This window comes from Pseudomonas sp. GW821-FHT05D12, assembly GCF_059419825.1.
On record NZ_JBWKSN010000004.1, the window covers coordinates 227581 to 458266 of the forward strand.

At 63.7% G+C, this 230686-nt stretch carries 198 protein-coding genes, 4 pseudogenes and 1 riboswitch (2 of these 203 running past the window's edge); of the genes and pseudogenes, 110 read left to right on the top strand and 92 right to left on the bottom strand.

Going from position 1 to position 230686, the window contains the following annotated elements:
- The 3 genes in view from AC07SI_RS09085 to AC07SI_RS09095 are tightly spaced (at most 16 nt apart) and all read right to left on the bottom strand, a layout consistent with a single transcriptional unit that may run on beyond the window.
- Nucleotides 1-190, bottom strand: the start of a protein-coding gene (locus AC07SI_RS09085) for a c-type cytochrome (RefSeq protein ID WP_495005581.1). The gene continues 1151 nt to the left of window position 1, outside the view; only the first 190 of its 1341 coding nucleotides appear in the window; it begins with the start codon at nt 188-190; its stop codon lies beyond the left edge, outside the window.
- 16 nt (nt 191-206) lie between these two features.
- Nucleotides 207-2438, bottom strand: a complete 2232-nt coding sequence (locus AC07SI_RS09090; RefSeq protein ID WP_495005582.1) for a xanthine dehydrogenase family protein molybdopterin-binding subunit — start codon at nt 2436-2438, stop codon at nt 207-209.
- Nucleotides 2438-2893, bottom strand: a complete 456-nt coding sequence (locus AC07SI_RS09095; protein ID WP_065905649.1) for a (2Fe-2S)-binding protein — start codon at nt 2891-2893, stop codon at nt 2438-2440. Before AC07SI_RS09095 ends, AC07SI_RS09090 begins: the two co-directional genes overlap by 1 nt.
- A gap of 160 nt (nt 2894-3053) precedes the next feature.
- Between AC07SI_RS09095 and AC07SI_RS09100 the strand changes: the two genes are divergently transcribed.
- Nucleotides 3054-4538: an MBL fold metallo-hydrolase gene (locus tag AC07SI_RS09100; RefSeq protein WP_495005583.1), complete on the top strand. Its 1485-nt coding sequence runs from the start codon at nt 3054-3056 to the stop codon at nt 4536-4538.
- Between the two features lie 105 nt (nt 4539-4643).
- On the opposite strand, the gene AC07SI_RS09105 is transcribed toward AC07SI_RS09100, so the two are convergent.
- Entirely contained in the window at nt 4644-6344 is a 1701-nt protein-coding gene (locus AC07SI_RS09105) for an AMP-binding protein (protein WP_495005584.1), read from the bottom strand.
- Nucleotides 6345-6620: 276 nt separating this feature from the next.
- Between AC07SI_RS09105 and AC07SI_RS09110 the strand changes: the two genes are divergently transcribed.
- Nucleotides 6621-7397, top strand: a complete 777-nt coding sequence (locus tag AC07SI_RS09110; protein ID WP_065905654.1) for an ABC transporter substrate-binding protein — start codon at nt 6621-6623, stop codon at nt 7395-7397.
- 84 nt (nt 7398-7481) lie between these two features.
- Here the strand turns inward: AC07SI_RS09110 and AC07SI_RS09115 are convergent, their stop codons facing one another.
- The 4 genes from AC07SI_RS09115 to AC07SI_RS09130 form a co-directional block, all read right to left on the bottom strand.
- A complete protein-coding gene (locus AC07SI_RS09115) occupies nt 7482-8108 on the bottom strand; it encodes a helix-turn-helix transcriptional regulator (RefSeq protein WP_065905656.1) in 627 nt (208 codons plus the stop codon).
- Nucleotides 8108-9241: an NAD(P)/FAD-dependent oxidoreductase gene (locus tag AC07SI_RS09120; RefSeq protein ID WP_065905658.1), complete on the bottom strand. Its 1134-nt coding sequence runs from the start codon at nt 9239-9241 to the stop codon at nt 8108-8110. Before AC07SI_RS09120 ends, AC07SI_RS09115 begins: the two co-directional genes overlap by 1 nt.
- Complete coding sequence (locus AC07SI_RS09125; protein WP_495005585.1) at nt 9238-10170, bottom strand: ornithine cyclodeaminase family protein; 933 nt, start codon at nt 10168-10170, stop codon at nt 9238-9240. Before AC07SI_RS09125 ends, AC07SI_RS09120 begins: the two co-directional genes overlap by 4 nt.
- Before the next feature lie 68 nt (nt 10171-10238).
- Nucleotides 10239-11177 carry a LysR family transcriptional regulator gene (locus AC07SI_RS09130; RefSeq protein WP_065905660.1) on the bottom strand — a complete coding sequence of 313 codons (939 nt, stop codon included), beginning with the start codon at nt 11175-11177 and terminating at the stop codon, nt 10239-10241.
- A gap of 109 nt (nt 11178-11286) precedes the next feature.
- Here AC07SI_RS09130 and AC07SI_RS09135 point away from each other — a divergent pair, with 109 nt between their 5' ends.
- The gene (locus tag AC07SI_RS09135; protein WP_495005586.1) at nt 11287-12786 is read left to right on the top strand and encodes a CoA-acylating methylmalonate-semialdehyde dehydrogenase; all 1500 of its coding nucleotides are present in this window, start codon (nt 11287-11289) and stop codon (nt 12784-12786) included.
- A 130-nt stretch (nt 12787-12916) separates the two neighbouring features.
- Here AC07SI_RS09135 and AC07SI_RS09140 read toward each other — a convergent pair whose 3' ends face one another.
- The 4 genes from AC07SI_RS09140 to xylA form a co-directional block, all read right to left on the bottom strand.
- Entirely contained in the window at nt 12917-14053 is a 1137-nt protein-coding gene (locus AC07SI_RS09140) for a sugar ABC transporter permease (RefSeq protein ID WP_065905663.1), read from the bottom strand.
- Nucleotides 14054-15601 (bottom strand): D-xylose ABC transporter ATP-binding protein, encoded by a 1548-nt coding sequence (gene xylG / locus AC07SI_RS09145; RefSeq protein ID WP_495005587.1) that lies wholly within the window; start codon nt 15599-15601, stop codon nt 14054-14056.
- Nucleotides 15602-15606: 5 nt separating this feature from the next.
- Nucleotides 15607-16608: a D-xylose ABC transporter substrate-binding protein gene (xylF, locus tag AC07SI_RS09150; RefSeq protein ID WP_065905667.1), complete on the bottom strand. Its 1002-nt coding sequence runs from the start codon at nt 16606-16608 to the stop codon at nt 15607-15609.
- 359 nt (nt 16609-16967) lie between these two features.
- Complete coding sequence (gene xylA / locus AC07SI_RS09155) at nt 16968-18284, bottom strand: xylose isomerase (protein ID WP_065905671.1); 1317 nt, start codon at nt 18282-18284, stop codon at nt 16968-16970.
- Between the two features lie 139 nt (nt 18285-18423).
- Here xylA and AC07SI_RS09160 point away from each other — a divergent pair, with 139 nt between their 5' ends.
- Nucleotides 18424-19599: a XylR family transcriptional regulator gene (locus tag AC07SI_RS09160; protein WP_106804448.1), complete on the top strand. Its 1176-nt coding sequence runs from the start codon at nt 18424-18426 to the stop codon at nt 19597-19599.
- Between the two features lie 52 nt (nt 19600-19651).
- Here the strand turns inward: AC07SI_RS09160 and AC07SI_RS09165 are convergent, their stop codons facing one another.
- The 3 genes from AC07SI_RS09165 to AC07SI_RS09175 all read right to left on the bottom strand — a co-directional run bounded on the left by AC07SI_RS09165 (nt 19652) and on the right by AC07SI_RS09175 (nt 24748).
- A complete protein-coding gene (locus tag AC07SI_RS09165; protein WP_213552329.1) occupies nt 19652-20929 on the bottom strand; it encodes a carbohydrate porin in 1278 nt (425 codons plus the stop codon).
- Between the two features lie 57 nt (nt 20930-20986).
- Entirely contained in the window at nt 20987-23395 is a 2409-nt protein-coding gene (locus AC07SI_RS09170; RefSeq protein ID WP_495005588.1) for a glucose/quinate/shikimate family membrane-bound PQQ-dependent dehydrogenase, read from the bottom strand.
- Between the two features lie 309 nt (nt 23396-23704).
- A complete protein-coding gene (locus AC07SI_RS09175; protein WP_495005589.1) occupies nt 23705-24748 on the bottom strand; it encodes an LLM class flavin-dependent oxidoreductase in 1044 nt (347 codons plus the stop codon).
- Nucleotides 24749-24936: 188 nt separating this feature from the next.
- Between AC07SI_RS09175 and AC07SI_RS09180 the strand changes: the two are divergent.
- Both AC07SI_RS09180 and AC07SI_RS09185 read left to right on the top strand, forming a co-directional pair.
- Nucleotides 24937-26025, top strand: a pseudogene (locus tag AC07SI_RS09180) (cache domain-containing protein); the annotation flags it as partial.
- A 129-nt stretch (nt 26026-26154) separates the two neighbouring features.
- Nucleotides 26155-26883, top strand: a complete 729-nt coding sequence (locus AC07SI_RS09185) for a methyl-accepting chemotaxis protein (protein WP_495005679.1) — start codon at nt 26155-26157, stop codon at nt 26881-26883.
- Nucleotides 26884-26983: 100 nt separating this feature from the next.
- Here AC07SI_RS09185 and AC07SI_RS09190 read toward each other — a convergent pair whose 3' ends face one another.
- Nucleotides 26984-27469, bottom strand: a complete 486-nt coding sequence (locus tag AC07SI_RS09190; RefSeq protein ID WP_065905687.1) for a flavin reductase family protein — start codon at nt 27467-27469, stop codon at nt 26984-26986.
- Nucleotides 27470-27792: 323 nt separating this feature from the next.
- Here AC07SI_RS09190 and AC07SI_RS09195 point away from each other — a divergent pair, with 323 nt between their 5' ends.
- A complete protein-coding gene (locus AC07SI_RS09195; protein WP_213552331.1) occupies nt 27793-29199 on the top strand; it encodes a purine-cytosine permease family protein in 1407 nt (468 codons plus the stop codon).
- Nucleotides 29200-29327: 128 nt separating this feature from the next.
- Here the strand turns inward: AC07SI_RS09195 and AC07SI_RS09200 are convergent, their stop codons facing one another.
- The 7 genes from AC07SI_RS09200 to AC07SI_RS09230 all read right to left on the bottom strand — a co-directional run bounded on the left by AC07SI_RS09200 (nt 29328) and on the right by AC07SI_RS09230 (nt 37023).
- Nucleotides 29328-29897 carry an aminomethyltransferase family protein gene (locus AC07SI_RS09200; protein WP_120448160.1) on the bottom strand — a complete coding sequence of 190 codons (570 nt, stop codon included), beginning with the start codon at nt 29895-29897 and terminating at the stop codon, nt 29328-29330.
- Between the two features lie 3 nt (nt 29898-29900).
- Entirely contained in the window at nt 29901-32798 is a 2898-nt protein-coding gene (locus AC07SI_RS09205; protein WP_495005590.1) for a 2Fe-2S iron-sulfur cluster-binding protein, read from the bottom strand.
- The gene (locus AC07SI_RS09210; RefSeq protein WP_065905694.1) at nt 32795-33094 is read right to left on the bottom strand and encodes a sarcosine oxidase subunit delta; all 300 of its coding nucleotides are present in this window, start codon (nt 33092-33094) and stop codon (nt 32795-32797) included. The genes AC07SI_RS09205 and AC07SI_RS09210 overlap by 4 nt, the downstream gene beginning before the upstream one ends.
- Nucleotides 33095-33107: 13 nt before the next feature.
- The gene (locus AC07SI_RS09215) at nt 33108-34349 is read right to left on the bottom strand and encodes an FAD-dependent oxidoreductase (protein ID WP_065905698.1); all 1242 of its coding nucleotides are present in this window, start codon (nt 34347-34349) and stop codon (nt 33108-33110) included.
- Complete coding sequence (gene folD / locus AC07SI_RS09220) at nt 34331-35236, bottom strand: bifunctional methylenetetrahydrofolate dehydrogenase/methenyltetrahydrofolate cyclohydrolase FolD (protein ID WP_120448162.1); 906 nt, start codon at nt 35234-35236, stop codon at nt 34331-34333. Before folD (AC07SI_RS09220) ends, AC07SI_RS09215 begins: the two co-directional genes overlap by 19 nt.
- Nucleotides 35233-36099: a formyltetrahydrofolate deformylase gene (purU, locus tag AC07SI_RS09225; protein WP_106804441.1), complete on the bottom strand. Its 867-nt coding sequence runs from the start codon at nt 36097-36099 to the stop codon at nt 35233-35235. Before purU (AC07SI_RS09225) ends, folD (AC07SI_RS09220) begins: the two co-directional genes overlap by 4 nt.
- Nucleotides 36100-36423: 324 nt before the next feature.
- Nucleotides 36424-37023 carry a helix-turn-helix domain-containing protein gene (locus AC07SI_RS09230; RefSeq protein ID WP_053139883.1) on the bottom strand — a complete coding sequence of 200 codons (600 nt, stop codon included), beginning with the start codon at nt 37021-37023 and terminating at the stop codon, nt 36424-36426.
- Nucleotides 37024-37304: 281 nt separating this feature from the next.
- Here AC07SI_RS09230 and glnT point away from each other — a divergent pair, with 281 nt between their 5' ends.
- From glnT to AC07SI_RS09255, 5 genes are all read left to right on the top strand, one after another.
- Complete coding sequence (gene glnT / locus AC07SI_RS09235) at nt 37305-38639, top strand: type III glutamate--ammonia ligase (protein ID WP_065905705.1); 1335 nt, start codon at nt 37305-37307, stop codon at nt 38637-38639.
- A gap of 135 nt (nt 38640-38774) precedes the next feature.
- Nucleotides 38775-39680, top strand: a complete 906-nt coding sequence (locus AC07SI_RS09240) for a class II glutamine amidotransferase (RefSeq protein WP_106804440.1) — start codon at nt 38775-38777, stop codon at nt 39678-39680.
- Nucleotides 39681-39691: 11 nt separating this feature from the next.
- Complete coding sequence (locus AC07SI_RS09245) at nt 39692-40366, top strand: GltB/FmdC/FwdC-like GXGXG domain-containing protein (protein ID WP_065905709.1); 675 nt, start codon at nt 39692-39694, stop codon at nt 40364-40366.
- A 15-nt stretch (nt 40367-40381) separates the two neighbouring features.
- Nucleotides 40382-41704, top strand: a complete 1323-nt coding sequence (locus AC07SI_RS09250) for an FMN-binding glutamate synthase family protein (RefSeq protein WP_065905711.1) — start codon at nt 40382-40384, stop codon at nt 41702-41704.
- 185 nt (nt 41705-41889) lie between these two features.
- Nucleotides 41890-43215, top strand: a complete 1326-nt coding sequence (locus AC07SI_RS09255) for an ammonium transporter (RefSeq protein WP_106804438.1) — start codon at nt 41890-41892, stop codon at nt 43213-43215.
- A 553-nt stretch (nt 43216-43768) separates the two neighbouring features.
- Here AC07SI_RS09255 and folD (AC07SI_RS09260) read toward each other — a convergent pair.
- The 9 genes from folD (AC07SI_RS09260) to AC07SI_RS09300 form a co-directional block, all read right to left on the bottom strand.
- Nucleotides 43769-44683 (bottom strand): bifunctional methylenetetrahydrofolate dehydrogenase/methenyltetrahydrofolate cyclohydrolase FolD, encoded by a 915-nt coding sequence (folD, locus tag AC07SI_RS09260; protein ID WP_495005591.1) that lies wholly within the window; start codon nt 44681-44683, stop codon nt 43769-43771.
- Between the two features lie 66 nt (nt 44684-44749).
- Complete coding sequence (locus tag AC07SI_RS09265) at nt 44750-46429, bottom strand: APC family permease (protein WP_495005592.1); 1680 nt, start codon at nt 46427-46429, stop codon at nt 44750-44752.
- 73 nt (nt 46430-46502) lie between these two features.
- Nucleotides 46503-48812, bottom strand: a complete 2310-nt coding sequence (locus AC07SI_RS09270) for a trimethylamine N-oxide demethylase (RefSeq protein WP_495005680.1) — start codon at nt 48810-48812, stop codon at nt 46503-46505.
- A 14-nt stretch (nt 48813-48826) separates the two neighbouring features.
- Nucleotides 48827-50194, bottom strand: coding sequence for a trimethylamine monooxygenase (locus tag AC07SI_RS09275; protein ID WP_495005593.1), 1368 nt, complete (start codon nt 50192-50194; stop codon nt 48827-48829).
- 20 nt (nt 50195-50214) lie between these two features.
- Complete coding sequence (purU, locus tag AC07SI_RS09280) at nt 50215-51081, bottom strand: formyltetrahydrofolate deformylase (RefSeq protein ID WP_065905722.1); 867 nt, start codon at nt 51079-51081, stop codon at nt 50215-50217.
- Nucleotides 51082-51111: 30 nt separating this feature from the next.
- A complete protein-coding gene (locus tag AC07SI_RS09285) occupies nt 51112-52242 on the bottom strand; it encodes an aminomethyl transferase family protein (protein ID WP_106804435.1) in 1131 nt (376 codons plus the stop codon).
- 28 nt (nt 52243-52270) lie between these two features.
- Nucleotides 52271-53287 (bottom strand): heme-dependent oxidative N-demethylase family protein, encoded by a 1017-nt coding sequence (locus AC07SI_RS09290; RefSeq protein ID WP_120448168.1) that lies wholly within the window; start codon nt 53285-53287, stop codon nt 52271-52273.
- 11 nt (nt 53288-53298) lie between these two features.
- Entirely contained in the window at nt 53299-54228 is a 930-nt protein-coding gene (locus AC07SI_RS09295; protein WP_315421123.1) for a PDR/VanB family oxidoreductase, read from the bottom strand.
- Nucleotides 54225-54671, bottom strand: a complete 447-nt coding sequence (locus AC07SI_RS09300; protein WP_065905729.1) for a dimethylamine monooxygenase subunit DmmA family protein — start codon at nt 54669-54671, stop codon at nt 54225-54227. Before AC07SI_RS09300 ends, AC07SI_RS09295 begins: the two co-directional genes overlap by 4 nt.
- Nucleotides 54672-54896: 225 nt before the next feature.
- Here AC07SI_RS09300 and AC07SI_RS09305 point away from each other — a divergent pair, with 225 nt between their 5' ends.
- From AC07SI_RS09305 to AC07SI_RS09315, 3 genes are read left to right on the top strand one after another with little or no spacing between them, the layout of a single operon-like run.
- Nucleotides 54897-55967: an ATP-binding protein gene (locus AC07SI_RS09305; protein WP_495005594.1), complete on the top strand. Its 1071-nt coding sequence runs from the start codon at nt 54897-54899 to the stop codon at nt 55965-55967.
- Nucleotides 55936-56595, top strand: a complete 660-nt coding sequence (locus tag AC07SI_RS09310) for a response regulator (protein WP_065905732.1) — start codon at nt 55936-55938, stop codon at nt 56593-56595. Before AC07SI_RS09305 ends, AC07SI_RS09310 begins: the two co-directional genes overlap by 32 nt.
- A complete protein-coding gene (locus AC07SI_RS09315; RefSeq protein ID WP_315421113.1) occupies nt 56596-57336 on the top strand; it encodes a PAS domain-containing protein in 741 nt (246 codons plus the stop codon). It begins immediately after the preceding gene.
- A 125-nt stretch (nt 57337-57461) separates the two neighbouring features.
- On the opposite strand, the gene AC07SI_RS09320 is transcribed toward AC07SI_RS09315, so the two are convergent.
- The 5 genes from AC07SI_RS09320 to ribBA all read right to left on the bottom strand — a co-directional run bounded on the left by AC07SI_RS09320 (nt 57462) and on the right by ribBA (nt 62732).
- Nucleotides 57462-58622, bottom strand: coding sequence for an ABC transporter ATP-binding protein (locus AC07SI_RS09320; protein ID WP_495005595.1), 1161 nt, complete (start codon nt 58620-58622; stop codon nt 57462-57464).
- 17 nt (nt 58623-58639) lie between these two features.
- Nucleotides 58640-59449, bottom strand: a complete 810-nt coding sequence (locus tag AC07SI_RS09325) for an ABC transporter permease (RefSeq protein ID WP_213554581.1) — start codon at nt 59447-59449, stop codon at nt 58640-58642.
- Between the two features lie 6 nt (nt 59450-59455).
- Nucleotides 59456-60373 (bottom strand): ABC transporter permease, encoded by a 918-nt coding sequence (locus AC07SI_RS09330; protein WP_495005681.1) that lies wholly within the window; start codon nt 60371-60373, stop codon nt 59456-59458.
- Nucleotides 60370-61395 (bottom strand): ABC transporter substrate-binding protein, encoded by a 1026-nt coding sequence (locus tag AC07SI_RS09335; protein WP_065905739.1) that lies wholly within the window; start codon nt 61393-61395, stop codon nt 60370-60372. The genes AC07SI_RS09330 and AC07SI_RS09335 overlap by 4 nt, the downstream gene beginning before the upstream one ends.
- A 227-nt stretch (nt 61396-61622) precedes the next feature.
- On the bottom strand, nt 61623-62732 hold the full coding sequence (gene ribBA, locus AC07SI_RS09340; RefSeq protein WP_065905740.1) for a bifunctional 3,4-dihydroxy-2-butanone-4-phosphate synthase/GTP cyclohydrolase II: 1110 nt from the start codon (nt 62730-62732) through the stop codon (nt 61623-61625).
- 69 nt (nt 62733-62801) lie between these two features.
- Between ribBA and AC07SI_RS09345 the strand changes: the two genes are divergently transcribed.
- Entirely contained in the window at nt 62802-63095 is a 294-nt protein-coding gene (locus AC07SI_RS09345) for a DUF1330 domain-containing protein (RefSeq protein ID WP_495005596.1), read from the top strand.
- 339 nt (nt 63096-63434) lie between these two features.
- Here AC07SI_RS09345 and AC07SI_RS09350 read toward each other — a convergent pair whose 3' ends face one another.
- The 7 genes from AC07SI_RS09350 to AC07SI_RS09380 are packed head-to-tail and all read right to left on the bottom strand — an operon-like array spanning nt 63435 to nt 68623.
- Nucleotides 63435-63998: an NUDIX hydrolase gene (locus AC07SI_RS09350; RefSeq protein ID WP_065905743.1), complete on the bottom strand. Its 564-nt coding sequence runs from the start codon at nt 63996-63998 to the stop codon at nt 63435-63437.
- 2 nt (nt 63999-64000) lie between these two features.
- Nucleotides 64001-64753 carry a GntR family transcriptional regulator gene (locus AC07SI_RS09355; protein ID WP_065905745.1) on the bottom strand — a complete coding sequence of 251 codons (753 nt, stop codon included), beginning with the start codon at nt 64751-64753 and terminating at the stop codon, nt 64001-64003.
- A gap of 23 nt (nt 64754-64776) precedes the next feature.
- The gene (locus tag AC07SI_RS09360) at nt 64777-65166 is read right to left on the bottom strand and encodes a carboxymuconolactone decarboxylase family protein (protein WP_065905747.1); all 390 of its coding nucleotides are present in this window, start codon (nt 65164-65166) and stop codon (nt 64777-64779) included.
- An 11-nt stretch (nt 65167-65177) separates the two neighbouring features.
- The gene (locus AC07SI_RS09365; RefSeq protein ID WP_065905749.1) at nt 65178-65663 is read right to left on the bottom strand and encodes a flavin reductase family protein; all 486 of its coding nucleotides are present in this window, start codon (nt 65661-65663) and stop codon (nt 65178-65180) included.
- Nucleotides 65664-65675: 12 nt separating this feature from the next.
- Nucleotides 65676-67157 (bottom strand): aldehyde dehydrogenase, encoded by a 1482-nt coding sequence (locus tag AC07SI_RS09370; RefSeq protein ID WP_106804429.1) that lies wholly within the window; start codon nt 67155-67157, stop codon nt 65676-65678.
- On the bottom strand, nt 67154-67987 hold the full coding sequence (locus AC07SI_RS09375; RefSeq protein ID WP_065905753.1) for an alpha/beta fold hydrolase: 834 nt from the start codon (nt 67985-67987) through the stop codon (nt 67154-67156). Before AC07SI_RS09375 ends, AC07SI_RS09370 begins: the two co-directional genes overlap by 4 nt.
- A 45-nt stretch (nt 67988-68032) precedes the next feature.
- Nucleotides 68033-68623 carry an amino acid synthesis family protein gene (locus AC07SI_RS09380; RefSeq protein ID WP_065905755.1) on the bottom strand — a complete coding sequence of 197 codons (591 nt, stop codon included), beginning with the start codon at nt 68621-68623 and terminating at the stop codon, nt 68033-68035.
- A 301-nt stretch (nt 68624-68924) separates the two neighbouring features.
- Between AC07SI_RS09380 and AC07SI_RS09385 the strand changes: the two genes are divergently transcribed.
- From AC07SI_RS09385 to otnI, 12 genes are all read left to right on the top strand, one after another.
- The gene (locus tag AC07SI_RS09385; RefSeq protein ID WP_065905758.1) at nt 68925-71816 is read left to right on the top strand and encodes an ATP-binding protein; all 2892 of its coding nucleotides are present in this window, start codon (nt 68925-68927) and stop codon (nt 71814-71816) included.
- A gap of 16 nt (nt 71817-71832) precedes the next feature.
- Complete coding sequence (locus AC07SI_RS09390) at nt 71833-72471, top strand: response regulator (protein WP_065905760.1); 639 nt, start codon at nt 71833-71835, stop codon at nt 72469-72471.
- 430 nt (nt 72472-72901) lie between these two features.
- On the top strand, nt 72902-73399 hold the full coding sequence (locus AC07SI_RS09395; RefSeq protein WP_262135019.1) for a fimbrial protein: 498 nt from the start codon (nt 72902-72904) through the stop codon (nt 73397-73399).
- A 91-nt stretch (nt 73400-73490) separates the two neighbouring features.
- On the top strand, nt 73491-74186 hold the full coding sequence (locus AC07SI_RS09400; protein WP_177410344.1) for a fimbrial biogenesis chaperone: 696 nt from the start codon (nt 73491-73493) through the stop codon (nt 74184-74186).
- Nucleotides 74187-74306: 120 nt separating this feature from the next.
- A complete protein-coding gene (locus tag AC07SI_RS09405; RefSeq protein ID WP_177410343.1) occupies nt 74307-76814 on the top strand; it encodes a fimbria/pilus outer membrane usher protein in 2508 nt (835 codons plus the stop codon).
- Nucleotides 76811-77845 carry a fimbrial protein gene (locus AC07SI_RS09410; RefSeq protein ID WP_083221431.1) on the top strand — a complete coding sequence of 345 codons (1035 nt, stop codon included), beginning with the start codon at nt 76811-76813 and terminating at the stop codon, nt 77843-77845. Before AC07SI_RS09405 ends, AC07SI_RS09410 begins: the two co-directional genes overlap by 4 nt.
- Nucleotides 77846-77951: 106 nt before the next feature.
- Complete coding sequence (locus AC07SI_RS09415; protein WP_495005597.1) at nt 77952-81056, top strand: autotransporter outer membrane beta-barrel domain-containing protein; 3105 nt, start codon at nt 77952-77954, stop codon at nt 81054-81056.
- 68 nt (nt 81057-81124) lie between these two features.
- Nucleotides 81125-82099 (top strand): L-threonate dehydrogenase, encoded by a 975-nt coding sequence (gene ltnD, locus AC07SI_RS09420; RefSeq protein ID WP_342389437.1) that lies wholly within the window; start codon nt 81125-81127, stop codon nt 82097-82099.
- Nucleotides 82100-82109: 10 nt separating this feature from the next.
- Nucleotides 82110-83402, top strand: coding sequence for a 3-oxo-tetronate kinase (gene otnK, locus AC07SI_RS09425; RefSeq protein ID WP_495005598.1), 1293 nt, complete (start codon nt 82110-82112; stop codon nt 83400-83402).
- Nucleotides 83399-84043: a 3-oxo-tetronate 4-phosphate decarboxylase gene (otnC, locus tag AC07SI_RS09430; protein ID WP_065905772.1), complete on the top strand. Its 645-nt coding sequence runs from the start codon at nt 83399-83401 to the stop codon at nt 84041-84043. Before otnK ends, otnC begins: the two co-directional genes overlap by 4 nt.
- A 96-nt stretch (nt 84044-84139) precedes the next feature.
- A complete protein-coding gene (locus AC07SI_RS09435; protein WP_201144003.1) occupies nt 84140-85600 on the top strand; it encodes a GntT/GntP/DsdX family permease in 1461 nt (486 codons plus the stop codon).
- Between the two features lie 15 nt (nt 85601-85615).
- The gene (otnI, locus tag AC07SI_RS09440; protein WP_495005599.1) at nt 85616-86398 is read left to right on the top strand and encodes a 2-oxo-tetronate isomerase; all 783 of its coding nucleotides are present in this window, start codon (nt 85616-85618) and stop codon (nt 86396-86398) included.
- Between the two features lie 326 nt (nt 86399-86724).
- On the opposite strand, the gene AC07SI_RS09445 is transcribed toward otnI, so the two are convergent.
- The 4 genes and pseudogenes from AC07SI_RS09445 to AC07SI_RS09460 form a co-directional block, all read right to left on the bottom strand.
- On the bottom strand, nt 86725-87546 hold the full coding sequence (locus AC07SI_RS09445; RefSeq protein WP_065905775.1) for a DeoR/GlpR family DNA-binding transcription regulator: 822 nt from the start codon (nt 87544-87546) through the stop codon (nt 86725-86727).
- Between the two features lie 105 nt (nt 87547-87651).
- Nucleotides 87652-88194 (bottom strand): annotated as a pseudogene (locus AC07SI_RS09450) (methyl-accepting chemotaxis protein); the annotation flags it as partial.
- A gap of 318 nt (nt 88195-88512) precedes the next feature.
- Nucleotides 88513-89595 (bottom strand): annotated as a pseudogene (locus tag AC07SI_RS09455) (HAMP domain-containing protein); the annotation flags it as partial.
- 145 nt (nt 89596-89740) lie between these two features.
- Complete coding sequence (locus AC07SI_RS09460; RefSeq protein ID WP_065905778.1) at nt 89741-90631, bottom strand: bestrophin family protein; 891 nt, start codon at nt 90629-90631, stop codon at nt 89741-89743.
- Nucleotides 90632-90989: 358 nt separating this feature from the next.
- On the opposite strand from AC07SI_RS09460, the gene AC07SI_RS09465 reads away from it, so the two are divergent.
- From AC07SI_RS09465 to AC07SI_RS09475, 3 genes are read left to right on the top strand one after another with little or no spacing between them, the layout of a single operon-like run.
- Nucleotides 90990-91853: a hypothetical protein gene (locus AC07SI_RS09465; RefSeq protein ID WP_495005600.1), complete on the top strand. Its 864-nt coding sequence runs from the start codon at nt 90990-90992 to the stop codon at nt 91851-91853.
- 26 nt (nt 91854-91879) lie between these two features.
- Nucleotides 91880-92932: a GGDEF domain-containing protein gene (locus AC07SI_RS09470; RefSeq protein ID WP_106804416.1), complete on the top strand. Its 1053-nt coding sequence runs from the start codon at nt 91880-91882 to the stop codon at nt 92930-92932.
- The gene (locus AC07SI_RS09475) at nt 92929-93387 is read left to right on the top strand and encodes a metallophosphoesterase family protein (RefSeq protein WP_106804415.1); all 459 of its coding nucleotides are present in this window, start codon (nt 92929-92931) and stop codon (nt 93385-93387) included. Before AC07SI_RS09470 ends, AC07SI_RS09475 begins: the two co-directional genes overlap by 4 nt.
- A 7-nt stretch (nt 93388-93394) precedes the next feature.
- Here AC07SI_RS09475 and AC07SI_RS09480 read toward each other — a convergent pair whose 3' ends face one another.
- On the bottom strand, nt 93395-93694 hold the full coding sequence (locus AC07SI_RS09480) for an ArsR/SmtB family transcription factor (RefSeq protein WP_106805692.1): 300 nt from the start codon (nt 93692-93694) through the stop codon (nt 93395-93397).
- Between the two features lie 90 nt (nt 93695-93784).
- Between AC07SI_RS09480 and AC07SI_RS09485 the strand changes: the two genes are divergently transcribed.
- Nucleotides 93785-94876: an NADH:flavin oxidoreductase/NADH oxidase gene (locus AC07SI_RS09485; protein ID WP_495005601.1), complete on the top strand. Its 1092-nt coding sequence runs from the start codon at nt 93785-93787 to the stop codon at nt 94874-94876.
- Between the two features lie 10 nt (nt 94877-94886).
- Here AC07SI_RS09485 and AC07SI_RS09490 read toward each other — a convergent pair whose 3' ends face one another.
- From AC07SI_RS09490 to AC07SI_RS09515, 6 genes are all read right to left on the bottom strand, one after another.
- On the bottom strand, nt 94887-95564 hold the full coding sequence (locus AC07SI_RS09490; protein ID WP_106804413.1) for an SOS response-associated peptidase: 678 nt from the start codon (nt 95562-95564) through the stop codon (nt 94887-94889).
- 61 nt (nt 95565-95625) lie between these two features.
- Complete coding sequence (locus tag AC07SI_RS09495; protein WP_495005602.1) at nt 95626-97038, bottom strand: aspartate ammonia-lyase; 1413 nt, start codon at nt 97036-97038, stop codon at nt 95626-95628.
- On the bottom strand, nt 97025-98014 hold the full coding sequence (locus tag AC07SI_RS09500; protein ID WP_106804412.1) for a LysR family transcriptional regulator: 990 nt from the start codon (nt 98012-98014) through the stop codon (nt 97025-97027). Before AC07SI_RS09500 ends, AC07SI_RS09495 begins: the two co-directional genes overlap by 14 nt.
- A gap of 32 nt (nt 98015-98046) precedes the next feature.
- Nucleotides 98047-99417: an MFS transporter gene (locus AC07SI_RS09505; protein ID WP_495005603.1), complete on the bottom strand. Its 1371-nt coding sequence runs from the start codon at nt 99415-99417 to the stop codon at nt 98047-98049.
- Nucleotides 99418-99678: 261 nt separating this feature from the next.
- A complete protein-coding gene (locus AC07SI_RS09510) occupies nt 99679-100401 on the bottom strand; it encodes a FadR/GntR family transcriptional regulator (protein WP_065905797.1) in 723 nt (240 codons plus the stop codon).
- 47 nt (nt 100402-100448) lie between these two features.
- Nucleotides 100449-102185, bottom strand: coding sequence for an IlvD/Edd family dehydratase (locus tag AC07SI_RS09515; RefSeq protein WP_106804410.1), 1737 nt, complete (start codon nt 102183-102185; stop codon nt 100449-100451).
- A gap of 192 nt (nt 102186-102377) precedes the next feature.
- Here AC07SI_RS09515 and AC07SI_RS09520 point away from each other — a divergent pair, with 192 nt between their 5' ends.
- The 5 genes from AC07SI_RS09520 to AC07SI_RS09540 are packed head-to-tail and all read left to right on the top strand — an operon-like array spanning nt 102378 to nt 108222.
- Entirely contained in the window at nt 102378-103700 is a 1323-nt protein-coding gene (locus tag AC07SI_RS09520; protein WP_495005604.1) for an MFS transporter, read from the top strand.
- 15 nt (nt 103701-103715) lie between these two features.
- Entirely contained in the window at nt 103716-104705 is a 990-nt protein-coding gene (gene araD1 / locus AC07SI_RS09525; protein WP_495005605.1) for an AraD1 family protein, read from the top strand.
- 10 nt (nt 104706-104715) lie between these two features.
- A complete protein-coding gene (locus AC07SI_RS09530) occupies nt 104716-106296 on the top strand; it encodes an aldehyde dehydrogenase (NADP(+)) (protein WP_106804407.1) in 1581 nt (526 codons plus the stop codon).
- A 20-nt stretch (nt 106297-106316) separates the two neighbouring features.
- Complete coding sequence (locus AC07SI_RS09535) at nt 106317-107180, top strand: SMP-30/gluconolactonase/LRE family protein (protein WP_495005606.1); 864 nt, start codon at nt 106317-106319, stop codon at nt 107178-107180.
- A 37-nt stretch (nt 107181-107217) separates the two neighbouring features.
- Complete coding sequence (locus AC07SI_RS09540; RefSeq protein WP_065905809.1) at nt 107218-108222, top strand: substrate-binding domain-containing protein; 1005 nt, start codon at nt 107218-107220, stop codon at nt 108220-108222.
- A gap of 102 nt (nt 108223-108324) precedes the next feature.
- Here AC07SI_RS09540 and AC07SI_RS09545 read toward each other — a convergent pair whose 3' ends face one another.
- Entirely contained in the window at nt 108325-109473 is a 1149-nt protein-coding gene (locus AC07SI_RS09545) for an aldose epimerase family protein (protein ID WP_106804405.1), read from the bottom strand.
- 137 nt (nt 109474-109610) lie between these two features.
- Between AC07SI_RS09545 and AC07SI_RS09550 the strand changes: the two genes are divergently transcribed.
- Nucleotides 109611-110378 carry an SDR family NAD(P)-dependent oxidoreductase gene (locus AC07SI_RS09550; protein WP_495005607.1) on the top strand — a complete coding sequence of 256 codons (768 nt, stop codon included), beginning with the start codon at nt 109611-109613 and terminating at the stop codon, nt 110376-110378.
- Nucleotides 110379-110396: 18 nt separating this feature from the next.
- Here AC07SI_RS09550 and AC07SI_RS09555 read toward each other — a convergent pair whose 3' ends face one another.
- Genes AC07SI_RS09555 through AC07SI_RS09565 form a run of 3 tightly spaced genes read right to left on the bottom strand, consistent with a single transcriptional unit; the run spans nt 110397 to nt 112545 of the window.
- Entirely contained in the window at nt 110397-110999 is a 603-nt protein-coding gene (locus tag AC07SI_RS09555; protein WP_065905816.1) for a glutathione S-transferase family protein, read from the bottom strand.
- A 38-nt stretch (nt 111000-111037) separates the two neighbouring features.
- Nucleotides 111038-111550: a G/U mismatch-specific DNA glycosylase gene (mug, locus tag AC07SI_RS09560; protein ID WP_495005608.1), complete on the bottom strand. Its 513-nt coding sequence runs from the start codon at nt 111548-111550 to the stop codon at nt 111038-111040.
- Complete coding sequence (locus AC07SI_RS09565; protein ID WP_201146368.1) at nt 111547-112545, bottom strand: AraC family transcriptional regulator; 999 nt, start codon at nt 112543-112545, stop codon at nt 111547-111549. The genes mug and AC07SI_RS09565 overlap by 4 nt, the downstream gene beginning before the upstream one ends.
- 64 nt (nt 112546-112609) lie before the next feature.
- On the opposite strand from AC07SI_RS09565, the gene AC07SI_RS09570 reads away from it, so the two are divergent.
- On the top strand, nt 112610-113836 hold the full coding sequence (locus AC07SI_RS09570) for an MFS transporter (protein ID WP_201144022.1): 1227 nt from the start codon (nt 112610-112612) through the stop codon (nt 113834-113836).
- 12 nt (nt 113837-113848) lie between these two features.
- Here AC07SI_RS09570 and AC07SI_RS09575 read toward each other — a convergent pair whose 3' ends face one another.
- On the bottom strand, nt 113849-114322 hold the full coding sequence (locus AC07SI_RS09575; RefSeq protein ID WP_207200648.1) for a MarR family winged helix-turn-helix transcriptional regulator: 474 nt from the start codon (nt 114320-114322) through the stop codon (nt 113849-113851).
- A gap of 275 nt (nt 114323-114597) precedes the next feature.
- Between AC07SI_RS09575 and AC07SI_RS09580 the strand changes: the two genes are divergently transcribed.
- From AC07SI_RS09580 to yghU, 4 genes are read left to right on the top strand one after another with little or no spacing between them, the layout of a single operon-like run.
- Nucleotides 114598-117777, top strand: coding sequence for an efflux RND transporter permease subunit (locus tag AC07SI_RS09580; protein WP_495005609.1), 3180 nt, complete (start codon nt 114598-114600; stop codon nt 117775-117777).
- 1 nt (nt 117778) lies between these two features.
- Entirely contained in the window at nt 117779-118948 is a 1170-nt protein-coding gene (locus AC07SI_RS09585) for an efflux RND transporter periplasmic adaptor subunit (RefSeq protein ID WP_495005610.1), read from the top strand.
- Nucleotides 118941-120386, top strand: coding sequence for an efflux transporter outer membrane subunit (locus tag AC07SI_RS09590; RefSeq protein ID WP_083221434.1), 1446 nt, complete (start codon nt 118941-118943; stop codon nt 120384-120386). Before AC07SI_RS09585 ends, AC07SI_RS09590 begins: the two co-directional genes overlap by 8 nt.
- Nucleotides 120387-120388: 2 nt before the next feature.
- Nucleotides 120389-121225: a glutathione-dependent disulfide-bond oxidoreductase gene (yghU, locus tag AC07SI_RS09595; RefSeq protein ID WP_106804398.1), complete on the top strand. Its 837-nt coding sequence runs from the start codon at nt 120389-120391 to the stop codon at nt 121223-121225.
- 553 nt (nt 121226-121778) lie between these two features.
- Here the strand turns inward: yghU and AC07SI_RS09600 are convergent.
- The 3 genes from AC07SI_RS09600 to AC07SI_RS09610 are packed head-to-tail and all read right to left on the bottom strand — an operon-like array spanning nt 121779 to nt 124520.
- Nucleotides 121779-122705, bottom strand: coding sequence for a sugar ABC transporter substrate-binding protein (locus AC07SI_RS09600; protein ID WP_495005611.1), 927 nt, complete (start codon nt 122703-122705; stop codon nt 121779-121781).
- A gap of 19 nt (nt 122706-122724) precedes the next feature.
- Entirely contained in the window at nt 122725-123504 is a 780-nt protein-coding gene (locus tag AC07SI_RS09605; protein WP_106804396.1) for a TIM barrel protein, read from the bottom strand.
- A complete protein-coding gene (locus AC07SI_RS09610) occupies nt 123501-124520 on the bottom strand; it encodes a Gfo/Idh/MocA family oxidoreductase (RefSeq protein WP_495005612.1) in 1020 nt (339 codons plus the stop codon). The genes AC07SI_RS09605 and AC07SI_RS09610 overlap by 4 nt, the downstream gene beginning before the upstream one ends.
- A 184-nt stretch (nt 124521-124704) precedes the next feature.
- Between AC07SI_RS09610 and AC07SI_RS09615 the strand changes: the two genes are divergently transcribed.
- Nucleotides 124705-126669: a sigma-54 interaction domain-containing protein gene (locus AC07SI_RS09615; RefSeq protein WP_495005682.1), complete on the top strand. Its 1965-nt coding sequence runs from the start codon at nt 124705-124707 to the stop codon at nt 126667-126669.
- Nucleotides 126670-126904: 235 nt separating this feature from the next.
- Here AC07SI_RS09615 and AC07SI_RS09620 read toward each other — a convergent pair whose 3' ends face one another.
- Nucleotides 126905-127954 carry a LacI family DNA-binding transcriptional regulator gene (locus AC07SI_RS09620; protein ID WP_065905835.1) on the bottom strand — a complete coding sequence of 350 codons (1050 nt, stop codon included), beginning with the start codon at nt 127952-127954 and terminating at the stop codon, nt 126905-126907.
- A 162-nt stretch (nt 127955-128116) separates the two neighbouring features.
- On the opposite strand from AC07SI_RS09620, the gene AC07SI_RS09625 reads away from it, so the two are divergent.
- From AC07SI_RS09625 to AC07SI_RS09645, 5 genes are read left to right on the top strand one after another with little or no spacing between them, the layout of a single operon-like run.
- Nucleotides 128117-129211: a fatty acid desaturase family protein gene (locus AC07SI_RS09625; protein WP_495005613.1), complete on the top strand. Its 1095-nt coding sequence runs from the start codon at nt 128117-128119 to the stop codon at nt 129209-129211.
- A gap of 28 nt (nt 129212-129239) precedes the next feature.
- The gene (locus AC07SI_RS09630) at nt 129240-129566 is read left to right on the top strand and encodes a MocE family 2Fe-2S type ferredoxin (RefSeq protein ID WP_065905839.1); all 327 of its coding nucleotides are present in this window, start codon (nt 129240-129242) and stop codon (nt 129564-129566) included.
- Nucleotides 129563-130762, top strand: a complete 1200-nt coding sequence (locus AC07SI_RS09635) for an NAD(P)/FAD-dependent oxidoreductase (protein ID WP_495005614.1) — start codon at nt 129563-129565, stop codon at nt 130760-130762. The genes AC07SI_RS09630 and AC07SI_RS09635 overlap by 4 nt, the downstream gene beginning before the upstream one ends.
- A gap of 1 nt (nt 130763) precedes the next feature.
- Nucleotides 130764-131582 (top strand): sugar phosphate isomerase/epimerase family protein, encoded by an 819-nt coding sequence (locus AC07SI_RS09640; protein WP_495005615.1) that lies wholly within the window; start codon nt 130764-130766, stop codon nt 131580-131582.
- Nucleotides 131583-131631: 49 nt separating this feature from the next.
- The gene (locus AC07SI_RS09645) at nt 131632-132594 is read left to right on the top strand and encodes a Dyp-type peroxidase (protein ID WP_495005616.1); all 963 of its coding nucleotides are present in this window, start codon (nt 131632-131634) and stop codon (nt 132592-132594) included.
- A gap of 64 nt (nt 132595-132658) precedes the next feature.
- Here the strand turns inward: AC07SI_RS09645 and AC07SI_RS09650 are convergent, their stop codons facing one another.
- Nucleotides 132659-133531 (bottom strand): undecaprenyl-diphosphate phosphatase, encoded by an 873-nt coding sequence (locus AC07SI_RS09650; RefSeq protein WP_120448203.1) that lies wholly within the window; start codon nt 133529-133531, stop codon nt 132659-132661.
- Between the two features lie 180 nt (nt 133532-133711).
- Between AC07SI_RS09650 and AC07SI_RS09655 the strand changes: the two genes are divergently transcribed.
- The 7 genes from AC07SI_RS09655 (at nt 133712) to AC07SI_RS09685 (ending at nt 141220) form a co-directional block, all read left to right on the top strand.
- Nucleotides 133712-134218: a GNAT family N-acetyltransferase gene (locus AC07SI_RS09655; protein ID WP_065906117.1), complete on the top strand. Its 507-nt coding sequence runs from the start codon at nt 133712-133714 to the stop codon at nt 134216-134218.
- Between the two features lie 80 nt (nt 134219-134298).
- A complete protein-coding gene (locus AC07SI_RS09660) occupies nt 134299-134565 on the top strand; it encodes a hypothetical protein (protein ID WP_495005617.1) in 267 nt (88 codons plus the stop codon).
- 266 nt (nt 134566-134831) lie between these two features.
- Nucleotides 134832-136388 carry an ABC transporter substrate-binding protein gene (locus AC07SI_RS09665; protein WP_495005618.1) on the top strand — a complete coding sequence of 519 codons (1557 nt, stop codon included), beginning with the start codon at nt 134832-134834 and terminating at the stop codon, nt 136386-136388.
- A 12-nt stretch (nt 136389-136400) separates the two neighbouring features.
- Entirely contained in the window at nt 136401-137342 is a 942-nt protein-coding gene (locus AC07SI_RS09670) for an ABC transporter permease (RefSeq protein WP_065905853.1), read from the top strand.
- A complete protein-coding gene (locus AC07SI_RS09675) occupies nt 137339-138193 on the top strand; it encodes an ABC transporter permease (protein ID WP_495005619.1) in 855 nt (284 codons plus the stop codon). The genes AC07SI_RS09670 and AC07SI_RS09675 overlap by 4 nt, the downstream gene beginning before the upstream one ends.
- Nucleotides 138194-138195: 2 nt before the next feature.
- Nucleotides 138196-139824, top strand: coding sequence for an ABC transporter ATP-binding protein (locus AC07SI_RS09680; RefSeq protein ID WP_495005620.1), 1629 nt, complete (start codon nt 138196-138198; stop codon nt 139822-139824).
- A gap of 157 nt (nt 139825-139981) precedes the next feature.
- Nucleotides 139982-141220: an OprD family porin gene (locus tag AC07SI_RS09685; RefSeq protein WP_371920704.1), complete on the top strand. Its 1239-nt coding sequence runs from the start codon at nt 139982-139984 to the stop codon at nt 141218-141220.
- Between the two features lie 146 nt (nt 141221-141366).
- Here AC07SI_RS09685 and AC07SI_RS09690 read toward each other — a convergent pair whose 3' ends face one another.
- Entirely contained in the window at nt 141367-142245 is an 879-nt protein-coding gene (locus AC07SI_RS09690) for a GntR family transcriptional regulator (protein ID WP_065905861.1), read from the bottom strand.
- 140 nt (nt 142246-142385) lie between these two features.
- On the opposite strand from AC07SI_RS09690, the gene AC07SI_RS09695 reads away from it, so the two are divergent.
- The 3 genes from AC07SI_RS09695 to AC07SI_RS09705 are packed head-to-tail and all read left to right on the top strand — an operon-like array spanning nt 142386 to nt 146616.
- Nucleotides 142386-143891, top strand: a complete 1506-nt coding sequence (locus AC07SI_RS09695; protein ID WP_495005621.1) for a serine hydrolase domain-containing protein — start codon at nt 142386-142388, stop codon at nt 143889-143891.
- Nucleotides 143892-143902: 11 nt separating this feature from the next.
- The gene (gene aptA / locus AC07SI_RS09700) at nt 143903-145198 is read left to right on the top strand and encodes an omega-aminotransferase AptA (RefSeq protein ID WP_495005622.1); all 1296 of its coding nucleotides are present in this window, start codon (nt 143903-143905) and stop codon (nt 145196-145198) included.
- Nucleotides 145195-146616, top strand: a complete 1422-nt coding sequence (locus tag AC07SI_RS09705) for an aldehyde dehydrogenase family protein (protein WP_495005623.1) — start codon at nt 145195-145197, stop codon at nt 146614-146616. Before aptA ends, AC07SI_RS09705 begins: the two co-directional genes overlap by 4 nt.
- On the opposite strand, the gene AC07SI_RS09710 is transcribed toward AC07SI_RS09705, so the two are convergent.
- A complete protein-coding gene (locus tag AC07SI_RS09710; RefSeq protein WP_495005624.1) occupies nt 146603-147541 on the bottom strand; it encodes a GlxA family transcriptional regulator in 939 nt (312 codons plus the stop codon). The genes AC07SI_RS09705 and AC07SI_RS09710 overlap by 14 nt on opposite strands.
- A gap of 172 nt (nt 147542-147713) precedes the next feature.
- Between AC07SI_RS09710 and AC07SI_RS09715 the strand changes: the two genes are divergently transcribed.
- From AC07SI_RS09715 to AC07SI_RS09725, 3 genes are all read left to right on the top strand, one after another.
- Entirely contained in the window at nt 147714-148343 is a 630-nt protein-coding gene (locus AC07SI_RS09715) for a TetR/AcrR family transcriptional regulator (protein WP_495005625.1), read from the top strand.
- Nucleotides 148340-149017, top strand: a complete 678-nt coding sequence (locus AC07SI_RS09720) for a type 1 glutamine amidotransferase domain-containing protein (RefSeq protein ID WP_065905875.1) — start codon at nt 148340-148342, stop codon at nt 149015-149017. Before AC07SI_RS09715 ends, AC07SI_RS09720 begins: the two co-directional genes overlap by 4 nt.
- 80 nt (nt 149018-149097) lie before the next feature.
- The gene (locus AC07SI_RS09725; protein ID WP_495005626.1) at nt 149098-150222 is read left to right on the top strand and encodes an alkene reductase; all 1125 of its coding nucleotides are present in this window, start codon (nt 149098-149100) and stop codon (nt 150220-150222) included.
- 34 nt (nt 150223-150256) lie between these two features.
- On the opposite strand, the gene AC07SI_RS09730 is transcribed toward AC07SI_RS09725, so the two are convergent.
- A complete protein-coding gene (locus tag AC07SI_RS09730) occupies nt 150257-151255 on the bottom strand; it encodes an NAD(P)H-quinone oxidoreductase (protein ID WP_495005627.1) in 999 nt (332 codons plus the stop codon).
- Nucleotides 151256-151401: 146 nt separating this feature from the next.
- On the bottom strand, nt 151402-152220 hold the full coding sequence (locus AC07SI_RS09735; RefSeq protein ID WP_201144038.1) for an alpha/beta fold hydrolase: 819 nt from the start codon (nt 152218-152220) through the stop codon (nt 151402-151404).
- 149 nt (nt 152221-152369) lie between these two features.
- On the opposite strand from AC07SI_RS09735, the gene AC07SI_RS09740 reads away from it, so the two are divergent.
- Nucleotides 152370-153437, top strand: coding sequence for an NAD(P)-dependent alcohol dehydrogenase (locus tag AC07SI_RS09740; protein WP_065905886.1), 1068 nt, complete (start codon nt 152370-152372; stop codon nt 153435-153437).
- 47 nt (nt 153438-153484) lie between these two features.
- Here the strand turns inward: AC07SI_RS09740 and mntP are convergent, their stop codons facing one another.
- The gene (mntP, locus tag AC07SI_RS09745; RefSeq protein WP_120448210.1) at nt 153485-154048 is read right to left on the bottom strand and encodes a manganese efflux pump MntP; all 564 of its coding nucleotides are present in this window, start codon (nt 154046-154048) and stop codon (nt 153485-153487) included.
- A 223-nt stretch (nt 154049-154271) separates the two neighbouring features.
- Nucleotides 154272-155648 (bottom strand): aminotransferase-like domain-containing protein, encoded by a 1377-nt coding sequence (locus AC07SI_RS09750; RefSeq protein ID WP_065905889.1) that lies wholly within the window; start codon nt 155646-155648, stop codon nt 154272-154274.
- Nucleotides 155649-155782: 134 nt separating this feature from the next.
- Here AC07SI_RS09750 and AC07SI_RS09755 point away from each other — a divergent pair, with 134 nt between their 5' ends.
- The 8 genes from AC07SI_RS09755 to AC07SI_RS09790 all read left to right on the top strand — a co-directional run bounded on the left by AC07SI_RS09755 (nt 155783) and on the right by AC07SI_RS09790 (nt 163314).
- A complete protein-coding gene (locus tag AC07SI_RS09755) occupies nt 155783-157069 on the top strand; it encodes a hydroxymethylglutaryl-CoA reductase, degradative (RefSeq protein WP_065905891.1) in 1287 nt (428 codons plus the stop codon).
- Nucleotides 157070-157071: 2 nt separating this feature from the next.
- Nucleotides 157072-157968, top strand: coding sequence for a hydroxymethylglutaryl-CoA lyase (locus AC07SI_RS09760; protein WP_495005628.1), 897 nt, complete (start codon nt 157072-157074; stop codon nt 157966-157968).
- Nucleotides 157969-157985: 17 nt separating this feature from the next.
- Nucleotides 157986-159212, top strand: a complete 1227-nt coding sequence (locus AC07SI_RS09765; RefSeq protein ID WP_201144041.1) for a CaiB/BaiF CoA transferase family protein — start codon at nt 157986-157988, stop codon at nt 159210-159212.
- Nucleotides 159209-159664, top strand: a complete 456-nt coding sequence (locus AC07SI_RS09770; RefSeq protein WP_106804375.1) for an FAS1-like dehydratase domain-containing protein — start codon at nt 159209-159211, stop codon at nt 159662-159664. Before AC07SI_RS09765 ends, AC07SI_RS09770 begins: the two co-directional genes overlap by 4 nt.
- Nucleotides 159665-159666: 2 nt before the next feature.
- The gene (locus AC07SI_RS09775; protein WP_218277279.1) at nt 159667-160062 is read left to right on the top strand and encodes a hotdog family protein; all 396 of its coding nucleotides are present in this window, start codon (nt 159667-159669) and stop codon (nt 160060-160062) included.
- A 51-nt stretch (nt 160063-160113) separates the two neighbouring features.
- Complete coding sequence (locus AC07SI_RS09780; RefSeq protein ID WP_065905900.1) at nt 160114-160596, top strand: hypothetical protein; 483 nt, start codon at nt 160114-160116, stop codon at nt 160594-160596.
- The gene (locus AC07SI_RS09785; RefSeq protein WP_120448214.1) at nt 160596-161981 is read left to right on the top strand and encodes a tripartite tricarboxylate transporter permease; all 1386 of its coding nucleotides are present in this window, start codon (nt 160596-160598) and stop codon (nt 161979-161981) included. The genes AC07SI_RS09780 and AC07SI_RS09785 overlap by 1 nt, the downstream gene beginning before the upstream one ends.
- An 88-nt stretch (nt 161982-162069) precedes the next feature.
- A complete protein-coding gene (locus AC07SI_RS09790) occupies nt 162070-163314 on the top strand; it encodes an OprD family porin (RefSeq protein WP_065905902.1) in 1245 nt (414 codons plus the stop codon).
- 69 nt (nt 163315-163383) lie between these two features.
- Here AC07SI_RS09790 and AC07SI_RS09795 read toward each other — a convergent pair whose 3' ends face one another.
- Nucleotides 163384-164988: an SMEK domain-containing protein gene (locus tag AC07SI_RS09795; protein WP_495005629.1), complete on the bottom strand. Its 1605-nt coding sequence runs from the start codon at nt 164986-164988 to the stop codon at nt 163384-163386.
- Nucleotides 164989-165166: 178 nt separating this feature from the next.
- On the opposite strand from AC07SI_RS09795, the gene AC07SI_RS09800 reads away from it, so the two are divergent.
- Nucleotides 165167-165667, top strand: a complete 501-nt coding sequence (locus AC07SI_RS09800) for a hypothetical protein (protein ID WP_213552536.1) — start codon at nt 165167-165169, stop codon at nt 165665-165667.
- A 4-nt stretch (nt 165668-165671) separates the two neighbouring features.
- On the opposite strand, the gene AC07SI_RS09805 is transcribed toward AC07SI_RS09800, so the two are convergent.
- On the bottom strand, nt 165672-165983 hold the full coding sequence (locus AC07SI_RS09805) for a hypothetical protein (protein WP_495005630.1): 312 nt from the start codon (nt 165981-165983) through the stop codon (nt 165672-165674).
- A 216-nt stretch (nt 165984-166199) separates the two neighbouring features.
- Here AC07SI_RS09805 and AC07SI_RS09810 point away from each other — a divergent pair, with 216 nt between their 5' ends.
- From AC07SI_RS09810 to AC07SI_RS09820, 3 genes are read left to right on the top strand one after another with little or no spacing between them, the layout of a single operon-like run.
- Complete coding sequence (locus AC07SI_RS09810) at nt 166200-166844, top strand: secretin and TonB N-terminal domain-containing protein (RefSeq protein WP_120448217.1); 645 nt, start codon at nt 166200-166202, stop codon at nt 166842-166844.
- A complete protein-coding gene (locus tag AC07SI_RS09815) occupies nt 166841-167386 on the top strand; it encodes an RNA polymerase sigma factor (protein ID WP_016980117.1) in 546 nt (181 codons plus the stop codon). Before AC07SI_RS09810 ends, AC07SI_RS09815 begins: the two co-directional genes overlap by 4 nt.
- Before the next feature lie 37 nt (nt 167387-167423).
- A complete protein-coding gene (locus AC07SI_RS09820) occupies nt 167424-168350 on the top strand; it encodes a FecR family protein (protein ID WP_065905911.1) in 927 nt (308 codons plus the stop codon).
- Here AC07SI_RS09820 and AC07SI_RS09825 read toward each other — a convergent pair whose 3' ends face one another.
- Nucleotides 168351-168962 (bottom strand): type II secretion system protein GspJ, encoded by a 612-nt coding sequence (locus AC07SI_RS09825; RefSeq protein ID WP_495005631.1) that lies wholly within the window; start codon nt 168960-168962, stop codon nt 168351-168353.
- Nucleotides 168959-169411, bottom strand: coding sequence for a GspH/FimT family pseudopilin (locus AC07SI_RS09830; protein WP_065905915.1), 453 nt, complete (start codon nt 169409-169411; stop codon nt 168959-168961). Before AC07SI_RS09830 ends, AC07SI_RS09825 begins: the two co-directional genes overlap by 4 nt.
- A 93-nt stretch (nt 169412-169504) precedes the next feature.
- On the opposite strand from AC07SI_RS09830, the gene AC07SI_RS09835 reads away from it, so the two are divergent.
- Complete coding sequence (locus tag AC07SI_RS09835; protein WP_495005632.1) at nt 169505-169936, top strand: type II secretion system protein N; 432 nt, start codon at nt 169505-169507, stop codon at nt 169934-169936.
- Here the strand turns inward: AC07SI_RS09835 and gspI are convergent.
- Entirely contained in the window at nt 169923-170288 is a 366-nt protein-coding gene (gene gspI / locus AC07SI_RS09840) for a type II secretion system minor pseudopilin GspI (protein WP_495005633.1), read from the bottom strand. The two genes, AC07SI_RS09835 and gspI, sit on opposite strands and share 14 nt — an antisense overlap.
- A 149-nt stretch (nt 170289-170437) precedes the next feature.
- On the opposite strand from gspI, the gene gspG reads away from it, so the two are divergent.
- The 9 genes from gspG to AC07SI_RS09885 all read left to right on the top strand — a co-directional run bounded on the left by gspG (nt 170438) and on the right by AC07SI_RS09885 (nt 192594).
- Nucleotides 170438-170887 carry a type II secretion system major pseudopilin GspG gene (gene gspG / locus AC07SI_RS09845; RefSeq protein WP_120448220.1) on the top strand — a complete coding sequence of 150 codons (450 nt, stop codon included), beginning with the start codon at nt 170438-170440 and terminating at the stop codon, nt 170885-170887.
- Between the two features lie 8 nt (nt 170888-170895).
- Nucleotides 170896-171774, top strand: coding sequence for a type II secretion system minor pseudopilin GspK (gspK, locus tag AC07SI_RS09850; protein WP_495005634.1), 879 nt, complete (start codon nt 170896-170898; stop codon nt 171772-171774).
- Nucleotides 171771-172841, top strand: coding sequence for a type II secretion system protein GspL (gene gspL / locus AC07SI_RS09855; protein ID WP_495005635.1), 1071 nt, complete (start codon nt 171771-171773; stop codon nt 172839-172841). The genes gspK and gspL overlap by 4 nt, the downstream gene beginning before the upstream one ends.
- Nucleotides 172834-173346, top strand: a complete 513-nt coding sequence (locus AC07SI_RS09860; protein ID WP_495005636.1) for a type II secretion system protein M — start codon at nt 172834-172836, stop codon at nt 173344-173346. The genes gspL and AC07SI_RS09860 overlap by 8 nt, the downstream gene beginning before the upstream one ends.
- Nucleotides 173343-175673, top strand: coding sequence for a type II secretion system secretin GspD (gene gspD, locus AC07SI_RS09865; protein WP_495005637.1), 2331 nt, complete (start codon nt 173343-173345; stop codon nt 175671-175673). The genes AC07SI_RS09860 and gspD overlap by 4 nt, the downstream gene beginning before the upstream one ends.
- Before the next feature lie 475 nt (nt 175674-176148).
- Nucleotides 176149-177567 (top strand): type II secretion system ATPase GspE, encoded by a 1419-nt coding sequence (gene gspE / locus AC07SI_RS09870; protein WP_106804361.1) that lies wholly within the window; start codon nt 176149-176151, stop codon nt 177565-177567.
- The gene (gene gspF / locus AC07SI_RS09875) at nt 177567-178778 is read left to right on the top strand and encodes a type II secretion system inner membrane protein GspF (protein WP_495005638.1); all 1212 of its coding nucleotides are present in this window, start codon (nt 177567-177569) and stop codon (nt 178776-178778) included. Before gspE ends, gspF begins: the two co-directional genes overlap by 1 nt.
- A 383-nt stretch (nt 178779-179161) precedes the next feature.
- Nucleotides 179162-180358, top strand: a complete 1197-nt coding sequence (locus tag AC07SI_RS09880; protein WP_065905927.1) for a substrate-binding domain-containing protein — start codon at nt 179162-179164, stop codon at nt 180356-180358.
- A 185-nt stretch (nt 180359-180543) separates the two neighbouring features.
- On the top strand, nt 180544-192594 hold the full coding sequence (locus AC07SI_RS09885) for a filamentous hemagglutinin family protein (RefSeq protein WP_495005639.1): 12051 nt from the start codon (nt 180544-180546) through the stop codon (nt 192592-192594).
- A 181-nt stretch (nt 192595-192775) separates the two neighbouring features.
- Here the strand turns inward: AC07SI_RS09885 and AC07SI_RS09890 are convergent, their stop codons facing one another.
- From AC07SI_RS09890 to AC07SI_RS09900, 3 genes are all read right to left on the bottom strand, one after another.
- A complete protein-coding gene (locus tag AC07SI_RS09890; RefSeq protein ID WP_083221435.1) occupies nt 192776-194359 on the bottom strand; it encodes a hypothetical protein in 1584 nt (527 codons plus the stop codon).
- Nucleotides 194360-194425: 66 nt separating this feature from the next.
- Nucleotides 194426-196159, bottom strand: a complete 1734-nt coding sequence (locus AC07SI_RS09895) for a DUF8225 domain-containing protein (protein ID WP_495005640.1) — start codon at nt 196157-196159, stop codon at nt 194426-194428.
- Nucleotides 196156-197943, bottom strand: coding sequence for a tyrosinase family protein (locus AC07SI_RS09900; protein ID WP_495005641.1), 1788 nt, complete (start codon nt 197941-197943; stop codon nt 196156-196158). The genes AC07SI_RS09895 and AC07SI_RS09900 overlap by 4 nt, the downstream gene beginning before the upstream one ends.
- A 157-nt stretch (nt 197944-198100) precedes the next feature.
- Between AC07SI_RS09900 and AC07SI_RS09905 the strand changes: the two genes are divergently transcribed.
- The 11 genes from AC07SI_RS09905 (at nt 198101) to AC07SI_RS09955 (ending at nt 208878) form a co-directional block, all read left to right on the top strand.
- Complete coding sequence (locus tag AC07SI_RS09905) at nt 198101-198574, top strand: Lrp/AsnC family transcriptional regulator (RefSeq protein ID WP_065905934.1); 474 nt, start codon at nt 198101-198103, stop codon at nt 198572-198574.
- Between the two features lie 259 nt (nt 198575-198833).
- Nucleotides 198834-199427 carry a transposase gene (locus AC07SI_RS09910; protein ID WP_065905936.1) on the top strand — a complete coding sequence of 198 codons (594 nt, stop codon included), beginning with the start codon at nt 198834-198836 and terminating at the stop codon, nt 199425-199427.
- Nucleotides 199428-199486: 59 nt separating this feature from the next.
- Entirely contained in the window at nt 199487-201076 is a 1590-nt protein-coding gene (locus tag AC07SI_RS09915; protein ID WP_495005642.1) for a ShlB/FhaC/HecB family hemolysin secretion/activation protein, read from the top strand.
- 24 nt (nt 201077-201100) lie between these two features.
- Nucleotides 201101-202900, top strand: a complete 1800-nt coding sequence (locus tag AC07SI_RS09920; RefSeq protein WP_495005643.1) for a DUF2341 domain-containing protein — start codon at nt 201101-201103, stop codon at nt 202898-202900.
- An 11-nt stretch (nt 202901-202911) separates the two neighbouring features.
- Complete coding sequence (locus tag AC07SI_RS09925) at nt 202912-203337, top strand: ExbD/TolR family protein (RefSeq protein ID WP_065905942.1); 426 nt, start codon at nt 202912-202914, stop codon at nt 203335-203337.
- A 3-nt stretch (nt 203338-203340) separates the two neighbouring features.
- On the top strand, nt 203341-204036 hold the full coding sequence (locus AC07SI_RS09930) for an energy transducer TonB family protein (protein ID WP_495005644.1): 696 nt from the start codon (nt 203341-203343) through the stop codon (nt 204034-204036).
- A 43-nt stretch (nt 204037-204079) separates the two neighbouring features.
- Entirely contained in the window at nt 204080-205780 is a 1701-nt protein-coding gene (locus AC07SI_RS09935; RefSeq protein WP_495005645.1) for a putative porin, read from the top strand.
- 18 nt (nt 205781-205798) lie between these two features.
- Nucleotides 205799-206425 carry a DNA repair protein gene (locus AC07SI_RS09940; protein ID WP_065905950.1) on the top strand — a complete coding sequence of 209 codons (627 nt, stop codon included), beginning with the start codon at nt 205799-205801 and terminating at the stop codon, nt 206423-206425.
- 19 nt (nt 206426-206444) lie between these two features.
- Nucleotides 206445-206912 carry a YbjN domain-containing protein gene (locus tag AC07SI_RS09945; RefSeq protein ID WP_495005646.1) on the top strand — a complete coding sequence of 156 codons (468 nt, stop codon included), beginning with the start codon at nt 206445-206447 and terminating at the stop codon, nt 206910-206912.
- Entirely contained in the window at nt 206909-207850 is a 942-nt protein-coding gene (locus AC07SI_RS09950; protein WP_495005647.1) for a peptidylprolyl isomerase, read from the top strand. The genes AC07SI_RS09945 and AC07SI_RS09950 overlap by 4 nt, the downstream gene beginning before the upstream one ends.
- Before the next feature lie 50 nt (nt 207851-207900).
- Nucleotides 207901-208878, top strand: a complete 978-nt coding sequence (locus tag AC07SI_RS09955; RefSeq protein WP_201144064.1) for a LysR family transcriptional regulator — start codon at nt 207901-207903, stop codon at nt 208876-208878.
- 114 nt (nt 208879-208992) lie between these two features.
- Here AC07SI_RS09955 and AC07SI_RS09960 read toward each other — a convergent pair whose 3' ends face one another.
- Nucleotides 208993-209859 carry a LysR family transcriptional regulator gene (locus AC07SI_RS09960; RefSeq protein WP_495005648.1) on the bottom strand — a complete coding sequence of 289 codons (867 nt, stop codon included), beginning with the start codon at nt 209857-209859 and terminating at the stop codon, nt 208993-208995.
- Nucleotides 209860-209952: 93 nt separating this feature from the next.
- Between AC07SI_RS09960 and AC07SI_RS09965 the strand changes: the two genes are divergently transcribed.
- Nucleotides 209953-210492 (top strand): DUF4865 family protein, encoded by a 540-nt coding sequence (locus tag AC07SI_RS09965; RefSeq protein ID WP_065905957.1) that lies wholly within the window; start codon nt 209953-209955, stop codon nt 210490-210492.
- Nucleotide 210493: 1 nt separating this feature from the next.
- Here AC07SI_RS09965 and AC07SI_RS09970 read toward each other — a convergent pair whose 3' ends face one another.
- Nucleotides 210494-211222, bottom strand: a complete 729-nt coding sequence (locus AC07SI_RS09970; RefSeq protein WP_495005649.1) for a CbtA family protein — start codon at nt 211220-211222, stop codon at nt 210494-210496.
- Between the two features lie 19 nt (nt 211223-211241).
- Nucleotides 211242-211454, bottom strand: a complete 213-nt coding sequence (locus AC07SI_RS09975; protein WP_065905961.1) for a CbtB domain-containing protein — start codon at nt 211452-211454, stop codon at nt 211242-211244.
- A 32-nt stretch (nt 211455-211486) separates the two neighbouring features.
- Nucleotides 211487-211616, bottom strand: a riboswitch (cobalamin riboswitch).
- A gap of 36 nt (nt 211617-211652) precedes the next feature.
- Between AC07SI_RS09975 and AC07SI_RS09980 the strand changes: the two genes are divergently transcribed.
- From AC07SI_RS09980 to AC07SI_RS09990, 3 genes are read left to right on the top strand one after another with little or no spacing between them, the layout of a single operon-like run.
- Nucleotides 211653-212243, top strand: a complete 591-nt coding sequence (locus AC07SI_RS09980; protein WP_120448235.1) for a histidine phosphatase family protein — start codon at nt 211653-211655, stop codon at nt 212241-212243.
- A 9-nt stretch (nt 212244-212252) separates the two neighbouring features.
- Entirely contained in the window at nt 212253-213008 is a 756-nt protein-coding gene (cobF, locus tag AC07SI_RS09985) for a precorrin-6A synthase (deacetylating) (RefSeq protein ID WP_120448236.1), read from the top strand.
- Between the two features lie 11 nt (nt 213009-213019).
- On the top strand, nt 213020-213739 hold the full coding sequence (locus AC07SI_RS09990) for an alpha/beta hydrolase (protein ID WP_065905965.1): 720 nt from the start codon (nt 213020-213022) through the stop codon (nt 213737-213739).
- Between the two features lie 66 nt (nt 213740-213805).
- On the opposite strand, the gene AC07SI_RS09995 is transcribed toward AC07SI_RS09990, so the two are convergent.
- Together AC07SI_RS09995 and AC07SI_RS10000 are read right to left on the bottom strand one after the other, a co-directional pair.
- Entirely contained in the window at nt 213806-214360 is a 555-nt protein-coding gene (locus tag AC07SI_RS09995; protein ID WP_065905967.1) for a DcrB/PsbP domain-containing protein, read from the bottom strand.
- A 72-nt stretch (nt 214361-214432) separates the two neighbouring features.
- Complete coding sequence (locus AC07SI_RS10000) at nt 214433-216241, bottom strand: monovalent cation:proton antiporter-2 (CPA2) family protein (RefSeq protein ID WP_065905969.1); 1809 nt, start codon at nt 216239-216241, stop codon at nt 214433-214435.
- Between the two features lie 246 nt (nt 216242-216487).
- Here AC07SI_RS10000 and AC07SI_RS10005 point away from each other — a divergent pair, with 246 nt between their 5' ends.
- The 3 genes from AC07SI_RS10005 to AC07SI_RS10015 all read left to right on the top strand — a co-directional run bounded on the left by AC07SI_RS10005 (nt 216488) and on the right by AC07SI_RS10015 (nt 218112).
- Nucleotides 216488-216853 (top strand): type II toxin-antitoxin system RelE/ParE family toxin, encoded by a 366-nt coding sequence (locus tag AC07SI_RS10005; RefSeq protein WP_495005650.1) that lies wholly within the window; start codon nt 216488-216490, stop codon nt 216851-216853.
- Nucleotides 216846-217151, top strand: a complete 306-nt coding sequence (locus tag AC07SI_RS10010; RefSeq protein ID WP_065905971.1) for an XRE family transcriptional regulator — start codon at nt 216846-216848, stop codon at nt 217149-217151. The genes AC07SI_RS10005 and AC07SI_RS10010 overlap by 8 nt, the downstream gene beginning before the upstream one ends.
- A gap of 64 nt (nt 217152-217215) precedes the next feature.
- Nucleotides 217216-218112, top strand: coding sequence for a LysR family transcriptional regulator (locus AC07SI_RS10015; RefSeq protein WP_495005651.1), 897 nt, complete (start codon nt 217216-217218; stop codon nt 218110-218112).
- On the opposite strand, the gene AC07SI_RS10020 is transcribed toward AC07SI_RS10015, so the two are convergent.
- The 5 genes from AC07SI_RS10020 to AC07SI_RS10040 form a co-directional block, all read right to left on the bottom strand.
- Entirely contained in the window at nt 218102-218503 is a 402-nt protein-coding gene (locus AC07SI_RS10020; RefSeq protein WP_495005652.1) for a RidA family protein, read from the bottom strand. The two genes, AC07SI_RS10015 and AC07SI_RS10020, sit on opposite strands and share 11 nt — an antisense overlap.
- An 82-nt stretch (nt 218504-218585) precedes the next feature.
- A complete protein-coding gene (locus tag AC07SI_RS10025; protein WP_065905977.1) occupies nt 218586-219488 on the bottom strand; it encodes an EamA family transporter in 903 nt (300 codons plus the stop codon).
- A 53-nt stretch (nt 219489-219541) separates the two neighbouring features.
- Nucleotides 219542-221446 carry an asparagine synthase (glutamine-hydrolyzing) gene (gene asnB, locus AC07SI_RS10030; protein WP_106804336.1) on the bottom strand — a complete coding sequence of 635 codons (1905 nt, stop codon included), beginning with the start codon at nt 221444-221446 and terminating at the stop codon, nt 219542-219544.
- Nucleotides 221447-221492: 46 nt separating this feature from the next.
- Nucleotides 221493-222452 carry a diiron oxygenase gene (locus AC07SI_RS10035; protein ID WP_065905981.1) on the bottom strand — a complete coding sequence of 320 codons (960 nt, stop codon included), beginning with the start codon at nt 222450-222452 and terminating at the stop codon, nt 221493-221495.
- 79 nt (nt 222453-222531) lie between these two features.
- Nucleotides 222532-223317, bottom strand: coding sequence for a crotonase/enoyl-CoA hydratase family protein (locus AC07SI_RS10040; protein ID WP_065905983.1), 786 nt, complete (start codon nt 223315-223317; stop codon nt 222532-222534).
- A 107-nt stretch (nt 223318-223424) separates the two neighbouring features.
- On the opposite strand from AC07SI_RS10040, the gene AC07SI_RS10045 reads away from it, so the two are divergent.
- From AC07SI_RS10045 to AC07SI_RS10055, 3 genes are all read left to right on the top strand, one after another.
- Complete coding sequence (locus AC07SI_RS10045; RefSeq protein WP_065905985.1) at nt 223425-224222, top strand: AraC family transcriptional regulator; 798 nt, start codon at nt 223425-223427, stop codon at nt 224220-224222.
- 103 nt (nt 224223-224325) lie between these two features.
- Nucleotides 224326-225879 (top strand): DUF726 domain-containing protein, encoded by a 1554-nt coding sequence (locus tag AC07SI_RS10050; protein WP_106804334.1) that lies wholly within the window; start codon nt 224326-224328, stop codon nt 225877-225879.
- A 41-nt stretch (nt 225880-225920) separates the two neighbouring features.
- Nucleotides 225921-227240, top strand: a complete 1320-nt coding sequence (locus tag AC07SI_RS10055; RefSeq protein WP_065905989.1) for an Nramp family divalent metal transporter — start codon at nt 225921-225923, stop codon at nt 227238-227240.
- A 199-nt stretch (nt 227241-227439) separates the two neighbouring features.
- Here the strand turns inward: AC07SI_RS10055 and AC07SI_RS10060 are convergent, their stop codons facing one another.
- Nucleotides 227440-228372, bottom strand: a complete 933-nt coding sequence (locus AC07SI_RS10060) for a LysR family transcriptional regulator (RefSeq protein ID WP_065905991.1) — start codon at nt 228370-228372, stop codon at nt 227440-227442.
- A 118-nt stretch (nt 228373-228490) separates the two neighbouring features.
- Here AC07SI_RS10060 and AC07SI_RS10065 point away from each other — a divergent pair, with 118 nt between their 5' ends.
- From AC07SI_RS10065 to AC07SI_RS10075, 3 genes are all read left to right on the top strand, one after another.
- Nucleotides 228491-228979, top strand: a complete 489-nt coding sequence (locus tag AC07SI_RS10065; protein ID WP_065905993.1) for a DMT family transporter — start codon at nt 228491-228493, stop codon at nt 228977-228979.
- Nucleotides 228980-228983: 4 nt separating this feature from the next.
- On the top strand, nt 228984-229436 hold the full coding sequence (locus AC07SI_RS10070) for a DMT family transporter (RefSeq protein WP_065905995.1): 453 nt from the start codon (nt 228984-228986) through the stop codon (nt 229434-229436).
- 89 nt (nt 229437-229525) lie between these two features.
- On the top strand, nt 229526-229696 hold the full coding sequence (locus tag AC07SI_RS10075; RefSeq protein WP_016977247.1) for a metallothionein: 171 nt from the start codon (nt 229526-229528) through the stop codon (nt 229694-229696).
- A 99-nt stretch (nt 229697-229795) separates the two neighbouring features.
- Here the strand turns inward: AC07SI_RS10075 and AC07SI_RS10080 are convergent, their stop codons facing one another.
- Both AC07SI_RS10080 and AC07SI_RS10085 read right to left on the bottom strand, forming a co-directional pair.
- On the bottom strand, nt 229796-230059 hold the full coding sequence (locus AC07SI_RS10080; RefSeq protein WP_065905997.1) for a hypothetical protein: 264 nt from the start codon (nt 230057-230059) through the stop codon (nt 229796-229798).
- 14 nt (nt 230060-230073) lie between these two features.
- On the bottom strand, nt 230074-230316 hold the full coding sequence (locus tag AC07SI_RS10085) for a DUF6555 family protein (RefSeq protein WP_065905999.1): 243 nt from the start codon (nt 230314-230316) through the stop codon (nt 230074-230076).
- 117 nt (nt 230317-230433) lie between these two features.
- On the opposite strand from AC07SI_RS10085, the pseudogene AC07SI_RS10090 reads away from it, so the two are divergent.
- Nucleotides 230434-230686 (top strand): annotated as a pseudogene (locus AC07SI_RS10090) (AraC family transcriptional regulator) (it continues 532 nt past the right edge of the window).

Genomic DNA, 230686 nt, shown 5'->3' on the forward strand with positions numbered 1-230686 from the left:
AGGCCACGCAGTCGCTGAGGCGCGCGACGTACTCGCCACGGCTGACCAGCGCAGGGTCGGCGCTGGTGGCCGATTCCTGGGCGAAGGGCGTCGCGGGCTGGCGGGTGACGTACCAGGCCAGTACGCCGGCTGCGACCAGGCAGGCCAGCAATAGCCAGCCTGCGGTTCTTGCGAAGCGAGGGTTGTTCATGCGCGGTCCTTGTCGATCAACTGAAGGTATAGCGGCTCAAGGGCAGGCTGCGGATGCGCTGGTCAGTCAAATGTGCGACCGCATTGGCCACGGCGGGCGCCACTGCCGGCAACGGGGGTTCGCCGATACCGCCCATCTTTTCGCCGCTCTCGACAATCCGTACATGCACCTGCGCCATCCGCGACGGCGGCAGGATCGGGTACAGGTCGTAGTTGCGCGCCCGTGGCTTGCCGTCCACGTACACCGCTTCCTCCAGCAGGGTCTGCGACAAGCCCAGGGCCACCGCGCCATTGACTTGCGCCTCGATGATCGCCGGGTTGACGATGCTGCCGGGGTCGATGGCTTCCCAGATGTGGTGCACCTTGACCTGGCCTTGGTCGATCGACACTTCGGCGACCACCGCCGCATGCGAGCCGAACGGCGAGGCCATGGCCACGCCACGTGCGCGCCGGGTGCCATCTTCGGCGGTGTAGGGGCCGCGCTTCCAGCCACCGGACAGCTCGCCCACCGCCTGCAGCAACGTGGTCAGCCGCGGGTTGTCACGCAGCAGGTGCAGGCGTAATTCGTACGGGTCGTGACCGCCCTTGTCCGCCAGTTCATCGAGGAATGCTTCATAGAAAAAGTCATTCAGCGAATTGCCCACCGAACGCCAATAGCCCAGCATCACCGGGCCTTTCACGTAGATCTGCGCGATGCGCTTGTTGGGAATCGCATAGGCCTTGCCCGACAGCCCTTCCAACGCGGTAGGGTCGATCTTGTCGCCCTGTTTGCCGGCCAGGCCTTCGGTCGGGCCCTCGGTGGCGCTTACCGCCTCGAGCGCCAGCGGCAGGCCTTGGTCATCCAGCGCCGCGCGGAACTTGACCACCGCGACCGGGCGCAACACATCGCGCAGGAATTCCTCCTCGCGGCTCCAGATCAGCTTGACCGGCCGACCGACTGCCTTGGCCAAAGTGATGGCCTGCGGGTAAGGGTTGGCCGATTCATACAGGAAGTGCCGGCCAAAAAACCCGCCCAGCAGCGGCGAGTGCAGGGTGATCTGCGCAAGGTCGAGGCCGGTGCGCTTGGCGATGTCGGCGCGAAACATGTCCGGCGCCTGGTTGGGCAGCCAGACCTCCAGTGAACCATCGGCGTTGAAGCGCGCCAGGGCGGACGGCGGCTCCAACTGGGCATGGTTGACGTACTGGTTGTGGTAGGTGGCCTCGATACGGGTCTTGCCTTTGGCGAGTGCGGCGGCCACGTCGCCTTCGTTCTCGTCATCGCGCGACGGGCCTTGCTGCGTGGCGAGAAAGTCACGGTGCTTGTCGCTGGAAAAATCCGCCGGCATCACGCGCAGGCTCGAATCGGCGGCAGCTTCCTGCCAATCGACCTGGATCGCCTCGACTGCGCGCTTGGCGTGCCACCAACGTTCGGCCACCACTGCCACCGCGCCGGGCAGCGTGTGGACGGAGTGCACGCCTTTCATGCCTTCGACCTGCGCCTGGTTGCGCAGGCTGCCGACGGTCATGCCCAGGCGCGGCGCGTGCTGCACGGCGGCGTGAAGCATGCCGTCGACCTTCAAGTCGATGCTGTACTGCGCCTTGCCGGTGGATTTGTCGTAGGCATCCAGGCGTTTCACCGGCTTGCCGATCCAGCGGAACTGGCTCGGATCGCGCAGGGTGATGCTGGCGGGGTCGGGCACCGGCATGTCCAGCGCGCGGCCGGCCAGCTCGCCGTAGCCCAGCGAACGCCCGGAGGCGGCATGTACCACGCGGCCCGGTTGGGTAGTCAGTTCGGCCACCGGCACGCCCAACTGCTGGGCGCCGGCCTGCAGCAGCATGGCGCGGGCGAGGGCGCCCAGGCGGCGCATGGTCGGGTAGCTCATGCGCACCGACATACTGCCGCCGGTGATGCGCATGCCGTTTTCCATCACCACATAGGCTTCGCCAGGCGGGGCGGCTTCGACGATAAAGGTGGCGGGGTCGGCGTCGAGTTCTTCGCCAACAATCTGCGCCATCGCGGTGTGAGTGCCTTGGCCGCCTTCCATGAAGGGGCTGAGCAGGCGCACGCTGCCATCCGGACGAATTTCCAGAAACGCCGGCACCTGGGTACCGCGCTCGGCTGGCGTGGCCGCTTGCACCCTGGCCGAGCCCAGCGGCAGGCCAAAGCCGATCACCAGCGTACCCACCGCCGTGCCCACCAGAAAGTGCCGACGCGACAGGTTGACCGGCTCGCCCAGCGGCAGCTCGAGCATTTTATTGCGCGTATTCATCAGGCGCTCTCCGGCTTGGCCAGCGCCTGCATGGCGCTGTGGATCGCGTTGTAGGTGCCGCAGCGGCACAGGTTGATCATCGCCGCTTCGATCTGCGCATCGCTGGGGGCGGGGGTGTGCTTGAGCAGCGCGGTGGCTGCCACCACCTGCCCGGACTGGCAATAACCGCATTGCGCGACCTGATACTCGACCCAAGTGGCGACCACGCGCTTGCCCACTTCATCGTCCTCGATTGCCTCGATGGTGGTGACCTCACGGCCTACCACCCCAGCCACCGGCGTGACGCAACTGCGCACGACATTGCCGTCCACCAGCACCGAACAGGCGCCGCATTGCGCCAGGCCGCAGCCGTACTTGGTGCCGGTCAGCCCCAGGTCATCGCGAATCACCCACAGCAAGGGGGTGTCCGCGTCGGCATCGACCTGATAGGTCTTCTGGTTGATTCGCAATTCCATGATTCACCTGCTGATCGACGGTAGTGGCGGCCTTTTTGGGATGGCCGCTCATTGTCGAACTCTAGACCACCGCGCAAGGGGCCAGGTATCCGATGGTCGATAAATCGGAGGATCAGGCAAGTAATCAACAGGAATGGACAAAAGGCCGGGCGGCCGCTGCATGACCGCCACAGCGTTGACGATGTTAAATTGCCACCTTACCATCCCTGCCCTTTATTTCAGGGGTATCAACGACATGTACGTCAGGCATTCACGGATTCAGCACGGCGTAGGTCAAGGCTCGTTTCATTCGGCAACGGTCGAATTTTCAGCGACCGGGCGGCACCGGTTTGACTACGTCTTCGACTGCGGCGCATTGAAATACGCGAAGCTATCCCCGGAGTTCCAGTACGCGTTGAAACGGGTTTCTTTGACGAAGCGGGCGCCGGGTGGGAATAAGGCGGTTCTTGACCTGATGGTCCTGTCTCACTTTGACGCCGATCATATGAATGGTGCGCAGAGCCTGGTGAAACGCTATGCGGTGGACCGCATTGTCCTGCCTTATCTGGGTGTCGAGGAGTTGGCACTGATTATTGCCAGCCAGGCCGACGCCATTGATAAGGATACTCTCAAGGAGTTGCACGGCCTGGCCAATGGGGTTGGCAAGCTCTGGAAGCGTCCCGTCACCATGGTGAAAACCGGCCCTCGAAAGACCGAGGAGCGCGTATTTTCCGATGATCCTCAACGGGAGCCACCAGACGCCGAGCGGTCTGAGCCGCCGCGGACGCAAGAGTTTCCACACCCTGTGTCGGTGGTCTTGGAAAGCACCGGTGCTGCGCCCGGCACGGTTATGCTCGATGAAGATAATCTGGTCGTCGGTTCATCCTCGGCAGGACGCCATGACACCTGGAAGCTCCGTTTCTGGAACCGTGGACTGCATGCGACGTTGGGCGAACTGATCCTGCGATCACTCAAGCACATTGGCTTTCCCGTCGAGGCCTTGTCCGATAAGGCCGAGGGTGCCCAGGCGATTATCACCTGGCTCGACACCAAACCTGTGACGGTACGTGCCAAGCGAGGACAAGGGCGGACGCAAACCAGCAAGCCCAAGGGTAATCGTGATCTGGCGATCGAAGCCTATCGTGAAGCCATCACGGAGTTCGCGCCCGCCTGGATGAATGAGGCCTCTGGCGATTGCCTGGCGAATTTCCTGTCACTGGGTCTGTATTCGGGGCCGGGGTTCAGGCTAAGTAGGATCATTCGCAAAGAGCACCATGACAGCTACCAGCAATATTGTCGTCATTGCTACTCGAGGAGTGAGCGGGAGGTTGTACTCCCCGGCTGGATCGGCACAGGCGATGCTCCGTTGGGCGAGCCGGGCATCTGGCAGGACTTTGAACGGCACTACAAACGAGAGCTTCCCCAGACTCAAACCGTAGTGGTCCCGCACCATGGCGCAGCGCCTAATGCAGGTGCGCGTTTTTATAACCCCGGGTTGAATCACCGGCCTCGCGTGAACGCGGTCATTTCTTACGCAGTGCGCAACAGCCATGGGCATCCGCACCCGTCGGTTCTGGCAGACATCGCCTATGCCGGTGGCCGCCTGTTGCACGTCACCGATGACACCCGGCTGGGGTATCAGGAAATCTACCTCTTCAGGCCCTGACAGCGACAAACCCAGCCTCTCGACCTGACTGAACGATGATCCTCACGCCTGCTCACTCACCCGGTAACACCTTGACGGGCTACCGGGCGTGTTCAGGCGCGTGGACTACGACTCCACCGTCGGCCGCACAAAGTCCTCCTCGAAGTGCTCCTGCTCACCCCGCGTTTCACTCTGGCGCCGCAGCACTTCCATCTGGCGCAATTCCACCCGGCGAATCTTGCCGGAGATGGTCTTGGGCAATTCGCTGACAAACTCGATGCGCCGCACGCGCTTGTACGGCGCCAGGTGTTCGCGGGCGAAGGCGAGGATGTGCTGCGCCAACTCGGCGCTGCCGGGGGCGTCGTGGGCGAGGATCAGGAAGGCCTTTGGCACCGCCAGGCGCAGCGGGTCCGGGCTGGGTACCACGGCGACTTCCATCACCGCCGGGTGCTCGATCAGCGCGCTTTCCAGTTCGAAGGGGCTGATGCGGTAGTCGGACGCCTTGAACACGTCGTCGGCGCGCCCGACAAACGTGATGTAGCCGTCGGCGTCGATCTGCGCGGTATCGCCGGTGCGGTAGTAGCCGTCGCGCATCACCTCAGCGGTTTTTTCCGGGCTGTCCTCGTAGCACAGCATCAGGCCCAGCGGACGTATCGCCAGGGGCAGGGCGACTTCGCCCTCGGTGCCCGGCACGCCGTCGGCATCGAGCAGCGCCACCTGGTAGCCCGGCAGCGGCCGGCCCATGGAGCCCGGCTTGAGCAATTGCCCTGGCGTGTTGCCGACCAGCGCGGTGGTTTCCGACTGGCCGAAGCCGTCGCGCAACGGCAGGCCCCAGGCATGCTGGATCTGCTCGATGATCTCCGGGTTCAGCGGTTCACCGGCGCCAACCAGTTCACGCAGGTTCAGACGGTTTTTGTAGCTGGCCAGGTCCTCCTGGATCAGCATGCGCCACACGGTGGGCGGCGCGCACAGGCTGGTCACGCGGTAACGTTCCAGCGTGTTGAGCAGGGCCGGCGCGCTGAAACGCGCGACGTTATGGATAAAGATGCAGGCGCCGGCGTTCCATGGCGCGAACAGGCAGCTCCAGGCATGCTTGGCCCAGCCCGGAGACGAGATATTGAGGTGCAGGTCACCCGGCTGCAGGCCGATCCAGTACATGGTCGACAAGTGGCCGACCGGATAGCTCTGGTGGCTGTGCAGCACCATTTTCGGCTTGGACGTGGTGCCGGAGGTGAAATACAGCAGCATCGGGTCGGTGGCCAGGGTGCGGCCTTCGGCCTCGAACTGCTCGGGGTATTCGAAGGCGGCGCTGTGCGCGACCCAGCCAGTGGGGGCGGCGCCCACGCAGATGCGGCTGCAGCCAGCGCCGAGGCCGTCAAACTTGCTGACATGCGCTTCACCGACCACCAGGTGGCGCACCTGGCCGCGCTCGATACGGTCACTCAGGTCATCGGGGTTGAGCAGGGCAGTGGCGGGGATGACCACGGCGCCCAGCTTGAACGCAGCCAGCATGGTTTCCCACAGCGCGACATCGTTGCCGAGCATCAGCAGCACGCGTTCGCCCCGGCGCACACCCAGGGCGCGCAGGTGGTTGGCCACCTGGTTGGAGCGCGCCGCGAGTTGCTGGAAGCTGTAGCGTTGCTCGCTGCCGTCCTCTTCGACGATCCACAGCGCATCCGCCGCGTTGCCTTCTGCCATCGCATCGAAGTAGTCCAGGGCCCAGTTGAACGCGTCCAGGTGTGGCCAACGGAAGTCGCGCACGGCGGTGGCGTAGTCGGTACGGTGAGCGAGCAGAAAATCCCGAGCGGCCAGGAAGGGCTGGGTCATGGTCGGTGTCCTTGATTATTGTTGTAGGGACATGGCTGTAATGCTGCGGCCCCTCGATTCCACCGGGAGGCTGAACCGAGTATAGGCACGCATAAATCTAGAGATGAACGCTCAAAAACACCGGTGCGTTGTGCAAAAAAGTCATAGGGTGGCGAGGCGATTTGACGCTATATACATAAAAGTCCAATATGGAATTATAAGTACAAATAAAGCTCTTTTTTGTCTGATTTTTTCTTCGCGCTTGCCTAAACCAACAACAACTTGCGAGACACAACCATGAAGAAACGCTTCGTCATTCCCGTCCTGGCCCTTGGCCTGATCGCCTCCAGCCACTTGCTGGCTGCCGAGAAAACCCTGCGCATCGGCATCGAGGCCGCTTACCCGCCGTTTGCGTCCAAGACCGAGGAAGGCAAGATCGTTGGCTTCGACTACGACATCGGCAACGCTTTGTGCGCGCAGATGAAGGTCAAGTGTGTGTGGATCGAAGGTGAGTTCGACGGCCTGATTCCTTCCCTCAAGGTGAAGAAAATCGACATGGCCCTGTCGTCCATGACCATCAATGAAGACCGCAAGAAGTCGGTGGATTTCACCCACAAGTATTACTTCACTTCGTCGCGCCTGGTGATGAAGGACGGCGCGGTGGTGGATGACCAGTACGCCAGCCTCAAGGGCAAGACGGTCGGCGTGCAACGCGCCACGACCACCGACCGCTACGCCACCGAGGTGTTCGAGCCCAAGGGCATCACCGTCAAGCGCTACAGCAATAACGAAGAGATTTACATGGACCTGGCGGCCGGGCGACTGGACGCGATCTTCGCCGACACCATTCCCCTGAGCGATTTCCTGTCGATGCCACGCGGCAAGGGGTATGCGTTTGTCGGCCCGGAACTCAAGGACCCGAAATACGTGGGCGAGGGCGCGGGGATCGCGGTGCGCAAGGGCAATACCGAGTTGGTCAGCCAACTCAACAGCGCCATCGATGGCATCCGCGCGAGTGGCGAGTACCAGAAGATTTCGCAGCAGTACTTCAAGTCTGATATCTACGGCGATTGACCCTTGCAGCAGCCCGGCTTGCCGGCGATGGCGACCGCAAGGACCCTATCTCCGGCGAGCCGGGCGCCTGCACAAAAGCTGCTTTCAGCCCTTCAATTCCTTCAAGTGCTTGTAGACCGTCGCCCGCCCCATGCCCAGCACATTGGCCACATAGTTGGAGGCGCTCTTGCCCTTGAACGCGCCTTCGGCATGCAGCGCCAGCACCAGCTCACGCTTGTGGTCACGGGTCAGCAGGTTCAGGCTCAATTGGCGTTCACGCATCCAGGCGTGCAAGAAGGTGTTGATGCGTTCCTGCCAGTCATCACGAAAGAGTGAATCCGGTTGCGGGATCAACTTGCTCGGCGACAGGAACAGATCCAGCGCCGCCTTGGCATTCTCGAACAGCGAGATATTCAGGTTGATGCACAGCACGGCCAGGCGACGGCCGTTATGGTCATGCAGCACGGTGCTCAGGCTGCGAATCTTCTGGCCATCCCAATTGAGTTTTTCATAGGGGCCGATATTCACCTCGCTGACGTCATCGCTGAGCATGTCCTCCAGCGCCGACTCATCACCGATGCCACGTTTGGACAGGTTATTGGCGATGTAATCGACTTTTTGCGTGCGCAAGTCATGCAGCACCACTTCCGCGTGGGGAAAGAACAGCGTGGCGATTGCGTCGGCAATCGCGCGGAAGTTCTGCATGACCTTGTCGTGTTCGGCGGTGTTCATCAATGCGGCTCCAGGCGGGCGGGGGAGAGCATACCAGCGTCCAGGCCGAACCGCGTCAGTTGCTCCGGCAGCGGCGCACCGCGCACCAGTGCGGCACTGGCCTGGCCCATGGCGGGGGAGGTCTGGATGCCATAGCCGCCTTGCGCCGCGACCCAGAACAGCCCCGGCACCTGCGAGTCGAAGCCCGCCAGCAGATCCCCATCGTGGACAAAGCTGCGCAGCCCGGCCCAGGTGCGGGTCGGGCGGCGGATGGTCAAGGTGGTGGCTTCTTCGATCTGGTAGATGCCCATGGCGATGTCCAACTCTTCGGGCTGGATATCCTGCGCCTCGACCGGGTCGGCGTTGGCGGGGGAGCCGAGGAACATGCCCGCGTCGGGCTTCATGTAGAAGGCTTCGTCGAGGGCCACCAGCATCGGCCAGGCGTGGGTGTCCTGGCCTTCGGGGCCGGCGAAGATAAACGCCGAGCGCCGCTTGGGTTGCAGGCCAATGGCGGCGGCGCCGGCCAGCCCGCCGATATGATCGGCCCAGGCGCCGGCGGCATTGATGATGATCGGCGCGGTGAAGGTGGCGTCCTGGGTATTCACATGCCAGAGACCGGCGCTGTCGCGGCTCAAACCGAGGACGTGGCTGTCAGTGCGCACTTCGCCCTGATTGCGGCGAATCCCGCGCAAATAGCCCTGGTGCAGGGCGTCGGTGTCAATGTCGCTGGCAGTGGGGTCATAAATCGCACCGTGGACTTTTTCGCGGCGCAGGATCGGCAGCATCGCACAGGCCAGGTCGGCGCTCAGTTGCTCGACCTGCGGCACGGTGGCCTTGGCGCTCAAGTACTGCGCGTTCAATTCATCCGGGTCGCCGATGAAGTCCACGGTCATTTCACCGCGTGGCGTCAGCAGTGGGTGCTCGCAGAAACCGCTGGGTGGGTGGTCGAAAAACTCACGGCTGGCGAGGGTCAGCGCGCGCACCTGCGGGGTGCCATAGGCGGCGGTATACAGCGCCGCCGAGCGCCCGGTGGAGTGGTAGGCCGGGTGGGATTCACGCTCCAGCACAATCACCTTGCCGTGCGGCGACAGCCAGAAACCGGTGGAGGCGCCGGCAATGCCGCCGCCGATGATGATGAAGTCTGCGTGGCTCATAGCTGTCTCCAAAGGGCATTAGCCAGTGCGATGTCTTCCAGGCCCAGGCCGATAGAGCGGAAGAATACGTGACGGTCGTAGGAGGGGCGCGGCACCTGCTCGCTGAGCAACTCTGGCAGGTCGCCGACCACCGAACCGATGTCCCAGCCGTGTTGTTCGGCGGCAATCAGCATTTCGCCGGCCGAGCCTGGGGTGGTACGGCGATAGTCGCAGAACACCTGCATGTCGTTGAGGCTTTGCGGCGGCACTTCATGGGCGCGCGGGGCGTTGGTGCTGATGGAGGTGATCAACGCCGGCTTGCCCAGGCGCGCCGGGTCGATCACCGGCCCGGCCGAGGAGGTGCACAGCAGGATCACGTCGGCATCCTCCAATGCGGCATCGCAGGTTGAGGCGATCTTCAACCGCGGGTCCAGGCTTTCGAGCTGGGGATTTTCCCCGGCCAGGCTCGGCGAAAACAGGTTGATGCTCTGCCAGTCCCGCAGGTCTTTCACATAGTGCAGATGCGCCTGCGCGACCTTGCCACTGCCGATGATCGCCAGGCGCTTTGCCTGCGGCGGCGCCAGTGCATCCACCGCCAACGCCGTGGTCGCGGCCGTGCGCGCGGTGGTCAGCTCGGCGGCATCGCACAGCAGCAACGGCTGGCCGGTTTGCATCGACATCAGCAGCGTCCAGGCCGTCACCAGCGGCGCTTGTTCGCGCACGATGTAGGGTGAGGTCTTGACCCCATACACGCCGTCCTGCGCCAGCACCCCCAGGTAGTTGATAAAGTCACCGCCGCCGTGGGGAAATTCCACCAACTGTTGCGCCGGTTGCACTGCGTGCCCGGCGGCGAGGTCGCGAAACAGCGCACGCAGGATCTGCAGTACATCCACCTGAGCAAGTAACTCGCGGGCCTGGGCGTGGTTGATGACGTGAGGTGTGCTGGACATGGGCGCTCCGATTATTGAACTTATTTGTCCATTATGGACTTTTTGTTCTGTTGGGCAAGAGGAAAACCTCAGCCCTTGAATCGGAACCCGCCCGACAACCGTTCTTTCAAAAAGCCGACCAAGGCACTCACCGACTTCGGCACGTGGGGCGAATAGGGCCGTATCAGGTAAATCTCATCGGCAAATGCGCCCTTGAGCGTCCAGTCCTTGAGCACTTGCACCAGCTTGCCGCTGGCCAGCGCGGCATGGGCGCTGAAATCCGGGAGCAGGGCGATGCCCAGGTGGTTGAGGGCCGCATCCCTTAACGCTTCGCTGTTGTTGGTGGCGAAGCTGCCAGCGATCGGTACGGTGACGCGCTCGAGGTGTTTGCTGCCGCGTTCGAAGGTCCAGGCGGGCTGGTCGCTGCCGCGTGGGTAGAACAGGCAGTTGTGCGCGCTGAGGTCGCCGGGTTCGCGCGGCTCGCCATGGCGTTGCAGGTAATCGCGACTGGCGACCAGCACCGAGCCGGTGTCGCAGAGCTTCCAAGCCACGTGGGTTTCGGGCACCTGGAAACCGTGGCGCACCGCCAGGTCGTAGCCTTCGGCGGCCAGCGAACTCAAGGCGTCCGACACATCCAGCTGGAGGCGCACCTGCGGATACCGCTGGAGGAATTCGGACAAGTGCGGCACCAGTTGCTGGCGCGCGAACGCCACCGGGGCGGTGAGGCGCACCAGCCCGCGAATCTCCCCGGCCGAGTCGCGCACCGAGGAAAAACTGCGCGCGATCTGTTCGTAGGCACCGCGCACCTCGCGGGTCAGCGACAACCCGGCATCGGTGAGGCGCACACTGCGCGTGGTGCGCGTCACCAAACGGGTACCGGTGGCTTTTTCCAGGTCGCTGATGCGCTGGCTGACCGCCGATTTGCTCACCCCCAACCGTGCCGCTGCAGCGGTGTAGGTGCCGTGTTCTTCCAGCACTGACAGCCAGTGGATGTGGGTCCACAGGCCTTCGATTTCGGATTTTTCCATGCGCTTATTGTTCGCTTATAAGGACAATCAGTTCTGGATTCTGCTCTGGTTTGGAACAAACCGAAAGCCTATCGTGTGTCCCAACGCCACCCACCTGGGATCTATTGCCATGACTACAACAATCGAGCACTACATCAACGATCAGCGCGTGAGCCGCGATGACCGGTATCAGGACGTCTACAACCCGGCCACCGGCGAAGTCACCGCCCGCGTCGCCCTGGCCAGCCGCCAGACCGTGTCCGAAGCCGTCGCCGCTGCCCAGGCCGCCTTCGCCGGTTGGGCCGACACCCCGCCAATCCGCCGCGCCCGCGTACTGTTCGAATACCTGCACCTGCTGCGTGAGCGCAAGGACGACCTGGCGCGCATCATCGTCGCCGAACACGGCAAGGTCTTCACCGACGCCCAGGGCGAAGTCGACCGGGGCATCGATATTCTTGAATTCGCCTGCGGCATCCCGAACCTGCTCAAGGGCGAGCATTCCGACCAGGTCTCGCGGGGCATGGACAACTGGACCCTGCGCCAGCCGCTGGGCGTGGTGGCCGGCGTCACGCCGTTCAACTTCCCGGTGATGGTACCGATGTGGATGTACCCGATCGCCATTGCGGCGGGCAACACGTTCATCCTCAAGCCGAGCCCGACTGACCCTAGCGCTTCGCTGTTCATGGCCGAGCTGCTGCATGAAGCCGGCTTGCCGAAAGGCGTATTCAACGTGGTGCAGGGCGACAAGGAATCGGTGGACGCGCTGATCGAACACCCGGACGTCAAGGCTGTGAGCTTTGTCGGTTCGACACCGATTGCGCAGTACATCTATGAAACCGGCGCGCGCAACGGCAAGCGCGTGCAAGGCCTGGGCGGCGCGAAAAACCACATGGTGGTGATGCCCGACGCGGACATCGAGAAAACCGTCGACGCGCTGATGGGCGCCGCCTACGGCAGTGCCGGCGAGCGCTGCATGGCGATTTCGGTGGCGGTGCTGGTCGGCGATGTCGGTGACAAAGTCATCGCCGCCCTGACCGAACGCGCCAAGCAACTGCGCATCACCGATGGCCGCGACCTCAAGGCCGAAATGGGCCCGATCGTGTCGCGTGCCGCCCTTGAGCGCATCAGCGGCTACATCGAACAAGGTGTGAAGGCTGGCGCGCAACTGCTGCTCGACGGCCGTGACTATGTGCCGACCGAAGCGGGGCTGAAAAACGGCTTTTGGCTCGGCGCGACCCTGTTCGATCACGTGACCAAAGAGATGAGCATCTACCGCGAAGAAATATTCGGCCCGGTGCTGGCCTGCGTGCGCGTGAGTGACTTCGGCGAGGCAATCAAGCTGGTCAACGACCACGAGTTCGGCAACGGCGTGAGCTGCTTCACCCGCGACGGCAACATTGCCCGCGAGTTCGCGCGGCGCATCGAAGTGGGCATGGTTGGCATCAACGTACCGATCCCGGTACCGATGGCCTGGCACGGCTTTGGTGGCTGGAAGAAGAGCTTGTTTGGCGACATGCATGCCTATGGCACTGAAGGTGTGCGCTTCTACACCAAGCAGAAGTCGATCATGCAGCGCTGGTCGGAAAGCATCGAGCAGGGCGCGGAGTTTGCGATGCCGGTCTCCAAGTAACAACGGTTAGAACCCCGCAGGACCTTTGTGGGAGCGGGCTTGCCCGCGATAGCGCAGGGTCAGTCAGGACATTTGTCACTGATAGACCGCTATCGCAGGCAAGCCCGCTCGCACATTTTTTTGCTTGCGTTCAGCGCCGCCCCGCCCGTGTACTCACATCCACCCACACCGCCAGCACCAGAATGCTGCCTTTCACAATCATCTGCCAGTAACTGTCCACGTCCAGCATCGACATGCCGTTATCCAGGCTGGTAATCACCAACGCCCCGAGCAACGCGCCATACACCGTGCCCGAGCCGCCGCGCATGGACGTGCCGCCGATAAAGCACGCAGCAATGGCATCCAGTTCGCCCATGCTGCCCGCCGAGGGTGAGCCGGCGGCGAGGCGGGCCGTGTTGACCAGGCCGGCGAAGGCGCACATCACGCCCATGATGCCGAAGATCCACAGTTTGACCGCCTGCACGTTGATGCCCGACAGGCGCGTGGCTTCCATATTGCTGCCCACCGCATACACGCGGCGGCCGAACACGGTCTGGCTGGTGACATAGCTGAACACGCCGAGCAGCACCAGGAGCAACAGCACCGGCACCGGGATGCCGTCGTAGCTGTTGAGGGTGGTGACGAACCCGGCCAGCACCGCGCCGATCAGCACTACCCGCAGCACGTCGCGCACCCGCGAGTGCGCCGCCAGGCCATGCAGTGCGCGGTTGCGCCGTTGTTTCCAGGTGAGGAACAGCGTCAGCGCAAACAGCAACACGCCGAGCCCCACGCCCACCGCGTGCGGCAGGTAACCCTGGCCGACGTACACCAGCGACGGCGACACCGGCGCGATGGTGGTGCCGCCGGTGATCCCCAGCAGAATCCCGCGAAACGCCAGCATGCCCCCCAGGCCGACGATAAACGAGGGGATGCGCAGGTAAGCGGTCATGTAGCCGTTGGCCAATCCGATCATCAACCCGCACAGCGCCACCAGGCTGAGGTTGGCCAGCAGCGGCACGTGATAGACCACGTCCAGGATCGCCGCGAGCCCGCCCAGTAATCCCAGCAGCGAACCCACCGACAAATCGATCTCGCCGCTGATGATCACCAGCACCATGCCGCAGGCCAGGATCCCGGTGATCGCCATCTGGCGCAGCAGGTTGGAGAGGTTGCGCGGGGTGAGGAAACCGCCCTCGGTCTGCCAGGTGAAAAACAGCCAGATGAACGCCACGGCGATCACCAGTGCGAGCATTTTGTAGCGGGTAAACAGCTGTTTGACCTGATTCATCTACGCGGTTTTCCGATCGTTATTATTGTGTTGGCTGAGCGCCGCGGCGAGCACCTGTTCCTGGGTGAGCCCCTGGTTGATGAAATCGCCGCGCAACTGGCCGTCGCCGATCACCAGCACGCGGTTGGACACGCCGAGCACTTCGGCCAGCTCCGAGGAGACCATGATGATCGACACCCCTTCGGCCGCCAGCGCGCCCATCAGCTTGTAGATCTCGTACTTGGCGCCCACATCCACGCCGCGCGTGGGCTCGTCGAGGATCAGTACCTTGGGCTGGGTCATCAGCATTTTCGCCAGCACGGCTTTTTGCTGATTGCCGCCGGACAGGCTGGTGATCGGCAAAAACGGGCTGGACGTCTTCAGGTGCATGCGTGTGATTTGCTGATCGATGCTGCCCAGTTCGGCCTCGGCGTCGATGCGGGTCATGTGCGCGTAGGTGTCGAGTACGGCCAGGGTGATGTTCTGGCCGACGCCCAGGTCCGGGATGATGCCTTGGCGCTTGCGGTCCTCGGGCACCATGCACAGCCCGGCGCGGATGGATTTGAGCGGCGTGCGGGTGTCGATCACCTGGCCGTCCAGCCACACCTCGCCGCTGTAGCGGCCGGGGTAGGCACCGAACAGTGCCGATACCAGTTCCGTGCGCCCGGCACCGACCAGCCCGGCAATGCCGAGGATTTCCCCGCGCCTGAGGCTGAATGAAATATCGTCGACGCGTTTGCGCCTGGGGTTGTCGACGTCGTAACAGGTGACATTGCGCGCCTCGAAAACCACCTCGCCGATGTCATGGGGTTGGGTGGGGTAGAGGTTGCTCATTTCCCGCCCGACCATCTGCGTGATGATCCGCGGGATATCCATGTCGGCCATGGCCGTGGTCGCGATGTGCTTGCCGTCGCGGATCACCGAGACGGTGTCGCACACCGCCGCCACTTCATCGAGCTTGTGCGAGATGTACACACAGGCCACGCCCTTGGCCTTCAGGTCACGGATGATGTCGAGCAGCACCTCGATTTCCGAGCGGGTCAGGGCCGAGGAGGGCTCGTCGAGAATCAGCAGGCGCGCCCGTTTGTTCAGGGCCTTGGCGATTTCCACCAACTGCTGGTAACCGCCGCCGTACTGCGACACCGGCAGCGCCACGTTCATGTCCGGGACCTTGAGCTCGCGCATCAACTGTTCGGCGCGATGGATCATCGCCGGGTAGTTCATGCGCCCGCCAGGCAGCGTCAGTTCGTGGCCCATGAAGATGTTCTCGGCCACCGACAGATCGGGCACCAGCGTCAGCTCCTGGTGAATGATGACGATGCCGGCGGCCTCGGTTTCACTGATGGACTGGGCCTTGAGCGGCTGTCCGTCCCAGAGAATTTCACCCTCCCAGGTGCCATACGGATAGACCGCCGACAGCACCTTCATCAAGGTGGATTTGCCGGCGCCGTTCTCACCGCACAGGCCGACACATTCCCCCGGCCGCACCTTGATATCGATGCCGTTGAGCGCGTTGACACCGCCAAAGCTTTTGACGATGCCGTTCATTTGCAGCAGGTAGTCAGCCATGGCGGTCACAGCCCGCCAATCTGCTCTTTGGTATAGAAACCGTCCTTCTCCAGCAGGTCGATATTGGCCTTGGTCAGCGGTGTCGGGGTCAGCAGGATGGTGTCGACCTGCTTGCTGCCGTTGTCGTACTGCGAGCTATAGGACGGCTTCTCATTGCGCGCCAGTTGCACCGACAGCTTGGCGGCTTCGGTGGCGATCAACTTGAGTGGTTTGTACACGGTCATGGTCTGGGTGCCGTCGATCACACGCTTGACGGCGGCGAGGTCGGCGTCCTGGCCGGAGATCGGCACCTTGCCCGCGAGCTTCTGCGCGGCCAGCGCCTGGATCGCACCGCCGGCGGTGGCGTCGTTGGAGGCGACGATGGCGTCGATCTTGTTGTTGTTCCGGGTCAGGGCGTTTTCGACGATGCCCAGCGCTTCGGTAGGGTTCCATTCCTTGACCCACTGCTGGCCGACAATCTTGATATCGCCCTTGTCGATGGCCGGCTGCAGCACTTTCATCTGGCCTTCGCGCAGCACTTTGGCGTTGTTGTCGGTGGGCGCGCCGCCGAGCAGGAAGTAGTTGCCCTTGGGCGCCGCTTGCAGCACACCGTTGGCCTGCATCTCGCCGACCTTTTCGTTATCGAAGGAGATGTAGGCGTCGATATCGGCATTGAGGATCAGGCGGTCATAGGACACCACCTTGATCCCGGCCTTCTTGGCTTCGGCGACGGCGTTGGTGAGCACGGTGGCGTTGAACGGCACGATCACGATCACGTCGACGCCGCGTGAGATCAGGTTTTCGATCTGGGAAATCTGCTTCTGCTCGTTGGCATCGGCGGACTGCACGAAGACCTTGGCATCGAGTTTTTCTGCCGCCGCGACGAAGTAATCGCGGTCTCGCGACCAGCGCTCCAGGCGCAGGTCGTCGATGGAGAAACCGATCTTCGGGTGCGCAGGGTCAGCCATCACCGGCAGGGCGAGCAAGGCCAGGGCAGTGGCGAGCAGCGTGCGTTTGAATGCTTTCATGGTGGTGCGTCCTTTTATTGTTGTTGGAAAGACACTGTGCGAAGACTCTAGGCGAACACTGTATTTGTGGCGAGCAGCCTTGTGGCAAGTGGATTTATTGGGGGTGAGCAGCCTCATTGTGGCTAGCAGGCTTATTGAGGCTAGCAAGCTTATTGTGGCGAGCGGGCTTGCCCCGCGTTGGGCTGCGAAGCAGCCCCTATTGCAAGCGACCGGGTTCAACCTGGCACACCGAGGTGCCTGGTTTTGGGGCCGCTTCGCAGCCCAACGCGGGGCAAGCCCGCTCACCACAAAGAGCCCACTTGCCACAAAGAGGCTGCTCACCACAAAGAGTCCGCCAGCCAAAGGAAGTCCGCTCGCCATCAGGGATAGATAAACCGGTTGACCACCCCCTCCAGCATCTCCTGCCGGCCGCTCACCGCCTGCGGGTTCAGCTCGTGCTCAAAGGCATGCTCGGCCAGCGACGCGAGGCTGAACTCGCCCGCCAGTACGGCTTTGCCCAGCGGCTGCTGCCAACCGGCATAGCGCTGGTCCTTGAACTGCTGCAGGCGGTCGTTCTGCACCATTGCCGCCGCACGCTCCAGTGCCAGGGCGAGCACATCCATCGCCGCGACGTGGCCGTGGAACAGGTCGACGTCGTCCAGGCTCTGCCGGCGCACCTTGGAGTCGAAGTTGTAGCCGCCATTCTTGAAGCCCCCGGCCTTGAGGATTTCATAAGTGGCGAGTGTCATCTCCTCGACGCTGTTGGGGAACTGGTCGGTGTCCCAGCCGTTCTGCGGATCGCCGCGATTGGCGTCGATGCTGCCGAAGATGCCCAGCGACACTGCGGTGGCAATCTCATGATGAAAACTGTGCCCGGCCAGGGTCGCGTGGTTGGCCTCGATGTTGACCTTGATCTCGTGTTCCAGGCCGTATTCATGCAGGAAGCCGAACACCGTGGCGCTGTCGTAATCGTACTGGTGCTTGGTCGGCTCCTGAGGCTTGGGCTCGATCAGCAGGTCGCCCTTGAAGCCGATCTTGTGCTTGTGCTCCACCACCATGCGCATAAAGCGCCCGAGTTGCTCGCGCTCGCGTTTGAGGTCGGTGTTGAGCAGGGTTTCATAGCCCTCGCGGCCACCCCACAGCACATAGTTGGACCCCTTCAGCCGCAGCGTGGCATTCATCGCGCTGAACACCTGCGCGGCGGCGTAGGCAAACACTTGCGGGTCCGGGTTGCTGGCGGCGCCGGCGGCAAACCGTGGGTTGCTGAAGCAGTTGGCGGTGCCCCACAGCAGGCGGATGCCAGTCTCTTCCTGATGGCGCTCAAGCTGATCGACCATCTGCGCGAAGTGGTTGCGGTACTCCTTCAGCGAGCTGCCTTCCGGCGCCACGTCGGTGTCGTGAAAGCTGTAGTAGTCGATGCCCAGCTTGGAGAAAAACTCGAACGCCGCCTGCGCCTTGCCGATGGCCAGTTCCATCGGGTCACCGCTGCGCTGCCACGGGCGCTTGAAGGTGCCCACGCCAAACATGTCGGCCCCCGGCCACACGAAGGTGTGCCAATAACAGGCCGCCATGCGCAGGTGCTCACGCATGGGCTTGCCGAGGATCAGCTTGTTGGCATCGTAATGGCGAAAGGCGAGGGGAGCATCGCTGTCGGGGCCTTCGAAGCGAACCTTCTCGACACCGGGGAAGTACGTCATGGCGTTTTCCTTATTGTTCTTGGCGGTGTCTGGATACTAGCAACGGCACCTGGCCTGCCGAGTATGAAAATCATCAAGGTGTGGTGCGATTTTGAGTGGCGGGGGCTAGTCTGTAGCGACTGGCCTTCGGACAAAAACAATGAAAACCCTACCGCCCGTGCACCGCATTGCCTTGCTGTTCAACGGCAGCAAGATCTACGACCGGGGCATCATCACCGGCATCGGCAATTACTTGAGCAGCACCCGCGCGTCCTGGGATCTGTTCCTTGAGGAAGACTTCCTGTGCCGCCTCAAGGGCATCGAGCGCTGGCAGGGGGACGGCATCATCGCTGACTTCGACGACCCGTTGATTGGCGAAGCACTGGCCGATATCAAGCTGCCGGTGGTGGCGGTGGGCGGCTCCTACCAGGATGCGCGTGCTTATCCCACCGGCATTCCTTACGTGGCCACTGACAACCATGCGCTGATGAAACTGGCCTACGAACACCTGATCGAGGCCGGCCTGACCCGGTTTGCCTGTTTCAGCCTGCCCGAGGCGCAGGCCAATCGCTGGGCGCAGGAGCGCGAGAAAGCCTTTCGCTTGCTGCTGCAGCGGGACGGCTTGCACGTCGAGGTCTATCGCGGTTTGGGAACCAGCGCGCCGCTGTGGGACAGCGCAGTGGAGCAGCAGATCGCCTGGCTGCAGAGCCTGCCCAAGCCGATCGGCATCATTGCCGTCACCGACGCCCGCGCGCGGCAATTGCTGCAAGCCTGTTTGACTGCCGGCATCGCGGTGCCGGAGGAAGTGGCGTTGATCGGCATCGACAACGACCCGCTGACCCGCACCCTCACGCGGGTGCCGCTCAGCTCAGTGATCCAGGGTACCGAAACCATGGGGCGCACGGCGGCGGCATTGCTGCACCAGATGCTGCACGGCAAGCCCTGCACCGGAACGCAGATCCTGGTGCCACCGGAGGCGATCAATGTGCAGGCCTCCAGCTTGCACCAGCCGTTGGGGAATCCGTATGTGATGCAGGCCCTGCTGTTTATCCGCCAGTACGCGTGCCAGGGCATCAAGACCGCGCAGGTGGCGGCTTATGTGGGGGTGTCGCGCTCGTCACTGGAGTCGCACTTTCGCAAGGAGCGCGGCTGCAGCGTGCATGACGAGATCCTGCGCTTCAAACTCGCCGCCGCCGCCAAGGGCCTGGAAAACCAGGCACTGGCGATTGCCGATATTGCCCAGCAATGTGGCTTCAAATCCGCGCAGTACCTGCATACGGTGTTTCGGCGCGAGTTTGGCTGCACGCCGCGTGAGTACCAGCAGGGCACGTCCTAGGTCATTGTGGGAGCGGGCTTGCCCGCTCCTGCATTTTTGACTGTTGAAACGCTTAGAACACGGCCTTGACCTGCAAGCCCAACACCAACGCGTTGTCGATGTCCGAGCCGGAAAACGCTCCCGGTTCGATGATGTATTGCACATCCGGGCGCAGGTTCAGCCAAGGCGTAGCCTGGTAGCCGTAGCTGAGTTCGATCAGCTGTTCGGCATTGTCCAGGTTGGGGTAGCTGTTGCCTGCGTTGAACGCCGCCAGCTCCTGCACGTCACGGCTGCGCGGGTTCGGCACGGCACGGCCATAACCCAGGGCGAGGGTATCGCGCGGGCGCCCTTCGAACGGTTTGTACAGCACTACGCCCGCGCCATACCACTTGCTGAACGGCGAGGCCGCTTCGCTGGCGGCGGAGTATTGGCCGAAGGCGTGCAGCACACGGCCGGCGGAGCTGCTGGAGGCCCATACGGCCTGGTCGATCAATAGGTAGTGACCGCCACGCCCGCTGACGTCTTTGTCGCTGCCGATGCGTTTTACATCCGAGCTGTCGTAGTAATAGCCCAGCTTGTATTCACCCGGCAGGGTGCCGGCGTGCTTGTACACCAGCTCGATCGGCACCACGGTGCCGGTGGTGTGCTTGGGGCCCAGGTGCCAGGCGCGGCTGGAGTTGCCGTTGCTGTCCGGGTCCACGTTGAAAGCGGCCACGCGCAGTTGCCAGGACGGCGAGAAGTCATACTTCACCCGTGCGCCCAGGCGCGCATTCGGGTAGTTGGTCCAGCCGCTGCCGCCGGACATGTTCAGCGGGTGCCCGCAGAAACCGGCGTTCATGAAGTTGCACAGAATGCCGCTGTCCAGGCCGCCAAGATCATTGCCCATGGCCATGTAGCCGAGCTTGAGATTCAGCGCCGGAGTGAACAGCGTGCGCTCGTAGCTCAGCTCGGTGAGACGGGTGTAGAGGCCGCCGTAGTTTTCCTGGATCGGCAGGCGGTTACCCACCAGGTCCTCGGAGGCGCTGTTGCCGCGCCGGTCATTGATGGTCAGCTGGATGCGGTCGCCATTGTTGAAGCCGTACAGCTTGCCCAGGTCGAACTGCACGCCGAGCTTGAGGTTCTGCGAATAACGCGCCGAACGGTGCTGGCCGCCGTGGGCGTTATAGGCGGTTTCGCCGCTGTAGTCGCCGGTAAAACGGATGCCTTGCTCGTCCAGCTCGCGGCGCAGTCCGCCCCAGTCGCCGGTCAGGGTGGTGTCGTCGGCTTGGGCGGGCAGGGCGGCACTGAAAGCCAGGCCCAGCAACAGGCGCCCAAGCAGGCGGTCGGGAAAAAAGTGAGAAGTGGGGGTCATGCGCGGTCTTCCAAAAGCCGAAAGCGCGGTGCGGGGGGCACCGCGCGAACACAGGGGTTATGGCAGGGCGTAGGCGATCACGTAGTCGCCACGGTCGGTGGACTGGCGTGCGCCGCCGGCGGTGATGACGATGTACTGCTTGCCGGTTTTTGGCGACACGTAGGTCATCGGGCCACCCTGGCTGCCGACGGGCAGGCGGGCTTTCCAGATTTCATCACCGTTGTTGCTGTTGAACGCGCGCAGGTAGAAGTCCTGGGTGCCGGCAATGAAGATCAGGCCGCCCTGGGTCGACAGGGTACCGCCGAGAGTCGGCAGGCCGATCTTGATCGGCAGGTGCATGCGGATGCCCAGCGGACCGGTGTCTTCAACGGTGCCCACCGGCACTTGCCACGCGACCTTCTGGGTCTTCATGTCGATGGCGGTAAGGGTGCCGAACGGCGGCGCCTGGCACGGAATGCCGGCCACCGACAGGAAGCGGTTTTTGTTCACCGCATACGGCGTGCCCTTGAGCGGTACTGCGCCCATGCCGGTGTTCAACGCTTCACCACCGGACGAGGCTTGCGCCTTGTTCTGCGACGGCACCATCTGGATCCACAGGCCCAGGCGCATGTCGTTGACGAAGATAAAACCGTGCACCGGGTCGGTGGAGATGCTGCCCCAGTTCATGCCACCCAGGGAGCCTGGGAAACTCAGCGACTTGTCGGTGCCTGGCGCGGTGTACAGGCCTTCATAGCGCATGCCCTTGAAGTCGATGCGGCACAGCAGTTGGTCGTACGGCGTGGCGCCCCACATGTCCGACTCGGTCAGGGTCTGCGCGCCGATCTGCGGCATGCCCACCGATTTCGGCTGGGTCGGCGAGTAGGGTTCGTTAGGAATGTTGGCGGCCTTGACCGGGACTTCCTTGACCTCGGTCAGCGGCTTGCCGGTGGCGCGGTCGAGCACATAGATCTGCCCGGCCTTGGTGCCGATCACCACCGCTGGAACTGCCTTGTCGCTGCCCGGTGGGGTGAAGTCGATCAGGCTCGGTTGCATCGGCAGGTCGAAGTCCCACAGGTCATTGTGGACCGTCTGGTACACCCACTTTTCAGCACCGGTGGAGGCATCCAGTGCCAGCACCGAGGCGCCGTACTTGTGGTTCAGTTGAGTACGTTCGACGCCGTAGATGTCGGTGGACGAGCTGCCCATCGGCAGGAAGACCGTGTTCATCAGCGGGTCATAAGACATCGGCGCCCAGCTGTTCGGGGTGCTGCGTACATAGGTGCTGCCGTCGGCCGGTGCTTGCTTGTCTTGCGGGTTGCCCGGGTCGAAGGCCCAGCGCATTTGGCCGCTGATCACGTCGAAGCCACGGATCACGCCGCCAGGCATGTCGGTCTGCACGTTGTCGGCGACGCGGCCGCCGACCACCACGGTGGTGCCGGCAATCAACGGCGCGGACGACAGTTGGTAGTAGCTGTCCGGTACATCGCCGAGGCCGGCCTTGAGGTCCACCTGGCCATGGGTGCCGAAGTCTTCGCAGAATTTGCCGGTGTCGGCATCCACGGCGATCAGGCGCGCATCAATGGTGTTGGTCAGCAACCGGCGCTGGCACTGCGCACCGGCAGGCACGCTGGCGGCAATGATCGGCGAGCTGTTGGGCTGGGTCGGCTGGGCGATCGGCGCGGTGGCGTCGAAGTAGGCCATGCCCCGGCAACGCTGCCAGACCGCCGATTTGGCGTTGACCTCGTTCTTCCACAGCTCTTTGCCGGTGTCGGCGTCGAGGGCGATCAGGTTGTTGTGCGGCGTGCAGATAAACACCTTGTTGCCGATCTGCAAGGGCGTGAGCTGGTCTTCGGCACCGTTGCCGTCGCTGATCGCCACGTCACCGGTGTGGTAGGTCCACGCCACCTTGAGTTTGTCGATATTGTCGCGATTGATCTGGTCCAGCGCGGCGAAGCGGCTGCCACCTTCGGTGTTGCCGTAGTGCGCCCAGTCTTTCTGCGCGTCGGCTGCAGCCACCGGCGTGATGCCCGGGCCAGTACCGTTGGGCGCGACACTCGGATGGGCGACAAACATATTGCCCACCGCCACCGCCACACCCACCGCCAGCACGGCGGCGACGCCATAGGCACCGCGTGCAGGCCGGCCAGCCAGCAGCGGATACACCAGCGCCACCACCAGGCCGATGGCCGCAAACATGAACAGCCGCGAGAACAGCGGCCAGAACACCAGCCCGACATCGGCCACTGCCCAGATCGCCGTCCCCACCAGGAACGCTGCGAACAACCACGCGCCAGCGGTTTTGCCTCGGGCGATCAACAGCCCGGAAACCGCCATGGCCACGCCGCCGATCAGGAAATACCAGGAACCGCCGAGGCTCACCAGTTTGGCGCCGCCAACAGCCAGCGCGAGGCCGAGCAGGGCGATGATGACGCCCAAACCCAACAGGAGGAATCTAGAGGCGCCATGGGCGCGCGATGCTCGTTTCATATCGACAGGACTCGAAGGTGAGAGGGCAAAGACGCGATTTTAGCAAGATAAGTAACTAGTTAGTACATTGGAGTCCTGCAATAGACTATTACAGGTGCTGCGATGATGGGCTGAGGCTAAATGTCGCGTGGCTGTGATGAGTGTAGGTGATCGGCAGGCGGCAACTGCAGGCACGGGCTTTCTGTGGCAAGGGAGCTTGCTTGCTTGCGCTGCGTGGCAGTGCCCGGCTTTTGGGGGCGTTTTGCCCCCCCCAGCGCAAGCGAGCCTGCCCCCACGGCAAGCCCGCTCGCACGTTTAGCTGCGGGTCACTCAGCGAAACGCCGGCACCACCTGCTCGATAAACAGCGCCAGGGACTTCTTCTTCTCGGCATGCGGCAGGCTGTTGTCGCACCAGAAGCTGAACTCATCCACCCCCAGTTCCTGGTAGTAGCGGATGCGCGGGATGATTTCTTCGGCGGTGCCGATCATCGCGGTCTTGTGCAGGCTTTCCAGCTCGAACTCGGGGCGCGCGGCGAATTTCTCTTCCGGGCTCGGGGCCAGGAAGCCATTCACCGGCACCTCTTTGTTGCCGAACCAGGCATCGAAGGTGCGATAGAACTTGGAGATCGCCTTGGCCCCGACTTTCCAGCCGTCCGGATCATCGGCGGCATGCACGTGGGTGTGACGCAGCACCATCAGTTGCGGGCGCGGTACGTCGGGATTGTTGTCGAGGGCGGCCTGGAATTTGTTTTTCAGGTCGAGGACTTCTTCGTCGCCCTTCATCAGCGGCGTGACCATCACGTTGCAGCCGTTGGCCACCGCGAAGTTGTGCGAGTCCGGGTCGCGGGCGGCGATCCACATCGGCGGGTTGGGCTGCTGGATCGGCTTGGGCACGCTGGTGGAGGTGGGGAATTTCCAGATATCGCCATCGTGGGCGTAGTCACCTTTCCACAAGGCGCGCACCACCGGCACCATCTCGCGCAAGGCCTGGCCGCCGGAAGAGGCGGGCATGCCGCCGGCCATGCGGTCGAATTCCACCTGGTAGGCGCCACGGGCCAGGCCGACTTCCATGCGGCCGTTGCTGATCACGTCGAGCAATGCGCATTCGCCCGCCACCCGCAACGGGTGCCAGAACGGCGCGATGATGGTGCCGGCGCCCAGGTGAATGGTGGTGGTCTTGGCCGCGAGGTAAGCCAACAGCGGCATCGGGCTCGGCGAGATGGTGTATTCCATGGCGTGGTGTTCGCCAATCCACACGGTGCTGAAACCACCGGCCTCGGCCATCAGGGTCAGTTCGGTCAAGTCTTCGAACAACTGACGGTGGCTGACGCTTTCATCCCAACGTTCCATGTGTACGAACAGGGAAAACTTCATGACGCTTACCTCGGATCTATTGTGATCGGCCTGTCGACTGCGGGCCCTTAAGTACTCTCGCCACCTTGAAGCTTGCCAGTGATAACGGCTGTTCGGCGGATTGATTGTTGGTATACCATAATACGGAATATCCGCAAAACTTTTCTCTCCAACGGTTGCACCCTCACCTCACAAGGAAGGCGAGCTCGATGAACATAAAACAAAAATTAATCCTGGCGTTTGCGGTGATCGCCAGCCTACCGGTGATTCTGGTGGCTGTGCTGATCATCCTCAACGTACGCCATGAGGCCCGCGACAGCTTTGTCGACAGCAGTGGCCGCGAGATCCGCCAGGTCGACAACGCGATGCAGCTGTTCTTCGAAGGCATCAGCCAGAACGTCGCCTACCTGGCTGCGCACCCGCAGTTGCGCAGCCTGCAGGGCGATGTGAAACGCTACCTGGCCAGCGACGCCGCGCACATCGCTGTCGGCGAGCGCGACCAGCAGTTGTTCGCGCTGTTCGAGGGCCTGGCCAAGAGTCATTCGGCCTACACGTACCTGTCGCTCGGCACCGAGGATGGCGGCTATGTGTTCTGGCCCGGCGACCCCAACCTTGCCAACTACGACCCGCGCACGCGGCCCTGGTACAAGACGGCCATGGCGCAACCGGGCAAGACCCTGCGCACCGAAGCCTATTACTGGGCGGCCGACGACGTGGTGCTGGTGAGCACCGTGCAAAGCTTCAACGACCGCCAGGGCAAGGCGAGCGGGGTGGTCAACATCGACGTGTCGCTCAAGCAACTGACCGACCTGGTCAAGCAGATCAAGCTGGGCGAAAGCGGCTACCTGATGCTGATGGAAGCCAACAACACGGTGCTGGTAGACCCGAATGACCCGTCCCACAACTTCAAGAAACTCGGCGAATTGGGTGACGGCTACCGGCAGTTGAGCGAAGCCGGCCAAGGCCTGGTGCAGGTGGAACTGGCGGGCGAGCGCTACATGGCGCTGGTGTGGCCGTCGAAGGCATTGGGCTGGCGGTTTGTCGGGCTGGTGCGCGAAAGCGAAGTGATGGCCGGCGCGGCACGCCTGACCTGGTTGATCGCGGCTATCGCATTGGTGTGTGGCCTGCTGTTTGCTGGGGCGGGCGCCTGGTTTGCCGGGCTGATCGTCAAGCCGATCCGTGGCGTGGCCAGTGGTTTGGAAGGCATTGCGCAGGGCGAGGGTGACCTGACCGCGCGCCTGGCGGTCAATGGCCGCGACGAGACGGCGCAGCTCGCCGGCTGGTTCAACCAGTTCCTGGAAGCCATCCGCACCCTGATCCAGCGCATCGGCCAGGCCGCCGCGCAAATCCACAGCAGCTCCGGCAGTGCCACCGAAGTCTCGATAGAGATGGCCGACGTCGCCTCACGCCAGCGCGAAGCGGTGGACATGGTCTCCACGGCGTTTCATGAAATGGTCGCCACCTCCAACGAAGTCGCGCGCTCCTGCAGCCAGGCTGCCGACTCTGCCGACAATGGCCAGCGCCAGGCCCACACCGGGCAACAGCAGATCGACGCGGCGGTGAGCAGTGTCGGGCGCTTGAGCGAAGAGATCGGCCACTCGGCCCAGGCCATGGAGCAGTTGGAAAAAGACAGCAACGACATCCAGTCGATCCTCGGCACCATCCGTTCCATCGCCGAGCAGACCAACCTGCTGGCGTTGAACGCCGCCATCGAAGCCGCCCGGGCCGGCGAGCAGGGGCGTGGGTTCGCGGTGGTGGCGGATGAGGTGCGCGCCCTGGCCAAACGCACGGCAGACTCCACCGGCGAAATCGACGGACTGCTTGGCAATCTGGCGCGGCGCACCCATCAGATGGGCAAGCAGATGCATGCCAGCCTTGAGGTGTCCCAGGAAACCGTGGTGTCGATCAACGATGCGCGCGCCAGCTTTGGCTTGATTCGTGAGTCGGTGGATATCATCCGCGACATGAACACGCAAATCGCTACCGCCGCCGAAGAACAGCACCAGGTGGCCGAAGACATCAATCGGCATATCAGCCAGATTCACGCGGATGCACAGTTGGTGGCGAGCCTGGCCGACTCCACGCGCGGCGATGCGCAGCAATTGACCGCGTTGTCGCAGACCTTGAACCAGTTGGTCAGCCGCTTCCGAACCTGACCACCGCTATCGCAGGCAAGCCAGCGTCCTCCGTTGAAATGCATTCATCTATGGGCGCTGGCTTGGCTGCGATGCAGGCACTGCGGTGTATTGGAATTAATCAGGCAACCAGGGGCAGGGCGCCCATCTTGCCGTGGCAATACACCAGCGGCCCGGCGTTCTGCTGGGGCACGATCAGGTTTTTCACCGAGCCGACCATGATTGCATGGTCGCCACCTTCATACTCGCGCCACAACTCGCACTCGATCACCGCCGTGGCGTTCGCCAGGATCGGGTTGCCCAGTTCGCTGAGCGTCCATTCGATGCCCTGTGCCTTGTCCTTGCCTTTGCGCGCAAAGGCATAGGCTTCGGTTTGTTGCCCACCGGACAGGACGTGGATCGCAAAGCGCTTGTTCTTGATCAGCACCGGGTACGAATCGGAGCTGTAGTTGGGACAGAACAGCACCAGCGCCGGGTCCATCGACAACGAACTGAAGGCACTGGCGGTCAGCCCGACGATTTGCCCGTCGTCATCGAGCGTGGTGATCACGGTGACCCCGGACGGAAACGAACCCATCACTTGTTTGTAGATAGCGGCATCGATCATGGGACGGTCCTCTGGCGGTAGAGCGGGTTTTTATGAATTTGTAGGTCTGATGGTATACCGTAATACAATCGATGCAACAGCTTTTTCAGGCGGCCGATGAACGTCAACCTTTGGTCTTATAACCAATAAATACGGGGGTAAAGGCGCGAAAACGCCGAGGGCCATGTGGCACACTTGCGGATCAGATGCGCGCTGAGACTACGGATCAGTCTTGTGAAAATGTTGGAATACCATAATATGGTGTTCATCTGAGGGGCCGCCACGATGCGCCCCCGGTATGGCGTCAAACAACTATAAGATCAGACAAACGCGAGTCCATTTCCATGCCCCAGATGTCCCGGCAAGATCCCCTGATCGAGAATCACACGGTCGATTACGTTCCTCTCGCAGAGCGCCATGGAAAGGCCCGCGACCTGTTCACCCTATGGTTCAGCACCAACATTGCGCCGCTGCCCATCGTCACCGGTGCCATGGTGGCCCAGGTGTTCCACCTCAACCTGGTGTGGGGGCTGCTGGCGATTGCCCTCGGGCATCTGCTCGGCGGCATCGTGATTGCCCTCGCGTCGGCCCAGGGCCCGCGCATGGGCATCCCGCAGATGGTCCAGAGCCGGGGCCAGTTCGGCCGTTACGGCGCACTGCTGATCGTGTTCTTCGCGGCGCTGATCTACATCGGCTTTTTCATTTCCAACATCGTGCTGGCCGGCAAATCCATCGTCGGCATCGTGCCCGCGGTGCCTGTCCCTGCGAGCATTCTGATCGGCGCGCTCAGCGCTACCGCCATCGGCGTGATCGGCTACCGCTTCATCCACAGCCTCAACCGCATCGGCACCTGGGTAATGGGCAGCGCGCTGCTCGCCGGTTTCATCTACATCTTCGCCCATGACCTGCCAGCGGACTTCCTCACCCGTGGCGGTTTCAACGCCGCCGGCTGGCTGGCCACGGTGTCGCTGGGGGTGATCTGGCAGATCAGCTTTTCGCCCTACACCAGTGACTACTCGCGCTACCTGCCGGCGGATATCGGCATCACCCGGCCGTTTATCGCGACCTACCTGGGCGCCACCCTCGGCACCATCCTCTCGTTCGCATTTGGTTTGGTCGCGGCACTGGCCACGCCCGAAGGCACCGAAGCGATGGTCGCGGTCAAGCAAGCCACTGGCTGGCTCGGACCGATCCTGATGGTGCTGTTCCTGCTCAATATCATCAGCCACAACGCCCTGAATCTGTACGGCGCGGTGCTGTCGATCATCACCTCGATCCAGACCTTCGCCAGCCATTGGACCCCGAGCATCAAGGTGCGCGTGGTGCTGTCCGGCGTGGTCCTGGCCGGTTGCTGCCTCGTGGCGCTGGGCGCATCGGCGGACTTCATCTCGCAGTTTATCGGGCTGATCCTGGCGCTGTTGCTGGTGCTGGTGCCGTGGGCGTCGATCAACCTGATCGACTTTTATGTGATCAAGCGCGGGGTGTATGACATTGCCTCGATCTTCCGCGCGGACGGCGGGGTCTACGGGCGCTTCAACCTGCATGCGATCGTGGCCTATTTCATCGGCATCATTGTCCAGCTGCCGTTTGCCAATACATCGCTGTACGTGGGGCCGTGGGCCAATCTGGTGGACGGCGCGGACCTGTCGTGGCTGGTGGGGTTGGTGGTGACGTGCCCGCTGTATTACTGCCTGGCGACACGTCAACATACCCAGAAGGCCAGGGCGGCGCGGTTGGGCTACACCGACTGACCTTTGCTCACACCACAGGCTCCAGAATGTGGCAGCGGGCTTGCTCGCGAATGCGGTGTCTCAGCCCAATAGGTACTGACTGACACACCGCTCCCACAGGTTGGACCGAGATCGACTTCACGCCTGCTTCATGCGCTGAGCAGAGTGGCCCCGCCAAACTCGCCCAATGCATCCAGCAATGCACCGACGAAGTATTCCTTCGACGCGCGATCCCAGAGGATATGCAGCGCCGGTGCCTCCACACTCCCGGTGTGGATCACAAGCGCATTCACCCGCGCCACTGACGTCTGCGCCACCGCTCCCGGCTGGAAGGCCGGGAAACCGAGATCGACCCCGCAGAGCTTGGCCATCACGTGGGCAATCACCGCGCCGCTGAGCAACACACAGGCGTGGCTGTCCTGGCGCGGCAGCAGGTAGTTGGCGCGGTGGTCCAGCTCCCAGCGGGCCTCTTCATCAGCGATGCGCTGGCCCTGATCCTGCGGGCTACCCAACAACAGGTATTCGGTCTGCGACAGGCGCGCCACCCAACTGCCGTCCGCTTGCGGGGTGGCCTGGTTGGGGGCGGCGGGCAGGGTGAAACCGCGTGCGCTGAGGTACTCGGCGCTTTGCGCGCCGCGAAAGCCGACCCGGGGCAGATCGGTCTGGTCAACCAGTTGGCAGGGCGGCGTGAAGAGTTCGTGGGCTTTCAGACTGGTCATGGCTTAACCCTCCTGGCGTTGGTTGGTGGGGTCGAAAAACGGCAGTGGCACCACCTCGGCCTGGACGACGATGCCGCCTTCGACGCGAATCGGGATGCGCTGCCCCGGTGTACTCTGTTCGATCCCGGCGTAGGCCAGGCCGATGATGCGGCCCAGCGTTGCAGAGTATTCGCACGAGGTGACGTTGCCGCTGATGTCCGGGCCATTGAGCACCAGGTGGCCTTCCAGCGGTTGCACGCTGCCCTTGGGCAAGGTGAAACCCACCAGTTTGCGTTTCAGCGGCTGGGCTTCGAGGATGTCCACCGAACGGCGGCCGACGAAAAACGGCTTGTTGCGGCTTACCGCCCAGCCCATGTCGATTTCTGCCGGGTGGGTCATGCCGTCGGTGTCCTGGCTGATGATCACGTGGCCTTTTTCCAGGCGCAGCAGGCGTTGGGTTTCGACGCCGAACGGGCGAATATCGAACGCCTTGCCGGCCTCCATCAACGCATCCCACAGCGCCAGGCCGTGGCGTGCAGGCACGTGGATTTCATAACCCAGCTCGCCGACAAACCCGACCCGCAGCAACCGCGCCTTGATCCCGGCCACCGTGCCTTGGCGCACGCCGAGGTAGGGGAAGGCCTCGGCACTGAGGTCGAGGTCAGTGCAGACCTGTTCCAGCACCTTGCGCGAATCCGGCCCGGCCACGTTCACCGCACAGATCGCGGCAGTGACGTTGGCCACGTCGACGTCGAGGCGCCATTGCGCGTTCCACTTGAGCATCTGCTGGTAGATGCGGTCGACGCCGCTGGTGGTGGCGGTGACGTAGAAGTGCTGGTCGGCCAGGCGCGCGCACACGCCGTCGTCGATGACCACCCCGTGTTCATTGGTCATCAGCGCATACCGCGAACGGCCCACCGGTTGCTTGAGGAACGCGAAGGTGTACAGGCGGTTGAGCAGTTCAGCGGCATCCGGGCCGCGCACGTCCAGGCCGCCGAGGGTCGACACATCGATCAGCCCGACGTGGTTACGCACGTGCAGGGCTTCGGCCTGCATGCAGGCGTCGCGATCCTGGGCGCGGCCGTAGTAGGCCGGGCGTTGCCAGATACCGGCGGGCATCATCTTCGCCCCGGCCTGCACATGCCGCGCGTGCATCGGTGTCTGCCGGTAAGGGTCGAAGGCGCGCCCGGCGACATGCGCGAGTTTCTCCGCGACGAAAGGGGGCCGTGCGGTGGTCACCCCGGTCTCGCTGATATTGCGCTGGGTCGCCCAGGCCACCAGGCGTGCGGTCGGCAGCGCCGAATGCCGCCCTTGGGACGGGCCCATGCCGACCGTGGAATAGCGCTTCACCAGTTGCACATCGCGATAGCCGATACGCGTGGCATTGACGATGTCCGCCACTTGCAGGTCTTCGTCGAAGTCGACGAAATCCTTGCCCTTGGGATGCGGGAAGATCGGCCAGCCGAAGTTGACTTGGGCTTCGCTGTGCAATGGCAGCGGGGCATTCGTGGTGCCCAGGCCCAGCGCGACAGCGATGTCGGCCGCCGCGTTGGCGGCGTCGGCCAGCACATTCTCGAGCTGATGCCGACCGTGCACCGAGCCCGCCAGCTTGAGGTTGCGGGGCAGGCCGCTGAGGCTGAATTCGGCACGCTGGTCGTCGTAGGCCAGCTTGCCGCCGGCCTGGCACAGCAGTTGATACACCGGCATATAGCCGGCCGACATGCACAGCAAATCGCAGTCGAACACTTGCCCGCTGGCGCTGACCTGGCCCTGGCCGGTGATCTGGCGCACGTCGACGCCTTTCACGTGGCGCAGGCCTTTCTCATGCAGGGCCTCGAACACAGTGCTGTTGTTCAGCAACGGGATCTTGCGCTGGGCCAGGGCGCCGGACAGGGCTTTGTCGGCCGGGGCGTGGCGCAGGTCGACCACGGCGGCGACTTCCACGCCCTGGTCATGCAGGTCGAGGGCGGCGAGGTAGCCGTCGTCGTTGCCGGTCAGCACCACCGCGCGCTTGCCCGGCTTGACCGCGTAGAGTTTCATCAGGCGTTGCGCGGCGCTGGTCAGCATCACGCCGGGCAGGTCGTTGTTGCGGAAAATCACCGGCTGGTCGAAGGCGCCGCTGCACACCAGGCACTGCTGCGCGCGCACCTTGTACATGCGCTTGCCCTGGATCACCGGCAGGTAGTTGTCGGTAAACCAGGCATTGCACGTGGCCTCGGTGAGCACCTGGATATTCGCGTGCTGCTGCACCGCGCTCACCAGTTCGCGGCGGAGGCTGTCGGCGCGGGTACCGGCGATATCGAAGCGTGCATAGGTCAGCGACCCGCCGAGGATCGGCTGCTGCTCGATCAGCAGCACCTTGGCCCCGGCGTTCGCGGCCGTCAGCGCCGCCTGTAGGCCGGCGGGGCCGGCGCCGATGACGGCCAGGTCGGTAAACAGATAGGCCTTGTCGTAGTACTCGGGCTGGAACGTCAGGTCGAGGACACCCAGGCCGGCCTTCTTGCGAATGATCGGCTCCCAGACTTTCCACATGCCCTTGGGCTTGTAGAACGAGCGGTAGTAGAACCCCACCGGCATGAACTTGGAGAACTTGCCGAGGTAGGCGTCCTTGTCGTTGTCCAGCGAGCCGTTGACGTTCTGCGCGCTCACCGCCAAGCCGGCAGACAACGCGTGAGCATCGGCCAGCACGTTGGGCTCGCGGGGCAGTTGCACCAGGCTGTTGGCATCCTGGCCCGCCATGGTCAGCGGGCCGCGCGGGCGGTGGTATTTGAATGAACGCGAGAGCAGGAAACGCCCGTTGGCGAGCAGGGCGCTGGCGATGCTGTCGCCCTGCAAGCCTTGGTACGCCTGGCCATCGAAACTGAAATCAAGGGCTTGATCACGCTGGATCAGCAAGCCCATGGGGGCGGGAAGGCGGTTCATCCGGCGATCTCCTTGGCAGCGGCAAAATCGACGCGGGTGGTGAACAGTTCCTTGGGGTCGAAGGTGCGCAGGACCTCATCGGTGACCGTGTGGCGCTCGGCGAGGAACCAGTAGCTGGACGGCGTGTGCATCCACCATTCGCGCACCACGCCGGCGAGGTTGTCGGTGTTGAACACGTAGTCGGCCCATTCGGCATCGCTGCAATGGACGGGGTCGGGCATCGGCTTGAACTCGCCGCCGTAGGTGAACTCGCTGATATTGCGCGGCCCGTTGAGCGGGCACGTCATGATTTTCATAGTCCGCTCTCCATCAGTGACTGGCCGCCGTAGCGCCCATCTCGTTGACTTGCTGGAAGGTCGAGAAACGCTCGAGGCCGAACGGCTTGATCAGCGCCGGCACCTGGCCGCCGCTGGCGACCAGCTCGGCCATGGTCTTGCCGCAGATGGGCGTGGCCTTGAAACCCCAGGTGCCCCAGCCGGCGTCGAGGTAGTAGTTCTTCACCGGTGACAGGCCCATGATCGGGCTGTAGTCCGGGGTCATGTCGGTGATCCCGGCCCACTGGCGCATCAGTTTGGCGTTGGCCAGGAACGGGAACATTTCGATCGCGTGGGCCAGCAGGCTTTCCTTGAGGTCGAGGGTCGAGCGCGTGTTGAACAGCGGATAAGGATCGGAGCCGCCGCCGAACACCACTTCACCGCGGCTGGTCTGCTGTACATAGCAGTGCAGCGCGGAGGAACTCACCAACGGGTCGAGGAACGGCTTGAACGGTTGGGTGACCATGGCTTGCAGCGGGAAGGTCTGGATCGGCGAGCGGATGCCGGCCTTGGCCATCAGCAACGAGCTGTGCCCGGCAATCGCCTGCACCACGCAGCCGCACTGGATGGTGCCGCGATTGGTCTTCACGGCGGTAATCGTGCCGTGGTCGATGACCAGGTCCTGTACCTCGGTGAGTTGATGAATTTCCACTCCGCGCTTGGCCGCCTGCTTGGCGTAGCCCCAGGCCACGGCATCGTGGCGCGCGGTGGCGCCGTCGATATGCCAGAGCCCGGCGATCACCGGCAAGTGCCCGGGGTCGAGGTTGAGGCTGGGCACCAGTTCGCGGATCTGCTGGCGGTCGATCATCTCGGTGCGCCCGCCGAAGTGCTTGTTGACCTCGGCACGCTGGCGGAACGAACGCACGGTGGCATCGGTATGCGCCAGGGTCAGCTGTCCGCGTTCGGAGTACATGATGTTGAAGTCGAATTCGTTGGACAGCGACTGGAACATCTTCACCGACTCGGCGTAGAAGCGCACACCCTCGCTGGTCAGGTAGTTGGAGCGGATCACCGCGGTATTGCGCGCGGTATTGCCGCCGCCCAGGTAGGCCTTTTCCAGCACCGCGATGTTGCTGATGCCGTGGTACTTGGCCAGGTAGTAGGCGGTCGCCAGGCCATGGCCGCCGGCGCCGATGATCACCACGTCATAGCTGGCCTTGAGTTCCTTGGGCGGGGGCAGATCCACCTCCACCGGGTACTCCGAACTCAGCCCATACTTCAATAGATTGAATGGCATACGGCCTCCGATTGGCTGCGTAGGGCGTGGTGTTGCGCGAGGGCGGCGGCCACGGTGTTTTTCATCAGGAAGGCAATGGTCATCGGGCCGACACCGCCGGGTACCGGGGTGATGGCCGCGACATGGGGCAGGGCGCCGTCGAAGTCGACATCGCCCACCAGGCGGCTGCGGCCGGCGTCGTCGATACGGTTGATACCGACGTCGATCACCACCGCGCCGGGCTTCAGCCAGCTGGCGTCGATCAAGCGTGCGCGGCCCACGGCGGCGATCACGATATCCGCCTGTCGGCACAGCGCCTGGGCGTTGTGGCTGCGCGAATGCAGCACGGTCACCGAGCAGTCCGCCTTGAGCAGCAGCGCGGCCATGGGCTTGCCGACGATGTTCGAACGGCCGATCACCACCGCATGTTTGCCGCGCAGGTCGCCGCAGGTTTGTTCCAGCAAATACAGGCAGCCGCTCGGCGTGCACGGCGTGAGCACCGCGCGGCCCTGGCTGAGGCCGCCGACGTTCTGGCTGTGAAAACCGTCGACGTCCTTGTCCGGCGCGATGGCCTCCAAGGCGCGCAGCTCGTCCATCTGCGCCGGCAACGGCAATTGCAGGAGGATGCCGTGGATGGCCGGGTCGGCGTTCAATTGGCCGATCAGGATCAACAGTTGTTCGGTGCTGGTATCGCCGGGCAGGCGGTGCTCCACGGAGCGGATGCCTACCTCTTCGGCGCGCAGGATTTTGTTGCGCACATACACCTGGCTGGCGGCGTCGTTGCCGACCAGGATCACCGCCAGGGCTGGCAGGATGTCTTGCTCATGCAGGCGTGCGACGTCCTCGCGGACCTGCAGCAGCACCTGCGCGGCGGCGGCTTTGCCATCGATCAGTTTGTGCGCGTTCACCGGAACACCACCGTTCTGTCCTGGTTGAGAAACACCCGGTGCTCAAGGTGGTACTTGACCGCCTTGGACAGGGCCACGGTCTCGGTGTCGCGACCGATGGCGACCAGGTCGTCGGGCTTGTACACGTGGTCCACGCGTTGCACTTCCTGCTCGATGATCGGGCCCTCATCCAGGTCGCTGGTGACGTAGTGCGCGGTCGCACCGATCAGCTTCACGCCGCGTTGGTAGGCCTGGTGATAGGGCTTGGCGCCTTTGAAACCGGGCAGGAACGAGTGGTGAATATTGATCGCGCGCCCCGACAGTTGCCGGCACAGGTCGTCGGAGAGGATCTGCATGTAGCGCGCCAACACCACCAGTTCGGTGCGGGTGTCGTCGACCACCTTCATCAGCTCGGCTTCCTGCGCGGCCTTGTTGTCCTTCGACACGGGCAGGTAGATAAAGCGAATGCCCTCGCGCTCGGCCATCGGCCGCAGGTCGAGGTGGTTGGAGACGATGGCGGTGATGGTCATGTCCATCTCGCCCTTGTGGTAGCGGTAGAGCAGGTCGGTGAGGCAGTGGTCGAACTTGCTCACCATCAGCATCACGCGCATCGGCTCGCGGGTGTCGTACAACTCCCACTGCATGTCGAAGGCTTGGGCGACATCGGCAAAGCCTGCGCGAATCTGTTCGAGATCACCGGCGTGGCCGTCGTTGAAGCGAAACACGGCGCGCATGAAGAAGCGGCCGCTGAAGTCATCATCGAACTGCGCCATCTCCCCGATGTAGCACGCGTTGTCCGCCAGGTAAGTGGTGACGGCAGCGACAATGCCGGACACCGCGGGACAAGTGACCTTGATGATGAAATGGTTTTTTTCGTGTTGCATGACACGTCCTCGGGATGATGGCGGCAGCTCATCGCATAGCGAAAAAATGTCTGAGGACAGCGGGCTCGTTCCGTGAGCGCATTTTCTTGTGAGGAATAAAATATTCCTGAAGTGGCTTTATAGGGGAATGGGGGCGGGGCGTCTAGGGGTTTTGGGAAAGTTTTTTAACTGATAGGAATTTTTACGACGCGTGCCTATGCTGGAATGCGATCAAATGTAGGCGCTGGCTTGCCTGCGAAGGCATCCACCCACTGCCACTGGCAGACCGAGTTGCCCGCATCGCAGGCAAGCCAGCTCCCACAGAAAACAACCTCGGTGCCTGCGTTATTCCTTGTCGTTGCCGTAGTTCATGATCGACAACAACCGGATCGGCACCTGCACCAACTGCTCCGGCCCGTGCGGAATCTCCCCTTCGAAGGTCAGGCTGTCACCCGCTTCCATCCGGTACAGCTGGTTCCCATGCCGGTAAATCAGCTCACCTTCGAGCAAGTGCAAAAACTCCGTTCCCGGATGGGCAAAGGTCGGGAACTCTTCACTGGCGTCATCCATGCTGACCATGTACGCCTCGAAGCTCTTCTTCGGCCCGCGCGTATGGTTGAGCAGGTGATAGGTATGCCCCTTCTCGGTCCCTCGGCGCACCACTTCCATGCCCTGGTCGGCCTTGACCAGTAAAGCGCTGCCATCCTGCTGGTCGTATTCGCTGAACAACTTCGACAGCGGCAGCCCGAGCACATCACACAGGCGGCTCAGGGTGTCGAGGCTGGTGGAGACCTGGGCGTTTTCGATCTTGCTCAACATGCCCTGGCTGATATCGGCGATTTTCGCCACGTCGGACAGCTTCAGGTCCTGGGCCTGGCGCTGGCGTTTGATCTGCAGCCCCAGGTATTGCTCGAGCTTGAGGCGCGGGGCGGTTTCGGTGGACATGATCATCGGCTCCTGCACGGTTTCCGTTCAGTAATATTTTTTCGCACTGGGAAAGTGCAAGATCTGGCTCTTCAAGGCCACCCCGCTGTGCGTATTCCTGCGGGGAAAACAATTTTCCCATATATACAGCACAAAAGCGCTTTCACCGGCAGTTCAATCCGTCGCTCGCGAATCTGGCAAGGGTATTGCATTCCTGTAAGGAAACTAACTTTCTTTTTAGGAATAAAAAGACAGCCTAGGCCCACCCACACGGTTTTGCCTTTCGCGAGGAGTGACACGCAATGTTGCCAGCAGAAACCCAGCGCATCATCGACAAGCACGGGATCAAGTACGTGCTTGCGCAGTTTGTGGATATACACGGTGCGGCCAAGACCAAGTCGGTGCCGATTTGCGGGCTCAAGACCGTGGCCGAAGAGGGCGCGGGCTTTGCCGGGTTTGCCATCAGCGGCATGGGCATGGAGCCCCACGGTCCGGACTTCATGGCGCGCGGTGACCTGTCCACGCTGACGCCGGTGCCGTGGCAACCGGGTTATGGGCGCGTGGTGTGCGTCGGGCATGTCGATGGCAAGCCCCATCCCTACGACAGCCGCTACGTGCTGCAGCAGCAGGTGCAGCGCCTGCAGGACAAGGGCTGGACCCTCAACACCGGCCTGGAACCCGAATTCAACCTGATGCGCCGCGACGAGCAGGGCAAGCTGCAACTGGTCGACCCCAGCGATAACCTCGACAAACCCTGCTACGACTACAAGGGCCTGTCGCGTTCGCGCGAGTTCCTCGAGCGCCTGACCGAAGCCTTGCAGGCGGTGGATTTCGAGGTCTATCAAATCGACCACGAAGACGCCAACGGCCAGTTCGAGATCAACTACACCTACAGCGACGCGCTGACCTCGGCCGACCGCTTTACCTTCTTTCGCATGGCCGCCGGCGAGATCGCCAATGACCTGGGCATGATTTGCTCCTTCATGCCCAAGCCCGACCCGAAACGCGCTGGCAACGGCATGCACTTTCACCTGTCGATCAGCAGCGCCGAGAACAAAAACCTGTTCCATGACGCCAGCGATCCGAGCGGCATGGGCCTGTCGAAACTGGCCTATCACTTCGCCGCCGGTTTGCTCGCCCATGGCCCGGCGTTGTGTGCGTTCGCCGCACCTACGGTCAACTCCTACAAGCGCCTGGTCGTGGGCAACTCGTTGTCCGGCGCCACCTGGGCTCCGGCCTTTATTGCCTTTGGCGCCAACAACCGTTCGGCGATGGTGCGCGTGCCGTATGGCCGCCTGGAATTTCGCCTGCCGGATGCCGGCTGCAACCCGTACCTGGTCAGCGCCGCGATCATCGCGGCGGGCCTGGATGGCATCGACCGCCAGCTGGAAATCGACCACGTCTGCAACGAGAACCTCTACAGCCTGAGCCTGGAGCAGATCGCCGAGCGCGGCATCAAGACCCTGCCGCAATCCCTCAAGGAAGCCTGCGACGCGCTGGAAGCCGACCCGCTGTTTGCCGAGGTGCTCGGCCCGCAGATCGTGGGCGAGTTCATCAAGCTCAAGCGCATGGAGTGGGTGGAGTACAGCCGTCATGTGAGCGACTGGGAAGTCGCGCGCTACACCGAATTTTTCTGAGGCAAGGGGCGGCAGCTGTGAGTTGCAAGCTGCAAGTCAAGGCGGTGGTAGGGGCCGCTCCAAGTCATCTGTCTACCCGGCTTGCTTGCAGCTTGAATGCGGCTTGCCACACCGAACAAAGTGAGGACTGCTCTTATGTGTGGAATCGTAGGTCTGTACCTGAAAAATCCCCGACTGGAACCCCAGCTCGGCAAGCTGTTTGAACCGATGCTGCAGGCCATGACCGACCGCGGTCCGGACAGCGCGGGCTTCGCCATCTACGGCGATGAGGTCGCCGACGGCTGGGTCAAGTTGACCTTGCAGGCGACCACTGAAGCCTTCGACTGGAAGGCCCTGATGGGCGAACTCGAAGGGCGCCTGGGTTGCTCGCTGGATTGGTTCCAGAACGCCAGCGCGGCGGTATTGAAAATCCACGCCGACGAGGCGCCGGTGCGCCTGGCGCTGGCCGAACTGGCGCCGAGCGTGCGCATCATGAGCGCCGGGCAAAGCATCGAGATCCTCAAGGGCATGGGCTTGCCCCAGGAGATTTCCCAGCGCTTCGGCCTGGCGGGTATGCAAGGCAGCCACATCATCGGGCACACGCGCATGGCCACCGAAAGCGCGGTGACCATGGAAGGCAGCCACCCGTTTTCCACCGGCGCCGACCTGTGCCTGGTGCACAACGGCTCGCTGTCGAACCACTTCCGCCTGCGCCAGGAACTCAAGCGCGAAGGCATTCATTTCGAGACCGACAACGACACCGAAGTCGCCGCCGGCTACCTGACCTGGCGCCTGCAACAGGGCGATTCGCTCAAAGAGGCGCTGGACCATTCCCTGCAGGACCTCGACGGCTTCTTCACCTTTGCCATCGGCACGCGCAACGGCTTTGCGGTGATCCGCGATCCGATTGCGTGCAAGCCGGCGATCCTCGCCGAGACCGACGACTACGTGGCCATGGCCTCCGAATACCAGGCGCTGTCGAGCCTGCCGGGCATCGAGAACGCGCGGATCTGGGAGCCGGCACCGGCCACTTTGTACATCTGGGAACGCCAGTCAGCTTAAGGAGCGCACACATGAAAACCATCGATCTTTCCACCGCCACTGTGCGTGACCTCAACCAGGCGCTGCACGCGCAAGTGCTCGACCACGAATGGCGCGTGACCCATTCCAACGGCAAGCACAACCTGGCCGTGGGCGTGAACCAGCCGGTGTCCATCGATATCGAGGGCCACGCCGGCTACTACTGCGCGGGCATGAACCAACAGGCCTCGATCACCGTGCACGGCAATGTCGGCGTGGGCTGCGCCGAGAACATGATGTCGGGTTCGGTGCGCGTCAAAGGCAGCGCGTCCCAGGCGGCCGGGGCCACGGCCCATGGCGGCCTGCTGGTGATTGAAGGCGATGCCGGCGCGCGTTGCGGGATCTCCATGAAGGGCATCGACATTGTCGTCGGCGGCAGCATCGGCCATATGAGCTGCTTCATGGGCCAGGCCGGGCGCCTGGTGGTGTGCGGCGATGCCGGCGATGCGCTGGGCGACTCGTTGTACGAGACCCACATCTACGTGAAAGGCACGGTGGAGTCCCTGGGCTCGGACTGCGTCGAAAAAGAGATGCGCAGCGAGCACCTGCAAGAGCTGCAGGAACTGCTCGACCGTGCCGGCTTCGCCCACCAGGCGGCGGATTTCAAGCGCTACGGCTCGGCCCGCCAGCTGTACAACTTCAAAGTCGATAACGCCTCCGCGTACTGATCAGGAGCTACAACCATGAGTGAACAAACCCCTCCGGTACTGCGCGAGTCGGCCACCTTCGACCGCCTGACCATCCAGGAAATCCAGCGTGCGGCCGAAACCGGTATCTACGATATTCGCGGCGGCGGCACCAAGCGCAAGTTGCCGCACTTCGATGACTTGCTGCTGCTCGGCGCCAGCGTGTCGCGTTACCCGCTCGAAGGCTATCGCGAGAAGTGCGGCACCGACGTGATCCTCGGCAACCGCTTCGCCAAGAAGCCGATCCACCTGAAGATCCCGGTGACCATCGCCGGCATGAGCTTCGGGGCGTTGTCGGCGAATGCCAAGGAAGCCCTGGGCCGTGGCGCGACCATCGCCGGCACCAGCACCACCACCGGTGACGGCGGCATGACCCCGGAAGAGCGCGGCCAGTCCCAGCACCTGGTGTACCAGTACCTGCCGTCGCGCTACGGCATGAACCCCGACGATTTGCGCAAGGCCGACGCCATCGAGATCGTCCTCGGCCAGGGCGCCAAGCCCGGCGGTGGCGGGATGCTGCTCGGCATGAAGGTCACCGAGCGCGTGGCCGGCATGCGCACCTTGCCGATCGGTGTGGACCAGCGCAGTGCCTGCCGTCACCCGGACTGGACCGGCCCGGACGACCTGGCGATCAAGATTGCCGAGCTGCGCGAAATCACCGACTGGGAGAAACCAATCTACGTGAAGATCGGCGCGAGCCGGCCTTATTACGACGTGAAGCTGGCCGTCAAGGCTGGCGCGGATGTGATCGTGCTCGACGGCATGCAAGGCGGCACGGCGGCGACCCAGGAAGTGTTTATCGAGCACGTCGGCATTCCAATTCTGTCGGCGATCCCGCAAGCGGTACAGGCTTTGCAAGAGATGGGCATGCACCGCAAGGTCCAGTTGATCGTATCGGGCGGGATCCGCAACGGGGCCGACGTGGCCAAGGCCATGGCGATGGGCGCGGATGCGGTCGCCATCGGTACGGCGGCGCTGATTGCCCTGGGTGATAACCACCCACGGCTGGACGCGGAACTGAAAAAGATCGGCTCGGCCGCCGGCTACTACGACGACTGGCAGAACGGCCGCGACCCGGCCGGCATTACCACCCAGGACCCGGAGCTGTCCAAGCGCCTCGACCCGGTGGAAGGCGGACGGCGGTTGGCCAACTACCTGCGGGTGATGGTGCTGGAAGCGCAGACCATGGCGCGGGCGTGCGGCAAGTCGCACCTGCACAACCTCGACCCCGAGGACCTGGTGGCGCTGACCGTGGAATCGGCGGCGATGGCCCGGGTGCCGTTGGCAGGAACCAGCTGGGTGCCCGGTTCCGGCTACTGAGCCTGGCGTCATACCTGTGGCGAGGGCGCTTGCTGCCGTTCAGCGCAGCTGCAGCCGGCGTTTTAGGGCTGCGTAAGCGCCCTCGCCACGACAGATAGGCTAATCAAGGAGCCCGCCAAGAGGCTCTCCTAACAACAACTGCTCGCTGCCAGGCATATCCCATTTCTTTCGCAGGAGCTTTGAATATGGTCAATCGTCTTCTCGGCAAGTCCCTCTTCGGGTTATTGGCCGCCAGTGCCTTCGCACCTTTGGCACAGGCCGCCGATGCACCCACCTTGAACACCGGCAGCACCGCCTGGATGGTCACCGCCGCCGTGCTGGTGCTGTTCATGTGCCTGCCGGGGCTTGCGTTGTTCTATGGCGGCCTGGTCCGTGCGAAAAACATGCTTTCGCTGTTCACCCAGTGTTTCGGCATCGCCGGCCTGGTGGGCGTGCTGTGGGTGATCTACGGCTACAGCATGGTGGTCGACACCACCGGCATGGTCGAAGGGCAGGTGACGTTCAACAGTTTTGTCGGCGGTTTGAGCCGTGCGTTCCTGGCCGGCATGACCCCCGAAAGCCTGGTGGGGGATATCCCGGAAGGTGTGTTCGTGACCTTCCAGATGACCTTCGCCATCATCACCCCCGCGCTGATCGCCGGGGCGTTTGCCGAACGCATGAAGTTCTCGGCGGCGCTGTGGTTCATGGCCATCTGGTTCACCCTGGTGTATGCCCCGGTGGCGCATATGGTCTGGGGCGGTTCGGGGGCCTTGATGCATAACTGGGGCGTGCTTGATTTTGCCGGCGGCACCGCCGTGCACATCAACGCTGGTGTGGCTGCGCTCGCCGCGTGCCTGATCCTCGGCAAGCGCAAGGGCTACCAGAACACGCCGATGCCTGCGCACAACCTGAGCCTGACCATGGTCGGCGCGGCGATGCTCTGGGTCGGCTGGTTCGGCTTCAACATCGGCTCCGGCGGCGGGCTCAACGGTCTTTCCGGGATTGTCATGCTCAATACCCAACTGGGCGCGTGTGCCGGGATCCTCGGCTGGATGTTCACCGAGTGGTTCAAGGTCGGCAAACCGAGTGCCCTCGGCCTGGCCAGCGGCGCGTTGGCCGGATTGGTCGGGATCACCCCGGCGTGCGCCTATGTGGGCGTCGGCGGCGCGTTGGCCATCGGCTTGCTGTGCGGGGTGTTCTGCTACCTCAGCGTGACCGTATTGAAACGCCGCTTCGGCTACGACGACAGCCTCGACGTGTTCGGCCTGCACGGCATCGGCGGCATGATCGGCGCGGTGTTGACCGGCGTGTTCTGCGTACCGTCCATGGGTGGACTGGTCGAAGGCGTGACCATGGGCGGCCAGGTCGTGGCGCAGATCAAAGGGGTCGTGCTGACCACCGTGTACTGCTTCGCGATCAGCTGGATCATCCTCAAAGTCATCAACGCCCTGATCGGCCTGCGTGCCCATGAATCGGTGGAAGACATGGGGTTGGACCTGGCCGAGCATAACGAGCGGGCGTACAACCACTGATCACATCCCAAACCTGTAAGAGCTGGCTTGCTGGCGATAGCGGTGGATCAGTCAAACCATAAGGTGACTGACACACCGCCATCGCAGGCAAGCCAGCTCCCACAGGGGTTTTGTGTTGTGATTCAGATCACTGCCAGCCTGGCCTGCCTAACAAGCGGGCGCCCTCCACAAGCGACCGGACACCTCGAAAAAATGTGGGAGCTGGCTTGCCTGCGAAAGCGGTGTGCCAGGCGCAGAAAATGCCAGCAATGCCGCCGCCTTCGCAGCCTCGCCGGGGCTCGACAACTCCCACACTTGGGCTGCGTCGCGCCGGATATTGCGATCACCCTGGGGATTGAAATAAGGGCGACTCCGCCAGCTCCCACAGGGGTTTTGTGTTGTGGTTCAGATCACTGCCAGCCTGGCCTGCCTAACAAGCGGGCGCCCTCCACAATCGACCGGACACCTCGAAAAAATGTGGGAGCTGGCTTGCCTGCGAAAGCGCTGGGTCAGTCAAAGCATAAGGTGACTGACACACCGCCATCGCTGGCAAGCCAGCTCCTACAGGCGGCATTCATGGCACGGCCAGGGCCAGGGGCCGGGCACTGCGCTGTAGTTGGCTGGCCACCAGGGTGTTTTTCAGCAGGTAGGCAATGGTCATCGGCCCGACACCGCCGGGCACCGGGGTGATTGCGCTGGCCACCGTGCGAGCGCTGGCGTAATCGACGTCGCCCACCAACCGCGTGCCGGTCTCGGTGTTGATGCGGTTGATACCCACGTCAATCACCACCGCGCCTGGCTTCAGCCAGCTGGCGTCGATCAACTGCGGGCGGCCGACGGCGGCGACGACGATGTCGGCCAGGCGGCACAACGCCGGTGCATCGACACTGCGCGAATGCACCACGCTGACCGAGCAGTTGGCCTGCAGCAGCAGGGTCGCCATCGGTTTGCCGACGATGTTCGAACGGCCGATGACCACCGCGTGCATTCCGCTCAAATCACCGCAGGTTTCATACAGCAGGCGCATGCAGCCGCTGGGCGTGCAGGGCGTCAGCACCTCGATGCCTTGCACCAGGCCGCCGACGTTTTCGCGGTGGAAGCCGTCCACGTCCTTGATCGGGTCAATCGCGTGAATCACCGCCGCCTCGTCGATATGCCCAGGCAGCGGCAGCTGCACGAGGATGCCATTGACCGACGTATCGGCATTCAACTGTGCCAGCAGGGCCAGCACCTGCGCCTGGGTGGCGTCATCCGGCAGCCGGTATTCAAGCGAGCGAATCCCGACTTCCTTGGCGCGCAGCAGTTTATTGCGCACGTAGACATGGCTGGCCGGGTCATCGCCCACCAGCAGTACCGCCAGGGCAGGGTAGATCTGTTGCGTGGCGAGCACCTGGACCTCTTCGCGAACCTCGTCGAGCACCCGGGCAGAGATGGCCTTGCCGTCGATATCGCGGGCAAGCGTGGGGAGAGAGCTGGTCAAAAGCGTCACCGTTGTCTGGAGAAATAGGGAGGCGCTGAGGGAACAGATCCCTCAGCGATAAGCAGCCCAGTGTGCTCAGGCTACCAGTTGATGGCAGGCATACACCACCAGTGCACCGGCAATCAGCGTGGCATAGGGCAGCCAGCCGGCGCGGCGTTGGCCGTCGCCGACCTGCAGATACAGGTCGCTGAGCATGGCGGCGGGGAAGCGACCTTTGTCCTGTACGTAGTGACGGAAGCAGAACACCGGCAAGATCAGCAGCGCCAGGAGCAAGCCGGTGACCAGCGTGCCCGCGCCCCAGATGTCCGCACCCAGGCCCATGCAGGCCAGGTTGACGAAACTCAACACGCCACCGGCCGCGAGCAGCACGGTGGGCGCTTTGTACGGGCGCACCCAGTCAGGGCGGTCCAGGCGGTGAATCCAGCCGGCATTCAGGTTGAGAAAGTTGAAGATGATGTAGCTGACGTTGGACGCCGCGAGCACAAACACATAGTCCGACATCAACAACAGCACCAGGTTGAACGACAGGTCGGTCCACATCGCCGCCGTCGGCGCGCCGTGTTCATTGGTGCGCCCCAGGTACTTGGGCAGCCAGCCATCCACCGACGCCTGATACAGCGTGCGTGACGAGCCGGACATTGAGGTCATGATTGCCAGCAGCGTCGCCAGCACCAACATGATCAGCACGATATTGGCGACCACCTTGCCGCCGCCGATGCTGTCGGCCAGCACCTGGCCAACGCCCATGCCGCTGTAGATCGCTGGCGACAACAGGCCGCTGTACACCGCCGGTGTAACAATGGCGCCGCTGGCGTCAAGCACCGCCGGGGTCACCAGTTGCCCCAGCCCGAGGCTGCCTTGAAACGCCAGCGGCACCAGGGTGAACACCAGGATGCACAGCAGGCCGGCGTAGAAGATGGCCTTGAAGGTGTCGCGCTTGGGGTCCTTGAACTCGCGGGTGTAGCACACCGCTGTTTCGAAGCCGTAGGTGGACCACGCGGCCATGAACAACCCGCCGGCCATCAGCGACCAGCCAGAGATATCCCAGGGCCCATCGATGACTTGCCCGGCCGCATCATGGGCCAGCGGGTACAGCGGCAGGAAGTTGGCCTGGGCCGCATCCCCGGTGAACAACGGCACCACGCCCACCAGCAGCAGCGGAATCAGCGAGGTGACACCGAGTACCAGGGTCAGGCGTGCCGAACGCAGGATGCCGCCGTGTTGCACGGCAAATACCGTGAGCAGGATCAACAGGCCGATGCCGAAGGTCGCGTTGATGCGCAGCGACAGGCCGCTTTTCACCCAGCCCAGGTCCAGCAAGGTCAGTTGCCAGGTGTTGATCAGCGCATCGGCGGGAAACAGGGCGGTGAGGATATACCCCGCCGCCAACCCCGAACCGATGGACAGCACCGGCGACCAGGCCAGCCAGTTGCACCACACCGACACCGGCGCGATCAGCTTGCTGTAGCGCACCCAGGCCACCGCGCCGTACACCGAGGCGCCGCCGGATTTGTGCGGGAACAGCCCGGCGATCTCGGCATAGGTAAAGGCCTGGATAAACCCGAACAGGATCGACACGATCCATACGATCCACGCCGGCTTGCCGACCGTCGCAGCAATGGCGCCAATAGAGAACAGCACCAGGGCGGGTACGCCACTGGCGACCCAGAACGCCCCGCGCCAATCGATCTTGCGGTGCAGGCTGCCCACCGAACTGGCGGCCTGCGGTACTGCCTCGAACGTCGTCGCTTCCATCTCTGTATTCCCATGTCTGAATAGCGTTTAAGTGGGGCAGTCAAAATGGGGTGGCACACGCGTATCGGAACGATCAGCTACGCACCCGGCTTTTGTCCGGGTCGTAGAAAATCGCTGCGCTGACCGTGGCGCTGATGCGCTTCTGCAGGCCATCGACTTTGCCAATCTCAAGTGCCGTGCCGGGCTCGGCGCAGCTCACATCCACCCGGCACAGCGCGATATTGCTGGCCAGCAACGGTGAGCGGCAGGCACTGGTAATCACCCCGACCTGGGCCCGGCCGTGGTACACCGGGTCGCCATGGTGGGCCGCCTCGTTGCCGCCCAGGTGCAGGCCGACCAGCTTGTGGGTGGGGTGGGCACTGCGCCGTAACAGGGCTTCACGGCCGATAAAATCATCGGTCTTGCTCTTCAATGGCACGCTGAAACCGATGCCGGCCTCGAACGGATCGGTCTGGTCGCTGAACTCGTAGCCGGCGAAAATCAGCCCGGCTTCGATGCGCAGCAGGTCCAGGGCTTCCAGGCCCAGCGGCACCAGGCCCAGGGGGTGCCCGAGGTGCCAGATGCGGTCCCAGACCCGCTCGGCGTCTTCGGGTTGGCACCACACTTCATAGCCCAGCTCACCGGTGTAGCCGGTGCGGGAAATCATCAACGGGCAGCCATCGAAGCCGTCCAGCCGACCGACCAGGAAGCGGAACCAGCCGAGGGTTTCCAGGCTGGGCTGGGTGGGCGGGGTCCACACCATCTGCTTGAGCAGCTCGCGGCTCAGCGGGCCTTGCACGGCGAGGTTGTGGATCTGCTCGCTGGCGGACTTGACCCAGACTTTCATGCCGAGTTTCTGTGCCTGCTCGCGCAGCCAGGGGCCGGCGTAGTCCTCGCCGCAGATCCAGCGGAAATTGTCCGGGCCCAGGCGCAGCAGGGTGCCGTCGTCGAGCATGCCGCCGTGCGCGTGGCACATCGCCGAGTACACCACCTGGCCCACCGCCAGGCGCCGCACGTCGCGGGTCAGGCAGTACTGCAGCAAGGCTTCGGCGTCGGGGCCGATGATCTCGAATTTGCGCAGGGCGGTCAGGTCCATCACCGCCACGCGCTCGCGACACCCCAGGTATTCCTCGGTGGCGCCATAGCCGTCGTAGCGCAGCGGCAGCCACCAGTTGCGGTAGTCGGTGAAGCTGCCGGTGAGGGCGCTGGTGCGTGAGTGGAACGCAGACTCACGGGTGAGAATCGGGTCGGCATCCGCCGTGGTTCGAGTGCTCATGGCGATGGAAAAACGCTCCTTCTCGCGGTAGATGCGGACATGGATATCGGTCGGGTTCCAGCCATTGGCCGGGTCAATGTCATCCGGGCACGAGGTGCTGCCACACACCAGGTCAGTCATGGCCTTCAGCAGCACGTAGTCGCCGGGGCGCGACCAGGGCTCATCGAGGGTCATCTGCTGGTGCGCATCAATACCGGTGTTGAAAAAGAAATTGATCGCCGGCCAACCCTTGCGCGCCTGCACGCCATGGGGGGCGAGGACCTGACTGAGGTTGTCGCTGCAGTTGTCGTGCCCGAAATACCCGTGGCTCTCGTAATAACGCGCCGCGCAGGCCAGGGCGAACGAGTCGTGGCGCCCGACGGTGTCGCGCACCACCTCGAGCATCGGCTGCATCTGGCGGTCGAAAAACTTCGAGAACAGCCCCGGTGCCGGGTAGGCGCTGCCGTTCAGCGTGCGGGTCACGGTCTGGTCGAGGTCCAGCTCAATACCGCGATCCAGGGCGCGGCGGTCGAGCGCGACGAAGTCCGAACACTGGCGTCCCGCGACGTCCAGTACCTGGACGTACTGCCCCTTGGCGACGGTGTAGGCATGGGCCGTGCCGGCGCGCAGGGTGAACTCGTCCAGCACTTCGCCCAACGGCTCAGGCAGGGCAGGCACCCATAGAGGCGACGGGTTGGCGCGGGTGACCAGCAGGCGCAGTTCACTGGGCCGGTATTGCCGGTCGACAGCGGTCGGGCCGGCAGGGGCGGCGACGATCACCAGCAGCGCGTCCTGCGCGACAAAATGGCGACTGTGGCCGGGCGGGCTGTCGTCGTCCCACAACGACGCGGCGCGCGGCAACTGCTGCGCCTCTATGCCGCGCCGATCGAGCACCTGGCCGATACGCGCGGGCACGCTGCAGGCGATAGACGCGTGCAATCCCCAGCTGGCCAGGGTGCTGCGGCCGCCGGCGTCGAGGGCCAGCAGTGTGCAGGCCTGGCGGCCTTCGACGTCGATGACTTGCAAGCCGTCGCCGGGCTGCAAGTCGACCAACGTCACACCGCCGGCGGCCACGCGGTAGCGTTCCAGGTTCGGCGCGCGGGCAAACAAGCCGGGTTCTCGCGGGCGCGAAATACGCGGTGCATTCATCATCGGCTGCACCTTCAACCGACCGACTTGATGGCGGTCGCGGGCTCGCCGAGGTACGCCGCCATCAAGTCGTCCAATGCCTGCAGCCAGGGAGTGTGGTGCGGCGGTGACTGGGTGCCGGTCATCAATGAGCGATAGGACTTGTCGCGATAGCCCATGATGTTTTCCGCCTTGTCGTGCTTCCAGTGCAGGAAGGTTTCGTTGACGGCGGCAATGTCGAAATTCGGGTAGTCGGTGGCGTCCACCAGGTGCTGGATGTAGGCGCCCTGGTACTCGAACATCTGCTGGTTGGTTTCCAGCACCTGTTCGCGCGCCTGCCATTGCCGGCTGTCGGCGAGCATCTCGGCGTGGCTGGGCAGCGGAATGCGCCCCAGGATCACATCGCGCGCGTACCAGGCCTGGGCATCGAACATGTTGAAGGAGTACCACTGGTCCTGCATGCCGAGGTAGATCAGCCGCGGATTGGCTTCCCAGAACACGCCTTTGTAGAGGTTCATCGGCCACAGGCGGTTGTCGGTTTTCAGGCTCAGCTCATCGGGCAGGAACGGGAAGTGATGCTTGTAGCCGGTGCACAGGATGACGGCGTCGATGTGCTTGCTGCTGCCGTCGACGAAATACGCACGGTTGTTTTCCAGGCGCTTGAGCAGCGGTTTTTCTTCCCAGTTGTCGGGCCAGGCGTAGCCCATGGGCGCGGTGCGGTAGCAACTGGTGATGCTGCGCGCGCCGTATTTGTAGCATTGCGAGCCGATGTCCTCGGCCGAATAACTGCTGCCGACAATCAGCAGGTCCTTGTCCTTGAACTCCAGCGCCTCGCGAAAATCATGCGCATGCAGGATGCGCCCGGCGAACTGCTCGAAGCCGTCGAAGTACGGCACCTTGGGCGTGGAGAAGTGGCCGCAGGCGTTGATCACGTAGTCGAATGCTTCGCTGGTCAAGGTGTCGCTGGTGTAGTCGTGGGCCTGCAGGGTGAAGCGCTGGGTCTGTTCGTCGAAGGTGACCTGGCGCACCACGTTGTTGAAACGGATGTAGTCGCGCACGCCGGCCTTTTCCACGCGGCCCTTGATATAGTCCCACAGCACTTCGCGCGGTGGGTAGGAACCGATCGGCCGGCCGAAATGCTCCTCGAAGGTGTAGTCGGCAAACTCCAGGCATTCCTTGGGGCCGTTGGACCACAGGTAGCGGTACATGCTGCCGTGCACCGGCTCGCCGTTTTCATCCAGGCCGGTGCGCCAGGTGTAGTTCCACATGCCGCCCCAGTCCTGCTGTTTTTCGAAGCACACCAGTTCGGGGATGTCTGCCCCTTTGTCGCGGGCCGACTGGAAGGCGCGAAGTTGCGCCAGGCCACACGGGCCGGCGCCGATGATTGCAACACGTAGAGTCATGAGCGTGCCTCCTGAGGGGTTCAGCGAAAGATCACTGTCTTGTCCTGGTTGATGAACACCCGGTGTTCCAGGTGGTATTTCAGGGCTTTGGAAAGGGCCACGGTCTCGGTGTCGCGGCCGATGGCGACCAGCGAGTCGGGCAGGTGGGTGTGGTCGACGCGCTGGATTTCCTGCTCGATGATCGGGCCCTCATCCAGGTCGCTGGTGACGTAGTGGGCGGTGGCGCCGATCAGCTTCACCCCGCGGTCATAGGCCTGGTGATACGGCTTGGCGCCCTTGAAACCGGGCAGGAACGAGTGATGAATGTTGATCGCGCGGCCAGACAACTGCTGGCACAGGCCGTCGGAGAGGATCTGCATGTAGCGCGCGAGCACCACCAGGTCGGTCTGGGTGTCGTCGACGATGCGCATCAACTCGGCCTCCTGGCTGGCCTTGGTGTCCTTGGTGATGGGCAGGTAGATGAAGCGGATGCCCTCGCGCTCGGCCATCGCGCGCAGGTCGAGGTGGTTGGAGACCACGGCGGTGATGTGCATGTCCATCTCGCCCTTGCGGTGGCGGTACAGCAGGTCGGTGAGGCAGTGGTCGAACTTGCTGACCATCAGCAGCACGCGGGTGGGCCGTTGCGAGCTGAACAATTGCCACTGCATGTCGAAGCCGCCGGCGAGGTCGCCGAGGCCCTCGCGCAGGGCGCCGATGTCACCATCGACCCCGGTGTTGAAACGGAACACCGCACGCATGAAAAACTGTCCGGTGAACTCGTCGTCAAACTGTGCCAGCTCGCTGATGTAGCACTGCTGGCGAGACAGGCAGGCGCTGATCGCGGCGACAATCCCGGACGCCGCCGGGCAGGTGATCTTGAGGATGTAATGTTCGCGGGAGGCGTCCATCGAAAGCTCCTGAATACAGTGAGGGAAGGTTCAGCCCTTGGCCGTGCGCTTGGTTTTTTCCGGGTCGTCGAAGGGCAGGGCGTGCGTGGTGGCGCTGGCCTCCAGGCTGCCGCGTACCTGCAAGGCAATGCCGGGGACGGAGCACGCGACGCTCATGCGCGCGATAGCCATCGAGCGTTTGCTCAGGCGCGAATACATGCCGCAGGTGATCACGCCGACCTGCTGGTTGCCCTGCCACACGGTGTCGCCGGCTTCGGCTGCGCGCACGCCTTCGAGCAGCACTCCCGTGATCTTGAAGCGCTCCTGGCCGCGCAGGCGCAGGTGTTCCTCGGCGCCACGGAACGCGTGCTTGCCGGGCGAAACCGTGAAGTCCAGGCCCATTTCCCACAGGGTGTCGCCGGCCTTCTGGTCGGCGAAGGGGTACATCTGCGAGTTGTCGTAGGGGAAAAACATCAGCGAGCTTTCCACCCGCAGCCAGTCCAGCGCGGTGAACGCGCACGGGATAATTCCCAGGCTCGCGCCCTGTTCGAGGATGCTGTCCCACAGGAACGGGGCGTCGGCGGCCTTGCAGAAAATCTCGTAGCCGCGCTCGCCGGTATAGCCGGTGCGGGAGATCATCACCGGGCGGTCGAACAGGCGCGTCTGCAGGTGGTGGAAGTACGCCAGTTGGCGGATCCCCGGCACGTGCTCGGCGAGGAAATCCACCGCCAGCGGGCCTTGCAGCGACAGGTCGTGCAGGTCGTCATCGAACAGCACCGCGACCTGCCGGCCCTGGGCCGAACGCACGAGCATTTCATGCCCGGTGCCGGCGCCGTGCACGACCATGAACGCGTTGGGACCGGTGCGGTAGACGATGCAGTCATCGACGAATTTGCCGTCCTCGTCGAGCATCGAGGCATACACCGATTTGCCGGGGTAGAGCTTGGCGATGTCACGGGTGGTCGCCCACTGCAACAGGCTCTCGGCGTGCGGCCCCACGTAGTGGACTTTTTTCAGGCCCGACACGTCCATCAGGCCGGCACGGGTGCGGATCGCCTGGTGGTGGTCGGCCAGCTCGGTGCTGTAGGTCCAGGCGGTGCCCATGCCGTTCCAGTCTTCGAGTTGAGAGCCGAGGGCGCGGTGCCGCTCGGCCAATGCAGAAATGCGCCAGGAGTGGGTCATGTGAAGGTCCTTGTCGGGAAAATGAGGGTCAGGCGTGTGGGTCGAACTGGCTCAGCCACTCGACCAGCGTGCTTCGGTAGCGGGTCATGCCCTTGTAGTCGGCGATGGGGTCGGGCAGGTCGCGCAGGACGCGGTGCAGGCGGCAGCCCCAGCCCGGTTGCGTGACCAATTCGTCGAGGCTGATCAGGTAGGTGCGAATGCTGAACATCACCGCGTGGCTGCGTGGCAGGCGCGCCATGACTTGCAGCTCGACCCGCAGGTGCACCTGCTGCCCGACGTTTTGCGCGGTGATGCGCCCGCGATCGGCGCCCCATTCGTGGAATGTCTCCGGGGAGGAATCCAGGCGCGGGTTGATCGTCAGGGTCCAGTTCAAGCGCCGCACCGGCTGGCCGACCTGCAGGTTGAGCAGGTATTTCAACGCGCGTTCGAACACGCCCATCTGGTGGGCCATCGGCACCGGCGCATGCCATTGCTTGAAACTCATGCCGGCGTCGAAGGCCAGCGACCAGTCGGCCGGGCTGGTGATCAGGCCGGCGTCCATGTACAGGTCGCCGTCACGCTGGTCGAGCAGGGCGAAGTCGCCCTGCACCTGGCGGCCGATGTACTCCAGCGGTGCGCAGGGCAGGCTGGTGGCGTCGCCGAAGATAAAGTGCTGGTCGATGTCCAGCAGGTGATTGCGCCACTGCCAGCGCTCGCCGTTTTGCGTCAGGCTGAACGACTGCGGGTAGTCGGCGGCCAGGTGTTGCATGATCATTTGCAGGGCATCCCAGGCGGCCACTTGCATGTGCGGCATCACCAGGTAGCGGCGCGGGTCCTTGTCCAGTACCAGCGCGCGTTCGGCCATTTCCGAGCGGTAGTGTTCGTCGATGTCGAAGGCGTGCTCGTAGATGGAGCCTGGGTCACGTGAAGTCGCCGGTTCGATGTTCACCGAGTACAGGTAGCTGTCCTCGACAAACGGAAAGGGAAAACGCCGGATCGCCGCCGGGCTGTTGCGAAAGCTGAAGTCATCGCGGTAGCTCAGCACAGGGCTCGATTGCAGGGGCATGGCACTCACTCCTATAGGTCCAGCGAAACGCAGGGGCCGTTGCCGCGCGAGACGCACGGCATCAGAAATTCGGCCTGCTCGGCCGGGCTGAGGAAACTGTCGCGGTGTTCGATGGCGCCGCCTTGGTGGCGCGTGATGCACTGGCCGCAGACCCCGCCACGGCACAGGTTGGGCACCTGCAGGCCGGCGTGTTCAAGGGCTTCGAGCAGGCTTTGCTCGGCCTCGACACGCAGGCGTTGGCCGCTGCGCAGCAGGTGCAGGTCGAACGGTTGGCCCGGTTGTGCACCTTTGAAGGCCTCCGAGTGCACGCGCCTGGGCGGCCATCCGAGTCGCGTGGCGTGGTGCTCAACCGCATCGAGCAGCGCCTGCGGCCCGCAGGTGTAGACATGGCTGCCCAGCGGCCGGTCGGCAAGGATCCGGCCCAGGTCGGGGCGGCTGGCATAGGCATGCAGGCGCGGACCGAGGCGCTGTTGCAGTTCATCCAGATACGCGTCGCTGAGGCCCGGCCGGAACAGGTAATGCAGTTCGAAAGCAGCCTGCTGCTGTTCCAGCGCGGCGATGTAGGCCATGAACGGCGTGATGCCGATACCGGCGGCAATCAGGATATGCAGGCGCGCAGTGCCATGCGGCGCGAACAGATTGGCCGGTGGTGAAATCTGCAAGGTGTCGCCGACCTGCACCTGCCGATGCAGGTAGCGCGAACCGCCGCGCGAGGCATCTTGCAGGCGTACGGCGATGCGGTAGTGCTGGGTGTGCGCCGGGTCGCTGGTAAGTGAATAGGCGTTGCGCACCTTGCCCTCGGCGAGCGGCAGGTGCACCTGCACGTGGCTGCCGGGCGAGAAACCGGGCAGGGCGCCGTCGCAGGCGCTGAGGGTCAGCTCGCGCACCACCGGCGTGAGCATCCTGGCCGCGCTGACCTGAACCGTGAGGGCTGCGCTCATGGCTGGAACCCCGCATAGGGCTGGTCGGGATTGATGCACACGCCAAGGTATGCGCCCAGGCGCCGGGAAAAATGCGTGCGCACCTCCAGCCCGACGTGGCAGCCGATGCAGTTCAATACGGCTTGCGGCCCAGCCGCCTGGGTCAGGCCGCAATGCGCGCAATACACCTGGCGCAGGCCGGGCGTCGTGCAGGTCATGCTGATCTCGTCGTCTTCCAGCCCGGCGGCGCGTGCCTCGGCGTGAATGCGCCAGGCAAACGCTTCATCGCCCAGCAGGTAGAGGCGGCAACCCACCGTCGCGCTGGCGAGTGCCTGTTGCAGGCGCCGGGCGAAATCCGGCTGGTCGCCATTGAGCAGCAGCGGCTGGTCCAGTTCTGCGATGACCGGCGGGCAGGCGGTTGCCGATTGCATCACCACGATGGGGCGGCTGAGGGTGTGCGTCATGCGGGCTCCTCCAGGGTGCGTTTTGTTTCCTGTTGGGAGAGATACTTTCCTAAGGGGAAAATCTTCTCAATCTGGAAAAAGGGCTATGCCTTTGGAGATAAGCCTTGCGGCACCGCCGTTGGGGGCATGGAAGTTGCTGGGCTTTGCCTCACGCAGGGCAACCGGATGGGGAGTGATCGACGCGTGCAAATACGACCGAAGGCATGGCCGCTCTGGTTGGGGCCTGTGCACCCCGAACAGGCGCGCAGCGTGCGCAGGCTGCTGGCCGGCTTGCCCCTGCACGCTGACGGTGCCTTGTCGGGTTTGCTGGACCGTTTCGACGCACTGCTGCCCCCGGCGAAGCTCAACCTGATACTGGGGGGCGAAGAATTGAGCCCGACGCGACGCGGCTTGATCGACGGCTGCCAGGACGTAGCTACCTGCCCCTGGCGCAACGCCTGCGTGACGGAGGCGGCCCAGGCCTGCGGGCCGTGTCGGCAACGCGGCGTGCACCGCCTGGTGTGTGGCTTGCCCGAGGGCCAGAAGGGCACGTTGCTGCTCGACACCCCGAGGCGCGCCGGGGCCAGTTGGCGCCAATTGCTTGAAGAGGCGGCGCAGGCGGTCGGCGTGACCGTGCGCCTGCGCAGCCAACAACGCGAGCAACAGCGCAAACAGGCGACCTCGCGCCACGGCGCACTGGCCCGTGAGCTGCACGATTCGGTGGCGCAGCAACTCGGCTACCTGTCGTTCCAGGCCCATGGGCTGCAAGCGCAATTTGGCGAGCCGGCGCTGCAGGACCTGTGCGCCGGCCTCAGCCAACTGCAACGCCAGGTGCGCGAACTGATCACCAGCGCGCGCCTGACCATGGACGGGCGCTCGCTGCGCCAGGCGCTGGCCGACTCGGTGGCGGAGTTTTCGCGGCGCTGCATCATCGTCTTCGAACTGGACAATCGCCTGGCCGACGATGCCCTCGGCGCGGAAACCGAATTGCAGATCTTGCAGATCATCCGCGAGGCGTTGGCCAACGCGGTGCGCCATTCCCACGCGCGCCACGTGCGCATCGAGCTGCGCCAGACCCAGGACGGCGAAGCCTCGGTGTCGGTGGAAGACGATGGCATCGGCCTGAGCCAGGCATGCGCCGAGCACAACCATTTCGGCCTGGCGATTATCCGCGAGCGCGCCGCCAGCATCGGCGCGCGCCTGAGCATTGAAGCGATCCGCCCGCACGGCGTGCGCGTGCATCTTGGCCTGCGCCGCCACCACGACCAGCCACAGGGGAGTCTCGATGGACTGCACGACCTTACTACTGATCGATGATCACCCATTGTTTCGCAAGGGCCTGGCGCAGTTGTTCGACGCCAGTGGCGACTTCGAAGTGGTGGGGCAGGCGGCCAGCGGCCGAGAAGGCATCAACCTCGCCGTGAGCCTGACCCCGCAACAGGTCTTGCTCGACCTGCACATGCCCGGCCTCAGTGGTCTGCAGGTGCTTGATGAGCTGCGCCAGTTGCGCCTGGATTGCCAGGTGGTGGTGCTGACAGCCTCGATGGACCGTGCCGAACTGTTGAGCGCCTTGCGCCTCGGCGCCAGCGGGTATGTGCTCAAGGAAACCGAGCCCGACGCGTTGCTGGCGTATATGCGCAACTGCCACAAGGGCGCGATTGTGCTCGACTCGACCCTGATCGCCTTGCTTGCCGACCAGGCCGAGCCGGCGCCGCACAGCGAGGCCCCGGGCAACGACCACCTCACCGAGCGCGAAGGCCAGACCCTGGCGCTGATTGCCGCCGGCATGAGCAACAAGCAAATCGGCCGGGAGCTGGGAATCAGCGACGGCACGGTCAAGATCTATGTGCGCAGCCTGTTGCAGAAGCTCGGCCTGCATTCACGGCTGGAGCTGGCGGCCTGGGTGCACAGCGGCAGTTTGCTCAAGCACGAGGAGCGCCATTAGATGAGGGACAGCCCCGACACCTTTGCGCTCCCGCCGATGGACCTGATGGACTGTTTTCCTGCGGCCTTGCTGCACCTGCGCGACAACGGCCACATCGCCCACTTCAACCTGGCCTGGGCCGAGCTGATGGGCGCGCCGGGCGCGGAGCGCAACCTGATCGACTACGTGCACCAGGAAGACCGCCCGCTATGGCGCCAGGCCTTGAACGAACTGCGCCGGCGCCCCGACACCTGCTTCAACCAGCGCCTGCGCTTTGTGCACCCCAGTGGCGAACTGCGCTGGTTCGAGATCAGCCTCAAGCGCGGCCCGCAAGGCTTCTACCTGGTGGCCGGCGATATCACCGCGCACAAGCGCCGTGAAATCGCCCTGCAGGCGAGTCAGCGCAGCAGCGTGAGCCTGCTCGACAGCATGCCGGGGCTGATCTATCGCGGCCGCAACAACCGCGACTGGACCATGGAATTCGTGAGTGCCGGTTGCCTGCAACTCACCGGCTATCCCGCCGAGCGTCTGGTGGACAACCATGAGTTCACCTACAACAGCCTGATCCTCGCGCAGGATGCCGACTACGTGTGGCGCGAGGTGCAATACGCGTTGTCGCGGCATGAACCGTTCGAGCTCAGTTACCAGATTCGCTGCGCCGATCAGTCGATCAAGCACGTGTGGGAAAAGGGCGTGGGGATTTATGCCGATACGCGTGAGGTACTGGGGATCGAGGGGGCGATTTTCGAGCGCAAGCGTTGAGTCTGTACGCCATTCAAAATGTGGGAGCGGGCTTGCTCGCGAATGCGCCGGATCAGTCGCTGCAGATGTTGACTGTTCCATCCCATTCGCGAGCAAGCCCGCTCCCACATTGTTTCGGCGTGTCCCTAGTGACTCAATGAGCCGGCCGCCTTGTTCAGGTCACTCTCAGCCCACTCGGTGTACACGCACGCATCCGCCGTGGCCCAGCGCACACGCACCGGGTCGCCGGCTTTCAGCGGCATGCCGGCGGCGGACAACGCCTTGACCGTCATCGAGGTACCGCCGAGGGTTTTTACCGTGCAGGTCTGGCTTTCGCCGAGGAACAACACTTCGCCGACCATTGCCGAGACTTCATTCCAACCCGCTGCCAGGGGCTGCTCGGCGGCTTGCTCGACACTGAGGGCGAGGGCTTTTTCCGGGCGCACCATCAACAGCACCTCCTGCTCGGCGTGCAGGCCGCTGGTCAGGCGGATCGACAGCGATTGGCCTTCGAACATCGCCGCGGCATTGCCCTGGGCCTTGAGCTTGAGGAAGTTGGAGTTGCCGAGGAACGAGGCGACAAACGCGTTGGGTGGGCTCTGGTACAGGTCAAAACCGCTGCCGAGGCCGACGATCTTGCCGTGGCTGAAAATCGCGATGCGCTGTGACAGGCGCATGGCTTCTTCCTGGTCGTGGGTCACGTAGACGATGGTGATGCCCAGGCGCCGGTGCAACTGGCGCAGTTCATCCTGCAGGTCTTCGCGCAGCTTCTTGTCGAGGGCGCCGAGGGGTTCGTCCATCAGCAGGATGCGTGGCTCGTACACCAGCGCGCGGGCGATGGCGACGCGTTGCTGCTGGCCGCCGGACAGTTGCGAAGGGCGGCGATGCGCGAACTGTTCGAGCTGCACCAGCTTGAGCATGGCGTCAACGCGTTTCTCGCGTTCGGCGCTGGCCAGTTTGCGAATCGCCAGGGGGAAGGCGATGTTGTCGCGCACCGACAAATGCGGGAACAGCGAGTAGCGCTGGAACACCATGCCGATGTCGCGCTTGTGCGGCGGCACGTTGACCAGCGACTGGCCGCTGACCAGGATCTCGCCGCTGCTCGGCGTTTCGAAGCCGGCGAGCATCGACAGGGTGGTACTTTTGCCCGAGCCGCTGGAGCCGAGGAAGGTGAGGAATTCGCCGTCCTGGATGTCCAGCGAGATGTTGTCCACGGCGGCGAATTCGCCGTAGTACTTGTTCAGGTTGCGCAGGCTGACCAGGGGTTGGCCAGGGTTCTGGGCGGGGTCTTTGATCACTGCACTCATGTCTTAATCCTCGGCGCTCAAGCGCGGGTTTCAGTGCGTCGACGAGCGACGGCGGCAATCACCATGACCAGTACCGACAGGCCGATCAGCAACGTCGAGGCGACGGCGATCACAGGCGTCAGGTCCTGGCGCAGGGTGGTCCACATTTTCACGGGAAGGGTTTGCAGGGTCGGGCTGGCCATCATCACGCTGAGCACCACTTCGTCCCACGAGACGAGAAACGCGAACAGCGCGCCGGCCACCATGCCCGGGCGGATCGCCGGGAAGGTCACCTTGAACACCGCCTGCAGGCGCGAGGCACCGCAGATTACTGCCGCGTCTTCGATCGACTGGTCGAACAGTTTCAGCGAATTGATGATCGAGATGATGGTGAACGGCAGCGCGACAATCACATGGCTGACCACAAAGGCGAACATCGTGCCGGTGTAGCCGAGCTTGAGAAACAGCGCATACACCGCCACGGCAATGATCACCAGCGGCACGATCATCGGCAGGGTGAACAGGCCGTAGAGCAACTCACGGCCGGGAAAGCGCCCACGCACCAGCGCGAATGCGGTGGGCAAGCCCAGCGCCACGGCAAACACCGTGGTCAGCACCGCCACCTTGAGGCTGGCCATCGCCGCGTTCATCCAGTCGGCGTTGGAGAAGAACTGCCCGTACCATTTCAGCGTCCAGCCCGGCGGCGGGAATACCAGCCACTGGGACGAACCGAACGACAGCAGCACGATGAATACAATCGGCAGCAGCAAAAACACGCCGATCACGCCGGTGGTGGTGTAGAGGCCCAGGCGCATCCTGCGGCTCATGGCATTGGGAGTCAGCAGCATGACGGCTTACCTCGCATTGCTGGCGCCAACCGGGGATTCCGGCTGAAGCTTCAGGTAGAAGTAGAACAGCACCAGCGTGATGAAGATCAGCAACGCTGCGCCGGCACTGGCCAGGCCCCAATTGAGGAACGATTGCACCTGCTGGATGATGAATTCGGGCAGCATCATGTTCTGCGCACCGCCGAGCAGCGCCGGGGTGACGTAGTAACCGAGGGACATCACGAACACCATCAGGCCACCGGAGAACAACCCCGGCCGGCACAGCGGCAGGAACACCCGGAAGAAGTTGGTCCACGGGCTGGCACCGCAGATCGAGCCGGCCTGCAGGATCATCGGGTCGATGGCCTGCATGGTCGCCTGCAACGGCAGCACGATGAACGGAATCATGATGTAGCTCATGCCGATCACCACGCCGGTGAGGTTGTGCACCATCTCCAGCGGCGCATCGATGATACCCATGGCCATCAGCGCCTTGTTGATCACTCCCGAAGCCTGCAGCAGGACCAGCCAGGAATAGGTGCGGGCGAGGAGGCTGGTCCACATCGACAGCAGCACGATATTCAGGATCCAGCGCCCCCAGCCACGGGGCACCAGGGTGATCACCCAGGCCAGCGGGAAGCCCAGCAGCAGGCTGAACAGCGTCACCAGGCCGGCCACCGAGAAGGTATTGAGCAACACCCGCGCATACGCCGAGTTGGCGAACAGCTGTTCATAGTTGCCCAGGCCCGGCACCGGCTCCAGCACGCCGCGCAGCAGCAGGCCGATCAATGGTGCGAGAAAGAACAGGCCGAGAAACAGCAGGGCCGGGAGCAGGTTGCTCGCCCCCCGCCAGCGCTGCGCCAGGGACGGCGCCGAAGCCTTGCCGGACACCGGGCCGGCAGCGCCGAGGGCGCTCCCGGTCGGCGTGGTTGCCGCCATTTTCATTTGACTAGCCATTCATTCCACCGTGTCGCAATGGCCGGGCCGTTCTTGGCCCAGTAGGCGAAATCGAGGGTGATCTGGTCCTTGGCGTACGCCGTCGGCAGGTTGGGCGCCAGGACTGAATCCAGGCGCTGCACGCTGTCGATGTTCACCGGAGCATAGGCGGTCAGGTTGGAAAAATCCGCCTGGCCCTTGGCGCTGCTGGCACTGGCCAGGAACTTCATCGCAGCGGCTTTGTTTTTCGTGCCTTTAGGCACGACGAGGATATCGGCCATCACCAGGTTCTGCTTCCAGCTTACGCCCACCGGCGCGCCGTCTTCCTGCAGTGCGTGAATGCGCCCGTTCCAGAACTGGCCCATGCTGACTTCGCCGGAGGCCAGCAGTTGTTGCGACTGCGCGCCGCCGCCCCACCAGACGATGTCTTTCTTGATGGTGTCGAGTTTCTTGAAGGCGCGGTCCAGGTCCAGCGGGTAGAGCTTGTCGGCGGGTACGCCGTCGGCCAGCAGCGCCAGTTCGAGCACGCCGGGGCTTGGCCATTTGTAGAGGGCGCGTTTGCCAGGGTAGGTCTTGGTGTCGAACAGCGCGGTCCAGTCCTGCGGCTTGCCAGCGCCGAGCTTGCCTTCGTTGTAGCCGAGCACGAAGGAGAAGAAGAACGAGCCGACGCCATGGTCGGAGACAAAGCGCGGGTCAATCTTGTCGCGCTGGATGACCGAGAAGTCGAGGGGTTCGAGCAGCCCTTCGGCGGCGGCGCGCAAGGCGAAGTCGGCCTCGACATCCACCACGTCCCACTGCACGTTGCCGCTTTCGACCATGGCCTTGAGTTTGCCGTAGTCGGTAGGGCCGTCCTGGACCACGGTGATACCGCTGGCCTTGCTGAAAGGGTCGGCCCACGCCTGCTTCTGCGCATCCTGGGTACTACCGCCCCAGCTCACGAAATTGACGCTTTCGGCCGCCAGGGCCGCGTGAGTGGCTGTGGCCAGCAAGCCCGCGAACAGCACTGCGGTTGCACGTTTGTTCAACACCATTTTCACGCCCTCATTTGTTTTGTTATTGAGCGGGCTTGGTAATGCCCGCCTATCGGGAGCAGTAGGTTTATCGAGGCCCCTATTCGAGGCCCCAAAAGGCGACCGTGCCAAGGGCTGTTATTGGTGCTATCCCTGGCGGGCGCACTTGGCGAAAGCGTTCGGTCTATGGAATATCATATTATGGTATTCCAAACTTTGTGCAAGCATTTTGCCTTACCGGTTATCCATCATTCGGTGAAGGGAATGCTCTCGACCACCTCCAGGTCGTAGCCGGTCAGCCCGGCGTATTTGAGGGGCGGTCCGAGGTGACGCAGCTTGCCGACGCCCAGGTCCTGCAATATCTGCGCCCCGGTGCCGACTTCCGAATAAATCCGCGACTGCGAGCGGCTGAACTGGCGCGGCGTCTGGGTCAATTGCGGCACGCGTTCCAGCAGTGCCTGGGACGACTCATGGTTGGCCAGCACCACCACCACGCCGCTGCCTTCTGCCGCGACGCGTTGCAGGGCGGCCCACAGTGTCCAGTTGGACGGGCCGCTGTACTCGGCGCCGACCAGGTCGCGCAGCGGGTCGATCACATGCACGCGCACCAGCGCGGGTTCATCGCGGCGCAGCTGGCCCATCACCATGGCCATGTGCACGCCGCCGTCGATGCGGTCTTCAAAGGTGATCAGGCGGAACGTGCCGTGCACCGTGGGCAGGTCGCGTTCGCCAATGCGCACCACCGTGCGTTCGGTGCTCAGGCGGTAGTGGATCAGGTCGGCGATGGTGCCGATCTTGATCCCGTGCTTGCGCGCGAAAATCTCCAGGTCCGGACGGCGGGCCATGCTGCCGTCGTCGTTCATCACTTCGACGATCACCGAGGCCGGGGTGTGCCCGGCCAGGCGCGCCAGGTCGCAACCGGCCTCGGTGTGGCCGGCGCGGGTCAGCACACCGCCGTCCTTGGCGCGCAATGGGAAGATGTGCCCCGGTTGCACGATATCGGCGGGCCCGGCGTTGCTGTCCACGGCTGCCGCCACGGTGCGCGCGCGGTCGGCGGCGGAGATCCCGGTGGTCACGCCGGTGGCGGCTTCGATGGACACGGTAAACGCGGTGCTGAACACGCTGCCGTTGCTCGGCACCATCTGTTCCAGGCCGAGGCGCTGGCAGTGTTCGTCGGTCAGCGTCAGGCAGATCAGGCCACGGGCTTCGCGGGCCATGAAACTGATAGTCTCGGCGGTGCAGCAGGCCGCAGGCAGCAACAGGTCGCCTTCGTTTTCCCGGTCTTCGTCGTCCACCAGCAGCACCATTTTGCCCTGGCGGTAGTCTTCGATGATGTCTGCGATGCTGTTGAAGGCCATGTAAAGTGCTCGATTTGTTGGTTGTATGTATTATGGTATACCACAAAAATCAAACAAGAGGATGTCGCGATGAAGGCCTACTGGATTGCCCATGTGGATGTGTCCGATGCAGAGCAGTACACGCAATACACCCAACGCGCGCCGGCGGCGTTTGTGAAGTTTGGCGGGCGGTTCCTGGCCAGGGGCGGGCGCAGCACCGCGCTTGAAGGCGGGCCGGCGCGCCAGCGTAACGTGGTGATCGAGTTTGACAGTTATGAGCAGGCGGTGGCGTGTTATGAGTCTGTGGAGTACCAGGAGGCGAAAGGGCACCGGGAGGGGGCTGGGGTTGCGCAGATTATTATTGTGGAAGGCCTGGCGCCCTAGCTGTATCAGCCAAACCGGGTCCGAATTTGGGAGCTGGCTTGCCTGCGATACAGGTGCATCGGTACATCCGGGGAACCCGGTGGATGCCATCGCAGGCAAGCCAGCTCCCACACTGGGACTCGGTTCGGTCTGGAGGTCAGCGGATGAAATCGGCCTTGCCGTTGTAGAGGCCCTACATCCCGCCTGGCGACCTCGATCTATCGGGCATAGACCGATTCAACTGTGGGAGCGGGCTTGCTCGCGAAGGCGGAGTGTCAGCTGATGCATTCGGTGCCTGACACACTGTTTTCGCGAGCAAGCCCGCTCCCACATTTTTTGATCTGTGTTTGGGCTTGCAGGTCAACGGATGAAATGGATCTTGCCGCTGTCGTCATTGCCGATGTAGATGCCATACACCCCGGCCTGGCGCTCTTCGATGTAACGCTCGAGGATCTGCCGGATGGCCGGGTAGTAGATGCTGTCCCAGGGGATGTCCTCGGGCGCGAAGAACTTGTAGTCGAGGGTCTCCGGCCCGAACTGGCCGGTGATCTCCAGCGCGATGGCGCGGAAGATGATGTACACCTCGCTGATCTTCGGCACGCTGAAGATCGAATAGGGCGAGAGGATCTCCGCGCGTACGCCGCTTTCTTCCCAGACTTCACGCAGCGCGGCCTGTTCGGTGGTCTCGCCACCTTCCATGAAACCGGCGGGCAGCGTCCAGGTGCCGGGGCGCGGCGGGATTGCGCGTTGGCACAGCAGGTATTTGCCGTCCTGCTCGATGATGCAGCCGGCGATGATCTTCGGATTGATGTAGTGGATATAGCCGCAGCCACGGCACATCAGGCGCTCATGCGTATCGCCCGGTGGCCGCTGATGACCGAGGTCACTGCCGCCACATTTCGGGCAAAAGCTTGGGCTGAACACGCTCAGTGACCTATGCGGGGTTCTTTGAGGGCGATGGGCAGGGTGATCTCCGGGACTTTGCCGGTCTCTTCCTGTTTGCGCTTGAGGTAATCCAGGGCCACCGCAGCCGCGGCGCGTACGTGGTCGACGCAGGCCTGGTGGGCAGCGAGCGGGTCGCCGCTCTTGATCGCCTGGACCATGCGTTCCATTTCCTGGTTGCTGGTGCCGCGACGGTTTTCCTGGGACACCGAGGTCGCGCGCAAGTAGCTGATGCGCGCCTGCAACTGGCGCAACTGCGTGGCGGCCACGTGGTTGCCAGAGCCTTCGAGCAACACGTCGTAGAAGCCCTGCACCGAATCGATCACCTGTTGCAGCTCGCCGTCCTTGAGGGCCTTGCGGTTTTCCTCGAGGGCTTTTTCCAGGGCCTTGATGTCCTTGGCCTTGGCGCGCAGGGTGAACAGCTGCACGATCAAGCCTTCGAGCACGCAGCGCAGTTCATAGATATCGACGGCATCCGCCAGGGTGATGATTGCGACCTGCGGGCCCTTGGCATCGGCGAACTCCACCAGGCCTTCGGACTCCAGGTGACGCAAGGCTTCGCGCACCGAGGTGCGGCTGACGCCGAGGCGGTCGCACAGGTCGCGCTCCACCAGGCGGTCACCCGGCAACAGCTGGAAGTTCATGATGGCGCTGCGCAGTTTCTCCAACACGATTTCGCGCAGGGTGACCGGGTTGTGATTGACCTTGAAGCTGTCGTCGAGTGGCAGGCGTTTCATGGGGTCTGCTCTGAATGTAGCGGTTAACTGGAGGCCTCGGCATCGGCGTCGGCGAACGCTTCCCGGGCCAGTCGGAAACTGTCCACGGCGGCGGGAACCCCGCAATAAATGCCGACCTGAAGCAGAATTTCGCGTATTTGTTCACGACTCAGCCCGTTACGCAAGGCGCCGCGCACATGCAGCTTGAGTTCGTGGGGCCGATTGAGGGCCGAAATCATTGCCAAGTTTATCATGCTGCGTTCTTTAAGCGACAAACCCTCACGGCCCCACACGTGGCCCCAGCAGTACTCGGTGACCATCTCCTGCAGCGGCCGGGTGAAATCGTCGGCGTTGTCGATCGAACGCTGCACGTAGGCCTCGCCCAGCACTTGGGTGCGGATCTTCAGGCCCTGCTGGTATTTTTCAGTGCTCATCCATCAGCTCCTCAGGCCAGGGTGGGCAGCGGGCCCAGCTTGCCTTTGTGATAGATCATCGGCGTGACCGGCTGCGCGGGCAGGATCAGGTTCTTCACCGCGCCGACAATGATTGCGTGGTCACCGCCGTCGTATTCGCGCCACAACTCGCATTCGATGATCGCCGTGGCCTTGGCCAACAGCGGGTTGCCCAGCTCGCTGAGGTGCCACTCGATGCCCTTGGCCTTCTCCTTGCCTTTGCCGGCGAAGGCATAGGCCTCGGCGGTCTGGTCGGCGGACAGCAGATGAATCGCGAAACGCTTGCTGTCGCGCAGGATCGGGTAGGTGTCCGACGCATAGTTGGGGCAGAACAGCACCAGGGCCGGGTCGATCGACAGCGCGCTGAACGCGCTGGCGGTGATGCCGACGATGCCGCCGTCCGGGTCGAGGGTGGTGACCACCGTGACGCCGGATGGGAAGGAGCTCATGACGTCTTTGTAAATGCCGGGTTCGATCATGGTCGGGGTCTCTTAACGCATCACAAAAGGATCAGGCATCGGCGCCTGGGAGAGGTTGATCCACACCGTTTTCAGCTCGGTGTAGGCCAGCACCGAATCGATGCCGCTTTCGCGTCCGTAGCCGCTGTTCTTGAAACCGCCGATGGGCGCCATGGCCGAGACCGCGCGGTAGGTATTGACCCAGATGATTCCCGAGCGCACATCCCGCGCCAGGCGATGGGCGCGGCCGAGGTCGCGGGTCCAGATGCCGGCGGCGAGGCCGAACTGCGAGTCGTTGGCGATCGCCAATGCCTCGGCTTCGTCCTTGAACCGAATGACCGAGGCCACCGGGCCGAAGACTTCTTCCTGCATGATCTTCATCGAGTTGCGGTCGCATTCGAACAGCGTCGGCTCATAGAACCAGCCTTCACCGAGATTCTGCGGGCGCTTGCCACCGGTGCGCAGGCGCGCGCCTTCGGCGATGGCATCGGCCACCAGGCCTTCGACCACGGCCAGTTGCTGCGCGGTGGCCATGGGCCCCATTTCGCTGGCGTCGTCCTGCGGGTTACCGATGCGGATGCGTTGGGCGCGCGCCACCAGGCGCTCGACGAACTCATCGTAGATTTCATCCTGCACCAGCAGGCGCGAACCCGACACGCAACTCTGCCCGGACGCCGCGTAGATGCCGGCAATCGCGCCATTGATGGCGCTGTCGAGGTCGGCGTCGGCAAAGATGATATTCGGTGACTTGCCGCCCAGTTCCAAAGACAGCTTGGCGAAGTTCTCCGCGCTGCTGCGCACCACATGCCGGGCCGTGGCCGCGCCGCCGGTAAAGGCAATCTTGCGCACCAGCGGGTGGCGGGTGAGGGCGGCGCCGGTGCTGGGGCCGTAGCCGGTGACCACGTTGACCACGCCCGGCGGAATCCCGGCTTCGAGGGCCAGGCGCGCGAGTTCGAGGATGGTCGCCGAGGCGTGCTCCGACGGCTTGATCACGATGGTATTGCCCGCCGCCAGGGCCGGTGCGAGCTTGATCGCGGTCAGGTACAGCGGGCTGTTCCAGGGGATGATTGCTGCGACCACGCCCATGGCTTCGTGCACGGTGTAGGCGAACAGGTCGGGCTTGTCCAGGGGCAGCGTGCCGCCCTCGAGTTTGTCGGCCAGGCCGGCGGTGTAGTGGAAGAACTCCGGCAGGTAGCTGACCTGGCCGCGCGTCTCGCGGATCAGCTTGCCGTTGTCGCGGCTTTCCAGCTGGGCCAGTTGCTCTTTGTTCTCGGCAATCAAATCGCCCAGGCGACGCAGCAACTTGCCGCGCGCGGTGGCGGTGAGGCCACGCCAGGCCGGGCTGTCGAAGGCAGTCTGCGCCGCTTGCACGGCGCGCTCTACATCCGCTTCGTCGGCGTCGGGCAGTTGCGCCCAAGGCTCGGCCAGGGCCGGGTTGAGGCTGTCGAAAGTCTTGCCGGACAGGGCATCGACCCATTCACCGCCGATGCACATCTGGAAGCGTGCGAGTGTCATGCAACGATCCCCTTGATTGGATTGTTTTGGGCGTACACCGTGTCGAGGAAGCCCAGCAGCAGCTGGTTGACCAGGCGTGGCGATTCTACCGGCATCATATGCCGTTGTTCGGCCAGCACCGCAACGGTGGCGCCGGGAATACGATCGGCCAGTTGCCGGGCCATTTCCGGGGTCGAGCCCGGGTCGAGTTCGCCGGTGGCGACCAGGGTCGGCACGCGCAACCCCTTGAGGTCGTCGGCGCGGTACATGTCCTGCGTCGCGAACAGTTCGTAGGTGGTCAGGTAGCCCTGGGGGTCGTTGCCCGCCAGGGTTTCACGCAGCGCGGCGATCTGCGCCGGGTTGGCCGCCTGGTATTCGCGGCTGAACCAGCGCGACAGCGCGGCCTCGGCATTGGCGTCCGGGCCATGCTCGGCGGCCTGGGCAGTGCGTGCGATCACGCCGGCGCGTTGTTCCGGGCTGCGGTTGAACACACTGTTGAGCACCACCAGGCCTTGCAGGCGCTGCGGGTAATGCAGGGCAAACGCCCGGGCGACCAGGCCGCCCATGGAAAAACCGATCACCGTGGCCTGAGGCAATTGCAGGTGGTCGAGCAGTTCCAGCAACTGGTCGGCATAACCCAGCAGCGGCGTGCCGGCGGCCGGGCGCGGGCTGGCGCCATGGCCGAGCATGTCATAGGTGATCACGCGGTAATTCGTGGCCAGGCCAACGACTTGCCCGCCCCACATTTCTTTGTTCAGGCCCACGCCGTGGATCAAAACCACAGGCTGGCCTTGGCCGGTCGCCAGATAACTGGTGCCAGCCGGGGTGCGTTCAGCGGTGAGCCGAATCATGGAGCGCTCCTGCATACCTTTTTATTAGGGTGTTAGCCGCCGGGGTTACTGGGCCTTTTCGGCGGCCAGTTCTTCCAGGTCGATATAACGGTTGCCGATCCGTGGGTGCAGGCGGCCGCCATCGGCGCAGCCCAGCACCACGACGATTTCGTCGGCACGCGGGGCGTCTTCGATCTGCATTTCCAGGGTGATGTAGTGCGAGCGCAGGCCTTCGTCGTCCTTGTGCATCATCGGGATCTGGATCGAGGTGCCAGGGCCGCCGCGCTTGTTGGTGAAGCTCAGGTAGCTCTTGGCCTTGACCGCTTCACGGTAGTGATTGCCGAAGCGCAGGGTATGGATGATTGCGCTCGCGTGTTCGATCTCGCCATCGGCGCCCACGACGGCGGCCTTGCCATACGCTTCGATCTTCTCGGCGCCGCCGATGATGCCCACCAGGCGCTCGACCATCAATGCACCGAGGTCGGAGCAATTGGCGCGGATCTCCGGCTTGAGGTCTTCGACGAAACCGCGACCCAGCCACGGGTTTTTCAACACGACGGCCAGGCCGACCATGGTCACCGGCGTGTCCGAGGCCTTGCCGCCTTCAATGAAGGTTTCTTCTACGTAACTGACGATCTTGCGGATTTCGAAACTCATGGGCTGCTCCGTCTGAGGTAAGTGGATCTGTGTATGATGGTATACCATAATATGACAAGTGCAAGCGCCACAAGATCGGGTCGGCAAACGGTACAGCTGGGTGATGCGTTTTTTTGATCTCGATCAATCGTTGCGAGATGCTCATCTGGTAAAAACGCCCCCTTTTTTAAACTTGGCGCCGCTTCTAGCCTGGCAAGGCGAACTTGCCGTGTTACGCCATACTCACCTCCAGCTGTGGCATACAGCGCCTGGCTCTATGCCGCTACCACCGTGCCGTCTTACGAGACCGGACTTTGAACCTATGCCCGAACGCAACTACAGCTTGATTCGCAAGCTCGCCAGCACGTCCCTGCGCCTGAATACCGTGCTGATCTGCGCGCTTTTTCTTAACCTGTTAATGCTGGCCGCCTGCTATTGGGCGTTGAGCAAGGTGGTTGCCGAAGAGCGCAACAAGGTGATGCTGCATTTCAACCGATTGGTGGGTGATATCCATCAGCACGAAAAATTCATCGACAGGATTGCGCAACACGGCAACCAGGCCTCGCAGAACCAACCGACGTCGGGTCTGACGGTACAGAGCCAAATGCGTGTCGACACGCCAGGCGTGCGGATCTTTGAGGCGGCGCAATATACGTTTTCGATGCCGTTTACCCTGGCGCAGCAGCACGTAACGTCCGGCCCGCATCCGGGCAATTTCGCCTTGGGGGTGATGCTGGCGAATTTTTACAGCCGTTTCTGGAGTACCTCGGTGTACCCGGCACCGCAGGTGTTCGTCATCGGCGCGCTGGGCAACACCAGCATGGCTGTGCCTGCCATCGACCGGTTTCCGGGGCGTGCGCTGCTGACAACGGAGAACTACCTGGCGGCAGTCGAGCGGATTTACACCGCGCTGCCAGTCGGTAAAGACTCGACAGGGGGAGTCCACGTGCGCTGGGCGCCAGCGCAGCATTTCATTGCCGGCGAGTCCCGTGAGCTGTTGGGGTATCTGGATTTCAGGCTGCCCGATGCGCTCTGGTGGACACCTGAGGTCAAGCGTCGGATCTTCATCGTGACCCTGTTGGATCTGGAGCGCATCAATGATCCCGAGCAATTGTTCGAGCGGCCGATCTACGACCGCTTGCAACTGTTGTCTCCCCAGGGCGACTCGTTGATAGATGCAGTCGGTGTAGCGCAGAGCTATCGGCAGGGCCTGAATTTCACTGCGCAAGGCCTGCTGTTCAAGATGGGCGGCCCCAGTGCCGGTGGTTGGGTCGCGTTGTACGAACTGAATTATCAAAGCTTTTTCGGCTACGCCAAGTGGCAGTTGCTTGGCGGCATTGGGCTGCTGCTGGCCAGTGTGTTGAGCAGTTGGGTGGCGATTCGCTGGTACGCGCGCAAGGTGGTTTCGCCCGCGCGCCAGGCCCATTTTGAGATCGTCGAAAGCGACACTTTCAGCCGTACGGTAATCCAGACTGCCCCTGTGGCACTGTGTGTGCTCAGGCGCGCGGATCGGCACCTGATCATGCAAAACCCACTGGCCGAACGAATGCTGGGGGATGCCCAGGCGGTGACGCAGTTGAGTGAGCATTGGGGGCTCAATCCTGCCCCGGCGCAACCCGACGGCGATGTGATTTTCCACAGCCGCCACGGCCACACATTGCACGGCAGTTTCGCCTCAGCCCGCTATCGCGGCGAGGCGGTGGTGCTCTGCGCGTTCAGCGACATCAGCGCACACAAGGCGGTGGAGCAGAAGCTCGCCGAGGCCAGCGCCGCCAAGTCGCGGTTCCTGGCGACCATCAGCCATGAGATCCGCACGCCACTCTATGGCGCGTTGGGTACCCTGGAGTTGCTGGGGCTCACACAGTTGACCGAGCAACAAAGCAACTATCTGCACATTATCGAGCGCTCCTCTTCAATGCTTCTGCAACTGGTCAGCGATGTGCTGGACATGTCCAAGATCGAAGCGGGGGAGATGGCGCTGGAGTCGGCGGATTTCAGCCCCCTCGCATTGGCCGAGGAGGTCGTCGCCGAATACAGCGGCACCGCACAGGGCAAGGGCGTGCAGTTGCGCTTGAATGTCGATGCCGGTGTACCGGTTGGGGTGCATGGGGATGCGCGGCGTATCCGGCAGGTGCTCACCAATCTGCTCAGCAATGCCCTCAAGTTCACCGAGCACGGCGGTGTAACGCTGCAGTTGAGCGCCGCGATTAGCGACGACAGGGCTACGCTGACGTGGCAAGTCACCGACACCGGCGTGGGTATTGCGGCCGAGCAGCAGGTTCATCTGTTCGAGCCGTTCTACCAGGCGCACCGACATGCGCATACCGTTGCTGGCACCGGGCTTGGCCTGTCCATCTGCGCGCAACTGGCCCAACTGATGGGCGGTCGATTGAGCGTGGCCAGCGAACCCGGGGTGGGTAGCTGCTTCAGTTTCAGTGCCAGCTTTGCCTTGGGGCAGCAGGCACCGCCGACCGCCGTGCGGGCCCGCTTGTCTCGGCATCCCGGTAAGTTGGGCCTGAACCTGCTGGTCGCCGACGACAACCCGATGAACCAGGCATTGATCAAGGAGCAACTCGAGCAGCTCGGCTGTCGCGTCACCCTGGCAAGTCACGGTCTTGACGCATTGGCGCGCTGGTCGCCGGATTTCGATGCGCTACTGACCGACATCAACATGCCGCAGATGGATGGGTTCGAGTTATTGAGTGCGCTGCGTCAGCAGGGCGTAACGCTTCCGATCATCGCCATCACCGCCAGCGCCCTGCAGGAAGAAACCCGACGCTTCGTCGCAGCCGGCATGGATGCCTGGCTGGTAAAGCCCGTGAGCCTGAGTGATTTGTACGCAGTGTTGCGACGCTGCTGCCCGCCCGCGCAAATACTTGAGCCGCAGGAGGAAGAACTGCCGGCGTTTGTGGCGCTCTCACCGCGACTGCATGAACTGTTTGTGAATACCACGCGCGCAGACCTGAAAATCCTGCGCGACGCCAGCCAGCAACACAACGTAGCTGCCATGGTGCCGCAGTTGCATCGGCTGCGCGGCTCGCTGGCGGCGGTGCAGGCGAAGCAGCTGGCAGACGCGTGCAAAGCGCTGGAGCAGCAACTGATCGCCACGCACAAAATTCCCAAGGGCGTTATTGAACTCATGGACGGTATAGAGCGACTACTGGCGGGCCTCGCGCCGAATACGGACGGCGAGCCCCCTACATCCAACGACTGAGACTGGAATACAAACCATGAAAAAGACCACTGTGTTGATAGCCGACGACCATCCGATTGTGGCGATGGCGGTGCAGGAAATAGTCGAGCGCGATGACCGCTTTGAAGTGGTGGGTATCGCCAAGGGGCCTACTGAATTGGTGCAGATGCACCAGCAGTTTTCGCCCGATGTCGTGATTGCCGACTACAGCATGCCCGGCGACGGAATTCATGGCGATGGATTGCAGATGATCGAGTTGCTGTGCCGGCGCTTTGGTGACACCCGCATCCTGGTATTCACCATGCTGTCCAATCCCCTGATTCTCAGCGGTCTCTATCACCTGGGTGTGTGGGGCGTAATATTGAAAAGTGGTGATTTCAATGAGATTGCGGTAGCACTGCAGGCGTTGTCGCAGGGACGCAAATACCAGCCACCAGTGCAAGCGCTGTCGAACAGCGACAGCCAGATGCAAGCCAGGGCCGCTCGGCTGACGATGCGCGAATACGAAGTGCTGCGGCATTTTGTATCGGGCTTGAGTGGTCGTGAAATCGCGGCACTTTTGCATAGAAGCACCAAGACAGTGAGCGCACAAAAGGTCTCGGCGATGCGCAAGTTGGGCGTCGAAAATGATCAAGCGTTGTTGGCCTTCTGTGCGGACGCGCAGCTTTTCCTGTAAGTCGTGCCAGCGGTTTACGTGGGCTGAACCGAAAGACAGTTCTCGCCCTGGGCCTATTTTCAGTTTGATCTTAAAGACAGCCACCGAGTCGGCTCGCATAATAGCGCCCACAGCGTCAGCCCGCACCTCAATAGACTAAGTCACGCCACCTACCTGTAGCCGTGCTGGTTGAGTTGCACTAGAAAAGAACCGTTTCTTATTGCAGTTGTGCGCAACAGTGCACTTCAAGGCAGCGGGTCACTGTGCGCCCGAAAAAGGATTAATTACGAAGTCAGGAGGTGGATACCCAGCAACTCGTGAAGTGAAGTGCGGCCCTGTGATGCGTTATTAAAGTAACGCCAATGAATATAAACTTGAGAGATGATGAAGTATGAAGAAACAACGTTTACTGCCTGTGCAGGCGGCGCTCCTGAGTGTGTGTGGTGGCCTGATGTTGTCCACTACTGTCAACGCCGCGGAAGCCGGTACTATTACTTTTAACGGTAAAGTTACGGATGAAACTTGCCAGGTGACCACCGGCTCGTCGGGCGATTTTACCGTGGACCTGGCGACCGCCAAAGTGGCTGACCTGGCCCAGGCCGGTGCTACCGCGATGCCGTCCAACTTCCGTATTGCGGTCAATCAATGCTCGCCGACCGTGACCAATGTACGCGCGCAGTTTCTCTACGATGCCAACCTGGTCGACGTCAGTTCGGGCGTGCTGAAAAACCAGTTGAGCGGCGATACCTCCGCCACCAATGTGGGCCTGCAGCTTTACAACTACGCAGACAACTCCGTGATCAAGCCAGGCGACGCTGGCGCTGCCAAGAGCTTCACCGTGCAAGACGGTGCGGCTGAAATGATCTACGGCGTGCAGTACTACGCGACCGGCAAGTCCACGGCGGGCCTGGTGAAGAGCCAGGTCAAATACCAATTGAGCTATAACTGAGAACGTCCCTCTGCGCGGACATCGCGCAGAGGGGACTACCCTGACTATGCGGATATATCGTCTATTAACAGGTTGCCTGCTCATTTATTTAATGAGCTTCGATGCTCGCGCCAATATCGTTTTGGGCGGCACTCGGTTGATCTATCCAGGCGGCGAACGTGAAGTCACGCTGCCCCTGTCGAACAAGGGCGCGACCCCGGCACTGGTGCAATCGTGGATGGATGACGGCGCCACCGACTCTACGCCGGAGAACAGCTCCGCGCCGTTCCTGATCATGCCGCCGCTGACCCGTATCGAAGGCCAGGCCTCGCAGACCCTGCGGATCCTGTTCAATGGAACAGCATTGCCGCCAGACCGTGAATCGCTGTTCTGGCTGAATGTACTTGAAGTACCACCGGTGCCGGAAAAGTCGAGAAACAAGAATAACTTGTTATTGGCTGTTCAAAGTCGAATTAAAGTGTTCTATCGACCCGCGACACTCCGCAGCTCCTTGCATGACGCCGCGAAGCATTTGACGTGGCAGGTGTTCGGCGACGGCGCACAGTTGAAGTTGCGCTGCACGAATACTTCGCCATTGCATGTCTCGTTTGCCGATATACAGGTGAAGTGGGCGGGCAAGACACTCAGTAATACTGACGGTAATCATATGGTTGCCCCGGGCGGCGAAGCCGTGTTTGAACTGCACCCGCAGACCGCGCGCCTGCCTGAACTAAAAGCCCAGGGCATACAGTTTAATTATATTAACGACTATGGCGCCTTGAAAACCGTGAACGCGCAGTTCGACTAAGTTCAATTACCCTTTCGTTAAAAGTCTATGAACCGTTTTGATCGATCGATATTACGCAGAAAAGTGTTTCTGGCGGCACCGTCATGCTCAATCGTTCGTTTCTGGGCGGTCGCGTGCCTCGTGTTCAGCACGGCAGATGACAACGTGATGGCGGATGAGCCGGTGCTGCCGGCGGCCGCTGCACAGGTGGACTTCCAGGATGCCGAGTTCACCAGTTCGTTTCTGGTGGGCAATGCCAAGCGTACGGATATGTCGCGTTACCAGAAGGGCAACCCGGTATTGCCAGGAAATTACGATTTGGACGTTTACATCAATGGCAAGCAGGTGACGCGCGCCAAGGTCGAGTTTGCAGATGAGGCCAACAGCAATATCGCGCAAGCCTGTTTCACGCTCGCAGCGCTGAAACGGCTGGGCATCGATACACAGCCATTGGTGCCGTTCAACGGTTGTCGCAAGCTCAAGGCGGTGCTGCCCAACACGGTCTCCTATGCCGACATCGGTGAGCAGAAGCTCTACCTGCAAATCCCCCAGGCCAACTTGCGGCGTACCCCGCGTGGTTATGTAGAGCCCGAGTACTGGGACGCGGGCATTACCGCGGCGAAACTTGATTACAATCTGAACTATTTCAGCACACAGAACGACCACTACGGCAGCACCGACTCTGCCTACCTGGGCTTGCGTGGCGGGTTCAATTTTGGCCTTTGGCAGTTCCGACATAACGCCAATGTGAACTGGACCCAGGGGGGCAAAGCCGAATGGACCCGCATGTCCACCTACCTTCAGCGGCCAGTGGCGCAGCTCAAGAGCCAGGTGACCCTGGGCGAGATCAATACCAAAGGCGTGGGGTTCGACAGCATCGCTGTGCGCGGTGTCAGCCTGGCCTCGGACGAGCGCATGTTTCCCGATTCACAGATCGGTTTCGCGCCGGTGATCCGCAGTTTCGCGCGCAGCAATGCGCGAGTGGAGGTGTGGCAGAACGATATAAAGCTCTATCAGACCACGGTCACGCCCGGCAACTTCGTGATCGACGATCTGTACCCCACAGGCTATGGCGGCAACCTGAATGTCGTGGTTACCGAGGCCGACGGAAGTGAGCGGCGCTTCGATGTGCCTTATTCGTCGATCACCAACCTGATGCGTCCGGGGCGCGCCAAATACGACCTGGTGGCTGGCCGGCTGTATAACCAGAACCTGGCCAGCGATGCCCATCTGTTCCAGGGCACGTTGTTCTATGGTCTGAACAACAGCCTGACCGGCTACGGCGGGTTCCAGGTCAGCGAAGGCTTTCACGCGGGGCTCGCGGGTGTCGGACTGAACACCTCGCTGGGGGCGTTTTCGGTCGACCTGACCCAGGAGACCACCCAACTGGGCGCTCGTAGCGGTTCGGCTTCGGGGCACAGCGTCAAGGTGGCGTACAGCAAGTTGCTGAGCGAAACCCGCACTAACTTTACCCTCGCTGCCTACCGCTACTCGTCGTCCAAATACATGACGCTTTCCCAGGCGGTCGATGCGCGTGAGCGGGTCAAGACCCCGGGCTATCAGGATGAATGGCTGTGGTATGGCAATGAGCGTGACCGCTTCGATATCAGCATCGATCAGCCGGTAAGCACTTATGGCTCGCTGTTCCTGACCGGTAGCACCAGCAAGACCTGGGGGGGCTCGGGATCCTCGAGCCGGCAGTTTGAAGTGGGCTTCAACGGCAGCGTCGGAGATGTCAGCTACAGCCTTTCCGCCAGTCGCAATAACGATGAGTTCGTCGGCGCCCAGACCCAGTACTTCCTGAGCCTGAATATTCCATTGGGCAGCGGCGCCAAGTCACCGACGCTGAGCACGCAGTACACCGGCGGGCGCGGGCAAGGCAGCACGCTGCGCAACTACTTGAGCGGGGTGGCCGATGACGAGGGGCGCCTGAGCTACGGGGTCGCCCACGCGGCGGACACCAACACCTCAAGCTCGGGCAGCGTCAATGCTCAATACCGCGGCGACCGCAGCACCGTTCGCGCGTCGTACGAACAGGGTGGGGACTACAAATCCACCTCGCTGGGCAGCGATGGCAGCCTGGTGGTGCACAGCGGCGGGGTGACGCTATCGCCGAATACCGGCGACACCATTGCACTGGTCTCCGCACCGGGCGGCGAGGGCGCGAGCATTGGTGGATTGTCCGGCCTGGTCATCGATAAAAACGGCTATGGCGTGATGCCGTATTTATCGCCCTATCGCATGAACAATATCAACCTGGACCCCAAGGGCAGCTCGATGGATGTCACGTTCCAGAACACCACGCAACAGGTCGCACCCTTTGCCGGCGCAATTGTCCGCGTCGATTTCCAGACCCGGGTCGGGCGGTCGGCGGTGATCCATATCACCAATGGCAGCAACCTCAAGTTGCCGTTCGGCGCGGATGTACGCGACGAGCGTGGCAATGTGGTCGGTGTGGTCGGCCAGGGCAACAACCTGTTTGTCCAGGGCGTTGAAAACAACGGCGCACTGAGCGTGAACCTGCCGGACGAATCAACCTGTCAGGTTGCATATCGATTCGGCGAGAAAACGGCGAGCGGCACCAAGGGGCTGCTACAAACGCAAGCGCCGTGCCTGCTGCGCGAAGGTACCCGTCTGAGCAGTCGATGAAAATGACCAGACTTATTTATGCAGTGTTTCAGGTGTGTGCCTGGCTAATGGTTTCAACGTCGGCTTATGCGGTGTGCGGGATGATGCCCAACTATCAGGAAGGCGCGGTAGTCGATATAACCATGGGCCGCATATCGGTACCTTCGGGGGTTGCCGTGGGTGACGTGTTTTACAGTAAGGAGTTTCCTATTGTTGGCAGTTTTTTCGCCATTGTTTCTTGCAAGCCGGGTGATACAACGCAATGGCGAGTCGTACAAGGCACTGCCACTACTATCACTAACGTCTACACAACTAACATTGCCGGTGTCGGCATGCGTACCAGTTGGATACCCGCACAATCGGCTTCACCGTTTTATGCTGGAGAACAGACCACCTGGAAACTTGGGATGCCCGGTGTCAGTGGCTCGGCGGCGCAAAACACCTTGGTCTTCAATGTCGGCGGAACAGTTGTCGTTGAATTGATCAAGCTGAGCGACACCGTCGGTTCCGGTGCATTGGCGGGTGGTACCTACACCAACAACACGGCGCAGAGTGTTTACCCGTTCAACAGTGGTGTGTTCCTGACCACGCGCATCACCGGTGGCGGCAGTGAAATCGTGCCGGAAACGGGTACCTGCTCGATCGGCGACCTGAGTGTGGATCTGGCTCCGGCGCCATTCGGCCGCTTCACCGGGCAGGGCTCCACCACGGGCGACACACCTTTCAACGTGCCGTTTACCTGTTCCGGAGCCAACGGCGCAGTCACCCTGACCCTGGACGCAGACAAGTTCATGCCCGACGGCAGCCTGGGCCTGATCAAACCGCAGGCCGGCGTGAACAATGCCTCTTGCGTGGCGCTGCAAGTACTCGATGCCTCCAGCGGGCTGCCCGCGATACTCGGGGCGACTCAAGTCGTGGGCACGGTGTTTAACAATTCGACAAGTTTCAACTTGCCCTATTTAGTGCGTTATTACCAAAGTTCTGGCGGCACTAATTGCGTCACACCCGGGCTTGTAAAAGGTACTGCAACGGTCACTGTGAAGTATCAATAAAAGGCGCTTTAAAGGGTTTGCTACGCCCTCTCTGACTGGGGGCATGGCGGGCATTCTGTTGCCGAGCGCTTTTGTTGGATGACAACTAACGTCAAGGATTGGATTAATGAACTCTGCGAAGAAACCCCTCAGTTTTGCAATCAGTTATGCCCTCTTCGTTGCACTGGCGCCGGTGCAGGCGGCCACTATCGGGCCTGTTGACGTATCGTCCGAGGCGGGTGACCTGCTGGTACTGGATAATGACCAGGTTTCGTTCACCGGCAAAGGTGCGGCCGTTCGCGTTGTGGGGGGGCAAAATGAATTCATCGGCACGACCATGGATATCCACGCGACCGCCGGCGGGCCTAACGATGCCGTGACGGGGCTGCAAGCGCAGGGCGGTGGGCGGGGCACACTGCAGGGCTCAACCATCAAGGCCAGCGGCTATTTCGGCGACGGTGCCAGCGCCAGCGGTGCAGGCTCGCATGTGCAACTGGGGCAGACCGACATCACCACCGACGGCGCCCGTGGCCGTGGGGTCATGGTCAATCAGGGCTCCAGCGCGCAGATCATCGGCGGCACGGTCACCACTACAGGGCTTATGGCCGACGGGCTCTCTGCCATGGGCGCCGGTTCGACCATCAGCGCCAGTGGCACGAGCGTATCGACCGCCGGCAATGCGGCCTACGCAGTGCGGGCGCAACAGGGGGCGCGCATCAAGTTGAACAACGTCAGCGCCACCGCCCATGGCCAGACTGCCGCGATCGCCATCACCGGTACGGACAGCGTGGTCACCGCCGACGGCGTGACCGCACAATCCGACGGCGCCCAGGGCGTGGAGATGCAAGAAGGACGTCTGGAGTTCAGCAATGGCAGCATCCAGGCCAAGACTGACGGCATCCTGATCCGGCCGAGTTCTCCCAACGGTGGGGGGACGGCGGTAGTACGCAATTCCCAGGTCCTCTCTCAAACCGGCAACGGCATCAACCTTGATGCCAAAGGTGCGTCCCTGGAACTGTACGAGTCCCAGATCAGCGCCAAAGGGGATAATGGTTCGGCGATCTGGATGCCCGGCAGCGACAGTCACGCCGACGTGCACGACAGTCAGCTGGAAACATGGGGCACACAGGCGGCCGCGGTGGACAATCGCGCCGGTATTTTCCAGATGGACGGCGGCCGCGTGGTCACCCACGGTGACTCGTCCCACGGGCTCTATGCATCAACCGACGTGATCGGTGGCCAGTCGGGGGCGCCCAGGGCGACGTTCGATGTGACGAACGTGGTGATCGAGACCTTTGGCGTCGGGTCGGTCGGCGCCTTAGCCCGGCTGGGCGGGACACGGATGGTGTTGTCCGACAGCCAGCTGTTGACCCACGGTGATCTCAGTCATGGCCTACTGGTTTCAGGCGATGATGCCAGCTTGCAGACGACTCGCACGAATGTGGTCACCGAAGGTAATTCGGCGTATGGCCTGTCGGTCAGCAACAATGCCACGGCAGACCTGACCGACACCCACATCGAGACCGCTGGAGAGAAAGCCTACGGGCTGGTGAGCCAGGCAACCATCGCGGGTATCACCAACCAACTCGATCTCACTGACAGTACGGTACTGGCCCACGACAGCAGTGCTTTGCGCGTCTCCGGCGGCAGCTTGCTCAGTCATCTGACCCACAGCAGCCTGGTGGGGCGCAGCGCCGATCAGCCCGCGACGGCAGTATGGATTACCGACGGCGCCAATGGGCTGGCCGCCGACCTCGTCCGGCTGGACAGCGATCACTCGTTCATCGATGGCGATGTCCTGGTCGAGGGTGGCGCGCTGCAGTTGAGCCTGAACAATCAGTCACGCCTCGAAGGTGCGGTGAACGATACCCCTGGCCATTCCAGCCTCAGTCTGGACGACAGCAGCACCTGGCTGATGCGGGGCGACTCCAGTGTCGGCCAACTGACAAATAAGGGCAGCGTGGAATTCGCCACGCCGGCAGCGAGCGATTTCATGCGCCTGAAAGTCGCCGGCGACCTTCAGGGCGACGGGCAGTACATCATGAATACTGATCTGGGCGCGCTGCGCGGCGACCGGCTTGAGGTGGGCGGCCAGGTGACCGGTAATAACCAGTTGCTGGTGCGCAACAGCGGCACCGAGCCGTCGGGCGGTGGGCAGAAATTGCTGTTGATCGACAGCCAGGGGGGCGTCGGCGACTTCACGCTGGCCAACCGTGGCCAGGAGGTGGATGTGGGCACCTACCGCTACACCTTGCAACGTGACGACAGTGCGAGCGGCCAATCGCAGTGGAGCCTGGTCAACATCACCGAGCAACTGTCCACCGCCGCCAGCGCGGCGATCAACAGCAGCGCGTTGGCGACCCTGCGTGACACCTGGGATGCTGAGCGCGGCAGCCTGATCCAGCGCCTGGGCGATGTGCGCGGCGATGGCCACGACGAAGGGGTGTGGATGCGCAGCTATGGTCAGGAGCAGCAACTGGATAACGGCGCAGGGCGGCACTTCACGCAGAACCTCAACGGCGTCCAGGTGGGTGTGGATGGCCGGATGGCGCGCAGCAACGGTTCGCTGATCCTCGGCGGCCTTGCCGGTTACAGTCACGCCAATCGCAGCTTCAATGGCGAGGGCAGCGGTAAGCTCGAAAGTTACTACATCGGTGCCTACGCCACTTACCTGGACGATTCGGGTTGGTACACCGACAGCCTGCTGACACTCAATCGCTGGTCCACTCGGTTCGACGTGGACGCTACCGACGGCAAACGCGTCAGCGGTAAAACCCACAGCAACGGCGCTGGCCTCTCGGTGGAAACCGGCAAGCGCCTGGATTTCTCCCATGGCTGGTTTGTTGAGCCCCAAGCGCAGTTGTCGGCGTTGTACGGTGGCGGTGATCGTTACCGGTTGAGCAACGACATGCGCGTCGACGCCGACGATGGCATTTCAACCCAGTTGCGCGGCGGCGCGCTGGTTGGGCGCCAGATGCGGTTGGAGGGTGATTTTGCGATCCAGCCGTACCTCAAGGCTGGCTGGATCCAGGACCTGTCAGCGCGCAACCAGGTCAAGACCAACGACGTCAGCAGCCACCCCGACGGCAATGGCGGTGGCTGGTATGCCGGGGCAGGTATTACTGCGGCCATGGGCAGGAGCCAGCATCTATATGCCGATGTCGAGACCAGTGACAGTTCTACCCAAAAGCGCCCGTGGGCTTTGAACATTGGTTACCGGCTGGCGTGGTAAATCGGCGGCGACCAATGTTAACAAATGTTAAATAGAAAAATAACTTCACATAATCCGTTCATTGGTGGATGATCGACTGCAATTCCAATGCGGCTCGCCGGTGTAGCGCGAGCCGCCGTTTACCCCTGGAGTACCCCATGAATAATAAGAATGTCGGTGTGATCGGTCTGGGCGCGATGGGGCTGGGCATTGCCCGTTCGCTGTTGCGCGCAGGCTTTAATGTGCATGCCTGTGATGTGCGCGACGCGGTGACCCAGCAATTCGCCAGCGAAGGCGGGGTGGCGTGCGCGTCGCCGGCGCTGATGGCGGATGCCTGTGATGTGATCATCACCGTGGTGGTCAACGCCGAGCAGACCGAAACCGTCCTGTTCGGTGAAGGCGGCGCGGTGGCGGCGTTGCGCCCGGCGAGCCTGGTGATCGGCTGCGCCACTGTGGCCCCGACCTACGCCGTCGAGCTTGGCCAGCGCCTGGCGGACCAGGGCCTGCTGTACCTGGACGCGCCGATCTCCGGTGGCGCGGCCAAGGCGGCGGCCGGCGAAATGACCATGATGACCTCCGGCCCGCAAGCGGCCTACGCCAAGGCCGAAGCCGTGCTGGCTGGCATGGCGGGCAAGGTCTACCGCTTGGGCGATGTGCATGGCCTGGGCTCCAAGGTGAAAATAATCAACCAGTTGCTCGCCGGGGTGCACATTGCCGCCTCTGCCGAAGCCATGGCCCTGGGCCTGCGCGAAGGCGTAGATGCGGACGCCTTGTACGAGGTGATCACCCACAGCGCCGGCAATTCCTGGATGTTCGAAAACCGCGTGCCGCACATTCTCAAGGCCGATTACACGCCGCTGTCGGCGGTGGATATTTTCGTCAAGGACCTCGGCCTGGTGCTGGATACTGCCCGCGCCAGCAAATTCCCGCTGCCGCTCTCGGCGACCGCGCACCAGATGTTCATGCAGGCCTCCAGTGCCGGTTTTGGCCGTGAGGACGACTCGGCGGTGATCAAGATTTTCCCCGGCATCGATCTGCCGACTGCCAAGCCTGAGCCTGTGTGAGGAACGCCGCATGACTAACCCAACGGCACGCCCCTTGCTGGGCTGCATCGCTGACGATTTCACCGGCGCCACCGACCTCGCCAACATGCTCGTGCGTGGCGGCATGCGCACGGTGCAAAGCATCGGCATCCCCAGCCGTGAAGTCGCGGCCGGGCTGGATGCGGACGCGATTGTGATCGCGCTCAAGTCGCGCACGACACCGGTCGCCGAGGCGGTCGAGGAGTCCCTGGCCGCGCTGGCCTGGCTGCGCGAGCAGGGCTGCGAGCAGATTTTCTTCAAGTACTGCTCGACCTTCGACTCTACCGCCGCCGGCAATATCGGCCAGGTCAGCGAAGCTTTGCTCAAGGCGCTGGGCAGTGATTTCACCTTGGCCTGCCCGGCGTTCCCGGAAAACGGCCGCACGATTTTTCGCGGGCATCTGTTTGTGCAGGACCAACTGCTCAACGAGTCGGGCATGCAGCATCACCCGCTGACGCCGATGGGCGACGCGAATCTGGTGCGCGTGCTGCAAAGCCAGACCCAACTGCCGGTCGGGCTGCTGCGTTATGACAGCATCGCTGCCGGCGTCGAGGCCACGCGCAACAAGATTGCCGAACTGCGCGCGCAAGGCGTGGGCATTGCCATCGCCGACGCGCTGTCGGACCAGGATCTCTACACGCTCGGCAGTGCCTGCGCCGACTTGCCATTGCTCACCGGCGGCTCGGGCCTGGCGTTGGGCTTGCCGGGCAATTTCCGTCGCGCCGGCAAACTGCGTGATTTCGACGCGGCGGCGTTGCCAAGCATCAGCGGCGGCGAGGTTGTGCTGGCTGGCAGTGCATCGGTGGCGACCCTCGGGCAGGTCGCCGCCTGGTGCGAAGCGGGGCGCCCGGCGCTGCGCATCGACCCGCTGGCCCTGGCCGCCGGTGAGCCGGTGGTGGCCCAGGCGCTGGCGTTTGCCCAGGGCAGTGCACACACCGTATTGATCTACGCCAGCAGCACCCCGGACGAGGTCAAGGCGGTGCAACAGCAGCTCGGCGTCGAACGCGCCGGCGCGCTGGTGGAGAATGCCTTGGGGGCGATTGCGGCGGGCTTGCGCGAGCAAGGCGTGCGACGCTTTGTGATTGCCGGCGGCGAAACCTCCGGCGCGGTGGTCAAGGCGCTCGGGGTCAACCTGTTGCAGATCGGCGCGCAGATTGATCCGGGCGTGCCGGCCACCGTCAGCAGTTCCGCCGAGCCGCTGGCACTCGCGCTGAAATCCGGCAACTTCGGTGGCCGCGACTTCTTCACCAAAGCCCTCGCGCAATTGGCCGGAGGTGCGCAATGAGCGGCACCGACGAGCAGGCCCTGCGCGAAGAAATCTGCGACGTCGGCCATAGCCTGTACCAGCGCGGCTACACCGTGGGCAGTGCCGGCAATATCAGCGCGCGCCTCGACGATGGCTGGCTGATCACGCCGACGGATGTGTGCCTCGGTCGCCTGGCGCCTGGCGCCATTGCCAAGGTCAACCTGAAGGGCGAGTGGGTGTCCGGGGACAAGCCGTCCAAGACCCTGGCCCTGCATCGCCAGGTCTACGACCGCAACCCGAGTGTCGGCGGCGTGGTGCATACCCACTCCACTCACCTGGTGGCGTTGACCCTGGCCGGGGTGTGGCGCGCGGACGATATCTTGCCGCCGCTCACGCCTTATCAGGTGATGAAAGTCGGGCACATTCCACTGATCGGCTATCAGCGCCCGGGTTCGCCCAAGGTCGCCGAGCAAGTCGCGCAACTGGCCAACCGCGTGCGCGGGGTGATGCTTGAACGCCTCGGTCCGGTGGTCTGGGAAAGCTCGGTGGCCAAGGCCAGCTACGCACTGGAAGAGTTGGAAGAAACCGCACGGCTGTGGTTGATGAGCAACCCTCGGCCGGCGCCGCTGGATCAGGCGGCACTGGATGAATTGCGCGAGACGTTCGGCGCGCACTGGTAACCCGCAAGACACACCGCAAGTGCTGCCCGAGCGCCTGGTTTGACGCTCGACGGACCCGGCTTGCTAAAAAAAACAATAACAACAGGACTTACCCGCATGAGCCCATTGATTCTGATGTTAACCGCCGGCGCGGGCATCGCGCTGCTGCTGTTTTTGGTACTCAAATACAAATTCCAGCCGTTTGTGGCGCTGATGCTGGTCAGTATCGTGGTCGCGCTGGTGGCCGGGGTGAAACCGGCTGACCTGGTCGCGACTATCGAAGGCGGCATGGGCAAGACCCTGGGGCATATCGCGATCATCATTGCCTTGGGCGCGATGATCGGGAGGATCATCGAGCTGTCCGGCGGCGCCGAGGCCCTGGCCAAGTCGCTGATCGAGCGTTTCGGCAATAGCCGCACGCCGCTGGCCTTGACCATCGCCGGGTTCATTATTGGGGTGCCGGTGTTCTTCGAGGTCGGGGTGATTATCCTGATGCCGCTGGCCTATGGCGTGGCCCGCCGCGCGCGTAAGCCGCTGCTGGTGTTTGCCCTGCCGATGTGTGCGGCGCTGCTGACCGTGCATGCCTTCCTGCCGCCCCATCCCGGTGCCGTGGCTGCCGCCAGCCAACTGGGTGCCGACCTGGGCCGCGTGCTGATGTTCGGCCTGCCGATCACCGCGTTGCTGTGCTACATCGGCTACCGCGTGGCGGGGCGCATGACCCGCCGTTTCTACCCGATGACCGACGATATCCGCGCCGAAGTGTACGGCCCGCACGTGACCAATGAAGACTTGCGCGCCTGGACCAACGGCAACCCACAGGCGGTGCAGCAGAGTGCCGTGGCCGAGTCGCACATGGGCCTGGAGGAATCCACCAGCGCCATCGCCGCCAAGCTGCCGGCGGCGCCTGCACCGGGTTTCGGCTTGATTGTCGGCCTGATTTTGCTGCCGATCGTGCTGATTCTGCTGGGCACCCTGGCGACCTCGTTGCTGCCGATCGAGTCGACCCTGCGTGGGGTCATGACCGTACTCGGCGCGCCGCTGGTGGCGCTGCTGATCGATACGTTGCTGTGCGCCTGGCTGCTCGGTTCGCGCCGGGGCTGGAGCCGCAGCCAGGTGTCCGACGTGATCGGCTCGGCCTTGCCCGGTGTGGCCATGGTGATCCTGATCGCCGGTGCCGGCGGCGTGTTCGGCAAGGTGCTGGTGGACACCGGCATCGGCGCGGTAGTCTCCGACATGCTGCGCACCACTGGCCTGCCGGTGCTGGCGCTGGGCTTCTTGTTGACCATGCTGCTGCGTGCGGTGCAGGGTTCGACTACCGTGGCCCTGGTGACCACGGCGGGGATCATCAGCCCGCTGATCGTGACGCTCAACCTCACTCCCAACCACATGGCGCTGCTGTGCCTGGCCATGGGCGGTGGCGGGCTGGCGATGTCGCATATCAACGACGCCGGCTACTGGATCTTCACCAAGCTTGCCGGGCTCAACGTCGCGGACGGTTTGCGCACGTGGACGGTGATCACCACGTTGCTCGGTACTTTGGGTTTCCTGATAACCCTGCTGATCTGGCCTTTTGTCTGAATCCTGGGAGCTTTTATGCCTCGTTTTGCTGCCAACCTGAGCATGCTGTACCCGCAACATGATTTCCTCGAGCGCTTCGCTGCGGCGAAGGCCGATGGTTTTGACGCGGTGGAATATCTGTTTCCCTACGACTACAGCGCCGAGGCACTCAAGCAGCGCCTGAGCGACAACGGCCTGGAGCAGGCGCTGTTTAACGCGCCGCCAGGCGACTGGGCCGCCGGGGAGCGCGGTATCGCCACGCTGCCGGGGCGTGAGGCCGAGTTTCGCAGCGGCTTCGACCGGGCGCTGGACTATGCCGCGGTGCTGGGCAATTCCCGTGTGCATGTGATGGCCGGGCTGTTGCCGTCGGAGTCCTTGCGCGAGCGTCATCATGCCGTGTACCTGGAGAACCTGGCCTACGCCAGCGCGGCGGCGGCCAAGGTCGGCGTCACGGTGCTGCTGGAGCCGATCAACACTCGCGACATGCCGGGTTTTTTCCTCAATCGCCAGGACCAGGCGCACGCCATCTGCCGTGAAGTTGGCGCGAGCAACCTCAAGGTGCAGTTCGACTGCTATCACTGCCAGATTGTCGAGGGTGACCTGGCCACCAAGTTGCGCCGCGACTTCGACGGCATCGGCCACATCCAGATTGCCGGCGTGCCGGACCGCCATGAGCCGGACCTGGGTGAGGTGAACTACGCGTATCTGTTCGAGCTGATGGATCAACTGGGGTATGACGGTTGGGTCGGCTGCGAGTACCGGCCGCGGGGCGATACGTCGGCGGGGCTGCAGTGGTTTCGGGACTGGGAAGCGCGTTGAGCTGGGGGACTGGCGATGGTGGGGGGGAGGTAGATCTCTAGCGCCCATGCTGCCGTCTTCGCGGCCTCGCTGGGGCTCGACGGCTCCCACACGGGGGGGGGGGGGGCGGGGGCTTTGGGGATTTTTGTTTGGCAATGGAGATCACCAGGTGGGCGCTGGGTTGCTGGCGAGGGGGGGCAGGTAGATCTCTGGTGCCCATGCTGCCGTCTTCGCGGCCTCGCTGGGGCTCGACGCCTCCCACACGGGGGGCGGCGGGGGCTTTGGGGATTTTTGTTTGGCAATAGAGATTACCAGGTAGGGGCTGGGTTGCCGGCGAGGGGGGTGGGTCAGGCGGGCGGCGGGTCGCTGGGTAGCATCAGTTCGATGCCACGCTTGCGGATGCCATCGGCGGCAGCCGGGGCGAGGGCGTCGTCGCTGATGATGATGTCGAACGGTTCCAGCCCGGTGATGCGGTACATGCTGAAGGTGCCGTATTTGGAACTGCTCGCCACCAGCACGACCTGGGACGCAGACTGCATCGCCACTTGCTTGACCTCGACCTTCAACGCCGAGGGCGTGGTGATGCCGCGGTGCAGGTCCCACGAGCTGGTCGACACGAACGCGATGTCCGTGACCACCTGGCGCAGGGTGGCCACCGCCAGGCCGCCGACCGAAGAATGGTTGTCATGGTCGAGTTGCCCGCCGGTGTGGATCACCGTCACCTGCGGCGCGTCCATCAAGGCCTGCACAATCCCGAAATCGTTGGTCACCACGGTCATCCCCGAGAGCGCCTTGATGTAGGGCACGATCTCCAGCGTGCTGGTGCCGGCATCCAGGTACACCGTCATGTCCGCGTGCAGCAGCCGCGCGGCCAATCGCGCCATCGCCTGCTTCTGCGGCAATTCGACGACGGCCTTGGATTGATGGCTGGGCTCGCTGTGCAGCTGGCTGGCAATACGCACCCCACCGGTCACCGAATACGCGCGGCCGTCCTGTTCCAACAGGGCGATGTCGCGGCGCACGGTCATGTGCGAACAGTCGAACATCTCCATCAACTGATGCACGCTGAGCACTTGATGCTTGCGCAACTGGCGCAGGATCAACTCACGCCGCTGCTCGGGAATCATCGGGGCGCTGCTGTCGGGGGCAGTGTCCTTGGGGTTGGGCATTGAGGCTCCGGATCGATCTGACTATGGGCGGGCAACTGCTGCACATAGTAGCGAATACGCGCGGCGTTCGCCTGCTCCCTGCAGGCGATTGCCGCGCATGGCCGGTCAGAACTTGAAGCGTCCCACCAGGCCCTTGAGCTGGCCGGAAATATCGGTCAAGCGACCCGAGCCGGTCTGCGCCGAATGCGCGAAGCCTTCGACCAACTGCGCGTCGGCGTGGATCTGCGCGATGTGCCGGTTGATCTCCTCCGCGACCTGGTGCTGTTCCTCGGCGGCGGTGGCGATCTGGGTGTTCTGGTCGCGGATCGAATCCACAGAGCCACGGATCTTGTCGAAGCTGTCGCGCGCCTGCTGGATACGCTCCACGCTGGTGTGCGACACCAGCAGGCTGCCTTGCATCTGCTGGGTGACTTCCTGGGTGCGGCGGGCGAGGTTGCCCAACAGGCTGTCGATCTCGCCGGTGGAGTCGGCGGTGCGCCGTGCCAGTGCCCGCACTTCGTCGGCAACCACCGCGAAACCACGGCCCTGGTCACCGGCGCGCGCGGCTTCAATCGCGGCGTTCAGCGCCAGCAGGTTGGTCTGTTCGGCAATCGAGCGAATGGTGTCGAGGATGGTGTTGATGTTTTTGCTGTCCTGCTCCAGCTGCTGCATGGTCTGGGTCGAGCGCTGCAGGTCTTCGCTGAGCTTGAGCACGCTGCCGGTCGCTTCGCCGATATGCTGCTGGCCGTCGTGCACGTCGCGATAGCCTTCATCGGCGCTGGTGGCGGCGGCGCTGCAGGAGCGGGCGACTTCGTTGGCGGTGGCCACCATCTCGTTGAAGGCGGTGCTGACCAGTTCCACCGCTTCGCGTTGACGGCCGGCGGCCTGGTTCATGTTGTGCGCGACTTCGCTGGTGTCGGCGGCGGCGGTCTGCAGGTCGGAGGAGGCATTGCCGATACGCTGCACCAACTGCGCGATCATGCCCAGGAATTGGTTGAACCAGCCCGCCAGGGTGGCGGTTTCGTCCTTGCCCTGCACCGTGAGTTGGCGTGTCAGGTCGCCTTCACCTTCGGCGATCTCCTGCAGGCCGTTGGCGACCCCGCGAATCGGGCGCACGATCACGCTGGCAAAGCTGGCGCCAACAATCGCGAAGACCACGGCGAGTGCTGCCGCAATCGCAGCGATCAACCACGTGAGGCTCGTCGCACCGGCCATCACTTCGTCGCGCTTGATCAGGCCAATGAAGCGCCAGCCCAGGTCCTTGGAGCTGACCACGTTGGCCATGTAGGCCACGCCGTCGATGTCGACCTGGGTCACGCCGTCGCCGCGCTTGGCCAGTTCGGCGTAGTTGGCGCCGAGATCGGCGAGGGGCTTGAAGTTATGCTTGGCGTCGCTGGGGTCCACCAGCACGTTGCCGTTGGCTTCCACCAGCATCAGATAGCCGCTGTCGCCCAGCTTGATGTTGCGCACCAGTTCGGTGAGCTGCTTGAGCGACACGTCCAGGCCGACCACGCCGAGGATGTTGCCGGTGGCGTCGGCCACGGTGTGCACGGTGCCGATCAATACCACGTCGTCCGGCGCCCAGTAATACGCACCGGTGCGCACGGTTTTGCCCGGCGCGGCGATGGCCGCCTTGTACCAGGGGCGCACGCGTGGGTCGTAGTTGTTCAGTTTGGTGTCGTCCGGCCAGCTGGCGTAGCCACCGTCGCTCAGGCCCAGGGACAGGTAGGCGGTGCTGGGATGGCTTTTGGCGAACTGGTCGAAAATATCCAGCAGGTGTTTGTTCGTGGGGGTAAGGGGGATTTGCGCGGCGTCGGCGCCGGCGTAGTTCTTGAGGTCCTTGGCCGCGACAACGCGCGGGTCCTTGGCCACATAATCGACGTTCTGGCTGATGCCATCGAAGAACTGCTGCATGCCATTGTCGATCTGGCGGATCTCGCGGCCGCTGCTGTCGAGGAAATTGGCCAGGGCCCCCTCGCGCACATTCAGCACCACCAGGATGGCCACCAGGATGACCGGCAGGCACGCGATGGCCGCAAAGGCCCAGGTCAGCTTCTGCTTGATATTCATGACTTCACCCGCGGGTATTTATAGTTTTGGCAAGGGGAAAACAGTAGCGTCGAGCGTCGCATGTGTTGTTATCGGGGAGGTGCTGCCCATGCGTACCCCCTGTATATCGACTGCGCGGGCACGCACTTGAGGCCGAAGTGGGCGGTCAACCGATCCGGTCGCCACCCAGCGCATCACGCTGCATGGACTGCAGGTTTTTCTCGATGGTTTCGCAGATGGTTTCCATCTGGATCTGGTGCTCGCTGGAGTTGAACGGGCTTTGCAGGTCGGTGCCGATGCGCTCGATGGCCAGCAGCATGAAGCCCACCACCGTGGAGGCCAGCGGCGTGAACCAGCCCAGGGATTCGACCAGGCCCACCGGCACGATCAGGCAGAACAGCGAGATAAACAGGCGCGGAAAATACACGTAGGGGTAGGGCAGGGGCGTGTTGGCGATCCGTTCCATGCCGCCCTGGGCGTTGGACAAGTCCACCAGGGTCGATTCCAGCCGCGCCAGGCGGATGCTGTCCAGGTGCCCGGTCTTGTATTCCCTGGCCAGCAGCGCCGCCGAGCCGGTCAGGATGTCATTGGCAAAATTGTTGGTGGCGCCGTTGCGCGCGAACTCTTCGGACGGGATAAACGCGCGCACTTCTTCAGGGCACGGCTCGCCCTTGAGGTGCGCGGCCAGGCAGTTCACGTAAGCCACATGGCGACGCAACAGCGTGGCCTTGACCGGGTTCACTTCGCCGTCGGGGTCGTCCAGCAGGGTCAGCACCTGGCGGGCGAAACTGCGCGAATTGTTGACCATCGCCCCCCACAACGTGCGGGCTTCCCACCAGCGGTTGTAGGCGCTGCTGTTACGAAAACTGATCAGCACCACCAGTGCCGAACCCAGCAACGTCAGGGGCATCAGCGGCAGGTTGATCTTGGTGGTCAGGAACAGCATGAAGTCCACGGTGACGGCGACGTCCCACAGCAACAGCCAGAACAGGGCCCAGCCCACGTAGCCCATGGTCTTGATGATCAGGCGGTACTTTTTGATGATGGCGGCTTTCAAACGGGAACCTCGCGGCGGCGGTCGGCAACAGTGCCTTAGCTCGGACGCCGGCAGGGGGGTAAGGTTCGCGCGGGGACTGAAACGTTTAAGTCGGCTTGGGCTGATTCGGCCTGCCTGGCCGGGGTTTTCGAGCGTGCTATCGCCTTTTGGGTAAATGTCACAAGAGTTGTCCACCCCCTCCAGCGGTTGGAACAATTTTGGTAGGAACGCGGTCCGGTACTTCATTCAGGATAAATTGCGACCGAGGCAAAACGCCATTACTGGTATCTATTCTGTCGTGAGTTGTTGTGAGACCTGGTTGCAGAAAGTCTGCAATTGAAATCAGTGAACTCAGGTTGTTTGATCAGGGCTCTTTCTCATGTGCAGTCGTTCGTTGAAGGTGGCGCTGGATGATTCGGCGCGCGTGGTTGAAAGTCATGTCGAGTTTGAGGTGTGCATTCGCACGCATTACGCCTTGTTGCTCGAACCCTATTCAAGGCGACCGTTTTTTTACAAGACGGCGTTGAAGTTCAACCGCTTGATGGTGTCTTTTGCGCTACTGAGCGCCTATTTTTCCCAGGCGGTGCCGTTACTCTCCAAAGTCAAGGCGCTGTGCGTGGCGCGCGGGTTTTGTTCGCGCAATGGCTTGGAATCAATATTCCTGCTGTTCAGGGCGCTGGGGTTCATGAAGGTAGCGGGGCATCCAGACGACAGCCGTCTGCGGGTCTTCAGCCCGTCGTCCCAGGCATGCCGGGAGGTCAGGTCGATGCTCGCGTGCGTCGTCGAGCCATTGGCCATGCTGTACCCGCAAAACAGCCTGATTCGGCAACTGGGCGAGTTGGATGACCGCGCGTTCCTGGCGGTTTATTTCAAGGGATTTGCGAGAATGTTCGAGGCTAACGTGACCCTCGATCAACTCCTGCCTGAATGTTATTGGCTGGTTAATCGGGATGCCGGGCACCTGTTGATGTTGGCTATCTATAACGACGCGTGTGCGCTGGACAAGACCGGGGCCGGTTTTCGCTCTTCTTCCTACCTTTCATTGGCCGAGCAATTGTCGGTGTCCAAGACGCACGTCATTCGTTTGGTTCGTGAAGGGGCGGACAGGGGCTACTTTAAGATTCATTCCAAGACCCAGCTCGAAGTGCTGCCGCCGTTTGTCGTGTTGGTCCGACGTTTTATGGCTTATTCATTCGCGATCAGCCTGCACAGCCTGCAATCGGACCAGGCTGCTGGCCTATAGGCAATTCATGCACAGGGAATGAAAGGATGCCGGCTAATTTGAAGCTGCGGCCACGGATGCAAAGGCTACTGTCACCGGCGATCTCACAGGCCGAAGTCATCGGCGTTATCGCCTGGTTGGGCGTGTTGATGGCTGACCCACTGGTGACGTTCGGCCTGGATAAACTGCTGATCACGCTGTGCCTGCTGGTGGTCTGCAGGCTTCACAGCGTGGTGTCCAATTTTTACTTGTGGCGACTGCTCGGCGTTGCCTACATGGTGTTGCTGAGCGTTGGCTTTGCCTATGTGATGCGCGCCAACCTTGAGCTGCAAGTGTTTGCCTTGCCGCTGGCACTGACCCTGGTGCTCAGCAGCGCCATACTGTTTATCACGGCCCAGGACTTTCTGACGTGCGCAGCCTTGGTCTGGATCGTGATCTGGCCCACTGTGCCCGTGGGGTTGTACGCGGGCATCGAGATTTACCTGTTGATTTTTTGCCTGTCATCCGTGTCTGTTGGCTTCATCCTGAGCTACTCATACTTGAATAATCTGCGTTCGGTGCTGCTGGTCGAGAGTGAGTTTCGCGAACTCGCACACACCGATTACCTGACGTCTCTGTTGAACCGACGCGCCTTTATGGAGAGCTTCGCCAAAGTGCTGGCAGCCGGTGAGACCGGTTACTTCATGATGTTGGATATCGACAGTTTCAAGTTGAAGAATGACCAGTTCGGCCATGACGTGGGCGACCGGATCCTCTGCGCGATGGCCACCTGCCTGAAATCCACCCGTGGCAGTCACAGTTTTGGCAGGATTGGCGGCGAGGAGTTTGGCGTCTTGCTGGTCGGCGATGATCCTTATATCGCCACCGAATATGCCCTGCGCCTGCTGCAGGCCATTCGCGAAAGTGTCGCGCCGCCCCATGACTACACGTGCAGTGCGGGCATGACGCGCTTTACCGCCGGCGCCGATCTGTCGGCGGTGCTCAAGTGCGCCGACCACAATCTGTATGCCTCCAAACGCAATGGCAAAGACTGCGTGCACCTGGATGGCATGCCTGTTTGCCGCGCATCATGGCTGTCCAACCCCCAGGAGGTTCCATGAAAGTTGGCGTGATTTCCGATACCCACGGCCTGTTGCGCCCTGAAGCCGTGGCGGCGCTGCAGGGATGCGGGCAGATCCTCCATGCCGGTGATATCGGCAGCCCCGAGATTCTCGCGCAACTGGCGTGCATCGCGCCGGTTCATGGGGTGCGCGGCAACAATGACCAGGACGCAGCGTGGGCGGCGCAGGTGCCCGACCATCTGGTTATCGATTTGCTGGGCTGGCAGACGCTGGTGGTGCATGACATCGCCGACGTCCCCGCGTTGCTCGAGGCCCGCACGCGGCTGGTGATCACCGGCCACTCGCACAAACCGTTGATCGAATGGCGTGGCACAACGCTGTATGTGAATCCGGGCAGTGCCGGGCGACGGCGGTTCAAGTTGCCGGTGACGGTGGCGGTGCTGGAGGTCGGGGCGGCGGCCATCGAGCCGCGGTTGATCGCCTTGCTGGAGTGACCGGCGCTTAATGCTGCGCGAGGATGCACTCAAGCAGGCCGGGGAAGCGGCTTTCCAGCACATCCCCGCGCAGTGAGTTCATGTGGGTGGTGCCGACGCTGCGGGTCTGCACCAGGCCGGCGTCGCGCAACACGCGAAAGTGATGGGACATGCTCGACTTCGGCCGTCCGCCGTCCAATTCACCGCAGGTAGCCTCCGGCACACTGGCCAGGCACCGCACGATTTCCAGGCGCACCGGATCACTCAGCGCGTAGAGCAGGCGCTCGAGTGTCAGGTCTTCAAGGGTGGGGTGTTTAAAGGCTCGCATGAAACGAAGCATAACAGGGGGGTATCATCGAATACCATAGTTCGATTACCATCGAACTATCGAATCACTCACTCGCTCCTGGAGTCCCCCATGTCCGCCTTGTTCGAACCCTACACCCTCAAAGACGTCACCCTGCGCAATCGCATCGCCATTCCGCCAATGTGCCAGTACATGGCCGAAGACGGCATCGTCAATGACTGGCACCACGTGCACCTGGCCAGCATGGCCCGTGGCGGTGCCGGCCTGCTGGTGGTCGAAGCCACGGCAGTCGCGCCGGAAGGCCGCATCACCCCCGGCTGCGCCGGCCTGTGGAGCGACGCCCACGCCGAGGCTTTCGTGCCGATGGTCAAGGCCATCAAGGCCGCCGGTTCCGTGCCGGGCATCCAGATCGGCCACGCCGGCCGCAAGGCCAGCGCCAACCGCCCATGGGAAGGCGATGACCACATCCCGGCTTCCGATGCCCGCAACTGGGAAACCATCGCGCCGTCGGCCATCGCGTTCGGTGCCAACCTGCCCCAGGTCCCACGCGCCATGACCCTGGACGACATCGCCCGGGTGCGCCAGGACTTCGTCGACGCCGCGCGCCGTGCCCGTGACGCTGGCTTTGAATGGATCGAACTGCACTTCGCCCACGGCTACCTGGGCCAGAGCTTCTTCTCCGAGCACTCCAACCAGCGTACCGACGCCTACGGTGGCAGCTTCGACAACCGCAGCCGTTTCCTCCTGGAAACCCTCGCGGCGGTGCGTGAAGTCTGGCCGGAAAACCTGCCGCTAACCGCGCGTTTCGGCGTGATCGAATACGACGGCCGTGACGAACAGACCCTCACCGAGTCCATCGAACTGGCCCGTCGTTTCAAGGCCGGTGGCCTGGACCTGCTGAGCGTCAGCGTGGGCTTCTCGACCCCTGACGCCAACATCCCGTGGGGGCCTGCGTTCATGGGCCCGATCGCCGAGCGCGTCCGCCGCGAAGCCGGTATCCCGGTGACTTCGGCCTGGGGCTTTGGCACCCCGCAACTGGCAGACGGCGCATTGCAGGCCGGCCAGCTGGACCTGGTCTCGGTCGGCCGAGCACACCTGGCTGATCCCCATTGGGCCTACTTTGCCGCCAAGGAACTGGGCGTGGAGAAGTCGTCCTGGACCTTGCCTGCGCCTTACGCGCATTGGCTGGAACGCTATCGCTGAGGCGAACCGCCTAGCCGGCGACGGGCTCAATCAAGCCCGGCCCGTCGTTGCGTGTATTGCCCACCGCAGTGCCGACCTTGAACCATTCAAACACTTCGCTGGGTTCGCCCTGGAACAACAGCAACTGCTCGGCACGCGCTCGCGGCGTTGCCGGGTCGAGCCATTCACGCGCCAGCGCCGGATTGAGCACCACCGGCCGCCGGTCGTGAATGTCGACCATGCCGCCGGCGCTGTCAGCGGTGATGATCACAAACCCGTCGTGCTCGCCCGCGCCTTCATCGGCGTCGGGCAGTTGGCCGATGGCGGCGCACAACACCGGCGCGCCGTCCCGGCGACGGATCAGGTAGGGCTGCTTTTTCGGGCCGCCTTCGTCCACCCATTCAAACCAGTTGTCTACCGGCACAATGGCGCGGTGCGGCCAGATCGCGCGGAAGAAAGCCCCCTGGGCGACTTTTTCCACGCGGGCATTGATGGGCGCCGCACGGTCCCTGGCCCAATGCGGGCGCCAGCCCCAGCGCACCCGATCGGCGTGCAGCACATCCTGCTCCAGGTGCAACAGCGCAACCGGCGTCGACGGCGCGACGTTGTAGCGCGCCTGGTCGCCTGCGTTATCGACCCAGGCATTGGGCATGCTCAAGGCCGCGACAAAGTCATGAATGCCCCGGTACTGCGTCAATCGTCCGCACATGGCTGAACCCTCCGGCTAAGCCTTGAGCGTAGACGCTGACGGTGTAACGGCCCACCGGGTGTCAGCCCTCGAACACCGGCCGCGAGGAGCGCTCGATTGCGGCCATGGCCTCGGCCTGGCTCATCAGCCCGGACGCTTCCAGGATCGACAGCAGTGAACGCCCCTGTGCCACCGATTGGCGTGCCAGCTGGCTGACACGGGCGTAGCCCAGCTGCGGCACCAAGGCGGTGGCGACGGCCATCGATGCGGTCAGGTGCTGCTCGTTGCGCGACGTATCGGCGGTGATCCCGTTGATGCACTTTTCGCGAAACCGCTGGATGCCCTGGGTCAGCAGCGCAATGCTGTCGAACACGCGGGACGCCACCAGCGGCTCATAGTGGTTGATCTCCAGCTGGCCCGCCTGCACCGCCTGCGCCACCGCCGCATCGTTGCCGATCACTGCAAAGCTCAGTTGGATCATTGCCATCGGCAGTACCGGGTTGACCTTGCCGGGCATGATCGAGGAGCCGGCCTGGGCCTCGGGCAGTTTCAATTCGCCGATCCCGCCCACCGGCCCGGACGACAGCAGGGTCAGGTCCGAAGCGATCTTGGCCAGGGATGCCGAGCACGTGCGCAGTTCGGCGGAGACCCGCGAAAACACATCCATGTTCTGCATGGCGTCGAAGGCATTCTCCGGGGCCTGGTACTCGATGCCCGTGATCTGCACCAGATGCTGATAGACCGACGCGCGATACGCCGCCGGCGCGCCGAACCCGGTGCCAATGGCAGTGCCGCCCAGAGGCAGGGTCTGCAGTTTTTCACGCACGGCCGCCAGCTCCGCACCGAGGCGATGGGTGAGGGCGGCATACCCGGAAAACAGCTGGCCGAGGCGCATCGGCTGGGCGTCCTGCAGGCAGGTGCGGCCCAGGTGCAGGACATCGGCAAATTGCTCGGCTTTCTGGTCGAAGCGGGCGGCCAGCTGGGCCACTTCATCGATCAGCGGCCCGAGCATCGCGTGGGTGGCGATCTTCAGGGCCGCCGGGTAGACATCATTGGTCGATTGCGAGGCATTGACGTGGTCGTTGGGGTGCACCACCTCGTATGAGCCCGCCGCGTGCCCCAGCAACTGCTGCGCGCGATTGGCGATGACTTCGTTGAAGTTCATGTTGGTGGAGGTGCCGCCGGAGCCTTCCAGCAGATCGACGATCAGCGAGTCATCGCAGCGGCCGGCGATCACTTCGCCACAGGCCTGCACAATCGCCTCGCACTGCGGCTGGGCAATAACGCCGCAGCCGCGATTGGCCAGGGCGGCTGCCCACTTGCACTGGGCAAAGGCGTCGCGAAACGCCGTGTAGTGGGCGATGGTCAACGGTGACACGCTGAGGTTGTCGAACCCGCGTACCGAGTTGACCCCATACAACTTGCCGGCGGGAATGTGCACTTCACCGACGTAATCGGTTTCCAGTCGTGCAGCGGCAGCATCAAAAGTACTCACGAGCATCACCCTCTTCTATTTGAATTAACGCCTCCACCCCTGTGCCCAGGGCCTTGAGCCTGGGCAGGAAGGAATGGAGGATCACATTGCGCGCCGTTTCGCAGGCATCGGCGAAAAAGGCGCTGTATTCATCACGTCGCGCCACCAGGTACAGCGAGCGCTCCAGGTGCAGGTCCGGGGTGAGGTGCGCGGTCACTTTGTCCACCCACGAAGCGGCCTGCAGAAAACACATCGGGCTGGTCACCGCCCAGCCGATGCCCTCGGCGACCATCGAGGTCAACGCATCGGCGTTATCCAGTTCCAGGCGGTTGGGCACCCGCACATTCAGGCTGCGCAGGTGCCGCTCGATCTGCAGGCCCACCTGGGACATGCGGTTGAAGCGCACCACCGGCAGTACGTTGGCCAGCGCGCGCACATCCTCGATCGAGTTGATCTCGCTGCGCAGCTGGTTGGGCGTGATCACAAAGTACTTCTCTGAAAACAGCCGGTAGCGAATCACGTCGTTGGCGTCCATCAGCGGGTCGCTGGTGACGATCAGGTCGAGGTCGCGGCGCAGCAGGGACTCGCCTTGTTGCGGGCTGAGCCCGGTGCGAATCGACAGCTGCGCCACCTTGCCCAGCAATTGCCGGGTGAACACCGAACCGCAGGTGGCGGCGAAGGAGTCCACCAGGCCGATGCGCAGGTCCGGATTGACGCCGCGCCCGGCGTCGATCACCTGGGCCTTGAGGTGGGACAACTCCTCGCTCAACACCGAGCCGCGATTGCGCAAGGCCACGCCGAACGCGGTCAGGGCCAGCGGGCGGGTGGTGCGGTCGACCAGCACCACACCGAGTTCGTCTTCCAGCTGGCGCACCATCTGCGACACCCCGGACTGGGAAATACCCATGCGCGTTGCAGCGCCCGACATGCTGCCTTCCTCGGCCACCGCGATGAACACCTGGACCGCATACATGTCGATAAGCCTGTTCGCTGACATCTTCATCCTCGCTCGCTGACGCGCTTCAACGGTTACTTCGGCGTACGCCCCACGGGAGTGGACAGCGCCGGCGATAACCCTGGGTCGGTATCGGGCGTGACGCCCGACAAGTCTTCCTTGCTGGTTTCCGGTGCAAACAAATGGCAGAACACGCCGCCGACGACCAGCACGCCGACGCACACGCCCAGCGCCGCGTGCACCCCGACTTGCTGCACCGCGACGGGCAGCAGGAAGGTCGCCACCGCCGAGCCGAAGCGGCTGGCGGCCACGGCCAGGCCGATCCCCGAGGCGCGCAGGTGGGTGGGGAACAATTCCGGCGGGTAGACAAATTCCAGGTTCACCGCGGCCGCCATCACGCAGGCAAAAAAGCCGAAGGCGAGGATGGTGCCCAGTGGGCCGAAGCCGGCGTAGGCAAGCATGGCCAGGCCGGCTGCGCTGAGGTAGAAGGTGCCGACCAGGAAGACCCGGCGCGACAGGCGGTCGATCACCAGCAGGCCGAGCAGGGCACCGACCAGCAACAGCACGTTGTAGACCAGGCCGCCGGCAAATTTGTCCTGCACATTCAGTGCTTCCAGCACCCTGGGGGCGAAGGTGCCCAGGGCGAAGAACGGAATCACCTGGCAGGTGTAGAACACGCAACCGACCAGGGTGTTCTTGCGCCAGCGTCGGCTGAACAACTCGCCCCAGCGGCTTTGTTGTCCGCGCGTGTTGGCCTGGGCAGCCGGGGCGGGCAGGTAGACGTGCGGCCCGAACTTGCTGCGCACAATCGCCAGGGCTTCCTCGCTGCGCCCACGTGCCATCAGCCAGATGGGCGATTCCGGCACGCCCAGGCGCAGCGGCAGGATCAGCAAGGCGGGGACACCGCTGAGGGCGAGCATCAGGCGCCAGGCATCCGGGCCGATATCGCGGATCGCAAACCCGACCAGGTAGGCTGCCACATAACCCGCCGCCCAGGCCGCCGCCAGGACGCTGAGCAAGCGTCCACGGTAGCGGCGGGGGGCGAACTCGGTCACCAGGGACTTGCTCACTACATAGTCGAACCCCAGCACCAGGCCGAGCAACAGGCGCAGCGCGAGCAATTGCTCGGGGGACGTGACGAAGAACTGCGAAGCGGAAATCACCGCGAACAGCAGCATGTCCCAGGCGAAAATCGTGCGTCGGCCGAACCTGTCAGCAATCGGCCCGGCGCACAGGCTGCCCAGGAACAGCCCCGCCAGCGAGGCGGCGCCGAGCAAGCCCATCCAGAGCGCCGTCAACTGCAGCGGCCCCGCCGCCATGCTCACGGCGATGCCGATGATACCCAGCACGAACCCGTCACTGAACTGACCGCCTGTGCCGCTGAACACCGTTCGGATATGGAAGCGGCTCAGCGGAAGGTCTTCGAACGCTACTTGACCACTCATTCGTCTCTCCCCTTGCATTTTTATAGGTGTGGGATCCGGTGCCTGGGCATCGGTTGAGCAGGAGTCTAGGGCGGTCACTTCACGAAATCAGCAGACGCTTGATGAGTATCAAGATAGCTGATACTGGGCGCCGGGATTCTTGAAACTCTGGCCTGCGCGGCGTTGACGGCGCGGTCGAGCGGGGGGGCTTTTGACCAGGTAAAAAGGGCGCAGATCGCTCGCGCCCTCGTTGGGGCGCGCGCGGTATCTGGAAAGGGGGAGTTAAAGCGGGGTCAGCACATTCATGACCGTGTCCAGCGCCACACGGGTGTCATCCAGTTGCACCAGCGAGGCATGCCGCGCGCCAAGTGCGTCGCGGTTCTGGATCGCGGTGAGAATCGCCTTGTGCCGAGGCAGGCTCAGGCCCTGGATGTCCGGGCGGCGGTTGGTGATGTTGATCGACTCGCGCAGCGGCAACGAGAGCATGTTGCACATGTAGGCAAGCAGGTCGTTGCGGGTGGCGTCGGCGATGGCGCGGTGGAAGTCCAGGTCAGCTTGCAGCAGCTGTTCGTGGGTCTGCGCGGTTTCCATGCCCCGGTAGGCTTTTTCGATGGTGGCGATGTCTTCAGCGGTGGCGGTGGTCGCGGCCATGGCGGCGATTTCCGGTTCGAGAATGCGCCGCACGCCCGCCAGGGTGTTGAAGAACTCACTGTGTGGCGTGGTCTGCATCAGCCAGGACAGCACGTCCGGGTCGAGGAGGTGCCATTTCAACCGCGGCCGCACCACTGCGCCGACCCGTGGTTTGGAGTACACCAGGCCCTTCGCGCTGAGCACGCGGGTCGCCTCACGCAAGACCGACCGGCTGACCTTGTATTCCTCGCAGAGCGTGGCCTCCATGGGCAGCCGTTCTTCGGGCTTGAAGCGACCGGAAACGATGTGCATGCCCAAGTCCTGGACGATCTGGGCATGCATGCTCTTGCGCGGCTTGGACGGCTGGTGATCCATAACTGGGAAGATGCTCTGGCTAAATAGGCGGCATCATAGCATCCCAATTAGTGGGAATGCCGGGGGACTTCCGCACCTCGGCAGCCCACCAGGAAGTCAAAGTCGCAACCCTGGTCAGCCTGCAGCACATGGTCGATGTACAGCTGGCGATAGCCGCCGACGATGAGCTTCTGCGGCGGCGCCAGGTCCGCCATGCGCGCCGCCAGCTCGGCATCGGGGATGTCCAGGTGCAGGCGGCCGTTGGCGCAGTCGAGTTCGATCCAGTCGCCTTCCTGCACCGTGGCCAGTGGCCCGCCGGCCGCGGCTTCCGGCGCAACGTGCAACACCACCGTGCCGTAGGCGGTGCCGCTCATGCGCGCATCGGAAATCCGCACCATGTCGGTCACGCCCTGGGCCAGCAGCTTGGCCGGCAGGCCCATGTTGCCGACCTCGGCCATGCCTGGATAACCCTTGGGCCCGCAGTTTTTCATGACCAGGATCGAGTTGGCATCCACCTCCAGCTCCGGATCGTTGATGCGCGCCTTGTACATGTCGAAGTTCTCGAACACCACCGCGCGACCCCGGTGCTGCATCAGCTCGGGGCTCGCCGCCGACGGCTTGAGCACCGCACCGAGGGGCGCCAGGTTGCCGCGCAGCACGCAGATGCCGCCGTCCGCGCGGATCGGGTTGTCGAGGGTGCGGATCACTTCGTCCTGGCCGTAGATCGGCGAGTCCTTAGTGTTTTCGCCGAGGGACTTGCCGTTGACGGTCAGCGCGTTCGGGTGCGGGATCAGGTTGGCTTCACCCAGGCGGCGCAGCACCGCGGGCAGGCCGCCGGCGTAGTAGAACTCCTCCATCAGGAACCGCCCGGACGGCTGCAGGTCGACGATGGTCGGCACGCCCCGGCCCATGCGGGTCCAGTCATCCAGGTCAAGCTCGACGCCGATGCGCCCGGCGATGGCCTTGAGGTGGATCACCGCGTTGGTCGAGCCGCCGATGGCCGCGTTGACGCGAATGGCGTTTTCAAACGCTGCCTTGGTGAGGATCTTCGACAGCTTCAAGTCTTCGCGCACCATCTCCACCGCGCGCATGCCGGACATATGCGCCAGCACATAGCGGCGCGCATCCACCGCCGGAATCGCCGCGTTGTGCGGCAGCGACGTGCCCAGCGCCTCGGCCATGCAGGCCATGGTCGACGCGGTGCCCATGGTGTTGCAGGTGCCCGCCGAACGCGACATGCCGCCCTCGGCCGCGAGGAAATCGTCCAGGGTGATGGTGCCGGCCTTGACCTGTTCGCTGAGCTGCCACACCACCGTGCCCGAGCCGATGTCCTGGCCCTTGTGCTTACCGTTGAGCATCGGCCCGCCGGTGACCACGATGGCCGGCACGTCGCAACTGGCGGCGCCCATCAGCAGGGCGGGGGTGGTCTTGTCACAGCCGGTCAGCAGCACCACGCCGTCGATGGGGTTGCCGCGAATCGCTTCCTCCACGTCCATGCTCGCCAGGTTGCGGGTGAGCATGGCCGTGGGGCGCAGGTTCGATTCGCCGTTGGAGAACACCGGGAATTCCACCGGGAAGCCACCGGCCTCGATCACACCGCGTTTGACGTGCTCGGCGATCTGGCGAAAGTGCGCGTTGCACGGCGTCAGCTCCGACCAAGTGTTGCAGATACCGATGATCGGCTTGCCATGGAACTGATGGTCGGCGATGCCTTGGTTCTTCATCCAGCTGCGGTACATGAAGCCGTTTTTGTCGGCGGTACCAAACCACTGGGCAGAGCGTAGGCCGGGCTTTTTGTCAGGCATGATCGATTCTCTTATTGTATGACTATATGTTCTAAGCTGGCTTAAACATAAGCGCAAAGACTCGGCTTTGGAAGTGTTGTTTTGCAAATAGTCATACTATATAGTCGGTCCAACTGAGGTATGGCCCTGGCGGATTTTCGCGAGAGGCGTCCCCCGAGCTTCTATAAAAACAACAATCGGAGATCGACCCCCATGAGCCAGGAGCTGCGGCTTATTCGGCGCATCACGCTGAAACTGATTCCCTTCCTGATCCTGCTGTACCTGATCGCCTACGTGGACCGTTCCGCCGTGGGCTTCGCCAAGTTGCACATGGGCGCCGACGTCGGCATCGGTGACGCCGCCTATGGCCTGGGCGCGGGGTTGTTCTTCATTGGCTACTTCCTGTTCGAGATTCCCAGCAACCTGATGCTCGACCGCTTCGGTGCGCGGCGCTGGTTCGCACGGATCATGATCACCTGGGGCGCAATCACCATCGGCATGGCGTTCGTGCAAGGCCCGCACAGTTTCTATGTGATGCGTTTCCTGCTCGGCGCGGCGGAGGCGGGGTTCTTTCCGGGCGTGCTGTACTACATCACCCAGTGGTTCCCGGTGCGCCATCGCGGCAAGATCCTCGGGCTGTTCATCCTGTCCCAGCCGATTGCGATGATGATCACCGGCCCGGTGTCCGGCGGCCTGCTGGGCATGGACGGCATCCTCGGCCTGCACGGCTGGCAGTGGCTGTTCATAGTGATCGGCACCCCGGCGATCCTGCTCACCTGGCCGGTGTTGCGCTACTTGCCGGACGGCCCCCAGCAGGTCAAGTGGATGAGCGATGACGAAAAAAACTGGCTCACCGGTGAACTGGCCAAGGACCTGCAAGCCTACGGCCAGACCCGCCATGGCAACCCGCTGCACGCGCTCAAGGACAAACGCGTGTTGCTGCTGGCGCTGTTCTACCTGCCCGTGACCCTGAGCATCTATGGCCTGGGCCTGTGGCTGCCGACCCTGATCAAGCAGTTCGGCGGCAGCGACCTGGTCACCGGTTTCATCTCGGCGGTGCCGTACATTTTCGGGATCATCGGCCTGCTGATCATCCCGCGCAGTTCCGACCGCCTTAACGACCGCTACGGCCACCTGGCGGTGCTCTACGTGCTGGGTGCCATCGGTTTGTTCTGCAGCGCCTGGCTGAGTGCGCCGGTGCTGCAAATGGCGGCGCTGAGCCTGGCGGCATTCGCGCTGTTTTCCTGCACGGCGGTGTTCTGGACCTTGCCGGGGCGCTTCTTCGCCGGCGCGAGTGCAGCGGCGGGGATCGCCTTGATCAACTCCGTGGGCAACCTCGGCGGCTACATCGGCCCATTCGTGATCGGCGCGCTCAAGGAGTACACCGGCAACCTGGCGTCGGGCCTGTACTTTTTGTCCGCGGTGATGGTGTTCGGGCTGGTCTTGACCGGCGTGGTCTACCGCGTGCTGGAGCGCAAGCATGCGCTGCCCGCCGACCAGTTTGCCGCCAGTGCGCGTGGCGCCACACGTACTTAATCGAGGAGAAGCTTCATGCGTTTAGTCCAGTTCGAGTTGCACAACGGTGAGCGCCGGGTCGGCGTGGTGGAAGGCGCCAACGTGCGCGAAGTGAATGCCGCGCGCAGCGTGCGTGAGGTGGCGCTGGCCGCCATCGACGCCGGCGTGGGCCTGGCGCAACAGGTGGATAGCCTGGGCCTGGGTGAGCGTTACGACTACGCCACACTGCTGGCCGACCTGAAGATTTTGCCGCCACTGGATCATCCCGATCCCGCGCACATGCTGATCAGCGGCACCGGCCTGACTCACCTGGGCAGCGCCGCCGCGCGCGACAAGATGCACCAGGCCGGCGACGAGAGCACCTTGACCGACACCATGCGCATCTTCAAATGGGGCGTGGAGGGCGGCAAGCCAGCGGCCGGCGAGGTGGGCGTGCAACCGGAGTGGTTCTACAAGGGCGACGGCAGCATTGTCGTGCGCCCCGGCCAGGCGTTCCCGGTGCCGCCGTTTGCCGACGACGCCGGCGAAGAGCCGGAAATCGGCGGCCTCTACGTGATCGGCCCGGACCGCAAGCCTTATCGCCTGGGGTTTGCGGTGGGCAACGAGTTCTCCGACCACGTGATGGAGCGCAAGAACTACCTGTACCTGGCCCATTCCAAGCTGCGCAGTTGCAGCTTCGGCCCCGAGCTGCGCGTGGGCGAGTTGCCCCAGCACCTGGCGGGCACCAGTCGCCTGCTGCGCGACGGCGAGGTGATCTGGCAGAACGAATTCCTCAGTGGCGAAGCGAATATGTGCCACAGCCTCGACAATCTTGAGTATCACCACTTCAAATACCGTCAATTCCTCACGCCGGGCGATGTGCACATTCATTTCTTCGGCACCGCCACGCTGTCATTCGCCGACGGTATACGTACCCAACCGGGCGATGTGTTCGAGATCAGCCAGGCCGAGTTCGGCGCGCCGCTGGTCAACAGTGTCGGCAGCGCCGACGCGGCATTCGAACCCGGCCACGTCATCAGTCTTTAAGGAGAGTTTCATGACCCTGTTCCTCGGCCACAACTACATCGGCGGCCAGCGCAGCGCCCTCGGCAGCATCACGCTGCAAAGCCTGGATGCAACCACCGGCGAAGCCTTGCCGCAGGATTTCTACCAGGCCACGCCGCAGGAAGTCGACGCCGCCGCCAAGGCCGCTGCGGCCGCTTACCCGGCGTACCGTGGGTTGAGTGCCGCGCGCCGCGCGCAGTTCCTGGAGGCGGTGGCCGACGAGTTGGACGCGTTGGGCGATGACTTTGTGGCGCTGGTGTGCCGTGAAACGGCATTGCCCGCTGCGCGGATCAACGGCGAACGCGGGCGGACCAGCGGGCAGATGCGCCTGTTCGCCACCGTGCTGCGTCGCGGCGATTTCTACGGCGCGCGTATCGACAAGGCCTTGCCGCAGCGCCAACCTTTGCCGCGCCCGGATTTGCGCCAGTACCGCATCGGCCTGGGTCCCGTGGCAGTGTTTGGCGCGAGCAATTTCCCCCTGGCGTTTTCCACCGCAGGCGGTGACACCGCCGCGGCTTTGGCGGCGGGATGCCCGGTGGTGTTCAAGGCCCACAGCGGGCATATGGCGACGGCCGAGCGCGTCGCCGATGCCATCCTCCGGGCGGCCGAGGCCACCGGGATGCCGGCGGGGGTGTTCAATATGATCTTCGGCGGCGGCGTCGGTGAAGCGCTGGTCAAGCACCCGGCAATCCAGGCGGTGGGCTTTACCGGCTCGCTCAAGGGCGGGCGCGCCTTGTGCGATATGGCGGCCGCGCGCCCGCAGCCGATCCCGGTGTTTGCCGAGATGTCGAGCATCAACCCGGTAATCGTGCTGCCGCAGGCGTTGCACGCCAGGGCAGACAGCATCGCTCGCGACCTGACCGCCTCGGTGGTGCAAGGCTGCGGCCAGTTCTGCACCAATCCGGGCCTGGTGATTGGCATTGCTTCGCCCGCGTTCACCGCGTTCACCCAGCAGGTCGCGCAGTTGATCGACGCTCAGCCGGCGCAAACCATGCTCAACGCCGGCACCTTGAGCAGCTACGGCAACGGCCTGGCCAAGCTCCTGGCGCACCCCGGCATTCAGCACCTGGCCGGCAGTGCCCAGGCGGGCAATCAGGCCCAGCCGCAGTTGTTCAAGGCTGATGTGCGCCTGCTGATTGACGGTGACGAAGTGCTGCAGGAAGAGGTATTCGGCCCCACCACGGTGTTCGTCGAAGTCGCGGACCAGGCCCAACTCAGCGCCGCCCTGCAAGGCCTGCACGGCCAGCTCACCGCGACGATCATTGGCGAGCCGCACGACCTGCAACAGTTCGCCGAACTCACGCCGTTGCTGGAACAGAAGGTCGGCCGCATCCTGCTCAACGGCTACCCGACCGGCGTCGAAGTCTGCGATTCGATGGTGCACGGCGGTCCGTACCCGGCGACTTCGGACGCGCGGGGCACCTCGGTCGGCACCTTGGCCATCGAGCGTTTCCTGCGCCCGGTGTGCTTCCAGAATTACCCTGATAGCCTGCTGCCCGACGCGTTGAAAAACGCCAACCCGTTGCGTATCCAGCGCTTGGTGGATGGCACGCCATCACGCGAGTCGCTGTAAAACCCTGATCAGGAGGTTTCATGTCGTTGAGCGCAGTGACCGCGCACCGTGCGCAATTGGGCGAAGCGCCGTTCTGGGATGCACCGACCCAGGCGCTGTATTGGGTCAACATCGCCGGCAAACAGGCCCTGCGCCTGATGGGCGGGCAGTTGCAGGTGTGGCAGTTGCCCGAGCATGTCTCGGCCTTTATCCCGTGTGAACGCGGCGATGCGCTGGTGACCTTGAGCAGTGGGGTCTACCGCCTCGACCTGGCCACCGAGGCCCTGACCCTGCTGTGTGTGGCCGACCCGCAGGCGGGCAACCGTGGCAATGAAGCGCGCTGTGATGCCCAGGGCCGGCTCTGGCTGGGCACCATGCAGAACAATATCGGCGAGCAGGGTGAAGACCTGCCGATCACCCGTCGCTCCGGTGGCCTGTTTCGCATCGACGCCGATGGGCAGGTCACGCCGCTGCTGCACGGCCTGGGTATTCCCAACACCTTGCTGTGGAGCGACGACGGTCGCCAGGTGCATTTTGGCGACAGCATGGACGGCACCCTGTACCGGCACGTGATCCAGGCCGATGGCCAACTCGACCCGGGCCAGGTGTGGTTCGGCCCGCACGCGCGCGGTGGGCCGGATGGCTCGGCGATGGACGTCGAAGGCTATCTCTGGAACGCCCGCTGGGACGGCAGCTGCCTGCTGCGCCTGACGCCGGACGGGCAGGTGGACCGCGTCATCGAGCTGCCCGTCAGCCGCCCGACCAGTTGCGTGTTCGGTGGCCCGGACCTGACCACGCTGTACATCACCAGCGCCGCCAGCCCCTTGGATCATCCCCTCGATGGCGCGGTACTCGCCATCGAGGTCGACGTGCCAGGCAAGCCCTGTCACCGCTTTGCCGGTTAACCCCAGACATTCAAAAACAACAACAAGGAGTCACCGTATGAATCGTCGTCGTGGTTTGCGTTCCCTGTGCTGCGCCGCTGTGGCGGTCTCGGCCCTGAGCTTGAGCGGGCTGTTGCTGGCCGCTGAAGAGGTGAAGATCGGTTTTCTGGTCAAGCAGGCTGAAGAGCCGTGGTTCCAGACCGAATGGGCCTTCGCCGAAAAAGCCGGCAAGGAACACGGCTTCACCGTGATCAAGATCGCCGTCCCCGATGGCGAGAAGACCCTCTCGGCCATCGACAGCCTGGCGGCCAACGGCGCCAAGGGCTTTGTCATCTGCCCGCCGGACGTATCACTGGGCCCGGCCATCGTCGCCAAGGCCAAGGCCAATGGCCTGAAAGTGATTGCCGTGGATGACCGCTTTGTCGATGCCAAGGGCAACTTCATGGAGGACGTGCCGTACCTCGGCATGGCGGCCTTCGAAGTCGGCCAGAAGCAGGGCGCGGCCATGGCCGCCGAGGCGAAAAAACGCGGCTGGGACTGGAAGGACACCTATGCGGTGATCAACACCTTCAATGAACTCGACACCGGCAAGAAGCGCACCGACGGCTCGGTCAAGTCTCTTGAAGATGCCGGCATGCCCAAGGATCACATCCTGTTCACCGCCGCCAAGACCCTCGACGTCCCAGGCAGCATGGACGCCACCAACTCGGCCCTGGTCAAGCTGCCCGGCGGCGCGAAAAACCTGATCATCGGCGGCATGAACGACAACACCGTGCTCGGCGGCGTGCGCGCCACCGAAAGCGCTGGCTTCAAGGCCGCCAACGTGATCGGCATCGGCATCAATGGCACCGACGCCATCGGCGAACTGAAGAAAGCCGAGAGCGGTTTCTTCGGCTCGATGCTGCCCAGCCCGCACATTGAGGGCTACAACACTGCGCTGATGATGTACGAGTGGGTGACCAAAGGCACCGAGCCGCCGAAGTACACCGCGATGGACGAGGTGACCCTGATCACCCGCGAGAACTTCAAGCAGGAGCTGGAAAAAATCGGCTTGTGGAACTGAGGCTGGGCGGCACCGTGTGACGATCAAAAATGGCAGCGGGCTGGCTTGCGAAGGCGTGGGTGACTGACACCACGCTTTCGCGAGCCGGCCCGCTCGCTGCGGTTAATCGGCGGAGAATTTGAACACGGTGTGCTGGGTGTAGGTTTGCCCCGGGTCCAGGCGCGTCGAGGCAAAGCCCGGCTGGTTCGGCGCATCGGGAAAGTGCTGGGTTTCCAGGGTGAAACCGCTCCAGTGCGCGTAGGTCTTGCCCGCTTTGCCCTTCACCGTCCCATCCAGGAAATTGCTGGTATAGAACTGCACGCCGGGCTCGGTGGTGTACAGCTGCAGACGCCGACCCGACGCCGGGTCATGCACGTCGGCCGCCAGCTGTTTGATGTCGCCCCGGGTATCCAGCGCCCAGTTGAAATCAAACCCGCCTTGCTTTGGCTCGGCGAACTTGAGCTGCGGGTGATCGTCCTTGAGGTGCTGGCCGATCGGCGTGGGTTTCAGGAAGTCCATCGGCGTGCCTTTGACCGGTGCCAGTTCGCCGGTGGGGATCAAGGTGGCATTGACGGGCGTGTAGTGGCTGGCATGCAAGGTGGCGACGTGCTTGAGGATGTCACCGTTGCCGGCGCCGGCCAGGTTGAAGTAGCTGTGGTTGGTCAGGTTGAGCACCGTGGGTTTGTCGGTGGTGGCCTGGTAGTCGATGTGCAGCTCGTTGTTGTCGTTGAGGCGGTAGGTGACCTCGGTTTTCAGGTTGCCGGGAAAGCCCATTTCACCGTCCTTGGACAGGTAGCTCAGCTTCACCCCGACAGAGCCCTTGTCGTTGACCGGCTCGGCCTTCCACACGTGCTTGTCGAAACCCTGGGCACCGCCGTGCAGCGAGTTGGGACCATCGTTGAGCGGCACCTGGTAACGCGTGCCGTCGAGTTCAAAGGTGCCCCCGGCCAGGCGGTTGCCGAAGCGCCCGATGGTCGCGCCGAAAAACGCCGTGCCGGCCTGGTAGCCCTGGACGCTGTCGAAGCCGAGCACCACGTCTTCGACCTTGCCGTGTTTGTCCGGCACTTTCAGCGACTGCAGCACGCCGCCGTAGGTGATCACCGTGGCCTGCATGCCGTGGCTGTTGCGCAGGATGTACTGTTCGACGGCGGTGCCGTCGTTGGTTTTGCCGAAGGGTTTATGTTCGCTGCTGAGCCCTGCGGCCTGGGCGCCACCGCTGGCAACCAGCAGGGACATGGCGAGGCCCGAGAGCAGGTATCGAGGGTGCTTCATGGTCGAACTTCCTTTTGTTGTTTTGTAGGAATAGTTCTACTAATGTGCGATATTTCGTGGTGGAGACAGCAGATTTATAGCCTTTAACTACGTATTTGCAAAATAAAATAAGACTAATTAGGCGAGGCGAACGCGATATGAGTATCCAGCAGGCTGTTTATCCCGACCTCAGGGACAAGGTCGTTCTGATCTCCGGAGGGGCTTCGGGGATTGGCGAGTCCATGGTGCGCGCCTTCGCTGCGCAGGGCGCCCGGGTCGGGTTTGTCGACCGCGCCCAGAGCCAGGGCGAGCGCCTGGCGGCGCTGCTCGTTTCACAGGGGCACAGCGTCGAATTCGGCCATTGCGATATCACCGACGAGATCGCCTACAAGGCGGCCATCGCGCGTTTCGAGCACTCGCTGGGGCCGATCACCGTGCTGGTGAACAACGCGGCGAATGACGTGCGTCACACCCTGGAGGAGGTCGATTCGGATACCTTCGACAAACTGATTTCCGTCAACCTCAAACACGCCTTTTTCGCCGCCAAGGCCGTGGTGCCGATGATGAAAGCCGCAGGTTTCGGGTCGATCATCAACCTCGGTTCGGTCGGCTGGATGATGGCCTCGGCCGGCTACCCGGTGTACGCCGCCAGCAAGGCCGCCGCGCATGGCATGACCCGCGCCCTGGCGCGCGAGCTGGGGCCGAGCCGGATTCGCGTCAACACGTTGGTGCCCGGCTGGGTGATGACCGAAAAGCAGCTGGCGATGTGGGTGGACGATGCGGCCAGGGACCTGATCAGTCGCAGCCAGTGCCTGCCGGGCAGCGTGCTGCCGGGGCATATCGCCAACATGGCGTTGTTCCTGGCCTCGGACGCGTCGGCGATGTGCTCGGCGCAGAACTTCATCGTCGACGGCGGCTGGGTCTGATGCCAGGCCCCGGAGGGCTTACTCGATCGGGTATTGCTTGAAGGCGGGATGCTGTTCCAGCCGCTCGGCGTGACGTCGCACATGGGGAAAGGCCTCCGCCTTCACCACCGACGCCACGGTGAGCTGGCTGAAAGACCAGGCCACTGCCGCCGTCAGCGAGGCCTGGGTCAGTGCTTCACTGTCGTTATCGGCCAAGTGCTTGTCGAGCAGCGAATAGGCGGCGAGCAATTGGCCGCTGATGCGCTCAAGCCAGGGGGCATGCAGCTTCTCGGCTGGCCGCAGGTTGTGTTCGTAGACGATCTGTACGCTTTTCTCGCAGGCCGCCAGCGCCAGGCCCAGCGCATGCAAGTCCCGGGCGAGTGCCGTGGGCTGCTCGGGCAGCAGCTTTTTCCCGGCCGGGGCCAGCGCTTCCAGGTAATCGAGGATCAGGTTGGAGTCCATCAACACCGTGCCGTCGTCCAGCACCAGCGTAGGGGCCTTGACCACCGGGTTGACCTGCGCAAACTCGTCGAAGGTGCGGAACACCGACAACGATTCATGCACGAAGTCGATTCCGTACAACTCCAGGGAAATGGCCACGCGGCGAACGTAGGGCGAGTCCAGCATGCCGATCAGTTTCATTGAGCCTCCATTGCTACCAGGGTGATGGGCCGAAGAGATTAAGGGCAATCGCTTGCCCTGCGCAATTGCTGATACGCCTGCACCAACTGCTCCAGGCTGAACGCCAGGTTGCGCCCACTCGGGTTGGGCAACACCCACACCGACGCTCCGCCCAGCAGCTGCGGCTGCAACCCCCAGGCAATCTCGCGCTGAGCGGACGAGGCGCTGTAGCCGGCCTTGCCGAGGAAGGCGACGACACGTGGCGCATATCGGCGGATTTTTTCTTCGAAGGCCGCCGCCGCATCGGTGAATTCATGCCGGGCCAGCTCGCCTGCACTGGCGGTGGGACGCTCGACCACGGTGGTCAGGCCGCAGCGGTAGTGCAGCAGCGTGGGGCCGTCTTCGGGGCGGATTTCATGCGGGGTGAAACCGGCCAGGTGCAAGGTGCGCCAGAAGCGGTTGCTGCGGTTGGCAAAGTGCAGGCCGAGGGCGGCGGAGCCTTTGCCGGGGTTTATGCCGCAGAACACCACGTCCAGGTGGTCGGCGAGAATGTCTTCGAGCCGCTCGTTCATGCCGGGCTCCGCAAGCCTTGGCGGCTGGCGCCGGGCGGTTGCCCGGTGATGCGTTTATAGGCGCGGCTGAACGCCGCCTGGGAGGTGTAGCCGAGCCGCAACGCGACGGCTTCGATGGGTAAGCGCTCCAGGGTCAACCATTGGGCCGCCAGGCGCATGCGCAACTCGGTCACGTAGCGCAGCGGCGGGATGCCGAGGGTGGCCTGGAACCGATCGGCAAACACCGAGCGCGAGGTATGACAATGCGCCGCCAACTCGGCCACGCTCCAGTCACGCCCCGGTTGCTGGTGCAGGGCGAGCAGGGCGCCAGCCAGGCGCGGGTCACGCAACGCAGCCACCAGCCCCGAGGCATTGCCGCAGGCACATTCGACCCAGCCGCGCACGATCATTGCCGCTACCACATCGGCCAGGCGCGCGAGAATCCCCGCGTAACCGATACGCGCGCTGGAGACTTCGCGCTCCATCACCGCCAGGATCGGCATCAGGCCAGGGTAACGCTGGCCGCCGGCGTCGATCAGCATCAAGGCCGGCATCAGGCTGCCGAGGCCTTGCAGGCTGTCGAGTTCGAACGCCATGCAGGCGCTGAACAACAGGGTGCAGGAGGGCGTCTCGGGCGAGGCATTCACCGCGCAGACGCTATCGCCCAGCGGCGCGGCGTCGAAGTCGGTGATGTCCTGCACGCAAGCCTGCGGGCTGGAGACCAGCGCGTGTGCGCCACCGTGGGCGATAAACACGGCATTGCCCGCCGACAGCTCGTAGAGGCTGCCGTCTTCCAGGCGCAAGGTGGCGCACCCGGCGGCGAGAAAGTGGAAATACGCATGCCCGGGCTTGGCCGCAAAGCTCACCCCGAACACCGGCCCGGCCTGGATGCGTCGGTACTGCACGCCGCTGAGGCGCATGCTGCGCAGCAGTTCATTGATCAGCTCGGAGGACACGTCAAAAGCGTTCTGGGCGGTCATGTTCGGGGTTTCGATCAAAAACTCAAGGGTTTGCATCATAGATCATCCTGAGGGCCACACCTAGACTGGCCGCCACGCTAATAGCCTGAGGATGTCTGTGATGAACGAATGTGTGTCCCATGCCCCTGTCGACAGCAGGGCCGAGCCGGCCACCCCGGCGTGGATGGCAGTGTTTTCCCTGGCGATGGGGGTGTTCGGCCTGTTGACCGCCGAATACCTGCCCGCCAGCCTGCTGACGCCGATGGCGCTGGACCTTGGCGTGTCCGAGGCCCTGGCCGGGCAGGCAGTGACGGTGACGGCGGTGGTGGCGTTGTTCGCCGGCCTGCTGGTGCCAGGCCTGACCCGTGGCATCGACCGACGCGTGGTGCTGCTGGGGTTTTCCACGCTGATGATCGCGTCCAACCTGCTGGTGGCGTGCTCGTCCAGCCTGTGGGTGCTGCTGGTGATGCGCGTGCTGCTCGGCATTGCCCTTGGAGGTTTCTGGAGCATGGCCGCGGCCGTCGCGATGCGGCTGGTGCCGGCGGCGCTGTTGGCGCGTGCGCTGTCGATCATATTCAGTGGCATTGCGCTGGGCACCGTGGTTGCCGTGCCGCTGGGCAGCTACCTCGGCGGTCTCTACGGTTGGCGCAGTGCGTTTCTCGCCGCAGCGGCGGTGGGGGGAGTGACGCTGGCCTTCCAACTGTTGACGTTGCCGCGCCTGGCGCCGACTGGCACTGCGCGCCTGCGCACCGTGCTGGAGGTGCTGCTGCGTCCGGGTATCGCCATCGGCATGTTCGGCTGCGTGCTGGTACACACCGCGCATTTCGCGCTCTTCACCTATATCCGGCCGTTCCTGGAAAGCACTACCGGGGTTGGCAGCGAAGGGCTGGCGCTGATGCTGCTCGGGTTCGGCGTGGCGAACTTTGCCGGCACGTTACTGGCCGGTTGGCTGCTGGTGCGCCATCCCCGTACCACCCTGGTGCTGATGCCCTTGCTGGTGGGCGTGGCCGCGCTGGCGCTGGTGCTGCTGCCGGCGTCACTGCCGGGGCAGGCGCTGCTGCTGGCGCTGTGGGGCATGGCGTTTGGTGGCGTGCCGGTCGCGTGGTCGAACTGGGTGGCCCGCGCCGTGCCGGATCAGGCCGAAAGCGCCGGCGGCATGGTGGTGGCATCGGTGCAATCGGCGATTGCCGCCGGGGCGGCAGGGGGAGGGGTGATGTTCAGTCTCAGCGGGATCAACGGGGTGTTTATCGCCGGCGGCGTGCTGATGGTGGTGGCGGCCGGGTTGATCGCGCTGCGGGTACAGGTGCCGGGGCACGCCGGCGCCGCAGGTGTGGCGCTGCACGTCTAGGCCGGGTGGGCGTCAGTCGTCTGCCTGGGCCAGCAAGGCCTGGGCAAACGCGTCAGAGGCAATCAGGTCCAGGGTCTGGCGCAGCTGGGCCGCGGCTTCACGGCCGAAGGCGAGGTCAAAGCGCTCGGCCATTTTGTTCGAAATGCGCTTGGCGGCCGCATGGGTCTGCACGCCTTGCTCGGTCAGCAGCACGCGCCGCGTGCGGCGGTCGAGTTCGTCCACGCGCAACTCTACCAACCCATCGCGTACCAGCGGCTTGAGTGTGTGGCCGAGTGCCGAGAGGTCCATTACCAGGGTTTGCGCCAGCTCGCCCATCTTCGGCGTGCCGGCCTTGGCGATATGGTTGAGCACCGCGTACTGGGTGGCTTTCAACCCGCAGGGCGCGTAGGCCTCGTCATAGATCTGGCCCAGGCGCCGCGAGGTGCGGCGCACGGCACCGTTTACGCAGGCACTGGGGTTGTCTGTGCAAGGCTTGGCGGATTTCAAGGGCGGATACTCTCTGATACAAAACTCGACGCTGGCGATTATGCCTGCCAGACCTCTCAGGACAAGGCCTTTCAGACCGGAGATGCCCTTTAGATGAATACTGAGACAGCTTGAAACAAATTAGTTGCGTACGCCACTAAATTCGATATTGTGGCGTATGCCTCTTTGTGACTTGGATGTCGCTGCAAACTCCCCAGGATCCACATGGGGCGAGGCGGGAAAACGGCATGGCAACGCCTGCTGGCTCATCCAACCCCCTGTCCGGATCACCTTCTATGCTGAGCCTCGTGCGCATCGCATTGCGGCGCCCCTATACCTTCCTGGTATTGGCTATTTTCATCCTGATCATCGGCCCGCTCGCGGCCTGGCGCACGCCCACGGATATCTTCCCGGAGATCCGCATCCCGGTGATCGCGGTAATCTGGCAGTACACCGGTCTGCCGCCCGACCAGATGGCGGGGCGCATCACCTCGCCGTTCGAGCGGGTGCTGACCACCACCGTGAACGACATCCGCCATATCGAGGCGCAGTCGATGAACGGCTACGGGATCGTCAAGATCTTCTTCCAGCCGGGCGTCAACATCAGCACCGCCAACGCCCAAGTAACGTCGGTGTCCCAGGCGATCCTGCGCCAACTGCCGCCCAGTACCGTACCGCCGCTGGTGCTCAACTACAGCGCCTCTACCGTGCCTATCGTGCAACTGGCGCTGTCGGGCCCCGGCCTGAGCGAGCAGCGCCTCGGGGATATCGGCCTCAACCAGGTGCGCCTGATGCTCACCAGCGTGCCCGGTGCAGCCTTGCCATACCCGTTCGGCGGCAAGAGTCGCCAGGTGCAGATCGACCTCGATTCGGCGCGCATGCAAGCCCGTGGCCTGTCGGCGCAGGATGTCGCCACGGCCCTGGCCACGCAGAACCTGATCACCCCGGTGGGCACGCAGAAGATCGGCAGCTACGAGTTCAACCTGCAACTGAATAACGCCCCGTCGGATTTCCATGACCTGGAAAACCTGCCGATCAAGACCGCCGACGGCACCACGGTGTTGATCCGCGACGTGGCCACCGTGCGCGACGGCAACCCGCCGCAAACCAACATCGTGCACGTCAACGGCAACCGCTCGGTGCTGCTGCCGGTGCTCAAGACCGGTTCGGCGTCGACCCTGGGCGTGGTCGCCGGGATCAAGGAAAAACTCGCCGACAACAAGGCCGCCTTGCCGCCCAACCTGAATATCGACCTGATCGGCGACCAGTCGCTGTTCGTGCGCTCGGCCATCAGCGGCGTGGCGCGTGAAGGCCTGATCGCGGCGGCGTTGACCAGCCTGATGATCCTGTTGTTTCTCGGCAGCTGGCGCTCGACGGTGATCATCGCCACCTCGATCCCGCTGGCGATCCTGGCCTCGATCGCCACGCTCTCGGCCCTCGGCGAAACCCTGAATATCATGACCCTGGGTGGCCTGGCGCTGGCGGTGGGGATCCTGGTGGACGACGCCACGGTGACCATCGAGAACATCAACTGGCACCTGGAGCAGGGCAAGCCGGTGGAGGCCGCGATTCTCGACGGCGCCGCGCAGATCGTCACCCCGGCGTTCGTGTCGCTGTTGTGTATCTGCATCGTGTTCGTGCCGATGTTCTTTCTCGACGGCGTGGCGCGCTTCCTGTTTGTGCCGATGGCCGAAGCGGTGATCTTCGCCATGATTGCCTCGTTCATCCTGTCGCGAACCCTTGTGCCGACCCTCGCCAACTACCTGCTCAAGCCGCATGTGCATGGCGAAGCCGGGCCTGCGCCGTCACGCAATCCGCTGGTGAATTTCCAGCGCGGTTTCGAACGGCGTTTCGAAGCGTTTCGCGAGCGTTACCACGGTGTCCTCGACACCGCCTTGCACCATCGCCGCACGGTGGTGATCGGCCTGCTGGCGTTTGTCGCGGTGTCGTTCGCGCTGGTGCCGTTCCTTGGGCGCAACTTCTTCCCCGAGGTCGATTCCGGGCTGATCCTGCTGCATGTGCGGGCGCCGGTCGGCACGCGGGTGGAAAGCAATGCGCGCCTGATCGCCGATATCGAAAACGCGATCCGGCGCAAGATTCCCGCCTCCGAACTCAAGGCCCTGGTCGACAATATCGGCCTGTCCATCAGCGGCATCAACGTGGTGTACAACAACACCGGCACCGTGGGTTCCCAGGACAGCGATATCCAGATCAGCCTCAACGAAGACCACCGCCCGACCGCCGAATACATGCGCGAACTGCGCGAAACCCTGCCACGGGAATTCCCCAGCGCGGTGTTCTCGTTCCCGGCCTCGGACATCGTCGGGCAGATCCTCAACTTCGGCTCGTCGGCGCCTATCGACCTGCAGATCACCGGCAATAACCTTGCGGGCAACTTCACCTATGCGAGTGCCTTGCTGCGCGATATTCGCCGGGTGCCCGGTGTAGTGGATGCGCGCATCCAGCAGTCGCGGCAATTGCCGACTTTCAATATCGACGTCGACCGCACTCGCGCGCAGTTGGTCGGGCTGACCGAGCGCGATGTGACCAACAGCCTGGTGGTCAACCTCGCTGGTTCCAGCCAGGTGGCGCCGACATTCTGGTTGAACCCGGCCAACGGGATTTCCTATCCGATCGTCATGCAGACCCCGCAATACAGCCTCGACACCCTGGCAGCACTGCACAACCTGCCGTTGAGCGGCAGCGCCGGCGCGGCCACCGACCAGACCCTTGGCGGCCTGGCGAACATCCAGCGCAGCCACGGCAACTCGGTGTTCACCCAGTCGGATATCCAGCCGGTGGTCGAGGTGCTCACGGCGATCCAGGACCGTGACCTGGGGGGCGTCGCGGCGGATATCCAGAAGATCATTGCAGCCCACGCCGGTGAGGTGCCGACCGGCTCGAAAGTGATCCTGCAGGGCCAGGTGCAGACCATGAACGCGGCGTTCAGCGGCTTGCTGTTCGGGCTGCTCGGCGCGGTGGTGCTGATCTACCTGCTGATCGTGGTCAACTTCCAGTCCTGGGCCGATCCGTTTGTGATCATCACCGCGTTGCCGGCGGCGCTGGCGGGCATCGTGTGGATGCTGTTCGTGACGCACACGCCGCTGTCGGTGCCGGCGCTGACGGGGGCGATCATGTGCATGGGCGTGGCCACTGCCAACGCCATCCTGGTGGTGAGCTTCTGCCGTGAACGCCTGGCGGTGCACGGCGATGCGGTACAGGCCGCCTTGGAGGCCGGCTTCACCCGTCTGCGCCCGGTGCTGATGACCGCCATCTCGATGATCATCGGCATGGCGCCGATGGCCCTGGGCCTGGGCGAGGGCGGCGAGCAGAACGCGCCGCTGGGCCGTGCGGTGATCGGTGGCCTGGCGTTTGCCACCGTCGCCACGTTGATTCTGGTTCCGCTGATTTTCAGTCTGGTCCACGGGCGTCGCCAGCACGCCCGGGTTGCGACCACCGTTACCCAAGGGGTTTGACATGTCCGTTGCTCTTTCCAAACCAAAGTCTTCCCGTGGCCTGCTGTGGCTGATCGTGGGCGGGGTGGTCGTGGTGCTTATCGTTGGGGTCGGCATCGGCGTGCGCGCCAGTGAGTCGCGGGACCTCAAGACCTGGACCGACGCCCAGGCCTTGCCCAGCGTGACCCTGATCAAACCGGTGGTCATCGCCCAGGGCCCGGTGCTCAATCTGCCGGGGCGCATGGAGGCATATTCGCGCGCGTCGATCTTTGCGCGGGTCAATGGCTACCTGAAATCCTGGAACGTCGACATCGGTACTCGCGTCAAGGCCGGGCAGGTGCTCGCTGAAATCGACACCCCCGAACTCGACCAGCAGTTGCTGCAGGCCCGCGCCACGCTGGCGTCGGCCCAGGCCGATGCGAACCTGGCCCAGACCACCGCCAAGCGCTGGCAGGCCATGCTGTCGACCGACTCGGTGTCGCGCCAGGACGTCGATGAGCGCACCGGTGACCTGGCCGCCAAGCAGGCCAAGGTGGCGGCGGCCAAGGCGAACGTCGACCAATTGGTCGCGACCAAGGGCTTCCAGCGCCTGGTGGCACCCTTTGCCGGGGTGGTCACCGCGCGCAGCACGGATGTCGGCGCGTTGATCAGCGCCGGCGGCACGGCCGGCAAGGAGCTGTTCGCGGTGGCCGATGTCAGCCGCCTGCGCGTCTACGTGCAAGTGCCGCAGACCTTCTCACCGCAGATCCGCGAAGGCACCACTGCGCGCTTGAGCGTGCCGGAATACCGTGGCGAAACCTTCACCGGCAAGGTGATCGCCACCGCCGATGCGGTGAACGCGGCGTCCGGCAGCACCCTTGTGCAGTTGCTGGTCGACAACCCCGGTGGACGGCTCTTGCCCGGCGGCTACACCAGCGTGCAGTTCGACCTGCCGGTGCAGGCCGACGTGGTGCGCGTGCCGTCCAGCGCGTTGGTGTTCGATGACAAGGGCATGCGCGTCGCGACCCTGGATGCGCGGGACCACGTGCGTTTCAAGACCGTGAGCATCGCCCGCGACTTTGGCGACAGCGTGGAAATCGCCAGTGGCCTGCAAGCCGCCGACCGCGTGATCGACACGCCGCCGGATGGCCTTGCCGATGATGATGCGGTGCAATTGGCCGCCGCGCCGGTCGAGGTCAAACCCCATGGCTAAGCCTACGTTGCTGGCCCTGGCCGCCTGCCTGGGCCTGGGCGCCTGTTCCCTCGCACCACCACTCAAGGTGCCGCCCACGCCGGTGGCGGCGCAGTTCCGCACCCAAGGCCCATGGACCGTCGCCAGCCCCGACGACCAGGCCAACCGTGACGGCTGGTGGCGCCTCTACAACGACCCGCAGCTGGAGACGATGGAGCAACAGTTGCTGCGCAATAATCCGGACCTCAGCGCGGCGCTGGCGCACTATCAGCAAGCGCAGGGCTATGTGGCCCAGGCGCGCTCGGGGCTGTTCCCGACGGTGTCGGCGATTGGCAACGGCCAGCGCATTCGCCAGTCGGACACCAAGCCGCTGCGCTCGGCGACCTCGCCGGATATTTACAACTCCGCGACCCTGGGCCTGGAGGTCGACTATGAAGTCGACTTGTGGGGCCGCGTGCGCGACACCGTTGCCGCCGGCACCAGCGATTCCGAAGCGGCCAAGGCCGACCTCGCCTCGGTGCGCCTGAGCCTGCAGGCGCAACTGGCCGACAGTTACCTGCGCCTGCGCGGCATCGACTGGCAGAACCAACTGCTGGCGCAGAGCCGCGACGCCTACGCCAAGGCCTTGAGCCTGACCGAAGGCCTGCACGGCGGCGGTATCGTCTCCGGGCTGGATGTGGCGCGGGCGCGCACGCAGCTGTCGACGGTCAAGTCGCAGTTGAGCCAGAGCCAGGTGCAGCGCGCGCTGCTCGAGCATTCGATCGCGGCGATGCTCGGCGAGTCGGCGTCGACCTATAGCGTGGCGGTGAATGTCGCGCCGATAGCCTTGCCGACGGTGCCGACCGGCGTGCCGTCCAGCCTGTTGCAACGGCGCCCGGATATCGCCGCTGCCGAGCGCCGGATCGCGGCCGCCAATGCGCGTATCGGCGTGGCCAAGGCCGCGTGGTTTCCGCAGATCACCCTGAGCGCGCAGGGCGGTTATCAAAGTGATGAGTTTGCCCGCCTGCTGAGTGCGCCGAACCTGTTCTGGGCGATTGGCCCGTCGCTGGTGGGCACGCTGTTCGACGGCGGCGCGCGCCAGGCGCAGGTGGACATTGCCAAGGCTGCCACCGATGAAGCGGCGGCCAAATACCGCGGCGTGGTGTTGGCGGCGTTCGAGCAGGTCGAAGACAACCTGTCGCAGCTCGCCGGCCTGGGCGCTGCCCTGGAGGATCAACGTGATGCTGCCGCTGCGGCGCAATACGCCGAGGACCTGTCCACCTCGCGTTATCGCCAGGGCGCGGTGGCCTATCTGGACGTGGTGACCGCCCAGGTGGCGGCGCTGGACGCCAAGCGCAGTGTATTGCAACTGCAAACCCAGCAATTGAGCGCTAATGTGGGCCTGATCAAGGCCCTGGGCGGCGGATGGAACGTGGCCCAACTGGCGACATCGAACAGTACTGAAACCAAGGAGAAGTAAGCATGACCGACTACGTACCCCCGAAGGTCTGGACCTGGGACACCGAAAGTGGCGGCACCTTCGCCAGTATCAACCGGCCCATCGCCGGCGCGACGCACGAAAAGGTCTTGCCGGTGGGCAAGCACCCGCTGCAGCTGTACTCCCTGGCCACGCCCAACGGGCAGAAGGTCACCATCCTGCTGGAAGAGCTGCTGGCCCTGGGGCACACCGGCGCGGAATACGACGCCTGGCTGATCAAGATCGGCGACGGCGACCAGTTCGGCAGCGGCTTTGTCGCGGTCAACCCGAACTCGAAGATTCCGGCCTTGATGGATCACAGCGGTGCGCAGCCGATCCGCGTGTTCGAGTCCGGCGCGATCCTGCAGTACCTGGCGGAGAAGTTCGGGGCATTCTTCCCGACAGAGCCCGCCGCGCGTGCCGAGTGCCTGTCGTGGCTGTTCTGGCAGATGGGCAGCGCGCCGTACCTGGGCGGTGGTTTCGGGCATTTCTATGCCTATGCGCCGAGCAAGATGGAGTACGCGATCAACCGCTTTGCCATGGAAACCAAGCGGCAGCTGGATGTGCTGGACCAGCGCCTGGCGGTGAGCGAGTACATTGCCGGGGATGAATACACCATCGCCGACATTGCGATCTGGCCCTGGTATGGCGGGTTGGTCAAAGGCCGCTTGTATGGGGAATCGGCGGAGTTCTTGTCGGTGCATGAATACAAGCACGTACTGCGCTGGGCCGAGGCGATCGAAGCGCGACCTGCCGTGCAGCGCGGGCGGCGGGTGAACCGAGTGTCCGGGGCGCCGGAAGAGCAGCTGGCAGAGCGGCACGCTGCGAGTGATCTGGACTGACAGCCGGTGAGCGTGTGGCCGGCCTCAATCCTGTGCCTGGCCCAGGTTCCACAGTTTGTGGAGAGGCTGGCCTGATTCTTGTGCCTTGCACAGTTTCACTGTGGGAGCGGGCTTGCTCGCGAAGGCGGTGAGTCAGTCAACCATAATGTAGCTGACCCACCGCCTTCGCAGGCAAGCCAGCTCCCACACTGATTTGTGGCTGGACTGAATTCTGTGACTGGCTCAGTTCCCACAGTTTGTGGAGGGGCAGGCCTGATTCCTTTGCCTGACGCAGTTCCACTGTGGGAGCGGGCTTGCTCGCGAAGGCGGTGTGTCAGTCAACCATGATGCAGCTGACCCACCGCCTTCGCAGGCAAGCCAGCTCCCACACTGATTTGTGGTTGGACTGAATTCTGTGCCTGGCTCAATTCCCACAGATTGTGGAAGGGCTGACCTGATTCCTGTGCCTGACACAGTTCCATTGTGGGAGCGGGCTTGCCCGCGAAGGCGGTGGGTCAGTCAACCATGATGTAGCTGATCCACCGCCTCCGCATGTGGATCTTCATGTACCCGCCTATTTGTAGCGCTGTTCGAACACCGCCACCTGCTCGGGCTTGATCAATTCGAACGGCACCCACACTTCCGATTCAATCGGTTCACCCTTGATCATCCGGAGCGCCGAATGCACCGCTTGGGTGGCCTGGGCCTTGGGGTCCTGGAACACTGAGGCAGTGAGCAACCCGCGCTTGATCGCGGCCAAGCCATCGGGCAAGCCGTCGATGCCGACGATTGCAATCTCGCCCTTGGCCTTGCCCGCCTGCTGCAATGCCATGGCGGCGCCGATCGCCATTTCATCGTTATTCGCCACGATTGCGTCGAACGGCGTGCCCGCCAGCAGCCAGTTGCTGGTCAGGTCCATGCCTTTGCTGCGTTGCCATTCGGCGCTCTGCTGCTCGACGATGTTGATACCGGGAAAGTCCTTGAGTACCTGCTTGACGCCTTCGGTGCGGTCATGGGTGGCGTTCTGCGCGAGGTCGCCCATGATGATCGCCACATTGCCCTTGCCACCGAGTTTTTCCGCCAGGTAGCGCATCTGCAGTTGCCCGGCCTCGATATCGTTGGAGGCCACGGTGACCACGCCCTTGGGCAGCGTGCGTTCGTCCGGGTGACGGTTGACGTACACCAGCGGGATTTTGCTGGCGACGGCGGCGCGGGTCATGTTGGCGGTGGCCGAGGTGTCGACCGGCAGCACGATCACCGCATCGACTTTCTGGTTGAGGAAGCCTTCGACCTGGTTGAGTTGGCGCACCACATCACCCTGGGCGTCCTCGAACTGGATCTGCACGTCCTGTTGTTTGGCGGCGGCTTCAAGGCCGGTGCGCACGTAGGTCATGAAGTTATCGTCGACCCGCGCGATGCTCACGCCGATGCGGTACGCGGCGAAGCTCCATTGGCTGAACAGCAGGAGAAATGCGGCAACGATCAATGAATAGCGATGCATGAGAATGTTCCTTTTATTGTTATAGGGTGAACGCTTGACGGAACCGCTCCAGGGCCAGCTCGCTGTCGCCGCTGGCCCAGCCTTCGAGGCCGACCACGCCGGTATAACCCATGGCGTGCAAGGCCCTGGCGATGGCCGGGTAGTGGATCTCGCCGGTGCCCGGCTCCTGGCGCCCGGGCACGTCGGCTACCTGGATTTCACCGATGGCGCTGCCGGCACGCTGGATCAGTTCGATCAGGTTGCCTTCGCCGATCTGCGCGTGGTACAGGTCCAGGTTCATCTTCAAGTGCGGGCTGCCAACGGCTTCGATCAGCGCCAGGGTCTCGTCGGCGCGGGCGAACGGCACACCGGGGTGGTCGACCTCGGTGTTGAGGTTTTCCAGCAGGAACACACGACCGGCGTCTTCGCCCAGGCGTGCGATTTTTTCCAGGGTCTTGCACGCGCTCAGCCACATGCGCCCGGTGGTCTGGTTGACGGGCCGCACCGGCAGGCCGCCTTCACCCAGTCCGGTACCGTGCAGGTTGAGGCTCGGGCAGTTCAGCTGCGCAGCCACGCCCAGGGACTCGCGTGCGCTGTCGAGCAATGACCGGATGCCGTCGGGGTCGGTGAGGGTGCCGCTGATATAGCCGGTCATGGAGGTGAAGTCGGCGCCGGTGGCGGCCAGTGCGGCGATATCCTTGTCGGTCCAGCTCCAGATTTCGGCGCTGAAACCCAGTGCATGAATGCGCTGTACGCGTTCGACAAACGGCAGGTCGAGAAACACCATCTCCGCGCTGATCGCCAGTTTGAACGGGATCATCGGCGGGCTCCCTGCACGGCCACGGCCTTGCCGGTTTCAAACGACTCGATGCAGGCGCGGGCAATTGCCAGGGCTGAGCGCGCGTCTTCGCCGCTGGCCAGGGGCTGGGCGCCGGTGCGCAGGCAGTCGACAAAATGGTTGAGCTCGGCGATGTAAGCGTCGCGCAACAGGTCAGTGTCCATGCGCTGCGTGTCGGCCTGGATGCCCTCGGCGAGGTAGCGCACCAGGTCCGACTCGTTGAGGCTGCCCATGCTCAGCATGCCCGCGCTGCCGAACACTTCGCCGCGCACGTCGTAGCCATACACCGCCTGGAAGTTGGCTTCGGCGGTGGCAATCGCACCGTTGTCAAAGCGGATCGCAACCACGGCGGTGTCGAGGAACCCTTTGCTTTTGTATTCCGGGGCGATCAGCGCGTCGGCCATCACATACACCTGCAGCGCTTCGGCGCCGGGGTTGAGGTAGCGCAGGGTGTCGAAGTCGTGGATCAGGGTTTCCAGGAAGATCACCCACTGCGGCGAGTTGGCCGGGTTGTTCAGCGCCGGGTCGCGGGTCAACGAGCGCAACAGCTGCGGTGTGCCGATACGCCCGGCCGCCACGTCGAGGTGCGCGGTGCGAAAGCTCTTGGCGAATCGTCGGTTGAACCCGACCTGTAGCGGAACCTGCGCATCGGCAGCGGCGGCGATGGCGCGGTCGGCTTCATCGAGGGTGATGGCCATGGGTTTTTCACAGAAGATGCCCTTGCCGGCGCGCGCGGCGCGGATCACTAGTTCGGCATGGCTGCGGGCCGGGGCGGCGATGAGCACGCCGTCAATGTCCGGGTCGTCGAGCAACTGCTGCGGGTCGGTGTAGACCTTCTCCACGCCCAGTTCCGCCGCCAGGCGTGCGGCTTGGCCTGGGGTCGGGTCGGCAATGGCGGCCAGGCAGGCGCCGGGGATATGTCGGGCGGCGGTAAGGCCGTGAAAGCTGCCCATGCGACCGGCACCGATCAAACCCAGGCGGATGTTCTGTGTATTCATGAAGTGACCCCTTTTTTATTGTTGGCCCCAGGACGGTCCTGGCAGGCACAGGGGCGGGAGCAAAGCCTGTGCCAATTCACAAGTCATTGATGTGTAAGGATTAATTAATATAAATAAACAAAATGTGTTCATTTAAATGACATGTCTATACTGACATGTCAAAAATCTACACATGGATAATCCGATGAGCATGGCGTTCAGCGTGCAAGACCTCGACTACCTCACGGCCCTCGGCCCGGCGGCGCTCAACGACGGCCCGGTGGCCGCGCTGGAGCACGCGTGGCAGGCTTGCCGGAGTGGCCAGGTCGAACGCCCGGCGGCGGTCCGCCAGGTGATTTGGGATTCATGGCGGCGCAGCGTCGAGGCCGGGATCGACCCGGCAGACAACGCCTACCGCTTTGCCAGCGCCGATACGCTTGCCGCCACCCTGGCCAGCCATCGCGTGCTGATCGCCGCAGCAGCGCAAGTCATGCATGGGCTGCTGGCCTACAACCCGCGCGGCCACATCAATCTCACCGATGCCGATGGCATCACCCTGTATTTCTGTGGGCTGGATATCACCCCCGTTGGCAGTCGTCTGCTTGAGTCGGTCCAGGGCACCAACTGCACCGGCCTGGCGCTGGCCGAGGACCACCTGGTGTACGTGCTGGCCGAGGAAAACTTCGCCAGCGGCCTGCGCCAGCGCCGCATGCACTGCGCCGCGGCGCCGATCAAAAACGCCCAGGGCCAGACGCTGGCCATGCTGACCCTGACCGCCGAACCCGGCTGGTTTCACTTTCATACCCTGGGCACGGTGCAGGCGGCGGCCGAGGCGGTGTCGCGGCAAATGGCTCTGCAAGGGTTGTTGGAAGAACAGCAAACGGTGCTCGAAGTGCTCAACGAAGGATTGGTGGTGCTGGATGAGCGTGGCTGCATCAAGGCCCTCAACCGTTATGCCCGGCAGTTGTTCGGCGTGGGGCTGGAACTGCTTGGCCAGCCGTTCCAGCGCCTGGGCCGCAGTGAATTGAGCGACGCGCTGGGTGAGGCGGTTCGCGATCTTGACTGCACCTTTCACCTGCACAACCGCAGCCAACTTGCGTGCCTGGTCTCGGTGTGCCCGCTGGAGCAGGGCGGGGTGATCGTGTCCCTGCGCGAAAACCGGCGCATCCGCGAGATCACCCGGCGCATCGTCGGCACCCAGGCGAGCTACACCTTCGACACCATCCAGGGCACCTCGCGGGCCATCCAGGACGCGCTGCACCTGGGGCGCATCGCCAGTCGCAGTGAGTCCACCACGCTGATCCTCGGCGAAAGCGGCACCGGCAAGGAGCTGTTCGCCCAGGCCATCCACAATGCCAGCGACCGTGCCAATGGCCCGTTTGTGGCGGTCAATTGCGGCGCGATCCCACGGGACCTGGTGCAAAGCGAACTGTTTGGCCACGTCGAAGGGGCCTTCACCGGCTCGGCCCGTGGCGGCTCGGCGGGCAAGTTCGAATTGGCGGATGGCGGCACGATTTTTCTCGACGAAATCGGCGACATGTCCTTCGACGCCCAAGTCAGCCTGTTGCGAGTGTTGCAGGAGGGCGAAATCACCCGCGTCGGTGCAAAGAACTCGCGGCAGGTGGACGTGCGCATCATCGCCGCCACCCACCGCAACCTCAGCCAGGCAGTGGCCGAGGGTGCATTCCGTGAAGACCTCTACTACCGCCTCAACGTGCTGAACCTGACCGTGCCGCCCCTGCGCATGCGCCGTGAAGATATCCCGTTGCTGGCGCGGCACTTTCTTGCGCGCTGTGCGCGTTCGCTGCGTAAAACGGTGCAGGGCTTTTCCCCCGAAGTGCTGGAAATGCTCTCGACCTACGCCTGGCCGGGCAATGTGCGTGAGCTGGAAAACAGCGTCGAGCGCGCCACCAACCTGGCGACGGGCGAACTGATCCAGGCGGCCGATCTACCCCTGGAAACCAGACCGCGCGCCACGCTGCGCCACTACGAACCCCAGCCCGCCCAGGACCTGAGCAGCCACGAAATGCACGCCATCGTCGCCGCACTCACCACCACCCGCGGCAACATCCGCCTGGCCGCGCGGCAACTGAACGTGTCGCGGGGTGGGCTGTACAACAAGATGAGCCGGTTTGGCCTGAGTGCCGCAGATTTTCGCAGCCCCCTGTAGGCGTGGGCAGGTAAGGATCGATGGCGCGGTCTTGCGGGGCAGCGCACCCCAAGATGCTCCGAACACAGAGCCACCCTAAACGCAGACGGGCCACCGATTCCAGCAGCGGCGAGGATTGTCCCAGATGGCCTCGCTGGCCCTTTGCAAACCATGAAAAAACGCTCCTCACCGATCGTTCCCGCGCTCTGCGTGGGAATGCCTCAACGGACGCTCCGCGTCCCCCAAGCACCAGCCCTCAAGCCCCCATGTTCTCCGACGTCACGATCTGCGGCGCTATATGCACCCGATGCCGCAGCGGATCAAACCCTTCGCCACTTTGCAATTGCACCAGCAACTGCACCAGTGCGTGCGCTGTCTGCCGGGGCTGTGAGTCCATCACCACATCGATCAGGCCCTGGCTCAGTGCCTGGCGGGACAGCGCGGTGGACTCCTGCAGGATGCTGCACAGCGTCGGGCGCTTGGGCAGTTGCGCCAGGGCGTTGATCACGCCGTCGCCGCCACCGCCGACCACGCACAGGCCGCGCAGGTCGGTGTGGCGGGTGAGCAGGTCGAGGGTGGCTTCTTCGGTGATATCGCAGTTGTCGAGGTTGATCAGCGGCTCAAGCGGCTTGAGGCCCGGCGCGTGTTCGGCGAGGTAGCTGTGCAGGCCTTCGACCCGCGCCTGGTGACCGAGGAAACGGTGGCCACCCAACAGGATCCCGACGCTGCCCTTGCGTGCGCCGCAGGTGCGGGCGAGCAGCCAGCCCATGGTGCGTCCGACCACGTGATTGTCCTGGCCGACATAGGGCTCGACGCCGTGTTCATGGATATCCGAAAGCAACGCGACCACCGGCACGCCGGCTGCGCGGATTTGCGCCAGGCAGGCGTTGATCAGCGGATGGGCAAAGCTGACCACCGCGAGCGCATCGCATTGCACGGCGAGTTGCTCGATCTGCGCGACGATGGCGCTGGGTGTGCGGTCGTTGATGTAGTCGAACTGACAGGTCAGGTTGGCCGTGGCGTGGTGCTGCGCGGCGTCGCTGATCGAGTGTGCGAGGTTGGCGTAGAACGCCTGGGCGGTGCCCAGCAGCAGGATGCCGAAGCGGTAGGTGGGACGGCGTTCGCGAATGCGTTGGCCGATCAGTCGCGCGGCGAAATAGCCCACGGCTTCGGCGGCCTGGAACACCTGTTCGGCAGTGTCCGGATTGACCGGCGCGCGCGCGTTCAGGACCCGGTCGACGGTGGCCACACTGAGGCCCGCCTGGGCGGCCACGGTGGCGATGGTCGGGCGTTTATTGTTGTTCATCACAGGCCCCTTGAGCGTCTTGATAGAAAACTATCAAGCCCCGCTGGGCCTGGATGATAGCTTGATAGGGAATGGATTCAAGGCCTTGAGGGTGATTTACCCAGGCTCTATGGTTTCTTTCGCAAGGCACCTGAACACCCACGCTTGCGGAGAACAATAACAATGCCTGGACACACCGCTCATCCCACCCGTCGTGACTACAGCCTGACCGGCCCTGAGGCTGCCCGCGCGGCGGAAAAAGGCCTGGTCTCGGCCAGTTGGTACCAATCGCCGATTTCGCGTAAACGCATGAAAGAATTGATGCAGCGCCGCGACGGCCCGGCCTTGCTCGACACCGCCCTCTGGATCTCGGCGCTGCTGGTCACCGGCTTTGGCGGCTACTGGTTCTGGGGCTCATGGGCCTGCGTACCGTTCTTCATGGCCTACGGCGTGCTCTACGGCACGGCGTCCAACCCGCGCTGGCATGAAACCGGCCACGGCACCGCGTTCAAGACCCGCTGGATGAACGACGCGCTGTACCAGGTGGCGAGCTTCATGTGCATCTTCGAACCCCATGTGTGGCGCTGGAGCCATGCCCGGCATCACACCGACACCATCGTTGTCGGCCGCGACCCGGAGATCGTCGAGCCGCGCCCGCCCAGCCTGTGGATGATGTTTCTCAGCCTGTTCAACCTGCCGCTGGCCTGGAAAACCTTCAGTGGCGTGGCCCGCCATGCCATCGGCCAGATGAGTGCGCAGGAGCAGGACTTCATCCCCGAATCCGAGTGGCCCAAGGTGTTTCGCGCCGCGCGTATCTGGGTCGGCATTTATGCGCTGGTCATTGGCACTGCGCTGCACCTGCACAGCTGGCTGCCGCTGATGCTGGTGGGCCTGCCGAGCCTCTATGGGGCCTGGCTTGGCTACCTGTTCGGCCTCACCCAGCACGTAGGCCTGGCCGAAGATGTGCTGGACCACCGCAGCAACTGCCGCACCATCTACATGAACCGGGTGCTGCGCTTTATCTACATGGACATGAACTACCACCTCGAGCACCACATGTACCCAATGGTGCCGTACCACGCCCTGGTGCAGCTGCATGAAGAGATTCGCGGCGACTGCCCGCCGCCGTACGCGAATATCCTCGAGGCGTACAAAGAGATCCTGCCGACGATCTGGAAGCAGCGCAGCGATCCCACGTACTTCGTGCAACGCCCGATTGGCCAGCGCACCGAGCCCGCCGCCACGAACGCCGTGCATGCAGAAGCCACTGCAGGCTGAGCCCCTTTAAAAACAAGAGATAATCGCCATGAACGATCAATGGATCGACGTCTGCGCCGTGGGCGAAATAGACGAAGAAGACGTGATGCGCTTCGACCACGGGCCACATACCTATGCGGTGTATCGCTCGGCCGAGAATGAATTTTTCGCCACCGCCGGCCTGTGCACCCACGAAAAAATCCACCTCGCCGATGGCCTGGTGATGGACCACGTGATCGAGTGCCCCAAGCACAACGGGCGTTTCGATTACCGCTCCGGCAAGGCCCTCGGCGCGCCGGTCTGCGTCAATCTCAAGACTTATCCGGTGCGGGTCGAAGCGGGGCGGGTGTTGCTCGCCGTCACGGCCGCAGGATGAACGACGCCCTGATCATCGTCGGCGCCGGCCATGCCGGTGGCCGTGCGGCGCTGACCCTGCGCGAAGAAGGCTACAGCGGGCGCCTGATCCTGATCGGCGATGAAGCGCATTTGCCCTACGAGCGGCCGCCGCTGTCCAAGGGCTTGTTGCAGGGCAGCATCGATCTGGCGGGGTGCAGCCTGTGCGACGAGGCGCGGCTGGCCGAGTTGGACATTGAACACATCGCCGGCAACCCGGTGCGCCAATTGGACCCCGCGCAGCAGCGCCTGCAATTGGCCGACGGCCAGTGGCTGGCCTATGCCGGGTTGCTGCTGGCCATCGGGGGCAGGGCACGCCGCCTGCCCCACGCCCAGGCGAATGTGTTGTACCTGCGCACCCACGATGAAGCGCTGGCCCTGAAAGCCGCGTTGCGCCCTGGCGCCCGGCTGGTGGTGATCGGTGGTGGCTTTATCGGCCTCGAAGTAGCGGCAACGGCGCGCAGCCTCGGGTGCCACGTCACGTTGCTGGAGGCCGGTCCACGCCTGGCCGGGCGCGTGCTGCCGCCGGTCATCTCTGAAGCCTTGCTGGACGTGCACCGCCTTCACGGCGTGGAGGTGCGCTTGAATGTGGCCCTGGAGTCCATCGACGTTGACGCGGTGGTGCTGGTCGATGGGCAACGGTTGCCCTGCGACCTGGTGGTGGTCGGTATCGGCATGCAGCCCAATATCGAATTGGCTGCAGCGGCGGGCTTGGACGTCGGGCAGGGCATTCGTGTCGACGCACACTTGCGCACCAGCGCGCCGAATGTCTACGCGGCCGGCGATGTCTGCGAGTTTCGCCTGGACGGCGAGTATCAGCGCCAGGAAACCTGGCGCAATGCCGAGGCCCAGGGCCGGCACGCCGCGCTGAACCTGCTGGGGCGCGAGCTGGCGTTCGAGTCGCTTCCCGGTTTCTGGTCCGACCAGTACGACTGGGGCTTGCAGACGGTCGGCGTGAGCACCGCGCTGACCGTCAGCCGACCCCTGCCCACGGGCGGCCTGCTGCTGTTCTACCTGGATGCCGAGCACCACCTGCAAGGCGCATGCGGCTGGGCGCCGGGCAACAGCGTGGCCAAGGACATCAAGCTCTGCGAACGGCTGATCAGTGCACGCATCCCGCTCAACCCCACCAGCCTGGCCGACCCCGACCTGTCGCTTAAACAATTGCTGCGAGGCTGATATGCGCCAATTTCTGGTATTTCAATCGCTGTGGGCCATGCAAACCGAGCCCGGTCCCCTGGAAGCACAGCTGGAGCGTATCGCCGCCGCAGGCTTCGATGGCGTCACCGACCACTACTGGAAAGCTGCGGATGTCGCGCGCCTGCACGCCGCCGCCAGCGCCCGCGGCTTGCAGATCGAAGGTCAGTTGTTCCCGCAAACGGTGGATGATCTGGCGGCGGCGCTGGATGTCATCAGCCGTCATGGCTGCCATCACCTGACCCTGCAAGCCGATGTGCGGCCGCGCAGCCAGGCCGAGGCCGCCAGGCTGGTCGAAGGCTGGCAGCGCCTCGCCGAGCAGGTGGACTTTCCGGTGCTGCTGGAAACCCACCGTTATCGCCTCACCAATGACCTGTTGTTCACCCTCGACCTGCTGGCGCAGATGCCCGACCTGAAGCTGCTGGCAGACCTGTCGCACTACGTGGTCGGCTGCGAGTTGCCCGAGCCGGGGGCCGTCGAGGATGATCAACAGATACGCACGATCCTGCGTCATAGCTGGGGCTTTCATGGCCGCGTGGCGAGCAGCGAGCAGGTGCAGGTGTCGCTCGAATTTCCCCAGCATCAAGCGTGGGTCGAGCGGTTTACCGGCTGGTGGCGCTACGGGATCAAGGACTGGCTGGCGCGTCCCGACACCCCGCAGAGCCTGTCTTTCACCTGCGAACTCGGCCCGCCGCCCTATGCGATCACCGGCGCCGACGGTCGCGAGATCAGTGATCGCTGGGCCGAAGCGCTCAAGCTCAAGGCGTTGATTCGCGATGTGTGGCAGGAGTGTCAGAAATGATCTGCTAATCTGCGCGGGTTCACTCTCGCCCTTAGCCTGGATTTGCCCCATGCCGACTTCCTCCGTTCAGCCGCCTCTTGAGCCGCAGTCCGTCTGCCACCCGATCACCAGCAGCGCGATCTTCATGGTCGCCACCGTCACTCCCGGCCGTGAAGACCACGTGCGCGCCTGGTGCGCGGACATCGCCGGGCTGGTGCGTTCGGTGGGCAAGCGTGTGCCGGCGGGCAACTTGACCTGTGTCTGCGGGTTTGGCGCGGATGCCTGGGATCGATTGTTCGGCGCACCACGCCCGGCGGCGCTGCACCCGTTCCGGGAGTTCGGTGTGGAAGGGCGCCTGGCGGTGTCGACGCCCGGCGATATCCTGCTGCATATCCGCGCCGAGCAGATGGACCTGTGCTTTGAACTCGCCACCCACGTGATGGCTGCGCTGGGCGACAGTGTCAAGGTGGTGGATGAAGTCCAGGGGTTTCGCTACTTCGACATGCGCAGCATCATCGGATTTGTCGACGGCACGGAAAACCCGGTAGGCCGCAAGGCCGTGGGGTTCACCATCGTCGGCGCCGAAGACCCGGAATTCGAGGGCGGCAGCTATGTGCTGGTGCAGAAGTACCTGCACAACATGACAGCCTGGAACGGCCTGACAGTCGAAGCCCAGGAGAAGGTGATCGGGCGCACCAAACTCTCGGATATCGAGTTGGATGAGGAGACCAAGCCGAGTAACTCCCACAGCGCATTGACGGTCATCACCGACAAGAACGGCGAGGAAGTGAAAATCCTGCGCGACAACATGCCCTTCGGCCGCCCGGGTGCCGGTGAGTTCGGCACTTACTTCATTGGCTACGCACGCTCGCCGGAGCCTCTGGAGTTGATGCTGGAGAACATGTTCGTCGGCCGCCCGGTGGGCAACTATGACCGTTTGCTGGACTTCAGCACGGCGGTCACCGGCGGCCTGTTCTTCGTGCCCTCGGCCGACCTGCTGGAAGAGCTGGCCGACCGAACGATCGGGCAATAGCACGACCCAGGAAGTACGCATCCCAACTGTAGGCGCCGGCAAGCCGGCTACTACAGAAGCGGTTTTAGCTCAGCAAGCCGGTACTGACTGCGACGATCAGGAACACCCCGAGCAACGCGCGGTAAATCACAAACGGCCAGGTGGAGAACCGTTCCAAAAACTTCATCAGGCCCCAGATCGCAAAGAATGCCGAGACGCTGGCCACCACCAGGCCAAAGAGCAGGTGCGGCCAGGCGTGTACGGGCATGTCGGCGTGCAGCAGCACCCACAGCTCTTTCAAGCCGGCAAGGGCGATGGCGGGCAGGCCGAGCAGGAACGAAAAGCGCGCGGCTTCCTCGCGTTTGAAGTTGAGGAACAACGCGGCCGTCAGCGTCGAACCGGAGCGCGACACGCCGGGGATCAGCGCGCCGATCTGCGCAATGCCGACGATCAGTGCATCGCGCAGGCGCATCTGGCTCATGTCGCGGGTATGCCGGGCACGCACTTCGGCCACCGCCAGCAGCACGGCCATCACCACGCAGGAAATGCCAATCACCATCAGCCCGCGCAACGGCGAGTTGCAGGCGTTCAACGTCGAGGACAGGGCCAGGCCGGCAATGCCGATCGGAATGGTCGCCAGCACAATCGCCACCGCCAGCTTGAACCACTGATTGTCGTAGTCGCCCTGGCGCACCGCACCGATGCTGCCGGTGACCACCTGGCGCACATCACGCCAGAAGTAACTGACCACCGCCGCCAGCGCCGCCAGCTGCATCGCCGCCGAAAACGCCGAGCCGGGGTCCTGCCAGCCGAGCAGGGCGGGCACCACCCGCATGTGGGCGGTGGACGACACCGGCAGCAGCTCGGTAATGCCCTGGATTACGCCCAGGATAAATATCTGCAGGTAATCCAGGGAGGCAAAGCCTACATCCAGGCCGGCGGAACAGACGTTTGTCAAAATGCATGTCCTTGGAGAAAAAGGGGAGGGCTGGCGGAGTTTATTCCAAATGTTTCAAAGTTTTAGGCCGCGCCAGACAAATCCGCATTCGGTTCAGCAAGCAGAAAGGTTAGACAATGTATTGGCCTGGCGAGAGGATTTGTGAACAATGGCGCCCTGCGTTTTTTCACCGAGACCCCCATGCCTGAAACCACCGTTGAACTGATCCAGACCGGGCCGGAAGACGCCGAGCTGATCCGCAATCTCTACCAGTACTACGCCTACGAGTCGTCGGACTGGGAGCAGGAAGACGTCGAGGCCGATGGCCGCTTCTACATCCACGACGAACACCTGACCCGTTACTGGCAGGATCCGCAGTGGAGCGCCAACCTGCTGCTGGTCGATGGCTATATCGCCGGCTTCCTGCTGATCGAAGGCAGTGAATTGCCGGGCCTCGACGCCCTGGAACTGGCCGACCTGTTTATCCTCAAGCGCTATCGCCGCAAAGGCATTGGCCGCGCCATCGCCACGCAAGTGTTGTGCAGTGGTCACGCCAATTGGCTGGTGCGCTTCTATGACCAGGACGAAGTGTCCCAGGCGTTCTGGCGCACGGTGCTGGATAACCTGCCACGCCCGGTGCAGACCCTTGAGCTGGACGATGACCCGCAACTGGTGAGCTACCTGATTACCCGCGCGGCGCTGCACTGAACACAGGGTTGAACTCAAGGCGGCCAAGCCGTTCCTAGCCTCGTCGGCCACCCTGGCCCTGAATTTCACAAGGATGCGAAATGCCTATGTCTGCTTCGATCAAGTACCTGGCGGCGGCTGCCGCACTGCTGATGCTCGGCGGTTGCGTGACCCTCTCGGGTGACTATAACGTCACGGCCGTCGACGTCTCCGGTGCGCCGATCCCGATGGTCATCACCGGCCACGGCAGTGCTATCTATTCGTCGCGCAACATGTTCTGCCAGAACTTCCCGAAAGCCACGGTGACCATCCGTGACCTCAACACCGGCGAAGAGCTCAAGAGCGAAAGTCCTTACCACTGCCGCTAGGGCAGGCGCGGGTTTGCCCCAAAAGAGGCTTCGGCCTCTTTTTTGTTGCCTGGAGAAAAACACCGCTTAGCCGACAATGTTTTTATATGCATAAAAAAACATTTACAAGCCGGGCTTGTACTGTGAATATGTCCCGGCGAATTTAAAAAAACAAAAAACATCCGCGGCACTGACCTCAGGCCAGGCCATAACAACAACGACCTAACACAGGCTTGAAGCCGGCTTCTGCCCCAGGCCGGTCTCTTCAGCGAAGGAGAACATCTCCCGTGAATCGCTTACTCAATGGCACGCTGTGCGTCACCCTCGCACTCAGCGCCGGCCTTGCGCAGGCCCAGACCACCTTGCGCGTCGGCTTGAATGCCGACATCCGCAGCACCGAGCCGGGCGTCAACCGTGACGAAAACACCGACACGGTGATGCTGCACATCGTCGAAGGCCTGGTGGCCCACCGTGAAGACGCCTCCGTCGGCCCGTTGCTGGCTCGTGAGGTGCAACGCTCCGCTGACGGCATGACCTACACCTTCAAGCTGCGCGACGGCGTGCACTTCCAGAATGGCGCGACCTTGACCGCCGCCGACGTGAAGTGGACCTGGGAGCGCTACCTCGACCCGAAAACCCAGTGGCGCTGCCTGGCCGAATTCGATGGCCGTGGCGGGGCGAAAATCACCGGCATCGATGCGCCGGACCCGCTGACCGTGGTGTTCCACCTCGACCAGCCCAGCGGCCTGTTCCTGGCTTCCATGGCGCGCCCCGATTGCGGCGGCAGCGGCATCCTGCACCGCGATTCGCTGGCGGCGGACGGCAGCTGGAAGGCGCCGATCGGCACCGGCCCGTTCAGCCTCGATGAATGGAAACCCGGCCAATACGTGGTGCTCTCGCGCTTCAAGGACTACAGTCCGCGCGACGAGGCCGGGCCGGATGGCTTTACCGGCAAGAAGACCGCATTGGTCGACGCCGTACGTTTCATGGTGATCCCCGACCCGTCATCGGCCAAGGCCGCGTTGATGTCCAACAACATCGACCTGCTGCCCAATGTCAGCGCCAGCGATGCCCAGGAGTTGAAAACCACGCCGGGCGTGCAGATCTCGTTCAGCCCGATCATGGCGATCTGTGGCTTGCTGTTCCAGACCAACGACCCACTGCTCAAGGATGTGCGCATCCGCCAGGCCATCGCCCATTCCCTGGACTACGGGCAAATGGTCAACGCCCTGTCCAACGGCACCTCGGAGCCGAACAACTCGGCCATCCCCCAGACCAGCCCGTTCTACAGTGCCACCGCCAGGCAGGGTTATCGCTATGACCCGCAGGAAGCCCAGCGCCTGCTCAGCGAGGCCGGCTACCACGGCCAGCCGATCAAGATGATCGTCAACAAACGCTATTCGCAGATGTTCGACATGGGCCTGCTCAGCCAGGCGATGGCGGTGGCCAGCGGCCTGAATATCCAGATGGAAACCCTGGAGTGGGGTACGCAGCTGGAGCGCTACCAGAGCGGCAACTACCAGATGATGGCGTTCTCTTATTCGTCGCGCCTCGACCCGGCCACCAGCTTCGATTCACTGATGGGCGACAAGAGCAAGGAGCCGCGCAAGGTCTGGGACAACCCCCAGGCGCAGGCGGTGCTGCGCGAAGCGGTGCGCGAGAGTGACACGGCCAGGCGCCAGGCGCTGTTCGACCAGTTGCACACGATGATGATCCACGACACGCCGATGGTGATCATCTACAACGGCACGGTCGCCGCAGCGCTGCGGGACAGCGTCAAGGGCTTCCATTCGTGGCCGGTGTCGTCGCCACGGTTGTGGGGCGTCAGCCTCGCTGCCCATTAACGAGGCCTGAGCATGTTGCGTTTTATCCTGCAAAAACTCGGGATGGCGATCCCGACGCTGTTGCTGATTTCGGTGATGGTCTTCGCCTTGATTCGCCTGATCCCGGGCGACCCGGCGCTGCTGATGCTCGGCGATATGGCCGACCCCCAGAGCCTGGCCGAGATGCGCCACACCCTGGGCCTGGATCACTCGTTGGTGACGCAGTTCCTGATCTGGTTCAAGGCGGTGTTGAGCTTTGACCTGGGCTTTTCCATCAGCACCAAGCAGGCGGTGTTGCCGCTGATCCTGGACCGCTTCAGCGTCAGCGCGACCATCGTGCTGGTGGCGGTGTTGTTCGCCACGCTGATCGCGGTGCCCATCGGCCTGATAGCCGCCTGGAAACAGAACACTGCACTCGACCTCGGCCTGGTGTCGGTGGCGACCTTGCTGCTGTCGATCCCCAGCTTCTGGCTCGGCCTGCTGCTGCTGCATGCCTTTGGCATCCAGCTCGGCTGGCTGCCGGTGGTGGGCTATGTCAGTTTCGCCCAGGCGCCGTGGCAGGCGATCAGCTACATGGTGCTGCCGGTGGTGACCCTGACGCTGGTGGAAGTCGGCGCGATCACCCGCATGGCGCGGGCCAGCACCATTGAAGTGCTGCGCCTGGAGTACATCGCCCATGCCCGCGCCAAGGGCTTGTCGGAGCGCGCGGTGCTGTGGAAACACGCATTGCCCAACGCCTTCGCCCCGACCTGGACCCTGGTGGGGCTGATCCTCGGCAACCTGCTGGGCGGCATCGCGGTGCTGGAAACGGTGTTCACCCTGCCAGGCATAGGCCGCTTGATGGTGGATGCGATTTTCGCCCGCGACTACCCGGTGCTGCAGGGCTGCCTGTTGCTGATCACCTTTATCTACGTGCTGGTCAACCTGTGTGTGGATCTGCTCTATCCGCTGTTCGATCCAAGGGTGAAGTTATGAGTTCGAGTATTGCCGTGCCCGTGCAGGCCAGGCGTCGACGCGTGTGGGCGCCGGCCAATGCCCTGATCGGCGGCGGGCTGCTGGTGGGGTTGATTGCGCTGGCATTGATGGGCCTGGTGTGGTCACCGTTCGATCCGCTGAAAATCGACCTGATGTCGCGCTTCCAGGCGCCCTCGGCCACGCACTGGCTGGGCACCGACGAGTTCGGTCGCGACGTGTTCAGCCGCCTGTTGATCGGCGCGCGCACCAGCCTGTGGGTGAGCCTGCTGACGGTCAGCGTGGCCGTGCTGGCCGGCACCCTGATCGGCATGCTCGCCGGTTACCTGCGCGGCTGGACCGACCGCGTGCTGATGATGTTCAACGATGCCTTGCTGGCGTTTCCGGGCATTCTCATGGCCCTGGGCATCATGGCGATCATCGGTGCGAGCAAATACGGGATCGTGCTCGCCTTGGGCATCGCCTACACGCCATCGGTGGTGCGCGTGGTGCGCGGCACCGTGCTGTCCCTGCGCGAGCTGGAGTACATCGAAGCTTCGCGGGTGATCGGCAACTCCGAGCTGTACACCATGCTGCGGCACATTGCGCCGAACTGCCTGGCGCCGTTGTGTGTACTGGCCACCAGCATGTTCGGCTGGGCGCTGCTGTCGGAAAGCGCCTTGAGCTTCCTCGGCCTGGGCGTGCCGCCACCGGCAGCGACCTGGGGCAACATGCTCGCGAGCAGCCGGCCGTATATCGCCTCGGCGCCGTGGCTGGGTGTGTTCCCCGGGCTGTTTATCTGCCTGACGCTGCTGGCGATCAACCTGTTTGGCGATGCCCTGCGCGATCGTCTCGACCCCCGGATGAGGAAGTGAAGATGCCCGCCAATCCTGTTTTGCTGAACGTCGAACACTTGCAGATCCGCGTGGGCGAACACGGCCCGCTGGCAGTCGACGACCTGAGTTTCAGCATCGCGCCCGGTGAAATCGTTGCGCTGGTGGGCGAGTCCGGCAGCGGCAAGACCATGGCCGCGCGCGCCGCCATCGGCCTGCTGCCGTTGCCCATGCAAGTCTGCGGCGGGCGCCTGGATTTCCAGGGCCGTGACCTGGCCAGCGTCAGCCCCGAGGAGCTGCGCGCGATTCGGGGCGCGAGCATCGGCATGGTGTTCCAGGAGCCGATGGTGTCGCTCAATCCGGCGCTGAAGATCGGCCAGCAGATGAGCGAAGCGCTGAGGCTGCACACCGACCTCGACCCGCCGCAGATCCGCGAGCGTTGCCTGACTATGCTGCGGCGCATCGGCATCAAGGCCGCCGAGCGCTGCCTGGAATCCTATCCGCACCAGTTTTCCGGCGGCATGCGCCAACGCATCATGCTGGCCTCGGTGATGCTGCTGCGTCCGGCGCTGTTGATTGCCGACGAGCCCACCACCGCACTGGACTGCCTGGCGCAGCTGGACGTGATCGAGCTGATGCTGGAACTGACCCGCGAGCAGGGCACGGCCATTCTGTTTATCAGCCATGACCTGTCCCTGGTCGCCCGTTATGCGCACAAGGTGGTGGTGATGCGTCGCGGCCAGGCGGTGGAGCAGGGCACGATTGAAGATATCCTGCTGGCGCCCAAGGCCGAGTACACCCGCCAGTTGCTGGAGGCATTGCCACGGCGCGGCGTGCTGGCGCCATTGCCGGCCAGCAACGGGCCGTTGGTGGAAGTGGACCAGGTGTGCATCGAGCACCCGGGGCCGACCTCGTTCTGGGGCAAGCGCCAGCACACCCGTGTGGTGCACTCCGCGAGCCTGGTGATTGCCCCCGGCGAAACCCTGGCGCTGGTGGGCGGCAGCGGCTCGGGCAAGACCACCCTCGGGCGCTCGCTGGTAGGCCTGATCAAACCTTGCGCCGGTGCGATCCGCTTCAAGGGCGTGGACATCCTCAAGGCCGCCAACCGCACGCACCGCCTGCAATGCCAGATGATCTTCCAGGACCCGTATTCGTCCCTGAACCCACGGATGAAAATCGGCGACATCCTCGCCGAACCGCTGCGTCACGAACCCGGCCTCAACGCCGCCCAGCGACGTGAGCGGGTGACGCAGACCCTCCAGGACATCGGCCTGGGCGAGCAGTTTGTCGAGCGTTTCCCCCATCAGCTCTCCGGCGGCCAGCGCCAGCGCGTCGCCATCGGCCGCGCGCTGGTGCGCCACCCGCAACTGGTGATCGCCGACGAGCCGATTTCGGCGCTGGACATGACTATCCAGAAGCAGATTCTCGAGCTGTTCGAACGCCTGCAGGCGCAGTACGGCTTTGCCTGCCTGTTCATTTCCCATGACCTCGCGGCGGTGGAGCGTATCGCCCATCGGGTGGCGGTGATGCACCAGGGCACTGTGGTGGAAGTGGGGGCGCGCGAACAGATTTTCGACCATCCGCAGCACCCGTACACCCGGCAATTGCTGGCCGCCGCCAGCCCGCTGGAGAAACTGCCGGACGGCGGCTACCGAATACGACCGGCGATTTAACCCCCTGATTTCACCCAGCGTGCAGGCCTTCAAAACCTGCGCGATGGGGAATGTCGTGCCCAGAAAAACAATAAGACCTACTCACCGATAACGACTGCCAGGAGCCAAGAACATGCATAACAACAACCTCAACCTGATCCTGAAGGGCGTCGGCCTCATGAGCGGGGGCCTGCTGTGCGTCCCGGCCCAGGCGGACTTCATCAAGGACAGCAAGGCTGATCTGGAACTGAAGAACTACTACTTCAACCGTGATTATCGCGAGGACGCCGGGCAATCCAAGCGCGAGGAATGGGCCCAGGGTTTTATCCTCAACCTGAAGTCGGGCTTCACCGAAGGCACCGTGGGCTTTGGGGTGGACGTGGTCGGCATGCTCGGCCTGAAACTCGATTCCAGCCCGGACCGCTCGGGCTCCGGCCTGTTGTCGCGGGACAACGACGCGACGCCGGGCAAACCGAGTTATGCCAAGCGTGCCCACGATGAATATTCCAAGTATGGCGTGACCGGCAAGGTGCGCTTTGCCCAGAGCGAACTGCGCAGCGGCTACCTGCTGCCGGACCTGCCGACCTTGCAACCGAACACCAGCCGGCTGTTCCCGCAGACTTTTCGTGGCACCCAGGTGACCTCGACGGACATCGCCGGGCTGGCGTTGATCGGTGGGCAGATTGACCAGACCAAACAGCGCGAGTCCACCGACTACGAAGACATGGCGCTGACCAGCCAGAGCGGCGCCTACAAAAGTTCCGGCAAGAGTGACCGCTTCCGCTTTGCCGGCGGCGACTACAAGCTTACGCCGGGCATGACCCTCAGCTATCACTTTGCGCAGCTGGAGGACATCTACCAGCAGCATTTCGTCGGGGTGAAAAACAGTTTCGCCCTGGGCGGCGGCACCCTCAAGACCGACATCCGCTACTTCGATGCGGACAAGTCGGGTGCGGGCCTTGCAGGCAAGGTCGACAACCGCGCGCTGAGTACGCGGGCGATGTTCAGCTACAAGGGCCACAGCGTTGGCGGGGGGTATCAGGAGCAGTATGGCGAGACGCCGTTTACCTATGTGGACGGGACGAACACCTACCTGTTTTCCGAGTACCAGTTGAGCAACTTCTCGCAGACCAACGAGCGTGTCTGGCATGCGCGGTATGACTTTGACTTTGCCGCGTTGGGCGTGCCGGGGCTGACGTTTTCGACGCGTTGGGCCAAGGGCGACCAGGCCGAGGTGAAGGGGTTTGTGGGGGAGGGGCGTGAGTGGGAGCGCGATATTGACCTGGGCTATGTGTTTCAGTCCGGGGCGCTCAAAGGGGTGTCGTTGCGCTGGCGCAATGGGTTGAGCAAGGCTAACTATCTCCGGGATATGAACGAGAACCGGGTGATTGTTGGCTATACCGTGGCGCTCTGGTGATGCGAGTGGGGGCGACTCGGCCTGAATGTGGGAGCCGGCTTGCCTGCGATGGCGGTAAGTCGGCGTACCGCTCCATTCCTGCGCCTGGGTTTGCGGTCTGGGACCGTGCGCCTAGGCGAAACAGGGATGCCCACCGGGGCAACCCGTCATCCCTTGTTGCGCGCCACCCGCAACTTGCTGGCCACATCCAGGTGTCGATGCAGCAGCGTCGACGCCCACTCGTTATCGCCTTGCTCCAGCGCATCGAGGATTGCCAGGTGTTCCTGGCACGAGACTTTCACGCGTTCCACGTTGTTCACCGTGTGGAACTCGGTCAGCCGCCGCAAGCGGTTCTGTTGCTGGATCGCCTGCAGGATGTAGCCGTTGCCGGAGGCGGCTGCGAGCAGTTCGTGGAATTCGGCGTTGCATTCGATAAAGCGCTGCCCGTCGACCTTGCCTTCGAGCAGTTCCATCTGGCGCTCGCGGCAGCGGCGGAAGTGTTCCGGGTGGATCTTGAAGGTCGGTTCCAGCAGCCCGGCCGGCTCCAGCAGCATGCGGAAGCGGTAGCTCTCGAAGCGCGTCTGCGGGCTGTTCAGCGTCGGCAGGAATTGCCAGCCATGCCCGTGCTTGCGCTGCATCACGCCTTCATCCGAGAGCCGCAGCAGGCAGCGGCGCAACACACTTTTGCCAACGCCGTAGCGGCGCAGCAAATCACTTTCGGAAATCTGGTCGGGCAGCACCTGGTTCAGCCGGTCGTCGATCAGCCGCGTGTACAGCTGGTCCTCTTCGTTGTGCAACTCACTGAATTGCTGCGCCAGGCCATCGGTTGCCTGCAGCGGGACGCGATAGCCCTGCTGCGGCAACGGCTCGATGGCCTGCTGTTCGGCCAGGTAGGAAAGCGCACTGCGGATCGGCGAGCGCGATACGCCCAGGCGCTGCGCCAGTTCCACTTCCTTGAGGTGCATACCGGGTTGCAGGTCGCCGCTGGCGATGGCGGCAAGGATCTGCCCGGCGACTTTGGTCTGCAGCGAAGTGAGTGGGGCCATGGTGCGAAGTCTTTCCTGTGACAGGGGAGGCAAGGATACCCGGAAAAGCTGAATTATAGGCGGCTCAAATACATCAGCGCCGCGTCGATCAAATCTTTATCTGCATTATTTGAAATATAAAAACATCCAGAGGACCCATCATGACTTACATCCCGCTGCCCCGGGCCTTGCCCACCGAACGCGGCGTCGACCCGGCCGGCATTCTCGATTTTCTCCGGGCCGTGGCCGAGGCCGGCCTGGAGCTGCACAGTTTCATGCTGTATCGCCAGGGCGCAGTGGTGGCCGAGGCCTTCTGGCGACCTTATTCGGCGCATCGCCCCCACGTGCAGCATTCGGCAACCAAGAGCTGGACCGCCACCGCCGTCGGCCTGTTGATCGATGACGGGCGCCTGAGCCTCGACGCCAAGGTCGTGAGCTTCTTCCCCGAGCTGTGCCCGCAACCTGTCAGTGCGAACCTTGCGGCGATGACGGTCGAGGATCTGCTGACCATGCGCACCGGCCACACCCGCGGTATTTCCGGCGGTGACTGGCGCAACCTGCAAAGCAGTTGGGTCGAGGCGTTTCTGAAGGAGCCGGTGGACGAGCCGCCGGGCCAGTCGTTCATCTACAGCAGTGCCTCGAGTTTCATGCTCTCGGCCATCGTCACCCAGGTCACCGGGCAGACCCTGCACGCGTTGTTGCAGGCGCGCGTCCTCGATCACCTGGGCCTCGACCGGCTGGAGTGGGACCTGGCGCCAGGCGGGTTCAACGCCGGTGGCAACGGCTTGAGCTGCACCAGCGAAGACTCGCTGAAGTTCGGCGTGCTGCACCTCAACCGTGGCCAATGGCAGGGCCGCCAGTTGCTCTCGCCACAGTGGGTCGACGACGCCACGCGCAACCAGGTGCAGGATGTGTGGATGGGCGAATTCGACGGCAAGCAGTACCTGCCGCGCGACAAGAACAAGGCCAACGAAGCCCAGCGCGAAGGCTATGGCTACCAGTGGTGGATGACCGAGCACGGTGGCTACTACGCCTCTGGCGTGTTCGGCCAGCAGTGCATCGTGCTGCCGGCACAGGACACGGTCATCGTGTTCACCTGCGGCCTGCGCCTGGGTGAAAAGCGCTTGCACCAGGCGCTGTGGCAACACCTGTTCCCGGCGCTGGGCCGCGCGAGTGCGGATGCCCAGGGCTGCCAGGCGCAATTGGACGCGCTGATTGACGAGCTGCACCTGCCGACGTTGCAAGGCCTGAAAAGCTCGCCCGCCAGTACCACCCTGCAAGGCCGTTTCAGCATCGAGCCCAATGAAGACGGCGTGCAGGAACTGGCCTTTGATTTCCATCCCGATCACTGCGACTTCACCCTCGTCGACCACCGTGGCACCCATCACCTGCGCGCGGGTTTCCAGCAGCCGCTGGAGTCGATCACCAGCCTCACCGGCAATTACCTGCACCACCAATACCAGCCGGAGCAGACCCCGGTGGTCGCCCAGGCTTGCTGGACTGCCGAGGGCGAGTTGCGCATGGACTGGCGCTTTGTCGAAACCGCCTTCGGCGACCACGTCAGTTGCCGCTTGCATCACGGCCGCCTGCACTTCGCGCGCGGCGTCAATACCAATGCCGGCGCCTTGCAGCGCCCGACCCTGATCGGCACGCGCATCGCGTCTTAAGGAGTACACCCATGACCTCTTCCTTGTGGGCGCCATTTACCGCCATGCGCCCGTTCAACCGCGCGCCGATGCTGTTTGATCGCGCCGCCGGCATGCATTACACCACCACTGATGGGCGCCAGGTGCTCGACGCCATGGCCGGGCTCTGGTGCGTCAACGCCGGTCACGGCCAGGCGCGGATTGTCGAGGCGATTCGCGAAGCGGCGGGGCGCCTGGACTTTGTGTCCTCGTTCAAGATGAGCCATCCAGCCGCACTGACCCTGGCCGATCGGCTGGTGGCCAGCGCCCCGGACGGCCTGGATAAAGTGTTCTTTACCAACTCCGGCTCGGAAGCGGTGGACACCGCGCTGAAGATCGCCCGTGCTTACCATCAGGCCCGTGGCGATTGCCGCCGCACCAAACTGATCGGCCGCGCCAAGGGATACCACGGCATGGGCTTTGGCGGGCTGTCGGTGTCGGGCATTGGCCGGCAGAAACGCGACTTCGGGCCGCTGCTCGGCGACGTCGCGCACCTGCCGCTGCCCTATGATGCCGGCTCGCGTTTCAGCCTCGGCCAACCGGCGCAAGGCGTGCAGTATGCGGACGCCTTGCTGCACCTGCTGGAGATTCACGACCCGGCCACGGTGGCGGCGGTGATCGTCGAGCCGGTGACCGGTTCCGGCGGGGTGTATGCGCCGCCACTCGGCTACCTGCAGCGCCTGCGCGAGCTGTGTGATCGGCATGGCGTGCTGCTGATTTTCGACGAGGTGATCACCGGTTTCGGCCGTGTCGGCCACAGCTTCGCTGCCCAGGCGTTTGGCGTGACCCCGGACCTGATGACCCTGGCCAAGGGCCTCACCAACGGTGCGGTGCCGATGGGCGGCGTGCTGGTCAGTGGCGCCGTGTATGAGGCCTTCATGCAAGGCCCGGAACAGGCGATTGAATTGATGCACGGCTACACCTATTCCGCCCATCCGCTGGCGTGCGCCGCAGGTCTCGCGACCCTTGAAGTGCATCAAGAGTTGGGCATCAACGCCCATGTGCAGCAGATCGCCCCGCTGTGGCAAACCACTGCGCTGGCCCTGCGCGAACAGCCGCTGGTGCTTGATGTGCGTGCGATTGGCCTGCTGTGCGCCGTCGAACTCAAGCCCCGCGACGGGGCGCCGGGGGCACGCGCGGCCGAGGTGGCCCAGCGCTGTTTCGATGCAGGCGTGCTGGTGCGCGCGTCCGGAGAAAATATCGTCTTGTCGCCGCCGCTGATCCTCGACCATGAACAACTTGCGCTGATCTTCCACACCCTGGCGCAGGCCCTTGAGGCGACGCGATGAACCACCGGGATTTCTATATCGACGGGCAGTGGGTCAAGCCCTTGGGCACCGAGACCCTGGCAGTGATCGACCCGTCCACCGAGTGCGCGGTCGCGACCATCAGCCTGGGCACGCTTGGCGACCTCGACCGGGCAGTGGCTGCCGCCCGGCGCGCCTTCGATCACTACAGCCAGTGGACGCGGGAGCAGCGCCTGGCGTTGCTGGCGGCGATCATCGAGGGCTATCGCGAACACAGCGAGGCCCTGGCGCAGTGCGTGCACCAGGAGATGGGCGCGCCCATGTCACTGGCGCGCAGTGCCCACGTGCCGGCCGGGCTGGGCCACTTGCAGCGGGCCTATGCGGTGCTCGAAGACTACGCGTTCGACCGCACCCACGGCAGCACGCTGATCAGTCGCGAGCCGATCGGCGTGTGCGGCCTGATCACGCCCTGGAACTGGCCGCTCAACCAGCTCACCTGCAAGCTCGCCCCGGCCTTGGCGGCGGGCTGCACGATGGTGCTCAAACCCAGTGAAAAGGCGCCGCTGTCGGCCATGCTGCTGGCCGATATCCTGCACCGCGCCGGGGTGCCCAAGGGCGTGTTCAACCTGGTCAACGGTGACGGGCCGACGGTCGGCGACGGCATGGCGCGGCATGCCGGTATCGACATGCTGTCCTTCACCGGCTCCACCGGCGCGGGCATCGCGGTGGCCAAGGCGGCGGCGGACACGGTCAAGCGCGTGTCGCAGGAACTGGGCGGCAAGTCGGCCAACCTGATCCTGGCCGATGCCGACCTGGAGGCGGCAGTGCGCCATGGTGTCAGCAGCTGTTTTCGCAACAGCGGGCAGTCGTGCAATGCGCCGACGCGAATGTTGGTGCCACGGGCGTTGCAGGCGAGGGCGGTGGCGATTGCACAGGCAGTCGCCGGGCAGATCTGCTTCGACGACAGCCACCCGGCCACGGCCATGGGACCCTTGGCCAATCAGGCGCAGTTCGAGCGGGTGCAGGCGTTGCTCGCGGCCGTCGACAGCCCGCCCGTCTGCGGCGGCGTGGGCCGCCCGCACGGGGTGAAGACGGGTTTCTACGCCAGGCCCACGATCTTCGCCGATGTCGATCCAGACACACCGATTGCCCGCGAGGAAGTGTTCGGCCCGGTGCTGGTGATCATCCCCTACGACAGTGAAGAACAGGCGATTGCCATCGCCAACGACAGCCCTTACGGGCTCTCGGGCTATGTCACCGCCGGCAGCCTGGAGCGTGCACGTGCCGTGGCCCGGCGCCTGCGCACCGGCATGGTCCATCTCAACGGCAGCAAGGCCGACAACGGCGCACCGTTCGGCGGCTACAAGCAGTCGGGCAATGGCCGCGAATGGGGCGTGTTCGGGCTGGAGGACTATCTGGAAGTGAAGTCGCTGTTCGGCTACCAGCCTAGCCCGGATTGAACAACGCCTGTTGCATCGCCTGCGGCGGCTGGCCGAAGGCGCGCAGGAAGGCCTGGCGCATGCGCTCGCGGTCGCCGAAGCCGGTTTCGCGGGCGACGACTTCCACCGGGTGGCGGCTGGTCTCCATCATTGCCCGCGCGGCTTCCACGCGCAGCGACTCGATGGCCTTGGCCGGCGTCTGCCCGGTTTCCTCGCGAAACACGCGGCTGAACTGGCGCGGGCTGAGCCGGGCGACCTCGGCCAGGGCTTCCACCGACAGGTCGTGGGTGAGGTTTTCGCGGGCGTAGGCCAGGGCCAGTTGCACACGGTCGGACTTGGGGTCCAGTTCCAGCAAGGCCGACAGCTGCGACTGCTCGCTGCCCCGGCGCTGGGCAATCACCAGCTTGCGTGCGATGCGCCGCGCAAGATCGCTGCCCAGGTCGTTCTCGACCATCGCCAGCGCGAGGTCGACCCCGGCACTCATGCCGGCGCCGGTCCAGATCTGGCCGTCGACCACGAACAGCTTGTCTTCTTCCAGGTGGATAGCCGGGTGACGCTTGCGAAAGGCCGGTGCGTGAATCCAGTGGGTGGTGGTGCGCTTGCCCTCCAGCAGGCCGGCTTCGGCCAGTACAAAGATGCCCATGCACAACGAGGCGATTCGCCGTGATTGCGCAGAGGCGGCCTTGACCAGTTCCAGCAGGCTCAGCTCCGGCAGGCGAAACTCCATGTAGCCGCTGACAATCAGCGTGTCATAGCCTTCGGCGCGCACTTGGGTGGTGTTCACCGAGAAGCCCTGGGACGCCATCACCGCACCGCCATTCTCCGACACCAGGTGAAACTCATAAGCCGGTTCGCCGCGCAGCAGGTTCGCGCACTCGAACACCGACCCGACGCTGAGACTCAGGCATTCGAAGTTCGGGTAAACCATCAGCGCAACGCTGTGCATCGCATCTCTCCAGGAGCGTGGGAGAGGCGATTGTCGGCGGCTGCCGGGAAAACGGCAACCGCCTTTGCGGCGTGTCCGGAATCCTTGCGGATATGACATTGTGAGCGCCTGGCCCCATCCCTAACATTCACCCAACGACGAGACGACTGGTCTAATCGGACGGGATGAAGACATGAGCAACGAAACCAGAAGTGCACGGCAGATCATTCTTGACAGTGCACGGCCGATTGTCGGCGCCAAGGGATTTTCTGCGGTCGGCCTGAACGAAATACTGCAAGCCGCCGAAGTGCCTAAAGGCTCGTTCTATCACTACTTCACGTCCAAGGACGCGTTTGGCGTGGTCCTGCTCGACACCTACTTCGACCAGTACGTGCAGGGCATGGAACAGCTGTTCAACCAGTCGGGTTTGTCCCAGCACGCCAAATTGATGCGCTACTGGCAGTGCTGGATCGACAACCAGACGGGCTGCACCGATGCCGGCAAATGCCTTGCCGTCAAACTCGGTGCGGAGGTGTCAGACCTATCAGAGCCCATGCGCCTGGCATTGCAGCGGGGCACCTCACGCACCATCGATTTACTCGCCGTGGCCATGCAGCGCGGCGTGCAGGACGGCTCGCTGTTGCTCGAACACAGCCCGCAGGTCCTGGCCCGGCAGCTGTACGCGTTATGGCTGGGCGCCAGCGTCATGAGCAAGATCACCCACACACCCGCGCCTTTTGACGAAGCGTTGTTGCTGACCCGACAGCTGTTGGGTCGCCCTGAAAACCCTGACATTCACATCGATCGAGGCACTGGAAAATGAAAGTATTAATGGTACTGACCTCTCACGACCAGCTTGGCGACACCGGCCGCAAGACCGGCTTCTGGCTCGAAGAATTTGCTGCACCGTATTACGTGTTCAAGGACGCCGGTGCCGAACTGGTGCTGGCTTCCCCGGCCGGCGGCCAGCCGCCGCTCGACCCGGTGAGTGATCAGCCGGATGCGCAAACCGAGCAGACCCGCCGCTTCGCCGCCGACCCGGCGGCACAGCAGGCGCTGGCTACTACCGTCAAGCTGGACACGGTCAACGCGGACGACTTCGACACGGTGTTCTACCCAGGTGGGCACGGCCCGCTGTGGGACCTGGCGGAATCGCCGACCTCCATCGCGCTGATCGAGGCGTTCGAACGTGCCGGCAAGCCCATCGGCTTTGTCTGCCATGCACCGGGGGCCTTGCGTCACGTCAAGGCGGTGAATGGCGAGCCGCTGGTCAAGGGCCGTCGCGTCACCGGCTTCTCCAACTCGGAAGAAGCGGCAGTGGGCCTCACCGACGTGGTGCCGTTCCTGATCGAAGATGATTTCAAGAAACTCGGCGGCCACTATGAGAAGGGCGCTGATTGGGCTTCTTTTGTCCTCGAAGATGGTTTGTTGATCACCGGGCAGAACCCTGCCAGTTCCAGCGATGTGGCCAAGGCCCTGCTGAAACTCACCGCCTGAGCTAACTAACTGCAGTCACTCCTTGGCGACGCGCAAGCGTCGCCAACGCTTTTGTTCGTCCTGAATTTGGAAAATTTCACATGACCCAGCCTGTTTTAAGTACGCCGGTCACCCTCGGCCACCACACATTGAACAACCGGGTGGTACTGCCGCCCCTGACCCGCCAGCGCAGTGCGCAACCTGGCGATATCGCCACCACGCTGATGGCCGAGTACTACCGCCAGCGTGCCGGTGCCGGTTTCATGGTCAGCGAGGGCACGCAGATCGAGCCCCGTGGCCAGGGCTACGCGTGGACGCCAGGGATTTATTCGGCGGCGCAGATTGATGGCTGGCGCACGGTCACCGATGCCGTGCATGCCGACGGCGGGGTGATCTTTGCCCAGCTGTGGCACGTCGGCCGTGTGTCGCACAACGCGTTGCAGCCTGAGGGCGCGGCACCGGTCGCACCCTCGGCGATTGCCGCGCTGCAGGCCAAGGCCTTTATCGAAACCGGGCCTGGCGTCGGCGAGCTGAAGCAACCGCCGGTGCCGCGCGCCTTGACCACGCTTGAGGTCAAGGCATTGGTCGCGCAGTACGCCCAGGCTGCCCGCAATGCGCTGGACGCCGGCTTTGACGGGGTGGAAATCCACTCGGCGAACGGTTACCTGGTCAACCAGTTCATCTCGGCGCATGCCAACCAGCGTGATGACGAATACGGTGGCTCGCTGGATAACCGCCTGCGGTTCCTGCGCGAGATTGTTGAAGCGGTGTGCCAGGTGGTTGGCCCGGAACGCCTGGGCGTGCGGTTTTCACCGTTGTTCAGCGGCACTGACCAGGACCGCGTGTACATCGGCCTGGTCGAGGAAGACCCACATCACACCTATATCGAGGCGATCAAGGTGCTGGAGGCGTCGGGTATTGCTTACCTGTCCATCGCCGAAGCCGACTGGGACAACGCGCCCGACCTGCCCGACAGCTTCCGCCAGGCCGTGCGCGAGACGTTCAGCGGGCGGATCATCTACGCCGGGCGCTACACCGCCGAACGCGGCGCGCGCCTGGTCGAGACGGGGCTGGCGGACCTGATCGCATTCGGGCGGCCGTTCATTGCCAACCCGGACCTGCCGCAGCGGATCTTCAAGGGCTGGCCGTTGAATCCGCTGCGCGAAGAGGGGATGTACGGTGGGGGAGAAGCAGGTTATATCGACTACCCCACCTACCTCGGGTAATCACGCCGCCAATCCGGGAGGGGTTGCCCGCTGATTACTCCACCCGCAACACGATCTTGCCGATGTGGTCCCCACCTTCCATGCGCGCATGGGCCTGGGCCGCGTCGGTGTATTCGTAGACTTTGTCGATGATCGGCAGGCAGCGCCCGGCGGCCAGTACCGGCCACACGTGCTCGCGCAGCTGCGCGGCAATCGCGGCCTTTTCGTCCTTGGTTCGCGAGCGCAGCAGCGAGCCGGTGATGATCGCGCGCTTGGCCATGATGGTCAGCAGGTCGACGTCATTGCCCTTGCCGCCACCGAGGAAGCCCAGCATCACCAGGCGACCCTCCATGGCCAGGGCCTTGAGGTTATTGCTCAGGTACGAGCCGCCCATGATATCCAGCACCACGTTGACGCCCTTGTCGGCGGTTTTTTCGGCGATGACCTGGGCAAAATCCTGCTCGCGGTAATTGATCGGCTCGCCGCCCAGCTTGGCAATGGCGGCGCACTTGTCGGCACTGCCGGCCGTGGCAAACGCCTGGAGGCCAAACTCGCGGCAGAGCATCAGCGCGGTGGTGCCGATGCCGCTGGTGCCACCGTGGATCAGCGCACGCTGGCCTTCGTGGGCGCCGCCCAGGCCGAACAGGTTGGCCCACACGGTGAAGAACGTTTCCGGTACGGCGGCGGCTTGAATCCAGTCCATGCCTTGCGGAATCGGCAGCGCCTGGGTGGCCGGCACGCTGCAAAACTGTGCATAGCCGCCGCCATTGGTCAGGGCGCAGACCTTGTCGCCCACGGCGTATTCGCTGACACCGTCACCCAGCGCCACCACTTCACCGGCGATTTCCAGGCCGGGGATCGGGCTCATGTCGGGTTTCATCGGGTACTTTCCGGCGCGTTGCAACGCATCCGGGCGATTGACGCCGGCGGCATGCACGCGGACCAGGATCTCGCCGGGGCCTGCCACCGGCACATCGGCGCGGCGCGGTTGCAGCACTTCAGGGCCGCCGGGGGCGGTGATTTCGATCAGGGTCATTTCTTTGGGAAGTGTCATTTGAGCCTACCTGCAGCGATGAACGTATGGGTTGGGACCGTGGCGAGGGGGCGGCGGTTCAGCACGATCGTGCCCGGCGACCGCGCGAGATTCGAGCGCGTAAAAAAAAGGCCGGGCAAGCCCGGCCGATAAAGGCAGACATTAACTCAGCGTTTCAGGAACGCCAACAGGTCTTCGTTCAACTGCTGGGCGTGGGTCACCGCGAACCCGTGGGGCGCGTCCTTGTACACCTTCAGTTCGGCGCCCTTGATCAACTCCGCCGCCACTTTGCCGGTGGTCTCGAACGGCACGATCTGGTCGCCATCGCCATGGATCACCAGGGTGGGTACGTCGATCTTGGCCATGTCCGGGCGGAAGTCGGTTTCGGCGAACGCGGTGACGCAATCCACCGTGGCCTTGAGCGAGGCCAGCAGGGCGATTTGCAGGGTCTGGGTCTGCACGCCTTGGGAGACGACCTGGCCCTTGTTGATGCCATAGAACGGTGCGTTGAAATCGCTGATGAACTGCGCGCGATCCTTCAGCAGCTCGGTCTTGAACCCTGCGAACACATCGAGCGGGACACCCTGCGGATAGTCGGGCTTCTGGCCGAACAACGGGGTGACGGCGCCCAGCAGCACCAGGCCGGCCACCCGTGCGCTGCCGTGGCGGGCGATGTAGCGGGCCACATCGCCGCCGCCCATGGAGAAGCCCACCAGGGTCACGTCCTCGAGGTCCAGGTGTTCGATCAACTGGGCGATGTCGTCGGCGAAGGTGTCGTAGTCGTTGCCGGTCCAGGGTTGGTCCGAGCGGCCAAAGCCACGGCGGTCAAAGGCGATGGTGCGATAACCGCGGCTGCTGAGGTACTCCATCTGGTATTCCCACATGTCGGCGTCCAGTGGCCAGCCGTGGCTGAACAACACCGGTTTACCGCTGCCCCAGTCCTTGAAATAGATCTGGGTACCGTCTTTTGCAACAAATGTGCTCATGCAAAAACTCCTGGTTGAGGGGGCTGAAAGACTCTAGCGCACTATTGCGTGAAACCGGACGAAGGGCTTGTACCGGTGTGCTCGGTTGAACGGTTCAGCGTCTATGCTGGTCCACTGACCTCTACCGTCAGATCACACAGGTGAACGAAATGGCCAAGACTTACAGCTACGCCGCCCAGAACGCCAAGGATGCCCTCAAGCCCTTCACCTTCGAGCGCCGCGCGCCGGGGGCCGAGGACGTCCAGATCGACATTCTGTATTGCGGCGTCTGCCACTCCGACCTGCACACCGCACGCAATGAGTGGAACAACACCCTGTATCCCTCGGTGCCCGGCCACGAAATCGTCGGCCGTGTGACAGCGGTGGGCGCCAATGTGAAAAAATTCAAGGTCGGCGACCTCGCCGGCGTCGGCTGCATGGTCGACAGCTGCCAGCACTGTGCGTCCTGCGCCGAGGGCGAGGAGCAATACTGCGAAAACGGGTTTACCGGCACCTACAACGGCCCGGTGTTCGGCGGTGAAAACACCTTTGGCGGTTATTCGGACAGCATCGTGGTCAAGGAGAAGTTCGTGCTGCGCATCTCCCACGATGATTCGAACCTGGCAGCGGTGGCGCCGCTGCTGTGCGCGGGCATCACCACCTACTCGCCGCTGCACCACTGGAAGGTCGGCCCCGGCAAGAAAGTCGGCGTGGTCGGCCTGGGTGGCCTGGGGCATATGGCGGTGAAGATCGCCCATGCGATGGGCGCACACGTCACGCTGTTCACCACCTCACCCAACAAGCGCGAAGACGGCCTGCGCCTGGGGGCCGACCAGGTAGTAGTGTCGAAGAACGCGGATGAAATGGCCAAGGTCGCCAACAGCCTGGACTTCATCCTCAACACCGTCGCTGCACCGCATAACCTGGATGTGTTTCTCAACCTGCTCAAGCGTGACGGCACCATGACCCTGGTCGGCGCGCCCGACAGTCCGCACCCGTCGCCGGCGGTATTCGGCCTGATCTTCAAGCGCCGCAGCCTGGCTGGCTCGTTGATCGGCGGGATTCAGGAGACCCAGGACATGCTCGACTTCTGCGCCAAGCACGGGATTGTCTCGGACATCGAGATGATCGATATCCAGGGGATCAACGAGGCGTATGAGCGGATGCTCAAGGGCGATGTGAAGTATCGATTCGTGATCGATATGGACAGCCTGAAGAAAGCAAGCCACGCGGCCTGAGGCCCGTCCCTGCAGGCGCCGGCAAGCCGGCTCCTGCAGTTTTGTATTTAGGCTGAGAGGTGTTCGTACAGGATTGTCGCACCCACCAGCATCAGCACCACGCCGCCGACGATCTCGGCACGTTTGCCCACCACGGTGCCCAGCACCCGGCCCAGCATCATGCCGATGGTCACCATGGTCATGGTCGCGAGGCCGATCGCGGCGGAGGCCACCAGGATATTCACGTCGACAAACGCCAGGCCCACGCCCACCGCCAGCGCGTCGATGCTGGTCGCAAATGCCGTGACCGCCAGGATCATGAACGAATGCTGGGTCGGTTTTTCGGCCTCGTCATCGTCGGCCTTGAGCCCGTTGTAGATCATGTGCAGGCCCAGCACCGCGAGCAGGGTGAAGGCGATCCAGTGGTCCCAGTTCTCCACCCAACGCGTCGCAGCATGGCCGATGGCCCAGCCGATCATCGGGGTGATGGCTTCGATCACGCCGAAGATCAGGCCGGCGCGCAGGGCTTGGGTCAGGCGTGGCTTGTGCAGGCTGGAGCCTTTGCCGATGGCCGCCGCGAAGGCGTCCGTGGACATGGCAAGGGCGAGAAGAATCAGGGAAATGGGGTTCACGGTCAGGCTTCCAGTCGGGCTATATGAGACAACGACACACCCACACGCCCGACTTTAGGCATGGATGTGTCGCTGGTCTCACCAACCGAAAAGACGGTGTTCGCACCACGGCAGGTTGCCGAATATGTTGATACGAACGCTTCCGACAGGATCAGAAGCAGGTTACTCCCCAACGAGGTGGGCGATCTTAGGCGAGCGTAGATGAAAAATTTGTCAAAAGGCCTTATTGCAGTTCGCGGATGATCCGGCAGAACACCGGGTCATCCAGGTAAGCCACGTTCAGGCGTGTCCACGGCACTGTGTTCTTCGGTTGCGTGGAAAAGATCGCCCCCGGCGCGAGCATCACGCCCTGGGCCAGGCACAGGCGGGTGAGGGCGTTGGCATCCTCGACAGTCGGGAAGCGGGCCCACAGGTACAGGCTCTGCTCGGGCCGGCAGAACACCTCGGCGCCGAGTTCGTCGAGCAGCGCCAGGCCTCGGGCGGTGGCGTGGCGCAGGCGATCCTGCAGGCGCGAAAGGTGGCGCAGGAAGTGCCCTTCGCCGAGGATCACGTCGATGGTGCGCTCGCTGTACTCGGCGCCGCTGTTGTGCAGGATCATCTTGATGTCCGCCAGTTCCTCGACGCGCTGCTTGCTACCAGCGATAAAACCCACGCGCAGGGCTGCCGACACCGATTTGGAAAAGCTGCCGACGTACAAGGTGCGGTTGAGTTGGTCGAGGGCCGACAGCTTGATCGCCGAACTGGGCTTGAAGTCAGCCATCGCATCGTTTTCCACCAGCAGCAGGTCGTAGGTCTCGGCGATGCGCAGCAACTGGTGCGCCTTGGCCGGGGACAGGTCCGAGCCGGTGGGGTTGTGGCCGATCGACTGCAGGAAAAACAGGCGCGGGCGATGGGCCTTGATCAACTGCTCCAGCGCCTGCAGGTTCGGCCCGTCGGGTTCGCGCGGCACGCCGAACATGCGCGCGCCCTGCAACTGCAGTTTGCCGAACAGCGGGTAGTAGCCGGGATCTTCGACCAGCACCGGGTCGCCGGGGTTGAGGTAGCGCCGGATGATCAAGTCCATCGCATGGTTGGCACCCAAGGTGGTCACCAGTTGGCGCGGCGACACCGGCAGCGCGTAGTCCGCCAGCTTTTGCACCAGGCGTGCGCGCAGCCCGGCGTTGCCCAGGCGTGTGCCGTAGCGAAACAGCGTGGTCACCCCGGCGCGCACCACCTGGCGGTGGAACTTGTCCAGGCGCATGTCCATCAGCCATTCCACCGGCGGGAAGCCTTCGCCCAGGTGCGAGTGGCCCGGGTCGCGCACAAATTGCTGGCGCATCATCCAGATGGTGTCGAGGGCGCGGTTGTAGGGTTGGCTCTCTTCGTCTTCGCTGGTGTGGGCCACGCGCTTGATCACGAAAAAGCCCTGGCCATGGCGCGCCTCCACCAGCCCGTCGGCGGCCAGGTGCTCGTAGGCGGTGATCACGGTGTTCTTGGAATGCCCATGCAGGCGCATGTATTCGCGCAGCGATGGCAGCTTCTCGCCGGCCTTGAGGGCGCCGTCGGTGATTTGCTGGGCGATGGCGCTGGCCACCTGTTGCGCGAGGGTCGGGCGCGACATGCTGCAATTCCTTGTGGGTTCTTGTTATGGGTACAGTGGCTGAACTGTCCGGCAAAACTGTACCTTCTTTCAAGGCTACAGATGGGGCAATTTGGCGGCATCCAATAACAAATGACTCCTTGAGGAGCCCCTGAATGCCCATCGATTCCCGCTTGCCCAACTTCCGCAGCCTGTCCCCACGCCAGCGTCTTGAACACCTGCAACCCTTGCTCGGCTTGAGCAACGACGATGTGGCGCTGCTGCGTGACGCCGGTGCGCTGCCCCTGGAAATCGCCGACGGCATGATCGAAAACGTCATCGGCAAATTCGAATTGCCGTACGCCGTGGCCAGCAACTTCCGCATCAACGGTCGCGACGTGGTGATCCCGCTGGTGGTGGAAGAGCCGTCGGTGGTGGCTGCCGCTTCGTTCATGGCCAAGCTGACGCGCCCGGCCGGTGGTTTCCAGACTTCCAGCAGCGCGCCACTGATGCGCGCGCAGGTGCAGATCATCGGCATCAGCGACCCGTTCAATGCGCGGCTGAGCCTGCTGCGCAACAAAGATGAAATCATCGCCCTGGCCAACAGCAAGGACCAGTTGCTCAACACCCTGGGCGGCGGCTGCCGCGATATCGAGGTGCACACCTTCGCCGACAGCCCGCGCGGGCCGATGCTGGTGGCGCACCTGATCGTCGACGTGCGCGACGCCATGGGCGCCAACACGGTCAACACCATGGCCGAGGCCGTGGCGCCGCTGATGGAGCGTCTTACCGGCGGCAAGGTGCGCCTGCGCATCCTGTCGAACCTGGCCGATTTGCGTTTGTGCCGTGCCCAGTTGCGCATTGCCCCGCAGCACCTGGCCACCGCCGAGTACAGCGGTGAAGAGGTGATCGAAGGGGTGATCGACGCCTACACCTTCGCCGCTATCGACCCGTACCGCGCCGCCACCCATAACAAGGGCATCATGAATGGCATCGACCCGCTGGTGGTCGCCACCGGCAATGACTGGCGCGCGGTAGAGGCGGGGGCGCACGCGTATGCCTGCCGCAGCGGGCACTATGGTTCGCTGACCACGTGGGAGAAAGACCGCGAGGGCCACCTGGTCGGCACCCTGGAGATGCCCATGCCGCTTGGCCTGGTCGGCGGCGCCACCAAGACCCACCCACTGGCGCAGTTGTCGCTGCGCATCCTTGGGGTGAAAAGCGCCCAGGAACTCGGTGAAATCGCCGTGGCGGTCGGCCTGGCGCAGAACCTTGGCGCGTTGCGCGCGCTGGCCACCGAAGGCATCCAGCGCGGGCACATGGCGTTGCATGCGCGCAATGTGGCGCTGTCCGCTGGTGCCCGTGGGGACGAAGTGCAGTGGCTGGTCGAGCGCATGGTCGCCACCCATGACGTGCGCGCCGACAGTGCCCGGGCGCTGTTGCTCGACAAGCGCGGGCAGTGAGCATGAACAGCGTTCGGCTGGTGGAAGTGGGCGCGCGCGACGGCTTGCAGAATGAAGCGCGCAGCCTGTCGGTGGAGACCCGCATCGCGCTGGTGGAACGCCTCGCCGATGCTGGCTTGCGCACCATTGAGGCGGGGGCCTTCGTGTCGCCGCGCTGGGTGCCGCAGATGGCCGATTCCGCTGCCGTGCTGCGTGGCCTGGGCGAGCGCCATGGCGTGACCTACACCGCGCTGGTACCCAACCTGCAAGGCCTGGACATGGCCCTGGCCGCCGGTTGCCGCGAGGTGGCAGTGTTTGCGGCGGCGTCCGAAGCGTTTTCGCAGAAGAACATCAACTGTTCGATTGCCCAGAGCCTGGAGCGCTTCGAACCGGTGCTGGCCAAGGCCCTGGAAGCCGGCGTGGCGGTGCGTGGCTACGTATCCTGCGTGCTCGGCTGCCCGTTCAGCGGCGCAGTGCCGGTGCCGCAGGTGGTCGCGGTGACCCAGGCGCTGTACGCCATGGGCTGCTACGAAGTCAGCCTCGGCGACACTATCGGCTCCGGTACGCCGGGCGCGACTACGCGGTTGATCCAGGCCTGTGCCGACGCAGTGCCGCTGAGTGCCCTGGCCGGGCATTTCCATGACACCTACGGCATGGCCGTGGCCAATGTGCAGGCGGCGTGGCAGGCCGGGGTGCGGGTGTTCGACAGCTCGGTCTCGGGGCTGGGTGGCTGCCCTTATTCTCCAGGGGCCACCGGCAACGTCGCGACCGAGGAACTGGTGTATCTATTTGAGGGGCAGGGCATCGCCACCGGCGTCGACCTTGCAAAACTGCTGGAGGTAGCCGTCTTTATTGATAAGCGGCTGCAACGCACCGGCGAATCGCGGGTGGCCAAGGCGCTGCGTGCACGTCCCCAATAACAATAAGTGGAGAACCCATGAACCCTCTTACCGACACCCTGGCCGGCTTCGGCCCGCTCAAGGGCGTGACTATCCTCGATCTCACCCGTGTAGTGGCGGGGCCGTACTGCGCCATGCTGCTGGCGGACATGGGCGCCACGGTGATCAAGATCGAGCACCCCACCGACCCCGACCTGACCCGTGAATTCCCGCCCATGAGCCGCAGCAGCCACGCGCCGGTCAGCGGTTTCTTCGCCCAGTTCAACCGCAACAAACAGGCGGTGTGCCTGGACCTCAAGCACGCCGACGGCAAGGCGACTTTCCTCGACATGGTGCGCAAGGCCGATATCGTCATCGAGAACTTCCGCCCCGGTACCATGGACAAGCTGGGCCTGGGCTACAAGGTGCTCAAGGCGGTCAACCCGGCGCTGGTGTTCACCGCCATCAGCGGCTTCGGCCAGCATGGGCCGAACTCGTCGCGCCCGGCGTTCGACAGCAGCGCCCAGGCCGCCGGCGGGCTGTGGTCGATGAATGGCACCGTGGAAGAGCCGATGCGCGTCGGCACCGTGCTGGGGGATTTATCCGCAGCCCTGTATGCCGCGATTGGCACCCTCGGTGCCTTGCGTGAAGCCGAGCGCAGCGGCCAGGGGCAACTGGTGGACGTGTCCCAGCAGGACTCGATTATCTCGCTGACCGAAAACGCCCTGGTCACCTACACCGAGACCGGCGCAGTGGTCGGCCCGACCGGCAACGGCCATCCGTTCGTCAAACCCTACGGGCGCTATGCGTGCAAGGACGGCTTTGTGTTTTTCGGCGCCTACACGGACAAGTTCTGGCGCGAGGCCTGCCATGCCTTCGGTGATGCGGCGTTGGCCAGCGATCCGGAAATCGACACCATGGCCAAGCGTTTCGAGCAGGCCACTTACCTGCGGCGGGTCAAGCCCATCGTCGAAGGCTGGTGCGCGGCGCACACCAAGGCCGAGCTGGAAGCCCTGACCGGCGACCGCTTCCCGTTGTCGCCGATCAAGAGCATGGATGAAGTAGTCGCCGACCCGCATGTGCGCGAGCGTGACATGGTGGTCAGCGTCGAATGCCAGGGCGCGCATTTCGAGGTGTTCGGCAACCCGGTGAAGCTCTCCGGCGGCACCTTGGAGAAGGGTGCCAGCGCGCCGGGTGTCGGCCAGCATAACCAGCAGGTCTACCGCGACTGGCTGGGCCTGGACGCAGCGCAGTACGAGGACCTGGTCCGGCGAGGTGTGATTTGAGCCTGCTTACCGCCGAAATCACAGGCTGCATCGGCCAGGCATTGGCGCCGGTGCGTTTTCAAGTCAACCGCCAGGATATCCGTAAATACGCGGTCGCCACCGGGCAGCGCCAGGCGCGGTTCCTCGCCGGTGATGAAGCGCCGCTGATGTTTTTGTTCAGCGTGCTGATGCCGGTGCTGCCCCTCGACCACCTGCGTGAAGACGGCCATTGCCCGGACAGCCCGTTGCTGCCCGAGCTGCCGCTCAAGCGCATCCTCGCCGGCGGCAGCCGCTATGAGGTGCATCGGCGCATTTACCCCGGCGATGTGCTGGTGTGCCGCCAGACCCTGGTGGACATCCACGAAAAACAGGGCGCCGAAGGGCCGCTGATTTTCCTGGTGTTCGAAAACCGTTTCGAGAACGAGGCGGGCGAGCCGCTGGTGACCGAATACCTGACCCGGATAGCGAGATAATCATGCCCACCCTCGACATCGGCCAGGCCTTGCCGTCACGGCAATACACGCCGGGCACCGTGCAACTGTTCCTGTACAACGCGGCGATCTGGAATGCCCACCGCATCCACTATGACCTGCTGTACGCGCAGCACCAGGAAGGCCATCCGGCGCTGCTGGTCGATGGCCCGTTGCAGGGCGATTGGCTGACGCAGTTGCTCTACGACTGGATGGAGGACAGCGACGAACTGCTGGCCTTCGAGTACAGCAATCGGCGCGCCGCCTACGTCGGTGACGTGTTGACCGCCCACGGTGAAATCCAGGCCGTGGAGGGCGAACGCATCACGCTGGTGTTGCAGATCGTCAATCAACAGGGCCAGGCCACCACCGTGGGGCGCGCCACGCTGCGCCGACCCTGAACGTTTCACCCCCCTATAAAAACAACAAGCCCGAAAGGGCCGGAGGGCACCATGCAGCAACGTTTACCGCCGAAAAGGCAAAACCTCTACGAGGTCTGGGGCGACACCATTGATGGCCGTGACCTGGCGATGTCCATCGGCATTGGCGCGGTGGTCAGCCTGGGCGCCTACTTTGCCGCGCAGCAAGTACTGCACCACCTGGTGGAGTCGGCGCAGATGGCGCGAGCCTACGCCATGCTGATCGGCATTCTCGGCTGCCTGGCCGGTGGCGCCATCAGTGCCAGGCTGTTTGCACCCAAGCGCGACGTGCAGGAAAACGTCGCCGACCAGAGCTTTCGCGAACAAGTGGTGGCCGACCTGCTCAAGGAATACGGCAGCCTCGGGCGCCTTGAGGACTTGTCCGCCGAGGTGATCGCCGAACTGCGCGAGCTGGAGTTGTATGAGCTGTTCCGTGAAGCCCAGGCCCGCGAAGAAAACGTGTCGGTCGCCCAGGCTCCGGCACTGACTCCCAGCCTCAGCGGAGGGCGCGGGTAATGGAAGTCTTGTTGCATGAAATCATGATGGCCTTCGCCCTCGGGCTGCTCGGCGCGGTGGTGTTCGCAGCCATCGGCCTGGTCTCCGGCACGGATGAGACCACCACGCTCGCACCGCTGACCATGCTGGTGGTGCTGCTGGGCGCGCCGCCGGCCGGGGTGTTGACGTTCTTCCTGGCCGGCGCCGTGGCCAAGCACATGACGCATGCCGTGCCGACCGCGTTGCTGGGGATTCCCGGCGACACCTCGGCCACGGCCCTGCTGGCGGATGCCAATTACCTGCGCAAACTCGGCGTGCCGCATATTGCCCTGCGCAAGATGATCTCCGGTGGCGCGGTGGCGGCGTTGATCGCGGTGCCGTTGTCGGTGCTGTTCGCGGTGCTGCTGGCGCCGTTCGGTGCGGTGATCAAGCAGTTCGCGCCATGGGTGTTCCTGTGCGCGGCGTTCACCATTGCCTATTTCTCTGCCGGGCGTTGGGCCGCCGTGCTGGCGCTGGTGCCGTTTGTGGTGGTGATCGTCGCGTTGCAGGCGCTGACCGGGCAATACGGGGTCAAGCTGTCGGTGAGTTACTTCCTCGGCATCGCCGTGGCGCCGTTGATTGCCTCGCTGTTCTCGCTGTTGGCACCGAGTGAGCGCCAGCGCATGCGTCGGGACCACTACCGGGTGTTTTCCCTGGCCCCGGACGTGAAGGGCTGGAGCGGCTACTTTCCCAACCCGTTCAAGGTCATCAACCCGCGCCAGGTGCGCGTCACGGCCATGGCTGCCAGCGTTTCCAGCGCCACCTTCGTGTTCAGCCCGGTGGCGATGACGGTGATCATGGGCGAAGTGATCGGCTCGCGGATCAAGCAGGCCTATGACCGCCTGACCACGGTGATCACCGCGCGTAACGGCGTGACCGAGTCAACCTACATCGCCGAAACGCTGATCCCGCTGATGGCCTTCGGGCTGCCGCTGAGCCCGGTGGCCGCCGGCCCGGCCGCGCCGCTGTTCAACGCGCCGCCGCGCTTCTTCGTCGACAACGCCACCGGCGAGATCAACAACCTGCACAACCTGCTCAACACCTGGGAATTCCTCGGCTACGGCATGCTCGCGGTGATCGTGGCGATCCTGGTCGCGTACCCGTTCACGATGAACTTTGCCCACGGCGCCGCCGCCTTTGTGGTGCGCAAGATCAGCCATGAAGCGGTGATCGCGACCTTTATCGGCCTGGTGCTGGTGATCGGTATCTGGGAAGGCGGGCTGCTGGGGTTGATGGTGATTGTCACCGTGGGCCTGCTCGGCGGCTTCCTCGCACGCTTCCTGGGTTTCAACATCGGCGTGCAGTTCATGGGCTATTACACCGCCGTGCTGACGGTGCCGGCGATCATTGCGTTGACCGGCAACTAAACCGCTCCACCTCACCTTATCTCTCAAGCCAGCAGATACCCGTGATCTGCGACGGGAGGCGTTCGCCTCCCGAAAAGGAATAATAACAATGAAGATCCTTTTACGTGCCAACCCTGTGGTGCTCACCTGCCTGGTCTTCACGGCCGGCAGCAGCTACGCCGACGGCTTTATCGACGACAGCAAGGCCTCGCTGAACCTGCGCAATTTTTACCTCAACCGCAACTTCGTCAATGGCAACTACCCGCAGGCCAAGGCCGAGGAGTGGACCCAGAGCTTTATCCTCGATGCGCGCTCGGGCTACACCGCCGGCGTGGTCGGCTTGGGTGTCGACGTGCTGGGCCTGTACTCGGTGAAGCTCGACGGCGGCAAGGGCACGGCCAATACCCAGCTGTTGCCGGTGCACGATGACGGGCGTCCGGCGGATGATTTCGGACGGCTCGGCGTGGCGCTCAAGGCCAAGCTGTCGAACACCGAACTCAAGGCCGGTGAGTGGGCGCCGGCCTTGCCGGTGCTGCGGTCCGACGATGGCCGTTCGCTGACCCAGACTTTCCGTGGCGCGCAGTTGACGTCCAGGGAGATCAGCGGCCTGAGCCTGTACGGCGGCCAGTTTCGCGCCAACAGCCCGCGCAACGACGCGAGCATGGACGACATGTTCATGGCCGGGCGCCCCGATGCCACCTCCGACCGCTTCAACTTCGGCGGTGCCGAATACCAGTTCAACGACAAGAAAACCCAGCTCGGCGTGTGGTACTCGGAACTGGCGGACATCTACCAGCAGCGCTACTTCAACCTGACCCACAGCCAACCGGTGGGCAGCTGGGTACTGGGCGCCAACCTCGGCTATTTCTCCGGTGAAGAAAACGCCAAGGCCCTGGCCGGCAACCTGGACAACCGCGCGATGTCGGCGATGCTCTCGGCGCGTACTGGCGCGCACACCTTTTACCTGGGCGCCCAGCGCATGTCCGGCGACAACGGCTGGATGCGCGTCAACGGCACGGCCGGCACCAGCCTGGCCAACGACAGCTACAACTCCAGCTACGACGCGGCCAAGGAGCGCTCGTGGCAGGTACGCTACGACTATGATTTCGCCGCCCAGGGCCTGCCGGGCCTGACCTTGATGACCCGCTATATCCGTGGCGACAACGCGCATGTCGGCGCGATCACCGATGGCAAGGAGTGGGGGCGCGAGTCCGAACTGGCCTATGTGGTGCAGAGCGGGCCGGCTCGCAACCTCAACGTGCGCTGGCGCAATTCGACCCTGCGCCGGGACTTCAGCACCAATGAGTTCGATGAGAACCGGTTGATCATCAGCTACCCGCTGTCGTTGCTCTAAGCCACTGATCGGCAGGCACGCCGCCCGGCGTGCCTGCCGATACCTGCCCCAGATAATCCGAGCCCGGTGCTAGCTGTCTGCGCGCGCCGGATCGACGCGGATATCGAGGAAGACGAAGCGCTTTTTCGGGTCCGCAGTGGCCATCTCCAGTTGCTCATCGATCAGTTCGCGCGCCTTGTCTACCGACAGTTCATGCTCGTTGCCCAGGGCGTCGGCGCAGCGCAAGGGCACGTGGCAGATCTGTGCGATGTCACACGCCGCATAGCCGTCGACACGCTTCGCGCCGGGTGCCGGGGCCGCGAGGGCACTCCAGGCGACTTGGGTATCGACATATTCCTGCAGCACGCGAAATCGGTGCTGGCGCTGTTGCAGGCGCTGGAATCCATGCAGCACGGTGGGCAGATACTCATCGTTGAACGCTGTGGTCAGGTCCGGTCGGCCGGGGAACTGCCAGCGGCCATCGAAACGGATCCAGTCGCGCTCGTCCAGCGGTCGCCCGCGTCGGTTTGGCACCAGCTCGGCCAATAGCGTACCGGTGCAACTGGCGAGGATGTCGTTGCGCGGCCACTGCTCCCACTCGACGCTGAAATGGCCCAAGCCCTGGCGCGCAAAGTCGCGAATGGCGGTGGCCAGAAAGAACGCGGCCTGACGGTGATGCAGCACATTCCAAGGCTGTACCCCTAAATGCGCATAGACATCGCCGTAGGGTCCGTGCGCTTTGTAGAACACCAGCAAGGGCACCTCCCGTGCCCCCGGCGACGTTTCGTGGAAGCAGTCGAAGGGGGTGTCGATGTCGTCGGCAATCACGATATGGAAGTGCGCGCTGCGGTAGCGTTCGGTGATCGTTGCCAGCAGCCCCATGACATCGCCCGAGGTGCGCCAGGGTGAGCTGTCGTAATAATCGCCCGTGCGCTCGTCGGCGCCGTCCAGCCAGCTCGGCGGCACATTGAATTGCTCGGCGATGGTCGCGCAATTGACCGGTGTCAGCCAGGGTTGCAGGGCATCGGGAGTGGTCAGGCGGGGCGGCGCGACCCAGGGGTCAATGTCGAGCAGCTCATTGAACGCCGGTCCTCGCACCCCGTGAGCCTGGATCACCTGCAGCACGCGGTCGGCATTTTTGTTGAAACTGCCCAGCAGGCTCAGCGCGCGGTGGCCCATTTCTTTTTCGAGTCGCTGTATGGCTTTGTCTATGTGCGCCTGACTGTTGTGCCGGGCCATTTCAAACAACCCCTCCAGATCGAGAATATCGGTCTTGGGGTCGAAGCAGATGCCGGCAGCATGAGCGTGTTGAGCGATCGAAGCCGACCGGTAGTTTTTCTGCCGGCCACAGACCATCACGAGGTAGAGCTTTTGAAGCGTGGCGGGCAGGGACGGGACGTGGTCGAGGGTGTCTTTGACTTTGCGCGGAGTGCGCGTCACGGTGACTTGCACCCCCACAGTGCCATCGTCGGACAACAGGTCTATGCCAGGGTGGTTGGGGTAGTCCTTATTCAGATCGATGAAGCCGCCCATGCCGCACAAGTGCGACATCAGCTCCGCGATCACCGATTCGGCCAGCCGGGCGGTGTCCAGGAGCTGGGCATTTTTTTTCATCTCGACGTAGTGCTTGAACACCACCAGCATCAGGGCCAGTTGATCAAGTTGTGCATTGCGAGAAACCAGTGTGTCGTTCATGGCGGGCCGTGCTGCTGCAAGTGGAACGTGGAGTGTGCCAGCAGTGGTGGCTCAGGGCCATGATCTCGGGTATTGTCCCGCCTTCGTCTGGCGGCCACGGGCACTGCGCGGGGTGTGCCAGGAAATAGATGGACGGTATTGGCCGGTGCCCGGAGAGGACGGCTCGATAGGAGATCAGATGATTGGCGAGACGTTTACAGCTTCCTGGCCGGATTATTTCGACGTCAATGTCGACATTGCCTGGACACCCCCCGCGCCCCACGACCTGCTGTTTTCCAACGGCATCCCGGAAAATGACTACGCCTATTTCTATGCCATCGTCGCGAGGGTCGACCGAGAGTGGTGGCCTTACTACATCGGGATGACCTACAAGCAAACTGCCGCCGTGCGTCATCGGCAGGCCGATCACGTGCAGCGCCTGGCCAGGCTGCGCGCCAACCATCCAGGCGTCACGTTCAGCCTGTGCCTGGGTGTGCCGACGTTTCTAGTGGGCCAGGATGACCCGCAAACCATCGAAGATATCGAAGGCATGCTGATCTATGCGAATTGGCACGAGGACATGGTGAATATTCGCGGGATCGAGAAGTTTCGCTCGCACCAGCAGATCTACGTGCACAACTCAGGGTGGACCGACCACCTGTACAAGGAAGTTTCCTGCGGCGTGTTCTATCGAAGGTGATCCCTCACGGTCGCTGCGGCTTCACCGACGTACCGAAGGTGTTGCCCATGCGCACGCTGGTCGCCGCCGGAGTGGCCAGGCCGACCTTGTTCGGCTGGCGCCGCTCTACCGGGATGTTCTGCGCCTCGCGATTCTTCTGCGCGGCCTTGGTTGCATTCGTCTCGCTGCCCATCTGCTGGCTCAGGCACCCGTAGTCCGGCGCCTTGTAGCCATCCACCGCGACTTCGGCGCAGCCACCCGGGGCATTGTCGGCCTGGGCGAGCAAGGGCAGGGCGGCGCACAGCAACAGGCTGGCGAGGATCGGTAAATGCTTCATCAGTGCCTCCTGGCGGGCCCGGGGTGTGGGCCGTTGTGCCTGGCAAGTCTAGTGCAGCGGGCCTCTCGTCACCGTGATGTTTTTTTTGCTATCACCGTAACATCAGGTTCATAAACTGGCCTCAGGATGACGGTTTTCTAGGGCGCGTCGGCCGTGCAGCGATGCAGAGCAGGGGGTGAACAGGGAGCCTGGAGGCGCGCCGGATGCGTCCTGGTCTTGCTGTTGCTGCTGGCGGGTGGCGGCGCGGCGCGGGCCGAGACACCGCCGCTGGCGCTGGACCTGCCGGCACAAGACCTCGAGCACGCCCTGCAAGCCTACAGCCGCGCCACGGGCATGGCGGTGCTGGTCGACCGCGAGTTGACCCGGGGCCGGCGTTCCATCGGCGTGCGCGGGCGCTTCACGGCGCCTGAGGCGCTGGCGATGTTGCTGACAGGGAGCGGGCTGATGGCGCGTTACGCACGCAGCGATGCGTTTACCTTGCAGGTGCCGCAGGTCAGCCAGCCGCCGGCAGCGCGTGGCGCGGCGGCCCGTCAGGCGGCGCGGATCAACAGCAGTTATGCCACCGCCGTGCAGCAGGCCATCGAAGCCAGCCTGTGCCGGTCGCCGGTGACCCGTCCCGGCAGTTTTCGCGCTCTGGTGCAGGTCTGGGTCAATCCTGACGGGGTCATCGAACACAGCCGGCTGGTCAGCTCCACCGGCGATGAACAACGCGATGAAGCACTGGTCCGCAGCCTGGGCACGGCGCGGGTGGAACGCCCGGCGCCAAGCTCGCTGCGCCAGCCGGTGACTTTACTTTTGATGCCCGACACAACAGGAATGCGCATGGAATGCACAGCAGTCAAAGGAGCCTCGGGCGGATGAAAAATACCGGGCACAGCACGATGGTCAGCTTGTTCCTGGCCTCCTACGAAGACTTCAAGGTGCGTTTGCGCAAGCGCCTGGGGTCGGAGGACCTAGCCAATGACGTCCTGCACGAAACCTATCTGCGGGTCGACCGCATGGACGTGCCGCCGAACCTGCAACAACCCAACGCCTACCTCTACCGCATGGCCTTGAACATCGCCGCCGACCGCCGCCAGGCCGATGCGCGCCTGCTCACCGGCAGTGAAGTGGAAGAGCTGCTGCAAAGCGCCGACGAAGCCCAGGACCCCTCGCGCGTGGTCGGCGGCCAGAAAGAAATCCAGTCCCTGGTCAAGGCGCTCTACGAGCTGCCGGCGCGTCGTCGCAAGATCCTTATCGCCGCGCGCCTGGAAGAGGCGCCGCACCTGGAAATCTCCCAGCGTTTCGGCATTTCCACGCGCATGGTCGAGAAGGAAATCAAGGCCGCCCTCGGTCATTGCGCCAAGCGCCTCGAAAGAAAAGTGATCCAGCGGTTCGGTCCCGGGGCCGGAAAACCGTCTTAGTGTCGAGTCCCTGATAAATCCGTGAGTATGTGCGCGCTTGAATATTTTTAGCCTCTCCACCGCCCGGGAAACCGCCGCCAGCCCCCTGCACGATGAAGCCCGCGACTGGCTGGTCCTGCTGACCTCGGGCCGTGCCACCGTGGCCGACGCCAAGGCGCTCAAGGCGTGGTGCGCGCAAAGCCCCGAGCACGCCCAGGCGTTCGAGCAGGCCAAGGTGGTGTGGCAGCAACTGGCCCCGGCCGCCGCGCAAGTGGCGCAGCCGCGTCATTTTGGCCGGCGCGCTTTCCTCGGCGGTGCGATAGCCGCATCGGCAGCCGTGGTCATGGTGCACGTCGGCTCGCCCGGCGGCTTCGCTGGCCTGACGGCGGACTACCGCACCGAGGTCGGCGAGCAGCGACAGGTGCTATTGAGCGACGGCATCAGCCTGGAACTCAACACCCAGACGCGCATCAGCCGAGTGGGGCAGGGCATCGAACTGCTCGAAGGCGAAGTCGAAGTGCTCGCCCATGCCGCGCAGCCGCTTCAGGTCCTGGCCGGCGCAGGCGCGGTGAGTGCGGCACAGGCACGCTTCAACCTGCGCAACACCGATCAGACCGTCTGCGTGACCTGTATCGAAGGCTGGCTGTCGGTGGACGTCGCCGGCCGCAGCGTGCGCCTGGAAGGTGGACGGCAACTCACCTACAGCGCCGCCGGCATGGGCGAACCCGTGGTGGTGGATACCCAGGCGGTGGTGGCCTGGCGCGAACAGGTGCTGGTGTTCAACAACGCCACACTGGCGACGGTGGTGGACGAGATCAACCGCTACCGCCCCGGCATGCTGGTGCTGCTCAACAAGCAACTCGGCCAACGCCGCGTGCAGGCACGGTTCAGCCTGCAGCAGTTGGCGGGGGTGGCGTTGTTGATTCGGGATGCGTATGGGGCCAAGTGCACTGAGTTGCCGGGTGGGGTGGTGTTGTTGAGTTAATCACTTCAACGGCCCCACCACCTGCCGATAGCGCTCCGCACCTTGGGGCGTCTCCCGGACCAGACTGATCTCCAGCCCTAACGGATCCTCACGCCGATTCCCGCTCAGCTGCCGCCAGCCCTTATCCGCCTCCCACACCCGCACCTGCAGATCACTGACCCCTGTCAGCACCACCACCGCGTCCTTCGCCGCCGGCAACGGATAGCGATCCCGTGCAGGCGCCGCAGCGCGATACAAACGGTCGCCCTTGAGCCACCAACGTACCCGTTGCAGGCCATCCCCGGTGACGGGGGCGCTGCGAATGATGTCCAGCCGAAACCCTTTGCTGTCGGAACTGCGCACTGTCACGGCCGCCAGTCCATCAACCTTTTCTTCGTTGTTCCTGGAGGGATCCGGGGCGTTCAGTTCGACGCTGGCGCGCAGGCTGATGTCGCGTTGCATCTGGTTCAGTGCGCGCAGCAGCACTTCGGTCTGTTCGCTGCTGGCCTGCAGGTGCTGGTCGGCGCGGGTGACGCTGTCCAGCCCGCGCCAGGCGATGACGCTGACCAGCGCCATGAGCATGATCGCGACCATTACTTCGATCAGGGTGAAGCCCTGTTGGGAGGTGTTCATGGCTGGCTCACCACGCGCATCAAGCCTTGGGCGTCGCGTTGCAGGCTGAGGCGGTGTTGGCCGTCGGACAGCACCACGCGCAGCGCTGGGCTGATCCATTCGGCATCGAGTACCAGGCGCTGGCGCGGTTCGACGGTGATTTGCATCGGTGTGCTTTCCCATAGGCGCGGGCGCAGTGGGTCGTCGCCCTGGAAGGTTTCGATGCCGCTGCCGTCGTCGCTGCGGCGGTTGAAGCGAAAGCCCTCGGCATCCCCGCGCCAGGTGATCGGGCGGCCGTCCGTGCGGGCTTCGGCCTGGGCGATTTGCAGCAGTTGGCTGAGGCGCTCGGCGTCCTTGCGCAGCAGGTGCAGTGGGTCGGGCTTGATGGTCAGGCTGATGGCGGCGCTGGCAATGCCGATGATCACCAATACCACCATCAACTCGATCAGGGTGAAGCCGTGTTGTTTCATCGCAGGGCACCTGGAGAACTGGAGAGGAGCTGAAATAAAAACGTGCGAATTGAGCTGTAGGCTGGTGCCACGGACAAACAGGAGGTCCTACTCATGGCATTTGCCCTTGGTTTTTCACCGGCCCACGGGGTGCAGGCACTGGCGGTGCTGGCGGCGTTGGCCGGTGTGGCGGTCTGGACGCCGCTGCTGCTCACGTCGGCCGAATCCCACACGCCGGCGGCCACGCCCCAGGCCCTCGCGGCGCGCAGTGATAACCCGGCGCTGCAATGGTTCTCGACTGCGCCGTCGGCAGTGCAGGTCAAGGTCTCGGGTGTGCTGGCCGGGGCACGCGGTGCCGTGGCGATCCTCAGCCTCAACGACGGCCCGCCCCGCAGCTTTTTGTTGGGTGAACGCCTCAGCCCCGGCGTGCGCCTGACGGCCATTGAAGGCGACGGCGTGGAGATCGAGCGCGGCGGCGAGAAGCTGCGCGTGAAGCTCGACAAGTTGCCGGACGGGCCTGCGCTGCCGCTGCTCACTCGACCCTGACCTGTGTGTCCAGGCGTGCCAGCGGCGGCGCTTCACGGCGGGCGTCGAGCACCTGCACATGCACTTGAAACAGTTCGCCATCGGCGCTGATGGTTTGTTCGCAGCGCAGCTGCAAGCGGCCCTGGTCGCAGTCGAAGGTCTTTTTGCCGCTGCGCAAGTGGCCTTCCAGGCGCAACTCGGCCAGGCGGCTCTGCGCTGCCAATAAGGCGATGGACTTGTCGCGCAGCAGGCCATTGCTCTGGGTCATCAACCCGGCCACGCGCACGGCTGCGGCCATGGCCACGGCAATGATCGCCAGCGCCACCAGCACCTCGATCAGGGTAAAGCCCTGCGCCTTGCGACGGCTGTCCATGGGGGTCTCGAAAGCCTGGAAACAGGCCCGCAGACTAGCGCCGGGAGTTGACCGATTGGCGACCGAAACTCCCGAGGATTTTCAATACGACTGACATGTGTTCTTGCAACACTGCGCCACGAAATGCACTCAAGCCAAGGAATGTCGAGATGGATATCGCGCGCCTCAAATCCCCATTGCCAGGGCCTCGCGGCCAGCGTGGCTTCACCTTGATCGAGATTATGGTGGTGGTGGTCATCCTCGGGATCCTGGCGGCGATGGTGGTGCCCAAGGTCCTGGATCGCCCGGACCAGGCGCGGGCCACGGCGGCGAAACAGGACATCGGCGGCTTGATGCAAGCACTCAAGCTGTATCGCCTGGACCACGGCACCTACCCGAGCATGAACCAGGGCCTGAAGGTGCTGGTGGAGCGTCCGGCGGATGCGAAGAACAGCAACTGGCGCGCCTACCTCGAGCGCCTGCCCAACGACCCGTGGGGCAACCCTTATCACTACCTCAACCCGGGCGCCAATGGTGAGGTCGATGTGTTCTCGCTGGGGGCCGACGGCCAACCGGATGGCGACGGCGTGAATGCCGATATCGGCTCCTGGCAGTTGTAAGGAGCGCCATGAAACGGTATTCGCCCACAGCGGCGAAGCAGCGCGGCATGGCGATTATCAGCGCCTTGCTGATCGCGGCGGTGGTGGCCGTGCTCGCCGGGGCGATGCTCACGCGTCAGAGTGTGTTCACGCGCAGCCTGGAAGCCGAGCAATTGCGCGTACAGGGCCAGTGGCTGTTGCAAGGCGGCTTGGAGCGCAGCCGGCAGATGCTCTGGGAGGCGCGCCAGAAGGAGGTGCTGACGCGCCTCGACCAGCCGTGGGCGCAGGCCCAGGGCGGCGTGTTCGAGGGGCAGGTCGAGGACGAGCAGGGCAAGTTCAACCTGCGCAACCTGGTCAACCGCCAGCAGCCGGATGCCGAACAATTGCAGTCCTTCGAGCGCCTGTGCCGCCTGATCGGGGTCGACCCGGCCGTGAGTCGGCGCATCAGCCAGCGGGTCATCGCCTCCTATGAGCAGAACGGTGTGCCGGCCAAATACCCGATGCTGCGCAACCTCGACGACTTGAGCGGCATTGACGGCCTGGACCCGGCGCTGTTGCGGCGCCTGCGCACCTATATCAGCGTGCTTCCCAGCAATACCTGGGTCAACGGCAACACCGCCAGCGCCGAAGTGCTCAGCGCGGTGGTGCCGCAGCTCAGCCTGGCCCAGGCGCGGGGGTTGCTGGCCGAACGTGACGGCGGCCGCTGGTTTATCAACCGCGGGGATTTCGTCAACCGCCTGCACTTGCCCCAGGTGGCGGTGGATTCGGTGCAGGTGGGCATTACCAGCGAGTGGTTTCGCCTGCAGGGCCAGGCACGACGCGAGCAGCGTCGGGTGACCCTCGACGCGCTGCTGCATCGCCCCGAAGACCGCCCGCCACGGGTGATCTGGTCGCGGGTGGGGGTATGAAACGCTTGCGTATTGGCCTGCCGCCGCTCGATGAGTTGAGCGTGGACAGCCAGGTGACGTTTGCCTGGCTGGAGCGCGGCGTGGTGGTGGACGAAGGGCACGCCAGCCTGGCGCAATTGGGCAAGACCCGCCAGGCGCTGGATTGCTTCCTGCATCCGCGCGACAGCCTGTTGACCAGCCTTGAGTTGCCGCCGTTGCCCGCGGCGAAAACCGCTGCGGCGGTGGCTTGTGCCGCCCAGGCGCTGATCCTCGGTCCGGTGGAGCAGATGCAGGTGGCCCACGGCCCGCGTGAAAGCGATGGGCGCGTGCAGGTCGGCTGGGTGTCGAAGGCCGGCCTGGAGCGGCTCGCCGCGGTCGTCGCACAGACCCCGCTCAAGCTGCGCGGGCTGTACCCGGCGCCGTATGCCTTGCCGGTCGGCGCGGCAGCGTTGGACGACGGCTATCTGTTGACCCGTGACAGCCTGCAGCAAGGCGCCGTGCACCCGTTGGGCTTGCAGACCCTCGATGTGCCGCTGGTGGAGGCGCAGCAGCGTTGGAGTGGTGCCGTGCCGGCCTGGGGCTTGCACGCGCGCCTCAGCCAGGCACCCCGTGGCGGATGGGGCAGGGCGCTCGCCGGTGTGGCGCTGGCGACGGCGATCTGGACCGTCGGCCTCAACCTGTATGCCGCCCGCCAGGTGGATGAGGGCCAGCGGCTCAAGGCGCTGATGAGCCAGCAGGTCCGCCAGGCATTTCCTGAATTGCCAGTGGTGCTCAACCCATTGCAGCAGGCCCGCCAGCAGTTGGCTGCGCGCCAGAGCGGTGCGGCTGCCGATCCGGGCCAGCGCTTTACCCGCCTGTTGCAGCTGGCGGGCAGCAACCTGCCCTTCATGGTCGGCAGCGTCGAGAGCCTGGACTTCGAACAGGGCCGCTTGCACCTGGCGCTGCTCGCCGACAGTCGCAGCCCCACGGCCGTGGGCGATTGGCAAGCCGCGCTCGCCCAGGCCGGCTTTGTCGCCGAGCGCGATGAGCATGGCTGGAGCATCGGCCCGGCCCAGGCCGCCGAGAAACCGGAGGCCAGTGATGAATAAGTGGCGGCAGGTGCGCAGCCAGGCGCAGGTGTTCTGGAGCGGCCTGGCGTTGCGCGAGAAACGCCTGCTGATCGGCGCTGCGCTGGTCCTGGCGAGTCTGTTGACCTGGCTTGTGCTGGTGCAACCCGCGCTGAAGAAGATCGAGTACTGGCAGGCCGAGACCCCCAAGCTGCGCGCCCAGGCGGCGGCCTTGCAGGTGCTGTTGCAGGACGTCGCGGCGCCGCGCCACGGCGATGAAACCGCGTTGCGCCAGGCCCTCGATGGCGCCGGCCTGCAAGGGCATTACCAGTTGCAGGCACTGGACGCCGGCGGCTGGCGCCTCACGCTGGAGAATGCCCCGGCAGACGCCGTGGTGAGCTGGTTGCTGGGCAATCCCCATTCGTTTTCCCTGGAGGTGTCCGAGGCGCGCTTGCAGCGCGCGCCGGATGCTATCGATAACTCGGCCGGCACTGTGTCCGGGACCGTTCGCATGGATCAGGCGCTTGGCGCTAAGGAAGCTTCATGAAGTGGTCAGTCCCCCATCACGCGCCTTTTCGCAAGGTCGCGCCGTTGCTGTTGCTGGCGTTGAGCGCGTGCAGCAGCCCGCAGCCAAACACGCCCTTGCTGGTGGACAGCGAACTCGGCCAGCCTCTGGCCGACACCCGTCGCAGCGGCGAAACCCCGCTCGATCGCCAGCGCGAAGTCCCGCCCAAACCCCGCGCGCAACACCCGGTCACCCACAGTGCGCGCGGCCAGGCCCCGGCGCCGGTCAAGGCGCGCAACCCGCTGGGCGACCAGCCGGTGCAGCTCAATTTCGTCGACGCGGATATCCAGGCGGTGGTGCGCGCCTTGTCCCGCGCCACCGGCCAGCAATTTTTGGTAGACCCGCGTGTGAAGGGCAACCTCACGCTGGTCAGCGAGGGCCAGGTGCCCGCGCACCAGGCCTACGACATGCTGCTGGCGGCGCTGCGCATGCAGGGCTTCAGCGTGGTCGATGTGGGCGGCGTGGCCCAGGTGGTGCCGGAGGCCGATGCGAAGTTGCTTGGCGGGCCGATCTACAGCGCCGGCAGCAGCGGCATGCAGACGCGCACTTTCCGCCTGCAGTATGAAAACGCGGTGAACCTGATCCCGGTGCTGCGCCCCATCGTGTCGCCGAACAACCCGATCAATGCCTACCCCGGCAACAACAGCATCGTCATCACCGACTATGCGGAAAACCTCGCGCGCGTCGCGCAGATCATCAATGGCATCGACACCCCGAGCGCCATCGACACCGACGTGGTGATGGTGCAGAACGGCATCGCCGTGGACATCGCCGCGATGGTCAGCGAGTTGCTGGAAACCCAGGGCGCCGACCAGACCCAGAAGATCAACGTGATCGGCGACCCGCGCTCCAACTCGATCATCATCCGCTCCGGCAGCCCGGAGCGTACGGAGCTGGCGCGCAACCTGATCTACAAGCTCGACAATGCCCAGAGCAACCCGAGCAATATGCACGTGGTGTACCTGCGCAATGCCCAGGCCGGCAAACTCGCGCAGTCGCTGCGCGGGCTGCTCACCGGCGAAAGCGATACCGGGGTGAGCGACGATGCCCGTGGCAAGCTCAGCAGCATGGGCGGCAATAGCAAGAACAGCCCGGCCACCGGCACCGCGCAAAACAGCAGCGGCACGCCCACCGGCAGCGGCGTGCAGTCGGGTTACGGGCAAGCCAGCGGCTCCACCCCTGGCACCGGCAGCACTCCCAGCGACCAGGACACCGCATTCAGCGCTGGCGGCGTGACCATCCAGGCCGACGCCACCACCAACACCTTGCTGATTTCCGCCCCGGACCCGTTGTACCGCAACCTGCGCGAAGTGATCGACATGCTCGACCAGCGCCGCGCCCAGGTGGTGATCGAAAGTTTGATCGTGGAAGTCGGCGAGGACGACGCCACCGAGTTTGGCGTGCAATGGCAGGCCGGCAACCTCGGTGGCAAGGGCGGCTTCGGCGGCGTCAACCTGGGCGGCAGCGGTGTGAATGGCAAGCCCTCCAGCCCCACCAGCATTGATGTGCTGCCCAAGGGCCTCAACGTCGGCCTGGTCAACGGCACCGTAGACATCCCCGGGATCGGCAAGGTGCTCGACCTCAAGGTGCTGGCCCGCGCCCTGAAGAGCAAGGGCGGCACCAACGTGCTGTCGACGCCGAACCTGCTGACCCTGGACAACGAAGCGGCGAGTATTTTCGTCGGGCAGACCATCCCGTTTGTCACCGGCAGCTACGTGACCGGTGGCGGGGGCACCAGCAACAACCCGTTCCAGACCGTGCAGCGTGAGGAGGTGGGGCTCAAGCTCAACGTGCGCCCGCAGATTTCCGAGGGCGGCACGGTGAAGCTGGATATCTACCAGGAGGTCAGCACCGTGGATGCGCGGGCGTCGGTGGAGGCCGGCACGGTGACCAACAAGCGCGCGATCGACACCAGCATCCTGCTGGATGACGGGCAGATCATGGTGCTCGGCGGGCTGCTGCAGGACGGCTACAGCCAGAGCAATGATGCGGTGCCGTGGCTGTCGGATATTCCCGGCCTGGGCGCATTGTTTCGCAATGAGAAGCGCAGCGTGAACAAGACCAACCTGATGGTGTTCCTGCGCCCCTACATCATCCGCGACAGCGGAGCAGGGCGCAGCATCACCCTGAACCGCTACGAATTCATGCGCCGCGCCCAGGGCGGGCTGCAACCGGAGCACAGCTGGGCGATGCCGGATGTGCAGGCGCCGCAGTTGCCTTCGGTGGAGAAGGCGATCCCGGGTGGTCAACAACAGGGGCCGCGGGCAGTGATTCGCGCGGTACCGGTTTCCGGAGGGGCGCGGCCGTGACTTATGGTTGCGCTCTTGGTGGGCGCTGGCTTGCCTGCGCTGCAGATACTTCGGTACGGCATGCACACCGAGTGGAGGCCTTCGCAGGCAAGCCAGCTCCCACAGAAAAACCCACCTGCTTTCGCATTGTTTTTGATCTTGATCTTGATCTTGATCTTGATCTTGACCTTGATCCTAGGCGCCCCATCAAACACGCTGGCCGGAATTCGATATTGATTTGGGGGGTAAACCGGCAGGGATGCCGGTTTAGCCGCCCCGCGCCATGGATGGCGCGTGGCGGCGGCCGCCCAAATCAATGTCGGATTACGGGCACACCGAGCCTAGGCGAGGTGCCGAGTGTTGGGGCAAGAGCGTTTTGCTTACTTTTGCGCTCTTCAAAAGTGAGCCGCTGTAAGAGCGGAACCCCAAGTAGCCGTTACCCCAACAACGGATATGTACTCGGTCCCTCTAAATCCAGTGCAAGCGAGCCAAAACCATGAGCCTGCTCCCCTACGCCTGGGCCAAATCCCAACGCATCCTCCTGCGTCCCTGCGAGGAAGGCAGGCTACTCACCGTATGCCCCTCGACCCCCGGCTGGTCCATCAGCGAGGTACACCGTCAGTTCGGCCACAGCCGCCTTGAACAGGTGCGCGACGACGAACTCGACGGCCTGCTCGCCAGTGCCTACGCCGACACCGGCAGCGCCGCCGCCGTGGTCGGCGCCGCCGAAAACGAAGTCGACCTCGACCGCCTGATGCAAGACATGCCCGAAATCACCGACCTGCTGGACACCCAGGACGGCGCGCCGGTGATTCGCATGATCAACGCCTTGCTCACCCAGGCGGCGCGGGATGAGGCCAGTGACATTCACATCGAACCCTATGAAACCCATTCAGTGGTGCGCTACCGCGTCGACGGCACCCTGCGTGACGTGGTGTCGCCGCGCAAGGCGCTGCATGGCGCGCTGGTGTCGCGGATCAAGATCATGGCCCAACTCGATATCGCCGAAAAGCGCCTGCCCCAGGACGGCCGTATCGCCCTGCGCGTGGCCGGCCGGCCGATTGATATTCGCGTATCGACCGTGCCGACCGGGCATGGCGAGCGCGTGGTGATGCGTTTGCTCGACAAACAGGCCGGGCGCCTGCAATTGGAAACCCTGGGCATGGAGCCGCAACTGCTGGCGCGCCTCGATACGCTGATCCGCCAGCCCCACGGCATCGTGCTGGTCACCGGGCCCACCGGCAGCGGCAAGACCACCAGCCTGTACGCGGCCCTGGCGCGGCTGGATGCCAGCACCAGCAATATCCTCACCGTGGAAGACCCGGTGGAATATGACTTGCCGGGCATCAGCCAGATCCAGGTCAACGCCAAGATCGACATGACCTTCGGCCTGGCCTTGCGCGCGATTCTGCGCCAGGACCCGGACATCATCATGATCGGTGAAATCCGTGACCTGGAGACTGCGCAAATCGCCGTGCAGGCCTCGCTCACCGGCCACCTGGTACTGGCGACCCTGCACACCAACGACGCGGTGTCGGCGGTCAACCGCCTGATCGACATGGGGGTCGAGCCGTTCCTGCTGGCGTCGTCGCTGTTGGGTGTATTGGCCCAGCGCCTGGTGCGGCGCCTGTGCCCGCATTGCAAGCAACAGGACCCGGCCGCGCCCGGCACCTGGCGCCCGGTGGGCTGCGCGCAATGCAACCAGATCGGCTACAGCGGGCGTACCGGGATCCATGAATTGTTCTGCGTCGACGACGACGTGCGCAGCCTGATCCACCAGGGTGCCGGCGAGCAGGACCTGCGCGTGGCCGCGCGCCGCGCCGGGATGTTGAGCATGCGCGAAGACGGCGAGCGCTGGGTGCGCAGCGGCGCCACTGCGCCCGAAGAAATCCTGCGCGTGACGCGGGACGCCTGATGAATCGCTATCGCTATGAAGCCGCCGACGCCAGCGGCAAAGTCGAGGCCGGGCACCTGGAGGCGGATAGCCAGAGCGGCGCGTTTGCCGCGTTGCGCAGCCGTGGCCTGACCGCGCTGTTGGTGCAGGTCGAAGGCAATCAGCCGAATGCCGCCGGCAGCAGCCTGTTCACTGCCAAACTGTCGGACAACGACCTGGCCTGGGCCACGCGGCAACTGGCGAGCCTGCTCGGCGCCAGCCTGCCGCTGGAGGCCGCACTGAGCGCGACAGTGGAGCAGGCCGAGAAAAAGCACATCGCCCAGACCCTCGCCGCCGTGCGTGCCGATGTGCGCGGCGGCATGCGCTTGGCTGATGCATTGGCGGCACGGCCACGGGATTTTCCGTCGATCTATCGCGCGTTGATCGCGGCGGGGGAGGAGTCCGGCGACCTCGCCCAAGTGATGGAGCGCCTGGCCGACTACATCGAGGAGCGCAACAACCTGCGCGGCAAAATCCTCACGGCCTTTATCTACCCCGGCGTGGTTGGGCTGGTGTCCATCGGCATCGTGATTTTCCTGTTGAGCTACGTGGTGCCGCAGGTGGTCAGCGCGTTTTCCCAGGCGCGCCAGGATCTGCCAGGCCTGACCCTGGCGATGCTCAACGCCAGCGACTTCATTCGCGCCTGGGGCTGGTTGTGTTTCGGTGCGCTTGTCGGCGGTTTCTGGAGCTGGCGCCTGTACCTGCGCAACCCCGTGGCGCGCCTGCACTGGCACAGTCGCGTGCTTCGCCTGCCGCTGATCGGGCGCTTTGTGCTGGGCCTGAACACCGCGCGGTTTGCCTCGACCCTGGCGATCCTCGGCGGGGCCGGCGTGCCGCTGCTGCGCGCGCTGGAAGCGGCGCGCCAGACCCTCTCCAACGACCGCCTGAGCCAATGCGTCAACGACGCCACCGCCAAGGTGCGCGAGGGCGTCAACCTGGCCCCTGCGCTGGCGGTGGAAAAAGTCTTCCCGCCGGTGCTGATCCACCTGATTGCCAGCGGTGAAAAAACCGGCGCGCTGCCGCCGATGCTCGAGCGTGCCGCGCAGACGCTGTCGCGGGATATCGAACGGCGCGCCATGGGCATGACCGCGTTGCTCGAGCCCCTAATGATCGTGGTGATGGGCGCGGTGGTGCTGGTGATCGTGATGGCGGTGCTGTTGCCGATCATCGAGATCAACCAACTCGTGACCTGAATACGGTCAAGAAAGGTAAGGAGGGGCTGCTCAGTTGATTTCGGCGCGGGCCGACATCGCCAGGGCCAACCTCGGGTTCCTCATTCCGTCACATCCAACCGCCCTTGCCACAGCCCGTACCGCCTCCACCCATTGCGGGCTGAAACCTCGCTGTCACCTGCGCCCAAAGCGTTCAGAACGATGACCAAAACACCCGAGAATCTTTTAAAAATCAAGGTGTTCCTCCCGAGGTTTTTTCCTATTGCTGTCATCGGAAACTGCGAAATTTCCTACCCATGGCCTCACCCCTCGCCACCCCCGCATCACGGCTTGGGACCGAAGCCATGGCGTCATGCAAGAGCCATCTACCCCAAACGTACAAACACGACGAAAGGAGCTTCTTCATGTTTAAGCGCAACGTTCTCGCGGTATCCATGACCCTCGCTGCACTGTGCTCGGCACAGGCTGCATTCGCTGACGTAAACGGCGGCGGCGCGACCTTGCCACAGCCGCTGTACCAGACTGCCGGCGTACTCACCACTGGCTTCGCCCCCTACATCGGCGTCGGCAGCGGCAATGGCAAGGCTGCCTTCCTGACCAACGACTACACCAAGTTCGTGGCCGGCGTTACCAATAAGAACGTGCACTGGGCTGGTAGCGATTCCAAACTGACTGCGACTGAATTGTCGACCTACGCATCTACCAAACAACCGGCCTGGGGCAAGCTGATCCAGGTGCCGTCGGTTGCAACGTCGGTGGCCATTCCGTTCAACAAAACCGGCAGCGCGAATGTTGACCTGAGCGTTCAAGAGCTGTGCGGTGTGTTCTCCGGTCGCATCAAGAACTGGAGCGGGATTTCCGGTGCTGGGCGTACCGGTCCGATCGTGATCGTGTATCGCAGCGAGAGCAGCGGCACCACCGAGCTGTTCACCCGTTTCCTCAACGCCAAGTGCAACGCTGAAACCGGCTCCTTCGCCGTTACCACCACGTTCGCCAACAGCTTCTCCGGTGGCCTGCCTGCCGGCGCCGTTGCTGCCACCGGCAGCCAGGGTGTAATGACTGCCCTGGGCGCCGCCCAAGGCCGCATCACCTACATGAGCCCTGACTACGCGGCCTCCACCCTGGAAGGCCTGGACGACGCCACCAAGGTTGCTCGCGTCGGTAAAGACGAAGCCAACGGCGTCGAAGGTGTGTCGCCAGCGCCGGGCAACGTTTCCGACGCCATCGCCCAGGTGCTGCCACCTAACGACCCAAGCGCTCCGCTGGACATCAACAACCCTGACAACTGGGTGCCAGTGTTCGGTCCAGTGGGCGCGGCCGGCGTTCAACCGTACCCTGATTCGGGCTACCCGATCCTTGGCTTCACCAACCTGATCTTCAGCCAGTGCTATGCCAACGCTGATCAGACCTCCCAGGTACGTGGCTTCTTCACCAAGCACTTCGGCGCCACTGCCAACAACGACGCCGCGATTTCGGCCAACCGTTTCGTGCCGCTGCCGGCTAACTGGAAAGCTGCCATCACCGACACTTTCCTGACGGCAACCAGCGGTCTGAGCATCGGTAAAACCAACGTCTGCAACGGCATCGGTCGTCCGCTGTAACCCACGCTTTCACCGACCTGCGACACCCGATCAGCAACGGCCTGTGCCGTTGCTGATTTTTTTGCGTTACCAGCCCCATGTGAACTTTCCATGACAGAAGTTCAGTCCGGCCCCTCGCCAACCGCCTAACCCTCATACGCGGGCGTGTCTTGCCCCTGGCGAATTAAAAACAAGGAAGATCTCCGATGGTCCGCTGCAAATCACCGGTAAACCGCACTGCCCAAGGCCAGAGCGCCCAGACGATCCTGCGCCTTAAACCGCTGGCCCAGGCCATTGCCCTGTTGATGGTGGCGAGCAACGCCCAGGCGGCCACGGCCTTCAGTTCCGGCTGGTTTGCCGACAAGGGCGCGTCCCAGGCGGCGACGGCGGCGCGCACCGGCGCGGGCCAGGTGCCGGGGATTCCATCGCTGAACCAGCAGGCGCGGGTCAAGCAGCAGTTGTCGCGCTCGATCAGCACGCTCAACACCAGCGTCGCGGCGATTGCGGCGCAACAAGCGGCGCAGGCGGCAGGGCGCCAGGCTGCCTTCGGCCAGGTCTCGACCGTTCCCGATGGCCTGGGCAAGGGCGGCCTGCAGGTCGATAACAGCCTCACCCAGGGCTGGACCAACGCCAAGGGCCCGGTGCAGACCCAGGCCGGCGGCAAAACCACGGTGACCATCGAGCAGACCGCCGACAAGGCGATCCTCAACTGGGAGACCTTCAACGTCGGGCGCAACACCACCGTGGATTTCCAGCAGCAGGCCAGTTGGGCCGTGCTCAACCGCGTCAACGACCCCAACGCGCGCCCCAGCGAGATCCAGGGCCAGATCACCGGCGCCGGCACGGTGATGATCATGAACCGCAACGGCGTGGTCTTCAGTGGTACCAGCCAGGTCAACGTGCGCAACCTGGTGGCCGCCGCCGCGAACATCACCGATGAGCAATTCACTCAACGTGGCATTTACGTGGACGCCACCGGCACCCAACCGACCTTCACCGATGCGGCGGGCAAGGTCGAGGTCCAGCGCGGTGCACTGATCCAGACCCACAGCCCGGCCACCTCCACCGATGCCGGCGGCTATGCCTTGCTGCTCGGCACAGAGGTGGAAAACGCCGGTACTATCAACACCGCCAAGGGCCAGGCGACCCTGGCGGCCGGCGACAGTTTTTACATCCGCAAGGGCGTCGGCACTACCGGCAATGACCGTTCGACCACCCGTGGCAATGAAGTGGCGACCAGCCCCAACGCCGGCAGCAGCGCCGGCAAGGTCACCAACAGCGGCTTGATCATGGCCTCCACCGGCGACATCACGCTGACCGGGCACCAGGTGCAGCAAAATGGCGTGGTCCTGGCCAGCACTTCGGTGGACACCCGCGGCACGGTCCATTTGCTCAACGCCGCCACCGACACCACCGGCAGCGTGATCCTGGGCGAGGGCAGCACCACTGCGATCCTGCTGGACAGCAGCGGCAGCACCGCGCTCAACAGCCAGAAAGGCAATGGCCTGGTCAACCTCGATGGCACGCCCGCCAACCTGGTCACCGGCGCGTTCAACAATCTCAGCGCGGTGGCCGACCGCACCGACCAGTCACGGATCGAGATCGTCAGCGGCGGCACCGTGGACTTCCAGAAAGGCTCGATCACCCTCGCCACCGGCGGCCAGGTCGCGGTCAGCGCCGCTGGGCGCAGCCTGGTGCGCGACGGCGCGATGATCGATGTGTCGGGTGCCGTCGGCGTCAAGGTGTCGATGGAATCCAACAACATCAAGATCAACGTGCAGGGTAACGAGCAGCGCGATGCGCCGGTCAACCGCGATGGCGGCCAGTTGATCAACAACGATGTGTGGGTCGACCTGCGCGAGCTGGTGTTTGTGCCGGCGGGCACCAACGGCTATGCCACAGACCGTTGGTACACCGCCGGCGGATTGCTGGAAGTCGGCGGCTACCTCGGCACCCAGGGCCACTCGGTGGGTGAGTGGATGGCCCTGGGCGGCACCGTGACCTTTACTGGCAAGGAGGTGGTGACCCAGCAGGGCGCGCAGATCAACCTGTCCGGCGGCACCGTGGATGTGCAGGCCGGTTATATCCAGCAGACCTGGCTCAAGGGCCCCAATGGCCGCTTGTATGAAGTCTCCAGGGCGCCGGGCGACATTCTCTATTCGGGTTTCTACAAAGGCTATGAAGACACCAGCGCACGCTGGGGCCAGACCGAGTACTACTACAACCCGCTGATCGCGCCGCAGCGCCGCTACGAGGCCGGTTATACCGTGGGCCGCGACGCCGGCAAGCTGGTGGTCGGCACCACCAGCGCGGTGCTCGAAGGCCAGTTGATCAGCGACGTGTTCCAGGGCGACCGCCAGACCCAGGCGCCGAACATCAACCTCGATGGCTACCAGCAATCGCAGAAGGCCCGGGCCCAGCGCGCGCAACTGATCATTGGCCAATACATCCCGATCTATAACAAGACCACGGGCACCTTGCGCTATGCCCTCAGCGGCAGCACAGACCAGGTCCTGATCGACAGCAATACGCAGAAGATTGCCGATGGCCTCGACCTCAGCACCGCCTTGCCGGCGGATCGCCAAGGCACGGTGGTGCTCGACAGTGACCAGCTCAATGGCTACCAGTTGGGCGCGGTCAAGGTTGGCGCCACGCAGCAGATCACCGTCAATGGCGCGCTGAAGGTGGCGGACGGGGGCGACATCACCCTGTTCGGGCCGGGCGTAGCCATCAATGCCAACCTCACGGCCCATGGTGGCAGTCTGAATGCGGGCAATATCCTCAGCCAGGTCGACCCGCTCAAGGCGGGGGCGGTCGGCGATACGATCCTGGCGGGCAACGGCCGCCTCGACGTGGCCGCCGGCGTCAGGCTCGACACCAGTGGACGCTGGAATAACCTGCTGCTGGACCCTGCCGACGTGGGCGGCGTGGCCTCGGTGAACGGCGGCAAGGTGTCGTTGCGCAGCACCGGCAATGTGCACCTGGCGGCCGGCAGCGTGGTGGATGCATCCTCCGGTGGCAGCCTTGGCCTCGACGGCAAGCTCGTCGGCGGCAAGGGCGGTGACGTGACCATGGGCGCCCTCGGCAACCTGGCCCTGGACGGTGAAATCCGTGGCTATGGCGTCAACGGCGGCGGCACCCTGGCGTTGCAGGCACGCAAGGTGCAGATCGGCGCCAGCGCCACCGCACCGACCGCCGACACACTGAAACTGGCGGGCGATTTCTTCAACAAGGGCTTCTCGGCCTATGACATCACCGGCAACGAAGGTTTGCTGGTCACCGACGGCACGCGCGTGGATGTGACCACGCCGGTCTATCGCCTGGGCGAGCAGACCTCCGCCAGCCCCACGGGCAGCGACCCGGCCACGGCCCTGGAGCGCTGGACACCGGCGCTGTATCAGGAAGACGCCACCAAGGGCGTGCTGACGCAACGGCGCGGCGCCAGCCTGACCTTGACGGCAGGGCATCAGGAATCCACGGCGGCCGAACTGGCGACGACCACGCTGAATGTGGGCAAGGGGGCGGTGATCAACGTCGACCCTGGCCAGGGCATCAACCTGCGCAGCGTCGGCCAGTTGACCCTGGACGGCACCCTGAACGCCTGGGGCGGCAGTGTCAGCCTGGGCGGCTTGACGGTTCCGGCTTCCGAACTGGTCAACGCTGGCGGCCACGGTCGTTCGATCTGGGTCGGCGAAAACGCGCTGATCGACGTCGCCTCGCGGGCCGTCACGGCGGTGAGCAATCGCGGCAGTGTCTACGGCCAGGTCCGCAATGGCGGCACCATCAGTATTGGCGGCGACATCGACCTGGCCACCGGGATTGCCAAGGCCAGCGACCTGTTTGTGGTGGTGCGCGACGGCGCCCGCCTGGACGCCTCCGGTACGCAGGCGACCCTGGATATCCCGGGCCAGGGCCGGGTGCAGGTGGCAAGCAATGGCGGCCGCATCAGCTTTGCGTCCAACAACGGCCTGTACCTGGATGGCAGCTTTGTAGCGCGTGCCGGTGGTGCAGGGGCGGCGGGCGGCAGCTTGTCGCTGGCGCTGGAAACTCCGTACTACGCCATGAGCGCCGTGACCGACCGTGTGCTTAACGTCCGTGAACTGGTGCTCAGCCAAGCCCACCAGGGCAGCGCATTGCCGGGCAGCACCGACGCGGCCGCCGCCAGCCTGGCGTACGGCCATGGCGCGCTGGGCGTGGACCAGGTGCGTGCCGGCGGGTTTGACAACCTGGCCTTGCTCAGCAATGGCCTGCTGAGTTTTGACGGTGATGTGTCGCTGAACATGGGCCAGAGCCTGCGCCTGTACAGCGGCGCCATGGGGCTGACTGAAACGGCGGCGGCCAATTCCCGTATCAACCTGTCGGCGCCTTATCTGCTGCTGGCGGGCATCCTCGCGCCGCTGGACCCCAACAAACAACAATACCTGCATCCGGTGTTGACCAGCGGCATGTCTCAACATGACAGCCAGGCGCTGTTCAATGCCTCCGGCAACCTGGTCGATGTGCGTGGCAATGTGCTGTTCAGCAACAAGAGTGACCTGACCCTGAGCGATAGCAGTCAGGTGAGTATCGACCGTCGCGGCTTCGATGATGTGCAACTGACCAGCCAGGGCGACCTGCGGTTTCTGGTGGGGGCGGGTGCGGATGTGATCGCTACCGGCATCAGCACGCAACTGATGACGCGCGGAGATATGACCTTGCGCGCAGCCCAGCTGTACCCGGCGACTGAGGTCGGCGCGAGGGTGATGGCGGGCTATCTGGACGCTAACAATGACACTACGGGATACAACTACGACCCGACACGCATCCTCACCATCGCCCGTACCGGCAACAGCACCGCTGCCGTGCCGTACTCGGCGTTCGGTCGCCTGCAACTGGGTGGTCCGACCATCAAGCAGGGCGGGGTGGTGCGTGCGCCGCTGGGGCTGATTGAGATCGGCAGCCTGGGCTCCAGCAAAGTTGAACTGCTGCCGGGCAGCCTGACCTCGGTGAGCGGCAGGGGCCTGGTGCTGCCTTACGGCGGTACAGTGGACGGCCAGATCTATCAATACAACGGCAAGACCGTGACGTTCCTCGGGCAGGGCGGGATACCGACGTTGAACGGTGGCCTGCAGGTCGGCGTGGTCCTCGGCGGTGAGTCGGTGGCGGTGCTGCCTGAGGCCACTGTGGACCTGTCCGGCGGCGGCGAATTACTCGGCGCCGGGTTTATTTCCGGGCGCGGCGGTTCTACCGACGCCCGCTACAACCCGTTGATGCAAATCGGGGCCAACGGCGGTTTTGTGCTGCCGGGCCTGGGCACCAACCCGGTCTACGCGATTGTGCCCGGCGTGCAGCCCGGCTACGCACCCATGGCGCCGGAGGGTGGCGCGGTCGACCCGTTGATCGGCCAGCAAATCACGATTGGCGCAGGAGTGCCGGGGCTCGCGGCGGGCACCTATACCCTGATGCCGTCGACGTATGCCTTGATGCCCGGCGCATTCCGAGTCGAAATCAACGGCTTGGCCGGGGCTGCAGGCGTGGGGCCGACCCAGCAGATGCGCAACGGCTCGTGGTCGACTGCGGGGCGGCTGTCCATCGCCAATACCGGGATCAGCAACAGCATTGCCAGCCAGTTGATCCTCACGTCGGCCGATACCTTGCGCCGTTATTCCCAGTACAACGAAACCAGTTATGCGCAGTTCGCGGTGGCCGACGCCGCCAGGCTCGGCGTGCCTCGGGCGATGCTCGAGCGGGACGCCAAGACCCTGGAGTTGGCCTTGCGGCCGGGGGCCGGTGCAGATGCCTTCTCGTTCCAGGGGATCGGCCGTTTCGATGCGGCTGCCGGCGGTTACGCCGGTACCGTGGCGGTGCTCAACATGGACAACAGCGAAATCGAAGTGGTGGCGGCAGGCAATGCGGCCACAGCGGATTTCGCTGGCGTCACCGTGGATGCGGCGAGCCTCAATGCCCTGGGTGCCGCACGCCTGATGATTGGCGGCATGACCCAGGTCTCGTATGGCCAGAACGGTGGCTACATCAACCTGGCGAATATGCCCAGCGGTTCGGTCACCCTGCGTACGGGGGCGACGTTGGCCGCGCCGGAAGTATTCCTCTTGAGTGCTGACGGGGAAATCGTGGTGGAGCAGGGCGCGTCGATCAATACGATCGGGCGCGGCAAGGCCAGCTATGACGCACGTGATGGTTTTGTCTACAGTGTGGGCAATATGCTCGCAGTCTCCAATGGGTTGCTCAATGTGGTCAGTGCGCCCGCGGGTAGCAGCAGCGGCGGGATCAAGCTGGGCACCTGTGCCAGCGCCCCTTGCAGCGGGCAAACCGCTCTCTACTCCGAGGGCAGCATCGTCGCCTTGACTGACAAGACCCTGCTGATGGGCGACGAGGTGCGTTACGGCACCCGGCACCTCAACCTCGGCGTCGCCAGCATCAACGTCGGCAGCCCGCAGGCCCTGGCTGACGCTGCCGCAGCCAATCGCCTGCCGGCGGGCCTGACCCTCACCCAGCAAGTGCTCGACCGCTTGCTGCGTGGCGACACCCAGTTCGGCGCCCCGGCCCTGGAGACCCTGCAACTGTCGGCACGCGACAGCTTCAATTTCTACGGATCGACCACCCTCGACACCTACGACGCGATCACGGGCAAGTCCCTGTTGAACAACCTGATGCTCTCCACCCCGGCGATCTACGGCGCGGGAGGCGCGAATGATGTGGCCACCATCCACACCGCCAACCTGATCTGGCAGGGCGCCGAGGCAGCCCCCGGCACTGTGGTGGCTGGCGGTGCCGGCACCGGCAGCGGGCGCCTGGACATCAACGCCGAGCGCATTACGTTCGGCTATGGCGAGTTTGCCCAGGCCAGCACCACCGCCACCTTGAACCGCCTGGCGCTGGGCTTTGCCAACGTCAACCTGAATGCCAGCGAGCGCATCACCGCCAACCACAAGGGTAGCCTCTCGGTGTACCAGAGCCAGGGCGCCTACGACGCGATCAAGGGCTTTGCCTACAGTGGCGGTAACCTCAATATCCTCACGCCACTGATGACCGGCGAAGCCGGCTCGGTGAACAAGATCACCGCCGGTGGCGCCATTGATGTCAGCGCCTCGTCGGGGCCGGTGGGCAAGGTGGAGGGGCTTGGCGGCGAGTTGTCGCTGCAGGGCGACAGCTTGCGCCTGGCCAGCGCGGTGGTACTGCCCAGCGGCAAGGTGACCCTGGGCGCCCGTGGTGATGTGGTGCTGACCGACAACGCCTCGATTGATGTGTCCGGTCGCGCCATCGTGTTCGACGACCTGACCAAATACAGCGCGGGCGGCGACGTGGTGTTGCAAAGCAGCGCGGGCAATGTGCGGCAGGCCACGGGCTCGACCATCGACCTCTCGGCCACCTTCAACCAGGCGGGCAAGCTGCGCGCCGTGGCGGTGAGCGACGCGGCGGGCACCGTCGACCTGGCGGGCAAGATCCTCGCTGGCAGCAGCGGCTACTACGATGCCGGCGGCACGTTGGTGCCTTACCTGGCCGGCGCGGTGGAGATCCAGGCCCAGCACCTGGGCGGCAGCGGCAGCCTGAGCGAGCGGTTCGCGGCCCTTAACCAGCGCCTCAACCAGGGCGAGGTGTTTGGTGCGCGCAGCTTCCAGCTCAAGCAGGGCGACTTGACGATTGGCGACGGCGTCAAGGCCAATACCGTCAATGTCTCGGTGGACAATGGCAGCCTGCTGGTCACCGGCCGAGTGGACGCCAGCGGCGAACGCGTCGGCAACATCAACCTGGCCGGCAAGAATGGCCTGACGCTGGCCGGCACGGCGGTGCTCGACGCCCATGGCACGCAATTGCGTGTCGACAGCTACGGCAAGATCATCGATTCGCCGAACCGCGCCAGCGTGGTCCTGGGCTCGGGCACTGGCCCGCTGACCCTGGCCGACGGAATGCGCATCGACCTGCGCCATGGCACCGAAACCGCCACCGGCAATGACGGACGCAACCGGGGCACCCTGGAACTGAATGCGCCCCGCGTGGGCGCCAATGACATTGCCATCGACGCCAGTGGGCGCCTGACGATCCAGGGGGCACGTTCGATTGCCCTCAACGGCATGGCCACCTACACCGATGCGCCGGTCGGCACAGACACCACGGCCACCGGCCGGCCGTATCAAGTCGTCACCCAGCAATACCTGGATGACCTGCATGCGTTAAGCACCACCTACATCAATGCGGCGCTGAGCAATACCAACCTGACGCAGACCAAGCTGGCCGGCCTGAACAACGCGACCTACGGCGATACCTTCCACTTGCGCCCCGGTGTGGAAATCCGCAGCAACACCGCCGACGGCGACCTGGTCGTGCAGGGCGACCTGAACCTGTCCGGGTATCGCTACGCCAGCCTCAAATCGGTTCAGCCCACCGAGGCCGGCAGCCTGACCCTGCGCGCCGGAGGCGACCTGAATATCTACGGCAGTATCAACGATGGCTTTGCAGCGCCGGCCGCGACTGCGGATGACAACGGCTGGGTACTGCGCGCCGGTGTCGACTTCACCGGTGGCACGGTGGTGGTACCGGGCAACGGCGTGACGCTGGCGGACGGCACTACGTTCCCCGGCGGCGTGGCCCTCAACTTCGACATCTCGATCAAGGCCCGCAGCCTGCCGGCCGGCACCCGCTTGCCGGCGGCGGCAACCCTCAATGCGACCCTGGCACTGCCGGCCGGTACCGTGTTGGCGGGCGCGGTGCGTAATGCCGCGGGGACCGTGCTGTACCCGGCGGGAACGATATTGACCCAGCGCGTGAGCTTGCCGGCGGGCAGCATCCTGGACGCCGGCACCGTGCTGGTCAGCCTCACCAGTGTGCGCATCATGACCTGGCCTGCGGGAGTGCCGTTGCCGGGGGTATTGGGCAGCACCGCGACGGTGATCCTCAATGGCACCAAGCCGCTGCCCCGTGGCGCGTTGTTGCCGGTGGGCACCAACGTCAAGTTGCCGGGCAATGCCACCTCGGTGCAACTGCGTGTGCCGGGGGCGGATGGGCAAGGCAAGTTGTGGGCGGCGGCGCCGATGCTGCCCGCGGGCTCCGAGGCCTGGTCGATGCGCCTGGTGGCCGGTGCCGACACCCAGGCAGCCGATAGCCGAGCGCTGCAACCGCAGCCGCAGGCCGGTAACCTGCGCCTGGCCGACAGCCACTACAGCGTGTTTGGCCCGAGCAAGATCGTCGGCGGCAGCACGCGTTTCAGCGTGATCCGCACCGGTGCGGCGGACCTGGAGTTGCTGGCCGGCGGGGATTTGAGCATGGAATCGCTGTTCGGCGTCTACACCGCCGGCAGTGCCACGACCGCCACAGCCGGCAGCCCGGCGGGCGCCTGGTTCCCGGAGGGGGGCGGCAACCTGTTGTTGAAGGTCGGCGGTAACCTGACCGGCAACATAACCAGCAAGGCGCGCTCCACGGGCGGGCGTCCGGTGACGACCGATGGCGAGGTGGATTCGGCCAACGTCGGCAATTGGCTGTGGCGCCAGGGCAACGGCTTGAGCGGCAGCCAGGCGCAATCCACCGCGTGGTGGATCAACTTTGGCGCGATGGTGCCCGTCGCGGGCCTCGCGGACCGGATGGTGGGCTTCACCGGGTTCGGCACCCTGGGCGGCGGCAACCTGAATGTCGAGGTCGGTGGCGATGCGGGGATGCTCAAACCGCTGACGGGCTACGTGGCCGCCAACGTCAGCCCGCGCAGCACGGGCCTGGTGCTGGCGGTAGGCAGCACCGGGCGGGTCGCGGCCGATGGCAGCCTGCAACTCACCGGGGGCGGTGACTTGAACGTGCGGGTGGGCGGGGCGGTCAATCCCGGCAGCCAGATTGCGCTGGAGCATCTCAATGGTGCGGTGGTCGACCTGCGCGGGCATGTACAGATGACGGGCGGCGCCCTGGGCAGCTTGACGCTGCGCTACGGCAGCCAACCCAAGGATCAAAGTCCCAGCGAAATCCGCGCCTACGATCCGAGCCGCTCGACGTCTGCGGCCGCGACCGGGGGCTGGAGCCTGCTGCCGGGCGATGCGACCTTCAATTTGTCTACGCGTGGGGACCTGGTGCTGCAGGACGTGGCCGATCCGGGGCGCGCGCCGCAGATGAATGTCCTGGCGTATGAAAACAATGGCGTCAGTGGCGTTGGGCAGAGCTGGTTCAGCCTGTGGACCGACCGCACGGCCATCGACCTGTTCTCCGCCGGGGGCAATCTCACGCCGTTGACCGATACCGCCGAGTCGGATCTGGCGGCGGTGTATCCGGCGACGCTGCGTGCAGTCGCGGCCAACGGCAGCCTGTATTACGGCCGCGCTTCGACGTTGAACACGAACGTATTGCCGCCGCTCAAGGCGCTGGTATTGGCGCCGTCGACCAACGGCCAGTTGCAACTGCTGGCGGGGGATTCGATCTATGGCGGCGACCTGACCATCAGCCGTTCCAGTGCGGCGCCGGACACCTTGGCGAGCATCCTGCACCCGGCCTTCCAGGGCTTTATCGGCGGGCGAGCGGACGTGGGCAGCGGCAACGTTTCCACCGACGCCAACGTTGCCAGGCTAGGCATTTCGTTCCCACTGTTTGCCTTTGGTCCAAACACCGCCAGCACCCAATGGGGGGATGCCCTGGAGCCCGCGCGCTTCTATGCAATGACGGGGGATCTGCTGGGGGTCAACAGTGGGCGTACGCTGACGATGACCACCGCCGACGATCCGCGTCTTGGGCAAACCTATTTTGAAGGCGCAGGCCCGGTCTGGATGCGGGCCGGGCGCGATATCGTCAGCAGCGGTACCGGCCTGGCAGGGGCCAGCGGTGGCGACGACAGTACCGGTAGCTACACCTTTGCCGGCAACCTGTTCGTGCACAACAGCCCCACCGATATCTCCATCGTCAGCGCCGGTCGCGACATCCTCTACAGCAGCTTCAACGTCGCCGGCCCCGGCAATCTGGAAGTGAGCGCCGGGCGCAATATCCTGATGGACGACAAGGTCGGTATCACCAGCCTGGGCGCTGTGGCGGCGGGCGACACACGCCCCGGCGCGAGCATCGTGATGCAAGCCGGCGTCGGCGCCAGCGGCCCGGATTACCGCCGCTTCGTCGAACCGTACCTGAACCCCGCCAACCTGGCGCAACCGGGCGAGTCGTTGCAGGGCGCCAAGGTGGCCAAGACCTACGAAAACGAACTGGTCGGCTGGCTGGCCGAGCGCTTCGGGTTTGTCGGCAACAGCGAGCAGGCCCGCGCCTACTACGCCAGCCTGCCGGCCGAGCAACAACGGGTGTTTGCCCGCGACGTGTACTTCGCCGAACTCAAGGCCGCCGGCCGCGAGTACAACCAGGACGGCAGCGTGCGCCAGGGCAGCTACCTGCGTGGCCGCGCGGCGATTGCGGCACTGTTCCCGGACAAGGACGTGGCCGGCAATCCGCTCACCTACAAGGGCGATATCACCCTGTTCGGCGGCGCGGGCGTGCACACCAACTTCGGTGGTTCGATCCAGATGCTCACGCCGGGCGGCAGCCAGACCTTCGGCATCGAAGGCGCCGCACCGCCGTCCACCGCCGGTGTGATCACCCAGGGGGCCGGCGATATCCAGCTGTATTCCCTGGGCAGCATCCTGCTGGGCCAGAGCCGCATCATGACCACCTTCGGCGGCTCGATCATGGGCTGGACCAGCGAAGGCGACATCAACGCCGGTCGCGGCTCCAAGACCACCGTCGTGTACACGCCGCCCAAGCGTGTCTATGACAACTGGGGCAACGTCGGCCTGTCACCATCGGTGCCGAGTACCGGTGCGGGGATCGCCACGCTCAACCCGATCCCGGAAGTGCCGGCGGGGGATATCGACCTGATTGCGCCGATGGGCACCATCGATGCGGGCGAGGCGGGCATTCGGGTGTCGGGCAACGTCAACATCGCTGCCTTGCACGTGGTGAACGCGGCCAACATCCAGACCCAGGGCAAGTCGTCCGGGGTGCCGGTATCGGCCACCGTCAACACCGGGGCCATGAGTTCGGCCAGCGCGGCAGGGGCGGCGGCGTCCCAGGCGGCGGAAGACGCGGCGCGCAGCCAGCAGACGGCGGCCAAGCAGGGCCGGCCGTCGATCATGACCGTGGAAGTGTTGAGCCTGGGCAGCGAGCCCTTGCCGCAAGAACCGGCGCCCGCGCAGAAGACCTCGGGCTACAACCCCAACAGCCCGGTGCAGGTCCTGGGCGCGGGGCCGCTGAGTGAACAGGCGCGGGCCCGCTTGACCGACGAGGAGCGCAAGCAGATCAGTTTGTAGATTTACAGAAGGACCTCTCGATGTACCTTTGGGGCGATCAATGATCGCCCCGTTTTTTTGGCTGCTGCCCGGACCTGTTTAGGGTGCTGGCTTGCCTGATATGGCATCACCTGGGTGTGCCTGATGTACCGAGGTGCCTGCATCGCCGGCAAGCCGGCGCCTACAGAGGCATCTGCGTCGCCTATGGATTGTCCTTGAGGGTCTTGAATGCCTCCACGCGCTTGATCAGCCGGGTGTTCTTCGCCGAGTCGGCATTGCCGAACAGAAACGAAAAATCCGAGGCCAGCCCCGAGGTGCCGGCAATCGCCGCGTATTGGTGACAGGCATTGCAGTTGTCGTTCTGCACGTAGGTCTCCAGGGTCGTGTTGGCCACCACCCCATTCTGATCGCTGACATACGGCCCGTAGGACAGCGGCGTCTTCACGTTCGGCCCCGGCCCCGGGTCGTTGGGGGCATTGGGCGTCTTCGACCACAGCACATTCACCAGTTTGTAGTACTGGAACACCGATTGGCCCTGGGTTTTCTCGGCAAAGGTCTGCTGCACCGCCGTGTTCAGCGCCTGCAGGTCCTGGGGCGTGGCGTTCACCCGCGTGGCCTGCACCGGCTGCTCCAGTGGCGTGCAGTTGGGCGGGGTATGGCTGGCGTCGCATTGCACGCGCGCCACATTGGGTGTGCAGGCCGCGCCGGTGCAGGCCGGGTTGTTGAAGCTGTAGCCATCCGGCGGTGCGGCGCCGCCATCGGGCACGTTGTCGACCTGCTCGAAAGTGCTCCAGATGAAGTTCGGCTGGGTCTGGGTCTTGTTGATGATATGCAGGCCCACCAGCCCCACCACTTCCTGGGTGCACTGCAGGGTGTCGGGGCGTTGCAGCCAGGCCACGGTGGTGAGGTAGCGTCCGTACAGCTCGGGCTTGTTGGTGAGCACGCGCCAGGCGGCCTTGAGTTCCAGGGCGCCGAGTTCTTCCTGGGGCAGGGCCTTGGCCGGCAGTTCGCGCACCAGCTTGCCTGCCGGCAATGACAGGCCGGCGGGGTGCCGATTGTCGCTGTTCTGCGCCACGATCAGCTGGTTGGCTGCATCGTACAGGCCGTTATTGACGATGTAGTCGAACTCGGCCTTGCCGACCTTGCGCTCGAAAAACACCAGGTTGCCCGCCTGGTCCGTCAGCCAGCCGCCGGAGGCTTCCATGATTGAATCCGGCAGGGTCACCTGGGTGCCGCTGGACAGGTGAAAGCGATGCTTGCGGTTAATGGCGCTTTCCGAGGTGGCGGTGATGAATTTGCGCGCGCCGCTGGCAAACGCCTTGAGGTTGCCGGAGGCGCTGCAATTGGACGGCACCAGGGTTTCGACACCCCAGCCGGACGGCTTGGCCGCGCCGGGCAGGAAGATATCGCTGGCATCCTTGTAGCTGGCCCACACCGGGGCGTTGCTCATTGGCTGGCCGGGCGTGGGCGGCACGCCGAACTGGGCCGCGCTGCTTTGCGTGTCCGGCTCGCCGGCCAGGCTCGGGTTGGCGGGCCAGCCGGGGTTGACCGACCAGTTCATGGCGATAAACAGCTGCCAGCCGAAACAATTGAGAAAGTCCTGCTCGGTGCCGAAATTGTTCACCGGCAGGAAGCCGCCACTGGTGGGATCGAACACCAGTTGGCTGACGCAACTCTGGGCGTCCGTTGCGGCGCTGGCCGCGGGTGGGGCCAGCAGCAGGGCGCAGGTTATCCAGCAGAACACACTCAAGCGTGCCCGGCGCAGCGGGCGAGGCCATCCGTTCATGATCGCATTCCTTGCTCCAGTCTCAGGGGGCGGCCGCCCCTGCCAGGCAGCGGCGGCCGCAGGCAGTCAGGCGCCGGGCACCAGGGCCAGGCCGCTTTCCCACGGGTGCTGGGTCGCACTGGGGTTGGCGGCTTCGCTCGGGTTCAGCGCACGCACGCTGACCAGTCCCGGCGCGGCGCTGCTGCTGACCGTGACGGTCATGATGTAGCCCTGGGTGCCGCCGCTGTCGGTTTGCCCCGGGATAGCCGAGGCGTCCGGCAGGAACTGCGTGACCTGGGCGCTGATCCCCGGGTTGGAGAACTGCACCCGCGCGTCGGCGACCGTGGTCTGCGGGTCGGCGCCTTGCACCACCAGCACGAACTGCGCCGAGGTGCCGGGGGCAAAACTGGCCGGCAAGTCGCTGGGGGACTGGCCGTAGAACAGGTCCAGCGGCAGCAACTGCACGGGCCAGGGTTGCGTATCGGTGTTGTTCGCCGCGACACATTCGCAGGCTTCGGGCGTGGCGGTGAGGGGCGCCGGCGTCACGCTGAGGGCCACATCCAGTTGATCGGCGATGACCCACACGTAATTGATCGGCGTGCCATTGATGGTGATGTCGTTGATCGAGAACCCGGCGCTTTGCGGCACCTCGAACACCGCTTGCAGGATCTGGTCGGAGTTGTTCGGGCCGGTGCCGGCGGTGCCACGGGTCACGCGCCAGTAACTGCTCACATCCTGGCCTTGAGGGCCTTTCCAGCCGCTGAAGGACTTGGGTTGTTGCAGGTACAGGCCGATCGGATTGGTCAACGAGATGAGGTTGTTCACCGCCGCCTGGTTGGCCGAGAAACCGATGTGCGGGTCGGAGTTGCGGTAGTTCTGCCCGTACTGGGCGCAGCAGATCAGGCTCTGCTGGTTGGCGCTGCTGCGGATCGGCCGCAGGATGGTGGCCGCGGCTGCCAGGTAGATCTCGGCACTCAGGGTGTTGGGCCCGGAGGTCAGGTGCATCGCACCGCCCGACACGCCGGGGATGCGTACGGTGCCGCTGTTCCATTTGTTCACGGTGTCGTAGGCGGGGCGGCCGGTGGTTTCATCGATCACCGGGTCGCCGGCGTTGCCGGTCGGACCGTTGGCGGTGTAGCGCAGGTACAGGTCTTCGAGTTTCACCTGCGGGTCGACATACGCCTGGTACAGCCCCAGCACGGCATTCGGATCGATGTTCCACATGGTCAGGAAGTAGGCCGGGTTTTCGCTGGTGAACATGATGCTGCGCATATTGCCGTCGGGGTCGCGGGTGATCGACCACTCGCAGTATTCATCGAGCCAGCCCCGTGGACCCGAAGGCGAAAAGTCGGCGTAGGGACCGTTCCAGTTGATCGATTTGCACAGCACGCTGGGGATCTGCAGCTGGGTGGCGGTCGGGTCCGGGTACAATGAAAACAGTGTGCCGTCGAGGGTAATCTGGCCGTGGTCGGTGAGTTCCATCACTTGATCCAGGGTCATGGCCTTGCCGTTCAACTGCGGCACCACGGCGGCGCCGTTGTTGTAGAAAAACGTCCACAGGCGGTTGGGGAACGGCTGCCAGGTAATGGTGATCGGCGTCTGCGTGCCGTAGCCGCTTTCGATCGGGTTGTAGTAGCCCGAGCGCGGCGCGTCGTTGAGGTTGGACCAGGGGTTGCCGATGACCGACATCTGGGTCCAGCCGGTGACGTTGTTGTTCCAGTTGGTCTCGAAGGTCGACAGTTGGTCTTCCAGGCCCAGCTTGTTGTAGTCCTTGGGCGCCTGCTCGGCGGGGGAGGTGAATTGGGTGAAGGGTGTGCTCATGTCGGTTCTCCAGCAGGTGTGTGGTGGGACGTGGAGCAGCAACCGGCGCCCGTAGCGGGGCCGGCGGTGGTTTGGCGTGGGTCGTCCCACACCAGTTGCGCGATAAAGCCAGGCAGCGGCGCGTACGCATCGGGCGTCAGTACCTGGCCACTCTCGAGATGGGTCACGATCAGCGATAACTGCGCGGCATCCGTCGGCGCCAGGTGCAGCGCCTTGACGCTGCGCGCAGCATTCAGCGCGCGGGACACGCCCTGGGTGATGCAGCGGCCCTTGTCGTCCACCAGGCCCATGCCGATCCGGCTGAAACGCCCGACGTAATGCGGGTTGTCTGCGTTCACCTGCTGCGCGGTGGCGTCTGGCTGATTGAGAAAGACGTCGATCAGGAAGGTGTCGTGGGTGCAGCGCACATGGTCGAACACCACCCACGGGCCGGTCCCTGCCGGCTGTGCCTCGCAGCAGGCTTTGGATGCACCGAACTGCGGCGCCACCGGGGTGCCGTAGTCGTAGCCGATGTGGCGGCTGTCCTGGGCCATGTCGCCCAGGGTGGTGTAGCGCCAGGCATCCGCGCTGGTGAAGCTGACCTCTTCGGCCTGGTGCCCGGCGAATGGCTGCAACAGGCACTGGGTGGTGTACTGCGCGGCCGGATTGGCGCGAATCCACCCTTCGAGCATGCGGTCGATATTGGCGTGGTAGGAGCAGAACACCGGGTCGAAGGCGGTGTAGGCGTTGTCGGCCATGTCGCCGCCGATCCAGCCGTGATAGTTGTCGTGGGGCTGTTCGTAGAGCCCGTCGAAATTCAGCGCGCGATTGGGGTACAGGTTGTCCGGCTGTGGCGGGTCAAACGTGGTGATGTTGGCCCAGGGATACCCCGGCACACCCTGGGGCTGGCTGAAGGTGGTGAAGGTGAGCGCATCCAGCACTTGCTGCTGGAAGATCCGGCTCATGCCATACAGGCGCGTGCGCTCGACACGAAACGCCTCGCCCTGGGTGTAGAACAGCGGGTTGCGCTGCACATAGCGGCAGTCCACGCCCTCGACGCTGGCGCTGGCGCAGACTTTTGAACAGCCGTCCTTGGCCGCCGCATAGCGCAAAGGGTTGCGCCGCACTTCGCCGGTGTGCGGGTGCACGTAGGTCTCGTCGAGGAAGGCCTGGGGCAGCCCGGCCTGCGGGCTGCCATCGACACTGGCGTCGGCGGCCATCCAGTCCCAATAGGGAATCGCGCAGTCGATCAGCGCTTCCAGGTGCAGCAGGTAGGCGCGATGCCACAGGGCAAACGCTTCCTGGTAATGCAGGCACCAGTTGGTGTGGATGTAGGCGTAGCGCTGCCAGGGCGAGCCGCTGTCCGGGTCGCCGATGTGCATCACGTCATCCAGGCGGGCGCGGTACAGGTTCAACTGCTCCGGGCTCAGGGCGCGGATGTCCTGGCGTACGCGCTTGACCGGCTGCGGCAGGGCCGGTGGGGGGATGCGCTCGGCGGGGTCAAAGGCCGAGCTGGCGTCCAGTCGCCAGCCCTGGTTGACCCACAGGCGGAAGGTTTCCAGCGCATCGATTGGCCAGAATTGCTGGGGGTCGGTGGTCAGCGGCATGTTGCGCGAGGCGAGGTGCTGGTAAATGGTCTGCGACCAGGTCTTGACCGAGTCCGGGTCTTCCAGGAACACATCGTAGGCGTTCATGCAGCCCGCCCAGGTGGCGGCGACGGCGGCGCGCGAGGCGGACGGTATCCAGTAGGGGGCGCTGAAAAGGCCGTGGATATCAGCGGTCCATGTCGGTTTCGCGACTATCATAAGATCCCTCTCATGCCGCCCCGGGCCAGGTGTTGGCTGGGCTGCTAAGCTGGATTGATGTTAACGAGCCGCTGCGCAGGATTTGTGCAAATTGGCCCGTCTTCGCGACGGATTCATTGCAATTTTCAAGGACGATTTACAACCGATGACAGACGCCATGGATTTGAAGATCCTGGGCAAGTTGCAAAAGGATTGCGACCAGAGCCTGGAGTTGTTGAGCGACAGCGTGGGGCTGTCGTCCACCAGTTGTTACCGGCGGATTCGCCGCATGGAAAGCGTGGGGATTATCAAGGCAAAAGTCGCGGTGCTCGACGAGCGCAAGCTGGGCATCCAGGTGACCGCGTTTTTCCTGATCAAACTGGACAAGGACAGCCACGATATCGACCGCAAGATGCAGCACATCCTCACCCGCCACCCGGAGATTCAGGATTGTTACCTGCTGACCGGCGAGTTTGATTTTGTGATGGTTGCCAAGTTTCGCGATGCGACGGAATACACCGAGTATATCTATCGGTTTCTGGAGACTTATCGGGATATTCCGATTCGGACTTATTCGTCGACGTTGGTGGTACGCACGGTTAAAAAATCCTACGAACTGCCCCTACAAGGGGTGGGCTTCCCCGCGGGTTAGCGGCCTTGAAGACAACCGATCTACCGTGTGCAGCAGCTGGCTTGCCAGCGATGGGATCGCCGGTAAGCCGGCTCCTACAGAAAAGCGCATGCGTGATCGAGTCCTCCCAGTAACCCACTCAAGCAAAAATGAAGCTTTCATGACAAAAGTTCGGTAGCCCTTGGCCACTCCCGTCTCTCCTGTGTAACGCGCTTGAGGACGCCAGACAGGCGTTCTTTTTAGCCGCAAGCAGGATGCCAGGAGTGGGGCGATGGGAACTATGGAACGTTACTCGAAAGTGGGCATGCAGGAACTCGACCAGCGCCTGTCGAAGATCGTCGAAGCGGCGCGCAAGAAGCCGGTTTCGGTGTATCGCTACGGCGCGCCGTGGGTGTGGATCGTCTCTCAGGACGATTGGCAGGGCGCCTTGAAGGAAGTCGCGAGCTTCATCCCGGCGGGCCATTCCCTGGTGTTGCTGCGCCCGCAGATCGATGAAATCCTCGACCAGCATCGCGACTGGCTGGTGGCCGAAGCCCCGATGTCGATCGCCCCGCACACGGTGCTGCAGATCCTCCTGCTGCAACTGTTGTATTCGGTACCCAGCGAGCAGCAATTGCATGAACAGCTCAACTACAACCTGCTGTTCCGCTGGTTCGTCGGCCTGGACCTGAACCAGAAGGTCTGGAGCATCCACGCGCTGACCCGCGACATCGCCACGTTGCTGAACAACCCGCGGGCGGTGCAACTCATCCAGAAAATCATCGGTGACGTGTTTTGTGGCGCCTTGCTGCACACGCCGGAGTTCTCCTTGAACTTCGCGCTGTTGCACACCTGGCTGGCACGCCACGGCAGTACCTCGATCGCCAGTAATTGAGCTGGCCATACGTCGCGCCATCGGCGGCGGCGCACATAATCAGAATGTCAGGGGGCGGTGTGGAGCATCTGTTCAAATCAACGCTGGCGCTGTGCTGCATGGCGCTGGGCGCCTTGGCGCAACCGGCGTGGGCCGAGGAGGGGGAGCAAGCCCCGGCGCGCAAGGTCGACGTCAACGAGTACTTCGTGCGCGGCAATACTGTGCTCGACGCGGCGACGATCGAGGAGGCGGTGTACCCGTTTCTCGGCCCGCAAAAGACCCTGGACGATATCGAAGGCGCCCGTGACGCGTTGCAGAAAATCTACCAGGCGCGCGGCTATCAATCGGTATTCGTCGAGTTGCCGGAGCAGAAGGTCGATGACGGCATCGTCTACCTGCAGGTCAGCGAAACCAAGGTCGGCCGGGTCCGTGTGGTCGGCGCCAAACATTACTCGCCGGTGGAAATCCGCGAGCAGGTGCCGGCCCTGGAAGAGGGCGCGGTGCCGGACTTCGCCACAGTGCAAACCCAGTTGGCCGGGCTCAATCGCGGGGCTGGGCGCCAGGTCACGCCGCTGGTGCGCGAAGGCCAGCGCCCGGGCACCATGGACGTGGATTTGCAGGTCGAAGACCAGAACCCCTGGCACGCCAGTATTGGCCTGAACAACGACTACAGCGCCGACACCGAGAAGCTGCGCTCGGTGGCGACCGTCGGCTACGACAACCTGTGGCAACTGGGCCACAGCATTTCCCTGACCTACTTCACTGCGCCCCAGGACACCGACAACGCCAAGGTCTGGTCGGGCTCCTACACCGCGCCGCTGGATGAGCGCTGGGCCTTGCAGTTCTCCGGTTACCAGTCCGACAGCAACATCGCCACCATCGGCGGCAGCAACGTGTTGGGCAAGGGGCATTCCTATGGCGTGTCGGCGATCTACAGCCTGCCGGCCATGGGCAACTGGGCCAACTCGTTCTCGTTCGGGGTCGACTTCAAGGACTTCGACGAGCAGATGAAATTCGGCGCCAGCAGCGACCAGGTACCCCTCAAATACGCACCGATGACCTTTGGCTACAACGGCTATCGCTACACCGAGCAATCCCAATTGGGCCTCGGCCTGAGCCTGGTGGTGGGCACGCGCGCATTTTTCGGCTACGGCAGCGACGCCGAGGAATTCGAGTACAAGCGCTACAAGGCCAGCGCGAGTTTCGCGCTGCTCAAGGGCGACCTGAATTACACCTACACCTTCGCCAACGACTGGCAGTCGGCGACCAAGGGCGGCTTCCAGCTGGCCTCGGGGCCGCTGGTGTCCAACGAGCAATATTCCGCCGGCGGCGCCACCTCGGTGCGCGGCTACCTGGCGGCCGAGCGCACCGGGGATGAGGGCTATCTGCTCTCCCAGGAATTGCGCACCCCGTCCCTGGCCAAGTTCCTTGGCAGTTACGTGCAGGAGTGGCGCTTCTACGCGTTCGCCGAAGGCGCGCGCATGCGCCTGCACGACCCGCTGCCCGAGCAGGAAGACGAATACAGCCTGGCCAGTGTCGGCCTCGGCACCCGCGCCAGTTTGAGCAAGTGGTTGTCCGGCAGCCTGGATTGGGGCTACCCGCTGCTCGATGGACCGAACACCCAGAAACAGGACGCGCGACTGCACTTCAGTGTGCAGGCGACTTTCTGACTTTTTCTTCCGGAGACTTCACCCATGCAACGCCTATTTCTGAGCCTGTTGATCTGCCTGGGCTTCGCGCTCCCGGCCACCGCCCATGCCTGGTGGCAGGACGACTGGCACTACCGCAAGCAGATCTCGGTGGACACCACCGCCCAGGGCGCCGCCATCAGCCAGGCCCTGGGCCGCACCGCGCTGCTGGTGCGCCTGCACACCGGCAACTTTACCTTTGACGGGGTCAAGGACGACGGCGCCGACCTGCGCTTTGTGAGTGCCGACGACAAGACCGTGTTCAATCACCAGATCGAAAGCTTCGACCCGCTGATGGGCATGGCGCTGATCTGGGTCGACGTGCCCAAGGTCGAAGGGGGTCAACGCCAGGACCTGTGGATGTACTACGGCAACCAGAAAGCCCCGGCCACCGCCAATGGGCAGCTGACGTTCGACCCCAATTACACCGCGCTCTACCACTTTGACGGTGCCAACGGCACACCGGCCCGCGACACCACCGCCTATGCCAACACGTCGGTGAACGCCACCGGCGCGAGCATCGACGGTGTGATCGGCCGCGCCCTGCAGTTGAGTGGCCAGCCATTGCTGCTGCCGGCCAGCCCGTCGCTGCAACACGCCGCCGGCGCCGCGTTCACCTTCAGCGCCTGGCTGCGCCTGGACCAGGCCAGTGGCGAGCAAGTGGTGCTGGCCCGCCGTGACGGCCCGCACAGCTTGCTGCTGGGGCTGAACCAGGGCATGCCGTTCGTGGACGTCGACGGCCAGCGTGCCGTGTCGACCCAGCCGCTGAACCCTGGCGAATGGCAGCACCTGGCATTCGCCGCCGAGGGCGACAAGCTCAGCTTATATGTGAACGGCCGCGAAACCGCGACCCTGGCCGTGGCGATGCCGGCTTTCAACTCGCAACTGGCGATCGGTGCCGACGTGCCGGAAGCGGCCAGCACGCACCTGCCGTTCGCCGGCGCCATCGATGAGCTGCGCCTGTCCAAGGTGGCGCGTCCGGCTGCGCTGTTGCTGGCCGACGCGAGTGCCCAGGGCGCCGAGTCGAAACTGGTGGCCTACGGAGTGGATGAAGAACAGTCAGGCTTCGGTTTCGGCAGCCTGGGTTTCCTGCTCAACGCCGTGCCGGTGGACGCCTGGGTGATCATCCTGGTGCTGGTGGCGATGATGGTGCAGTCGTGGGTGATCATGCTGCGCAAGAACCGCCAGGTCAGCCGGGTCAGCAGTGCCAACGAGATTTTCCGCGAGCACTTCGCACAGATCGGCACGCGCCTGGAGATGTACGCCGACGACGCGCAATTGGCTGAGCGCCTCAGCCATTCCTCGCTGTGGCGCCTGTACCTGGTGGCGGTCAAGGAGATCCGCACCCGCCGCGCGCAGGGGGCCGACACCTCGTCGGTCTCGGCGGCGACGATCGAGGCGATTCGCTGCTCCATGGACGGCGTGCGCACCCGCGAAAACCAGCAACTGAGTGCCAAGCTCTCGACCCTCTCCAACGCCATCGCCGGCGGGCCGTATATCGGCCTGCTCGGCACGGTGCTGGGGATCATGGTGGTGTTCCTCGGCACGGCCATGGCCGGTGACGTGAACATCAACGCTATCGCCCCAGGCATGGCGGCGGCCTTGCTGGCCACGGCCATGGGGCTGTTCGTCGCGATCCCTGCGCTGTTTGGCTACAACCGCCTGATCACGCGCAACAAGGAAGTCAGCGCCGACATGCGCGTGTTTGTCGACGAGTTCATCACGCGCCTGGCCGAGATGCACGGCGAAAGCCAGCACAGTGAAGCGGCGCACCGCCGCGAACACCACGCATCGGTTCCGGCCTGAGGAGAATCGCCATGGCTTCCGTAAATGCCTCCCACGACGATGACGATGATGCCGCCGTCGACAGCATCAACATCACGCCCCTGGTGGACGTGCTGATGGTGGTGCTGGTGATGTTTATCCTCACCGCCACCGCCCAGGTCTCGGGCATCCAGATCCACCTGCCCAAGGCCAGCGCCTCGGTGTCGCTGTCGGAGGCCAAGACCAAGGCGATTTCCGTGAATGACGGCGGCCAGGTGTTCCTCGACGCCTACCCGGTGACCCTCGGAGAGCTGGAAGAGCGCCTGCGCATCGAAAAAGCACTGAATCCGGATTTCCCGGTGATCGTGCGCGGCGATGCGCTGGTGCAGTACCAGAAGGTTATCGAAGTGCTCGACCTGTTGCGCCGGCTGGAGCTGTCCCAGGTCGGGCTGGTCACCGGCAAACCGAGCCAGGGCTGAGCCATGACTGCACAGATCCCGATTGCGCCGTTGCCGGTGAAGAAGAAGCCGCCCTTGCGCCCGTTGAAGTGGGGCGCCGGGTTGCTGCTGGGCGCCGTGGCTGCCTGGTTCCTGTGGCAGTGGGCCAATGACATGAGTGGCGTACGCCGCGAAGCGCCGAAGGTGCCGACGATTATCCCGCTGCCGCCACCACCGCCGGAAAAACCCAAGGAGCCCGAGCCCAAGGTCGAGGAAAAAGTCCCCGAGCCGGTGCCCAGCCCGGAACCCGAAGAGGTCAAGCCGGCCGAGGAAGCGCCACCGTCACCCAACGAAGACCTGGCCAACCCGATGCAGATCGATGGCGACGCGCAGTCCGGCACTGATGGTTTCAACATCGGTGCCGGCAAGGGCGGCGGCATGGCCGGCAGCGGTGGCGGCGGGCTGGGGACCGGTACGTACAAACAGTACCTGGCCGGCACCTACCAGCGCTTGATGCGCGAAGACCCGGCGCTGCGCAAGAAGGCTTTCTCGATACAGATAGACCTGTGGCTGGGCGCCGATGGACAGGTCACCAAAGCGCTGGTGGCCAAGTCCAGCGGCGATGCCGAGACCGACGCGCAGATGCTCGCCTTGATCCAGGCACCGCGTGCCACCCAGAAACCGCCGGCGTCGTTGACGCTGCCCCTGCGCCTGTCCCTCAAGGGCCGGCGTCCGGATTGATCGACACCTTTTATCTACGGATTTTTACAGGAGTTGCGTACACATGATTTCCCCCGTGAATCGACTGACCCTGGCGGTCGGCATGGTCATCGCGACCCTGGTCGGCCAGGCGGCGGCAGCCCCGGTCGCCCCCTCGGAAAACGTCACCATCAACCTGATCCGCCTGCTGGTGCAGCAAGGCGTGCTGACCCAGGACACCGCCAATGGGCTGATCGCCCAGGCCGAAAAGGAAGCCCAGCAGGCCCGTCAGGCGAATGCCGCGCCGGTGGTGGCCGCAGGCCCCGCGGCAGCACCGGGTGATGTGCGGGTGCAGTACGTGCCGCAGGCGGTAAAAGATCAGATTCGTGACCAGGTCAAGGCCGAGGTCATGGCCACCGCCAAGCAGGAAAACTGGGCCCAGCCCAATACGTTCCCGGACTGGGTCTCGCGTATCACCTTTGACGGCGACATACGCCTGCGCGATGAATCGCGGTATTTCTCGGGCAACAACAGCAATGAAATCGTTGACTACGCCAAGCTCAACGACAGCGGCCCGTACGACACCAACAAAGACACCAACACCAAGTTGCCGCCGCTGCTCAACACCACCAAGGACCGCGAAAACCTGTTCCGCCTGCGCGCCCGCCTGGGCATGAAGGCGGTGATTTCGCCGGAATGGACTGCCGGTATCCGCATCGGCACCGGCTCCGACAATAACCCGGTGTCTACCACGCAGACCCTCGGCGGTGGCTTCGGCAAGAAGGATATCTGGCTCGACCAGGGCTACCTGAGCTGGAAGGCCACCCAAGACGTGACCCTCACGGCCGGGCGCTTCGCCAACCCGTTCTATTCCACCGACATGATGTATTCGGGCGACCTCAACTTCGACGGTATCGCCGCCAATTTCAACCATGCCCTGAACAGCGAATGGGGGCTGTTCGGCACCCTCGGCGCGTTCCCGGTGGAGTACACCTCCGACTCGGCCAGCAGCAACGGCTTTGATAAGGAAGACAGCGAAACCAAATGGCTGTTTGGCGGGCAGATCGGCGCCAACTGGAAGCTCAACCGCGGCAACAGCCTCAAGGGTGCGGTGGCGTACTACCACTTCGACGACATCGAAGGTAAACGCTCCGGCGCCTGCGAACCCTGGGCCGGGCAGCCGGCGTGTGACAGCGACGGCTCGCGCCTGGCCTTCATGCAAAAGGGCAACAGCGTGTTCCTGCTGCGCGATATCACCCCCAACCCGGCCACGCCCGGCCTGACCCCGCAACCGCAGTTTGTCGGCCTGGCGTCCAAGTTCGACGTGCTCGACCTCAACCTGGCGTGGGATGCCGAGTTGCCCAGCGACTTCAAGCTGCGCACCCAGGGCAACTTCATCCACAACCTGGCCTACGACAAGGGCGAGATGCTCAAGCGCAGCGAAGGCGAGATCGTCAACAACATCAACAGCAAGGGCCAGTTCGAAAGCGGTGGCAACGCGCTGATGGTGCAGATGACCCTCGGCAGCGCGCTGGAGATGCGCAAGCGCGGCGACTGGAATGTGCTGGCTGGCTACAAGTACATCCAGCCCGACGCCTTGCCTGACGGTTTCAACGATTCCTCGTTCCACTTGGGCGGCACCAACGCCAAGGGCTATTTCATCGCCGGCAACTACGGCATCGACAAGAACATCTACGCCAGTGCGCGTTGGTTGAGCGCGTCCGAAGTGTATGGCGCGCCGTTCGAAGTCGATGTGATGCAACTGGAACTCAACACGCGCTTTTGATGCGCAGGGAGATGCCACATGAACACGCGAATCTGCGGGCTGTTGTTGCTGCTGGTGGCCAGCGGCGCCTGCGCCGAAGGCATGGAGGAACGCCTGCGTACGCAACTGCGCAGCACCACCCAGCAATTGCAGGCGCTGCAAAGCGAGCAGGCCCAGGCCAGTGCGGCGCGTGTCGCCGCTGAGGCCCAGGCCAAGCAGGCCCAGGCGCAAATCAAGCAACTGACGGCCGAGCTGGAAAAGGCCCGTGGCACGGCCGAGCAACTGGCCGGCCAGCAACAGAACCTGCACAGCCAGGCGCAAGCCCAGGTCGCGGCCAGCCATGAGCAGATCGGCAAGTTCAAGAAGGCGTATGAGGAACTGCTGGTCCTGGCCAAAGGCAAGGAAGCCGAGCGCGCCCGCTTGCAGGCACAGTTGAGTGAACGTGACACACAAGTGCAGCAATGTTCAGTCAAGAATCAACAGATGTACGGCGTGGCGCAGCAATTGCTGACGGCCTACGAAAAGATTGACGTGGCTGAGGTGATGAGTATTCGCCAGCCCTTCGCCAGCAGCGCGCGGGTCAAGTTCGAGGAACTGGCCCAGGGCTTTGGCGACGATCTCTACAAGAGCCGTTTCGATGCGCCCCAGGCGGGCGTCAACCATTGATCACAAGGAAGAACCGCACATGAACGAATTGATCACCAGCGTCACCCCCCAGAGCCTCACCGAGTTGCTGCAGGAAGCCGGCTACCGGGTCAACCAGAGCGAACAGAACGGCATCGTGCAACTGCTCAGCGCCAGCCAGGGCATCGGCTTTGCCGTGCGCTTCGGCAATCCGGCGGCGGAGCAGGGCGGCTACGTGGACTTTACCTACAGCTGCGCACTGCGCGTGCAGGGCGAGTTGCCCGAAGGCCTGGCGCAGGTGTGGAATGCCTCGCGCCGCTTTGCGCGGTTGTCGCTGCAGGGCGAATTCTTGCTGATGGAAATGGACGTGGTGGTGGCCGGCGTCGGCGCCTCGCACCTGCGCAGCCAGCTGGAGTTGTGGGACCGCTTGCTGCAGGAATTCATCGTCTACCTGCGTGAATACAGCCAGCAGGCCGCGCAGTTGCAGGCCCAGGCTGCGGCGGTCGGCGAAGAGGCACCCGTCCTGTGAAGAAGCCAACCCTGATGGTCGGCGCCGGCGCGCTGGCGGTGCTGGTGGTGGCCGTGGCGCTGTGCCTGCGTCCGGGCAGCGACCCGGTGGCCGCCCAGCAACCGGCACCGCTGCTCGATCCGGCGCCGGCCGGGCCCGCGGTGGCGCGCCTGGGCAATCAGCAGATCGACCTGGTCGAACTCAAGAGCGTGCTGGCGAGCCTGCCAGCCGAGTCTCGCGAGCAACTGCGTGGCAACCGTGGCGCGTTGGAAACCTGGATTCGCTCACGGCTGGCGCAAAAGGCCGTGCTCGAACAGGCCGACGCCCAGGGCTGGCGCCAGCGCCCGCAGGTGGAGCAGCAGACCCGCGCCGCCACCGAGCAGATCGTGTTCCGCGACTACATGCTCTCGGTCAGCCAGGTACCGGCGGACTACCCCAGCGCGGCTGAATTGCAGCAGGCCTACGACAGCGGCAAGGCGCAATGGGTGACGCCGCCGCTGTACCGGGTGAGCCAGATTTTCCTCGCGGTGAATGACCCGCAAAACCTCGACACGGTGCGCCGCCAGGCCCAGGAACTGAGCCGCCGGGCACAGGCCGCACCGGGGGATTTCGCCGCCCTGGCCAACCAGTTTTCCCAGGACCCCGAGACTGCTGCGCGTGGCGGTGATTCGGGCCTGCAGCCATTGCAGCAACTGGTGCCCGAGGTGCGCGGCGCGGTGTCGCGGCTCAAGGTCGGCGCGGTATCGGACGCGGTGCAGAGTGCGGCGGGCTTTCATGTGCTCAAGCTCACCAGCCAACAGCCGGCGCGCACCGCCAGCCTCGACGAACTGCGCGAACGCCTGACCCAGGCCCTGCGTGCCCAACGTCAGGAACAGATCGCCAAGGCCTACCTGGAAGGCATGCTCAACACCGCGACCTTGAGTATCGACGGTGCCGAGTTGAACAAAGTGCTGGAGTAACCCGCGACCACCCGCATTGGATGCACCGACCGACAGACAGGGAGTCTCACATGGCATTACTGGAACCGTCCGGCCAACAAGGGCCTTCAACCTATCGCGCGCCATCCGAGTCACGTGGCGCCTGGCTGGCCCTGGCCGCCGAGATCGATCCGGAGGTGGCGCGCTACTTCCTGGTCAGTGCGCGCTGCGGCTGTTTCATGCAGGCCGCGCGCAGCTTGAATATCAAGGCGACGCTGCTGCGCAAGCGCCTGGCGCAACTGGAGGAGCACCTGCGCCATGCGTTGTTCAGTTATCAGGGCAACGGCCTGGTGCTCAGCCGCGACGGCTTGCAGTTGCAGGCCCAGTTGGTAGCCCTGGCCCATGAGCGGCGCCTGCCGGTGCTGGAACAGCCGCTGATTCGCCTGGCGGTGGCCGAGCCGATCCTGCACGACATCCTCGGCCGTGACCTGATTGCCTTGCTGCGCCGCAACGCCAGCGTGCGCCTGGAGATCATCTCCCTCGACAGCCAATTGTCCCTGCAAGCGGTGGACGTCGATGTGGTGGTGTGGCTCTCCGACACCGACGGCCCGGTGCCCGGCCCGAGCTTCGCCACCGAACCGCCACGGGCCCTGGCCCGCCTGGAATATTTGCCGCATATCGCCAAGCGCTATTCGCGCCTGACCACGCGCCCGGACAGCGTCGACGACCTGAATGACTACATGCTGGTGCAATGGCAACCCGATGCACAGGTCGACGCCCTGCAGGCGTGGAACCAAGTGGTGGAGCAACGCCTGGCGGCGGTGGTGCAGGTGCAGGCCTATTCGCTGATGCTGGAGATGATCCGCTGCGGCGCCTGCATCGGTTTGCTGCCGCACTACATGAGCAGTTTCGACCGCGGGCTGGTGGCACTGCCGGGGTTGCTGGCCGACAGCATGCAACGCCAGGTGTGGCTGGCGGTGAATGCGCAGGTGCAGCATGCGCAGGCGGTGCAGATGATTGTCGAGTTGATCGTCAGCACGTTTGAAGGGCGGCGGGAGTGGTTTGGCTGAGTGTTTGTCCGTTGTCCGGGTAGCGGCTGCTGGCGGTCGCGCGCTCACAGCGGGTGTGCCTGGTGGATCGAGGTGCCTGCATCGCAGGCAAGCCAGCGCCCACAGAAAGGCTGATCAGCGTTGCAACACGCCACGAAAGGTCGCACTCAGGGCCCGCAAGGTTTCCCGCGAACGCGTGTCGCTGATGCGGCTATGGAGCACCACCTCACTCACGGCCAAGGCCGGCAAGCCGTATTGCTCGCTCACCTCTACCGCTCCGGCCGGGGCCACGCGGTGGGCGAGGGCAGCGACGCCCAATCCGGCGGTGACTGCCGCACCCACGGCCATCACCCCGCCGCCAACAAATACCTCGGTCCAGTCGATACACGCCGCATCCAGCGCGCGCGTCGCCAGGTGCCGCACGCCGCAGGGCGCGGCCATGGTTGCCATGCGCAGCGGCGTGCCGGGGCGGTGTTGCCAGGTGGGCGCGGCGAACCAGCCAAAGCGTTCCACCGCCAACACTTCGCCGTCCTGGCGCTCGCCCTCATTGCGCACGATCACCGCGTCCAGCTCATTGCGGTCGAAGGCGGCCACCAGGTCGCGGGAGGACGCGATACGTACTTCAAGGATCACCAACGGGTCGTAGGCGGCCAGGCGGCTGAGCCAGGTTGGCAGGTCGGGACCGGCCACATGGTCGCTGATGCCGATCACCAGGCGCCGGGGCGCTTGGCTGCCCATATCGCCCAGTGCGCGTTCGTGGGCATTGAGCAGGGCGCGCGCGGCAACGATAAAGTGCTCGCCCTGCGGTGACAGCCGCACATGGCGCGGCGTGCGCTCCAGCAAGCGATAGCCCAGGCGTTCTTCCAGGCGCTTGAGCTTGAGGCTGATGGCGGCCTGGGAGGTGTCGAGGGCTGCGGCGGCGCGGGTGAAACTGGCGAAGTCGGCGACCAGCACAAAGGCCTGCACGGTGTCGATATCCAGCGGTTTTAGCGCGTCAGTCATATCCAATCCTTATCGCACATATATCGGCTGATATCTTGTTGAAATCATCGGCGCTGCGCAAGCTGAACCCTCAACTTGCACGGGAGCTTCTTCATGTTTGCCAAACAGTATTCACACCGCTTGCCTGCCGACTACGACATGGCCGTGATCCGCCGCCGCGCCGCGCAATTGGGGCCGTTGTGGGATCACGCCGAGGGGTTGCTGTTCAAGGCGTTTATCGCCCAGGAGCACGCAGGCAAAGTGTATGCCTCGGTGTATCTATGGTCCGACCCACTGCAGGCCGCCGATTTTCTGCTCGGAGAGCGCTTTCAGAAGGTGCTCGACAGCTTCGGCCGTCCGTATATCGAGAGCTGGTTGCCGCTGGATGTGCAACGTGGGCCGGCGCAGACCGCGCTGAGTCTGTACCGCGAGGAATGGGCGTTGGAGCCGGGGGCGGACAGGGCGGCGATCCTGGCCGAGGAGAAAAGTCGCAACCAGCAGTTGGCGGATAGCGGCGACACCTTTGCGGTGTTCCTCGCGCTGGATGTGCAGGCCTGGCGGCTGGTACGGATCACCTTGTCGGCCAAGGCGTTGCAGGCGGACCATCCCGGGACGGGCTACCAGGTGTTTTACCTGGCCCATCCCGGGATTTGACTCAGGAGTTGAATCGGGCTTTTGGCTGGCTGAGCTTGCGCTCGGCCACCGCCCCGAACACCAGGCCCAGGGTGGTCCACAGCACCAACTGGATGCCCAACGAGGCCACGCGAAATTTCCACAGCAGCACGGCCGAGAACTGCTCCGGCACTTCGTTGATCACCGGGAAGAGGCTGCCGGCCACTGCGACGATCACGATGTACAGCGCCACGCCGAGGATCGCGCCGCTCCACACGCCACGGCGGGCAATCAGCTTGCGCGCGGCGTTGATCGCGATCACGGCCGCCGCCACCGACACCAGCAGCATCAGGAAGAACAGCCTGGTGCGCTGTGCAATGGTCTGCGGGTCCCCCACCGAAGGCGGGTTGGCCGGGTATTTGAGCCCGGGCACCAGGATAAGCGTCACAAAGGCCGCCAATGCCAGCAGCGCCGCCAGGCCGCGCGGGCCGACCTTGCCGATGCGGCCCAGGGCGTAGGCGAACACCAGGGCGAAGAGGCCACCCAGGGACACGCTGTAGACCACCACGCCGGTGAACAGGCCGAAGGTACTTTGCACCTTGCGGCTCACCAGTTCTTCTTCCGGCGCATCGCCGTGCATCTGTGCCATCTGGTCTTCAAAGGCGATGGCCTTGTCGATCTGCGGCTCGCCGAAGGCCTTGGCGAAACCGAAGGCCAACACGCCGGCGAGCAGGCCCACCAGCATCCCGCGTACGAGTAATTGCCCTGTCATGGTGTGTCTCCCTTATGAATTAATGGCAGGGGAAACCCAGCAGGTGGCGACCGTCGTGCACAAACTCGTGCACGTACATGCCCTTGAACACCGCAGTGGCGCCTTGCTCGGCACCGACGAAGTAAATCGCCAGCATCAGCAGCAGGCCGCCGAAGATCGCCCAGGGCAGGATTTCGCCCAGCGGGATCGTCGGCACATAGACATCAGGATGGGTTGCAGCAGTGTTAGCCATGAGAACCTCCAGGGATGACGCGTCCCGAAATGGATAGCGAAGGGGCTGAAACAGGGTCTGGCTTACGGCTACTGGGCCGAATACAGTGGCGCGACCGCGCCGGAATCGAACCGGCTTCCTCTTTCATGTTCGTTGTAACATGTTGAAACAACTTTGCCAGTCTACGCTGACTGCGCGCTGAAACAGAGTGAAATTGTGATGCAGGCCACCCGTCTGACCCTTATCTGCCATGCCATCACGCCGTTGCAAAAGCAGGGGCGCTTTCCCGATGACGAATCGGTGGCGATGGACTGGCAAGCTGCCGCGTCATCGCTGGCCGGGCGCTACCCGAAAAACCTGCGCCTGCTCTGCGCACCCGAGGCTCGCGCCCGGCAGACGGCGGGTTTGTTCGGCAGTGCGCCGGTGATTGAAGAAGCCCTGCGCGATGGCAACTTCGGCGATTGGAAGGGCCAGGCCATCAGCGAGTTGGATCATGGCCAGTTGCAGGACTGGATGACCAACAGTGCCAGTGCGCCCCACGGTGGCGAGTCGGTCGAGCAGATTTGCGCACGCGTGGCACAGTGGATGAAAACCCTCGAAACACAGCCCGGGCACGTAGTGGCTATCACCCATCCCTTTGTCATCCGCGCCGCGATGCTGTACGTGTTGCAGTTGCCCGTCGCGATGTTCTACCGGATCGACGTCGAGCCACTCTGCGCCACCGAACTGCGCTTCAACACTGTCTGGCGCCTGCGCCTGGAAACTCACGCCTGGCCGCATGAACATGGCAAAATCCACGCCCCGCACTGAGAGCAACCCATGAAACGCATCCTGATCATCGGCATTGGCGCCGGCAACCCTGACTACATCACGATGCAGGCCGTGAAAGCGCTGAACCGCACCGACGTGTTTTTCCTGATGGACAAGGGCCAGAGCAAGGACAAGCTGATCGACCTGCGTCGCGAGATTTGCGAGACCTACATCACCGAGCCCGGCTACCGCTTCGTCGAGGCCGACTGCCCCGAGCGTGTGCGCGGGGATATCGACTACACCACGGCCGTACAGGACCTCAACCGCGACAAGCAGGCGACGTTCGAACGCATGATCAATGAGGAAATGGCTGACGGTGAAGTCGGCGCTTTCCTGGCCTGGGGAGACCCGGCGCTGTACGACAGCACCATTCGTATCCTGCAGGCGATCCTCGCCAGTGGCCGCTGCCACTTTGAGTTTGAAGTCATCCCCGGCATCACCAGCGTGCAAGCCCTGGCGGCCCAGCACAAGGTGGCGCTGAACCGCATCGGCAAGTCCGTCGAAATCACCACCGGGCGCCGTTTGGCCGCAGGGCAGGCGAGTGATGCCGATACCCTGGTGGTAATGCTCGATGCCGAAGATTCCTACCGCAGCGTGGCGGATCAAGGCCTGGATATTTATTGGGGCGCCTACCTGGGCACGCCGGATGAAATCCTGATCAGCGGCAAGGTCAGCGAAGTGGCTGGAGAAATTGAACGGGTGCGCAAGGCGGCGCGCCTGGAGAATGGCTGGATCATGGACACTTATTTGTTGCGCAAACCCTGAGGTAACGTCCCATGCTCAAACTGTTTGCCCTGGCGCTGGCCCTGGTGGCCGGTGCCGCCCAGGCCGATACCAGCCTGCATACCGATTTGCCGCTTTCATACCTGGAACAGACCCAGGGCGATGCGCGCAACCAGCCACTGGTGATTTTCCTGCACGGGTTCGGCAGCAACGAGGAGGACCTGTTTGGCATCAAGGACGCGCTGCCCTCCACTTGGACCTACCTGTCGGCCCGTGCGCCGATGCCGGTCGACCCGCATGGTTTTCGCTGGTTTACCAAGACCCCGGGCGACGGCGAGTACAACGGCGAAACGGCTGATTTGCAGCGCAGCGCCACACTGCTCGAAGACTTCGTGACCCAGGCCACCGCCAAATACCACACCCAGAGTGACCGGGTGTTCCTGGTCGGTTTCAGCCAGGGTGCGATCATGTCCTACGAGGTGGGCTTGCGTAAGCCTGCGTTGGTGCGTGGGATTGCGGCGTTGAGTGGCAGCGTGTTGCCGGTGCTCAAGGCCGAGCTGAAGCCGGATGAACGCCTGAAACAGCTGGCGATCTTTATCGGCCACGGCACCCTGGACCAGGCGCTGCCGTATACGTCGGCGACGCGCGCGAATGAGGTGCTGACGGGGTTGGGGCTGACGCCGGAGTTTCATGGCTATCCGGGCATGCCGCATACCATCAGCGAGGCGGAGGTGCAGGACCTGAAGGTTTGGCTGGAAAAAAGCCTGAACTGACGTTGGCTAAGTGTGGGAGCTGGCTGGCCAGCTCGCACATTTGTTGGTGATGTCAGGAAGATCGGCTCACTTGCCGCCGGTGATCTGCTTCACCAACTCCGCATGCCCCTTCACATCATCGGCCCGCGAGATGGCCTGGATCACCAGCAAATGGTTGCCCGAACCGCCGAGGAAAGTGGAGTTCAAGGTCTTGCCGCCGCCCTGGGTGGCGGTGCTGTCCACCTGGCGCAACCCCAGGCCCTTGAACGTGAGTTTCTTCTCGCTGAGTTTCTTGAAGTCGGGCAGTGCAGCGGTCTGGTCCTTGACGAAGCCGGCCACGGCGCCGTCGAGGAACTGCGTGTCGTTGTCCTGGATGGTAACTCCGTCGTTACGCACGGTTTCGGCGACGATCACCACGCTTTTCGTGGTCTGGTTGGCGTACATCGTGCCTTGGGTGTCGGCGGTGCCATCTTCGGCCTTGCCGGCCGGCAGGGTGTCGGCGACGTAGGCCTTGGGCAGGCTGAAAGTGAACTTACCGCCCAGTGTGGAGAGGGTTTGCGTGGCAGGCTTGGCAGCAGCGAAGGCGCTGCCGGCGGTAAGCGCAAGGGCCAGCAGGACGGCGGTCTTGGTGAAAGTGGCCATGAAGCGCTCCAGGGATGAACGAAATTGCGGCATATTCTGTCAGAAATTTCGCAATATCGTTCATCCGAAGCCTTACACCTTGTCGGACTCCTCCTCGAGCCGATCCATCTCAAACAGTCGCGCCAGTTCTGCACGGGCTTCCTGGGCGGTCTGCATGACCTTGGCCGCATCGTCGTACACCGCGTGTTGGGCGGCGAGGACTTGCAAGTCGTGGTTTTTGAAACGGGTGATGCGCGCATCGGCCTGGGCCTGGCTCAAGCCCAGGCCCACCAGGGTACGGCGGCTCATTTCCAGGCTGGAGTAGAAGGTCTCGCGCACCGGCGAGGCATCCAGGTCCACCAGGCGGTGCACGTGCTGGCGGTTACGCGCGCGGGCGATGATCTTCATGTGCGGGTAGAGGCTGCGCACCAGCTCGGCGGTCTTGATGTTGATCTCCGGGTCGTCCATGGCGATCACGAAGAATTCCGCCTGGTCGACCTTGGCGGCATGCAGGATTTCCGGGCGTTGCGGGTCGCCATAGAACACCGGCATGCCGCCGAAACTGCGGGTCAGCTCGATGGTTTCCACCGAAGTGTCGAGGGCGATGAACGAGATGTTCTGCGCACGCAGGATCCGCGCCACGATCTGCCCCATGCGGCCCATGCCGGCGATCACCACGCGCGGTGCATCGCTTTCGATGGTGCGGTATTCCTCGGGCACTTCCACCGGCTTGACCTTGGGCTTGAACAGCTTCGGGCACACCAACAGCAGCAGCGGCGTCACGGCCATGGACAGGGTAATGGTCAGCACCAGGATGTCGTACAGGTGCGGTTCGAACAGGCCCTGGTCGCGACCGATCTTGAACACCACGAAGGCGAATTCCCCGCCTGCCGCCAGCACCACGCCCAGGCGCAGCGCGCTTTCGCGGTTGAGATCACCGACCATGCGGCCCACGGCGTAGAGCAGCGGCAGCTTCAGACCGATCAGCAGCAGCGTCAGGCCGATCACCACCAGCGGCGAGCTGAGCAACAGGCTGAGGTTGGCGCCCATGCCCACGCTGATGAAAAACAGCCCGAGCAGCAGGCCCTTGAACGGCTCGATCTGGGATTCCAGTTCGTGACGGTACTCCGAGTCCGCCAGCAGCAGGCCGGCGAGGAAGGCGCCGAGGGCCATGGACACGCCCACCAGTTCCATCAACCAGGCGGTGCCGATCACCACCAGCAACGCGGTGGCGGTGGAGACTTCACGCAGGCCGGTCTTGGCGACGATGCGAAACACCGGCCGCAACAGGTAGCGGCCGCCGATGATCACCACGGCGATGCTGCCGAGGATCTGCAGCACGTGTTGAAGGCCCTGGGCCTCGGTGGTCGGATGATCGCTGCCGGCCAGCAGCGGCACCATGGCGATCAGCGGGATTGCGGCAATGTCCTGGAACAACAGGATGGCAAACGCCAGGCGCCCGTGGGGCTGGTTCAGCTCCTTGCGCTCGGCCAGGCTCTGCAGGCCAAACGCGGTGGACGACAGCGCGAGGCCCAGGCCCAGCACGATCGCGCTGTTCCAGGGCTGGCCAAACAGCCACAACGCCACGGCCCCCATCACCAGGCCGGTCAACAGCACCTGGGCCAGGCCCACCCCGAACACCGCCTTGCGCATCACCCACAAACGCTTGGGCGACAACTCCAGGCCAATGATAAACAGCAGCAGTACCACGCCCAGCTCCGAGAACTGCGCCACGCTTTGCGGATTGCCGACCAAACCCAGCACGGAGGGGCCGATGATCACACCGGCAAACAGATAGCCCAGGACCGCGCCCAGTTGCAGGCGTTTGGCCAGGGGCACGGTCAGCACGGCGGCGAGCAGGAACACCACGGCTGCTTGTAACAGGTTGCCTTCATGGGGCATTGCGAACTCCAGGATCTTCAAAACCAGTCAACAGGCGGGTATTAGAGCGCTTTTTACATTTCGATAATTGTGTTTTTGCAGCGAGCTACCGTGCATGGGGCGCCATTTCTATTGCGTAGGCACTATTCCGCCGCCACCCAGGAAGGATGTACAAACAATTTCCCGAGGTTGGCGGGTGGCAGCTCATCCGGTTTATCTACTAGTTTTCAGGCTCTTGAGTTTATATTCCTTGGATGGCATATTTGCATGAGCTGGGAAATTGAATACACGGATGAATTCGGGGCCTGGTGGGAACATCTGGGTGAAAAAGAGCAGGTTTCGGTGTCGGCCAGCGTTGATCTGCTGGGCCTCTTCGGGCCGGGTTTGAGTTTTCCCCACAGCAGCGACATCAGGGGCTCTCGGCACGGCAACTTGCGAGAACTGCGCATCCAGCACGCGGGGCGGCCTTATAGGGTGTTGTACGCGTTTGATCCGCGACGATGTGCGTTGTTACTGATGGGCGGTGATAAGACCGGACAACATCGATGGTATGAAACGCACGTCGCCGTGGCAGAAAAGCTGTACGACGTGCATGTAGAAATATTGCGTAAAGAGGGCCGTAACCGTGGCTAAGAAATTCGCCGAACTCCAAGCTCGCATGACGCCGCAGGCGCGTGCCGAAGCCGAGCAGTTGCTTGAGCAACACCTCAAGGAAATGCCGCTGCACGAACTGCGCAAGGCTCAGCAGTTGAGCCAGGAAAGCCTGGCGAAAATATTGAATATCAACCAGGCCGCCGTCTCCAAAATGGAAAGGCGCACCGATATGTACATCAGTACGTTGCGTGACTACATCCGCGCGATGGGCGGCGAGTTGGAAATCATCGCGACGTTTCCCGACGGCCAGGTCAAGATCGAAAACTTCGCGTGCTGAAGTCCAGCAGGGTGTTTGGCAATCGCCACGGCATGCGCCGGGTATTCCTTAAAGGGTCGCTCTCGTGAATCAGCTTCTTGCCATGCGCGCCTTCGTCCGTGTGGTCGAAACCGGCTCATTCAGCCGTGCGTCCGACCAGTTGGGATTGCCGCGCTCCACCGCCAGCAAGTTGATCAACGACCTGGAAATGCACCTGGGCATCAAGTTGATGCACCGCACCACGCGTGCGCTGGCGCCGACGTCCGAAGGGCTGGAGTACTACCGCCATGCCCGGCGCCTGGTGGCAGAGCTGGATGAAGTCGACAGCGCCGTGCGCGGGCAAACCCTCAAGCCCAGCGGGCATTTACGGGTAGACGCACCGGCGTCGTTCGCCAATTGCCTGTTGATTCCGGCGCTGGTGGATTTTCACCGCGAGTATCCCGATATCACGGTCGCCCTGGGCATCAGTGATCGCTCAGTGAATATCGTGGGGGAGGGGGTTGATTGCGTGATCCGCGCCGGCAAGCTGGAGGACATGGCGATGATCGGTCGCAAGGTCACGGACCTTGAGTACCTCACCTGCGCTGCGCCGGCTTATCTGGAGCGCCGAGGTGTACCGGTGTCCCCGCAGGACCTGGCGCAACATCACCATAACGTCGGCTATTTCTTCGCCGGCTCGGGCAAGCCGGAACCGTTGATTTTCGAGCAGGGCGACACGCGCATCGAGGTGGAAAACTGCGCGTTTTCCACCAACGAGGGCAACGGCCTCAAGGAAATGCTGCTCGCCGGCCTGGGCGTCGGGCAGCATTTCAAGGCAATCGTGCAGCACTACGTGGACACCGGCCAACTGGTCAGCGTGTTGCCGCACTGGTCACGCCCGGCCACACCGCTGCATATTCTTTACCCGCCCAACCGGCACCAGAGCGCGCGGCTCAAGGTATTCGCCGATTGGGTGATCGGTACGTTCGGGGTCAGGGAATGATCGCGATCACGCGGATTTCCACGCGCATGGTCGGCAAGCCCAGCGCTTCGACGCCCTGTTGCGTCCAGATCGGCGCATGGTTGGGCATGTACTGGCGGTAGTGCTTGACCATCGCCTCGTTGACCTCGGGCGGGAAACCGCCGACGTGGTAGGAGTTGACGTGGATCACGTGCTCCCAACTGGCGCCGGCGGTGGCCAGGGTGCGCTCCAGGTTGTGAAACGCCTGGGCGATTTCCTCGCCCAGGTCGGCGGGGATCTGCAATTCATCGTCCCAGCCGCCCTGGCCGGAGGTTTCCACGCGATTGCCGACCTTTACCGCTTGCGAGTAGTGCAGGTGTTCGCGCAGGTAGTCGCCATAGCCTGGGGTGACAAAGAATTCGGGCGTGCTCATGGTGTTTCCTTGGGTTCAGTACAAGACCGGACCCAGGCTAGAGCACTGGATGGGCGAACAAAATCCCGAATTCATGCCATGACTATCTATCCATATGCACAATCGGCTGCGGCTCTACAGGTGCCAGGTTCGCCGGCTTGCGATACAGCCCCACGGCCAGCCCGGCGATGATGATGCCGATCGAAATCAGGTTCGGCGTGGAAATACGCTCGCCGATAATCAGCATCGAACTGGTGATCCCGAACACCGGAATCAGCAACGACAGCGGCGCCACGGTGGACACCGGGTACAGCTTGAGCAGCGAGTTCCAGCCCCAGTAGGCGAAGTGCGTGGCCAGGTACACCTGGAACAGGATGGACAGGATCGCCGTCAGGTCGAGGCTCGCCTGCAGGCTTTCGAACGGCGCACTGCCGTGCATCAGCCAGGCCGTGAGAAACAGCGGGATCGGTGGGATCAGGCTGGCCCACACCATGAACGAGAAGATCTCCTTGACCCCGGATTTCTTGATAATCACGTTGCCCACGCTCCAGGCCACCGCGCTGAGCACGATCAGCATGACCCCGAGTACCGCGTGGTTGCCTTCCTGGGTGGAGATGATCCCCGCCAGGCCGATCAGGGCCAGGAGTGCACCGAGCATCTGCGCGCCACGGATTTTTTCCTTGAACAACACAAAGCCCCAACCCATGGTGAAAAACACGCTGAGCTGAATGATCAATGAGGCAATGCCGGGGCTCACGCCCACTTGGATCCCGTAGTTGATCACGCCCCACATGCCCAGCCCGAAGATAAAGCCGTAGGCGGCGACATAGCTGAACTTCACGGCCGGGCGCTTGATGAAGAACACCAGCGGCAAGGCGGCGAGCGCGAAGCGGATACCCGTGAGCACAAACGGATCGATCGAGCGCAGGCCCAGTTTAGTGATGGGGAAGTTCACCCCCCAGACCAGGGTGACGAGAACGGCGAGTGACAAATGTTTTTTCAGCATGGACCCTCCTTGGGTCAGGCGGCACACCGCAATCGCGGTGCGCCGCGTGCAAATCAGTTCAGGGCGAAGCGTTGTTGCATCAGGCACAGCCCGGCCATTTCCATCAGCAGGTTGTCGGCCGAAGCACGTTGGGCCGGCGACAGGCTGGGCAGTGTAGCCAGCAAGGCGCGCACTTTACGCGGATCGAAGAACGGTACGTTGCTCAAGGCCGGGCCGCTCAGGACGTCGTGGATCATTTCGAACAGCTTCGACTGCGGGCTTTCGGACGCCGGCGGCGCGCGGAAGTACTGTTTCTTGCGATCCAGCACCGCCTGCGGCACATACGGGCGCATGGCTTCGCGCAGCGCGTATTTCTCGGTGGCGCCGCGCACTTTCATGTTCACCGGCAGGCGGCAGGCGGCTTCGATCACCTGGTGGTCCAGCAGCGGCGGGCGGCCTTCGAGGCTGCCGGCCATTTCCATGCGGTCGCCCAGCGAGGTGAGGACCACGTTCGGCAGGCTGGATTTGGCGACCATGTACAGCGAGCGGTTGACCGGCTCCCAGCCTTCGAGCGCGCGGGGGCTCAGACGGTCGTAGAACTGGCGATAGGCATCCACGTCGCAGAAGCGCTCGCGGAACTCATCGGTATACAGCTGCGCCAGCGGGCCGAACAACGCGGACTGGGTCTGCAGCCACGACACGCCGTGGCCGAGTTCGTCCTGCACCCACTTCACGTCATTCTTGCCGCCGGGCAGGTAGCGATCTTCGCTGCTGTGCAGGCGTCGGGTGAGTTCGGCGATCACCGCCGGGTCCTGGTGTTCGTGGTTGTACAGCAGCATGTCGCGGCGGTAATGCGGATAGCCGCCGAAGACTTCGTCGGCGCCTTCGCCGGTCAGCACCGCGCGCATGCCCTGGCCCTGCACGAACTTGCACAGCAGGTACTTGGCCACGCTGTGGGCGTTGGCGAACGGCATCTCGGCGTGCCACAGCGCGTTTTCGAAGTTGTCCGCCATGTCAGAGGAGTTCACGGACAACACGTTGAGGTGGGCGCGGTTATGCCGGGCGGCCACTTCGGCGTACTGGCGTTCGTCGTAGGCCTGCTCGCCCTCGAAGGACAAGTGGAAGGCCTGCAGGGGCTGGCCGGTCAGCTCGGTGGCGATGCCCAGCATTGCCGAGGAGTCCAGCCCGCCGCTCAGGCAGACGCCGACCGGTACGTCGGCATGCAGGCGCAGGCGTACGGACTCCTCGATGGTGCTGCGCAGCGTGTCGATGATCTCGGCTTCACTGCGCTGCTCGGTGGCCTGCGCATCGGGGAAGTCCCAGTCCCAGTACTGCTCGGTCTGCAGGCCGCTTTCGTCGGCGATGATCCAGCAACCCGGCTTGACGCTGCGAATATTGTTGAACAGCGTGCGGTCGCGCAGGATAAAGCCACGGCTGGCGTAGGCTTCGTGGTCCCACTGCGCCGGCACACCGGCTGCCAGCAGCGCCTTGATTTCGGAGGCGAAGTACCAGGCGCCTTCATGCTCGGTGTAGTACAGCGGCTTGACGCCGACCCGGTCACGCACGGCAAACAGCTTTCTGCGCAGGCGATCGAAGATCAGGATGGTGAACTCGCCGCGCAGTTGCTTGAGCCCGCGCACGCCGTGGCGGCGGTACAGGTGCATGGCGATTTCGCTGTCGGAGGAGGTCTTGAAGCGGCAACCGTAACCCTCCAGCTCTGCGCGAATGCGCTGATAGTCGTAGAACTCGCCGTTGACCATCATCACCAGGTCGCCTTCATCGGCGACGATCGGCTGGGTGCCATTGCCCAGCCCGACCAGGCCCAGGCGCACATACCCGAAAGCGGCCTGGCCCTTGGGGTCGAACCATTGGCTGGAGCTGTCCGGACCACGATGATGGATGGCGCGCAGGGCTGCATCGAACATGTTCGGGTTGAACGCACGAGGGTGTTTGGCAAAGACGCCAATGTATCCACACATAAGATTTACTCTATTGAATTTGTATTGGTCAGCGGCACGCTGGTGTTCAAACGGTGGTTGCCGGTTCCGGCATCAACTGCAACTCAGGCAGCACCGAGGCTGGGTGTATGCCAATCGAGTTGAGGATCTCGGGCATGGCCGAGTAGTCCGCTTCACCGGTCTCGATGAATTGGGTGGGCAGCAGCAGCGAGCGATCGCCGAACACTTCAAGCAGTTGCGGCAGGATGATTCGCCACGCGGAAATCTCGCGCATCGGGAAAATCCGGATCGAGTTGGCGATGCCCCGGGTAAACAAGGTGGTTTGTTGCGCGGTGAAGTCGCCGACCACCTGCTGCACGAACAGCGGGAAGATGTGCTTGTGCACCAGCTCGTCTTTTTTGTGCAGGGCCACGACGTGACGGAACACCGGCTGGATCTCGGGTGCGTCGCTGAGGTCGGCCAGGTAGTCGCTGATGAAGGTCTCCGACACCAGCGAGAAGGCCAGGCGGTAGATCTTGAAGTCCGCCTCGGACATCGTCGCCTGGGCCTGGCTCAAGTGGCGGGTCAATTCCAGCTCCGGCCATTTGATGCGCATGCCGCGCTGGGTAATCGCCAATTCACACATGTTGATCGAGAACAGTGTGTGGTAGGCCTCATCCGCCAGGGTTTCGGAAATGGTCGCGGCGCTGGCTGAGCTCAGGCGCGAGCCCAGTTGCAGCAGGTCGATGCAGGACGGGCAAATGATCTCGGTTTCGATGGCGATGGTTTTCTGGTTGTAGATCACCCAGCCCGCCGACAGGATCAGCAGTTTCAGCGCGTGGGGGTAGTGCTGGTAGTGCGGGTCATGGGCGAAAGGTAACAGGGCCTCGAGAAAGTCCGGGGCCTGCAGGTCGAGCTGGATATCCGGGCGTTGGGAATCGAGCTTGATCTGTGCGCGTTTGTGCCAGCTGCGTTCGATTTTGATCAATCGTTCATCGGCTGCGTCATTGCTGCGATAAAGATCGTCTTGAGTGCTGTGCTGAAACATGGTTTCACCGGGTTGATAGTGAGTTGTGAAGGCCATCCATGGTTTGCCGAGGAAGCTCGGCAACATTCACGACCGCGAGTTACACCGCCGGGGCGGTCTGGATCTTGTCCTTCTTGCGATCCAGGAAATCCGCCAGGCGATCCTGTGTGCGGGTGTCGGAGGACACCACTGCAGCAATCAAGGCTTCTGTCATCAGGCCGTCCTGCTGGCTTTGATCCACGATGCGTGGCAGCACGTGGGTGACCGCGTAGTTGGTCATGGGCAGGTTGCCGGCGATCTTGTGCGCCAGTTCAGTCGCCTTGAGCACCGCCTGGCCGACCGGGACCAGGTACTGCGCCACGCCGCGCTCGTAGCTTTCCTTGGCGTAGAGCGTGCGGCCGGTGAGCATCATGTCGGTCATCAGGGCGATGCCGGCGATGCGCGGGAAGCGCACCGAGGCGCCGACGCCCACATACAGGCCGCGCATGGCTTCGGGCAGCGAGAAGAACGCGCTGTCATCGACCACGCGAATACTGCAGGCCGTGGCGATTTCCAGGCCGCCGCCGATAGCGGCACCGGTAATGGCGGCCACAACCGGCACCTTGCCGAACTGGATCAGTTCAAAGGTTTTATGCCACTCACGGAAGGCCTGGACATTGTCGATCACCGATTGGTCGCGGATTTCCGACAGGTCCAGCCCCGTGCAGAAGTGCTGGCTGGTGCTGTAGAGCACGGCGGCACCAATGCCTTCAGGCAGGTTGCTGAAGGTCTCGCGCAGTTCATGCATGACCTCGAGAGACATGGCGTTGCGCTTCTGCGGGCGGTTGAGGCCCACCATCAACACCGCGCCATCTACTCGTACGTCCAAGTAGTTTTTGATCGTCATTTTCCGAGTATCCCTTCGATATGAACCCAACTTGGGGAGCGACGATTCTAGGTGGCAGAGTAATGGCCCGCTTGCTATGTCAGGTCATACTTTGACAAAATCGGGCCATGCCGCCGACCTTCACTTTTTCTCCTTACGAACTCGACAGCCCCGAAGCGGTGGTGACGCTGCGGGAGTACCCGTCCGGCACGGTGTTTCCACGCCACACCCATCGTCGGGGACAGTTCGCCTATGCCTCGACGGGGGCGCTGAAGATGTTCACCGACCTGGGTAACTGGGTGGTCCCGCCGCAACGGGCGATCTGGGTGCCGGGCGGGGTGGCGCATGAGATGCACATGCGCGGCGATGTGGTGATGCTCAACACCTACCTGGACGACGATGCGGCCGAGCGCGCCGGCTTGCAGGATTACTGCCAGGTGTTCGGGGTGTCGCCGCTGCTGCGGCATTTGCTGGAAGCGGCATTGGCCATCGGGCCGTCGGCGTCGCCGAGTGTCAGGGACCGCTGCGTGCTGACCCTGTTGATCGACGAGATCGGCGCCATGCCCGAGCTGCCGCTCAGCGCGCCATTGCCCTCCGAGTCGCGCCTGGCCCGTTCTTGTCAGCGGTTTCTCGAAGCGCCGACGCAGAAAATCTCCATCGGCGAAATGGCCGATTGGTCGAGCATGAGCCGGCGCACCTTTACGCGTAACTTCCGGGAGTGCACCGGCATGACCTTTGTATCGTGGCGACAGCAGGTCTGCCTGCTGGAGGCCACGGCGCGGCTCAGTCACGGCTCGTCGATTACCGATGTGGCCTTCGAGCTGGGTTTCAGCAGTTCCAGCGCATTCACCTCGGTGTTTCGCCGCAACCTGGGGGATTCACCGGCGCGCTACCTGGCCAAATCCAAGGCGGCGTCGATGTTCTGAAAGGAGGAGGGTGCCAACCTGGCGCCTTTCCCCCCAGCGGTACGGCGTTGAGTCTCACCCTTTGTTACTATCGCCGTCCCTTGTCACCAGGAGTCACCGCCCCATGCAGCACCAGTGGGATGAAATGCACCGCACTCGCAAGCCCACGTTCGTGTTGTGTGGCGAGCCGCAGGGGGAGGTGCTCAATCTCTATGTCCACGGTTATTCGGCGTTCTTCAATCAGCAACAACTGGGCAATTTCAAGCAACAGTTGGCGGCGATCGAAGGCTCGACCAACCTGATGCTGTTCTGGCCGGCGGGGCATTTTCTGGAAAACCTGTTTGCGCCGTTCAAGGACGTGATCACCGCGATGCTTGGCGGTGGTAGCCTCGGCGCGGCGACCGTGGGGGTGGGCAAGGCGATTGCCTATTTCCTCGACCATTACAAAAGTGTCGAGGCCCGGGTCGACGAAGTGGCCAGGAGCCTGCTGCCGGAACTCGCCGGTTACCTGCACGGGGAGGCGCTGCAAGTGCGGCGTATCAACCTGATCGGCCACTCCCTGGGCGCGCGCATTCTGGTCAAGAGCCTGTTGGCCAACCCCGAAACCGCTCGCGAGCTGCCGTTGGACAACCTGCTGCTGATGGGCGGCGCGATCTGTACGTCGAGCCCGTGGGACGAGGTCTCGGCGCCGCTCAAGGGACGGGTGATCAACTGTCACTCGAGCAAGGATTGGGCCTTGGCGATGAAACCTGACACCGAGCGCTGCATTGGTCGTTACGCAATCCCGGTGACCCCGGCGCTCAAGGCCAAGGTCACCAATGTGCACCTGGCCAGCTTCGATCACGCCGCCTACTGGCCGCAGTTGCAGACCGTGGTGCAGTACACCGACCTGTTGCAGGAGCGGCGCGGCATGATCCGCGCCGACCAGCGCAGCAGCGAGGTGCGCTTTGCCGAGGAGGACGCAGACCTGTTCCCGGCCCTGGTGCAGGCGCGGCCGGAAGAAGTGAAGTTCCTCGCCGAGTTGATGGCGCAAAAACGTAGTGCCTCGATCGATGCCACGGTACGCGAGCCGCTGAAGCTGGCCATCGAGTTGCAGCGCATGGGCGGCGACAGCTTCATGAATCTGGCCCGTGGCCATGGCGTTAATTACCGCCAGATCGCCGAAGATGTCGCGCAGCGCCTGGGGATCAAGTTCGATGAGCCCCTGGAGACGGTGGCTTTGGCTGATGTCGAAGCACGGGTCGCGGAAAAACTGATCGAGCAGTACAAGGCCAAGCTGAGCACGGCCGACCGCCAAGTGTTCGACGCTGAACTCAAGGCGGCAGCGCAAAAGGAGCAGGGCGTGTTCAGCCGTTTCGATGTCGGCCGCTCTGCAACGGCGGCGTTGAGCGGGACGGCACTGGCCGGATTGACCGGGTTTATCCTGCGCCGTGGGGCGGCCACGGCGATCCCGGTGGTGGGCCAGGCCTTGGCCGCCGCCATGCTGTTGGTGAGCGGGGTGCGTGCGTTTTCCGGCCCGGCGTATTCGATCACCACCCTGGCGGTGCTGGTGGTCGGGCTGATTCGCCAACGCATGGAGCGTGAAGCGCTGAACCAGGAGATTGACTTGGTGGTGCAGGTGGTCGAGACGTTTGACCTGCCTCGGGACACGGTGATGCGCACGGTCGCATCCGACTGATAAGCTGCGCCCTTGTCTTGTGTGTTTGCCTGGGATACCGCGTGAAATTCAGCCTGCCGAAAATCGCTACCGCTCCATTCTGTCCACCGGAAGTGGCCGGCTCCGTCGCCGTTGATCCCAACGCTTCGTTCTTCAAACGCATCCTCATGTTTGCCGGCCCCGGGCTGCTGATCTCCATCGGCTACATGGACCCGGGCAACTGGGCCACGGCCATCGAGGCCGGGTCGCGCTATGGCTACAACTTGTTGTTCGTGGTGCTGCTGGCCAGCCTCGCCGGGATGGCGGTGCAGTGCCTGTGCTCGCGGCTGGGCATCGCCACCGGCAAGGACCTGGCGCAACTGTGCCGCGAGCGCTACAGCCCGCGTTCGGCACGCACCCAGTGGCTGCTTGCGGAAGTCTCGATCATCGCCACCGACCTCGCCGAAGTGCTTGGCTGTGCCCTGGCGTTTCACTTGCTGCTGGGGGTTTCACTGACAACCGGCATCGTCATCACTGCCTTTGACACCTTGCTGATCCTCGCCCTGCAAAACCGGGGCTTTCGCCGCCTGGAAGCGATCATGCTGGCGTTGGTGGCGACCATCGGCGTGTGTTTCTTCATCGAGCTGGTGCTGATCAAGCCTTACTGGCCCGACGTGTTCAGCGGCTTCACGCCCTCATTGTCGGCCATCAGCGACGCTGCGCCGTTGTACCTGGCCATCGGCATCCTCGGGGCCACGGTGATGCCGCACAACCTGTACCTGCACAGCTCGATCGTACAAACCCGGCTGATCGGCAAAGACCTCGCCAGCAAACAGGACGCGGTGAAGCTGGCCCGGATCGACACCATCGGCTCGCTGGCCCTGGCGTTGCTGGTCAATGCGGCGATCCTGATCCTCGCCGCCGCGGCCTTCCACAAAACCGGGCACACCGATGTGGTCGAGATCCAGGACGCCTATCACCTGCTGGACCCACTGGTGGGCGGCGCCTTCGCCAGCATCCTGTTCGGCGTCGCCTTGCTGGCGTCCGGGCAAAGCTCGACCTTCACCGGCACCATCGCCGGGCAAGTGATCATGGAGGGCTATCTCAACCTGCGCATCCCTTGCTGGCAACGTCGCTTGATCACCCGTGGACTGGCGCTGATCCCGGCGTTCCTGGGCGTATGGCTGATGGGCGACGACGCCATCGGCAAACTGCTGATTCTCAGCCAGGTGGTGCTCAGCCTGCAGCTGCCATTCGCGCTGTACCCGCTGATTCGCATGACCGGCGACAAGCAACTGATGGGACCGTTCGTCAATCGGCTGCCGACCAGGATGCTGGCGTGGTTCCTGTTTGCGGTGATCAGTGGGGCGAATGCGTGGTTGATTGGCCAGTGGGTGTTTTGATCAAGCCTGCGGGGCCATTGGGATGATTTAAACTTTCTTGTAATGCACGACTTCCATGGCGTTTCCCCAAAAAAAAGATCTGCTGGGAGTCTGCCCGAGCCTGCCGTGCTGGAAAATGCTGGCCCGGAAAAACAGAACGGGCCTACCTCATTGGGTGGGAAAAATCCGCAGCAGCGATGTCCTGCACACTCAACCCGCCTCACCGATCCCAATACGGCACGCTGCCAAAACACTCCACGAAGTAATCGATCACCGTGCGCACCTTCAGCGACAACCGTCGGCTCCCCGGCCACAACGCGGCGATCTGCTGGGGCTCCAGGGTGGTCGCCACCTCATAGTCCGTCAGTACCGCCTGCAACGTGCCGGCGCGCAGGCCTTCGCCGATCAACCAGGAGGGAAACACCACCAGCCCCAGGCCTTGCTCGGCGGCGTGGGTGAGGGTGTCGGCGTGGTTACCGGTGATCGGGCCCTTGACGCTGTAGGGCTTCCAGTCGCCCTGGCCCTTGCGGAAGAACCAGCGTTGCTGGCCGGTGATGCCCTTGTAGGCCAGGCACTGATGGTCGATCAGTTCGTCAGGGTGGGTCGGCGTGCCATGCAGGGCCAGATAGGCGGGGCTGGCGGCAAGGCGAAAACGCTGCGGGGCAAAGATGCGAGCCTGCATGCTGGAGTCGTTGAGCACGCCGATGCGAAACATCAGGTCGGTGCCGTCTTGCAGCGGGTCGACGTAGGTGTCGGTCTGCTGGATATCCAGTTGCAGCTTCGGGTAGCGCCGGCACAACTCGCCCAGCCACGGTGCCAGGTGGCGCTGGCCAAAGACCATCGGCGCGTTGATGCGCACCAGGCCGCTGGGTTCGCTTTCCTGCTCCTGCAGTGCTTGGCCGGCGGCTTCGAGTTGTTCCAGCATCAAGCGCGCGTGGCGTCCCAGCAAACGCCCGGCCTCGGTAGGGCTGACCGCGCGGGTGTGGCGATAGAGCAATTGCTGGCCGAGGGCCTGTTCCATCAGTTGGATCTGCCGGGAAATCGAGGAGGGTGCCAGGCTCTCGCGGCGTGCCACTTCCGAAAAGCTGCCATGGTCCAGCACCGCGACGAACAGGCGTAGCGCCTTGAAACTCAATTCATTCAAGCCCTGCATCATGCCTCCAGGTTGTGCGTAATGCGCAAAGGTGTTGTCCGTATGCTCCCATTTATCGCACAGGACGACCACCGGATAATGCGCGTCATCCAATCCTTTGTTGATGTGCAGGTGATGTATGCAAGCAAGTTCTATCGAGGGCGTGGCGCAAGCCAAGCCGAAAAAAAACCTCCTGCGGCTGCTGCTGTTGCCGTTGGTGATCCTGGCCGGTATGGGGCTGTCGGTCGAAGCCGGCCTGCTCGGGCCGCTGGGCGTGCAAGTCGGGCATTTGTGGGCAACCTTGAGCATCTTCGGCGTCGGCTCGGCGATCCTGTATTTGCTGCTGTTGTTCAGCGGTCCGCAAAAGGGCCCGGCCCTGTCCGAGCTGCCGCGCTGGCAATTGATCGGCGGCTTCCTGGGGCCGATGTACGTGGTGGTGCTGACCCTGGCCACGCCGCATATCGGGATTGCCATGACCATGATCGCGATTCTGTCGGGCCAGGTCGGCAAGAGCGTGCTGATCGACCATTTCGGCTGGTTCGGCACGGCGCGCAAGCGCGTGAATGGCGAGCGCTGGATTGCCCTGGCGTTGATTGTGGTGGCACTTGTTTTGATTGCACGAGGTTAAGGCGATGAATCTGATTCTGTTATTGGTACTGGTAATTGCCGCAGGGGCGGTGTTGAGTGTGCAGGCTGCGATCAATGGTCGCCTGGGCCAGGCGGTGGGTGTATTGCGCGGCAGCCTGGTGACCTTCGTGGTCGGGGCGATTGTTACCGCGCTGATGATTTTGTTCTTCGAACCGGCCTATCCCGTGACCCTGTTGGACGTGCCTAAATGGCAACTGACCGGTGCGCTGTTTGGTGTGGTGTACATGATGGTGATGGTCGGCGCGGTGCCGGTGGTCGGTACGGCGGTCGCCACCGTGGCGGTGATCCTCGGCCAACTGGGCATGGGCATGCTGATCGACAACTTCGGCTGGCTGGGCAACCCGGCGATCGAATTGTCGGGCGCCCGGATCGTTGCAATGGCGTGTCTGGCCCTGGCTTTGGTGTTCATGTACCGCAGCAATACGCGCACCGACTGATGGTTTGAACCATCGACGGCGGGCCGCAGTCACTGCTTAAGGTGCCGGCGCTCGCCGCACCGGGACGACCATGAAGAAGGAGTCTGACCATGCCCGATAAAACCTGTGCCTGCCCACACTGCAAGTGTGTGCTGGGAGCTGATGCGGTAATGAAGGACGGCAAGGGCTATTGCTGCCAGGGCTGTGCGGAGCATCATGCCCATGGCGAGCCGTGTGCGGCGGCCACTGGCTGCGAATGCGCCAAGTCGGCTAAAGGCTAACCCCCGTAGGAGCCGGCTTGCCGGCGATGCGCCCCCAAGGACTGCACGAATCTTGAGGTCGCCATCGCCGGCAAGCCGGCTCCTACGCAGTTTCTACGGTCACTGGCGTTCGAGTTCGAGCCGCAGGCTATGATCGGGCAGGCGTTGACGGTCCTTCACCACGCCGCTGGTACGGCGGCCCTCCAGCGCAAATACGACGGTTTGCGCGTCATGCAGATCATCCGGCAGTGGCTGGAAGACCTTCAGCACCAGCCAGCCTGGCGCGTGTTGCAGGCTCACTTGACACTCGGCCTGTTTGGCCAGCGGCCCGAACAAAGTGTCGCGGGTGTAATCAATGCGCGCCCTGCCGTTGATTGAATCCATGGTTCTCTCCCTGATCAAGCCTGAGCGCGCGCATCCGAGCGGCGCCATTGCACGTTGGTAATGCCGAACTTCTCGGCCTGCTCCCGGCTGGTCTTCTTGACCTGCTCACGGGCGAAACGGCCGATACGGCCCACGCCGGCATCACAGCTTGCCCAATGCCAGGCTTCCAGGGTGTCGAGCTTTTCCAGGCGGATGATGAATGACTTCGGCTCGCCATGGAGGCTGTAGTCGATCACGAACAGTTTTGCGTTATTCATTGGCCCATCAACCCTGGTGGTGTAAAGCAAGTGATCCTCGCGGGCGCTAAAAATTCACTCGGATTGTCGAGCGGTGGTCATTACCATGGCGGCTCACCCTTGATTGATGTGCTCCCCATGGCCCTGGCTGCGCCCCCCGACCTCAGTGATCACGCCGTCCCCGTGCAGCCGTTGGCGCGTACTTACCCGCGTGGGTTGTACGTGGAGCCCCACAGTCACGACTGGGGACAATTGCTCTACGCCATGAGCGGCGTGATGTGGGTCGAGACCCCCCGCGAAGCCCTGGTGGTGCCGCCCCAGCGTGCCGTGTGGCTGCCGCCTGGGGTGGAGCACGGGATCCGGGTGGTGTCGGACCTGCAGATGCGCAATA

Excerpts from the sequence above, each read along its gene's own strand:
- AC07SI_RS09660 (WP_495005617.1), top strand. The coding sequence starts at position 134,299 with ATGCCTATGTCTGCTTCGATCAAGTACCTGGCGGCGGCTGCCGCACTG.
- AC07SI_RS09920 (WP_495005643.1), top strand. The coding sequence starts at position 201,101 with ATGCAACGCCTATTTCTGAGCCTGTTGATCTGCCTGGGCTTCGCGCTC.
- AC07SI_RS09210 (WP_065905694.1), bottom strand. The coding sequence starts at position 33,094 with ATGAAAATCATGACGTGCCCGCTCAACGGGCCGCGCAATATCAGCGAG.
- AC07SI_RS09960 (WP_495005648.1), bottom strand. The coding sequence starts at position 209,859 with ATGACTGACGCGCTAAAACCGCTGGATATCGACACCGTGCAGGCCTTT.
- AC07SI_RS09200 (WP_120448160.1), bottom strand. The coding sequence starts at position 29,897 with ATGACCAGTCTGAAAGCCCACGAACTCTTCACGCCGCCCTGCCAACTG.
- yghU (WP_106804398.1), top strand. The coding sequence starts at position 120,389 with ATGACCGACTACGTACCCCCGAAGGTCTGGACCTGGGACACCGAAAGT.
- AC07SI_RS09485 (WP_495005601.1), top strand. The coding sequence starts at position 93,785 with ATGTCCGCCTTGTTCGAACCCTACACCCTCAAAGACGTCACCCTGCGC.
- AC07SI_RS09925 (WP_065905942.1), top strand. The coding sequence starts at position 202,912 with ATGGCTTCCGTAAATGCCTCCCACGACGATGACGATGATGCCGCCGTC.
- AC07SI_RS10035 (WP_065905981.1), bottom strand. The coding sequence starts at position 222,452 with ATGTTTCAGCACAGCACTCAAGACGATCTTTATCGCAGCAATGACGCA.
- AC07SI_RS09715 (WP_495005625.1), top strand. The coding sequence starts at position 147,714 with ATGAGCAACGAAACCAGAAGTGCACGGCAGATCATTCTTGACAGTGCA.
- AC07SI_RS09240 (WP_106804440.1), top strand. The coding sequence starts at position 38,775 with ATGTGTGGAATCGTAGGTCTGTACCTGAAAAATCCCCGACTGGAACCC.
- AC07SI_RS09835 (WP_495005632.1), top strand. The coding sequence starts at position 169,505 with ATGGCATTTGCCCTTGGTTTTTCACCGGCCCACGGGGTGCAGGCACTG.
- AC07SI_RS10000 (WP_065905969.1), bottom strand. The coding sequence starts at position 216,241 with ATGCCCCATGAAGGCAACCTGTTACAAGCAGCCGTGGTGTTCCTGCTC.
- AC07SI_RS09555 (WP_065905816.1), bottom strand. The coding sequence starts at position 110,999 with ATGAAACTGATCGGCATGCTGGACTCGCCCTACGTTCGCCGCGTGGCC.
- AC07SI_RS09100 (WP_495005583.1), top strand. The coding sequence starts at position 3,054 with ATGACCGCCACAGCGTTGACGATGTTAAATTGCCACCTTACCATCCCT.
- AC07SI_RS09815 (WP_016980117.1), top strand. The coding sequence starts at position 166,841 with ATGAAAAATACCGGGCACAGCACGATGGTCAGCTTGTTCCTGGCCTCC.
- AC07SI_RS09205 (WP_495005590.1), bottom strand. The coding sequence starts at position 32,798 with ATGAACCGCCTTCCCGCCCCCATGGGCTTGCTGATCCAGCGTGATCAA.
- AC07SI_RS10080 (WP_065905997.1), bottom strand. The coding sequence starts at position 230,059 with ATGGATTCAATCAACGGCAGGGCGCGCATTGATTACACCCGCGACACT.
- AC07SI_RS09185 (WP_495005679.1), top strand. The coding sequence starts at position 26,155 with ATGGTCTCCACGGCGTTTCATGAAATGGTCGCCACCTCCAACGAAGTC.
- xylA (WP_065905671.1), bottom strand. The coding sequence starts at position 18,284 with ATGACGTACTTCCCCGGTGTCGAGAAGGTTCGCTTCGAAGGCCCCGAC.
- ltnD (WP_342389437.1), top strand. The coding sequence starts at position 81,125 with ATGATCGACTGCAATTCCAATGCGGCTCGCCGGTGTAGCGCGAGCCGC.
- AC07SI_RS09785 (WP_120448214.1), top strand. The coding sequence starts at position 160,596 with ATGGAAGTCTTGTTGCATGAAATCATGATGGCCTTCGCCCTCGGGCTG.
- AC07SI_RS09090 (WP_495005582.1), bottom strand. The coding sequence starts at position 2,438 with ATGAATACGCGCAATAAAATGCTCGAGCTGCCGCTGGGCGAGCCGGTC.
- AC07SI_RS09565 (WP_201146368.1), bottom strand. The coding sequence starts at position 112,545 with ATGCAAACCCTTGAGTTTTTGATCGAAACCCCGAACATGACCGCCCAG.
- AC07SI_RS09545 (WP_106804405.1), bottom strand. The coding sequence starts at position 109,473 with ATGAAGCACCCTCGATACCTGCTCTCGGGCCTCGCCATGTCCCTGCTG.
- gspI (WP_495005633.1), bottom strand. The coding sequence starts at position 170,288 with ATGGACAGCCGTCGCAAGGCGCAGGGCTTTACCCTGATCGAGGTGCTG.
- AC07SI_RS09445 (WP_065905775.1), bottom strand. The coding sequence starts at position 87,546 with ATGCCCAACCCCAAGGACACTGCCCCCGACAGCAGCGCCCCGATGATT.
- AC07SI_RS09515 (WP_106804410.1), bottom strand. The coding sequence starts at position 102,185 with ATGCCTGACAAAAAGCCCGGCCTACGCTCTGCCCAGTGGTTTGGTACC.
- AC07SI_RS09230 (WP_053139883.1), bottom strand. The coding sequence starts at position 37,023 with ATGTCCACCGAAACCGCCCCGCGCCTCAAGCTCGAGCAATACCTGGGG.
- AC07SI_RS09720 (WP_065905875.1), top strand. The coding sequence starts at position 148,340 with ATGAAAGTATTAATGGTACTGACCTCTCACGACCAGCTTGGCGACACC.
- AC07SI_RS09790 (WP_065905902.1), top strand. The coding sequence starts at position 162,070 with ATGAAGATCCTTTTACGTGCCAACCCTGTGGTGCTCACCTGCCTGGTC.
- glnT (WP_065905705.1), top strand. The coding sequence starts at position 37,305 with ATGTTGCCAGCAGAAACCCAGCGCATCATCGACAAGCACGGGATCAAG.
- AC07SI_RS09160 (WP_106804448.1), top strand. The coding sequence starts at position 18,424 with ATGAAAACCCTACCGCCCGTGCACCGCATTGCCTTGCTGTTCAACGGC.
- AC07SI_RS09505 (WP_495005603.1), bottom strand. The coding sequence starts at position 99,417 with ATGAGTGGTCAAGTAGCGTTCGAAGACCTTCCGCTGAGCCGCTTCCAT.
- AC07SI_RS09675 (WP_495005619.1), top strand. The coding sequence starts at position 137,339 with ATGAGTTCGAGTATTGCCGTGCCCGTGCAGGCCAGGCGTCGACGCGTG.
- AC07SI_RS10050 (WP_106804334.1), top strand. The coding sequence starts at position 224,326 with ATGCAGCACCAGTGGGATGAAATGCACCGCACTCGCAAGCCCACGTTC.
- AC07SI_RS09215 (WP_065905698.1), bottom strand. The coding sequence starts at position 34,349 with ATGCCATTCAATCTATTGAAGTATGGGCTGAGTTCGGAGTACCCGGTG.
- mug (WP_495005608.1), bottom strand. The coding sequence starts at position 111,550 with ATGAACGAGCGGCTCGAAGACATTCTCGCCGACCACCTGGACGTGGTG.
- aptA (WP_495005622.1), top strand. The coding sequence starts at position 143,903 with ATGACCTCTTCCTTGTGGGCGCCATTTACCGCCATGCGCCCGTTCAAC.
- AC07SI_RS09395 (WP_262135019.1), top strand. The coding sequence starts at position 72,902 with ATGTTGTCCACTACTGTCAACGCCGCGGAAGCCGGTACTATTACTTTT.
- otnC (WP_065905772.1), top strand. The coding sequence starts at position 83,399 with ATGAGCGGCACCGACGAGCAGGCCCTGCGCGAAGAAATCTGCGACGTC.
- araD1 (WP_495005605.1), top strand. The coding sequence starts at position 103,716 with ATGCGTTTAGTCCAGTTCGAGTTGCACAACGGTGAGCGCCGGGTCGGC.
- AC07SI_RS09375 (WP_065905753.1), bottom strand. The coding sequence starts at position 67,987 with ATGATTCGGCTCACCGCTGAACGCACCCCGGCTGGCACCAGTTATCTG.
- AC07SI_RS09410 (WP_083221431.1), top strand. The coding sequence starts at position 76,811 with ATGAAAATGACCAGACTTATTTATGCAGTGTTTCAGGTGTGTGCCTGG.
- AC07SI_RS09755 (WP_065905891.1), top strand. The coding sequence starts at position 155,783 with ATGCCCATCGATTCCCGCTTGCCCAACTTCCGCAGCCTGTCCCCACGC.
- AC07SI_RS09570 (WP_201144022.1), top strand. The coding sequence starts at position 112,610 with ATGAACGAATGTGTGTCCCATGCCCCTGTCGACAGCAGGGCCGAGCCG.
- AC07SI_RS09470 (WP_106804416.1), top strand. The coding sequence starts at position 91,880 with ATGCCGGCTAATTTGAAGCTGCGGCCACGGATGCAAAGGCTACTGTCA.
- AC07SI_RS10025 (WP_065905977.1), bottom strand. The coding sequence starts at position 219,488 with ATGCTGAAAAAACATTTGTCACTCGCCGTTCTCGTCACCCTGGTCTGG.
- AC07SI_RS09400 (WP_177410344.1), top strand. The coding sequence starts at position 73,491 with ATGAGCTTCGATGCTCGCGCCAATATCGTTTTGGGCGGCACTCGGTTG.
- AC07SI_RS10065 (WP_065905993.1), top strand. The coding sequence starts at position 228,491 with ATGCAAGCAAGTTCTATCGAGGGCGTGGCGCAAGCCAAGCCGAAAAAA.
- AC07SI_RS09880 (WP_065905927.1), top strand. The coding sequence starts at position 179,162 with ATGTTTAAGCGCAACGTTCTCGCGGTATCCATGACCCTCGCTGCACTG.
- AC07SI_RS09370 (WP_106804429.1), bottom strand. The coding sequence starts at position 67,157 with ATGACACTCGCACGCTTCCAGATGTGCATCGGCGGTGAATGGGTCGAT.
- AC07SI_RS09580 (WP_495005609.1), top strand. The coding sequence starts at position 114,598 with ATGCTGAGCCTCGTGCGCATCGCATTGCGGCGCCCCTATACCTTCCTG.
- AC07SI_RS09965 (WP_065905957.1), top strand. The coding sequence starts at position 209,953 with ATGTTTGCCAAACAGTATTCACACCGCTTGCCTGCCGACTACGACATG.
- AC07SI_RS09300 (WP_065905729.1), bottom strand. The coding sequence starts at position 54,671 with ATGACGCACACCCTCAGCCGCCCCATCGTGGTGATGCAATCGGCAACC.
- AC07SI_RS09980 (WP_120448235.1), top strand. The coding sequence starts at position 211,653 with ATGCAGGCCACCCGTCTGACCCTTATCTGCCATGCCATCACGCCGTTG.
- AC07SI_RS09890 (WP_083221435.1), bottom strand. The coding sequence starts at position 194,359 with ATGAACGGATGGCCTCGCCCGCTGCGCCGGGCACGCTTGAGTGTGTTC.
- AC07SI_RS09360 (WP_065905747.1), bottom strand. The coding sequence starts at position 65,166 with ATGAGCACTGAAAAATACCAGCAGGGCCTGAAGATCCGCACCCAAGTG.
- AC07SI_RS09510 (WP_065905797.1), bottom strand. The coding sequence starts at position 100,401 with ATGGATCACCAGCCGTCCAAGCCGCGCAAGAGCATGCATGCCCAGATC.
- AC07SI_RS09480 (WP_106805692.1), bottom strand. The coding sequence starts at position 93,694 with ATGCGAGCCTTTAAACACCCCACCCTTGAAGACCTGACACTCGAGCGC.
- AC07SI_RS09135 (WP_495005586.1), top strand. The coding sequence starts at position 11,287 with ATGACTACAACAATCGAGCACTACATCAACGATCAGCGCGTGAGCCGC.
- AC07SI_RS09190 (WP_065905687.1), bottom strand. The coding sequence starts at position 27,469 with ATGATCGATGCCGCTATCTACAAACAAGTGATGGGTTCGTTTCCGTCC.
- AC07SI_RS09970 (WP_495005649.1), bottom strand. The coding sequence starts at position 211,222 with ATGACAGGGCAATTACTCGTACGCGGGATGCTGGTGGGCCTGCTCGCC.
- otnI (WP_495005599.1), top strand. The coding sequence starts at position 85,616 with ATGCCTCGTTTTGCTGCCAACCTGAGCATGCTGTACCCGCAACATGAT.
- AC07SI_RS09140 (WP_065905663.1), bottom strand. The coding sequence starts at position 14,053 with ATGAATCAGGTCAAACAGCTGTTTACCCGCTACAAAATGCTCGCACTG.
- AC07SI_RS09830 (WP_065905915.1), bottom strand. The coding sequence starts at position 169,411 with ATGAAACAACACGGCTTCACCCTGATCGAGTTGATGGTGGTATTGGTG.
- AC07SI_RS10075 (WP_016977247.1), top strand. The coding sequence starts at position 229,526 with ATGCCCGATAAAACCTGTGCCTGCCCACACTGCAAGTGTGTGCTGGGA.
- AC07SI_RS09130 (WP_065905660.1), bottom strand. The coding sequence starts at position 11,177 with ATGGAAAAATCCGAAATCGAAGGCCTGTGGACCCACATCCACTGGCTG.
- gspG (WP_120448220.1), top strand. The coding sequence starts at position 170,438 with ATGGATATCGCGCGCCTCAAATCCCCATTGCCAGGGCCTCGCGGCCAG.
- AC07SI_RS09685 (WP_371920704.1), top strand. The coding sequence starts at position 139,982 with ATGAGCGGGGGCCTGCTGTGCGTCCCGGCCCAGGCGGACTTCATCAAG.
- AC07SI_RS09590 (WP_083221434.1), top strand. The coding sequence starts at position 118,941 with ATGGCTAAGCCTACGTTGCTGGCCCTGGCCGCCTGCCTGGGCCTGGGC.
- AC07SI_RS09995 (WP_065905967.1), bottom strand. The coding sequence starts at position 214,360 with ATGGCCACTTTCACCAAGACCGCCGTCCTGCTGGCCCTTGCGCTTACC.
- AC07SI_RS09475 (WP_106804415.1), top strand. The coding sequence starts at position 92,929 with ATGAAAGTTGGCGTGATTTCCGATACCCACGGCCTGTTGCGCCCTGAA.
- AC07SI_RS09905 (WP_065905934.1), top strand. The coding sequence starts at position 198,101 with ATGGATTTGAAGATCCTGGGCAAGTTGCAAAAGGATTGCGACCAGAGC.
- AC07SI_RS09645 (WP_495005616.1), top strand. The coding sequence starts at position 131,632 with ATGCCGACTTCCTCCGTTCAGCCGCCTCTTGAGCCGCAGTCCGTCTGC.
- AC07SI_RS09435 (WP_201144003.1), top strand. The coding sequence starts at position 84,140 with ATGAGCCCATTGATTCTGATGTTAACCGCCGGCGCGGGCATCGCGCTG.
- AC07SI_RS09635 (WP_495005614.1), top strand. The coding sequence starts at position 129,563 with ATGAACGACGCCCTGATCATCGTCGGCGCCGGCCATGCCGGTGGCCGT.
- AC07SI_RS09125 (WP_495005585.1), bottom strand. The coding sequence starts at position 10,170 with ATGTCCAGCACACCTCACGTCATCAACCACGCCCAGGCCCGCGAGTTA.
- AC07SI_RS09825 (WP_495005631.1), bottom strand. The coding sequence starts at position 168,962 with ATGAACACCTCCCAACAGGGCTTCACCCTGATCGAAGTAATGGTCGCG.
- AC07SI_RS09355 (WP_065905745.1), bottom strand. The coding sequence starts at position 64,753 with ATGAAACGCCTGCCACTCGACGACAGCTTCAAGGTCAATCACAACCCG.
- AC07SI_RS09640 (WP_495005615.1), top strand. The coding sequence starts at position 130,764 with ATGCGCCAATTTCTGGTATTTCAATCGCTGTGGGCCATGCAAACCGAG.
- AC07SI_RS09945 (WP_495005646.1), top strand. The coding sequence starts at position 206,445 with ATGAACGAATTGATCACCAGCGTCACCCCCCAGAGCCTCACCGAGTTG.
- AC07SI_RS09775 (WP_218277279.1), top strand. The coding sequence starts at position 159,667 with ATGCCCACCCTCGACATCGGCCAGGCCTTGCCGTCACGGCAATACACG.
- purU (WP_106804441.1), bottom strand. The coding sequence starts at position 36,099 with ATGCAACACGAAAAAAACCATTTCATCATCAAGGTCACTTGTCCCGCG.
- AC07SI_RS09465 (WP_495005600.1), top strand. The coding sequence starts at position 90,990 with ATGTGCAGTCGTTCGTTGAAGGTGGCGCTGGATGATTCGGCGCGCGTG.
- AC07SI_RS10020 (WP_495005652.1), bottom strand. The coding sequence starts at position 218,503 with ATGAGCACGCCCGAATTCTTTGTCACCCCAGGCTATGGCGACTACCTG.
- AC07SI_RS09320 (WP_495005595.1), bottom strand. The coding sequence starts at position 58,622 with ATGAGTGCAGTGATCAAAGACCCCGCCCAGAACCCTGGCCAACCCCTG.
- AC07SI_RS09605 (WP_106804396.1), bottom strand. The coding sequence starts at position 123,504 with ATGATCCCGTTCAAACTGGCGATCAGCGCGGAGATGGTGTTTCTCGAC.
- AC07SI_RS09550 (WP_495005607.1), top strand. The coding sequence starts at position 109,611 with ATGAGTATCCAGCAGGCTGTTTATCCCGACCTCAGGGACAAGGTCGTT.
- gspL (WP_495005635.1), top strand. The coding sequence starts at position 171,771 with ATGAAACGCTTGCGTATTGGCCTGCCGCCGCTCGATGAGTTGAGCGTG.
- AC07SI_RS09105 (WP_495005584.1), bottom strand. The coding sequence starts at position 6,344 with ATGACCCAGCCCTTCCTGGCCGCTCGGGATTTTCTGCTCGCTCACCGT.
- AC07SI_RS09600 (WP_495005611.1), bottom strand. The coding sequence starts at position 122,705 with ATGCATCGCTATTCATTGATCGTTGCCGCATTTCTCCTGCTGTTCAGC.
- AC07SI_RS09530 (WP_106804407.1), top strand. The coding sequence starts at position 104,716 with ATGACCCTGTTCCTCGGCCACAACTACATCGGCGGCCAGCGCAGCGCC.
- AC07SI_RS09975 (WP_065905961.1), bottom strand. The coding sequence starts at position 211,454 with ATGGCTAACACTGCTGCAACCCATCCTGATGTCTATGTGCCGACGATC.
- AC07SI_RS09885 (WP_495005639.1), top strand. The coding sequence starts at position 180,544 with ATGGTCCGCTGCAAATCACCGGTAAACCGCACTGCCCAAGGCCAGAGC.
- AC07SI_RS09805 (WP_495005630.1), bottom strand. The coding sequence starts at position 165,983 with ATGAAGCATTTACCGATCCTCGCCAGCCTGTTGCTGTGCGCCGCCCTG.
- AC07SI_RS09285 (WP_106804435.1), bottom strand. The coding sequence starts at position 52,242 with ATGACCCACTCCTGGCGCATTTCTGCATTGGCCGAGCGGCACCGCGCC.
- gspF (WP_495005638.1), top strand. The coding sequence starts at position 177,567 with ATGAATCGCTATCGCTATGAAGCCGCCGACGCCAGCGGCAAAGTCGAG.
- AC07SI_RS09800 (WP_213552536.1), top strand. The coding sequence starts at position 165,167 with ATGATTGGCGAGACGTTTACAGCTTCCTGGCCGGATTATTTCGACGTC.
- AC07SI_RS09520 (WP_495005604.1), top strand. The coding sequence starts at position 102,378 with ATGAGCCAGGAGCTGCGGCTTATTCGGCGCATCACGCTGAAACTGATT.
- AC07SI_RS09270 (WP_495005680.1), bottom strand. The coding sequence starts at position 48,812 with ATGAATGCACCGCGTATTTCGCGCCCGCGAGAACCCGGCTTGTTTGCC.
- AC07SI_RS09625 (WP_495005613.1), top strand. The coding sequence starts at position 128,117 with ATGCCTGGACACACCGCTCATCCCACCCGTCGTGACTACAGCCTGACC.
- otnK (WP_495005598.1), top strand. The coding sequence starts at position 82,110 with ATGACTAACCCAACGGCACGCCCCTTGCTGGGCTGCATCGCTGACGAT.
- AC07SI_RS09095 (WP_065905649.1), bottom strand. The coding sequence starts at position 2,893 with ATGGAATTGCGAATCAACCAGAAGACCTATCAGGTCGATGCCGACGCG.
- AC07SI_RS09245 (WP_065905709.1), top strand. The coding sequence starts at position 39,692 with ATGAAAACCATCGATCTTTCCACCGCCACTGTGCGTGACCTCAACCAG.
- AC07SI_RS09335 (WP_065905739.1), bottom strand. The coding sequence starts at position 61,395 with ATGGTGTTGAACAAACGTGCAACCGCAGTGCTGTTCGCGGGCTTGCTG.
- AC07SI_RS09655 (WP_065906117.1), top strand. The coding sequence starts at position 133,712 with ATGCCTGAAACCACCGTTGAACTGATCCAGACCGGGCCGGAAGACGCC.
- AC07SI_RS09290 (WP_120448168.1), bottom strand. The coding sequence starts at position 53,287 with ATGCCCCTGCAATCGAGCCCTGTGCTGAGCTACCGCGATGACTTCAGC.
- AC07SI_RS09910 (WP_065905936.1), top strand. The coding sequence starts at position 198,834 with ATGGAACGTTACTCGAAAGTGGGCATGCAGGAACTCGACCAGCGCCTG.
- AC07SI_RS09705 (WP_495005623.1), top strand. The coding sequence starts at position 145,195 with ATGAACCACCGGGATTTCTATATCGACGGGCAGTGGGTCAAGCCCTTG.
- AC07SI_RS09610 (WP_495005612.1), bottom strand. The coding sequence starts at position 124,520 with ATGAATACACAGAACATCCGCCTGGGTTTGATCGGTGCCGGTCGCATG.
- cobF (WP_120448236.1), top strand. The coding sequence starts at position 212,253 with ATGAAACGCATCCTGATCATCGGCATTGGCGCCGGCAACCCTGACTAC.
- gspE (WP_106804361.1), top strand. The coding sequence starts at position 176,149 with ATGAGCCTGCTCCCCTACGCCTGGGCCAAATCCCAACGCATCCTCCTG.
- AC07SI_RS09110 (WP_065905654.1), top strand. The coding sequence starts at position 6,621 with ATGAAGAAACGCTTCGTCATTCCCGTCCTGGCCCTTGGCCTGATCGCC.
- AC07SI_RS09585 (WP_495005610.1), top strand. The coding sequence starts at position 117,779 with ATGTCCGTTGCTCTTTCCAAACCAAAGTCTTCCCGTGGCCTGCTGTGG.
- AC07SI_RS09620 (WP_065905835.1), bottom strand. The coding sequence starts at position 127,954 with ATGAACAACAATAAACGCCCGACCATCGCCACCGTGGCCGCCCAGGCG.
- AC07SI_RS09940 (WP_065905950.1), top strand. The coding sequence starts at position 205,799 with ATGAACACGCGAATCTGCGGGCTGTTGTTGCTGCTGGTGGCCAGCGGC.
- AC07SI_RS09295 (WP_315421123.1), bottom strand. The coding sequence starts at position 54,228 with ATGAGCGCAGCCCTCACGGTTCAGGTCAGCGCGGCCAGGATGCTCACG.
- AC07SI_RS09175 (WP_495005589.1), bottom strand. The coding sequence starts at position 24,748 with ATGAAGTTTTCCCTGTTCGTACACATGGAACGTTGGGATGAAAGCGTC.
- AC07SI_RS09750 (WP_065905889.1), bottom strand. The coding sequence starts at position 155,648 with ATGTCGCGCCCGACCCTCGCGCAACAGGTGGCCAGCGCCATCGCCCAG.
- AC07SI_RS10045 (WP_065905985.1), top strand. The coding sequence starts at position 223,425 with ATGCCGCCGACCTTCACTTTTTCTCCTTACGAACTCGACAGCCCCGAA.
- AC07SI_RS09165 (WP_213552329.1), bottom strand. The coding sequence starts at position 20,929 with ATGACCCCCACTTCTCACTTTTTTCCCGACCGCCTGCTTGGGCGCCTG.
- AC07SI_RS09275 (WP_495005593.1), bottom strand. The coding sequence starts at position 50,194 with ATGACTCTACGTGTTGCAATCATCGGCGCCGGCCCGTGTGGCCTGGCG.
- AC07SI_RS09730 (WP_495005627.1), bottom strand. The coding sequence starts at position 151,255 with ATGACACTTCCCAAAGAAATGACCCTGATCGAAATCACCGCCCCCGGC.
- AC07SI_RS09365 (WP_065905749.1), bottom strand. The coding sequence starts at position 65,663 with ATGATCGAACCCGGCATTTACAAAGACGTCATGAGCTCCTTCCCATCC.
- AC07SI_RS09740 (WP_065905886.1), top strand. The coding sequence starts at position 152,370 with ATGGCCAAGACTTACAGCTACGCCGCCCAGAACGCCAAGGATGCCCTC.
- AC07SI_RS09540 (WP_065905809.1), top strand. The coding sequence starts at position 107,218 with ATGAATCGTCGTCGTGGTTTGCGTTCCCTGTGCTGCGCCGCTGTGGCG.
- AC07SI_RS09345 (WP_495005596.1), top strand. The coding sequence starts at position 62,802 with ATGAAGGCCTACTGGATTGCCCATGTGGATGTGTCCGATGCAGAGCAG.
- AC07SI_RS09795 (WP_495005629.1), bottom strand. The coding sequence starts at position 164,988 with ATGAACGACACACTGGTTTCTCGCAATGCACAACTTGATCAACTGGCC.
- AC07SI_RS09935 (WP_495005645.1), top strand. The coding sequence starts at position 204,080 with ATGATTTCCCCCGTGAATCGACTGACCCTGGCGGTCGGCATGGTCATC.
- AC07SI_RS10070 (WP_065905995.1), top strand. The coding sequence starts at position 228,984 with ATGAATCTGATTCTGTTATTGGTACTGGTAATTGCCGCAGGGGCGGTG.
- asnB (WP_106804336.1), bottom strand. The coding sequence starts at position 221,446 with ATGTGTGGATACATTGGCGTCTTTGCCAAACACCCTCGTGCGTTCAAC.
- AC07SI_RS09330 (WP_495005681.1), bottom strand. The coding sequence starts at position 60,373 with ATGAAAATGGCGGCAACCACGCCGACCGGGAGCGCCCTCGGCGCTGCC.
- AC07SI_RS09265 (WP_495005592.1), bottom strand. The coding sequence starts at position 46,429 with ATGGAAGCGACGACGTTCGAGGCAGTACCGCAGGCCGCCAGTTCGGTG.
- gspK (WP_495005634.1), top strand. The coding sequence starts at position 170,896 with ATGAAACGGTATTCGCCCACAGCGGCGAAGCAGCGCGGCATGGCGATT.
- AC07SI_RS09250 (WP_065905711.1), top strand. The coding sequence starts at position 40,382 with ATGAGTGAACAAACCCCTCCGGTACTGCGCGAGTCGGCCACCTTCGAC.
- ribBA (WP_065905740.1), bottom strand. The coding sequence starts at position 62,732 with ATGGCCTTCAACAGCATCGCAGACATCATCGAAGACTACCGCCAGGGC.
- AC07SI_RS09380 (WP_065905755.1), bottom strand. The coding sequence starts at position 68,623 with ATGAGTTTCGAAATCCGCAAGATCGTCAGTTACGTAGAAGAAACCTTC.
- AC07SI_RS09765 (WP_201144041.1), top strand. The coding sequence starts at position 157,986 with ATGAACCCTCTTACCGACACCCTGGCCGGCTTCGGCCCGCTCAAGGGC.
- AC07SI_RS09310 (WP_065905732.1), top strand. The coding sequence starts at position 55,936 with ATGGACTGCACGACCTTACTACTGATCGATGATCACCCATTGTTTCGC.
- AC07SI_RS09735 (WP_201144038.1), bottom strand. The coding sequence starts at position 152,220 with ATGAGCACATTTGTTGCAAAAGACGGTACCCAGATCTATTTCAAGGAC.
- AC07SI_RS09710 (WP_495005624.1), bottom strand. The coding sequence starts at position 147,541 with ATGCACAGCGTTGCGCTGATGGTTTACCCGAACTTCGAATGCCTGAGT.
- AC07SI_RS09195 (WP_213552331.1), top strand. The coding sequence starts at position 27,793 with ATGCCCCAGATGTCCCGGCAAGATCCCCTGATCGAGAATCACACGGTC.
- purU (WP_065905722.1), bottom strand. The coding sequence starts at position 51,081 with ATGGACGCCTCCCGCGAACATTACATCCTCAAGATCACCTGCCCGGCG.
- AC07SI_RS09120 (WP_065905658.1), bottom strand. The coding sequence starts at position 9,241 with ATGAGCCACGCAGACTTCATCATCATCGGCGGCGGCATTGCCGGCGCC.
- AC07SI_RS09385 (WP_065905758.1), top strand. The coding sequence starts at position 68,925 with ATGCCCGAACGCAACTACAGCTTGATTCGCAAGCTCGCCAGCACGTCC.
- AC07SI_RS09490 (WP_106804413.1), bottom strand. The coding sequence starts at position 95,564 with ATGTGCGGACGATTGACGCAGTACCGGGGCATTCATGACTTTGTCGCG.
- AC07SI_RS09690 (WP_065905861.1), bottom strand. The coding sequence starts at position 142,245 with ATGGCCCCACTCACTTCGCTGCAGACCAAAGTCGCCGGGCAGATCCTT.
- AC07SI_RS09900 (WP_495005641.1), bottom strand. The coding sequence starts at position 197,943 with ATGATAGTCGCGAAACCGACATGGACCGCTGATATCCACGGCCTTTTC.
- AC07SI_RS09695 (WP_495005621.1), top strand. The coding sequence starts at position 142,386 with ATGACTTACATCCCGCTGCCCCGGGCCTTGCCCACCGAACGCGGCGTC.
- xylF (WP_065905667.1), bottom strand. The coding sequence starts at position 16,608 with ATGAAAGCATTCAAACGCACGCTGCTCGCCACTGCCCTGGCCTTGCTC.
- AC07SI_RS09315 (WP_315421113.1), top strand. The coding sequence starts at position 56,596 with ATGAGGGACAGCCCCGACACCTTTGCGCTCCCGCCGATGGACCTGATG.
- AC07SI_RS09760 (WP_495005628.1), top strand. The coding sequence starts at position 157,072 with ATGAACAGCGTTCGGCTGGTGGAAGTGGGCGCGCGCGACGGCTTGCAG.
- AC07SI_RS10005 (WP_495005650.1), top strand. The coding sequence starts at position 216,488 with ATGAGCTGGGAAATTGAATACACGGATGAATTCGGGGCCTGGTGGGAA.
- AC07SI_RS09670 (WP_065905853.1), top strand. The coding sequence starts at position 136,401 with ATGTTGCGTTTTATCCTGCAAAAACTCGGGATGGCGATCCCGACGCTG.
- AC07SI_RS10060 (WP_065905991.1), bottom strand. The coding sequence starts at position 228,372 with ATGCAGGGCTTGAATGAATTGAGTTTCAAGGCGCTACGCCTGTTCGTC.
- AC07SI_RS10040 (WP_065905983.1), bottom strand. The coding sequence starts at position 223,317 with ATGACGATCAAAAACTACTTGGACGTACGAGTAGATGGCGCGGTGTTG.
- gspD (WP_495005637.1), top strand. The coding sequence starts at position 173,343 with ATGAAGTGGTCAGTCCCCCATCACGCGCCTTTTCGCAAGGTCGCGCCG.
- AC07SI_RS09615 (WP_495005682.1), top strand. The coding sequence starts at position 124,705 with ATGAGCATGGCGTTCAGCGTGCAAGACCTCGACTACCTCACGGCCCTC.
- AC07SI_RS09680 (WP_495005620.1), top strand. The coding sequence starts at position 138,196 with ATGCCCGCCAATCCTGTTTTGCTGAACGTCGAACACTTGCAGATCCGC.
- AC07SI_RS09955 (WP_201144064.1), top strand. The coding sequence starts at position 207,901 with ATGGCATTACTGGAACCGTCCGGCCAACAAGGGCCTTCAACCTATCGC.
- AC07SI_RS09990 (WP_065905965.1), top strand. The coding sequence starts at position 213,020 with ATGCTCAAACTGTTTGCCCTGGCGCTGGCCCTGGTGGCCGGTGCCGCC.
- AC07SI_RS09725 (WP_495005626.1), top strand. The coding sequence starts at position 149,098 with ATGACCCAGCCTGTTTTAAGTACGCCGGTCACCCTCGGCCACCACACA.
- AC07SI_RS09255 (WP_106804438.1), top strand. The coding sequence starts at position 41,890 with ATGGTCAATCGTCTTCTCGGCAAGTCCCTCTTCGGGTTATTGGCCGCC.
- AC07SI_RS09500 (WP_106804412.1), bottom strand. The coding sequence starts at position 98,014 with ATGTCAGCGAACAGGCTTATCGACATGTATGCGGTCCAGGTGTTCATC.
- AC07SI_RS10085 (WP_065905999.1), bottom strand. The coding sequence starts at position 230,316 with ATGAATAACGCAAAACTGTTCGTGATCGACTACAGCCTCCATGGCGAG.
- AC07SI_RS09390 (WP_065905760.1), top strand. The coding sequence starts at position 71,833 with ATGAAAAAGACCACTGTGTTGATAGCCGACGACCATCCGATTGTGGCG.
- AC07SI_RS09860 (WP_495005636.1), top strand. The coding sequence starts at position 172,834 with ATGAATAAGTGGCGGCAGGTGCGCAGCCAGGCGCAGGTGTTCTGGAGC.
- AC07SI_RS09930 (WP_495005644.1), top strand. The coding sequence starts at position 203,341 with ATGACTGCACAGATCCCGATTGCGCCGTTGCCGGTGAAGAAGAAGCCG.
- AC07SI_RS09895 (WP_495005640.1), bottom strand. The coding sequence starts at position 196,159 with ATGAGCACACCCTTCACCCAATTCACCTCCCCCGCCGAGCAGGCGCCC.
- AC07SI_RS09115 (WP_065905656.1), bottom strand. The coding sequence starts at position 8,108 with ATGAACACCGCCGAACACGACAAGGTCATGCAGAACTTCCGCGCGATT.
- xylG (WP_495005587.1), bottom strand. The coding sequence starts at position 15,601 with ATGGCTGACTACCTGCTGCAAATGAACGGCATCGTCAAAAGCTTTGGC.
- AC07SI_RS09630 (WP_065905839.1), top strand. The coding sequence starts at position 129,240 with ATGAACGATCAATGGATCGACGTCTGCGCCGTGGGCGAAATAGACGAA.
- AC07SI_RS09415 (WP_495005597.1), top strand. The coding sequence starts at position 77,952 with ATGAACTCTGCGAAGAAACCCCTCAGTTTTGCAATCAGTTATGCCCTC.
- AC07SI_RS09535 (WP_495005606.1), top strand. The coding sequence starts at position 106,317 with ATGTCGTTGAGCGCAGTGACCGCGCACCGTGCGCAATTGGGCGAAGCG.
- AC07SI_RS09780 (WP_065905900.1), top strand. The coding sequence starts at position 160,114 with ATGCAGCAACGTTTACCGCCGAAAAGGCAAAACCTCTACGAGGTCTGG.
- AC07SI_RS09325 (WP_213554581.1), bottom strand. The coding sequence starts at position 59,449 with ATGCTGCTGACTCCCAATGCCATGAGCCGCAGGATGCGCCTGGGCCTC.
- AC07SI_RS09170 (WP_495005588.1), bottom strand. The coding sequence starts at position 23,395 with ATGAAACGAGCATCGCGCGCCCATGGCGCCTCTAGATTCCTCCTGTTG.